The 228,030-nt window shown below is 57.2% G+C and carries 214 protein-coding genes, 2 tRNA genes and 4 pseudogenes (2 of these 220 only partly in view); 123 read left to right on the forward strand and 97 right to left on the reverse strand.

The genetic code is table 11. The annotated features are described in order from the left end of the window. The 7 genes from pth to ACZRKZ_RS00325 form a co-directional block, all read right to left on the reverse strand. Positions 1-252, reverse strand: the beginning of a protein-coding gene (pth, locus tag ACZRKZ_RS00295) for an aminoacyl-tRNA hydrolase (protein WP_003208389.1). The gene continues 333 nt to the left of window position 1, outside the view; 252 of the gene's 585 nt are visible here — the first part of the coding sequence; it begins with the start codon at positions 250-252; the stop codon falls past the left edge of the window. A 168-nt stretch (positions 253-420) separates the two neighbouring features. Next, entirely contained in the window at positions 421-1,020 is a 600-nt protein-coding gene (locus ACZRKZ_RS00300; protein ID WP_133101948.1) for a 50S ribosomal protein L25/general stress protein Ctc, read from the reverse strand. Positions 1,021-1,158: 138 nt separating this feature from the next. Then, positions 1,159-2,100, reverse strand: coding sequence for a ribose-phosphate pyrophosphokinase (locus ACZRKZ_RS00305; protein ID WP_003208392.1), 942 nt, complete (start codon positions 2,098-2,100; stop codon positions 1,159-1,161). A gap of 46 nt (positions 2,101-2,146) precedes the next feature. Further along, a tRNA-Gln gene (locus ACZRKZ_RS00310) sits at positions 2,147-2,221 on the reverse strand. Between the two features lie 37 nt (positions 2,222-2,258). Next, positions 2,259-3,110 (reverse strand): 4-(cytidine 5'-diphospho)-2-C-methyl-D-erythritol kinase, encoded by an 852-nt coding sequence (gene ispE / locus ACZRKZ_RS00315; protein WP_463967988.1) that lies wholly within the window; start codon positions 3,108-3,110, stop codon positions 2,259-2,261. A 1-nt stretch (position 3,111) separates the two neighbouring features. Next, positions 3,112-3,729, reverse strand: coding sequence for a lipoprotein insertase outer membrane protein LolB (lolB, locus tag ACZRKZ_RS00320; RefSeq protein ID WP_463967989.1), 618 nt, complete (start codon positions 3,727-3,729; stop codon positions 3,112-3,114). 4 nt (positions 3,730-3,733) lie between these two features. Next, on the reverse strand, positions 3,734-5,458 hold the full coding sequence (locus ACZRKZ_RS00325; protein ID WP_463980399.1) for a tetratricopeptide repeat protein: 1,725 nt from the start codon (positions 5,456-5,458) through the stop codon (positions 3,734-3,736). Between the two features lie 208 nt (positions 5,459-5,666). Here ACZRKZ_RS00325 and hemA point away from each other — a divergent pair, with 208 nt between their 5' ends. The 5 genes from hemA to murI are packed head-to-tail and all read left to right on the forward strand — an operon-like array spanning position 5,667 to position 10,396. Next, positions 5,667-6,950: a glutamyl-tRNA reductase gene (gene hemA, locus ACZRKZ_RS00330; RefSeq protein WP_463967991.1), complete on the forward strand. Its 1,284-nt coding sequence runs from the start codon at positions 5,667-5,669 to the stop codon at positions 6,948-6,950. After that, positions 6,947-8,029 carry a peptide chain release factor 1 gene (gene prfA / locus ACZRKZ_RS00335; protein ID WP_133101953.1) on the forward strand — a complete coding sequence of 361 codons (1,083 nt, stop codon included), beginning with the start codon at positions 6,947-6,949 and terminating at the stop codon, positions 8,027-8,029. The genes hemA and prfA overlap by 4 nt, the downstream gene beginning before the upstream one ends. Beyond that, entirely contained in the window at positions 8,030-8,860 is an 831-nt protein-coding gene (gene prmC / locus ACZRKZ_RS00340) for a peptide chain release factor N(5)-glutamine methyltransferase (RefSeq protein WP_463980400.1), read from the forward strand. Continuing rightward, the gene (locus ACZRKZ_RS00345; protein ID WP_463980401.1) at positions 8,854-9,609 is read left to right on the forward strand and encodes a molybdopterin-synthase adenylyltransferase MoeB; all 756 of its coding nucleotides are present in this window, start codon (positions 8,854-8,856) and stop codon (positions 9,607-9,609) included. The genes prmC and ACZRKZ_RS00345 overlap by 7 nt, the downstream gene beginning before the upstream one ends. Further along, positions 9,602-10,396, forward strand: coding sequence for a glutamate racemase (gene murI / locus ACZRKZ_RS00350; protein ID WP_463980402.1), 795 nt, complete (start codon positions 9,602-9,604; stop codon positions 10,394-10,396). The genes ACZRKZ_RS00345 and murI overlap by 8 nt, the downstream gene beginning before the upstream one ends. A gap of 164 nt (positions 10,397-10,560) precedes the next feature. Here the strand turns inward: murI and ACZRKZ_RS00355 are convergent, their stop codons facing one another. From ACZRKZ_RS00355 to ACZRKZ_RS00410, 12 genes are all read right to left on the reverse strand, one after another. After that, the gene (locus tag ACZRKZ_RS00355; RefSeq protein ID WP_149411743.1) at positions 10,561-10,866 is read right to left on the reverse strand and encodes a YkgJ family cysteine cluster protein; all 306 of its coding nucleotides are present in this window, start codon (positions 10,864-10,866) and stop codon (positions 10,561-10,563) included. Positions 10,867-10,920: 54 nt separating this feature from the next. Then, entirely contained in the window at positions 10,921-11,400 is a 480-nt protein-coding gene (locus ACZRKZ_RS00360) for a DUF2878 domain-containing protein (RefSeq protein WP_463980403.1), read from the reverse strand. Beyond that, positions 11,393-12,664 (reverse strand): class I SAM-dependent methyltransferase, encoded by a 1,272-nt coding sequence (locus ACZRKZ_RS00365; protein ID WP_463980404.1) that lies wholly within the window; start codon positions 12,662-12,664, stop codon positions 11,393-11,395. The genes ACZRKZ_RS00360 and ACZRKZ_RS00365 overlap by 8 nt, the downstream gene beginning before the upstream one ends. Then, a complete protein-coding gene (locus ACZRKZ_RS00370) occupies positions 12,651-13,460 on the reverse strand; it encodes a DUF1365 domain-containing protein (protein WP_463980405.1) in 810 nt (269 codons plus the stop codon). Before ACZRKZ_RS00370 ends, ACZRKZ_RS00365 begins: the two co-directional genes overlap by 14 nt. Continuing rightward, positions 13,457-14,704 carry an NAD(P)/FAD-dependent oxidoreductase gene (locus ACZRKZ_RS00375; RefSeq protein ID WP_463980406.1) on the reverse strand — a complete coding sequence of 416 codons (1,248 nt, stop codon included), beginning with the start codon at positions 14,702-14,704 and terminating at the stop codon, positions 13,457-13,459. Before ACZRKZ_RS00375 ends, ACZRKZ_RS00370 begins: the two co-directional genes overlap by 4 nt. Continuing rightward, complete coding sequence (locus tag ACZRKZ_RS00380) at positions 14,701-15,483, reverse strand: SDR family NAD(P)-dependent oxidoreductase (RefSeq protein WP_463980407.1); 783 nt, start codon at positions 15,481-15,483, stop codon at positions 14,701-14,703. The genes ACZRKZ_RS00375 and ACZRKZ_RS00380 overlap by 4 nt, the downstream gene beginning before the upstream one ends. Beyond that, positions 15,480-15,902 carry a nuclear transport factor 2 family protein gene (locus ACZRKZ_RS00385; RefSeq protein WP_463980408.1) on the reverse strand — a complete coding sequence of 141 codons (423 nt, stop codon included), beginning with the start codon at positions 15,900-15,902 and terminating at the stop codon, positions 15,480-15,482. Before ACZRKZ_RS00385 ends, ACZRKZ_RS00380 begins: the two co-directional genes overlap by 4 nt. Continuing rightward, positions 15,895-17,340, reverse strand: coding sequence for a deoxyribodipyrimidine photo-lyase (gene phrB, locus ACZRKZ_RS00390; protein ID WP_463980409.1), 1,446 nt, complete (start codon positions 17,338-17,340; stop codon positions 15,895-15,897). Before phrB ends, ACZRKZ_RS00385 begins: the two co-directional genes overlap by 8 nt. Beyond that, positions 17,341-18,276 (reverse strand): MerR family transcriptional regulator, encoded by a 936-nt coding sequence (locus ACZRKZ_RS00395; protein ID WP_463980410.1) that lies wholly within the window; start codon positions 18,274-18,276, stop codon positions 17,341-17,343. A gap of 3 nt (positions 18,277-18,279) precedes the next feature. Beyond that, complete coding sequence (locus ACZRKZ_RS00400) at positions 18,280-19,251, reverse strand: YbgA family protein (protein ID WP_463980411.1); 972 nt, start codon at positions 19,249-19,251, stop codon at positions 18,280-18,282. 112 nt (positions 19,252-19,363) lie between these two features. Continuing rightward, the gene (locus ACZRKZ_RS00405) at positions 19,364-19,579 is read right to left on the reverse strand and encodes a TIGR02450 family Trp-rich protein (RefSeq protein WP_463980412.1); all 216 of its coding nucleotides are present in this window, start codon (positions 19,577-19,579) and stop codon (positions 19,364-19,366) included. Further along, on the reverse strand, positions 19,576-20,562 hold the full coding sequence (locus ACZRKZ_RS00410) for an NAD(P)/FAD-dependent oxidoreductase (RefSeq protein ID WP_463980413.1): 987 nt from the start codon (positions 20,560-20,562) through the stop codon (positions 19,576-19,578). The genes ACZRKZ_RS00405 and ACZRKZ_RS00410 overlap by 4 nt, the downstream gene beginning before the upstream one ends. Before the next feature lie 209 nt (positions 20,563-20,771). Between ACZRKZ_RS00410 and ACZRKZ_RS00415 the strand changes: the two genes are divergently transcribed. Both ACZRKZ_RS00415 and hemH read left to right on the forward strand, forming a co-directional pair. Beyond that, complete coding sequence (locus tag ACZRKZ_RS00415) at positions 20,772-21,671, forward strand: TIGR01777 family oxidoreductase (RefSeq protein ID WP_463980414.1); 900 nt, start codon at positions 20,772-20,774, stop codon at positions 21,669-21,671. Between the two features lie 14 nt (positions 21,672-21,685). Continuing rightward, the gene (hemH, locus tag ACZRKZ_RS00420; protein WP_463980415.1) at positions 21,686-22,708 is read left to right on the forward strand and encodes a ferrochelatase; all 1,023 of its coding nucleotides are present in this window, start codon (positions 21,686-21,688) and stop codon (positions 22,706-22,708) included. A gap of 9 nt (positions 22,709-22,717) precedes the next feature. Here hemH and ACZRKZ_RS00425 read toward each other — a convergent pair whose 3' ends face one another. After that, a complete protein-coding gene (locus tag ACZRKZ_RS00425) occupies positions 22,718-24,826 on the reverse strand; it encodes a TonB-dependent siderophore receptor (protein ID WP_463980416.1) in 2,109 nt (702 codons plus the stop codon). A 75-nt stretch (positions 24,827-24,901) separates the two neighbouring features. Beyond that, a complete protein-coding gene (algW, locus tag ACZRKZ_RS00430) occupies positions 24,902-26,056 on the reverse strand; it encodes a Do family serine endopeptidase AlgW (RefSeq protein ID WP_463968008.1) in 1,155 nt (384 codons plus the stop codon). A 102-nt stretch (positions 26,057-26,158) separates the two neighbouring features. Between algW and ACZRKZ_RS00435 the strand changes: the two genes are divergently transcribed. From ACZRKZ_RS00435 to cysN, 3 genes are all read left to right on the forward strand, one after another. Continuing rightward, positions 26,159-26,917 (forward strand): Nif3-like dinuclear metal center hexameric protein, encoded by a 759-nt coding sequence (locus ACZRKZ_RS00435; RefSeq protein WP_350616566.1) that lies wholly within the window; start codon positions 26,159-26,161, stop codon positions 26,915-26,917. A gap of 134 nt (positions 26,918-27,051) precedes the next feature. Next, positions 27,052-27,969, forward strand: a complete 918-nt coding sequence (gene cysD, locus ACZRKZ_RS00440; RefSeq protein ID WP_133101974.1) for a sulfate adenylyltransferase subunit CysD — start codon at positions 27,052-27,054, stop codon at positions 27,967-27,969. A gap of 9 nt (positions 27,970-27,978) precedes the next feature. Continuing rightward, positions 27,979-29,877: a sulfate adenylyltransferase subunit CysN gene (gene cysN, locus ACZRKZ_RS00445; RefSeq protein ID WP_463968009.1), complete on the forward strand. Its 1,899-nt coding sequence runs from the start codon at positions 27,979-27,981 to the stop codon at positions 29,875-29,877. A gap of 169 nt (positions 29,878-30,046) precedes the next feature. Here the strand turns inward: cysN and ACZRKZ_RS00450 are convergent, their stop codons facing one another. From ACZRKZ_RS00450 to ACZRKZ_RS00460, 3 genes are read right to left on the reverse strand one after another with little or no spacing between them, the layout of a single operon-like run. Then, positions 30,047-30,949, reverse strand: a complete 903-nt coding sequence (locus ACZRKZ_RS00450) for an acyltransferase (RefSeq protein WP_463980417.1) — start codon at positions 30,947-30,949, stop codon at positions 30,047-30,049. Next, a complete protein-coding gene (pta, locus tag ACZRKZ_RS00455) occupies positions 30,950-33,049 on the reverse strand; it encodes a phosphate acetyltransferase (protein ID WP_463968011.1) in 2,100 nt (699 codons plus the stop codon). A 48-nt stretch (positions 33,050-33,097) separates the two neighbouring features. Continuing rightward, positions 33,098-33,406, reverse strand: coding sequence for a DUF3565 domain-containing protein (locus tag ACZRKZ_RS00460; protein WP_463968416.1), 309 nt, complete (start codon positions 33,404-33,406; stop codon positions 33,098-33,100). Here ACZRKZ_RS00460 and ACZRKZ_RS00465 point away from each other — a divergent pair. The 3 genes from ACZRKZ_RS00465 (at position 33,405) to ACZRKZ_RS00475 (ending at position 35,848) form a co-directional block, all read left to right on the forward strand. Further along, the gene (locus tag ACZRKZ_RS00465; RefSeq protein ID WP_149411722.1) at positions 33,405-33,890 is read left to right on the forward strand and encodes an FKBP-type peptidyl-prolyl cis-trans isomerase; all 486 of its coding nucleotides are present in this window, start codon (positions 33,405-33,407) and stop codon (positions 33,888-33,890) included. The two genes, ACZRKZ_RS00460 and ACZRKZ_RS00465, sit on opposite strands and share 2 nt — an antisense overlap. Positions 33,891-34,025: 135 nt before the next feature. Further along, positions 34,026-34,508, forward strand: coding sequence for a glutathione peroxidase (locus ACZRKZ_RS00470; protein ID WP_463968012.1), 483 nt, complete (start codon positions 34,026-34,028; stop codon positions 34,506-34,508). Positions 34,509-34,744: 236 nt separating this feature from the next. After that, positions 34,745-35,848, forward strand: a complete 1,104-nt coding sequence (locus ACZRKZ_RS00475) for an NADH:flavin oxidoreductase (protein WP_463980418.1) — start codon at positions 34,745-34,747, stop codon at positions 35,846-35,848. Here ACZRKZ_RS00475 and ACZRKZ_RS00480 read toward each other — a convergent pair. Further along, positions 35,835-37,019, reverse strand: coding sequence for a glycosyltransferase family 4 protein (locus ACZRKZ_RS00480; RefSeq protein WP_463968013.1), 1,185 nt, complete (start codon positions 37,017-37,019; stop codon positions 35,835-35,837). The two genes, ACZRKZ_RS00475 and ACZRKZ_RS00480, sit on opposite strands and share 14 nt — an antisense overlap. Positions 37,020-37,320: 301 nt before the next feature. Continuing rightward, positions 37,321-38,076 (reverse strand): sulfate transporter CysZ, encoded by a 756-nt coding sequence (gene cysZ, locus ACZRKZ_RS00485; RefSeq protein ID WP_350616558.1) that lies wholly within the window; start codon positions 38,074-38,076, stop codon positions 37,321-37,323. A 311-nt stretch (positions 38,077-38,387) separates the two neighbouring features. Here cysZ and trxB point away from each other — a divergent pair, with 311 nt between their 5' ends. Further along, entirely contained in the window at positions 38,388-39,350 is a 963-nt protein-coding gene (gene trxB, locus ACZRKZ_RS00490) for a thioredoxin-disulfide reductase (protein WP_463980419.1), read from the forward strand. Between the two features lie 87 nt (positions 39,351-39,437). On the opposite strand, the gene ACZRKZ_RS00495 is transcribed toward trxB, so the two are convergent. The 6 genes from ACZRKZ_RS00495 to ACZRKZ_RS00520 form a co-directional block, all read right to left on the reverse strand. Continuing rightward, entirely contained in the window at positions 39,438-39,776 is a 339-nt protein-coding gene (locus tag ACZRKZ_RS00495; protein ID WP_463980420.1) for a HopJ type III effector protein, read from the reverse strand. Further along, positions 39,769-40,065 carry a DUF1244 domain-containing protein gene (locus tag ACZRKZ_RS00500; protein WP_133101987.1) on the reverse strand — a complete coding sequence of 99 codons (297 nt, stop codon included), beginning with the start codon at positions 40,063-40,065 and terminating at the stop codon, positions 39,769-39,771. Before ACZRKZ_RS00500 ends, ACZRKZ_RS00495 begins: the two co-directional genes overlap by 8 nt. Positions 40,066-40,089: 24 nt before the next feature. Further along, entirely contained in the window at positions 40,090-40,461 is a 372-nt protein-coding gene (folX, locus tag ACZRKZ_RS00505; RefSeq protein WP_003194073.1) for a dihydroneopterin triphosphate 2'-epimerase, read from the reverse strand. A 2-nt stretch (positions 40,462-40,463) separates the two neighbouring features. Continuing rightward, positions 40,464-41,024, reverse strand: a complete 561-nt coding sequence (gene folE, locus ACZRKZ_RS00510) for a GTP cyclohydrolase I FolE (RefSeq protein WP_463980421.1) — start codon at positions 41,022-41,024, stop codon at positions 40,464-40,466. A 20-nt stretch (positions 41,025-41,044) separates the two neighbouring features. After that, positions 41,045-41,755, reverse strand: coding sequence for a dihydromonapterin reductase (gene folM, locus ACZRKZ_RS00515; protein ID WP_463980422.1), 711 nt, complete (start codon positions 41,753-41,755; stop codon positions 41,045-41,047). A gap of 61 nt (positions 41,756-41,816) precedes the next feature. After that, positions 41,817-42,377: an antibiotic biosynthesis monooxygenase gene (locus ACZRKZ_RS00520; RefSeq protein WP_463980423.1), complete on the reverse strand. Its 561-nt coding sequence runs from the start codon at positions 42,375-42,377 to the stop codon at positions 41,817-41,819. 229 nt (positions 42,378-42,606) lie between these two features. On the opposite strand from ACZRKZ_RS00520, the gene ACZRKZ_RS00525 reads away from it, so the two are divergent. Further along, complete coding sequence (locus ACZRKZ_RS00525; protein ID WP_463980424.1) at positions 42,607-43,566, forward strand: MerR family transcriptional regulator; 960 nt, start codon at positions 42,607-42,609, stop codon at positions 43,564-43,566. A gap of 2 nt (positions 43,567-43,568) precedes the next feature. Here the strand turns inward: ACZRKZ_RS00525 and ACZRKZ_RS00530 are convergent, their stop codons facing one another. Both ACZRKZ_RS00530 and ACZRKZ_RS00535 read right to left on the reverse strand, forming a co-directional pair. Next, entirely contained in the window at positions 43,569-44,174 is a 606-nt protein-coding gene (locus ACZRKZ_RS00530) for a hypothetical protein (RefSeq protein ID WP_463968020.1), read from the reverse strand. 58 nt (positions 44,175-44,232) lie between these two features. Continuing rightward, positions 44,233-44,700 carry a PAS domain-containing protein gene (locus tag ACZRKZ_RS00535; RefSeq protein ID WP_463980425.1) on the reverse strand — a complete coding sequence of 156 codons (468 nt, stop codon included), beginning with the start codon at positions 44,698-44,700 and terminating at the stop codon, positions 44,233-44,235. A 152-nt stretch (positions 44,701-44,852) separates the two neighbouring features. Here ACZRKZ_RS00535 and ACZRKZ_RS00540 point away from each other — a divergent pair, with 152 nt between their 5' ends. After that, positions 44,853-45,308: a flavodoxin gene (locus ACZRKZ_RS00540; protein WP_133101994.1), complete on the forward strand. Its 456-nt coding sequence runs from the start codon at positions 44,853-44,855 to the stop codon at positions 45,306-45,308. Here ACZRKZ_RS00540 and ACZRKZ_RS00545 read toward each other — a convergent pair. Further along, positions 45,289-46,185 carry a LysR family transcriptional regulator gene (locus ACZRKZ_RS00545; RefSeq protein ID WP_149411710.1) on the reverse strand — a complete coding sequence of 299 codons (897 nt, stop codon included), beginning with the start codon at positions 46,183-46,185 and terminating at the stop codon, positions 45,289-45,291. The two genes, ACZRKZ_RS00540 and ACZRKZ_RS00545, sit on opposite strands and share 20 nt — an antisense overlap. A gap of 98 nt (positions 46,186-46,283) precedes the next feature. On the opposite strand from ACZRKZ_RS00545, the gene ACZRKZ_RS00550 reads away from it, so the two are divergent. The 8 genes from ACZRKZ_RS00550 (at position 46,284) to ACZRKZ_RS00585 (ending at position 56,623) form a co-directional block, all read left to right on the forward strand. After that, positions 46,284-46,670: a CidA/LrgA family protein gene (locus ACZRKZ_RS00550; RefSeq protein ID WP_463968021.1), complete on the forward strand. Its 387-nt coding sequence runs from the start codon at positions 46,284-46,286 to the stop codon at positions 46,668-46,670. Then, entirely contained in the window at positions 46,660-47,346 is a 687-nt protein-coding gene (locus ACZRKZ_RS00555; protein WP_463980426.1) for an LrgB family protein, read from the forward strand. Before ACZRKZ_RS00550 ends, ACZRKZ_RS00555 begins: the two co-directional genes overlap by 11 nt. A 165-nt stretch (positions 47,347-47,511) precedes the next feature. Then, entirely contained in the window at positions 47,512-48,294 is a 783-nt protein-coding gene (locus ACZRKZ_RS00560; RefSeq protein WP_463980427.1) for a class II aldolase/adducin family protein, read from the forward strand. Beyond that, positions 48,294-49,196, forward strand: coding sequence for an alpha/beta fold hydrolase (locus tag ACZRKZ_RS00565; protein ID WP_463980428.1), 903 nt, complete (start codon positions 48,294-48,296; stop codon positions 49,194-49,196). The genes ACZRKZ_RS00560 and ACZRKZ_RS00565 overlap by 1 nt, the downstream gene beginning before the upstream one ends. A 113-nt stretch (positions 49,197-49,309) precedes the next feature. After that, the gene (locus ACZRKZ_RS00570) at positions 49,310-50,221 is read left to right on the forward strand and encodes an SDR family oxidoreductase (RefSeq protein WP_463980429.1); all 912 of its coding nucleotides are present in this window, start codon (positions 49,310-49,312) and stop codon (positions 50,219-50,221) included. 484 nt (positions 50,222-50,705) lie between these two features. After that, entirely contained in the window at positions 50,706-52,496 is a 1,791-nt protein-coding gene (locus tag ACZRKZ_RS00575) for a DUF1302 domain-containing protein (protein ID WP_149411705.1), read from the forward strand. 24 nt (positions 52,497-52,520) lie between these two features. Beyond that, complete coding sequence (locus tag ACZRKZ_RS00580) at positions 52,521-53,888, forward strand: DUF1329 domain-containing protein (RefSeq protein WP_463980430.1); 1,368 nt, start codon at positions 52,521-52,523, stop codon at positions 53,886-53,888. A gap of 194 nt (positions 53,889-54,082) precedes the next feature. Then, positions 54,083-56,623 carry a LuxR C-terminal-related transcriptional regulator gene (locus tag ACZRKZ_RS00585; RefSeq protein ID WP_463980431.1) on the forward strand — a complete coding sequence of 847 codons (2,541 nt, stop codon included), beginning with the start codon at positions 54,083-54,085 and terminating at the stop codon, positions 56,621-56,623. Here the strand turns inward: ACZRKZ_RS00585 and ACZRKZ_RS00590 are convergent. Beyond that, positions 56,620-57,408: an IclR family transcriptional regulator gene (locus ACZRKZ_RS00590; protein ID WP_149411703.1), complete on the reverse strand. Its 789-nt coding sequence runs from the start codon at positions 57,406-57,408 to the stop codon at positions 56,620-56,622. The two genes, ACZRKZ_RS00585 and ACZRKZ_RS00590, sit on opposite strands and share 4 nt — an antisense overlap. A gap of 119 nt (positions 57,409-57,527) precedes the next feature. On the opposite strand from ACZRKZ_RS00590, the gene hmgA reads away from it, so the two are divergent. The 3 genes from hmgA to maiA are packed head-to-tail and all read left to right on the forward strand — an operon-like array spanning position 57,528 to position 60,770. Then, positions 57,528-58,811: a homogentisate 1,2-dioxygenase gene (hmgA, locus tag ACZRKZ_RS00595; RefSeq protein WP_463980432.1), complete on the forward strand. Its 1,284-nt coding sequence runs from the start codon at positions 57,528-57,530 to the stop codon at positions 58,809-58,811. Positions 58,812-58,814: 3 nt separating this feature from the next. Beyond that, positions 58,815-60,113: a fumarylacetoacetase gene (gene fahA, locus ACZRKZ_RS00600; RefSeq protein WP_463980433.1), complete on the forward strand. Its 1,299-nt coding sequence runs from the start codon at positions 58,815-58,817 to the stop codon at positions 60,111-60,113. 12 nt (positions 60,114-60,125) lie between these two features. Beyond that, a complete protein-coding gene (gene maiA, locus ACZRKZ_RS00605; RefSeq protein ID WP_463980434.1) occupies positions 60,126-60,770 on the forward strand; it encodes a maleylacetoacetate isomerase in 645 nt (214 codons plus the stop codon). 179 nt (positions 60,771-60,949) lie between these two features. Here the strand turns inward: maiA and ACZRKZ_RS00610 are convergent, their stop codons facing one another. Next, positions 60,950-61,753: a SirB1 family protein gene (locus ACZRKZ_RS00610; RefSeq protein WP_463980435.1), complete on the reverse strand. Its 804-nt coding sequence runs from the start codon at positions 61,751-61,753 to the stop codon at positions 60,950-60,952. Between the two features lie 185 nt (positions 61,754-61,938). Between ACZRKZ_RS00610 and ACZRKZ_RS00615 the strand changes: the two genes are divergently transcribed. Continuing rightward, the gene (locus tag ACZRKZ_RS00615) at positions 61,939-62,958 is read left to right on the forward strand and encodes a Leu/Phe/Val dehydrogenase (RefSeq protein WP_463968033.1); all 1,020 of its coding nucleotides are present in this window, start codon (positions 61,939-61,941) and stop codon (positions 62,956-62,958) included. A gap of 70 nt (positions 62,959-63,028) precedes the next feature. Here the strand turns inward: ACZRKZ_RS00615 and ACZRKZ_RS00620 are convergent, their stop codons facing one another. Continuing rightward, positions 63,029-63,238, reverse strand: a complete 210-nt coding sequence (locus tag ACZRKZ_RS00620; protein WP_017734297.1) for a YebG family protein — start codon at positions 63,236-63,238, stop codon at positions 63,029-63,031. 542 nt (positions 63,239-63,780) lie between these two features. Between ACZRKZ_RS00620 and ACZRKZ_RS00625 the strand changes: the two genes are divergently transcribed. The 7 genes and pseudogenes from ACZRKZ_RS00625 (at position 63,781) to tnpC (ending at position 72,857) form a co-directional block, all read left to right on the forward strand. Then, positions 63,781-64,908, forward strand: coding sequence for a tyrosine-type recombinase/integrase (locus ACZRKZ_RS00625; protein ID WP_146013196.1), 1,128 nt, complete (start codon positions 63,781-63,783; stop codon positions 64,906-64,908). Further along, positions 64,895-66,358 carry a site-specific integrase gene (locus tag ACZRKZ_RS00630; protein WP_017734296.1) on the forward strand — a complete coding sequence of 488 codons (1,464 nt, stop codon included), beginning with the start codon at positions 64,895-64,897 and terminating at the stop codon, positions 66,356-66,358. The genes ACZRKZ_RS00625 and ACZRKZ_RS00630 overlap by 14 nt, the downstream gene beginning before the upstream one ends. Position 66,359: 1 nt before the next feature. Beyond that, positions 66,360-68,489, forward strand: a complete 2,130-nt coding sequence (locus tag ACZRKZ_RS00635; RefSeq protein WP_146013197.1) for a hypothetical protein — start codon at positions 66,360-66,362, stop codon at positions 68,487-68,489. A 15-nt stretch (positions 68,490-68,504) separates the two neighbouring features. Further along, positions 68,505-68,948 carry a hypothetical protein gene (locus ACZRKZ_RS00640; protein WP_017734294.1) on the forward strand — a complete coding sequence of 148 codons (444 nt, stop codon included), beginning with the start codon at positions 68,505-68,507 and terminating at the stop codon, positions 68,946-68,948. Positions 68,949-70,388: 1,440 nt separating this feature from the next. After that, a pseudogene (locus tag ACZRKZ_RS00645) lies at positions 70,389-70,719 on the forward strand (hypothetical protein). Positions 70,720-70,934: 215 nt separating this feature from the next. Further along, entirely contained in the window at positions 70,935-71,294 is a 360-nt protein-coding gene (gene tnpB, locus ACZRKZ_RS00650) for an IS66 family insertion sequence element accessory protein TnpB (protein WP_224794378.1), read from the forward strand. A gap of 18 nt (positions 71,295-71,312) precedes the next feature. Beyond that, positions 71,313-72,857 carry an IS66 family transposase gene (gene tnpC, locus ACZRKZ_RS00655; RefSeq protein WP_257780978.1) on the forward strand — a complete coding sequence of 515 codons (1,545 nt, stop codon included), beginning with the start codon at positions 71,313-71,315 and terminating at the stop codon, positions 72,855-72,857. A 619-nt stretch (positions 72,858-73,476) separates the two neighbouring features. Here tnpC and ACZRKZ_RS00660 read toward each other — a convergent pair. Beyond that, positions 73,477-73,851 carry an AbrB/MazE/SpoVT family DNA-binding domain-containing protein gene (locus ACZRKZ_RS00660; RefSeq protein WP_017734290.1) on the reverse strand — a complete coding sequence of 125 codons (375 nt, stop codon included), beginning with the start codon at positions 73,849-73,851 and terminating at the stop codon, positions 73,477-73,479. A gap of 159 nt (positions 73,852-74,010) precedes the next feature. On the opposite strand from ACZRKZ_RS00660, the gene ACZRKZ_RS00665 reads away from it, so the two are divergent. The 4 genes from ACZRKZ_RS00665 to istB all read left to right on the forward strand — a co-directional run bounded on the left by ACZRKZ_RS00665 (position 74,011) and on the right by istB (position 77,762). Further along, entirely contained in the window at positions 74,011-75,177 is a 1,167-nt protein-coding gene (locus tag ACZRKZ_RS00665; protein ID WP_017734289.1) for an SAVED domain-containing protein, read from the forward strand. Then, entirely contained in the window at positions 75,178-75,363 is a 186-nt protein-coding gene (locus tag ACZRKZ_RS00670) for a hypothetical protein (RefSeq protein WP_017734288.1), read from the forward strand. Positions 75,364-75,466: 103 nt separating this feature from the next. Beyond that, complete coding sequence (istA, locus tag ACZRKZ_RS00675) at positions 75,467-76,966, forward strand: IS21 family transposase (protein WP_102619021.1); 1,500 nt, start codon at positions 75,467-75,469, stop codon at positions 76,964-76,966. Then, positions 76,959-77,762, forward strand: a complete 804-nt coding sequence (istB, locus tag ACZRKZ_RS00680; protein ID WP_029241171.1) for an IS21-like element ISPsy20 family helper ATPase IstB — start codon at positions 76,959-76,961, stop codon at positions 77,760-77,762. Before istA ends, istB begins: the two co-directional genes overlap by 8 nt. A gap of 214 nt (positions 77,763-77,976) precedes the next feature. Here istB and ACZRKZ_RS00685 read toward each other — a convergent pair whose 3' ends face one another. Beyond that, on the reverse strand, positions 77,977-78,252 hold the full coding sequence (locus tag ACZRKZ_RS00685; RefSeq protein WP_017736212.1) for a hypothetical protein: 276 nt from the start codon (positions 78,250-78,252) through the stop codon (positions 77,977-77,979). 182 nt (positions 78,253-78,434) lie between these two features. Here ACZRKZ_RS00685 and ACZRKZ_RS00690 point away from each other — a divergent pair. The 6 genes and pseudogenes from ACZRKZ_RS00690 to ACZRKZ_RS00715 all read left to right on the forward strand — a co-directional run. Next, a pseudogene (locus ACZRKZ_RS00690) lies at positions 78,435-78,744 on the forward strand (IS66 family transposase); the annotation flags it as partial. A 419-nt stretch (positions 78,745-79,163) separates the two neighbouring features. Then, positions 79,164-79,388 carry an IS66 family transposase gene (locus tag ACZRKZ_RS00695; protein WP_153326449.1) on the forward strand — a complete coding sequence of 75 codons (225 nt, stop codon included), beginning with the start codon at positions 79,164-79,166 and terminating at the stop codon, positions 79,386-79,388. A 641-nt stretch (positions 79,389-80,029) separates the two neighbouring features. Further along, positions 80,030-80,935 carry a cation diffusion facilitator family transporter gene (locus ACZRKZ_RS00700; protein WP_026136732.1) on the forward strand — a complete coding sequence of 302 codons (906 nt, stop codon included), beginning with the start codon at positions 80,030-80,032 and terminating at the stop codon, positions 80,933-80,935. Between the two features lie 567 nt (positions 80,936-81,502). Further along, positions 81,503-82,177, forward strand: a complete 675-nt coding sequence (locus ACZRKZ_RS00705; protein ID WP_017736210.1) for a heavy metal response regulator transcription factor — start codon at positions 81,503-81,505, stop codon at positions 82,175-82,177. After that, positions 82,174-83,592 carry a heavy metal sensor histidine kinase gene (locus ACZRKZ_RS00710; RefSeq protein ID WP_017736209.1) on the forward strand — a complete coding sequence of 473 codons (1,419 nt, stop codon included), beginning with the start codon at positions 82,174-82,176 and terminating at the stop codon, positions 83,590-83,592. Before ACZRKZ_RS00705 ends, ACZRKZ_RS00710 begins: the two co-directional genes overlap by 4 nt. A gap of 735 nt (positions 83,593-84,327) precedes the next feature. Then, complete coding sequence (locus tag ACZRKZ_RS00715) at positions 84,328-84,549, forward strand: hypothetical protein (protein WP_026136731.1); 222 nt, start codon at positions 84,328-84,330, stop codon at positions 84,547-84,549. 240 nt (positions 84,550-84,789) lie between these two features. Here the strand turns inward: ACZRKZ_RS00715 and ACZRKZ_RS00720 are convergent, their stop codons facing one another. From ACZRKZ_RS00720 to ACZRKZ_RS00750, 7 genes are all read right to left on the reverse strand, one after another. After that, positions 84,790-86,190: an ArnT family glycosyltransferase gene (locus tag ACZRKZ_RS00720; protein ID WP_017736207.1), complete on the reverse strand. Its 1,401-nt coding sequence runs from the start codon at positions 86,188-86,190 to the stop codon at positions 84,790-84,792. After that, a complete protein-coding gene (locus ACZRKZ_RS00725) occupies positions 86,184-87,167 on the reverse strand; it encodes a glycosyltransferase family 2 protein (protein WP_026136730.1) in 984 nt (327 codons plus the stop codon). Before ACZRKZ_RS00725 ends, ACZRKZ_RS00720 begins: the two co-directional genes overlap by 7 nt. After that, positions 87,133-87,552: a GtrA family protein gene (locus ACZRKZ_RS00730; protein ID WP_081609224.1), complete on the reverse strand. Its 420-nt coding sequence runs from the start codon at positions 87,550-87,552 to the stop codon at positions 87,133-87,135. The genes ACZRKZ_RS00725 and ACZRKZ_RS00730 overlap by 35 nt, the downstream gene beginning before the upstream one ends. A 630-nt stretch (positions 87,553-88,182) precedes the next feature. Further along, positions 88,183-88,509 carry a DUF2790 domain-containing protein gene (locus ACZRKZ_RS00735; RefSeq protein WP_017736204.1) on the reverse strand — a complete coding sequence of 109 codons (327 nt, stop codon included), beginning with the start codon at positions 88,507-88,509 and terminating at the stop codon, positions 88,183-88,185. Between the two features lie 156 nt (positions 88,510-88,665). After that, positions 88,666-91,821, reverse strand: a complete 3,156-nt coding sequence (locus ACZRKZ_RS00740) for a CusA/CzcA family heavy metal efflux RND transporter (RefSeq protein WP_017736203.1) — start codon at positions 91,819-91,821, stop codon at positions 88,666-88,668. 24 nt (positions 91,822-91,845) lie between these two features. After that, positions 91,846-93,102 carry an efflux RND transporter periplasmic adaptor subunit gene (locus ACZRKZ_RS00745; RefSeq protein ID WP_017736202.1) on the reverse strand — a complete coding sequence of 419 codons (1,257 nt, stop codon included), beginning with the start codon at positions 93,100-93,102 and terminating at the stop codon, positions 91,846-91,848. Positions 93,103-93,169: 67 nt separating this feature from the next. After that, positions 93,170-94,447: a TolC family protein gene (locus ACZRKZ_RS00750; RefSeq protein WP_081609223.1), complete on the reverse strand. Its 1,278-nt coding sequence runs from the start codon at positions 94,445-94,447 to the stop codon at positions 93,170-93,172. A gap of 401 nt (positions 94,448-94,848) precedes the next feature. Between ACZRKZ_RS00750 and ACZRKZ_RS00755 the strand changes: the two genes are divergently transcribed. Both ACZRKZ_RS00755 and ACZRKZ_RS00760 read left to right on the forward strand, forming a co-directional pair. Next, complete coding sequence (locus ACZRKZ_RS00755) at positions 94,849-96,195, forward strand: OprD family porin (RefSeq protein ID WP_026136728.1); 1,347 nt, start codon at positions 94,849-94,851, stop codon at positions 96,193-96,195. Between the two features lie 497 nt (positions 96,196-96,692). Next, positions 96,693-97,367, forward strand: coding sequence for a heavy metal response regulator transcription factor (locus ACZRKZ_RS00760; RefSeq protein ID WP_017736199.1), 675 nt, complete (start codon positions 96,693-96,695; stop codon positions 97,365-97,367). A gap of 257 nt (positions 97,368-97,624) precedes the next feature. On the opposite strand, the gene ACZRKZ_RS00765 is transcribed toward ACZRKZ_RS00760, so the two are convergent. Then, positions 97,625-97,861, reverse strand: coding sequence for a hypothetical protein (locus ACZRKZ_RS00765; protein ID WP_017736198.1), 237 nt, complete (start codon positions 97,859-97,861; stop codon positions 97,625-97,627). A 926-nt stretch (positions 97,862-98,787) separates the two neighbouring features. Next, positions 98,788-99,222 carry a hypothetical protein gene (locus ACZRKZ_RS00770; RefSeq protein ID WP_026136727.1) on the reverse strand — a complete coding sequence of 145 codons (435 nt, stop codon included), beginning with the start codon at positions 99,220-99,222 and terminating at the stop codon, positions 98,788-98,790. A 296-nt stretch (positions 99,223-99,518) separates the two neighbouring features. On the opposite strand from ACZRKZ_RS00770, the gene ACZRKZ_RS00775 reads away from it, so the two are divergent. Next, the gene (locus ACZRKZ_RS00775; RefSeq protein WP_017736196.1) at positions 99,519-99,974 is read left to right on the forward strand and encodes a helix-turn-helix domain-containing protein; all 456 of its coding nucleotides are present in this window, start codon (positions 99,519-99,521) and stop codon (positions 99,972-99,974) included. A gap of 131 nt (positions 99,975-100,105) precedes the next feature. Here ACZRKZ_RS00775 and ACZRKZ_RS00780 read toward each other — a convergent pair whose 3' ends face one another. After that, positions 100,106-100,372, reverse strand: a complete 267-nt coding sequence (locus tag ACZRKZ_RS00780) for a YebG family protein (protein ID WP_026136726.1) — start codon at positions 100,370-100,372, stop codon at positions 100,106-100,108. 658 nt (positions 100,373-101,030) lie between these two features. On the opposite strand from ACZRKZ_RS00780, the gene ACZRKZ_RS00785 reads away from it, so the two are divergent. Beyond that, on the forward strand, positions 101,031-101,480 hold the full coding sequence (locus ACZRKZ_RS00785; protein WP_463968034.1) for a phosphate-starvation-inducible protein PsiE: 450 nt from the start codon (positions 101,031-101,033) through the stop codon (positions 101,478-101,480). 1 nt (position 101,481) lies between these two features. Here the strand turns inward: ACZRKZ_RS00785 and ACZRKZ_RS00790 are convergent, their stop codons facing one another. The 3 genes from ACZRKZ_RS00790 to ACZRKZ_RS00800 all read right to left on the reverse strand — a co-directional run bounded on the left by ACZRKZ_RS00790 (position 101,482) and on the right by ACZRKZ_RS00800 (position 104,749). After that, a complete protein-coding gene (locus ACZRKZ_RS00790) occupies positions 101,482-101,799 on the reverse strand; it encodes a DUF3509 domain-containing protein (RefSeq protein WP_463968035.1) in 318 nt (105 codons plus the stop codon). Positions 101,800-102,017: 218 nt separating this feature from the next. After that, positions 102,018-103,313, reverse strand: coding sequence for a serine/threonine transporter (locus ACZRKZ_RS00795; RefSeq protein ID WP_463980436.1), 1,296 nt, complete (start codon positions 103,311-103,313; stop codon positions 102,018-102,020). Positions 103,314-103,372: 59 nt separating this feature from the next. After that, entirely contained in the window at positions 103,373-104,749 is a 1,377-nt protein-coding gene (locus tag ACZRKZ_RS00800) for an L-serine ammonia-lyase (protein ID WP_463980437.1), read from the reverse strand. Positions 104,750-104,886: 137 nt separating this feature from the next. On the opposite strand from ACZRKZ_RS00800, the gene ACZRKZ_RS00805 reads away from it, so the two are divergent. The 9 genes from ACZRKZ_RS00805 to dacB all read left to right on the forward strand — a co-directional run bounded on the left by ACZRKZ_RS00805 (position 104,887) and on the right by dacB (position 114,490). After that, positions 104,887-105,834 carry a LysR substrate-binding domain-containing protein gene (locus tag ACZRKZ_RS00805; RefSeq protein ID WP_463980438.1) on the forward strand — a complete coding sequence of 316 codons (948 nt, stop codon included), beginning with the start codon at positions 104,887-104,889 and terminating at the stop codon, positions 105,832-105,834. Between the two features lie 213 nt (positions 105,835-106,047). After that, positions 106,048-106,452: an HPF/RaiA family ribosome-associated protein gene (locus tag ACZRKZ_RS00810; protein ID WP_133102016.1), complete on the forward strand. Its 405-nt coding sequence runs from the start codon at positions 106,048-106,050 to the stop codon at positions 106,450-106,452. A gap of 177 nt (positions 106,453-106,629) precedes the next feature. Further along, complete coding sequence (locus ACZRKZ_RS00815; RefSeq protein ID WP_463980439.1) at positions 106,630-106,932, forward strand: DUF3649 domain-containing protein; 303 nt, start codon at positions 106,630-106,632, stop codon at positions 106,930-106,932. Continuing rightward, positions 106,929-108,500: a PepSY-associated TM helix domain-containing protein gene (locus ACZRKZ_RS00820; RefSeq protein ID WP_463980440.1), complete on the forward strand. Its 1,572-nt coding sequence runs from the start codon at positions 106,929-106,931 to the stop codon at positions 108,498-108,500. Before ACZRKZ_RS00815 ends, ACZRKZ_RS00820 begins: the two co-directional genes overlap by 4 nt. Next, positions 108,500-108,826 carry a DUF3325 domain-containing protein gene (locus tag ACZRKZ_RS00825; RefSeq protein ID WP_463968042.1) on the forward strand — a complete coding sequence of 109 codons (327 nt, stop codon included), beginning with the start codon at positions 108,500-108,502 and terminating at the stop codon, positions 108,824-108,826. Before ACZRKZ_RS00820 ends, ACZRKZ_RS00825 begins: the two co-directional genes overlap by 1 nt. Positions 108,827-108,833: 7 nt before the next feature. Further along, positions 108,834-109,412, forward strand: coding sequence for an RNA polymerase sigma factor (locus ACZRKZ_RS00830; RefSeq protein WP_463968043.1), 579 nt, complete (start codon positions 108,834-108,836; stop codon positions 109,410-109,412). Next, the gene (locus ACZRKZ_RS00835; RefSeq protein ID WP_463980441.1) at positions 109,409-110,398 is read left to right on the forward strand and encodes a FecR family protein; all 990 of its coding nucleotides are present in this window, start codon (positions 109,409-109,411) and stop codon (positions 110,396-110,398) included. Before ACZRKZ_RS00830 ends, ACZRKZ_RS00835 begins: the two co-directional genes overlap by 4 nt. A gap of 113 nt (positions 110,399-110,511) precedes the next feature. Beyond that, positions 110,512-112,944 (forward strand): TonB-dependent siderophore receptor, encoded by a 2,433-nt coding sequence (locus ACZRKZ_RS00840; RefSeq protein ID WP_463980442.1) that lies wholly within the window; start codon positions 110,512-110,514, stop codon positions 112,942-112,944. An 88-nt stretch (positions 112,945-113,032) separates the two neighbouring features. Then, the gene (gene dacB / locus ACZRKZ_RS00845; protein ID WP_463980443.1) at positions 113,033-114,490 is read left to right on the forward strand and encodes a D-alanyl-D-alanine carboxypeptidase/D-alanyl-D-alanine endopeptidase; all 1,458 of its coding nucleotides are present in this window, start codon (positions 113,033-113,035) and stop codon (positions 114,488-114,490) included. On the opposite strand, the gene ACZRKZ_RS00850 is transcribed toward dacB, so the two are convergent. Next, positions 114,438-115,355: a helix-turn-helix domain-containing protein gene (locus ACZRKZ_RS00850; protein WP_463980444.1), complete on the reverse strand. Its 918-nt coding sequence runs from the start codon at positions 115,353-115,355 to the stop codon at positions 114,438-114,440. The genes dacB and ACZRKZ_RS00850 overlap by 53 nt on opposite strands. A gap of 137 nt (positions 115,356-115,492) precedes the next feature. Here ACZRKZ_RS00850 and ACZRKZ_RS00855 point away from each other — a divergent pair, with 137 nt between their 5' ends. Then, the gene (locus ACZRKZ_RS00855; protein ID WP_463968048.1) at positions 115,493-116,392 is read left to right on the forward strand and encodes a DMT family transporter; all 900 of its coding nucleotides are present in this window, start codon (positions 115,493-115,495) and stop codon (positions 116,390-116,392) included. A gap of 65 nt (positions 116,393-116,457) precedes the next feature. On the opposite strand, the gene norR is transcribed toward ACZRKZ_RS00855, so the two are convergent. After that, positions 116,458-117,999 carry a nitric oxide reductase transcriptional regulator NorR gene (gene norR / locus ACZRKZ_RS00860; protein WP_463980445.1) on the reverse strand — a complete coding sequence of 514 codons (1,542 nt, stop codon included), beginning with the start codon at positions 117,997-117,999 and terminating at the stop codon, positions 116,458-116,460. A gap of 155 nt (positions 118,000-118,154) precedes the next feature. On the opposite strand from norR, the gene hmpA reads away from it, so the two are divergent. Then, positions 118,155-119,336 (forward strand): NO-inducible flavohemoprotein, encoded by a 1,182-nt coding sequence (gene hmpA, locus ACZRKZ_RS00865; RefSeq protein WP_463980446.1) that lies wholly within the window; start codon positions 118,155-118,157, stop codon positions 119,334-119,336. Positions 119,337-119,504: 168 nt separating this feature from the next. After that, on the forward strand, positions 119,505-120,011 hold the full coding sequence (locus ACZRKZ_RS00870; protein WP_463980447.1) for a disulfide bond formation protein B: 507 nt from the start codon (positions 119,505-119,507) through the stop codon (positions 120,009-120,011). A 557-nt stretch (positions 120,012-120,568) separates the two neighbouring features. On the opposite strand, the pseudogene ACZRKZ_RS00875 reads toward ACZRKZ_RS00870, so the two are convergent. Continuing rightward, positions 120,569-120,778, reverse strand: a pseudogene (locus ACZRKZ_RS00875) (hypothetical protein). Positions 120,779-120,805: 27 nt separating this feature from the next. On the opposite strand from ACZRKZ_RS00875, the gene cyoA reads away from it, so the two are divergent. From cyoA to ptaA, 6 genes are all read left to right on the forward strand, one after another. Beyond that, the gene (gene cyoA / locus ACZRKZ_RS00880) at positions 120,806-121,744 is read left to right on the forward strand and encodes a ubiquinol oxidase subunit II (RefSeq protein ID WP_133102028.1); all 939 of its coding nucleotides are present in this window, start codon (positions 120,806-120,808) and stop codon (positions 121,742-121,744) included. Positions 121,745-121,747: 3 nt separating this feature from the next. Next, positions 121,748-123,766 (forward strand): cytochrome o ubiquinol oxidase subunit I, encoded by a 2,019-nt coding sequence (gene cyoB, locus ACZRKZ_RS00885; protein WP_463980448.1) that lies wholly within the window; start codon positions 121,748-121,750, stop codon positions 123,764-123,766. 3 nt (positions 123,767-123,769) lie between these two features. After that, positions 123,770-124,396: a cytochrome o ubiquinol oxidase subunit III gene (locus tag ACZRKZ_RS00890; protein ID WP_463968053.1), complete on the forward strand. Its 627-nt coding sequence runs from the start codon at positions 123,770-123,772 to the stop codon at positions 124,394-124,396. Beyond that, positions 124,396-124,740 (forward strand): cytochrome o ubiquinol oxidase subunit IV, encoded by a 345-nt coding sequence (cyoD, locus tag ACZRKZ_RS00895; RefSeq protein WP_463968054.1) that lies wholly within the window; start codon positions 124,396-124,398, stop codon positions 124,738-124,740. The genes ACZRKZ_RS00890 and cyoD overlap by 1 nt, the downstream gene beginning before the upstream one ends. A gap of 11 nt (positions 124,741-124,751) precedes the next feature. Beyond that, complete coding sequence (cyoE, locus tag ACZRKZ_RS00900) at positions 124,752-125,639, forward strand: heme o synthase (protein WP_463968055.1); 888 nt, start codon at positions 124,752-124,754, stop codon at positions 125,637-125,639. A gap of 154 nt (positions 125,640-125,793) precedes the next feature. Next, positions 125,794-126,885 carry a pyoverdine biosynthesis transaminase PtaA gene (gene ptaA / locus ACZRKZ_RS00905; protein WP_463980449.1) on the forward strand — a complete coding sequence of 364 codons (1,092 nt, stop codon included), beginning with the start codon at positions 125,794-125,796 and terminating at the stop codon, positions 126,883-126,885. Positions 126,886-126,995: 110 nt separating this feature from the next. Here the strand turns inward: ptaA and ACZRKZ_RS00910 are convergent, their stop codons facing one another. Further along, entirely contained in the window at positions 126,996-127,700 is a 705-nt protein-coding gene (locus ACZRKZ_RS00910; protein WP_463968057.1) for a hypothetical protein, read from the reverse strand. A 287-nt stretch (positions 127,701-127,987) separates the two neighbouring features. On the opposite strand from ACZRKZ_RS00910, the gene ACZRKZ_RS00915 reads away from it, so the two are divergent. After that, the gene (locus ACZRKZ_RS00915; protein WP_463980450.1) at positions 127,988-130,012 is read left to right on the forward strand and encodes a c-type cytochrome; all 2,025 of its coding nucleotides are present in this window, start codon (positions 127,988-127,990) and stop codon (positions 130,010-130,012) included. Positions 130,013-130,123: 111 nt separating this feature from the next. On the opposite strand, the gene ACZRKZ_RS00920 is transcribed toward ACZRKZ_RS00915, so the two are convergent. The 6 genes from ACZRKZ_RS00920 to ACZRKZ_RS00945 all read right to left on the reverse strand — a co-directional run bounded on the left by ACZRKZ_RS00920 (position 130,124) and on the right by ACZRKZ_RS00945 (position 136,537). Continuing rightward, entirely contained in the window at positions 130,124-131,431 is a 1,308-nt protein-coding gene (locus ACZRKZ_RS00920; RefSeq protein ID WP_463980451.1) for an NAD(P)/FAD-dependent oxidoreductase, read from the reverse strand. A 99-nt stretch (positions 131,432-131,530) separates the two neighbouring features. Next, on the reverse strand, positions 131,531-132,361 hold the full coding sequence (locus tag ACZRKZ_RS00925) for a transporter substrate-binding domain-containing protein (RefSeq protein WP_463980452.1): 831 nt from the start codon (positions 132,359-132,361) through the stop codon (positions 131,531-131,533). Positions 132,362-132,403: 42 nt separating this feature from the next. Next, the gene (locus tag ACZRKZ_RS00930; protein WP_463980863.1) at positions 132,404-133,132 is read right to left on the reverse strand and encodes an amino acid ABC transporter ATP-binding protein; all 729 of its coding nucleotides are present in this window, start codon (positions 133,130-133,132) and stop codon (positions 132,404-132,406) included. Between the two features lie 51 nt (positions 133,133-133,183). Beyond that, positions 133,184-134,158, reverse strand: coding sequence for an amino acid ABC transporter permease (locus tag ACZRKZ_RS00935; RefSeq protein WP_463968068.1), 975 nt, complete (start codon positions 134,156-134,158; stop codon positions 133,184-133,186). A 149-nt stretch (positions 134,159-134,307) separates the two neighbouring features. Further along, positions 134,308-135,558 carry a 2-aminoadipate transaminase gene (locus tag ACZRKZ_RS00940; RefSeq protein ID WP_463980453.1) on the reverse strand — a complete coding sequence of 417 codons (1,251 nt, stop codon included), beginning with the start codon at positions 135,556-135,558 and terminating at the stop codon, positions 134,308-134,310. Between the two features lie 88 nt (positions 135,559-135,646). Further along, positions 135,647-136,537 (reverse strand): LysR substrate-binding domain-containing protein, encoded by an 891-nt coding sequence (locus ACZRKZ_RS00945; protein ID WP_463980864.1) that lies wholly within the window; start codon positions 136,535-136,537, stop codon positions 135,647-135,649. A 169-nt stretch (positions 136,538-136,706) separates the two neighbouring features. Between ACZRKZ_RS00945 and ACZRKZ_RS00950 the strand changes: the two genes are divergently transcribed. After that, positions 136,707-137,735: an amino acid ABC transporter substrate-binding protein gene (locus ACZRKZ_RS00950; protein ID WP_149411667.1), complete on the forward strand. Its 1,029-nt coding sequence runs from the start codon at positions 136,707-136,709 to the stop codon at positions 137,733-137,735. A gap of 24 nt (positions 137,736-137,759) precedes the next feature. Here the strand turns inward: ACZRKZ_RS00950 and ACZRKZ_RS00955 are convergent, their stop codons facing one another. The 3 genes from ACZRKZ_RS00955 to ACZRKZ_RS00965 form a co-directional block, all read right to left on the reverse strand. Continuing rightward, positions 137,760-139,688: an alkaline phosphatase D family protein gene (locus ACZRKZ_RS00955; RefSeq protein WP_463980454.1), complete on the reverse strand. Its 1,929-nt coding sequence runs from the start codon at positions 139,686-139,688 to the stop codon at positions 137,760-137,762. A gap of 148 nt (positions 139,689-139,836) precedes the next feature. Then, positions 139,837-140,082 carry a hypothetical protein gene (locus tag ACZRKZ_RS00960; RefSeq protein WP_463980455.1) on the reverse strand — a complete coding sequence of 82 codons (246 nt, stop codon included), beginning with the start codon at positions 140,080-140,082 and terminating at the stop codon, positions 139,837-139,839. Continuing rightward, a complete protein-coding gene (locus ACZRKZ_RS00965) occupies positions 140,072-140,860 on the reverse strand; it encodes an MlaA family lipoprotein (protein ID WP_463980456.1) in 789 nt (262 codons plus the stop codon). The genes ACZRKZ_RS00960 and ACZRKZ_RS00965 overlap by 11 nt, the downstream gene beginning before the upstream one ends. A gap of 145 nt (positions 140,861-141,005) precedes the next feature. On the opposite strand from ACZRKZ_RS00965, the gene ACZRKZ_RS00970 reads away from it, so the two are divergent. Continuing rightward, a complete protein-coding gene (locus ACZRKZ_RS00970; protein ID WP_463980457.1) occupies positions 141,006-141,716 on the forward strand; it encodes a response regulator in 711 nt (236 codons plus the stop codon). Further along, the gene (locus tag ACZRKZ_RS00975; protein ID WP_463980458.1) at positions 141,713-143,026 is read left to right on the forward strand and encodes an ATP-binding protein; all 1,314 of its coding nucleotides are present in this window, start codon (positions 141,713-141,715) and stop codon (positions 143,024-143,026) included. The genes ACZRKZ_RS00970 and ACZRKZ_RS00975 overlap by 4 nt, the downstream gene beginning before the upstream one ends. A gap of 21 nt (positions 143,027-143,047) precedes the next feature. On the opposite strand, the gene ACZRKZ_RS00980 is transcribed toward ACZRKZ_RS00975, so the two are convergent. Further along, positions 143,048-143,425, reverse strand: a complete 378-nt coding sequence (locus tag ACZRKZ_RS00980) for a response regulator (protein ID WP_149411661.1) — start codon at positions 143,423-143,425, stop codon at positions 143,048-143,050. Between the two features lie 267 nt (positions 143,426-143,692). On the opposite strand from ACZRKZ_RS00980, the gene ACZRKZ_RS00985 reads away from it, so the two are divergent. Genes ACZRKZ_RS00985 through ACZRKZ_RS00995 form a run of 3 tightly spaced genes read left to right on the forward strand, consistent with a single transcriptional unit; the run spans position 143,693 to position 145,026 of the window. Then, positions 143,693-144,124 carry a bleomycin resistance protein gene (locus ACZRKZ_RS00985; protein ID WP_463980459.1) on the forward strand — a complete coding sequence of 144 codons (432 nt, stop codon included), beginning with the start codon at positions 143,693-143,695 and terminating at the stop codon, positions 144,122-144,124. Between the two features lie 30 nt (positions 144,125-144,154). Then, positions 144,155-144,544, forward strand: a complete 390-nt coding sequence (locus ACZRKZ_RS00990) for a c-type cytochrome (RefSeq protein WP_463980865.1) — start codon at positions 144,155-144,157, stop codon at positions 144,542-144,544. A 35-nt stretch (positions 144,545-144,579) separates the two neighbouring features. Further along, positions 144,580-145,026: an NUDIX hydrolase gene (locus ACZRKZ_RS00995; RefSeq protein WP_463980460.1), complete on the forward strand. Its 447-nt coding sequence runs from the start codon at positions 144,580-144,582 to the stop codon at positions 145,024-145,026. A 188-nt stretch (positions 145,027-145,214) separates the two neighbouring features. Here the strand turns inward: ACZRKZ_RS00995 and ACZRKZ_RS01000 are convergent, their stop codons facing one another. From ACZRKZ_RS01000 to ACZRKZ_RS01015, 4 genes are all read right to left on the reverse strand, one after another. Continuing rightward, complete coding sequence (locus ACZRKZ_RS01000; protein WP_463980461.1) at positions 145,215-145,685, reverse strand: hypothetical protein; 471 nt, start codon at positions 145,683-145,685, stop codon at positions 145,215-145,217. Between the two features lie 9 nt (positions 145,686-145,694). Continuing rightward, a complete protein-coding gene (locus ACZRKZ_RS01005; protein WP_463980462.1) occupies positions 145,695-145,973 on the reverse strand; it encodes a colicin E3-like toxin immunity protein in 279 nt (92 codons plus the stop codon). A gap of 14 nt (positions 145,974-145,987) precedes the next feature. Continuing rightward, the gene (locus tag ACZRKZ_RS01010) at positions 145,988-147,148 is read right to left on the reverse strand and encodes an S-type pyocin domain-containing protein (RefSeq protein WP_463980463.1); all 1,161 of its coding nucleotides are present in this window, start codon (positions 147,146-147,148) and stop codon (positions 145,988-145,990) included. A gap of 219 nt (positions 147,149-147,367) precedes the next feature. Continuing rightward, positions 147,368-147,520 carry a 2Fe-2S iron-sulfur cluster-binding protein gene (locus ACZRKZ_RS01015; protein WP_463980464.1) on the reverse strand — a complete coding sequence of 51 codons (153 nt, stop codon included), beginning with the start codon at positions 147,518-147,520 and terminating at the stop codon, positions 147,368-147,370. A gap of 83 nt (positions 147,521-147,603) precedes the next feature. Here ACZRKZ_RS01015 and ACZRKZ_RS01020 point away from each other — a divergent pair. Continuing rightward, positions 147,604-148,089: pseudogene (locus ACZRKZ_RS01020) on the forward strand (hypothetical protein); the annotation flags it as partial. 157 nt (positions 148,090-148,246) lie between these two features. On the opposite strand, the gene ACZRKZ_RS01025 reads toward ACZRKZ_RS01020, so the two are convergent. Next, entirely contained in the window at positions 148,247-148,870 is a 624-nt protein-coding gene (locus tag ACZRKZ_RS01025; RefSeq protein ID WP_463980465.1) for a hypothetical protein, read from the reverse strand. Positions 148,871-149,085: 215 nt separating this feature from the next. On the opposite strand from ACZRKZ_RS01025, the gene ACZRKZ_RS01030 reads away from it, so the two are divergent. Then, complete coding sequence (locus ACZRKZ_RS01030) at positions 149,086-149,763, forward strand: EndoU domain-containing protein (protein ID WP_463980466.1); 678 nt, start codon at positions 149,086-149,088, stop codon at positions 149,761-149,763. Between the two features lie 51 nt (positions 149,764-149,814). Here ACZRKZ_RS01030 and ACZRKZ_RS01035 read toward each other — a convergent pair whose 3' ends face one another. From ACZRKZ_RS01035 to ACZRKZ_RS01045, 3 genes are all read right to left on the reverse strand, one after another. Then, a complete protein-coding gene (locus tag ACZRKZ_RS01035) occupies positions 149,815-150,303 on the reverse strand; it encodes an RNA polymerase sigma factor (protein ID WP_463980467.1) in 489 nt (162 codons plus the stop codon). A gap of 449 nt (positions 150,304-150,752) precedes the next feature. After that, positions 150,753-151,121, reverse strand: coding sequence for a PH domain-containing protein (locus ACZRKZ_RS01040; protein WP_463980468.1), 369 nt, complete (start codon positions 151,119-151,121; stop codon positions 150,753-150,755). A 121-nt stretch (positions 151,122-151,242) separates the two neighbouring features. Beyond that, on the reverse strand, positions 151,243-151,572 hold the full coding sequence (locus ACZRKZ_RS01045; protein ID WP_463980469.1) for a hypothetical protein: 330 nt from the start codon (positions 151,570-151,572) through the stop codon (positions 151,243-151,245). A 232-nt stretch (positions 151,573-151,804) separates the two neighbouring features. Between ACZRKZ_RS01045 and ACZRKZ_RS01050 the strand changes: the two genes are divergently transcribed. The 3 genes from ACZRKZ_RS01050 to ACZRKZ_RS01060 all read left to right on the forward strand — a co-directional run bounded on the left by ACZRKZ_RS01050 (position 151,805) and on the right by ACZRKZ_RS01060 (position 155,748). Next, positions 151,805-153,124, forward strand: coding sequence for a DUF6538 domain-containing protein (locus tag ACZRKZ_RS01050; RefSeq protein WP_028624202.1), 1,320 nt, complete (start codon positions 151,805-151,807; stop codon positions 153,122-153,124). 291 nt (positions 153,125-153,415) lie between these two features. Beyond that, positions 153,416-153,790 (forward strand): plasmid mobilization relaxosome protein MobC, encoded by a 375-nt coding sequence (mobC, locus tag ACZRKZ_RS01055; RefSeq protein WP_033050921.1) that lies wholly within the window; start codon positions 153,416-153,418, stop codon positions 153,788-153,790. Positions 153,791-153,801: 11 nt separating this feature from the next. After that, on the forward strand, positions 153,802-155,748 hold the full coding sequence (locus tag ACZRKZ_RS01060; RefSeq protein ID WP_161781308.1) for a relaxase/mobilization nuclease domain-containing protein: 1,947 nt from the start codon (positions 153,802-153,804) through the stop codon (positions 155,746-155,748). 15 nt (positions 155,749-155,763) lie between these two features. Here ACZRKZ_RS01060 and ACZRKZ_RS01065 read toward each other — a convergent pair whose 3' ends face one another. The 4 genes from ACZRKZ_RS01065 to ACZRKZ_RS01080 all read right to left on the reverse strand — a co-directional run bounded on the left by ACZRKZ_RS01065 (position 155,764) and on the right by ACZRKZ_RS01080 (position 159,523). Next, positions 155,764-155,988, reverse strand: coding sequence for a hypothetical protein (locus ACZRKZ_RS01065; RefSeq protein WP_143129380.1), 225 nt, complete (start codon positions 155,986-155,988; stop codon positions 155,764-155,766). 400 nt (positions 155,989-156,388) lie between these two features. Further along, the gene (locus ACZRKZ_RS01070; protein ID WP_047296348.1) at positions 156,389-157,972 is read right to left on the reverse strand and encodes a replication endonuclease; all 1,584 of its coding nucleotides are present in this window, start codon (positions 157,970-157,972) and stop codon (positions 156,389-156,391) included. Positions 157,973-158,657: 685 nt separating this feature from the next. Next, positions 158,658-159,014, reverse strand: a complete 357-nt coding sequence (locus tag ACZRKZ_RS01075; RefSeq protein WP_143129379.1) for a hypothetical protein — start codon at positions 159,012-159,014, stop codon at positions 158,658-158,660. A gap of 424 nt (positions 159,015-159,438) precedes the next feature. Further along, positions 159,439-159,523 (reverse strand) — tRNA-Leu (locus tag ACZRKZ_RS01080). Positions 159,524-159,631: 108 nt separating this feature from the next. Here ACZRKZ_RS01080 and queA point away from each other — a divergent pair. From queA to ACZRKZ_RS01110, 6 genes are all read left to right on the forward strand, one after another. Then, on the forward strand, positions 159,632-160,696 hold the full coding sequence (gene queA, locus ACZRKZ_RS01085; RefSeq protein ID WP_463968113.1) for a tRNA preQ1(34) S-adenosylmethionine ribosyltransferase-isomerase QueA: 1,065 nt from the start codon (positions 159,632-159,634) through the stop codon (positions 160,694-160,696). A gap of 5 nt (positions 160,697-160,701) precedes the next feature. Next, complete coding sequence (tgt, locus tag ACZRKZ_RS01090) at positions 160,702-161,817, forward strand: tRNA guanosine(34) transglycosylase Tgt (protein ID WP_178114438.1); 1,116 nt, start codon at positions 160,702-160,704, stop codon at positions 161,815-161,817. A 43-nt stretch (positions 161,818-161,860) separates the two neighbouring features. After that, on the forward strand, positions 161,861-162,199 hold the full coding sequence (gene yajC, locus ACZRKZ_RS01095) for a preprotein translocase subunit YajC (RefSeq protein ID WP_133102070.1): 339 nt from the start codon (positions 161,861-161,863) through the stop codon (positions 162,197-162,199). Positions 162,200-162,261: 62 nt separating this feature from the next. Next, a complete protein-coding gene (gene secD / locus ACZRKZ_RS01100) occupies positions 162,262-164,130 on the forward strand; it encodes a protein translocase subunit SecD (RefSeq protein WP_463980470.1) in 1,869 nt (622 codons plus the stop codon). Positions 164,131-164,139: 9 nt separating this feature from the next. After that, the gene (gene secF / locus ACZRKZ_RS01105) at positions 164,140-165,054 is read left to right on the forward strand and encodes a protein translocase subunit SecF (RefSeq protein ID WP_133102072.1); all 915 of its coding nucleotides are present in this window, start codon (positions 164,140-164,142) and stop codon (positions 165,052-165,054) included. 123 nt (positions 165,055-165,177) lie between these two features. After that, positions 165,178-165,720: a glycine zipper 2TM domain-containing protein gene (locus tag ACZRKZ_RS01110; RefSeq protein WP_133102073.1), complete on the forward strand. Its 543-nt coding sequence runs from the start codon at positions 165,178-165,180 to the stop codon at positions 165,718-165,720. A 68-nt stretch (positions 165,721-165,788) separates the two neighbouring features. On the opposite strand, the gene suhB is transcribed toward ACZRKZ_RS01110, so the two are convergent. Further along, positions 165,789-166,604 carry a type III secretion system regulator SuhB gene (gene suhB / locus ACZRKZ_RS01115; protein WP_149411643.1) on the reverse strand — a complete coding sequence of 272 codons (816 nt, stop codon included), beginning with the start codon at positions 166,602-166,604 and terminating at the stop codon, positions 165,789-165,791. Between the two features lie 145 nt (positions 166,605-166,749). Between suhB and trmJ the strand changes: the two genes are divergently transcribed. From trmJ to ACZRKZ_RS01220, 21 genes are all read left to right on the forward strand, one after another. After that, a complete protein-coding gene (gene trmJ, locus ACZRKZ_RS01120) occupies positions 166,750-167,520 on the forward strand; it encodes a tRNA (cytosine(32)/uridine(32)-2'-O)-methyltransferase TrmJ (protein ID WP_133102075.1) in 771 nt (256 codons plus the stop codon). Between the two features lie 2 nt (positions 167,521-167,522). Beyond that, positions 167,523-168,305, forward strand: a complete 783-nt coding sequence (cysE, locus tag ACZRKZ_RS01125) for a serine O-acetyltransferase (protein ID WP_463980471.1) — start codon at positions 167,523-167,525, stop codon at positions 168,303-168,305. Between the two features lie 280 nt (positions 168,306-168,585). Continuing rightward, positions 168,586-169,077 carry a Fe-S cluster assembly transcriptional regulator IscR gene (iscR, locus tag ACZRKZ_RS01130; RefSeq protein ID WP_133102077.1) on the forward strand — a complete coding sequence of 164 codons (492 nt, stop codon included), beginning with the start codon at positions 168,586-168,588 and terminating at the stop codon, positions 169,075-169,077. A 50-nt stretch (positions 169,078-169,127) separates the two neighbouring features. Continuing rightward, positions 169,128-170,342 (forward strand): IscS subfamily cysteine desulfurase, encoded by a 1,215-nt coding sequence (locus tag ACZRKZ_RS01135; protein ID WP_463968117.1) that lies wholly within the window; start codon positions 169,128-169,130, stop codon positions 170,340-170,342. A 101-nt stretch (positions 170,343-170,443) separates the two neighbouring features. Then, complete coding sequence (gene iscU / locus ACZRKZ_RS01140) at positions 170,444-170,830, forward strand: Fe-S cluster assembly scaffold IscU (protein ID WP_133102079.1); 387 nt, start codon at positions 170,444-170,446, stop codon at positions 170,828-170,830. 27 nt (positions 170,831-170,857) lie between these two features. Then, positions 170,858-171,181: an iron-sulfur cluster assembly protein IscA gene (gene iscA / locus ACZRKZ_RS01145; RefSeq protein WP_133102080.1), complete on the forward strand. Its 324-nt coding sequence runs from the start codon at positions 170,858-170,860 to the stop codon at positions 171,179-171,181. An 8-nt stretch (positions 171,182-171,189) separates the two neighbouring features. Then, positions 171,190-171,711 (forward strand): co-chaperone HscB, encoded by a 522-nt coding sequence (hscB, locus tag ACZRKZ_RS01150; protein ID WP_463968118.1) that lies wholly within the window; start codon positions 171,190-171,192, stop codon positions 171,709-171,711. A 51-nt stretch (positions 171,712-171,762) separates the two neighbouring features. Further along, positions 171,763-173,625 (forward strand): Fe-S protein assembly chaperone HscA, encoded by a 1,863-nt coding sequence (gene hscA, locus ACZRKZ_RS01155; protein WP_463968119.1) that lies wholly within the window; start codon positions 171,763-171,765, stop codon positions 173,623-173,625. Positions 173,626-173,628: 3 nt separating this feature from the next. Continuing rightward, positions 173,629-173,970 (forward strand): ISC system 2Fe-2S type ferredoxin, encoded by a 342-nt coding sequence (gene fdx, locus ACZRKZ_RS01160; protein WP_133102083.1) that lies wholly within the window; start codon positions 173,629-173,631, stop codon positions 173,968-173,970. 17 nt (positions 173,971-173,987) lie between these two features. After that, on the forward strand, positions 173,988-174,188 hold the full coding sequence (gene iscX / locus ACZRKZ_RS01165; protein ID WP_133102084.1) for a Fe-S cluster assembly protein IscX: 201 nt from the start codon (positions 173,988-173,990) through the stop codon (positions 174,186-174,188). 91 nt (positions 174,189-174,279) lie between these two features. After that, positions 174,280-174,705: a nucleoside-diphosphate kinase gene (ndk, locus tag ACZRKZ_RS01170; protein ID WP_133102085.1), complete on the forward strand. Its 426-nt coding sequence runs from the start codon at positions 174,280-174,282 to the stop codon at positions 174,703-174,705. A gap of 29 nt (positions 174,706-174,734) precedes the next feature. Further along, positions 174,735-175,871: a dual-specificity RNA methyltransferase RlmN gene (rlmN, locus tag ACZRKZ_RS01175; RefSeq protein ID WP_149411637.1), complete on the forward strand. Its 1,137-nt coding sequence runs from the start codon at positions 174,735-174,737 to the stop codon at positions 175,869-175,871. An 18-nt stretch (positions 175,872-175,889) separates the two neighbouring features. Next, positions 175,890-176,648 carry a type IV pilus biogenesis/stability protein PilW gene (gene pilW, locus ACZRKZ_RS01180; RefSeq protein WP_463980472.1) on the forward strand — a complete coding sequence of 253 codons (759 nt, stop codon included), beginning with the start codon at positions 175,890-175,892 and terminating at the stop codon, positions 176,646-176,648. Beyond that, positions 176,648-177,631, forward strand: a complete 984-nt coding sequence (locus ACZRKZ_RS01185; protein ID WP_463980473.1) for a RodZ domain-containing protein — start codon at positions 176,648-176,650, stop codon at positions 177,629-177,631. The genes pilW and ACZRKZ_RS01185 overlap by 1 nt, the downstream gene beginning before the upstream one ends. A gap of 4 nt (positions 177,632-177,635) precedes the next feature. Next, complete coding sequence (gene ispG / locus ACZRKZ_RS01190) at positions 177,636-178,745, forward strand: flavodoxin-dependent (E)-4-hydroxy-3-methylbut-2-enyl-diphosphate synthase (protein ID WP_463968123.1); 1,110 nt, start codon at positions 177,636-177,638, stop codon at positions 178,743-178,745. A 23-nt stretch (positions 178,746-178,768) separates the two neighbouring features. Continuing rightward, positions 178,769-180,058 carry a histidine--tRNA ligase gene (hisS, locus tag ACZRKZ_RS01195; RefSeq protein ID WP_133102090.1) on the forward strand — a complete coding sequence of 430 codons (1,290 nt, stop codon included), beginning with the start codon at positions 178,769-178,771 and terminating at the stop codon, positions 180,056-180,058. A 41-nt stretch (positions 180,059-180,099) separates the two neighbouring features. Continuing rightward, entirely contained in the window at positions 180,100-180,741 is a 642-nt protein-coding gene (locus ACZRKZ_RS01200; RefSeq protein ID WP_463980474.1) for a YfgM family protein, read from the forward strand. Beyond that, positions 180,734-181,885 carry an outer membrane protein assembly factor BamB gene (gene bamB / locus ACZRKZ_RS01205; RefSeq protein ID WP_149411631.1) on the forward strand — a complete coding sequence of 384 codons (1,152 nt, stop codon included), beginning with the start codon at positions 180,734-180,736 and terminating at the stop codon, positions 181,883-181,885. The genes ACZRKZ_RS01200 and bamB overlap by 8 nt, the downstream gene beginning before the upstream one ends. Positions 181,886-182,090: 205 nt before the next feature. Beyond that, positions 182,091-183,560, forward strand: coding sequence for a ribosome biogenesis GTPase Der (gene der, locus ACZRKZ_RS01210; RefSeq protein ID WP_149411630.1), 1,470 nt, complete (start codon positions 182,091-182,093; stop codon positions 183,558-183,560). 113 nt (positions 183,561-183,673) lie between these two features. Continuing rightward, the gene (locus ACZRKZ_RS01215; protein WP_463980475.1) at positions 183,674-184,822 is read left to right on the forward strand and encodes a pyridoxal phosphate-dependent aminotransferase; all 1,149 of its coding nucleotides are present in this window, start codon (positions 183,674-183,676) and stop codon (positions 184,820-184,822) included. After that, positions 184,810-185,601, forward strand: a complete 792-nt coding sequence (locus ACZRKZ_RS01220) for an amidohydrolase (protein ID WP_463980476.1) — start codon at positions 184,810-184,812, stop codon at positions 185,599-185,601. The genes ACZRKZ_RS01215 and ACZRKZ_RS01220 overlap by 13 nt, the downstream gene beginning before the upstream one ends. A gap of 103 nt (positions 185,602-185,704) precedes the next feature. Here the strand turns inward: ACZRKZ_RS01220 and ACZRKZ_RS01225 are convergent, their stop codons facing one another. The 5 genes from ACZRKZ_RS01225 to ACZRKZ_RS01245 form a co-directional block, all read right to left on the reverse strand. Continuing rightward, on the reverse strand, positions 185,705-186,487 hold the full coding sequence (locus tag ACZRKZ_RS01225; RefSeq protein WP_463980477.1) for a hypothetical protein: 783 nt from the start codon (positions 186,485-186,487) through the stop codon (positions 185,705-185,707). A gap of 390 nt (positions 186,488-186,877) precedes the next feature. Further along, positions 186,878-188,557: a 2-isopropylmalate synthase gene (gene leuA / locus ACZRKZ_RS01230; protein WP_463968127.1), complete on the reverse strand. Its 1,680-nt coding sequence runs from the start codon at positions 188,555-188,557 to the stop codon at positions 186,878-186,880. 406 nt (positions 188,558-188,963) lie between these two features. Beyond that, the gene (locus tag ACZRKZ_RS01235) at positions 188,964-189,785 is read right to left on the reverse strand and encodes a peptidoglycan DD-metalloendopeptidase family protein (protein ID WP_463980478.1); all 822 of its coding nucleotides are present in this window, start codon (positions 189,783-189,785) and stop codon (positions 188,964-188,966) included. Positions 189,786-189,788: 3 nt separating this feature from the next. After that, positions 189,789-191,168 carry an exodeoxyribonuclease VII large subunit gene (gene xseA / locus ACZRKZ_RS01240; protein ID WP_463980479.1) on the reverse strand — a complete coding sequence of 460 codons (1,380 nt, stop codon included), beginning with the start codon at positions 191,166-191,168 and terminating at the stop codon, positions 189,789-189,791. Between the two features lie 10 nt (positions 191,169-191,178). Further along, positions 191,179-192,069, reverse strand: a complete 891-nt coding sequence (locus ACZRKZ_RS01245) for a LysR family transcriptional regulator (RefSeq protein WP_463980480.1) — start codon at positions 192,067-192,069, stop codon at positions 191,179-191,181. Between the two features lie 99 nt (positions 192,070-192,168). Here ACZRKZ_RS01245 and ACZRKZ_RS01250 point away from each other — a divergent pair, with 99 nt between their 5' ends. From ACZRKZ_RS01250 to guaA, 4 genes are all read left to right on the forward strand, one after another. Next, positions 192,169-192,936, forward strand: coding sequence for a sulfite exporter TauE/SafE family protein (locus ACZRKZ_RS01250; RefSeq protein WP_463980481.1), 768 nt, complete (start codon positions 192,169-192,171; stop codon positions 192,934-192,936). 69 nt (positions 192,937-193,005) lie between these two features. Beyond that, complete coding sequence (locus ACZRKZ_RS01255; RefSeq protein ID WP_133102101.1) at positions 193,006-193,554, forward strand: sugar ABC transporter ATPase; 549 nt, start codon at positions 193,006-193,008, stop codon at positions 193,552-193,554. Between the two features lie 116 nt (positions 193,555-193,670). Then, entirely contained in the window at positions 193,671-195,140 is a 1,470-nt protein-coding gene (gene guaB, locus ACZRKZ_RS01260) for an IMP dehydrogenase (RefSeq protein WP_133102102.1), read from the forward strand. Positions 195,141-195,223: 83 nt separating this feature from the next. Then, positions 195,224-196,801 (forward strand): glutamine-hydrolyzing GMP synthase, encoded by a 1,578-nt coding sequence (guaA, locus tag ACZRKZ_RS01265; RefSeq protein ID WP_133102103.1) that lies wholly within the window; start codon positions 195,224-195,226, stop codon positions 196,799-196,801. Positions 196,802-196,894: 93 nt separating this feature from the next. On the opposite strand, the gene treR is transcribed toward guaA, so the two are convergent. Next, positions 196,895-197,599: a trehalose operon repressor gene (treR, locus tag ACZRKZ_RS01270; protein ID WP_463980482.1), complete on the reverse strand. Its 705-nt coding sequence runs from the start codon at positions 197,597-197,599 to the stop codon at positions 196,895-196,897. A gap of 319 nt (positions 197,600-197,918) precedes the next feature. On the opposite strand from treR, the gene treP reads away from it, so the two are divergent. From treP to ACZRKZ_RS01295, 5 genes are all read left to right on the forward strand, one after another. Continuing rightward, the gene (gene treP / locus ACZRKZ_RS01275; RefSeq protein WP_463980483.1) at positions 197,919-199,361 is read left to right on the forward strand and encodes a PTS system trehalose-specific EIIBC component; all 1,443 of its coding nucleotides are present in this window, start codon (positions 197,919-197,921) and stop codon (positions 199,359-199,361) included. A gap of 51 nt (positions 199,362-199,412) precedes the next feature. Beyond that, the gene (gene treC / locus ACZRKZ_RS01280; RefSeq protein ID WP_463980484.1) at positions 199,413-201,059 is read left to right on the forward strand and encodes an alpha,alpha-phosphotrehalase; all 1,647 of its coding nucleotides are present in this window, start codon (positions 199,413-199,415) and stop codon (positions 201,057-201,059) included. Between the two features lie 74 nt (positions 201,060-201,133). Then, the gene (locus ACZRKZ_RS01285; protein WP_149411619.1) at positions 201,134-202,354 is read left to right on the forward strand and encodes a maltoporin; all 1,221 of its coding nucleotides are present in this window, start codon (positions 201,134-201,136) and stop codon (positions 202,352-202,354) included. A 48-nt stretch (positions 202,355-202,402) separates the two neighbouring features. Continuing rightward, positions 202,403-204,934: a phosphoenolpyruvate--protein phosphotransferase gene (ptsP, locus tag ACZRKZ_RS01290; RefSeq protein WP_463980485.1), complete on the forward strand. Its 2,532-nt coding sequence runs from the start codon at positions 202,403-202,405 to the stop codon at positions 204,932-204,934. Positions 204,935-204,936: 2 nt separating this feature from the next. After that, positions 204,937-205,227, forward strand: a complete 291-nt coding sequence (locus ACZRKZ_RS01295; RefSeq protein WP_463980486.1) for a PTS transporter subunit EIIB — start codon at positions 204,937-204,939, stop codon at positions 205,225-205,227. 104 nt (positions 205,228-205,331) lie between these two features. Here the strand turns inward: ACZRKZ_RS01295 and mltF are convergent, their stop codons facing one another. Beyond that, a complete protein-coding gene (gene mltF / locus ACZRKZ_RS01300) occupies positions 205,332-206,792 on the reverse strand; it encodes a membrane-bound lytic murein transglycosylase MltF (RefSeq protein ID WP_463980487.1) in 1,461 nt (486 codons plus the stop codon). 286 nt (positions 206,793-207,078) lie between these two features. On the opposite strand from mltF, the gene purL reads away from it, so the two are divergent. Together purL and ACZRKZ_RS01310 are read left to right on the forward strand one after the other, a co-directional pair. Then, complete coding sequence (gene purL / locus ACZRKZ_RS01305; RefSeq protein ID WP_463968146.1) at positions 207,079-210,975, forward strand: phosphoribosylformylglycinamidine synthase; 3,897 nt, start codon at positions 207,079-207,081, stop codon at positions 210,973-210,975. Positions 210,976-210,979: 4 nt separating this feature from the next. Further along, positions 210,980-211,291 (forward strand): NGG1p interacting factor NIF3, encoded by a 312-nt coding sequence (locus ACZRKZ_RS01310; RefSeq protein ID WP_463980488.1) that lies wholly within the window; start codon positions 210,980-210,982, stop codon positions 211,289-211,291. A gap of 118 nt (positions 211,292-211,409) precedes the next feature. On the opposite strand, the gene nagE is transcribed toward ACZRKZ_RS01310, so the two are convergent. From nagE to ACZRKZ_RS01345, 7 genes are all read right to left on the reverse strand, one after another. Then, positions 211,410-213,116, reverse strand: coding sequence for an N-acetylglucosamine-specific PTS transporter subunit IIBC (nagE, locus tag ACZRKZ_RS01315; RefSeq protein ID WP_463980489.1), 1,707 nt, complete (start codon positions 213,114-213,116; stop codon positions 211,410-211,412). A 26-nt stretch (positions 213,117-213,142) separates the two neighbouring features. Beyond that, the gene (gene ptsP, locus ACZRKZ_RS01320) at positions 213,143-215,656 is read right to left on the reverse strand and encodes a phosphoenolpyruvate--protein phosphotransferase (protein WP_463980490.1); all 2,514 of its coding nucleotides are present in this window, start codon (positions 215,654-215,656) and stop codon (positions 213,143-213,145) included. A gap of 36 nt (positions 215,657-215,692) precedes the next feature. Then, positions 215,693-216,703, reverse strand: a complete 1,011-nt coding sequence (locus ACZRKZ_RS01325) for an SIS domain-containing protein (protein ID WP_463980866.1) — start codon at positions 216,701-216,703, stop codon at positions 215,693-215,695. Continuing rightward, positions 216,696-217,802 carry an N-acetylglucosamine-6-phosphate deacetylase gene (gene nagA, locus ACZRKZ_RS01330; RefSeq protein WP_463980491.1) on the reverse strand — a complete coding sequence of 369 codons (1,107 nt, stop codon included), beginning with the start codon at positions 217,800-217,802 and terminating at the stop codon, positions 216,696-216,698. The genes ACZRKZ_RS01325 and nagA overlap by 8 nt, the downstream gene beginning before the upstream one ends. Positions 217,803-217,812: 10 nt before the next feature. Next, a complete protein-coding gene (locus tag ACZRKZ_RS01335) occupies positions 217,813-218,571 on the reverse strand; it encodes a GntR family transcriptional regulator (protein ID WP_149411610.1) in 759 nt (252 codons plus the stop codon). 262 nt (positions 218,572-218,833) lie between these two features. Further along, a complete protein-coding gene (locus tag ACZRKZ_RS01340; protein WP_149411609.1) occupies positions 218,834-219,337 on the reverse strand; it encodes a L,D-transpeptidase family protein in 504 nt (167 codons plus the stop codon). A gap of 34 nt (positions 219,338-219,371) precedes the next feature. Next, complete coding sequence (locus ACZRKZ_RS01345; protein WP_463980492.1) at positions 219,372-219,920, reverse strand: NUDIX hydrolase; 549 nt, start codon at positions 219,918-219,920, stop codon at positions 219,372-219,374. A 147-nt stretch (positions 219,921-220,067) separates the two neighbouring features. Here ACZRKZ_RS01345 and ACZRKZ_RS01350 point away from each other — a divergent pair, with 147 nt between their 5' ends. The 5 genes from ACZRKZ_RS01350 to purT all read left to right on the forward strand — a co-directional run bounded on the left by ACZRKZ_RS01350 (position 220,068) and on the right by purT (position 223,291). Beyond that, a complete protein-coding gene (locus ACZRKZ_RS01350; protein WP_133102120.1) occupies positions 220,068-220,670 on the forward strand; it encodes a CoA pyrophosphatase in 603 nt (200 codons plus the stop codon). Positions 220,671-220,707: 37 nt separating this feature from the next. Beyond that, entirely contained in the window at positions 220,708-221,232 is a 525-nt protein-coding gene (locus ACZRKZ_RS01355) for a gamma carbonic anhydrase family protein (RefSeq protein ID WP_463980493.1), read from the forward strand. Next, a complete protein-coding gene (locus ACZRKZ_RS01360; RefSeq protein WP_463980494.1) occupies positions 221,229-221,447 on the forward strand; it encodes a DUF1289 domain-containing protein in 219 nt (72 codons plus the stop codon). Before ACZRKZ_RS01355 ends, ACZRKZ_RS01360 begins: the two co-directional genes overlap by 4 nt. A 125-nt stretch (positions 221,448-221,572) precedes the next feature. Further along, on the forward strand, positions 221,573-222,040 hold the full coding sequence (locus ACZRKZ_RS01365; RefSeq protein ID WP_463980495.1) for a preQ0 transporter: 468 nt from the start codon (positions 221,573-221,575) through the stop codon (positions 222,038-222,040). A 69-nt stretch (positions 222,041-222,109) separates the two neighbouring features. After that, positions 222,110-223,291, forward strand: coding sequence for a formate-dependent phosphoribosylglycinamide formyltransferase (purT, locus tag ACZRKZ_RS01370; RefSeq protein WP_463968154.1), 1,182 nt, complete (start codon positions 222,110-222,112; stop codon positions 223,289-223,291). 42 nt (positions 223,292-223,333) lie between these two features. On the opposite strand, the gene ACZRKZ_RS01375 is transcribed toward purT, so the two are convergent. From ACZRKZ_RS01375 to ACZRKZ_RS01385, 3 genes are all read right to left on the reverse strand, one after another. Then, positions 223,334-224,644 (reverse strand): MFS transporter, encoded by a 1,311-nt coding sequence (locus tag ACZRKZ_RS01375; RefSeq protein ID WP_463980496.1) that lies wholly within the window; start codon positions 224,642-224,644, stop codon positions 223,334-223,336. Between the two features lie 887 nt (positions 224,645-225,531). Then, positions 225,532-226,779 carry a transporter associated domain-containing protein gene (locus tag ACZRKZ_RS01380; protein WP_463980497.1) on the reverse strand — a complete coding sequence of 416 codons (1,248 nt, stop codon included), beginning with the start codon at positions 226,777-226,779 and terminating at the stop codon, positions 225,532-225,534. Between the two features lie 12 nt (positions 226,780-226,791). Further along, positions 226,792-227,604, reverse strand: coding sequence for a cytochrome c biogenesis protein CcsA (locus ACZRKZ_RS01385; RefSeq protein ID WP_133102128.1), 813 nt, complete (start codon positions 227,602-227,604; stop codon positions 226,792-226,794). Between the two features lie 219 nt (positions 227,605-227,823). Here ACZRKZ_RS01385 and ffh point away from each other — a divergent pair, with 219 nt between their 5' ends. After that, positions 227,824-228,030, forward strand: the 5' end (the start) of a protein-coding gene (ffh, locus tag ACZRKZ_RS01390; RefSeq protein ID WP_463968157.1) for a signal recognition particle protein. Its footprint extends 1,170 nt past the window's final position; only the first 207 of its 1,377 coding nucleotides appear in the window; it begins with the start codon at positions 227,824-227,826; its stop codon lies off the right edge, out of view.

Consider the following 228,030-nt stretch of genomic DNA (forward strand, 5'->3'; position numbering starts at 1 on the left):
CCGGAAGAAACCCGCAAGCGCCGCGACGGCTTGGCCGCTGCGGTTCATGTAGGTGGTGGGTATCAGCAGACGAACATCCTGACCTTGATGCGAGAAGCGTCCGGTCAGGCCAAAATATTTGCGATCGGCCACCAGGTTTACACCTTGGGCGTGGGCGATGCGCTCAACAAAAAGGGCCCCCGCGTTATGCCGGGTCTGTTCGTATTCTGCGCCTGGATTTCCCAGGCCAACGATCAGTTTAATGGCAGTCACGACAGGGGCCCTTCCTTTGGAGTTGTGGATAACACCGCCGCAACCAACGTGCGGCGAAAGTGGACGACAAGAGCTCATTTACTCAAAAGTAAACTTCGCGTTCTCGCCCGCTTTCTCGCTACGTTTCGGTCCGCGATGTTTCCTCAAGCTCCTACGTTACAGAGTGAATTACTCTGCAGCGGCTTCTTCAGCTTCTGGAGCAACGCGTGGAGCGTGAACGTTTGCAATGGCTTTGTCATTGCCGTGAACCAGAGCAACAAACTCTACGCCTTTAGGGGCTTTGAGGTCGGACAGGTGAATGATGTCACCGATTTCAGCGTTCGACAGGTCGACTTCGATGAACTCAGGCAAATCTTTCGGCAGGCAGGTCACTTCGATCTCAGCGGTAACGTGCGAAATTTCGCCGCCTTTCTTGATCGGGGCAGCTTCGCCAACGAAGTGTACAGCCACGATAGCGGTCAGTTTCTGACCGGCTACAACGCGTACGAAGTCAGCGTGCAGCACGTGGCCTTTAGCTGGGTGACGTTGCAGTGCCTTGATGATGACGTTCTGCTTTTTGCCGCCGATGTTCAGCTCGATGATGTGGCTGTACGAGGCTTCGTTTTCCAGCAGTTTGGCAACTTCTTTAGCTTGCATGCTGATGGATTCAGGGGCTTTTTCGCCACCGTAAACTACAGCTGGAACCAGGCTTGCGAGACGACGCAGGCGGCGGCTCGCACCTTTCCCCAGGTCAGATCGCACTTCAGCATTCAGAGTAAAATCGTTCATGTTGTATCTCCAAAATAACCACATTCGCCCCAGCGTTTGCGACCAGCGCTAAAGGCGATATGGGCAAAAAAGCCCCGCCCCAACAATATGCTGGGGCGGGGCGCTTTTCGTCAGTGGGATGTCGCCAAGGGTTGACCCTTAACGGAACATCGCACTGATCGATTCTTCGTTGCTGATGCGGCGAACCGCCTCGGCAACTACCGGTGCGATATCCAGTTGACGGATACGCGAACAGGCTTGAGCAGCAGCGGACAACGGGATGGTGTTGGTCACCACCAGTTCGTCCAGCATTGAGTTCTCGATGTTCTCGATCGCCCGACCTGACAGCACAGGGTGTGTGCAGTAGGCAAAGACTTTGGCTGCACCGTGCTCTTTCAAGGCTTTCGCCGCGTGGCACAGAGTGCCGGCGGTGTCGACCATGTCATCGACCAGAATACAGGTGCGCCCTTCGACATCACCGATGATATGCATCACTTCAGAGTGATTGGCTTTCTCACGGCGTTTGTCGATGATCCCGAGATCCACGCCCAGGGACTTGGCAACAGCACGTGCACGCACGACGCCGCCAATGTCCGGGGACACGATCATCAGATTTTCAAAGCGCTGGTCTTCGATGTCATCCACCAAGACGGGGGAGCCGTAGATGTTATCTACTGGAATATCGAAGAACCCCTGGATTTGGTCAGCGTGCAGGTCAACCGTGAGAACACGGTCGATGCCTACCACGGTCAGCATGTCAGCAACGACTTTCGCGCTGATGGCCACACGTGCGGAACGCGGACGGCGATCCTGACGGGCATAACCAAAATAAGGGATTACAGCTGTGATTCGAGTCGCTGAGGAGCGGCGGAAGGCATCAGCCATCACGACGAGTTCCATCAGGTTATCGTTGGTCGGAGCGCAAGTCGGCTGAATAATGAAGACATCTTTACCGCGGACGTTTTCATTGATCTCGGCTGTAATTTCGCCGTCGGAGAATTTACCGACAGAGATGTCACCGAGAGGGATATGCAGCTGACGTACAACACGCCGAGCCAGATCGGGGTTGGCGTTCCCCGTAAAGACCATCATCTTGGACACGCGCAGTACCTGAAGGCTGAGGGTAACCTGGATGAGTATACGAAAATGGCAGGGGCGGCTGGATTCGAACCAACGCATGGCAGGATCAAAACCTGCTGCCTTACCGCTTGGCGACGCCCCTGTATTTGTTGCAACGAGTGCCCAGCACTCGGTTCCTTTTAGAGCAGACTTTGCAGCTTGCGATGCAACATCGAAACGTTGCTTCCTTTTGCTACAAACCCTGTAAGGGTCTCTGTAAGAAGGGCCGAGACTTTATCAGCTTCAGCTTTGTTTGGGAAGCCCCCAAACACACAACTTCCAGTTCCGGTTAATTTTGCTTCGGTAAATTTACCTAACAAATTCAAAGCGTTACGTACATCTGGGTAACGCCTTGCTACAACCGGTAAGCAGTCATTTCGACTGTTTCCCTTGGGAACGGGGCGCACTTTAATGGGAGTAGAGTTACGTGTCAACAGTGGATCTGAAAAAATTTCTGCTGTACTTACAGATACTTGCGGAACAAGCACGACATACCAAGGTTCTTCGGGGTCTACAGGGGTGAGTTTTTCCCCCACTCCCTCGGCAAAAGCGGCGTGTCCACGGACGAAAACCGGGACGTCTGCACCCAGTGTCAGGCCCAGCGCAGCCAGGCGATCCTCGTCCCAGCCCAGTTGCCACAGGTGGTTCAGGCCGAGCAGGGTGGTGGCAGCGTTGGAGCTGCCACCGCCGATTCCACCGCCCATGGGTAGGATCTTGTCGATCCAGATATCAATGCCCAGCGCGCATCCAGATTGTTCCTGAAGTTTTTTTGCTGCCTTCACGATCAGGTTGCTGTCGTGGGGTACTCCCTCGAACTCGGTGTGCAGTTGAATCACGCCATCATCGCGTACAACGAAGGTCAGTTCATCGCCGTAGTCGAGAAATTGAAACAGCGTCTGCAGTTCGTGGTAACCGTCTTCACGGCGACCAAGAATGTGCAGCATCAAGTTGAGCTTGGCTGGAGCGGGTAGGGTCAGGCGCTTTGCCGTCATGTTATTGCCCCAGCTTGCGTGGTTGCCAGTCCTTGATCACCAGCGTGACGTCAAGGTCAGTACCATGCAGTTTGATGCGCTCGGGTAGCCAGTAACCGTTCTGTTCGACATAGCTCAAGTACTCGACCTGCCAGCCATCCTGTTCCAGGGTGGCCAGGCGGCTGTCGCCATTGAGGCTCAAGCGGCTCTTGCTGTCAGGTGCGGGCAGCCCGCGAACCCACCACACCAGATGCGACACTGGTAATTTCCAGCCCAGTTGTTCTTCCAGAAGACCTTCGGGGTTCGGCGCTTCATAGCGGCCCTGGTTGGCGACTTCGAGGCTCACTTGCCCCGGTCGGCCGGTCAGGCGTGCAGCGCCACGTCCCAGGGGGCCGGAAAGTCGGATGTCGTAGTAATCCTGGCGTTGCAGCCAGAACAGGGTGCCGCTGCCCGAGTCCTTCGGTGCGCGAATCCCGACCTTGCCGCTGATCTGCCAGCCGTCGAGGCTGTTCAGTTGATCCTTGTGCTGTCGCCACTGTGCCAGGTTGCCCTGGCCTTCGACGGACTCGCGTGCGCCGAAGCCCGCGCAACCGGCGAGCAGGGCGATAAAGCTGAAAACGATGGCGTGGCGCAAAAACATAATCTTAAAGGGTCTCGGATCCGGTCAGGCGCTTGATGGTGCTGCGCAGGATAGGGCTTTCGGGTTGTTCCTTGAGGAACTTCTTCCAGATTTGTCTGGCTTCGCGCTGTTTGCCGTTGGCCCAGAGCACTTCGCCCAGGTGAGCGGCGACTTCCTGGTCGGGGAATCGCTCAAGGGCTTGGCGCAGCAGGCGTTCGGCTTCATCCAGGTTGCCCAGGCGGTAATTCACCCAGCCCAGGCTGTCGAGCACGGCCGGATCTTCCGGGTTGAGCTGGTGAGCCTGCTCGATCAGGACCTTGGCCTCGGCATAGCGCGTTGTACGGTCGGACAAGGTGTAACCCAGGGCGTTCAGTGCCATGGCGTTGTCCGGGTCACGCTTGATGATCAGGCGCAGGTCTTTTTCCATCTGCGCCAGGTCATTGCGTTTTTCTGCCTGCATGGCGCGGGTGTACAGCAGGTTCAGGTCGTCGGGGTATTGCAGTAGTGCTTGCTGCAGTACTTTCCAGGCGCGATCGCCCTGATTGTTGGCCGACAAGGTCTCGGCCTGGATCAGGTAGAGCTGGATGGCGTAGTCCGGCTCTGCATCCCGTGCCGCCGTCAGACGTTTTTCCGCTTCATCGGTGCGACCGTTGTTCATCAGGATATCGGCCTGACGCAGTTGGGCTGACAGGTAGTCATTGCCGGGGCCGACCTGGGCGTACTCGATCAACGCGCCTTGCGGGTCGTTGCGCTCTTCAGCGATACGCCCCAGGTTCAGGTGCGCCGAGTCGACATGGCTTTCCCGGGCGATCAAGTCTTCCAGGTAGCCCTTGGCCTCATCCCAGGCCTTGGCCTCCAGACAGACCAGCGCCAGGGAGTAGCGTAGTTCGTCATCATCCGGGTATTGCTGGACGAGGCTGGCGAACTCTACCTTGGCATCCTCCATGCGGTCCTGCTCCACCAACATGCGGGCGTAAGTCAGGCGCAGGCGCTTGTCGTCCGGGTACTTCTTGATGCTTTTTTCCAGCAACGGCAAGGCTTCCTTGCCGCGATTGAGGTTTTGCAGCAGGCGCGCCCGCAGCAGCAGTGGGGCGACTTCACCGTCTTCCGGCGGGTTGCGCTCCAGCAGCGTCAAGGCGGCCTCGGCTTCGTCATCCTGTTGCAACAACAAGGCCTTGCCGAAAATCAGCTGGCCATTCTTCGGGTGCTTTTGCAGCAGCCGGTCGAAACTCTTCATCAGACCGGTGCGAGTGTCCTGGTCGGTGTCGGCAGCCGACAGCGCGAGGAAGTCGAAGTGGGTGTCACCCTTGCCCTGCAACACTTTCTCCATATAGATCATGGAGTCGTCATAGCGCCCGGCGCGAGCCAGTTGGATCGCCGCTGCACGTTGGGCTTCAAGGTCGTCCGAGGCGTTTTTCGCCCAGATCAGCGCAGTATCCAACGCGGCCTGGTCGGCGCCCAGGTACTCGGCAATGCGAAACGCTCGCTCGGAAATACCAAGGTCCTGGGTATTGATGGCCTGGGTCACGTAGTTATCCAGGGCAATGTCGAAACGATTGCGCTGGCCGGCCAGTTCCGCACTCAGCAGACTGAATACCGTCGCTTCACTGAACGAGGAGTAAACCTTGGGCTTTTCAGGGGTGGGAGTGCTGTCTTCTACCGGTGGCGAACCGTCCGGCGATACGGGGGCCATGGCCTGGCAGCCGCTGAGGAAGACAAAAGCAAGGAGCAACGCGGAAGATCTATTCATATAGGAAGAGGACGACTAACCTGCGGTCGGATCATCATGACACAAGCCTTCGGCCAAACATAACCGTGTAGGCGCGAGCGTGCTCGCGAAGAACCTGAGGGCAACGCGTTTTATGGCGTAAGCTATTAGGGCAATAGACGGCAATGGTTGTTCTGAATCAGGCGAAGTAGGACAATTGTCGGCCTCTCGACATCATCAGCGATATTGAATGGCCTTCCTTGCTCTGGGTATTAACCACAAGACTGCTTCTGTAGACGTCCGCGAGCGCGTAGCGTTTACCCCGGAGCAGTTGGTTGAGGCCTTGCAGCAGCTCTGCCGGCTCACTGACAGCCGCGAAGCTGCGATCCTTTCTACCTGCAATCGCAGCGAGCTCTATATAGAGCAGGAACATCTTTCGGTGGATGTGGTGCTGCGCTGGCTGGCTGATTACCACCATTTGAGCCTTGAAGAGCTGCGCGCAAGCGCTTATGTGCACGAAGAAGATGCGGCAGTTCGTCACATGATGCGGGTCGCCTCCGGGCTCGATTCGCTGGTATTGGGCGAACCGCAAATTCTCGGCCAGATGAAATCGGCCTACGCCGTGGCCCGTGAAGCCGGGACCATCGGCCCGCTGCTGGGGCGTTTGTTTCAGGCCACGTTCAACTCGGCCAAACAGGTGCGCACCGATACCGCCATCGGCGAAAACCCGGTCTCCGTGGCATTTGCCGCTGTCAGCCTGGCCAAGCAGATCTTCAGCGACTTGCAACGCAGCCAGGCGCTGCTGATCGGTGCCGGCGAAACCATCACCCTGGTCGCCCGCCACCTGCATGAGCTGGGGGTCAAGCGGATCGTCGTAGCCAACCGTACCCTGGAACGTGCCAGCATCCTCGCCGAGCAGTTTGGCGCCCACGCGGTGTTGCTCTCGGAAATCCCCGCCGAACTGGTGCGCAGCGACATCGTGATTAGTTCCACCGCCAGTCAGTTGCCGATCCTCGGTAAAGGCGCGGTAGAAAGCGCCTTGAAGCTGCGCAAGCACAAGCCGATCTTCATGGTGGATATCGCCGTTCCCCGGGATATCGAGCCTGAAGTCGGCGAGTTGGACGACGTTTACCTCTATAGCGTCGACGATCTCCACGAAGTGGTCGCTGAAAACCTCAAGAGCCGCCAGGGCGCAGCCCAGGCAGCCGAGGAAATGGTCAGCGCCGGCGCCGATGACTTCATGGTGCGCCTGCGTGAACTGGCCGCCGTCGATGTGCTCAAGGCTTACCGCCAGCAGGGCGAGCGCCTGCGGGATGAGGAATTGATCAAGGCCCAGCGTATGCTGGCCAACGGCAGCAGCGCCGAAGACGTGCTGATGCACCTGGCCCGTGGCCTCACCAACAAATTGCTGCACGCCCCAAGCGTACAGCTTAAAAAACTGACTGCCGAAGGCCGCCTCGATGCGCTGGCCATGGCCCAGGAACTCTTTGCCCTCAATGAGGGCACGTCGGCTTCGGATAAAAAACCGCAATGAAAGCGTCACTGCTCAATAAGCTGGACATGATCCAGGATCGTTTCGAGGAACTGACCGCCTTGCTCGGCGATGGCGAAGTCATCTCCGATCAAAACAAGTTCCGCACCTATTCCAAGGAATACGCGGAAGTTGAACCCATTGTGGCCATCTATACACAGCTGCTCAAGGTTCAGGCTGACCTCGAAGGCGCCCAGGCGTTGCTCAAGGACAGCGACCCGGACATGCGCGAAATGGCTGTTGAAGAAGTGCGCGAAGCCAAGGACAGGCTGATCGAACTGGAAGGCGACCTGCAACGCATGTTGCTGCCCAAGGACCCCAACGATGGGCGCAACGTATTCCTGGAAATCCGTGCCGGCACTGGCGGTGACGAAGCGGCGATCTTCTCCGGGGACCTGTTTCGCATGTATTCGCGCTATGCCGAACGCCGCGGCTGGCGTGTCGAGATCCTGTCCGAGAACATCGGTGAACATGGCGGCTATAAAGAGGTCATCGCCCGGATTGAAGGCGACAACGTCTACGGCAAGCTGAAATTCGAATCTGGCGCTCACCGCGTACAGCGGGTTCCGGCCACTGAATCCCAGGGCCGCATTCACACATCGGCTTGCACCGTGGCGGTGTTGCCTGAGCCGGACGAGCAGGAAGCCATCGAGATCAACTCGGCGGACTTGCGGGTCGACACCTACCGTTCATCGGGTGCTGGCGGCCAGCACGTCAACAAGACCGACTCGGCAATCCGTATCACCCACTTGCCGTCGGGTATTGTGGTGGAGTGTCAGGAAGAGCGTTCCCAGCACAAAAACCGAGCGCGTGCGATGTCCTGGCTGTCGGCCAAGCTCAATGACCAGCAGACCAGCGCCGCCGCCAATGCGATTGCCAGCGAGCGCAAATTGCTGGTGGGCTCCGGTGACCGTTCCGAGCGCATCCGGACCTACAACTTTGCCCAGGGCCGGGTCACCGATCACCGGGTCAACCTGACCCTGTACTCCTTGGATGAAATTCTTGCCGGTGGCGTGGACGCGGTGATCGAGCCGTTGCTGGCCGAATACCAGGCCGACCAACTGGCAGCGATAGGTGAATAAATGACCATTATTGCTAGTTTGTTACGCGCCGCCGAGTTGCCTGACTCGCCCACCGCGCGCCTTGATGTGGAATTGCTACTGGCCGCTGCCCTGGGCAAGTCTCGCAGCTACCTGCACACCTGGCCGGAAAAGATCGTCAGCAGCGAAGCCGCGCTGACCTTCGCCAGCTACCTGCAACGCCGCCGTAGCGGCGAGCCCGTGGCCTATATCCTCGGCCAGCAAGGGTTCTGGAAGCTGGACCTGGAAGTGGCACCGCACACGCTGATCCCGCGTCCAGAAACCGAGTTGTTGGTGGAAGCCGCCCTGGAATTACTGCCCGCCACGCCGGCCAATGTCCTGGACTTGGGCACCGGCAGTGGTGCGATTGCCCTGGCTCTGGCCAACGAGCGTCCGGATTGGAAAGTCACTGCGGTCGACCGCGTGCTCGAAGCTGTGGCCCTCGCCGAGCGTAATCGCCAGCGCCTGCACCTGAACAACGCCACGGTGCTGAACAGCCATTGGTTCAGCGCCCTGAAAGATCACACCTACGACCTGATCATCAGTAACCCGCCGTATATCGCCGACACCGACCCGCACCTGGCAGCCGGTGATGTGCGTTTCGAGCCGGCCAGCGCCTTGGTGGCCGGCCACGATGGCCTGGACGACCTGCGCCTGATCATCGCTCAGGCACCCGCGCATCTGGATGCCGGCGGCTGGCTGCTGCTGGAGCATGGTTATGACCAGGCCCAGGCCGTTCGCGACCTGTTGCTGGCGCAAGGCTTCGAAGAGGTCCACAGCCGCATCGACCTCGGCGGCCACGAACGCATCAGCCTGGGACGCCGGCCGTGCTGACCGATCAGGAACTGTTGCGCTATAGCCGGCAGATTCTGTTGCAGCATGTCGACATCGACGGCCAGTTGCGCCTGAAAAAAAGCCGTGCGCTGATTGTCGGCCTCGGCGGCCTGGGCGCACCGGTTGCCTTGTACCTCGCGGCAGCCGGCGTTGGTGAACTGCATTTGGCGGATTTCGACACCGTCGACCTGACCAACCTGCAACGCCAGATCATCCACGACACCGACAGTGTGGGCCTTACCAAAGTCGATTCGGCCATCCGCCGCCTGGGCGCGATCAATCCTGAGATCCAATTGGTCGCCCATCGCACCGCGCTGGACGCCGACTCCCTGGCCGCCGCCGTGGCTGCGGTAGACGTGGTGCTGGATTGCTCCGACAACTTCTCCACCCGCGAAGCGGTAAATGCCGCCTGTGTGGCTGCCGGTAAACCGCTGGTCAGCGGTGCGGCGATTCGTCTGGACGGTCAGCTTTCGGTGTTCGATCCCCGGCGTGCCGAAAGTCCGTGTTACCACTGTTTATACGGGCACGGCAGCGAAGCCGAACTGACTTGCAGCGAAGCCGGCGTAATCGGCCCGCTGGTGGGTTTGGTGGGCAGCCTGCAAGCCCTGGAAGCGCTGAAGCTGCTGGCCGGTTTCGGTGAGCCGCTGGTAGGGCGGCTGTTGTTGATCGATGCCTTGACCACGCGTTTTCGTGAGTTGCGGGTCAAGCGAGATCCGGGTTGCAGCGTCTGCGGTACCCGACATGGTTAAGGACGCGCCGATTGGTGTGTTCGACTCCGGTGTCGGCGGCCTGTCGGTGCTGGACGAAATCCAGCGCCTATTGCCCCATGAGTCGCTGTTGTACGTGGCCGATTGCGGGCACATACCCTATGGCGAGAAAACTCCGGAATTTATTCGCGAACGCTCTCGGCTGATCGCCGGGTTTTTCCGCGAGCAGGGTGCCAAGGCCTTTGTGATCGCGTGCAACACCGCGACCGTGGCTGCTGTCGCTGACCTGCGGCGGGATTTTCCCGATTGGCCGCTGGTGGGCATGGAACCCGCCGTCAAACCGGCTGCGGCGGCTACCCGCAGTGGCGTGGTCGGCGTGCTGGCGACCACCGGCACGCTGCAGAGCGCCAAGTTCGCCGCGTTGCTGGACCGCTTTGCCACCGACGTGCGGGTGATTACCCAGCCGTGTCCGGGGCTGGTGGAGCTGATCGAAACCGGCGACCTGAGCAGCCCTGCCTTGCGCCTGCTGTTGCAAGGTTATGTCGAACCGCTGGTCGAGGCCGGTTGCGACACCATTATTCTGGGCTGCACTCACTATCCCTTTCTCAAGCCACTGCTGGCGCAACTGCTACCGCCCACGATCATCCTGATCGACACCGGGGCGGCGGTTGCACGTCAGTTGCAGCGGCTTTTGGGTGAGCGCGGATTGTTGGCCGAGGGCAATCCCCGGACGGCGCAATTCTGGACGAGTGGCGATCCGGAACACCTGAGAAAAATCCTACCAACACTATGGAAATCTTCAGGTGTTGTACGAAGCTTTGTCTTGTGAAAAGTTTGTAAGGTCGCGTTCTTTTTGCACTGAACTTCTATAGGACGTTAGCCTGTAGAAAATCATACGAACTTCGTTCGGAAGGAATGCTTCTTATGAAACACTTGTTCGGTTTGGCTGCGATTGCGGCCAAACACAGATAGGCTCCCACATCTGATCGAAGATCAGCGATACATCGTCGCAATCCCCTGGCGCTCGTCGATGCACTCCGGCGCACCCATCTCGAACTCCCGGCAGATCAGCGGGCGTTTCTCGTAGATGCTGCACATCATTGTGTTGCGATCCAGCGCCGCGCACCAGCCATCGTCCAGGCGCAGCATGACTTCGCCGCCCCAATCGTCAGTGTCGATAAAACGTTCAGGCACACCGGTGTCGGTGATCAGCATGACTTCCAACTGGCAGCAGCACGCGGCGCAGGTGGAGCAGGTGACGGCGGGTTCGGCAATTTGAGTGTGGGGAATGGTGGTCATAGGCGCGCAGTGTAAGGCAACAGCGCTGCATCGGTGTGAAAGCTCTGACGGACGTTACTGTGCTATCCGGTGTAGCCCTCTAAAAACCAGCGCCCAGAGCAACCCCAGCCCAACAAGCGTTGGCCCGGTACCGTAAGGGAAAATTACGCCAGCCAATTGGCTGCCGGCGTAGTAGGACAGCGGCCCGCCCAGCGCCCCTAGCAGGCTGGCGCGCCACCAGGGGCGTGCTGTCCAGGCCAGACAATGACGCAGAGTGGTGGCTAACAGCGCCCACAGCAGGATCAGCCAGAAAGGAATCAATGGGCCAGGTTCGCTGAACTGAAACACGCCCAAACTGCGTAATAGCGTGTCGAGCACCGTGCCAGCCAGAGTGACGTCGAGAATAAGTCCTCCTTCTTTGGCATATGAACTTATCCACAGCAGATGGATAGCCAATACCGCCAACCCCACCAGCAACCACAGACTGTCACCGCCAATGACGCAGGCAAACCAGCCGCACTGAAACAGCACGGCATTCGCCAGCTTTTTAAGCATTAAAGCGGCCGAGTAAGGGTTGGGTTACCGCCGAGGGCTTGGCCAGCAGCAATTGTGCCGTGCCGATGGTGCGCTCCATGAAACCGCCTTCGCAGTAGCACAGGTAAAACTCCCACAGGCGCAGAAAGTATTCGTCGTAGCCCAGTTCCATCAGGCGGCCATGGGCGCGGCGAAAGCTCTCATGCCACAGCCGCAGGGTTCGCGCGTAGTGCAGGCCGAAGTCTTCCATGTGCAGCAGGTTCATGTCGGTGTCGCGGCTGACGATGTCCAGCATTTTTTGCACACTGGGCAGGGCGCCGCCGGGGAAGATGTAGCGCTGGATAAAGTCCACGCTGCCCTTGGCCTGTTCGTAGCGTTGCTCGCGGATGGTGATGGCTTGCAGCAGCATCAGGCCGTCGCTCTTGAGTAACTGCGCGCACTGCTTGAAGTAAGTCGCCAGGAAACGATGGCCCACGGCTTCGATCATCTCGATCGACACCAGTTTGTCGTATTGCCCGGTGAGGTCGCGATAATCCTGCAACAGCAGCGTCACCTGATTGTGCAAACCCAGTGCTTCAATGCGCTTTTCGGTGTAGGCAAACTGCTCCTTGGACAAGGTCGTAGTGGTGACCTTGCAGCCATAGTGCTGCGCGGCGTACAGCGCCATGCTGCCCCAGCCAGTGCCGATTTCCAGCAGGTGATCCGAAGGCTTGAGCGCCAGTTTCTGGCAGATACGTTCCAGCTTGTTCAGTTGTGCCTGTTCCAGGGTGTCGTCGTCAGTAAGGAACTGTGCGGCCGAATACATCATGGTTGGGTCGAGAAACTCTTCGAATAAATCATTGCCCAGGTCGTAATGTGCGGCGATGTTCTTCTGTGAGCCCTTGCGGGTATTGCGGTTGAGCCAGTGCAGGCCTTGGGTGAAGGGCCGCGCCAGTTTCGCCAGGCCGCCTTCAAGAGCATCGAGTACATCGAGGTTGCTGACCATCACGCGCACTACGGCGGTCAGGTCCGGGCTGCTCCAGTAACCATGAATAAACGCCTCGCCGGCACCGATGGAACCGTTGGCCGCCACCAGGCCCCATACGGCCGGGTCAAGGATCTGGACTTCCCCCAGCAGGTGCGCTTCTCGAGCACCGAAGACTTGTCGCTCGCCGTCTTCGATCACCACCAACTGGCCGTGACGAAGGTTACCGAATTGGCGCAGCACAGCCTTGCGCAACAAGGCGCCGGTCATGCCGTTAACGTTTAAACGACTGGATTTGACCGATAAGCTAGGGGATTTCATGGCGGTGATCCTTGGTATACCCAACTGCAGTTCGTGAGGCGCCATCGGCGGCCTGGTGGGGAAAAATCGGCGTGCGTTTAAACAGCAAGCGCAGGGCTTGCCAGTAAATTGCCAGGCAGGTCTTGGCGGTCATCCAGGGGAAGCGCCACAGGTAACGGTGCAGGCTGGATCGATCGAGGGCCTCGCGTTGCAGGCTCAAGGTGGCGTCGAACACTTTGACCTCGCCTTGCCAGTCGGCCATGTGCACGCCGAGTCTTGTGGTGGGCGGGCTGAAGCTCATGCGGTATTCCAGGTCCCTTGGCAGGAACGGCGAGACATGAAACGCCTTGGCTACGGCAAAGTGTTGATGCTCATCGGCCGCTAGCGCCTGAGCTGGCAGCACGTAGTGGTAGCGCTCGCGCCAGGGCGTGTTGGTGACTTCGCAGAGGATCGCCGCCAGCCGCCCATCGGCTTCGAAACAGTAGAAAAAACTCACCGGATTAAACGCCAGGCCCCAACTGCGAGCCTGGGTTAGCAGGCAGATACCGCCTTGGGGCACATACCCCAGCGCCTTGCCGACTTCTTGCTGCACCGCGGCGGTCAAGCTCATGCCGTGGCGCGTGAATTCACGCAGATAGTCTTGCTGGCGAAAGGCAAAGGGCGCAAAGCGGCCGGTGCCGGCCAGGGGCGAGAGCTGCAACACGTGATCCTGTTCGCTGAGGTCCAGGTACAGCAGGCCGATCCGGTAGCGAAAGGCATGGGCCTTGGGCGTAAACCGGCGGTGGGCAATCCAGCCGCTGTACAGGGCGCTGTTCACAGGGTTTCCCCAAAGGCCTGGGCCACGCGCAGGGCGCTGACTACGCCGTCTTCATGAAAACCATTGGCCCAGTAGGCGCCGCAATAATAGGTGTGCCGGGTGCCATGCAACTCTTCCCAGCGGGCTTGCGCGGCTACGGCGGCCAGGCTGTATTGCGGATGGGCGTAGGTGTATCGGGCAAGGATTTTCAGGGGGTTGATCATCGCCGTCTGGTTGAGGCTGACGCAGAAGGTGGTCGAACTCTCGATGCCTTGCAGGATGTTCATGTCGTAAGTGACAGCCGCCTGCTTGTGGGCGTTACCGTCCAGCCGGTAGTTCCAACTGGCCCAGGCCAATTTACGATCCGGCAGCAAACGAATGTCGGTGTGCAGGACCACGTCATTATCGGCGTAGGGCATCGCGCCTAGGATCTGCTGCTCGGCCAGGCTAGGGTCACCCAGCAGGAGCAGGGCCTGGTCGCTGTGGCAGGCGAAGACCACTTTGTCGAACTGTTCGCTGCCAGCGACGCTGTGGAGGATCACGCCTTCAGCGGTACGCTCCACGCGGCTCACTGGGCAATTGAGGCGAATCTGTTCGCGAAAGGACACGCTCAGCGGCTCGATATAGCAGTTGGAACCGCCCTTGATCACGCACCATTGCGGCCGGTTGTTGACCGACAGCAGGCCGTGGTTCTTGAAGAACCGCACGAAAAATTGCAGCGGAAAACCGAGCATGTCCGCCAGCGACATCGACCAGATCGCCGCGCCCATGGGCACGATGTAATGGCGGATAAAGCGCGGGCCGTAGTTGCCGGCCTGCAAGTACTCGCCCAGGGTCATCTCGGCGCTGATGCGCTGCTCTTGCAGATCCAGCGGTGCCTGGCGATTGAAGCGCAGGATATCGCGCAACATGCCCCAGAAACCGGGGGAGAGAATGTTGCGGCGCTGGGCGAACAGGCTGTTGAGGTTGTTGCCGTTGTACTCAAAGCCTTCGTTCTGGTCGCATACCGAAAAGCTCATCTCGGTGGGCTTGAACGACACGCCAATCTGCCCGAGCAAGCGAATGAAGTTGGGGTAGGTCCAGTCGTTGAACACGATAAAGCCGGTGTCCACTGCGTACTGTTCATCTTCTACGGTCACGTTCACCGTGTGGGTATGACCGCCGATGCGCTCGCCCGCTTCGAACAGCGCAATGTCGTGGCGACGACTGAGCAGGTAGGCACTGGTCAGCCCAGAAATGCCACTGCCGATAATGGCGATCTTCACAGGTTGTCCTTATGAGGCGGCGGGCTGCGCAACATGCGCTTGCCGATGATCAGTTGCGCGCGGTTTGGCAGTTTCGACAGCGGCCACAAGGCGGCGATAAACAGCGCGGGGAAGGCGATCTCCAGTGGGCGATTGTTCAGCTTGGCGAAAATATGCCGGGCGGCCTTGTCTACCGGCCAGTTCAAGGGCATCGGGAAGTCGTTGCGGGCAGTCAGAGGTGTGTCGACAAAGCCCGGGCTGATCACGGTGACATCAATGCCTTCAGGCGACAGGTCGATACGCAGGGATTCAAACAGGTAGCGCAGGCCGGCCTTGGACGCGCCGTAGGCCTCGGCCCGTGACATCGGCAAATAGGTCACGGCGCTGGCGACGCCCACCAGATGCGGTGTATGACCGGCGCGCAACAGCGGCAAGGCCGCCTCGATGCAGTAACTGCTGGCCAGCAGGTTGGTGCGAACCACGTGCTCGATGATTGAGGAGTCAAACTGCCTGGCGTCGACGTATTCGCAGGTGCCCGCATTGAGGATCACCGTGTCCAGGGAACCCCAGACCACGGCGATATGCTCGCCGATCTCGCGCACTGTTTGGCTGTTGGTCAGGTCGCCCGCCACCACCAGCACTTGCCCCGGATATTTCTGATCAAGCTGCTCCAGCGGCGCTTTGGAGCGCGAACTGATCGCCACATGAGCGCCGCTGTTGAGCAGCTCTTCGGCCAGGGCGGCACCGATGCCACTGCTGGCGCCGGTCAACCAATAACGACGAGGCGGTGTAGGGCTCATCCCATTCTCCTTTTCAGCCAACTGACAACCCGACCGATTAGCGGCAAGTGTTCATAAAGCAGCGCGCCCGCATCGAAGTAATCTCGGTGCCGGTAAACCTTGTCGCGCCACAGCAGGTGCGAGCAGCCCTCCACCCGAATCAGTTGGCCCTTGGCCAGGCGCGGGTGGCAAAAACTCATTTTCCAGCGCAGATAACCTTCGCCCTCGGCCACTTGGTCGAAGCCGTGGAAATCAAAACGCAGCTGACTGACGTTGTCGTACATCCCGGCGAAATAGGCATGCAGTGCCGTCAGCCCCTGGACCTCGTGCAGCGGGTCGGTGAACGTGATGTCCTTGCTGTACAAGCTGTCGAGCAGGTGCAGGTTGTGTTTGTCCAGGGTCGCGAAGGCATGGGCAAACCGGCGCAGGAAATCACTCATACACACCCCCAGCCGACTGGTGCGAGGGCAGGCTGCGAAAGGCCGCCAGGGCGCGCTCCCGGGACTTCTTCAAGTCGACAATCGGCCGCGGGTAGTCGGCCACGCCAAACAGGCCGCCGACGGCATCGGGGTTATGCACTTCTTTTTTGTTCAGAGTGGCCAACTGCGGCAGCCAGTGCTTGATAAAACGTCCTTCACCGTCGAATTTTTCCGACTGGCTCAGCGGGCTGAAAATTCGGAAATAAGGCGCCGAGTCGGTGCCGGTGGATGAACTCCACTGCCAGCCACCGTTGTTGGCCGCCAGGTCGCCATCAATCAAGTGGCGCATGAAGAAACGCTCGCCTTCGCGCCAGTCGATCAACAGGTTCTTGGTGAGGAACATCGCCACCACCATGCGCAGGCGGTTGTGCATCCAGCCTGTTTCCAGCAACTGGCGCATGGCTGCGTCGATGATCGGCAGGCCAGTGCGCGCTTGCTGCCAGGCGGCCAGGTCTTCAGGGGCGTGGCGCCAGGCCACCGCTTCGGTTTGGGGGCGAAAGGCGCGGTGGCGGGAGACCCGAGGATAGCCCACCAGGATGTGTTTATAGAACTCGCGCCACAGCAGCTCGTTGATCCAGGTGATGGCGCCCATATCGCCGCTTTCAAATTCACCCCGGTTGCTTTGCAGCGCAGCGTGCAGGCACTGGCGCGGCGAGACCACGCCGGCGGCCAGGTAGGCGGACAACTGGCTAGTGCCGGGCTTGGCCGGGAAGTCTCGTTCGTGCTTGTAGTCGCTGATCTGCCCGTCGGTGAATTGCTCCAGGCGACGCCGCGCCTCGTCTTCACCCGCTGGCCACAGGGCACGCAGGCCTTCGCTGGGCGTGGCGAAACCGCTGACGTGCTCAGGGACCGGATCGCTTTTCAGGTCCAATACAGTTTGCGTCCTGGGCGTTGCCACCAATCGGGGCAGGGCGCTGTGCAGGCGGTTGTAACAGACTTTGCGAAACTGGCTGAACACCTGGAAGTAAGTACCGGTCTTGGTCAGCACGCTGCCGGGTTGGAACAGCAACTGGTCCAAGTAGCGGTGGAAGGTGACGCCCTGGCCCTCCAGCGTCTGGGCGACGGCTGCGTCGCGACGGCTTTCATGGATGCCATATTCTTCGTTGACGTGGACCGACTCGATCGATAGCTCCTGGCACAATTGCGCGAGCACCTGCGGCGCCTGATCCCACGTTGCGGCATAACGGATCAGCAGCGGGATGTTCAATTCAGCCAGGGCTTGGCTCAAGGCCTGCAGGTTGCGCAGCCAGAAATCCACCTTGCACGGTGCATCGTCATGGGCAAGCCATTGATCGGGGGTGATCAAGTAGACAGCTGCCGTTGAGCCTCGCTGGCTTGCGGCAGTGAGGGCGGTGTTGTCATGCAGGCGCAGGTCGGTGCGCAGCCAGGTCAAGTGCATTTAGAGAAGTCCACGCTGGATCAATGCCTGATGGGCCGACAACGGGTCTTCGGCCAGGAATAATTCAGGGATGTCATGGGTTAATACGGACAACTCGGCTTGATGGATGCATACCGTTGGTCCGGCCATTAGTGTTGGGCAACTGACGCCGCTCAGGAGCTTCGCAAAGGCCACCAAATTGATGGCCTTGCTCGAATAAAGCAGCACTGCACGGGGCTGCAAATGCTCGACGGCCAGGGTCAGCTCGCCGGCGGGCAGTGGCCAGTCGAAGACCTCCACAGGGCAGTCGGCGCTGCTGACCAGCCAGGCGGTCAACCACAAGTGGGGTTCCAGAGGTAGATCCGAGTGATTGATCAGCAATAACGGCGGCCCATTGAGCTGACGGTTGTTGTGGTACATCCGGGCGCCGAACTTGCTGCGCAGCCAGGAATGGAAAAACACCCGCTCCATTTGCGCACCGAACTGCCCTTGCCAGCGTTGTTCAAGTTCCTTGAGCAGCGGCAGCAACAGTTGCTCGCACAGGGTGCGCGGCGGGTACAGCGCCATGGCCTGGTTGAAGGCATCGTCCACCCGGCGCTCGGCCAGTTGACTGATGGCTATTAGCAGATGTTGGCGCAGGCTATGCCATTCGTTTTCTACGCTGTCGTCGACGGGTTGTGCGGTGTCGATCAGTTGTTTGACCTGGCTGACCGGTACGCCACGATTAAGCCATGTGAGGATGGTGTGGATGCGTTGCACGTGATCGGCGGAGAACAGTCGATGCCCCTTGGGCGTGCGTTGCGGCACGATCAGGCCGTAACGCCGTTCCCAGGCGCGCAGGGTTACGGCGTTGACACCGGTCTGGCGCGCCACTTCGCGAATCGGCAGCCAGCCTTGTTCCAGGGCCTGGGCAAAGTTTTCGCCGGGTTCGATATCGTCTTGTACAAGCACATTCATGGGTTAAATCGCATTACGCAGGCTGAGGTTTTCCGGGTGCGGTTGCAGGTAAACCTGCTGCTCTATGTAGCGGTCCGGATGTTGGCGAAAGTGGTGTTTGAGCAAGGTCATCGGCACCACCAACGGCACGATGCCGTGGCGGTATTGGTCGATGATGGTCTGCACTTCCTGTTTGTCTTCGGCGCTGATGGCTTGCTTGAGGTAACCGCTGATGTGTTGCAGCACGTTGGTGTGGGTGCCGCGGGTGGCGCATTTTTTCAGTGCCGTCATCAGTTTGCTGAAATAGCCCACACCCAGTTGGTTGAGGTCGACGTCCTTGCTCATGTTGCCCAGCAGGTGGCCGAGGCTTTTGTAGTGGGCCGGGCTGTGGGCCATCAGCAGGTATTTGTAGCGCGAGTGGAATGCCAGCAGGCGGTGGCGGGTCAGGCCCTCGGCCAGCAGCTGTTGCCAGGTGGCGTAGACGAAGACGCGGGTCAGGAAGTTTTCCCGCAGTACCGGGTCATTGAGCCGACCGTCTTCTTCCACCGGCAGGTTGGGGTGGCGGGCACAGAACGCCTGGGCGTAGATGCCGCGTCCACCGCCATCGATGGGCATGCCGTTATCCTGATATACCTTGACTCGTTCCAGGCCACAGGAGGGTGATTTCTGCATGAAGATGTAGCCGCAGAGGTCGGTGTGTTCGGCGGCCATCTGCTGGCCGTAGTCGTCCAGCGGCTGGGTCACGTTCAGTTCGCGGTGAACGGTGCCGACAGCTTGAGGGTGCTGGGGATCGCCCACCAGGCGGATCGGTTCTCGGGGAATGCCCAGGCCGATGGCGACTTCGGGGCACAAGGGCACGAAGTCAAAATAATCCGTCAGGGTCTGGCTGCACAGTTGCGATTGCTTGTGTCCACCGTTGAAGCGCACGTTCTCGCCCAGCAGGCAGGCACTGATGGCGATTTTGGGTTTGCTAGTAGTGGACGGGGTACTGGACATGCCAAAACCTCTGCAAGATTCTTGTACGGGATGTTATTTGTGTACAACTAAACCTCATCATAGGTTTGATGCTGTACAAGTCAATTTATTTGTATAGGTATTTGCCGTCGGGTTATTTCCAACCCATTTTCCAGTCTTCGGCATTTTGCAGGGTGTGCCAGGCCAGGCGTTCGCCACGGTGGGTGAGTACAGCTTGCAATTCGATTTCCAGCACCGTGCCTTCTTCGTCGCGAAACAATTCGCTGACCAGGAAGTGTTTTTCTTTGTTGCGGGGGCGGGCCGCTGTCCACTTCGACAGCAGCAATTTGGCGGGATTGATGCGGTTCACTGCAGGTGCTCGATCAGCCGCTTTGCCGCTTCCTGGCCGCTGAGCCAGGCACCTTCGACCCGGCCCGACAGGCACCAGTCGCCGCACACGTACAGCCCCAGATCGGCGTCGGCCAGCACGCCCCATTCGTGGCTGCTGGCCGGCCGGGCATAGAGCCAGCGGTGAGCCAGGCTGAAGGAGGGGGCAGGCATGGTGCAGTGCAGTAGTTCGGCGAATGCGCCGTGCAGCAGTTCGATCACCGCGTCCTTGGGCAGGTCCAGGTGCTGCTTGCTCCAGGTGCTGGTGGCGTGCAATACCCAGGTGTCGAGGGTGTTATCGCGCCCCGGTTTGCTGCGGTTGCGGGCCAGCCAGTCCAGCGGGCTGTCCTGCACGAAGCAGCCTTCCATGGGTGTATCCAAGGGTGTGTCGAACGCCAGGGCGATGGCCCAGGTAGGGTCCATTTTTACCCCGGCGGCGGCACTGGCCAATTTTGGTACGGCGGCCAGCAGCGCAGTGGCCTGGGGCGCCGGGGTGGCGATGATCACATGGCTGAAGGGACCGTGGTTGCCGCCGTTGGCGTCCAGCAGGTTCCAGTGCTGTTTGCCTTGGAACACTTCGGTGATGCGGCAGCCGAACTCCACAGGCAAGTCGTTAAGCAGGGCGCGGGTGATGGCACTCATGCGGGGCGTGCCCACCCAGCGGGTCTGTTCATCAGGGGAGGGGCTGAGCTGGCCGGACTGGAAGTTGTACAGCTGCGGCTTCCATTGGGCGACCCAACCATTGGCTTGCCAGCGCTGCACTTCGTTGACGAAGCGCCGGTCGCGGGCGGTGAAATACTGGGCGCCCAGGTCCAGGGCGCCAGCATCACTGCGCTTGCTGGACATGCGTCCGCCGCTGCCACGGCTTTTATCGAAGAGTTGTACAACGTGCCCGGCATCTTTTAACGCTCGGGCGGCCGAAAGTCCGGCGATGCCGGTACCAATGATCGCGATGGGAACAGTCATGGAGGGCCTCATTTTACCGTTGGGTACAGGCTACATCGCCATCAATAGCTGTACAATTTTATTTTTTAGTATAGGTTTTGGCGTACCTGAACGTTTGGCGTGACCTATGGTTAAACCTGCGGGTTAAACCAACGTGCGCCGGATTAAAAAGATCCCTGCTTATAAAATAGACCAGTGATGGCCGGCGAACGTTACACGAGGAAGATCTCATGCATATTTTGCTGACCGGTGGTACGGGTCTGATCGGTCGCCAGCTCTGCCAACATTGGCTGGCACAGGGGCATCGCTTGAGCGTCTGGAGTCGTCGCCCCGAGCAGGTGGCCAAGCTCTGTGGTGATCCGGTGCGCGGCATAGCCCGTCTGCAAGACCTGGCGGAGCCGGTGGATGCGGTGATCAACCTGGCCGGAGCGCCTATTGCCGACCGGCCCTGGACCCATAAACGCAAGGCCCTGTTGTGGAGCAGTCGGATCAGCCTGACCGAAACCCTGCTGGCTTGGCTAGACGGCCTTGAGCACAAACCTGCGGTGTTGATCTCCGGTTCTGCGGTCGGTTGGTACGGCGACGGCGGTGAGCGCGAGCTGACTGAAGACAGCGGCCCGGTGCAGGACGATTTCCCCAGCCAACTGTGTATCGCCTGGGAAGAAACCGCCCAGCGTGCCGAAGCCCTCGGCATACGCGTGGTATTGGTGCGTACAGGCTTGGTGCTGGCGGCGCAGGGCGGCTTTTTGTCGCGCCTGTTGCTGCCGTTTAAACTGGCGCTGGGCGGGCCCATCGGTAATGGTCGGCAATGGATGCCGTGGATCCATATCAAGGATCAAATCGCCTTGATTGATTTTCTTCTGCACAAGAGCAACGCCAGGGGTCCTTATAATGCCTGTGCACCTCATCCGGTGCGCAACCGCGAGTTTGCCAAAACCCTGGGCAAGGTGCTGCACCGTCCGGCGTTCATACCCATGCCGGCCTTCGCCCTGCGGGTGGGGTTGGGTGAGTTGTCCGGCTTGTTGCTGGGCGGTCAGAAGGCGGTCCCGGAACGGCTGTTGGCCGCCGGTTTCACATTTCAGTTCACTGAGTTGCACGCGGCCCTGGATGACTTGTCCAGCCGCCTCTAGAGATAGGATGTTGCATGACGGATCACGCGTTGTTACTGGTCAACCTGGGTTCACCGGCGTCCACTTCGGTGGCCGATGTGCGCAGCTACCTCAATCAGTTTTTGATGGACCCTTATGTAATCGACCTGCCGTGGCCGGTACGGCGTTTGCTGGTGTCGTTGATCCTGATCAAGCGTCCCGAGCAGTCGGCCCATGCCTACGCCTCGATCTGGTGGGAGGAGGGTTCGCCGCTGGTAGTCCTTAGTCGCCGCCTGCAACAGCAGATGACTGCCCAGTGGACCCAGGGCCCGGTGGAACTGGCGATGCGCTACGGCGAACCGTCGATTGAAAGCGTGCTGACCCGCCTGGCCGCCCAGGGCATCCAGAAAGTCACCCTGGCGCCGTTGTATCCGCAATTTGCCGACAGCACCGTGACCACGGTGATTGAAGAAGCCCAGCGGGTAGTGCGCGAGAAGAAGCTCAAGGTGCAGTTCTCGATCCTGCAGCCGTTCTACGATCAGCCGGAGTACCTTGATGCCCTAGTGGCCAGTGCCAGGCCGCATTTGCAGCAAAACTTTGATCACCTGTTGTTCAGCTTCCACGGCCTGCCGGAGCGGCACCTGAAAAAGCTCAATCCTGGTCATGAATTCGATGGCGCCTCTGACTGCTGCGCAAATGCCTCGCCAGAAGTCCGGGCCACTTGCTATCGCGGGCAATGCTTCAGCGTCGCTCAGGCTTTTGCCGAGCGCATGGGCTTGCCGGATGGCAAGTGGTCTGTGGCATTCCAGTCGCGCCTGGGTCGGGCGAAGTGGATCGAACCCTATACCGAGGCCCGGTTGGAAGCGCTGGCCAAGCAAGGGGTTAAGAAGTTGTTGGTGATGTGCCCGGCGTTTGTCGCAGACTGCATCGAGACCCTGGAAGAAATTGGTGATCGCGGGTTGGAGCAGTTCCGTGAGGCGGGGGGCGAGGAGTTGGTGCTGGTGCCGTGCCTTAATGATAATGAGCAGTGGGCGGCGGCGCTCAATACGCTGTGTGAAAGAGCGCCGCTGCAATTGTAGGCGCCGTGGTTACAGGTTGAGGGTCAGGCTGACGGTGAAATTGCGCGGCTCACCGGGGTTGACCCAGTAGTTGCTGTAGGAGCGCTCGTAGTACTTTTCATCGAACAGGTTATTGAGGTTCAGGCCCACCGTGACGTTGTCGCTGGCTTTGTAATGGGCCAGCAGGTCGACGGTGTGATAGGCCGGCAATTGAAAACTGCCACCGGCCTCGCCCGAGCGATCGCCGACGTAGGTGAAGGCGGCGCCCAGATCAGAGCCACGCAGCAGGCCATCCTGAAACTCATACACCCCCAACAGGCTGCCACTGCGCTTGGCCACGCCGAGAATGCGGCTGCCGGCAGGGATGGCCTTGTTGCCCTTGGTGACTTCGGCATCAATGTAGGCAAAGGCGCCAATGACCCGCACAGCGTCGGTTAATTGCCCGGTCAGTTGCAGGTCAAATCCCTGGCTGCGAGCCTTGCCCATGGCGCGGCTGGTGTTGGTGTCCGGGTCCAGGGCCAGAACGTTTTCCTTTTCGATATGGAACGCGGCGAGGGTGGTGCTCAGGCGGTCGTCGAACAGCTCACTCTTGATACCCACTTCGTAGCCCACGCCTTCTTCAGGTTTGAAGGATTTGCCGCCAGCGTCCAGGCCATTGTTGGGCTTGAATGAGGTGGAGGCGTTAGCAAACAGACCGACTTGAGGCGTCAGTTGATACAGCAGGCCGGCGCGCTGGGTCAGGGCGTCGTGGGCCTGCTGGCTTTTGGCGTGGTTACGGGTGAAGTCGTCAGTGCTTTGTTCGAAGTGTTCGAAGCGCGCGCCGACCATGCCCCGCAGACGGTCAGTGAAGACGATCTGGTCCTGCAGGTTCAGTGCCTGGCTTTTGACCTGTTCGAAGAAGTTGGTGCCGGAGCGGGCCCCGTTGGGTTTGGGCTGGCCGTAGATCGGCTTATAGATGTCGATGGGGTAACTGCCAGCAATGGCGGTCACCCGTTCTTTCTTGCGGTAGTCCTCGTATTCGGTACCGATCAGCAGTTCATGCTGCCAACTGCCAATGTCGAACAGGCCGCGCAGTTCCAGCTGGGTGATGCTGTCGTGCCAACCGGTGGAACGTTCGCGATAACGGCGGTTGATGGTGTGGCCATCGGCGTTCACTGCGCGGTTCTCAGAGGCGTCGCCCCTCAGGCTGCCTTGTTTGTAATGGCTGGCCAGGCGTAGTTTCCAGGCATCGTTCAGATGATGCTCAAGGGTCGCTTGCAGGCGGTTGTTGTGGTTGTCGATAGCGCCGTCGTTGGGCTCGCCGAGGAAGGTCGAGCGGGAGACGCCGCTCCAGCGGTTATTGGGGGCGACGATGCCGCGGTCGAAGGTTGAGCTGTGACGCACGAATTCACTTTCCACCAACAGGTGGGTGTCCGGGTCCAGTTGCCAACTGAACGATGGTGCGACGAACACGCGCTTGCTCTGCACGTGATCGCGAAAGCTGTGGTTGTCTTCCACCGCCAGGTTGACCCGCGACAACACGTTGCCTTCGCTGTCCAGCGGGGTGTTGATGTCAACCGCGGTGCGGTAGCGATCCCAGCTGCCGGCGCTGGTCTGCACGGTGGTAAAGGCTTCGGGCTGCGGTTTTTTGGTGACGATATTGACGGTGCCGCCGGGGTCGCCGCGACCATAAAGGCTGGCGGCGGGGCCCTTGAGCACTTCGATCCGTTCGATATTGGCCGCGTCCGGGGTGCTCGGGTAGCCACGGTTGGCGCTGAAACCGTCCTGGTAGAACTCCGAGGTGGTGAAGCCGCGCACGCTGTATTCGTAGAGGGTCAGGCCGCCGAAGTTGTTCTGCTTGGACACGCCGCCGGCAAACTCCAGGGCACGCTCGACATTGGTACTGCCCAGGTCCTTGAGCACCGTGGCGGGAATCACGCTGATCGATTGGGGGATATCTCGCAGGGCGGTGTCGGTCTTGGTCGCACTGGCGGAGCGGGTGGCGCGATAGCCCTTGACCGGCTCGGTGGCCGATTCGTAAGCGTCGGCGGTGACGCTGATGGCGTCCAGTTCAACGGTGTTGGTGTCTTCGGCGAACACCGGGTCCACCAGCAGGCCCAGGGCGATGCCCGCCAGTGGAGCAAATTTACGAGACGTCATGGTAGAGCGTTCCAATATCAATATTGAAACAATATAACATGACTAATGAGAGTGTATCTCTTTGGAGTTTTACCCTTACTCCTGTTCTTTTACCGGCGCGGGCGGCGGCCGCAACCCGACTTCTGCCGACAGCCTGATCTCTTTGCCGTTGCGCATCACCAGGATGGCAACTTTCTCGGTGGGTTTTATCCGCGCCACCTGGTTCATCGACTTGCGGCCATCGCCAGCCGGTTCGCCGTCGATACTGAGGATCACATCGCCGACCTGCATGCCGGCTTTCTCGGCCGGGCCACCCCGCAGGATCCCCGCGATGACGATTCCTGGCCGCCCTGTCAAACCAAAGGATTCTGACAACTCCTTGGTCAGCGGCTGCACTTCAATCCCCAGCCAGCCACGAATCACTTGGCCGTGCTCAATGATTGACTTCATCACTTCGGTGGCCAGTTTTACCGGGATCGCGAAACCGATGCCTTGGGAACCACCGGATTTGGAGAAAATTGCGGTGTTGATCCCGGTCAGGTTGCCGCTGGCATCCACCAGCGCGCCGCCGGAGTTGCCGGGGTTGATTGCGGCGTCGGTCTGGATAAAGTCTTCGTAGCTGTTGAGGCCCAGTTGATTGCGCCCGGTGGCGCTGATGATGCCCATGGTCACCGTCTGGCCGACACCAAACGGGTTGCCGATGGCCAATGCGACGTCACCGACCCGCAAGCCTTCGGAGCGGCCGATGGTGATCGACGGCAGGTTCTTCAAATCGATTTTCAGTACTGCGAGATCGGTTTCCGGGTCGCTGCCGACCACGCGGGCCAGGGTTTCCCGGCCATCACGCAGGGCGACGACGATCTGGTCGGCGCCGGTGGTCACGTGGTTGTTGGTGAGGATGTAGCCTTCCGGGCTCATGATCACCCCGGAGCCGAGGCTCGATTCCATGCGCCGCTGCTTGGGCGAGTTGTCACCGAAGAAACGCCGGAACTGCGGGTCTTCAAACAGAGGGTGCGGCGGTTTGTTGATGACTTTGGTGGTGTACAGGTTGACCACGGCTGGCGCTGCGACGGTCACCGCATCGGCATAGGTCACCGGGCCCTGTTGCACCGCGCTGGTTTGCGGTGCCTGTTGCAGGTTGACGTCCAGGCTCGGCAGGCCGACCCATTGGGGATAACGCTGAATAATCAGCGTGGCAATCAGCACGCCGGCCAGCAATGGCCATCCAAAAAAACGCAGTGCCTTGAGCATTAAGCAAATCCTGACAGGTTGCAGGGGGCGCGGGAGCGCCCATAATGTGGCGCATTATACGAGGCCGCGAGCGCCTCTGAACGGGATATTTAGGAGTCTTTTATGGCCGTCGCCCTGAGCACCCTCGTAGAAGAAGCAGATCGCTACCTAGGCAGCGCAAAAATTGCCGATTACTGCCCCAATGGCCTGCAAGTTGAGGGCCGGCCGCAAGTGCTGCGCATCGTCAGCGGCGTGACCGCCAGCCAGGCATTGCTGGACGCAGCGGTTGAAGCCCAGGCCGATCTGGTGCTGGTGCACCACGGTTATTTCTGGAAAGGCGAAAACCCGTGCATCACTGGCATGAAACAGCGCCGCCTCAAGACCTTGCTCAAGCACGACATCAGCTTGCTGGCGTATCACCTGCCTTTGGATCTGCACCCGGAGGTTGGCAACAACGTGCAGCTTGCCAGGCAGTTGGATATCACCGTCGAAGGCCCACTGGACCCGGACAACCTCAAGGTCGTCGGCCTGGTTGGTTCCCTGGCAGAGCCCGTGTCGCCCCGTGACTTCGCTCGCCGCGTTCAGGAAGCCATGGGCCGCGAGCCGTTGTTGATCGAAGGCAGCGAAATGATCCGCCGCGTTGGCTGGTGCACTGGCGGTGGCCAGGGCTACATCGATCAGGCCGTGCTGGCGGGAGTCGATCTGTACCTGAGCGGTGAGGCCTCTGAGCAGACGTTCCATAGTGCTCGGGAAAACGGCATCAGCTTTATTGCAGCCGGGCATCACGCCACCGAGCGCTATGGGGTGCAGGCGCTGGGGGATTACCTGGCAAGGCGCTTTGCCCTGGAACATATATTCATTGACTGCCCCAACCCGATTTGAGGGCCAAACCCAGCGGCATATTCATATATCGTTTCGATCTAGCCAGCTCCCTGATTAGAAGCAGGTGCTGTGCTAGCATGCCTCGCTCGAACACGGCCCGCTGGCCGTCCATAAGATCGTTTTCGTGAGTAGCCATGGTCGACAAACTGACGCATCTGAAACAGCTGGAGGCGGAAAGCATCCACATCATCCGCGAGGTCGCCGCCGAGTTCGATAATCCGGTGATGCTCTACTCGATCGGTAAAGACTCCGCCGTGATGCTGCACTTGGCGCGCAAGGCATTCTTCCCCGGCAAGCTGCCGTTTCCGGTGATGCACGTCGACACCCAGTGGAAATTCCAGGAGATGTACACGTTCCGCGACCGTATGGTCGAAGAGCTGGGCCTGGAACTGATCACCCACGTCAACCCTGACGGTGTGGCGCAAGGCATCAACCCGTTTACCCACGGCAGCGCCAAGCACACCGACATCATGAAGACTGAAGGCCTGAAGCAGGCCCTCGACAAGTATGGTTTCGACGCAGCTTTCGGCGGCGCCCGTCGCGATGAAGAGAAATCCCGTGCCAAAGAGCGCGTGTACTCATTCCGCGACAGCAAGCACCGCTGGGACCCGAAAAACCAGCGCCCTGAGTTGTGGAACGTCTACAACGGCAACGTCAACAAGGGCGAGTCGATCCGCGTGTTCCCGCTGTCCAACTGGACCGAGCTGGACATCTGGCAGTACATCTACCTTGAAGGCATCCCGATCGTGCCGCTGTACTTCGCCGCCGAACGCGATGTGATCGAGAAGAACGGCACGCTGATCATGATCGACGACGAGCGCATCCTCGAGCATCTGTCCGACGAAGACAAAGCCCGTATCGTCAAAAAGAAAGTACGTTTCCGTACCCTTGGCTGCTACCCGTTGACGGGCGCGGTGGAGTCTGAAGCCGAGACGCTGACAGATATCATCCAGGAAATGCTCCTGACGCGAACTTCCGAGCGCCAGGGCCGTGTCATCGACCACGATGGCGCCGGCTCCATGGAAGACAAAAAACGTCAGGGTTATTTCTAAGGGGTTGTCATGTCGCACGTATCTGATTTGATCAGCGAGGACATCCTCGCCTACCTGAGCCAGCACGAACGCAAGGAAATGCTGCGCTTTCTGACCTGTGGCAACGTCGACGACGGCAAGAGCACCCTTATCGGGCGCCTGCTGCACGACTCCAAGATGATCTACGAAGACCATCTGGAAGCCATCACCCGCGATTCGAAGAAAGTCGGTACCACCGGTGACGATATCGACCTGGCGTTGCTGGTCGACGGCCTGCAGGCCGAGCGTGAGCAGGGCATCACCATTGATGTGGCTTACCGCTATTTCTCCACCGCCAAGCGTAAATTTATCATCGCCGACACCCCTGGCCATGAGCAGTACACCCGCAATATGGCCACTGGTGCTTCCACCTGTGACCTGGCAATCATCCTGGTGGATGCCCGCTACGGCGTGCAAACCCAGACCCGTCGCCACAGCTTTATCGCCTCGTTGCTGGGCATCAAGCACATCGTCGTCGCGATCAACAAAATGGACCTCAACGGCTTTGATGAAAGCGTGTTCGAGTCGATCAAGGCCGACTACCTGAAGTTTGCCGATGGCATCGCCTTCAAGCCGAGCACCATGGCCTTTGTGCCGATGTCGGCGCTCAAGGGCGACAACGTGGTGAACAAGAGCGAACGCTCGCCCTGGTACACCGGCCAGTCGCTGATGGAGATCCTTGAAACCGTCGAGATCGCCAACGACCGCAACTACACCGACCTGCGTTTCCCGGTGCAGTACGTCAACCGTCCGAACCTGAACTTCCGTGGTTTTGCCGGCACCCTGGCCAGCGGTATCGTGCACAAGGGTGACGAAGTCGTGGTACTGCCGTCGGGCAAGAGCAGCCGCGTCAAATCCATCGTCACCTTCGAAGGTGAACTGGAACACGCAGGTCCCGGCCAGGCCGTGACCCTGACCATGGAAGACGAGATCGACATCTCCCGTGGTGACCTGCTGGTGCATGCCGACAACGTGCCGCAAGTGACCGACGCCTTCGACGCCATGCTGGTGTGGATGGCTGAAGAACCGATGCTGCCGGGCAAGAAATACGACATCAAGCGCGCCACCAGTTACGTGCCAGGTTCCATTACCAGTATCGTCCACCGTGTCGATGTGAACACCCTGGCCGAAGGCCCGGCCAGTGCCTTGCAGTTGAACGAGATCGGCCGGGTCAAGGTCAGCCTCGATGCCGCCATCGCCCTCGATGGCTATGCCAGCAACCGCACAACTGGTTCGTTCATCGTCATTGACCGTTTGACCAACGGCACCGTCGCGGCAGGCATGATCATCGCCCAGCCGGTGACTCACGGCAGCGCGGCGCAGCACGGCAAGTTGGCCCATGTAGCCACCGAAGAGCGTGCCCAGCGTTTCGGCCAGGAACCTGCCACCGTGTTGTTCAGCGGCCTGTCCGGCGCTGGCAAAAGCACCTTGGCCTATGCGGTTGAGCGCAAGCTGTTCGACTTGGGCCGTGCGGTGTTTGTGCTCGATGGCCAGAACCTGCGCCATGACCTGAATAAAGGTCTGCCACAGGATCGCGCCGGGCGTACCGAGAATTGGCGTCGTGCCGCTCATGTGGCGCGTCAGTTCAATGAAGCCGGCTTGCTGACCCTCGCCGCCTTTGTCGCCCCGGATTCCGAAGGCCGCGAACAGGCCAAGGCGCTGATTGGTGCTGATCGTCTGCTGACGGTGTATGTGCAGGCGTCGCCGCTGGTATGCGCCGAGCGTGATCCGCAAGGCTTGTATGCGGCGGGCGGGGATAACATCCCTGGCGAGTCTTTCCCGTACGACGTGCCGTTGAACGCCGATCTGGTGATCGACACCCAGGCGTTGTCGCTGGAAGAAAGCGTCAAGCAAGTGCTGGAGCTGCTGCGTCAGCGCGGCGCGATCTAAGCATCGTCGCTACAAAAAAGCCCGCCACCGATCACTCGGTGGCGGGCTTTTTCATGTATTCAGCCTAGATCATTTGTAGGTGCGAGCTTGCTCGCGAAAAACCCGAAAGCGCCGTTGGGTGTCAGGCTAACAGCGTTATCGTTAACGACCATCGCGAGCAAGCTTGCTCCTACAAAGGGCGCGCGGGGAATTCGTGGTGCAGCTTCTCCAGAAGTGCATCCTTCTCTTCCCACAACCCATTGATCCACCCCTGGAACTGCAACCGATACTCCCCATCCTGCTCATAATTCTTGCCAATGAACTCGGCCGGGATCTGCACCTCTTCGAACTGCACCACCACATCCTGCACATTGCCACACAGCAAATCCCAGTAGCCGGGCCGCCCGCCAGGGTAGTGAATGGTCACGTTCACCAGCGACTTCAGTTGTTCACCCATGGCATCCAGCACAAACGCAATGCCGCCGGCCTTGGGCTTGAGCAGGTAGCGAAATGGTGACTTCTGCTGGGCATGCTTGCCCTCAGTAAACCGCGTGCCCTCGGCGAAGTTGAAAATGCCCACCGGGTTGTGGCGAAACTTCGCGCAGGTCTTGCGGGTGGTTTCCAGGTCTTTGCCTTTCTTCTCCGGATATTTTTCCAGGTAGGCCTTGGTATAGCGCTTCATGAACGGGAAGCCCAACGCCCACCAAGCCAGGCCGATCACGGGGACCCAGATCAATTGCTGCTTGAGGAAAAACTTCAGCGGGCGAATACGGCGGTTGAGCACGTACTGCAGCACCATGATGTCAACCCAGCTCTGGTGGTTGCTGGTCACCAGATAAGAATGCTGATAATCCAGCCCTTCAAGCCCGGTCAATTGCCAGCGCGTGCGCTGCACCAGATTCATCCAGGCCTTGTTATTACTGATCCATGCTTCGTGAGTGTGATTCATCAGCCACTCGCTGAAGCGCTGGGCGAACGGCAGCACCTTGAACAGCGCTACGATAAACAGGAACGAGCACAGCAGGATCGTGTTCAACGCCAGTAACAGCGAGGCGATCACCCCGCGCACGGCGGGAGGTAGAAAATCCAGCATTTAGACATCCATAGGTCGGTTGGCGGCTTGAATTGCGGTCAGGGCGATGGTGTAGACAATGTCGTCCACCTGGGCCCCACGGGGCAGATCATTGACCGGCTTGCGTAGGCCTTGCAACATCGGGCCAAGGCTCACGCAATCGGCGCTGCGCTGCACCGCCTTGTGGGTGGTGTTGCCGGTGTTCAGGTCCGGGAACACGAACACCGTGGCCTTGCCCGCCACCAGACTGTTGGGCGCCAGTTGGCGGGCGACGGTTTCGTTGGCTGCGGCGTCGTACTGCAACGGGCCGTCGATCAGCAGCGAGCCTTGCGCTTCATGGGCGAGCAAGGTGGCTTCGCGGACTTTCTCCACCTCTTCGCCGCTGGCCGAGTCACCGCTGGAATAGCTGATCATCGCTACGCGCGGGGTGATGCCGAAGGCGGCGGCCGAGTCGGCGCTTTGCAGGGCGATCTCCGCCAGTTCCGCCGCGCTTGGGTGCGGGTTCATCACGCAGTCGCCGTAGACCAGCACCTGCTCGGGGAACAGCATGAAGAATACTGACGACACCAGGGTGCAGCCCGGCGCCGTTTTAATCAGCTGCAGGGCTGGGCGGATGGTGTTGGCGGTGGAGTGGATGACGCCCGAGACCAGGCCGTCGACTTCATCCAGCGCCAGCATCATCGTGGCGATGACCACGGTGTCTTCAAGCTGCTGCTCGGCCATCGGCGCGTTGAGGCTTTTGCTCTTGCGCAAGGCTACCATTGGCTCGACATAACGCTGGCGAATCAGGTCAGGGTCAAGAATCTCCAGCCCTTCGGGCAGTTCGATGCCCTGGGCGCGAGCCACCGCTTCCACGTCTGCCGGTTTGGCCAGCAGAACGCATCGGGCAATGCCCCGCGCCTGGCAGATCGCTGCAGCCTGCACGGTCAGCGGTTCGCTGCCTTCCGGCAAAACGATGCGCTTGTTGGCCGCCTGGGCGCGCTGGATCAACTGATAGCGGAACACCGCCGGCGACAGGCGCATTTCCCGTGGCGTACCGCAGCGCTGGTGCAGCCAGCGGGCGTCCAGCTGGCTGGCGACAAAGTCGGTGATGATCTCCGCGCGCTCGCGGTCATCAATCGGGATTTCCTTGTTCAGGCTGTTGAGCTGGTTGGCGGTCTCGTACGAGCCGGTGCTCACCGACAACACTGGCAGCCCGGCCTGGAACGCGCCACGGCACAGGTCCATGATCCGAGGGTCGGGCAGGGTGTCGCTGGTCAGCAGCAGGCCGGCCAATGGCACGCCGTTGATGGCGGCGAGGCTGACGGCGAGGATGATGTCGTCGCGATCCCCCGGCGTCACCACCAATACGCCGGGCTTGAGCAGTTCCACGGTATTGCGCATGGTGCGCGCGCAAATGATGATCTTGGTCATGCGCCGGGTTTCGTAATCCCCGGCGTTGAGTATCTGCGCGCCCATCAGGTCGGCGACGTCACGGGTGCGCGGGGCGTTGAGTTCCGGTTGGAAGGGAATGCAACCCAGCAGACGGAAGTCGCCACTGCGAAGCAATGGCGAATGCTCTTTGAGGCGCGCGGCGAAGGCTTCCATGCTTTCGTCGGTACGCACCTTGTTGAGGATCACACCGAGGACTTTCGGGTCCTTCGGCCCGCCGAACAGTTGGGCCTGCAGTTCCACGCGGCCCGATAGCTCGGTGAGCACGTCGTTTTCCGGGGCCGAGACCAGGATCACGTCGGCATCCAGGCTTTTGGCCAGGTGCTGGTTGACCCGAGCCGCATAGCTGGCGCTGCGGGTCGGCACCATGCCTTCGACGATCAGCACGTCCTTGCCCACGGCGGCCTGTTGGTAAAGGGTGATGATTTCTTCCAGCAGCTCATCGAGCTGGCCGTCGCCGAGCATCCGCTCGATATGGGCCAGGCCCAGGGGCTGGGGCGGCTTCAGGCCGTGGGTGCGGGCCACCAGTTCGGTGGAGCGCTCCGGCCCGGTGTCGCCGGGGTGCGGTTGGGCAATCGGTTTGAAAAAGCCGACTTTCAGCCCGGCCCGTTCAAGGGTACGCACCAGCCCAAGGCTGATGGAGGTCAGACCCACACCGAAATCGGTGGGCGCGATAAAAAAAGTCTGCATGCGAATTCTCTGATGGGTTCAAGCCTATGTCTGGCCTGTAACCGAACTTCAATCCCTAAGGTTATCCCTAACTGAGCCCTGCGCGCACCAGCCACAGTCAAAGCGCTGGCCTATTTTTTCCAGGCGTTGTGCGCGATCTTGTACCCAGGCCCGGGATTGCCAGGGTGGCTGGTGGCGCAGGTGCTGGGTGTGGCCACAGGAAAGCTCGGCGACCCAATGTTGGTCTTCATCCTGATGAAAACCGATGACCGTCGAGTCTATTGATCGACTCCGTCCGTCCGGGTTCTGTTCGCTTTCGGGCAAATCCTTGTTTAGACTTGTCCGTTCTTCATTCTTATGCAAAAGGTCTCGCCCCATGCTGATCGCCGCCAATAAGGCTGTCTCCATCGACTATACCCTGACCAACGACGCTGGTGAGGTCATCGACAGCTCCGCCGGCGGCGCGCCGCTGGTCTACCTGCAAGGTGCAGGTAACATCATCCCAGGCCTGGAAAAGGCCCTGGAAGGCAAGAAGGTCGGTGATGAACTGACCGTTGCCGTAGAACCTGAAGATGCCTATGGCGAATACGCTGCCGAACTGGTCAGCACCCTGAGCCGCAGCATGTTCGAAGGCGTCGACGAGATGGAAGTGGGCATGCAGTTCCACGCATCCGCTCCGGACGGCCAGATGCAGATCGTCACCATCCGCGACCTGGACGGCGATGACGTTACCGTCGATGGCAACCACCCGCTGGCAGGCCAGCGCTTGACCTTCCAGGTCAAGATCGTTGATGTGCGTGATGCTTCTCAGGAAGAAGTGGCCCACGGCCACGTTCACGGCGAAGGCGGTCACCACCACTGATTGATGGGCTACGCTCTGTCAGTTGGATAAAGGCGCCTTCGGGCGCCTTTTTTAATCGGCGGCTATTATTGCCGACTTGGCGGTTGTAATCTCGAACTGCCGTTTTGCGAAGAACATGGGAAATCGGAGTTCGTCATGAGTGCTTTCCACGACCTTAAACTCAAAGCCCTGGATGGTCAGGAGCTGCCTCTGGCGCCCTTCAAGGGGCAAGTCGTGCTGGTGGTCAACGTGGCCTCCAAGTGTGGTTTGACACCGCAATATGCGGCGCTGGAAAACCTCTATCAGCAATACAAAGACCAGGGTTTTACCGTGCTGGGTCTGCCGTGCAATCAATTTGCCGGTCAGGAGCCAGGCACCGAGGAAGAAATCCAGGCGTTCTGCAGCCTCAACTACGGCGTGACTTTTCCGTTGGGCAGCAAGCTTGAGGTCAATGGCCCTGAGCGTCACCAGTTGTACCGGCTGCTGGCGGGCGAGGGTGCCGAGTTTCCTGGGGATATCACCTGGAACTTCGAAAAATTCCTGCTGGGTAAAGATGGCCGGGTATTGGCGCGCTTTTCACCGCGTACTGCACCTGATGATCCGACCGTGGTCCAGGCCATCGAGAAAGCCCTGAACTGAACACAACCTCACTGTAGGAGCGAGCTTGCTCGCGATGGACGTTAACGATAACGCGTGGTACCTGAATGAACGCGGCGTCCCTGAGTTCATCGTCGGAACGCCGCCCGACGCAAGCTCGCGCCTACAATAATTGCCCTGCTTTTACCCCTTAATCACTGCAATCAATAGTGCTGTTCAGCACTGCGCACACTCCATATTATCCATGTCATAAAATCCCTCTCCCGTGGAGTGCTCCCATGCCTGTCCAAGCTTTGTTCAAACCCTTCCAGCTCGGTGCACTGCAACTATCGACTCGCGTGGTCATGGCGCCGATGACCCGCTCGTTTTCACCGGGCGGCGTCCCTAATTCCAAGGTGATCGAGTACTACCGTCGTCGCGCTGCCGCGGGTGTGGGCCTGATCATCACCGAAGGCACCGTGGTCGGGCATCAAGCCTCCAACGGTTACCCGAACGTCCCGCACTTTTACGGCGAGGCAGCGCTGGCCGGCTGGAAAAAAGTGGTCGATGCCGTGCACGCCGAAGGCGGCAAAATCGTCCCGCAACTGTGGCATGTGGGGAGCGTACGCCGCATCGGCACTGAGCCTGATGCCAGCGTGCCAGCTTATGGTCCGACCGAAAAACTCAAGGACGGCAACGTTGTGGTCCATGGCATGACGGTCCAGGACATCAAGGAAGTCATCGCCGCCTTCGCCCAGGCCGCCAAGGATGCGCAGAGCATCGGTATGGACGGCGTGGAAATCCACGGTGCCCACGGTTACCTGGTGGACCAGTTCTTCTGGGAAGGCAGCAACCAGCGCACCGACGAATACGGTGGCAGCCTGGCAAATCGCTCGCGGTTTGCCATTGAGTTGATTCAAGCGACCCGCGCCGCAGTGGGACCGGATTTCCCGATCATTTTGCGTTTCTCCCAGTGGAAGCAGCAGGATTACACCGCGCGGCTGGTGCAAACCCCTGAAGCGCTGGGTGAGTTCCTCAAGCCGCTGTCCGACGCGGGCGTGGATATTTTCCACTGTTCCACCCGCCGTTTCTGGGAGCCAGAGTTCGAAGGCTCCGAACTGAACCTGGCCGGCTGGACCCGCAAGCTCACCGGCAAGCCAACCATCACCGTGGGTAGCGTCGGCCTGGACGGCGAGTTCCTGCAATTTATGGTCAGCACCGACAAGATCGCGCAGCCGGCGAGCCTGGAAAAGCTCCTGGAACGCCTGAACAATGATGAGTTCGATCTGGTAGCCGTCGGCCGTGCGCTGCTGGTGGACCCGGACTGGGCGGTGAAGGTGCGCGAGGGGCGTGAGGGCGATATTTTGCCGTTCAGCCGTGAAGCGTTGACTACTTTGGTGTAAGTGGCGGTAGGACGGGCAGTTGCTGCCCGTCCTCACACACCCCGCGCAACTGTCGTTCAAACTGCTCGATAATCGCTGGCCAACCCTGCCGGCTGGCATGCTGCCTTGCATTGAGCCGCACCCGCCGCAAACTCTCGTGTTCTTCCAGCAGCCAGTTGGCTGCGTCGCAAAACGCTTCCTCATCCCCTGGCATCGCCAGCACGCCACTGTAGCCATGGCGAATATGCTGGGTGGCGGCCGCCTGGTCGTAAGCCACCACACCGAGCCCTGAGGCCATGCCTTCCAGCACCACATTGCCGAAGGTTTCGGTCAGGCTGGGAAACAGAAACAGATCCCCCGAGGCATAGTGCCGAGCCAGTTCCTCGCCGCGTTGAGTCCCGCAAAAAATTGCCTCGGGCAGCGCTTTTCTCAGCATTTCTCGTTGGGGCCCGTCACCGACGATGATCAGCTTAAGCTGCCGCTGTGGATAAGTGGCCTGCAGCGAATCGAAGCAGCGTTTGAGCAGCCCCAGGTTTTTCTCTGGCGCGAGGCGTCCGACATGCAGCACCGCAATGTCCTCGTTCCCCAGGCCCCAGCGTTCGCGCAAGGCATTGTCGCGCTTGGCCGGATGAAACAACTGACTGTCGACACCCCGTGACAACAGTTCCAGGCGCTCGAAGTGACGACGCTCCAGTTCCAGGCGCTGACTGACGCTGGGAACCAGGGTCAGGGTCGAGCGGTTGTGAAACCAGCGCAAGTAGTGGGTCAACACCCGGCTCAACATGCCCAGGCCATATTGGCGGGTGTACTGCTGGAAGTTGGTGTGAAAACCGCTGACCACGCTGATTCCCAAACGCCGTGCCGCGCGCAGGGCCGACAAGCCCAACGGGCCTTCGGTGGCGATGTACAACACATCCGGGCGTTGGCGTTTCCAGCGGCGCAGCAGCTTGTGCATCGATGATTGCCCCCATTGCAGGCCTGGATACCCAGGCAGCGGCCAGCCGCGACACAGCAACAGGCCTTCGTCACTGGCACGGCTTTGGTCGCTGCCCTGGCGCGGCCGGACCAGCTCCACCTGATGCCCGCGCGCGCGCAAGCCGTCACACAGGCGGCCAAGGGTATTGGCCACCCCATTGATCTCCGGCGGGAAGGTTTCAGTAATGAGGGTGATGTGCAGGGAAGCTGTCGTCATGACACCAGTGTCGGCGCGGGCCATGTCGTCATTGTGTCATTAAGATGATGGATTTATGACGGCGTGGCCCGGCAACTGGATCAGTTAAGCGGTGTCTTCGCCGGTTGCACCGGCAAGATAGGTTCGCTGGCGGCTACGGCTCCCCTGGCCTCGCCTCCCAACATCAATCCGAGCATCAGCATCAACGGTCTGTACAGGGTGCGCTTCCCACAGGTTTCTTGCTCACCTCAAGATTTTCTTAAGTGAACAGCATTGGTGCCAGATGTGGGATTGTCACCATGATCCAGATCAATCAAGCAGGTCAGCGCTTTTCCACCGTCATCGCCTCGGCGCCGCGCTCACGCACCCAGAACAAGGTCGCCCCGGCCACCGCCGCCGGCATCATCAGCAGGTTGACCACCGGGATCAGCAACACCAGATAGACGATCCCGCCAAAACTCATGCTCTGCCAACGTTTTTCACGCAGCCAGGCGAGCATTTCGTTCCAGCCCAGTTTGTGGTTATCCGCCGGGTAGTCGATGTATTGAATTGCCATCATCCACACCCCAAACAGCAGCCACAGCGGTGCGGCCACCAAGTTGACCACCGGAATGAACGACAGGATAAACAGGCCGATGGCCCGCGGCAGGAAGTAGCCCAGCTTGCGCATTTCCCGGGCCAGGGTGCGCGGGACCATGGCGAACAGCTCGGCCCAGCTGAAGGCCGGGAAGTCATCGGTGCCACGCACCACCACTTCGACCTTCTCCGCGAGAAAGCCGTTGAACGGTGCGGCAATGATGTTGGCAAGCATGGTGAAGGTGAAGAACACCATCAGCACCACCAGCACCACGAATAGCGGCCATAGGAGATAATTCAGGAAGCTCAGCCAACTTGGCAGGGTCGGCATCAGCGTATCGACCCACAGGCTGAACTGATGGCCGGCAAAATAGATCAATCCGACGAACAGTATCAGGTTGATTGCCAGGGGCAGCAGGACGAATAGGCGCAGGCCTGGGCTGAGGATCAGTTTGAGACCTTCGCGCAGGTATTGTGGGCCTGAGAGGACGGGGGCGGGCATGGATGACTCCGGGCAAGGTGACGAACGCGCTGACCTTACCGGCTTTGCATTCAAGGCGAAAGCACGGCCGGTACGTCGACATTAACGGTAACAAACCGGTTGATTAATAGACGTGGCAGCATAGAGACCACCTATGAGCTGGATTGTTATTCCGTATTTCCTTAATCTTGCCCCCCTCGATACGCTGCACCCATTATTTTTCAGGGCCTGCGAGTTCAAGCCTTCCCCAAGTGCTTCGCAGTCCTTTTTTATTCCAGCCGGTCTGCCGGCGTTCCGCTCAAGTATCTCGGGGCGGTCGATAGGAGTGAGTCATGTCTGAAGTCCGTCATTCGCGAGTGATTATTCTCGGTTCCGGCCCTGCCGGTTACAGCGCTGCCGTCTACGCTGCCCGTGCCAACCTCAAGCCACTGTTGATCACCGGCATGCAAGCGGGCGGTCAGTTGACCACCACCACCGAAGTCGACAACTGGCCGGGCGACGTCCATGGCCTGACCGGTCCGGTGCTGATGGAGCGCATGAAAGAACACGCCGAACGCTTTGAGACCGAGATCGTCTTTGACCACATTAACGCGGTCGACTTCTCGAAAAAGCCTTACAGCCTGACCGGCGACAACGGCGTCTATACCTGTGACGCGCTGATCATCGCCACTGGCGCCAGTGCCCGCTACCTGGGCCTGCCGTCAGAAGAAGCGTTCATGGGCAAGGGCGTTTCCGCCTGCGCCACCTGCGACGGTTTCTTCTATCGCAACAAACCGGTTGCCGTAGTCGGTGGCGGCAACACTGCCGTGGAAGAGGCGTTGTACCTGGCCAATATCGCCAGCACCGTGACCCTGGTTCACCGTCGCGAGACCTTCCGCGCCGAGAAGATCCTGATCGACAAGCTGCATGCACGGGTTGCTGAAGGCAAGATCATCCTCAAGCTCAACGCCACCCTGGATGAAGTCCTGGGCGACAACATGGGCGTGACCGGTGCTCGCCTGAAAAACAACGATGGCAGTTTCGACGAGCTGACCGTCGACGGCGTGTTCATCGCCATCGGCCACACCCCGAACACCTCGTTGTTCGAAGGTATGCTGACCGCCAAAGACGGTTACCTGGTGGTGCAGGGCGGCCGTGAAGGCAATGCCACTGCGACCAACATCGAAGGCATCTTTGCCGCCGGTGATGTGGCTGACCATATTTACCGCCAGGCCATTACGTCCGCCGGCGCCGGTTGCATGGCGGCACTGGATGCCGAGCGTTACCTCGACGGGTTGAAGGACGCTGCGCTCTAAATCGTTGAAATAAAAAAACCGGCTGCGAGGCCGGTTTTTTTATGCGCACGATCTGATGCTTTGATCACTCCGCGTGGGAGCGATCATTCAGCGGCGAGTCAGAGGCTGCGTGGCAAACTTCACGCCCGCCAACCCATGCTCAATCAATGCACGAATATTGCCATGGTCACTGCCCTCAGGCGTGGCCAGCACCGACCGGTAATGCTCGCCAAACGCCAGCAATGTTTCCTGATCGCTCAAGCCTTCCAACAAGGCCAGGCCCAGGGCCTTGCAAGAACCTTCGTTCTGCCCAGCAGCGTTTTCCACACTGGCGTTGGTGAAGGCCTGTGGCTGGTAATCGTAGCCGGCGGCGACAAAGGCCAAGGTGTCGGCCAAGACGTGTTCGCCGCTATTGAGGCTGGCGCGCAGGGCGTTCAGGTCAGTCATGGGTTTTTCCCTTGGCGAACGCCGCGTGCTGTTCGGCGCTGGCTTCTTGCTGGTATTGGGCTTTCCATTCGGCGTACGGCATGCCGTACACCACTTCACGGGCGTCATCGAGGCTGACCTCGATCTGGCGCTCATCGGCCTCGGCCTTGTACCACTTGGACAGGCAGTTGCGGCAGAAACCGGCGAGGTTCATCAGGTCGATGTTCTGTACATCCTTGCGGCTGTCCAGGTGTGCGACCAGGCGGCGAAAGGCGGCGGCTTCAAGTTCAAGGCGTTGTTGATCGTTCATAATGCTCACTGCGAATGTAAGGGCTTAGCGACTCGCCGCGAGGGTGATCGACACCGACTCGGCAAAACGTAACGCATGGGGCTTGTCGACTTCGACTTCGGCATACAGCACCGACTCGTTGCTCATCACCAGGTCCAGCAGTTCCTGGGTCAGGCGCTCCAGCAGGGCAAAGCGATTGCCTTCCACGTGGGCAATGATGGCCTTGGTGATGGTGCGGTAGTTCAACGCGTGGTCGATATCGTTGTCGCGTACGGCTTCCTGGGCGGCGTACAGGATGGTCAGGTTGATCAACACATCCTGCTTGTTGAGGATTTCATCCTCGTTGATTCCGATAAAGGTACGCAGGCACAGGTCCTTGACCCGGATGCGCGCCATGCCTGGCTGAAGTTGTGGCATTACTACTTGCTCCGTCCAATCAGTTGCAGGAACTCCATGCGGGTGGTGTTCGACTCGCGGAAGGCGCCGAGCATCACCGAGGTGTTCATGGTTGAATTCTGTTTTTCCACGCCGCGCATCATCATGCACATGTGCTGGGCTTCAATCACCACCGCCACGCCAGCGGCCTGGGTAACGTCCTGGATAGCGTCGGCGATTTCCCGTGTGAGGTTTTCCTGAATCTGCAGGCGTCGGGCGAACATGTCCACGAGGCGCGCAATCTTCGACAGCCCCAGCACCTTGCCCGTCGGAATATAGGCCACATGGGCCTTGCCGATAAAGGGCAGCAGGTGATGTTCGCACAGGGAATACAACTCGATATTGGCGACGATCACCATTTCGTCACTGTCGGAAGCGAACAACGCACCGTTGACGATCTCATCAATGCACTGGGTGTAGCCATTACACAGGTACTGCATGGCCTTGGCCGCGCGTTTTGGCGTGTCGAGCAAGCCTTCGCGTTCCGGGTCTTCACCCAGGCCCTTGAGAATCTCACGGTAGTGCTGAGGCAGGGATAAAGTCATACAGCATCCTCGCAAGCGGCTTATTTGATGTGTCGCCCGCCGTTGACGGTCAGGGTCGTTCCGGTGACATAAGGGTTATCCAGCAGGTAACGCACGCTCTGGTAAATCACTTCGGGACCGGGCTCGATGCCCAGTGCCGACTTGCCCAGGACCTTGGCGCGGTAGGCCGCGTCGTCGTCTTCGTTGAACATCACCATTGCCGGCGCGATGCCGTTGACCTTGATCTGCGGCGCGTACTTGGCGGCAAAGGATAAGGTCAGGCTGTCGAGCCCGGCCTTGGTGGCGCAATAGGCGATGTGCTGGCGGCTACCCTTGCGGGTCACGTCGTCGCTGATATGCAGGATGTCGGCCGGTATGGAACGTTGCAGCAAGTGCGCACAATGAAGGTTGATCAGGTACGGCGCAAGCATGTGCACGCTGAACATGTCAGCAAAGGCCCGGCTTTCCTCGCCGGGCGTTTCTGCTTCCCAGGCCGAGGCATTATGAATGATCGCGCGCAGGCTGCTGGTATGAGCGTTCAGTTCATCGATGAAGGCAAGGATGCCGGCCTCGCAGGAGAAGTCGGCAAACAAGGCAATCGCGCCGCGATCGCGCAGGGTCTGTACGCCGGGACGTTCGCTGCGATAGCTGAAAATCACCGGCTGCCCCTCGTCCAGCAGGCGTAAAGCGCAATGTAGGCCGACACGCTGGCCGGCACCGGTGATCAGGATCGGGGCGGGAGATGAGGTCATGGGAGGCTCGGGTCGCTGGCAGGCTAAAACTATACCAGCGACCGGCCAGTTGCGGACTAGCTCAAACCACTGCTTCAGTGGGTTTTACCCGCAATGGCGCGGGATGTAACCAACTCGCCAACAGATGAGTCGACAGCGGGATAAAGAGGTAGACCATCAACGGCGTCAGCGCCAGGGTGCTGACCAGTACGCGACTCAACAGCCCCAGTTCGGCGAGCAACGGCTCAAGCCCGAAATTGAACAACAGCGACACCGGGAAAAATGCCAGCCAGATGGCAACTGCCTGCTTCCAGCGCGGGGGGCGTTGGCCGATCGCGCCAAACCAGCCGTCCATGCCGCGGACTCGATGCTCCGACGGGTCGGCGAACAACTCGCTGCCACGGCCAAGCCAGGCGCCGCGCGAGGCGGAGAACTCCCAGGCATGCAGGGTCTGCTCATTGGCAAAACGGAAGATGATCTGGAATTCGTCGTCATCGGGAGGCGGTGCAAGCACGCCGGAGCCCAGATAGCCGGGGAAGTCAGTGGCCAATTGCTCGCCTTCGCGCAACCAGGCCATCAAGTCTTGATAGCGACCTTTGGCCACGCGGCGCGCGACCATCAAGGTAACGGGTAGGGTAGACATTGTGTATCTCCATATGTATGGGCGCACGGTACCGGGTAGGTGGCGCACCAGACGCAGCTGCGGGGTAGAGCGGCTGCGCTAAAATTCTGGTTTTAAAAACCTAGCAAGGATTATTCCTGAATTGACGAAATACACCAGCGGCATTGGTCGGTTGGGCTAGGACCTTGAAACCGACAGGTGTAAGGCGTTAAATGGGATCCAACTTTTCCCCTGGTGTTCGTGTTCACTGATGCCCGTAATCACTGCTCTTCAACCTGAAACTGCGCATGGCGGCACATCCAATGGCGATGAGCTGTTCCCGATTCGTGAAGTAGCGAGATTGACAGGAATCAACCCGGTCACGCTGCGGGCGTGGGAGCGACGCTACGGCCTGATTCAGCCGGTGCGCACCGAAAGCGGGCATCGATTGTATTCCCGGGACGATATTGAGACCGTCCATCGTATTCTCGATTGGATTGAGCGCGGCGTCGCGGTCAGTAAGGTGGGCAAGATTCTCGCTAGCGGCGATGGGCCAGACCTGTCACCGCGCAACGTCCGGGAAGACGCCGAATATCACGAGTGGACTCAGTGGCAACTGCAACTGCAGCAGGCCATCGGCTCTTTTGATGATCGGCAGTTGGACCGCCTGTACGGGCAGATTTTTGCCGCTTACCCCGCGCCAGTGGTGTTTCAGGACATCCTGATGCCTCTCTGGCACCAGCTGTTGCGCCATCAGGGCCGTTTTGGCCAGGCCAGCGAGTGGCTGTTTTTCGACAGTTTCTTGCGTGCCCGGACCTGGCAGCGCCTGCAACTGGCATGTGCCTCCCAAGCGCCGCGGATATTGCTGGCAGTCATTGCTGGTGAATGCCGTGAACTGGAGTTGCTCGTAGCCGGTGTATTGATGGGCGGTGACGAGTTGGCGGTTCGCGTACTGAGCATGGGCCAGCCATTTGATGAGTTGACGCTGATCTGTGAAAAGACCCGGCCGCAAGCCTTGGTAGTGTTTTCCAACCATTCGCCGACCAGCGAGTTGCCGCGACGCTTGAGTCGGCTGGCATTGACCCTCAATTGCCCGTTGCTGTTGGCTGGCGATGCCTCGGACCTGGCTGAGCACTACTTGGCCGGTTCGTCCATCGGCTGCCTGGGCAATGAAGGGCGATTGATGCAGCGGCGCTTGCAGCAGTTTCTCGGCGGTACCCTGGACACCTGAGATCAGGCGTGAACTTCAGGGTGGGCGAGGCGGTGTTGCTGCAGGATGAACTGGCGCAGGCGTTCGGTTTCGTCTGCGTCCCCCTGGCTTAAGCGGTAGGCGAACAAACCTTGGGCGTTTTCTCGCTCAAAGGTGCCACGCAGGGCAATACGCTCGTAGCCCGAAGGGCTGAACCACAAAGAAAAGGTTTTCGGCGGTTTGCTCCGGCCTCGGGCTTCCACCAGCACCCCTTTGAACGACACCTCATGAACAAGCAGCACGCCGGGCTGGCCCTTGATGTTCTCCAGGGCCACCGGCTCCTCAAGCAGCAACCGCCACGGCCGAATCATCGGCCCGTCTTCGAAAATGCTCGGCACGCCCAAGCGCAGGTGTACGGCATTAAACTCGTCTTCCACCAGTTGCAGCGGAAAGGTCATTTGCTGGTTATCGAATTGCGCCTGGATGGTGACGTGTTCATGGGCCGCCAGGCGGGTGAGCAGATCACGAATCTGCGCACCGCCATTGACCATCAGGCTCGACGACGCGTCCCGCACATTCAATTGCGGGTTATGGTGCATGGTCTGGATAAAATCCAGCTCGTCCTGCGTCAATAGCGCGTCGCGTTGCATTGATCTGGCTCAAGGGAATGCGTGGAAAAATCGATTATCGCTCTACTGACCGCATTTTCTAAGTTTTGTTAGATCCGCTCGTCGCTTTGAGTGCGCAAAGTTCGGCTGTAACGGCGGCCAGTTGGCTTTCCAGTTGCGCGACACGCTGCTGGGCCTTGACTTGAACCGTGATGTCTTTTTGTACACCAACGAAGTAAGTCTGTTTATCGGCCTGGTTGTAAACCGTTGATAACGACAGCTCATTCCAGAAATGCGTGCCGTCCTTGCGGTAATTACGCAGGATTTCCCGGCAGGCGCCTTCGGTATCCAGTGCTTCGCGAATGGCCATCAGCGAGGGCTGGTCACGATCGCCCGATTGCAGGAAGCGGCAGTCCTGGTAGAGGACTTCTTCGCGGGTGTAGCCGGTCAAGCGTTCGAAGGCGGGGTTTACATAAATCAATGGTTTGTCTTTGCCTTCCTTTTCGGCGATGACGATGCCGTCGTTGGAGGCGTTGATGACCATTTGCATCAATTGGGCGTTAATCATTGAGCGGCCCATGGCTTGTTTATGGAGTGTGCAGTTTAAGGCACGTCAGCGGCCTGTCCACTTGTCATCATTGAATAGTGGATGGCATTCACTGAAACCTTCGCGCCAGCTGTTAATATCCCAGGCTTTTACTCAGCTACAGGATCAGTTTGATGAAAGTCGCCATCCTTTCCGGCTCGGTGTACGGCACGGCTGAAGAAGTCGCCCGCCACGCTGCAACACTCCTCAATGCAGCCGGTTTCGACGCCTGGCACAACCCTCGGGCGACCCTGGCGGACATCCAGGGCTTTGCCCCTGAGGCTTTTTTGGCCGTTACCTCCACCACCGGCATGGGCGAGTTGCCGGACAACCTGCAGCCGCTGTATTCGACCATCCGCGACCAATTACCGGCAGCCTGGCGTGGTTTGCCTGGCGCGGTGATCGGCCTGGGCGATTCCAGCTACGGCGATACCTTTTGCGGCGGAGGTGAGCAAATGCGCGAGCTGTTTGGCGAGTTGGGCGTGCGCGAAGTGCTGCCGATGTTGCGTCTGGACGCCAGCGAAAGTGTGACCCCGGAAACTGACGCCGAACCGTGGCTGGCCGAGCTGGTTACTGCACTGCGCGGCTGATCGGGTACTCGCGCAGCAATGCCAGCCAGGCCTGGGCAGCTTTCGACAGATAAGCGCCCTCACGCCAGATAAAGGCGATGTCCCAGCGCAGGTACTCCGGGGCCTTGAGCGTCAGGCGTACCACGCCGGGGCGCACCAGGCCGCGGGCTACCACGCTGGGCAGCAACACCACGCCCTGGCCGGCGGCCACCAGCGCCGCGAGAAAATCCGCCTGGCCGCTGCGTCCGCTTTCCTTCGGTGTAAAACCCACCTGCTGACAGGCTTGCAGCAATCGGTCGTTCAAGACAAAGCTGCGCTGGTACATCAGGAACGGCGTGTCCGCCAATTCCTCCAGGCGGATCTGCGCGTTATCCGCCAGGGGATGGTCCATCGGCAACAAAGCATCCAGCGGCTCATCGCAGAACGCTTGCCAGGCAAAGGCCGGGTTGGTGGGCATCAAACTGCCGCCTACTTCCAGTTCACCATTGAGAATCGCCTGCTCAATGTTGCGGCTGCCGCCTTCAAGCAACTGGATGGTCACATTGGGATAGCGCCGTCGGTATTCGGCAAACAGGCGGGCGAACAGAATGTCACCGCCCAGTTGCGGCAAGCCCATGCGCAATTCGCCGCGGGTCATCTGATTCAAATCGTCCAGTTCACTGAGCAATTCGTTTTGCAGGCGCAACATCGCTTCGGCCCGTTGCAGCACCACTTGGCCGGCGGCGGTCAGGCGTACCTGCGAGCCCATGCGATCGAGCAGCGGCGTGCCGAGGCTCTGCTCCAACTGCGCCACCTGCTTGCTGACGGCAGATTGGCTGATGTGCAGGGTTTTCCCCGCCTGGGTAAAACCACCTCGATGAACCACTTCGACAAAGCTGCGCAGCTGTTTGAATTCCATTGCCATGATTCCAGTTTGGAATAGTTTGCAGTCTAACAATTCGCTTTAGGGATGTCAGGCGACTCTTTAAAATGAGTGCCTGCGAGGACCCAAAGCTCATGAAAAGTTTCACCTTCAAACACCTTGGCCGGTTGCTGGTTGAACTGGTGGTACTGCTGGCGATTTACCTGCTGGGCTGCCAACTGGCAGTGTGGCTGGCGTGGCCAATTCCCGGCGGCGTGATCGGCCTGGGCCTGTTGTTACTGGTATTCGCCAGCGGCCTGATCAAGCCGGCGGCCCTGCAATTGGGCGCTGGCGTGTTGATTGCGGAAATGCTGCTGTTCTTTATTCCGGCCCTGATGAGCCTGCTCGACTACGGTGGCCTGCTGCGCCATGACGGTTGGCGGATCATGCTGGTGATCGGCTTCAGTACCTTGATGGTCATGCTGGTAACGGCCTTCACCGTAGAGATGGTGTGCCGCTGGAAACTGCGCCATGAAGCTTGAGATGATGCCGATGTTCTGGTTGGCCCTGACGTTGGCCGCTTATGTGTTCAGCCGATGGATCTATCGGCGCACCGGGCGCTACTTGTTGTCGCCGCTGATTCTGGTGCCGGCGCTGTTGCTGGCGGTGGCTGTGCCGCTGAACACCGCTTATGCCGAATACTCCACCGACACCCACTGGCTGATGCTGGTGCTGGGCCCGGTCACCGTGGCTTTTGCCATTCCGATCTGGCAACAACGCCAGTTGCTGATGCGCCATTGGCCGGCGTTGTTGCTGGGGATGCTGGCGGGCAGTGTGGCCTCCATCGGCACCTCATTCGGGCTGGCCAAGGCGTTGGCATTGGACAGTTCGGTGACCCTATCGCTGGTGCCGCGCTCGATCACCACGCCGTTTGCCATGCCCATGGCCCATGACCTGGGCGGTGTGCCAGAACTGACAGCGGTATTCGTGATGTTCACCGGCGTATTTGGTGCCATGCTCGGCGGGGTGCTGCTCAAGTGGCTGCCGTTGCGCAGTGCCCTGGCTCGGGGCGCCTTGTTTGGCGTCGGGGCGCATGGGGCGGGCGTCAGTCGTGCCCATGAAGTGGGCAGTGAGGAAGGTTCGGTGGCGGGCCTGGTCATGGTTTTGACGGGTTTGCTCAACCTGTTCGCCGCACCTTTATTGGTGTCGCTTCTCTGACACGCATTGAACAAAATCGAACTATCCTGATGGCTGACTCGCTCGGTCATCAAGCTGGCTGCCAATGCAACTACCGCAACCGTGACCTCTGACTAGACTGGCCTTTCACCCGAAAGCCCTTCGCCTAGAAAACAATAAGAAAACCACACCACCGAGGTCATTGCCGTGAGCCTAGCCCCCGTTCAATCGACACAGAGTGTAAAAGATCAGGTCAGCGCCGCCGAATGGCAGACCCGTATAGACCTGGCAGCCTGTTATCGCCTGGTGGCCATGTATGGCTGGGATGACCTGATTTTTACCCATATCTCGGCCAAGGTGCCGGGCACCGAAGATTTCCTCATCAACCCGTTCGGGCTGATGTTTCACGAGATCACCGCATCGAGCCTGGTCAAGGTCGATCAGGCCGGCAACAAGCTGATGGACAGCCCCTACGAGATCAATCCGGCGGGCTACACCATTCACAGTGCGGTACACGAAGTGCGGCATGACGTGGTCTGTGTGCTGCACACCCATACCGCTGCCGGTGTTGCCGTGTCCGCGCAAAAGCAAGGCGTGCTGCCCATCAGCCAACAGTCGTTGTTCGTACTGTCCAGCCTGGCCTATCACGCTTATGAAGGCGTGGCGCTGAACCACGAGGAAAAGGCTCGCTTGCAGGCCGACCTCGCAGAGAACAACTTCCTGATGCTGCACAATCATGGCCTGCTGACCTGCGGCGGTACCATCGCTGATACGTTCCTGATGATGTTCACCTTCCAGCGTGCCTGCGACATCCAGGTGCTGGCGCAGAACGGAGGCGCCGAGTTGATCGCCATCGAGCCGCAGGTTCTTGCCGGCGCCAAGGCGATGATCGCCGGGGTCACCAAGAGCGCCCAAGGTATGGGTGGCGCGCTGGCCTGGCCGGCGCTGCTGCGCAAACTGGACAAACAAGACCCTGGATACAAACTCTGATGGCACTGACCGAGATTCCTCTGAGTGCCTGGCGCAAGCGCGGGCAGAGCTTTGTCTTTCGCGGCCAGACCATTCGTTACTGGGTGGCCGGGCAGGGCGAGCCGTTGCTGCTGATCCATGGCTTCCCCACGGCCAGTTGGGATTGGCACTACCTCTGGCAGCCCCTGGCCCAGCGCAATCTGGTGATCGCCTGCGACATGCTGGGCTTCGGCGATTCGGCCAAGCCCCTGGAGCACACCTATTGCCTTTTGGAACAGGCCGATTTGCAGCAGGCGCTGCTGGAACATCTGCGGGTGCCGCAGCCTGTCCACGTAATGGCCCATGACTACGGCGATAGCGTCGCTCAGGAGCTGCTTGCCCGGCATTACGAGGGGCGCTTGCAGATGGCCAGCTGTGTGTTTCTTAACGGAGGGTTGTTCCCTGAGACCCATCGCCCGGCCTTGGTGCAGAAACTGCTGCTCAGCCCCTTGGGCTGGATGATCGGTCGTGCCTTTGGCCGCAACGCCCTGGCCAATAGTTTCATGCAGATATTCGGCCCCGACACCCGTCCCAGCGAAAGTGCCCTGGACGATTTCTGGAGTCTGATCGAAAGCCACGACGGCCCGCGCATCTTGCACAAACTGATCGCCTATATCCCCCAGCGACGCCAGCAGCGCGAACGCTGGGTGGCGGCCATGCAGCGTTGCGAGGTGCCGTTGCGGGTCATTGATGGTGAAGTGGACCCTATTTCCGGCGCCCACATGGTCGAGCGTTACTGTGAGCTGGTGCCGCAGGCCGATGCAGTGTTACTGGCCAACATCGGTCACTACCCGCAGATCGAGGCGCCGGTTCAGGTGCTCAAGCATTACCTGTCGTTTCGCGAGCGTATTGCGCAAGCGCCGCCTCGGGTGGCCTATTCCTGACAATCATCCCCCAGCCTTATCGCGCACCATTCAGCCCTGGCCGTATTTATTGTGACCAGAAGCCCGGTGCCTGACACTCCACCCATCGTCCCCTATTGCCGCTGGAGTTCTGTATGAGTGAGCCTGTGAATTTGCAAGATAAGGTTGTGATCGTCACCGGTGCCGGCGGCGGGTTGGGCCGGGCCCATGCGCTGTTATTCGCCAAGCACGGGGCCAGGGTTCTGGTCAACGATCTGGGCGGCTCGGCCCAGGGCGAAGGCGCCAATGCTTCGGCGGCAGACCGTGTGGTGGCCGAGATTCGCGAGGCTGGCGGGATTGCCGAAGCCAACCACGACTCGGTCACCGATGGCGACAAGATCGTGCAGAACGCTCTCGACGTTTTTGGTCGTGTCGATGTGGTGGTGAACAACGCCGGGATCTTGCGAGACAAGACCTTCCATAAAATGGACGACAGCGACTGGGACCTGGTTTACCGGGTGCATGTCGAAGGTGCCTACAAAGTCACCCGCGCTGCCTGGCCCCATATGCGCGAGCAAGGTTATGGTCGGGTGATCTTCACCTCGTCGACCTCGGGGATCTACGGCAACTTTGGCCAATCCAACTACGGCATGGCCAAGCTCGGCTTGTACGGCCTGACCCGCACCCTGGCCCTGGAAGGGCGCAAGAACAACATTCTGGTCAACGCCATCGCGCCCACTGGCGGCACGCGCATGACCGAAGGCCTGATCCCGCCGCAAGTCTTCGAGCGTCTCAAGCCGGAGCTGGTCAGCCCGTTGGTGGTGTACCTGGGCAGCGAGGCCTGTCAGGAAACCTCTGGGCTGTTTGAAGTAGGGGGCGGCTGGATTGGCAAAACCCGTTGGGAGCGCAGCCTGGGCATGGGATTCGATCCCGAGGCCGGTTTTTCCCCGGACGATGTGGCGGCCCATTGGCAGCAAATTTGCGACTTCGAAGGCGCGGCCCATCCCAGGGACACTATAGAGGCGTTGAAGGAAATGATGGCGAACCTGCAGAAATACGCCCTGTGATCGTTACATGAAAAACATTTAATCCAGCGGGGCGCCTACAGCGCCCCGTTTTATTTCGGGCATAAAAAAGGCCGCTGCAAAGGCAGCGGCCGAAGTAAGACGTTGGATCAAGGAGCGACAAATCAACGTCAGTAAACACAGGTAACAGACTGAAAGTAGAGGTCAATCTGTTGGATTCTGGCTTCTCTTCCCGTTTGGGAAGCGGGCTGTTTGCCCTGAAAGCCAAGCAAGAATAGTCTCTTGTAACAGAATGAAAAACACTGATTCAGGACAAGGACTGTTACCAATATCGCAACAGTCGCCTTGATGCTTATCCATTCTCTTGATATCCCTTCATCCATCTCGTCGATCTCCCCGCGAAGACCCAACCCAGAGCGCCCATTCATCCTTTCGAGCGACAACGCGAATACCTCCTTGGTGCGCTTATCGCTCCTGATGTTGGGCAGTAGGGTGGGGCCTTCTGTCACACCACCGGGGAAGACGCATGACAAGAACAACAATGCGCGCCATCTTCAGGCCACAGGCGCTGGCCGCTGCTGTTGCTTTGGGATGCTGCGCGCAGGCGCAGGCTGTTTCGTTCAACATCGGGGAAATCGAAGGGCAATTCGATTCCTCACTCTCGGTAGGCGCCAGTTGGGGCATGCGCGATGCCGACAGCAAACTGATCGGTATTCCCAATGGCGGCAGTGGCCAGGCGTCGACCGGGGATGACGGTCGCCAGAACTTCAAGAAGGGCGAAACCTTCTCCAAGATCTTCAAGGGCCTGCACGACCTGGAGCTCAAGTACGGCGACACCGGCGTGTTCGTGCGTGGCAAGTACTGGTACGACTTCGAGCTCAAGGACGAAGACCGCGAGTTCAAGCAGATCAGTGACCACAATCGCAAGGAAGGCGCCAAATCCAGCGGTGCGCAGATCCTCGATGCCTTCGTTTACCACAACTATTCCCTGGGCGATCTGCCGGGCACCGTGCGCGCCGGCAAGCAGGTGGTCAGTTGGGGTGAAAGTACCTTCATCGGCAACTCCATCAACAGCATCAACCCGATCGACGTCTCGGCCTTCCGCCGGCCTGGCGCCGAGATCAAGGAAGGGCTGATTCCGGTGAACATGCTGTTCGCCTCCCAGGGCCTGACCAACCAACTGACGGTGGAAGGTTTCTACCAGTTGGAGTGGGACCAGACGGTGCTGGATAACTGCGGGACCTTCTTCGGTGGTGACGTGGCGGCCGACGGCTGCACCAACAACTACACCGTCGGCAGCCCGGCGATCCGGCCGCTGCAACCGGTGGCCGCCGCGTTCGGTCAGGGCTTTGATGTGACCAACGAGGGTGTGGTTGTCCATCGTGCCGGCGACCGTGATGCGCGGGATTCCGGGCAGTTCGGCGCAGCCTTGCGCTGGCTGGGGGACGACACCGAGTACGGCCTGTACTTCATGAATTACCACAGCCGCACGCCGACCGTAGGCACCCTTACCGCCAACACCAACCTGGCGACGATCAATCGTATCCGCGACACCGCCAACGCTATCGCCCCTGGTACCGGCTTCGGCCTGGCCCAAAGCACCATGCTTGGGCGTGGCCAGTATTATCTGGATTACCCGGAAGACATCCGCCTGTACGGCGCGAGTTTCGCCACCACCTTGCCCACCGGTACGGCCTGGACCGGGGAAATCAGCTACCGGCCCAATGCACCGGTGCAACTCAACACCACGGACCTGACCCTGGCCCTGGTCAATCCGATTGTCGGTGGCGCCGCGTCACCGATCCAGAGCTCATTTGGCTCGGACAATACCGGCTACCGGCGCAAGGAGGTCACCCAGTTCCAGACCTCCATGACCCAGTTCTTCGACCAGATACTGGGCGCTGAACGCCTGACTTTGGTCGGCGAAGCGGCCATCGTGCGGGTCGGCGGGCTGGAGTCGAAAACCAAACTGCGTTATGGCCGCGACTCGGTGTATGGCCAATACGGTTTTGGCGGTGATACCGACGGTTTTGTCACCTCCACCTCCTGGGGGTATCGCGCCCGGGCAATCCTTGAGTACAACAACGTGATCGCCGGGATCAACTTCAAGCCCAACCTGTCCTGGTCCCACGACGTCAAGGGTTACGGCCCCAACGGGCTGTTCAACGAGGGCTCCAAGGCTATCAGCGTCGGTGTCGATGCGGACTACCGCAACACCTACACCGCGAACCTCAGCTACACCGACTTTTTTGGCGGTGACTACAACACCCTGACTGACCGCGACTTCCTCGCGCTGAGCTTCGGCGTGAACTTCTGATTCGCAATAAGAAGGACAACAACCATGCGTAAGACGATTTTGCAGTGCGGCGTGTTGGCGCTGAGCCTGTTGGCGGCCAACGTGATGGCGGCAGTGTCGCCGGAAGAAGCGGCCAAGTTGGGCACTACCCTGACCCCGGTGGGTGCCGAGAAGGCTGGTAACGCCGATGGCTCGATTCCGGCCTGGACCGGCGGTATCCCGAAAAACGCCGGCGCGGTGGACAGCAAAGGCTTCCTGGCCGACCCGTTCGCCAGTGAGAAACCCCTGTTCGTGATTACCGCGGCCACCGTCGACAAGTACAAGGACAAGCTGTCCGAGGGCCAGGTAGCGATGTTCAAGCGCTACCCGCAAACCTACAAAATCCCGGTCTACCCGACCCACCGTACGGTCAACCTGCCAGCGGACATCTACGAGTCGATCAAGCGCAGCGCGCTTAACGTCAAGTCGATCAACGACGGCAATGGCCTGGAGAACTTTACCGGCAATCGCTACTACGCCTTCCCGATTCCCAAGACCGGCGTTGAGGTGCTGTGGAACCACATCACCCGTTACCACGGCGGCAACCTCAAACGCATCATCACCCAGGCCACGCCGCAGACTAACGGCAGCTACACGGCGATCCGCTTCGAAGAAGAAGTGGCGGTGCCGCAGTTGATCCCGGACATGGACCCGGTCAAGGGCGCCAACGTGTTGAGTTTCTTCAAGCAATCGGTCACTGCACCCGCGCGCCTGGCGGGCAACGTGCTGCTGGTGCATGAAACCCTCGACCAGGTGAAGGAGCCGCGTCTGGCCTGGATCTACAACGCCGGCCAGCGTCGGGTGCGTCGTGCGCCGCAAGTGTCCTACGACGGACCGGGTACTGCTTCCGATGGCCTGCGCACCACCGACAACTTCGATATGTTCTCCGGCGCGCCAGACCGCTATGACTGGAAGCTGGTGGGCAAGAAGGAGGTGTACATCCCCTACAACAGCTACAAGCTCGACTCGCCGTCCCTCAAGTACGACGACATCATCCAGGCCGGGCACATCAACCAGGACCTGACCCGCTACGAGCTGCACCGGGTCTGGGAAGTGGTCGGCACGGTCAAGCCGAGCGAGCGTCACGTCTACGCCAAGCGCCACATGTACATCGACGAAGACAGCTGGCAGGTCGCGCTGGTGGATCACTATGACGGTCGTGGCCAACTGTGGCGCGTAGCCGAAGGCCATGCGCAGTTCTACTACGACCACCAGGTGCCGGCCTACACCGTCGAGACCCTGTACGACATCATCGCCGGCCGCTACATCGCCTTGGGGATGAAGAATGAGGAGAAAAGCAGCTTCGTGTTCGGCTTTGCGGCTAAGGCGGCGGACTACACCCCGGCGGCGTTGCGCGCCTCAGGGGTTCGCTAATCTCTAGTTGAAATGCAATCGAAGTGTGGGAGCCGGGCTTGTCGGGTCCCACCTTTAGACGTCGTGCCGGGACTTCTTTGAATCCCGGTTTTTTTATGCCCGGCAATCAGCCCGCTGAATACTCCTTCAACAACCGCCGACCACAGGACTAGGGTAGGGGCACGCCGCCTAATAATAAAAACAGGGATGCCGTAATGACTGCCATGACCCGGTGCCTGGATCGTCCTGGATTCATGCCACGCTTGTCTGCCCATCACCTGTTGCGCCCACGCCTGGCCGAGCCTTTGCTCACGGCAGCGGCGCGGGTGAAATTGCTCTGTGCACCGGCCGGCAGCGGCAAGAGCGCGCTGCTCGCCGAATGCGCGCTACAGGCGCCTTTGAGCTGCCAAGTGTATTGGCTGCCCCTCAATGGCGCTGCCCTCGGCACCCTCGACTTTTGCCAGCGCCTGGCGCAAAGCCTTGGCTTGGCCTTTACCGATGAAGCCACGCTGCTGCTGGACCTGGGCCGTTGGCAAACCCCGGCCTGGCTGTTTCTCGATGACTTTTGCCGGGTGCCGGCGCCTGAGTTGGATGCCTTGCTCGACCGCGCTCTGGCGGCCAGCAGCCCGGCCCTGACCTGGTGGCTGGGCGCACGGCGGCGGCCGTCTTGCAACTGGCCGCGACTGCTGCTTGATGATGACCTGTGGGAGTGCGGCGGTGCGGAACTGGCCTTCAATCACGAGGACGTCCAGCAACTGATCAGCCATCACTCCCATGCCGGGCAGACTGCCGACAAGGTGCTGCAATTCAGCGCCGGCTGGTGCGCCGGGGTGCGTATCGCCCTGCTTGAGGGTGATGGTCACGCGGACAGAGGCGCTTGGCATGGCCGTGCGCAAACTTTGCTCGACTACCTGCAACACGAGCTGTTCAGCACCTTGCCGGCGGAACTGGCCGAAGCCTGGCGCGTGCTGGCACACCTGCCACGGTTCAATCCGGGGTTGTGTGAGCACCTGTTCGGTTTTGGTGAGGGCGCAGAATATTTGCGCGATTTGCAGACCCTCGGCGCCTTTATCGAACCCTGGGAGGATTCGTCGGACTGGCTGCAGGTTTTTCCGCCCCTGGCGCAACTGTTGCGGGACGAAGCCTGGCCGGCCAAACGCTCCTGGCACCGACGGGCCTGTCAGTGGTTTACCCTCGCTGAGGACTGGCAAGCGGCGTTCGAACAGGCGCTGTTGGCCGAGGAGTACGAAGTCGCCGTCAGCCTGTTGCAGCATTTCAGTTTTGAAGACCTGTTCCGCCAGCAAAACGCGGTGCTGCTGTTGCGCCTGCATGAGCAGCATGGCGATGAACTGATGCTGGGATCTGCGCAGTTGGTGGGACTGGTGACGGCAGCGTTGCTGTTTGCCGGACGCTTCGACCAGGCCGCGCAATGTATCGATCAGTTGGCGCGTTTCACCCCGCAACCCTCGGCGCCATTGCAGCGCCAGTTGCTGGCACGCTGGCAGGCGCAATGGGGTTGGTTGCTGCACCTGGGAGGGGAGGCGGTGCGGGCCCGTGAGCATTTTCTTGAGGCCCTGCAAGATTTGCCTGACAGCGCCTGGACGTCGCGGCTGATGTGCCTGTCGGGCCTGACTCAACAAGCCTTGCTGCGGGGTGAGCTGGACGTGGCCCAGACACTGAACCGTGAGGCGCTGTGCCTGGCGCGATCCCACGGTTCGCTGTTGCTGGAGGCTTTGCTGGAGCTGGATCATGCGCAGTTGCTGGAGCAGCGCGGCGCGCCGTATCGGGCTCAGAGCCTGCTGGAAAATGTCCAGGCGATGCTGGTCCGGCAGCGGCTCAAGGCAGGGCCATTGGTGGGGCGAATCGCCCTGCGGCGAGGGCATCTCGCCTTGCGCCAAGGGCAAGACACCGTGGCCGCCGAGTGCTTTGAATCGGGCCTGGGCATGTGCCTGCACAGCCAGGACAAACGTGTGCTGTATGGGTTTCTCGGGCTCGCCTTGTTGGCGGCCAACAAGGGCGATTACGGCCAAGCCTTTATTCAACTGCGGGACGCCGAGCGCCTGATGCAAACACGGCAGGTGCCCGACACGGTGTACCGGGCGGTTCTGTTGTTGCTCAGCGGGCATTTCTGGTTGCAACAGGGGCGCGCCGAACTGACCCTGGAGGCGGTCAGCCGCGTGCTGCGTCACTATCGCGGGCCGAAGGCGAAACAGGCACCGCCGGCCACCCTGGAGCTGATCCCGCGCCTGGCATATTTGCAGGTGCTTGCCGAAGTGAAATTGCGCCGAGCCGACGAACCGCTGGCCCGGCTCAACGCCTTGCTGGACACCGCCCGGCAACGCGGCATGCTCTGTCTGGAAGCGGAATTGCACCTGGTATTGGGGGAAGTGGCCTGGCAAGTGGGTGATCGGCCGTTGGCCGTGCGCTCACTGCAAGCTGGGCTGGAACTGGCGGGGCGTTGCCGGGTGCAACAGGCGATTCGCGAGTTGCGGTTACGTCAGCCGGGGTTGTTGAGTGAATTGGGGCTCGAACCTCAGGAAACATTGACGGCCGCGGGCGAAAATCCCCTTAGCCATCGTGAGCTGGAAGTGCTGCAGCTGATCGCGCTGGGCAGCTCCAACCTGGAAATCGCTGATCAATTGTTCATTTCGCTGCACACGGTGAAAACCCATGCGCGGCGGATTCACAGCAAGCTTGGCGTGGAGCGCCGCACGCAAGCGGTGGCGAAGGCCAAGACACTGGGGTTGATGGCTTAAGGCTGATACCCCATCCGCCAACTCACCGCCTGGGTTGCTGCCAGCAAGCGCTTGGCTGCCGGCCCGTCCTCATCGGCGTGAAACAGCGAAGTCGGCCCCACGACGGTCAACACTGCTGCCACTTGCCCGACGGCGTTAAACACCGGTGCCGATAGCGCATCGACCCCCGGCATCAGCAAGCCGTGGACAAAGTGCAGGCCGCGCTGGCGAATCTGTTCACAGGCCGTGGCGTATGCCTGATCGTCCGCCAATGTATGGGCGATCCCGGCCTCTATCTCCCGCTGGCGCAAGTCCACGGTTTCCCGCGACGGCAGAAAGGCACTGAACACCAATCCTGTGGAGGAACTGAGCAGCGGCAGCACCGAGCCCAATTGCGTCACCACCGTCACGGCGCGCACCGCCGGCTCGATATGCACCACGGTTGCGCCCTGGTTGCCCCACACCGCGAGAAAGCAGGTTTCGTTCAATTCGTCGCGCAGTTCCGCCAGGGGCAGGGCGGCGACTTTCAGTACATCCATGCTGCCCAGGGCGGCCAACCCGACGCGCAAGGCTTCGCGACCCAGGCCGTAATGGTTGGTGGCGGTGTTCTGTTCGGCAAAGCCCGAGGCAATCAGCGCCTGCAAATAGCGGTGGACCTTGCTCGCCGGCATCTGCACATGTTCGGCCAGGCGCGACAACGAGGTGGCCGGTGACAGTTCGGCCAGGGCCTTGAGGATGTCGGTGCCGACCTCGGCCGAGCGGACTTTCTGTTTACCGGTGTCGCGGGTAGCGCGCGGCTTTTCCATGGAAGGCGTGAATCCGAAAGACGAATGGGCGTCTTTATAGCTTGACGGTCAATACCAATCAAATTACGTTATGCGTAATTGGATTACGATAAAAATAACTTCAGCGTAGAGGAAGATCCATGACCCTCGATTATCAATCGGGCTTTGGCAATGAATTTGCCAGCGAAGCCCTGCCAGGCGCATTGCCCGTCGGCCAGAACTCCCCGCAAAAAGCGCCCTACGGGCTGTACACCGAACTATTCTCCGGCACCGCCTTCACCATGGTCCGCAGCGAAGCCCGGCGCACCTGGCTGTACCGCATCCAGCCGTCGGCCAATCACCCGGCGTTCGTCAAGCTGCAGCGGCAATTGGCCGGTGGCCCGCTGGGTGCTGTGACCCCCAATCGGCTGCGCTGGAACCCGCTGGATATTCCGAGCGAACCGACCGATTTCATCGACGGCCTGGTGGGCATGGTCGCCAATTCGGCGGCGCAAAAACCGTCCGGCATCAGCATTTACAACTACTGCGCCAATCGCTCGATGGACCGGGTGTTCTTCAACGCCGACGGCGAACTGTTGATCGTTCCCGAGCAAGGCCGCTTGCGCATCGCCACCGAACTGGGTGTGCTGGATGTCGAGCCGCTGGAAATCGTCGTACTGCCTCGTGGCCTGAAATTTCGTATTGAACTGCTGGACGCCCAGGCCCGCGGCTACGTTGCCGAAAACCATGGCGCACCGCTGCGCCTGCCGGACCTCGGCCCAATTGGCAGTAACGGCCTGGCCAATCCACGGGACTTCCTCACCCCCGTGGCCCATTACGAAGACCTCAAGCAACCCACGACGCTGACGCAAAAATTTCTCGGCGAGCTGTGGTGCTGCGAGCTGGATCATTCGCCACTAAACGTAGTGGCCTGGCACGGCAACAACGTGCCGTACAAATACGACCTGCGCCGCTTCAACACCATCGGTACCGTGAGTTTCGATCACCCGGACCCGTCGATTTTCACCGTATTGACCTCGCCCACCAGTGTCCACGGCCTGGCCAATCTCGACTTCGTGATCTTCCCGCCTCGCTGGATGGTGGCGGAAAAAACCTTCCGGCCGCCATGGTTCCACCGCAACCTGATGAACGAATACATGGGCCTGATCCAGGGCGCCTACGACGCCAAGGCCGAAGGCTTCCTGCCGGGCGGCGCGTCCCTGCACAGTTGCATGAGCGCCCACGGGCCGGATGGTGAGACCTGCACCAAGGCCATCGCTGTGGACCTGGCGCCCAACAAGATCGATAACACCATGGCGTTCATGTTCGAGACCAGCCAGGTGCTGCGTCCCACTCAGTTCGCACTGGAATGCACACAGCTGCAAAACAATTACGACGCTTGCTGGGCCTCGCTGCCGGCAACCTTCAACCCGAACCGGAGATAACCCATGACTCAGTCCGCCATCACTCGCAGTTGGGTGACCTCCGCCAACGGTCACCGCGATTTCTCTTTGCAAAACCTGCCGCTGGGTGTGTTCAGCCTTAACGGTTCGGCGCCGCGCAGTGGCGTGGCCATCGGTGAGCATATTTTCGACCTGCATGCCGCGCTGGATTTCTTTGAAGGCCAAGCCCGCAGTGCTGTAGAAGCTACCGCTGGCGGTCAATTGAACGCCTTCTTCGACCTGGGCCGTGGCCCTCGCGTTGCCCTGCGCGAGCGCCTTTTGGAACTGCTCAGCGAAGGCAGCACCCTGCGGGGCAAACTGGAAGCCCTTGGGGCGAAAGTGCTGCCCCTGGCCGCCGATTGCCAGATGCACCTGCCGGCGAAGATCAATGACTACACCGACTTCTACGTCGGCATCGAACACGCACAAAATGTCGGCAAACTGTTCCGTCCCGACAACCCATTGCTGCCCAACTACAAGTATGTGCCAATTGGTTATCACGGCCGTGCGTCGACCATTCGCCCGTCGGGCGCGGATGTTCGCCGCCCCAAAGGCCAGACCCTGCCCGCCGGCCAGACCGAGCCGACCTTCGGCCCTTGCGCCCGGTTGGACTACGAACTGGAACTGGGTATCTGGATCGGTCAGGGCAATGCCATGGGCGACTCGATTGCCATTGGCGACGCTGCCGAGCACATTGCCGGTTTCTGCCTGCTCAACGACTGGTCGGCGCGGGATATCCAGGCCTGGGAATACCAGCCGCTGGGGCCGTTCCTGTCGAAGAGCTTTATCACCAGCGTCTCGCCGTGGGTGGTGACGGCCGAAGCTCTGGAGCCGTTCCGCAAGGCTCAACCGACGCGTCCTGAGGGCGATCCGCAGCCGCTGCCATACCTGTTGGACAAGCGTGACCAAGCGGCCGGTGCCTTTGATATCGAGCTGGAAGTGCTGCTGACCACCCAAACGATGCGCGAGCAAAACCTGCCGGCCCATCGTCTGACCCTGAGCAACACCCGGCATATGTACTGGACCGTGGCGCAGATGGTTGCGCACCACAGTGTCAACGGCTGCCAATTGCAGGCCGGTGACCTGTTTGGTTCGGGCACCTTGTCCGGGCCTGAGGCGGGGCAGTTTGGTAGCCTGCTGGAAATCACCGAAGGCGGGAAAAAGTCGATTGAATTGGCGTCCGGTGAAGTCCGTAAATTCCTTGAAGATGGCGATGAAGTCATCCTGCGGGCCCGCTGTACCCGTGATGGTTTTGCCTCCATCGGCTTTGGCGAATGCCGGGGCACTGTGGTCGCGGCGCGCTGAGAGGGCTGGGCGATGGAACTCTATACCTACTACCGTTCCACTTCGTCGTATCGGGTGCGTATCGCGTTGGCGCTCAAGGGCCTGGATTTTCAGGCGGTACCGGTCAACCTGCTGGTGCCCAAGGGCGGCGCCAATCGTCAGCCGGAGTACCTGAGGATCAACCCGCAAGGTCGCGTGCCGGCCTTGCGTACCGAGGATGGCGAACTGTTGATTCAGTCGCCAGCGATCATCGAATACCTGGAGGAGCGTTATCCACAGGCGCCATTGCTCTCCCGCGACCTGGCGACCCGTGCCCACGAGCGGGCGGTGGCCTCGATCATCGGTTGCGATATCCACCCGTTGCACAACTCCAGCACGCAGAACCTGCTGCGCCAGTGGGGGCATGACGAGGCGCAAGTGCTGGAATGGATCGGCCATTGGATCCGCCAAGGGCTTGGGGCTGTGGAGCAGTTGATTGGGGATCAGGGCTATTGCTTTGGCGAGCAGCCGGGGATGGCAGATGCATTTCTGATTCCGCAGGTGTATGCAGCCGAGCGGTTCAAGGTGTCGTTGGCGGCGTACCCACGGATTCGGCGAGTGGCGGCGCTGGCTGCGCAGCATCCGGCGTTTGTTCAGGCACACCCTGCCAACCAACCTGATACCCCGGACACGCCATAGAGCAGTGTGGCTTGCCTGCGATAGCTATACAGATTGCCAGCTTTCGCGCGGTACTCGACATTCTTAAAACCCTGGCTAAATCCTGAGTCGGTCACCGATCAATTGTAGGAGCTGTCGAGCCTTGGCGAGGCTGCGATGGGCGCGACGCGGTTTAACATTCAGGCCATGTCATCCGCCTCTTAATGCACCACCGAGTTGGGCGGCAAATGCCCCAGCCGCTCAGTCAGGCGCAGCCGTTGGATCGGGTCTTCACTGAGCATCAGTGCATGCTCCAAGTCAAAGCGCTCGGCGTTCGGGCAGTCCAGGCGCTGATACAAGCTGGCCCTGGCCAGGTAATCGGCAGCGCTGGCATTGCCCAGTTCGAGCACTCGCTCAGCGTCCACCAGGGCGGCCAGGTGATTGTCGTTGGACAGGTGCAGTTGGCGCAGGTTACGCGACAGCCGTTGCAGGATCTGCCGAGGTTCGGCGGTGTGCAGGTGATCGGCTTGCAGCTTGAGGTTCGGCCCATATTGGCGTTGCAGCAGTTCGCGGCAATCGCTGGGGTACAAGCGTCTGCCACCGCAAGGGTCCAGTAGATGATCAGCGCCAGATACTCGCAGCAGGAAGTGCCCCGGAAAGTTCACCCCGACCATGGGAATGTCCAGGCGCCGCGCCAGTTCCAGGGCGATCAACCCAAGGGCCAATGGCTGCCCGCGCAGGCGTTGCAAGACTTTGTCCAATAGGGCGGCAGCGGGGCGCAGTGGGGTGTAGTCATCCTGGGCGAACCCCAGGTCGTTCATTCGTCGCAACAATGGCTGGCCAAGCTCATCGGCTGGCAGCATCGGCATGCTGAGGCTGATCCGCTGCTGCAGCAGCTTGAAATCGTGCAGGATGGTCAGTGGTTCCACGGTCGGGTCATGCTCGGCAGCAATCCACAGCGCTGCTTCAAACAGCGCGGGCGGTGACCGGTCCAGACAGGCAAAAAAGGCTTGGCGGGGATTCATCACTTTCTCCGACGGATGTCCCGTTTTAGCCTTGCTGTGAAGTTTCGTCCAGTCTCTTGAGAAGCGTCCTATCTGGTTATGTCGTAAAGCCCGTAAAACCGGCCGGCTTATTCCGGCGTACTTCGGCAAGCTTTCACCGACAGCCTATACTTAGCGACTACAAGAAGTGATTCGGGAGCTAGACGATGTTTGCTCTCATGCACGGCACTCGCCTTGAATCGCTGCATCTGAGTGTTGACCCGGTGACCGGGTTGAAGGCGGTCATTGCCATTCATAGCAGCCGCCTGGGGCCCGCCCTGGGGGGTTGTCGCTACCTTGCCTATCCGGACGATGAAAGTGCCGTGGCGGATGCTGCGCGCCTGGCCCAGGGCATGAGCTACAAGGCCGCCCTGGCCGGCTTGCCTGTGGGCGGTGGCAACGCGGTGATCATTCGCCCCGCCCATGTGGAAAGCCGTTCGGCGCTGTTCGAAGCCTTCGGTCGCTGCATTGAACAACTCGACGGCCGCTACATCACCGCCATCGACAGCGGTACCTCCGTGGCCGATATGGATTGCATCGCCCAACAAACTCGCTACGTCACCAGCACCACTGCCGCTGGCGACCCATCACCCCATGCCGCCATGGGAGTATTTGCCGGCATCCGTACCACTGCCATGGCGCGCCTGGGCAGCGATAACCTGGAAGGCTTGCGGGTGGCAATCCAGGGCCTGGGCAATGTGGGTTTCGCCCTGGCTGAGCAACTGCATGCTGCTGGCGCTGAATTGCTGGTCAGCGATATCGACCACGGCAAGGTACAACTGGCCATGGAACAACTGGGCGCCCACCCGATTGCCAACGACGCCTTGCTCAGCACCCCGTGCGACATCCTCGCACCCTGCGGCCTGGGTGCGGTACTCAACCGCCTAAGCGTCGCCCAGTTGCGTTGCGCGGCGGTGGCCGGCTCCGCCAGCGCCCAGTTGACCAACCTGCAAGTGGCCGACCAACTGGAAGGTCGCGGCATCCTTTACGCCCCGGACTATGTGATCAACTCCGGCGGGCTGATCTACGTCGCCCTAAAGCACGGCGGTGCAGAGCTTTCGACCATCACTGCCCACCTGTCGAACATCGGCACCCGCCTGACCGAAGTCTTCGCCCATGCCCAGGCCGAAAAACGCTCGCCCGCGCGGGTGGCGGATGAGTTGGCGGAGCGCTTGTTGTACCGCTGAGCTGTTTGTACAAAAGCCAGGCATTAAAAAGGCCCTGAACCAATGATTCAGGGCCTGTTCAATTCTGGCTTTATTCCGCCGGCGGGTTCAGCAACTCGGACAGCGCGTCCGGTTGGCTCTTGAACGCCTTGGCAAACACATCGCGATTCTTCGCCATGTAGATCCCGGCTTCCTCCACCTGCTGCTCGCTCAGGGACGGCACGGCTTTTTGCAACACTTCTGCCAGCAACTCGGCGAGTTCAAGCATTTTGTCATGACGGTCAGCTTCGGCTTTATCCATGATTTAGTGGATCGAAAGGTGCCTACTTAATTTTAGGAATATATTAAATTGCGGAGTGGCGAACCTGCTGATAGCGCGCTATCGTCAATTAGGGGCGTCATCGCAACGCCTCGGGACCATAGATAGCGACCGCCTGTCGGAGTCCGCTGACGCGCATCTGTACCCACGAACGTTTACTAAGACGTCGGGGTTGTGCGCATGTGTATTAAAAGATCACACCTTCAATATCAATTTCGAGCCGAATCTCTAATTGGTCTACCGGGCGTTGCTTGGTGGGATGCTAAGCCCATGGGCAAGAAATTCTATGTGTCTGTGATCTTCCGCTCGTTATTGTTCGCTATAGGTAAGAAAAATCTATATCGATGTGCATTGTTTGGCTGCATATGGACGGACGCCTGCGAATCTAAATGGGGGCGTGAACTGTGAAAGTTAATCTTCGCATATCGAAGGGTCGAAAAAATCTACGGTATAAACTAGTCAAGTTTCAAGCCGAAGGGATCGGTAGATGCTTATTTGTCAATTCTAGAACACTGGTTCCGTCTTTGGCTGCATCGCTTTTCGAGGCAGCGTACGCCCGAGGGGAAAGAAAAAACAAAGGTAGCATATTTACCCTGTTTCATCACGTAGCATTTTTATTTACTTGGGCTAGCGAAGGAAAAGTCGATTTAGAATTCTATCTATTGAGTGGATTTGGGCTTCGCTATAAACAAATAAAAAGTTTCTCGGATTGGCTCAGTGAGGTGGTTGACAAAGACTCAAACACTATCAGCTCCTACAATAGGCAGGTAATGCAAAGCTGTAAAACTTTTGTCGTGTGGTTTGTTTTCAACTATGTAAGCTCGAGTGAGCTGATTAAGGCGGATGTGGAGTTAATTGCCCTCGTTAATACGCAGCGTTTTTTTTGGAGTAAGGCGACCATTGGAGGGGAGGGAGGAAAACTCGCTTTGGACTTGAGCGATAGTGAAATTAATTCAATCGAGAATCTCTTGCTACATGAATTTGAAGAGGCAAAATTTGACAAGGGTATTTGTCATAGAAATTATTTATTATGGCGACTCGTAAAAGCGTTTGGATTAAGAATTGGTGAGGCACTATCGCTTAGGTTGGAAGATTTGAATTTGTCGGGTAGTGATCCGTATGTTGAAATAGTTCATCTGGATAGAAGAAATAGCAATCTAGACTCCAGAGTTCCTTATAATCCAAAAGTTAAAACGCTAGGTCGATATTTGTATATGCAGCCTGAGGATGATGATCTAGTTGGATTGCTTGAGCTGTATGTAAAGAAATATAGGGTCATGAAGAAATTTATCAGGGGCAAGATGAGAGTGACTAATTTTTTAGATCATGATTATCTGTTTGTTGCGCATGGAAGTTTTGGCGCAGGAAAACCTTTGTCTTGTTCTGCCGCGAGCCGCATCGCAAATGTCATTCAGCGGAAATCTGGAGTAACGTTTAGATGGCATTTGCTTCGCCATTCAAAGTTTAACCGATTATATATTGCAGCTCAGGAATCTCCTGACCGAAGCGCTGCAATCGATAGCATCGTATATATGGGGGGATGGCGAAGTGAAACGTCTTTGCTTCTTTATGCAAACCGGGCAGTGAGAGATTCTACACGTAGAAAAGTTACTGAAAATAATAAGAGGAGGGTTCAGAATGGAAGTCAATGAACAGGGGAAGTATGTAAACAGCGACGGGAATATCTTCATAAAGTGTTACGCTGATCCTTCTTCCTGTTTGTTGATTGATGTGACTGGGCCGAGGATAGAAAGTATCTGGAGGGGCAGAAGGTATTGGATTGACTTTTCCATGTACCTGTTTTGCTCTCAGGTAGTTGATGCAGCATACGAATATGTGTGTGATAAACTTCAAGACCATACGCCGGCAATTGTAAATGAAGTGAAGTCAGCATTAAAGATGATGGCTGTTGTATGGAAGGATGAGTGGAAAAATTTTTCGTCGTTGTCATGGCATGAACTTTTTGAGATGTTCGCTACCGCGTCGAAGTCTATAAGGCTTTGTTTTAGAAAATTTTATACATATTGTGCTGATAATGGTTTGGCCCAGGCGGACGAAATTTACGCTGCTGAACTTAATCAAATTGCAGTGGGCTCGCCATCGACAAGAGTTATATCGGATTGGGATAAAAAACGTGGGGCTTTGACTAACGCAGAGCTGGAGTTGGTGCGCCGAGCGATGCTTGAGAGTGGGAACGAGTCATGGGATGAAAATGTTGCAAGACTTTTTGTTTGGATTTCCTTTGAAACGCTCAAGCGACCAATGCAGATTTCAAGTATGGATATTGAGGCTCTCTGGTCGCCGCCAGGTATTTTAGGTGAAAAAGAATTCTTCTTGAGAATTCCGAAAATTAAGTATAACGCGGGACAGCCCAGTGATTTGTGGCCTATTACAGCTGAACTAGCTAATGAAATTTTAGAGTATGGAAAGCGTGAAGGCGTAAGTGAGTGTCAAAAGGCTAAGGGGCGGCTAATTGTAACATCTAAACCTGGCACAAAATCGAATTTCGACGCTATGATAAAAAACTGGTCCAGAAAAAAGAAAATCATTAGCCCTAGAACCAACGAAATCTTGATTTTGACGCCTTATCGTATTCGTCATAGCGGCGCAACACAAATGGCCATGCAGGGATGTACTAGCGAAGAGATAAGGTATGTGTTGGAGCATAAGAGCCTTTTCGCAGTAAACGCATATATTGACTGCCTAGTATCTGATTTTTGTCCACTCTTGGATCGTGTCGGAAGAAAGTTAGGCGGTATCTTTTCCGAGCTCACAGCTGCATTTTTTGCAGGGAAGATAGCGCCGATTTCGCCAGGTAATCCAATACTGATCCCAGTTATAGCTGCCCCCGCAGTAGTGGGGTCCTGTGGAAGTCAAGTTGCTTGTACTAAACACCCATTTTTTAGCTGTTATAACGGATGTCCATTTTTTATCGCTTGGAAAGATGCCGATCACTACCGGTCTTTGAATTACATAGAAGCTATGTTGAATAAGTGGAATGCGGCAATCAACGGATCCGAACGTAGTAAAGTGCTTAAAGAGTTGGAGCGTGTTTATCAATCCATCACAGATGTGATTGTTAAAATCGAAGCAGGTGACTAAATTGGAATTATTAAAGAAATTAAAAGCAATCGGTATGCCAAGTCAACTAATCGATAAGTGCACGCGGTGGATGCAGATTTTGGAAGATGATATCGATTTTTTTTCTGACAAATGGAATGTTTTGCGTTGGAAAAGACGTCCCGGTAATGCGCGATATTCAAATGTTCTTTTTTCGTCCATTAGTAATCTTGGTCTCAGAGCTGTAGCTAAAGCATACATATTAAATAAGCGCTGGAAATCTAATATCTGTGATGCTACCGCCGTTGGAGATATGAGGGCTATCAAAAAACTGGACGAAATCTTAGGGTCAAAAAGTATTATGCAGGTGAATAATGGTGATTTTGAAATTGCCGTGGGGAACAACGTCAATCTTCAAAAAAAGTTATTTAATTTTGGTTCTTGGCTGAGAATAAATCTAGGTCTTAGAATAAGTTATAAGGCGCTCGCAACCAGCACTATAGAGCATGGTCGGGATGGAACTGAGGAAGGGAGACGTAATAAACTCATACCTATTGAGGTGATGAGAGATTTTTTCGGGCTAGCGTCGAACGAAAGTCTTGCTCCGAAAGATCGCTTTTTTATAAATGCAATTGTACTGAATTCAGCAATGGGGGGGCGTGTTGGCGAGCTGGCAAGTTTGCCAGTTGATTGTTTAGTATTTCATGAGGGCGCGTGGGTGCTCAGACTGTTTCCCGAAAAGGTCGAAGGTCAGACGTTGAGATTGTTTCCACAGGATTTGCTGCCGGCAGTTAAAAGTGCAGTCGAGTTCTTGAAGAACCTAACAGTGGAGGGCAGACGTATAGCGCGCAAAAGAAAAGAATCATCGGCTGTCGATTGGTATAAGGTTTGGAAATCGCCGGAAGCTACAGAGTACTATGCGAGGAGATTTTGTCACGAGTGGACCACCAGCTTTAGTATCTTTACGCCTGATGCAGTTTGGGTTAGTAAACGTAATCAATTTATAGATTTTGTTGGAGTCCAGCGGCGCCTGGGTATCACTGGAGGAGCTAAGTATGTAGGTGTTAGTGCAAGGCATTTTAAAAGACAGGTTAACAGGCAAATGGCACTTAAAGAAGGTGTCTATTATTCTTTTGATTCGAATTGGCGCTCGTTTCCTGTGACGCTTGATACTCCTAATTGGAGGGAAGTATTGTTGGTGCATCCTCATTCGGTTTCATTCAATCGCTTCGAGCAGTTTTATCAGATGCGCTTTAGGCATCACAAAACAGCGACTAGTATTGTGAGGAAGATTTTTGATGTGTGTCTTTCGGATCAGTTGTTGAAAAAATCGTTCCCATTTACATATGACTCCAATTTTGAGGGAGAATTTCATAAACAAATTGAGCCAGTTATTCGAGATGGTACTGGTGCAGTGCTTGAGGTTGAGGATGCGCTGATGGTTCTACCCCGTTTCTTTTTTCATACTTCGTTCAATACGGATTTGGCTAATTATACGATGGTATCTCGAGCACAATTTTGTTATTGGCTGGCCGATGCCGCGAAAGGCCTAGATTCAGTTTTTTCTAAATACAATGTTATTGATCCTAGAACTGGTAATGTTGCCACTTTCACATGGCATGATATACGACACTGGTTGAATACTGTTTACAAGCAAGGGGGGCTGACTGATTTGCAAGTTAATGCGCTCTTGTCTAGAAAAAGCTTAGCGCAGGCGCGAGTATATGATCAGACGTTAGCGATCGATAGAAGCAAAGTTGTTCAGGATTTGCTGACAAGCATCCGGCAAGATAAAGCCATTGGGCAAATACAAGAGACTTATAACATTTTGGGCATGACCGATCGCCAAACTGCCGAACAATACCTCAAAGCCGCAGTACGGATTGTCAATCCAATGCCACATGGGGGATGTACATTAGATTTAGCTCTGAAAACGTGCAGGCATAGTCTCTCTTGCTTGTCAGTCAATGAGCGAGGAGACTGCTGTGAAAGTTTGGTGGTGGATGTAGAGAATGAAGGTCAATTTATTGAGCTGAAAAAAATCAATGATGATGCTAATACTATTAGGGAATATATTCAAGCGAACGGTGGGGAAGGTGGTCATCAAGATGTCCATTTCAGCCGCGTGGCAAGAAGTACCGCTCGCCTGTTGGAGGTTCGCCAACTTAAGTAGCGCCGGAGACTCAAAATGCAGCGTAGAGGAAAGCGGTTGAGTGAGTATCTTAATAAGTCGTTGAATGCATTGAATACTGAATATCTAAGTCGTGGGGAACAATATGTATATAGCCAAAAGGAATTAGCCGTTTTTGCGAGCGTTTCTAGAGAAACTATCAGGAAGCATCAGGGGGAGCTTGATGAAGCCATATCTACACTTTCTCTTAAAAAATATAGTCTGGACAAGGACTCGCACGCTGCCAATTTAAAAGTGAAAATTTCAAAGCTAGAGAATGACTTGACTCGTACAATCATGAGTTATGAGGCGTTGCGCGTGCAATATTTGCACGTGATCAGCGTTATCGTAAAAGAGTCGTTAGATATTTCTAAGTTTATTAGGCGTGATATGGCAGGTGTGGTCGAATGCCCTATTTGCAATCGAATGCCGGAGGTGCGTCTACATGCTATGGACCCTTAGCTGCAATTCGGTAGAAATCAATTTTTTATACTTGATTCGAAGTGTAGGCGCGAATTATTAAATCTATTCCAACCTCAGCGATACCCATAGATAAGGGATATGATCAAATGATTTACTTACCCTCGAAGCTAAGGCGCGCTCATTGAATAAAAATGGCCGTGCATAATTTTATATGGCTTTTAATATGTAGGCGGCTTCAGTCATTATTAAATTCAGTTTGCTAATTTTGGTGATTGGCATTTCAACTAGACGAGCTTTGTTGAAGTTGGTAAATAAGAAGAATCAGCGGATTTTTAATTTTAATATTTTGTGTCGTGAATCCTCTAAGTTGAAGGCGGGCCTACAATAGGTGTAAAAATTTAAGATAACCTGACCAGGTTGGATTTAAATACGTTAAAGTACTGGGAAACGGACGGCATTATCATCTTGAAGATACATTCAGAAAGTATGACAATGAAAATTCCGGGTTAACGAAAACTCTTCTTCAGAAGCTTGATTCCTCAAAGCCAGAGTCTTGACCACGAATTGCTCAGACTGTATGCACTAAAACTTGTAAATATGATCAGAAATCCTTACGTGCGTAAAGCGCACCCTCGGAATATTTAGAGAGATAATTGGTGCTGTGCCAGACTTTATGCAGAAAAGCGTTATTCGTGTTCACAAAATTTTGATAATGTGGATATGCTTCTTACTTTCAATAAATATTGTGTTTGTTTTACTGGTTTAAATGTTTTCTGCGCTTTGGGAACACCTTTTGGTATACCGTTTCAGCCGCAGAACTTTTCAGGTCTTCACTCTGTTGATGTGGCTGGACCGAAGTTGTCTTAATTGATAATTTTCTTATGACTGACTGTTACCGCTGAATGCTAAGTGCTCCCACACCTATCTGAATATATCCTGGTGACTATAGATTATAGTCAGCAGGATATATTCGGATATTTTCCGCCGGCAGCTATGCATCAGTACGGCAGCGCTACTCTTGCGGTCATTGCCGAAACTAGAATGGTTGAGGTGATGTTTATTCAAGTGGCAGAACGGTTTGCGTTGTGAATCACCATGCTCCAGCGTTTGGTGATACCTTTACCCCAAGACCCCCCTAAAAAAACGATTAGACCTAATGAGATTGACCATGAAAGGCAAACGTAAGGCCGAAACATCCAAGTGGCTCATGAAAGGTCAATTCGAGAGGGAGGCGAGGCTAATACTGCGGAGACGATCCCGTGATGCTTCGAACCATTTCCTTGATGCTGCAGCTATATTTGGAGTCGAGCATGAACCGGTAGGTTTGCTAACGGGTAAATTGCTGTGAGTGATTATATTCTCAAAACTCGCCTCCTAACGTTGTAGAAACCCCACCGATAGTTGATTGCCGGGGGCTTTTAAGGAGATAGATTGACCGCTACTGATCGACAGTTGTCAGTCACTCTTCTGAGAAATAGTATGAATACGGAATTGATGGAAGATGAGATGCGTGGGGCGCTATTCGGTGATTCTGAGCCCTCTACGCCCGCAATTAACTCAGACGTTCAGGACACAGTCACGGATGTCGTGATCGTGCAACCGGGGAAGGCAGCGAGGAAAAAGGCGGTTTCAAAAGGCTTCACATCTAGGTTGAAAGTTACGCTCCGTGTGGGGAGCGAATTCGAGGGTGAGACGCACCAGATGGTGCATGAGGCCGATACGCTGAGCTTACTAGTTGCAGAACGAGAAGCTACAAAGACGGCCAAAAAAATTTAGGTTTGTGAAAGTAGTGTCGGTCACATCGATGTAAGTGGGTACTCTCACTTTTCGCCCGCGGGGTATTAAGCCGCCTTCACTTACCGCGGGGTCATCTAACAGGTTCGTGTCGATTGAAGCTTAAAATATTAGGGGCGTCAGTCATATCCCGGACTGGATTTAACGTAAGCGCTCCATGAACCCCACATTCATAGCGCTTAGCTGATGCCGGATGCTGTGCTCCCGATTCTCTCAGGAGGCCAGCTCGTCATGATGCGACCCGACGCCAAAGTTGAAAAAGTTTATCTCTACCCCAAGCCCGTGGACTTCAGAAAGTCCATTAATGGGCTCGCTGCGCTGGTCGAGCTGGACATAAAAGTGGCGGTGTTCGATCCCGTGCTCTTCGTTTTTCTCAACAAGCCCCGTAACCGCGTGAAGATTTTGTACTGGGAGCGCAACGGCTTCTGCCTTTGGCTTAAGCGCTTGGAGTTCGAGCGATTCAAAACATCGCCTGATCTCAGCGATGAAGTGATCGTTCTGAGCGTCCAGGAACTGAACTGGCTGCTCGACGGTTTTGACCTGTGGCGCAACCGTCCTCACCAGGTTTTAACTCCGCGCTACGTAGCCTGACCCGGTATAATCCGGGCCATGATTTCTCTGCCCGACGATCTTCCTGATGACCCCGTTTTGCTCAAGCACATGCTGCTTGAGGCACTCAATCGCCAGGAAGAAGTTGCCCAGGCTTATCAGGCTCACATCGTCGACCTGAAAGGACAGATCAAGCTGTTGCGCGACCACTTGTTCGGGCGTAAGTCCGAGCAGACAGCGCAGCCCAATACGCCGCAACTTGCACTGTTCAATGAGCCTGAAAGTGAGCCGATGCCATTGATCGGCGATGCTGAAGAGGAAGTCGTTTCCCCGGTGCCGCGCCGAGGAAAACGTAAGGTATTGTCGGCTGAGCTGCCGCGTGTCGAGGTCATCCACGAACTGCCCGAGCATGAACTGACCTGTGCCTGCGGTTGCCGCAAGCACGTGATCAGCGAAGAAATCAGCGAACAGCTGGATATCGTGCCGATGCAGATCCGTGTCATCAAACATATCCGTAAGGTTTACGGTTGCCGTGGGTGCGAAACGGCACCGGTCACCGCCGACAAACCGGCTCAACTAATCGAAAAGAGCATGGCCAGCCCAAGCGTTCTGGCCATGTTGCTGACCACCAAGTACGTCGATGGCTTGCCGCTGCATCGTTTCGAGACGGTGTTAAGTCGACACGGTATCGATATACCAAGGCAAACACTGGCGCGCTGGGTGATGCAGTGCGGCGAACACTTTCAGCCACTGCTGAACTTAATGCGCGACCGATTACTGGAAAGCCCGGTGATCCACTGCGATGAAACTCGTGTTCAAGTATTGAAAGAGCCAGGTCGAGACCCGACCAGCCAATCCTGGATGTGGGTACAAGCCAGCGGCCCGCCAGATCGCAAAGTCGTGTTGTTCGAGTACACGTCCAGCCGTGCGCGGGAGGTTCCGTTGCGTCTGCTGGAAAGTTATCGCGGCTATGTGATGACCGATGATTACGCGGGCTATAACGCCTTGGCGTTGCAACCGGGGGTTGAACGGCTGGCCTGCATGGCCCATGCGCGCCGCAAGTTTGTCGAGGCTCAGAAAGTGCAGCCGAAGGGCAAGACGGGACGTGCCGATATCGCCCTAACAATGATCAACAAGCTGTATGGCATCGAGCGCGAGCTCAAGGACAGCGATGATGAACAGCGTTTAATCGGCCGTCAGCAAAAGAGCGTTCCGATCCTGGCTCAGTTGAAAGGCTGGTTGGAAAAAACGCAGCCGCAAGTCACGCCACAAAGTGTGCTGGGTAAGGCCATTAATTATCTGGCCAGCAACTGGAGCCGGCTGGAGCGTTATGTACAAGCCGGTTTTTTACCTATCGACAACAATGCGGCCGAAAGGGCGATAAAACCGTTCGTTATCGGTCGTAAGGCGTGGCTGTTCAGCGACACGCCCAAAGGCGCTACCGCCAGTGCTCAGATATACAGTCTGGTGGAGACCGCCAAGGTCAACGGCCAAGAGCCTTATACGTGGCTACGCCACGTACTGGAGCAGTTACCACATGCGCAGTCGGTGACGGACTATGAAGCACTGCTGCCGTGGAACTGTTCGCCAGAGATACGACGTTAAGCCTGACCCTATCGTGGTTGGTTGGATCGCACGCTATCGAGACCTTTCGATATGCTTTGCTGTACCGCCAAATCCACCATGCACGTAATAGATTCGGTACGTTTTTTGGGCCTCCAAAGTCCTGTAAAAACAGAAAATTCTACCCCCGGTACAAAAATAGTCCTACCCCCGGTACAGGTCAAAACTGGCTCACATGAGCATAGATAGGGCTTACTTCTGCATTTCCGTGGCATTTTTGTGCCATTGAAATAACCAAATTTTGGCATTTTTGTGCCACTGAAATAGCCAAACATTGGCATTCTTATGCCAGCAAAATGGTAGGTGAGCTATTTATGTTCCACAGGTAGAGAAATATGGGGCACCGCGTCTGGGATCAGGTGGTGACTTTGAATGTGGGGTTCATGGAGCGCTTACGATTTAACACCATCAATCGATCCAACTCTCAATGTTTAAGTGGTCGCCAACCCAAGCCAGGTATCTAAGGGTGGCGACAGGTAAAAATCGACCAGTTGCAGCGTAGCACCGCAGTTTCTTGTCTAACCCAATAGAGTTTTCTTCGCCGTCGATTGCCCCAATTTCTGTGTGCTAACCTGAGATTTAACTCGAGCCCTGAAATGGTTCAGGGGATAGTTTGATCCTTCGACTTAGGAGTTAAAACAATTGCTCCGTCGACCACTTCAATGGTCAATTCATCGCCGATACTGAGTCCCATGCTCACGAGTAGGTCGGCAGGTAAGTCAACGATGACGTCTCCACTTCCATCTGTAGGATTTTGGCATTTCACGTTCCAGCGCTGAGCTTCGATCATAATATTCTCCACGAGTTGGTCTTGGTAGGAACGATTCATTATGCTCGCGATGCCTAAGCCGGTTGAAGCGTGATAATCACTGCCGTCTGCTTTTGGCCGATTTTCTGCCTCTCCCGAAGTGCTGCAACATACGCTTTGGTCAGCGCCATTACCCATCAGCATTTTCCAGAAAGCGAAAGCTGCCATCACTCCGTTTCGATGAGTCAAAACAAGCGTCCTGCTCGAAGTTGGCTCAGCATTGGTCACCACTCAGATCTCTCTTGAATTTGAGGCAAATGACCTTAATATGATCTTATCTTGCCATCATCGTTTTCAATCATGGATGTTTCTCGGGGGTAGGTCGAAATGGCAGAACCAGAAGACGCTAAGCCCGCGATTGGGCGCTTTAACACGAATGATGAGACGAAGCGGATCGTATGGACACAGACCGCTGGTCATTGCGAACTGTGCGGCACAGATCTAACGTTCGACTATCGTGCCGGCAAGCCAATGAAATGGGGCGAGGTGGCGCATATCCTACCCGCCAGTCCCAAGGGGCCTCGGGGACGCGCGGATCATGATGCTGAGGCGCACACGAACGATACTGCTAACCTGATGCTCCTGTGCCCAGGCTGTCATGACAAAATTGATCGTGACGCAGACGGTTATCCTGAAAATGATTTGAGTGGTTTACACCAAGCATACCTAGAGCGCATCCGAATCGCCGCAACGACCCCTGATGGTGGCAGAGCGATTCCTCTCATTGTTCAGAGTCAGCATTTCCAGACGATCAACGATATTCCCGTTCGCGATCTATTGACTGCGATGTCTGCGGAGGGATTAACCGCCTTCGATCAAGGCATCAAAATTGCCTTCCCTGCGCCCGGACCGCGCGGCAGGGACGCTGCCTATTGGCAGAACGTCAAAGACAGCATCCAGTATGAGCTGGAGCAGCAACTCAAGCGTCGGGGCGGCACCTATGGCGACTCGCCCGCGCTAGCAGTAGTAGGCTTGGCCGATATCCCAGCTTTGATGATGTTGGGCCAGAGCATCGGCGATCGTTCCAAACGCTTAATCTTCTCTTTTCACCGCGAGCATCTTTTGCGCTGGCCCGATCAGTGTGCTGAGCCGCCCAGTTTTCTGTTCACGCCTCCACCCAACGGCGATGGTCCACTGGCGTTGGTGCTCTCCATTTCTGCACAAGTTCCAGTTCGCGACGTGACCGACGCTCTACCCGGTGCACGTATTGCAGAGCTGTCGATCCCTGAACCAAGCTACGCGATGGTACAGAACCGTCGGGTGATTCATGCCTTTCGCGACGCACTCCAAATACGACTGAGTCAGCTTGAGGCTCTGACTCCCGATCCTATCCACGTCTTCGCTGCCATTCCTGCGGCACTGGCCATCGAGTTTGGCGCGTTGCTCACAACGCAGCATCAACATACGTACCTGATCTTCGATCGGGACAAAGAAAACCAAGATCGGTTTACGCAAACACTGCAATTGGGCTCGGTGGCCCAGGAGGCTATGTAAATGCTTTTGAGCAACGAACAGACCAAGCGCAGCAGTTGGGAATATTTTCTGCTTCGCGCCGCGCGGGAAATCTCGCTGTCGGAAGCGCAGTACGAAAAAATCAACGACCGCTACTCCCAACTGGAAAAAATCCTCTCGGCTTCTGACAATCCGTTGCTCGCTGAGGCCCATATCTGTTGCCGCTGACCGAAAACTGACCCAGTAGAGGCTCTTCTGCCGACTGAAAACTGACCCAGGTGTTCAACTGCTTCTGCTCACTTTTCGAGCAGGAGAACACAGGGTGATCAGCATGGAAATGTTGGGAAAAATCCGGCGGATGTACTTCCGCGACAAGCTCTCGCTGCATCAGATAGCCAAGCGTACCGGGCTGTCGAGAAACACCATCCGAAAATGGGTCAGAGCGCCCGAAGCCATTCAGCCAGCGTACCAACGGTGCGCAACCTTCAATAAGCTCAGCCCTTTTCACGAGACCCTGGAGCAGGCGCTCAAGGCCGATTCGTTCCGGCCAAAACACAACCGCAGGAGCGCCAAAGCACTTTTTGAGCAGATCAAAGCCGAGGGTTATGACGGCGGTTACAGCCAGCTCACGGCGTTTGTGCGCTCTTGGCGAGGCGAGCAAGGCAAGTCTTTACGCGCTTTTGTACCGCTGACGTTTGCGCTCGGTGAGGCCTTTCAATTTGACTGGAGCGAAGAAGGCCTGCTGATCGGTGGTCTTTTTCGACGTATCCAGGTCTCCCACATGAAGCTGTGTGCCAGCCGCGCATTCTGGTTGGTTGCGTACCCCAGCCAAGGCCACGAGATGCTGTTTGATGCCCACACCCGTTCGTTTGGAGCGTTGGGTGGTGTGCCGCGTCGCGGCATCTACGACAACATGAAAACGGCTGTCGACAAGGTCAACAAAGGCAAAGGGCGCACGGTCAACGCCCGGTTTTCCGTGATGTGCGCGCACTATCTGTTCGATCCGGACTTCTGCAACGTGGCCTCTGGCTGGGAAAAAGGCATCGTCGAAAAGAACGTTCAGGACAGCCGGAGGCGAATCTGGCTCGATGCTCAAAACTGCATGTTTCACACCTTCGAGGAACTGAATGTCTGGCTCGGCCAACGTTGCCGGTCGCTCTGGAGCGAACTGGTGCATCCGCAGTACAACGGGCTGACGGTGGCCGAGGTCTTAGAGCTGGAGCAGGTCGAAATGATGCCAATGCCGACGGCATTTGATGGCTACGTCGAGCGTACCGTGCGGGTCTCCAGCACCTGCCTGATCAGCGTGGCGCGAAATCGCTATTCAGTGCCATGTGAGCGCGTCGGCCAGTGGGTCAGTAGCCGTTTGTACCCTTCGCGGATCGTGGTCATTGCCGACGAAACGGTGATCGCCAGTCACGAGCGCCTCTTTGATCGAGATCAGGTCAGTTTTGACTGGCAGCACTACATCCCACTCATCGAACGCAAGCCTGGTGCATTGCGCAACGGTGCGCCATTTGCTGATCTGCCAAAACCGTTACGGCTTCTCAAACGAGGACTGAGGCGTCACACCAACGGTGATCGAATCATGATGCAGGTACTGGCTGCTGTGCCAATTGCGGGGCTCGAACCTGTGCTGGTGGCGGTGGAGCTGGTACTTGAATCGGGAAGTCTGAGCGCCGATCACATCCTCAATGTCCTTGCCCGCCTGACCTCCACCGCACTACCTCCCAGTGTAGAAACCAGCCTGCAACTCAAGGTCGCGCCTGTTGCCAATACAGCACGCTACGACCGGCTCCGTGCGACCGATGAGGAGAATCGCAATGCGTGACCTAATGACTGAACTCAAAGAACTTCGCCTGCACGGCATGGCCAGTGCTTGGGAAGAACTGGTCTCTCAAGGAACAGCGTCGACGGCTTCATCGAAATGGCTGCTGGAACATCTGCTTCAGCAGGAACATGCGGATCGCGCGGTGCGCTCGGTGAATCATCAGATGAACATGGCAAAACTCCCCATGCACCGTGACTTAGCTGGCTTTGACTTCAGCGCTTCCAGCGCTGATGCCCGGCTGGTCAGCGATCTATCCAGCTTAGCGTTCACTGAAACGGCGCAGAATGTCGTGTTCATCGGCGGCCCTGGAACCGGGAAAACACACCTGGCCAGTGCCTTGGCTGTATCCGGAATCACGGCCCACAACAAACGCGTGCGCTTCTTTTCCACGGTGGATCTGGTGAATCTGCTGGAGCGTGAGAAGTACGATGGCAAGGCAGGGCGAATCGCCCAGGGACTGCTTCGCACAGACCTGGTGATACTGGATGAGCTGGGATATTTGCCCTTTAGCCAAAGCGGCGGTGCCCTGTTATTTCACCTGCTGTCCAAACTGTACGAACACACCAGCGTGGTCATCACCACCAACCTCAGCTTCTCGGAATGGTCGAGTGTGTTTGGCGACGCCAAGATGACCACCGCGTTGTTGGATCGGCTGACACATCACTGCCACATCGTCGAAACGGGCAACGAGTCCTACCGCCTACAACACAGCACCTTGGCCGCCCAGACAAAGATCAAGTCACGGGAACGAAAGCGCAAGGACGGAGATGATGTCGAGGACGATGAGCCATTTTGATCCGCACCATAAATACCCTGCTGCATGCCTACATGCGGTGGGGGTTGATGCGTCTTGAATCGGCCCACTGCTGCTAAGCTTATCCACAATTGCTGGGACAGAAATCAGCAATCCGTCCTGGGTCAATTTTCAATCGGCAGGGTGGGTCAGTTTTCAATCAGCGCCAACACACCTTCCTGCTAAAGACGGCGCATCTTGCTCGCCATGGAGCGGCTCACCTAGCCAATTGGTGCGCGTACTTGATCACATGGGCAGGAAAAAATTCTTCATAAAAAGCAGTGGGAATGCCGAGGATACTTATCTCGATGCAATCGGGCAGAAGCTCTTCAGCGTAATCCAGAATGGCGACTCCCATAGATGGAATAACCAAGCCTGCTTCGGTTTTTACTGAAAGGGCCAAACCGGACTGGTTGAAGTGATTTGTGCGGCACTCGTTTTGAATAGCAGGATACCCAGTGGTTGGCTCGAATTGGCCGAAAGCAACGCCCATGGGAGGATCTCCACTCTCCAGCGACGAGTTGCCAACCAAAATCAATCCGCTATAAATCGAAAATCGCGCCATCTGATCGCCTATTGCTTGCCGTGGCATTGGATATTTATGGTGTTTATCACTTGATTAGCTTGAATGCGAGAGCGCCGTGGAGGTTCGGAAGATGACTTGGCCGAACGCTTACGGCCATCAGCAGAGCACTCGATTACAGCCTGAAACGCTGGGCAGCGCTATCGCACTAACTCAATGACGGGAGCGTTCCCATAGATAACAATTGGGCGGAAAACCAAATTAGGCCATGGCGCTTGGACGCAAAACTGGCTCTTCGCAGGGTCGTTGCGTAGCGGAAAAAGGGCTGCGGCAATCATGAGCCTGATTCAGTCTGCGCGCATGAACGGCACATGACCCGTATGGCTATCGCGGTTGTCGACGCAGAGGGCCAGTGAAATTGGACAGTTGTTGGCGCACCAGTGGGTAGCTCCATCGGATTGATCTAATGGGTGTCACCCACTGGATTTCCCATTTTTTTCCCTGTCGTTGGCTAGATTTTCTTAACCGCGCCAAGAATTTCTTAAAATGTGCGCCAAACACTCAGAAAATATTAACCGAAAATGGCCGCGTAACCACTATTTTCGGGTTTTCCGCTTATCGGCGGTAAGCGTCCCGCAATCACACCTTGCCGCACTGTGCTTTCTGGACGACCTGGACTTTGAACGGTTGGCATAAGAGCTACGTTGGCACATGGGCATCCTAGCTATAAGGGTGATCGCGTTCGCTTAAAAATACGCGGGCACCATCGCCCTTAATGCTGGAGTTCGGTAGGTGACTTGGCCGGACGGTTACCATTCCGTCAGGCATCTCAGTAGTCAGAACTCCTGCCTGCCTAGATTGTTGCCGTCAGAGTTTTCGCTTTGGGTGGGTTACCAACCGCTTACCACGCACGAGCCTGCTTGGGCGGATGGAACGGCAAGCTGGTCTGCGATGACTTTGCCGGCTACAAGGCAGGCTTTGAGCTGGGCGTTACGCAGATCGGCTGCATGGCCTATGCCCGCAAAGTTCTTCGACTTGCATGCGACCAACAAGAGCTAGATCGCCGAAAAAGCACTGCCCTACATCGCGGCCTTATACGAAGTTGAACGAGAAGTCTGTGAGCTGAAACCGGGTGATCGACAGCGAATACGGCAGGAAAAGCAACGCCAATCACCGACGCACTTCATACCTGGATGACCTCCCAAAGATAGCTTGTGCCTGAGGGTTCGGCCATCGCCAAGGCCCTGGATTACAGTTTCAAAAACTAGATAGCGCGGGCGGTACTGTGCCCATCGCTTACTCTGAGAATTTAATAGCAGCGTAACGCCCAGTCTTTATTTAAAGCACGTAGCGATTTATACCTAATCCTGGCTGGTAGCGTATGGGAGTCAGGAATATTCTGTGAGAGCCTAAAGTTTTCCGACAATTTTAGTGTAGCCACTCACTCATAACGACACGATGACCGCGTAATTACAATCCCGACAGAATCCCGCCTAGACCTTTTGATTTCGCCTGAGTCGCCTTATGATCAAAATCAGTAGCAATCTACCACTTGAAACGTAGCCACCGTTTAGCATGGCGCTTAAAACTCAGCATTCGTAAAGTCGTTATTTTATCCTATACCTGACCAAAATATGATTTTTTCTAAAAGTCGGCGAACAGAATACTTAATTAAGCTATATTTAGGAAACACGTAGCTCCATAGCAGGGCAAGTGTGCGTCCTCTACGTTACGGAAGGAGAAGTATGTGGCATCTAATCACTCTCATGGCGCTGCAGCGCTAAGTGAAGGTCACCAGAAAAAGCTAGTCATGGCACTGGCCTTGACAGGCAGCTTCATGATTGCTGAAGTGATCGGAGCATGGATTACTGGCAGCTTAGCATTGCTGTCCGACGCGTCGCATATGCTTACAGATACTGCCGCCCTGATGATTTCGTTGATTGCGCTTCAAATAGCCAAGCGGCCAGCAGATCAGAAACGAACTTTTGGCTATGCTCGCCTGGAAATTTTAGCATCCACATTCAACGCCCTATTGCTCTTCATGGTGGCTATTTACATTTTGTACGAAGCTTATCAACGCTTCCTAATACCTTCTGAGATCGCAACCGGCGCGATGATGTGGATCGCTATTGGGGGCCTTGTTGTAAATCTGATATCGATGCGCTTGCTCTCCTCAGCGAGTAATGAAAGTCTGAATGTCAAGGGAGCCTATCTCGAAGTTTGGAGCGACATGCTTGGGTCATTGGGCGTGATAATTGCCGCACTTATAATCCGGTTTACGGGTTGGAGTTGGATCGATACGGTCGTCGCCGTAGCGATCGGAGTATGGGTGCTGCCGCGCACTTGGCAGCTAATGCGCGAGAGTTTGGGAATCCTTATGGAAGGGGTTCCTGGCGGCCTCAACATTAAGGAGATCGAGTCGACGATTCTACGTGTCGATGGTGTCACAGACGTTCATGATCTACATGTTTGGGCTGTAAGTAGCGGTCGCAACGTACTGACGTCGCACGTTGTAGTTCGCGACTCAGTAGATCGAGATGCTGCGCTAGCAGATGTAATCAATGCGGTAAGTCATGCGTTCGACATTCACCATTGCACAATTCAAATGGAGAATACGGACTTCCATAAGGACACTCCAATTCCTCCACACTAGTCAACCTAGAAAAATTAAATCGTAGGATTAATATTGAAGGCGTCAGCACCAAAAATTTAGATTAATTTTGGCTCATTACTTAGCGTCGAGAGACAGGTCAATTAAAAATTATTTTATTGTCACGTTGCGTTAGCAACAATGCCACCAGCTGAAGGTTACAAAACTAAAATATTGGCACGTTAAGCAGGAATATAATTTTTACTCGGATCGATTGATGCCAAATCACAATGGAACTGACCAAAAAAATATCCAGCGGCTCTCGAGCAGAATAGTCTGGTGCATCCGCCAGTCGTGGCAGTGCTCAACTACCTGATTGATCAAAGCTATGCTGCACCAATAATTTAAATCGCCACAACTTTCAGTGGCCTTGCGATCAAATTAAAAATTTGTAATTTTTCGCCAAAACCCACTATTTCGCGTTAATATTTGAGCATCCTGAGTTGATCACGGCGTATTGATATAGGTAGAAATCACCACATGCCAAGCACGCAGAGAAACTTTAAACTGGCCTTAAATCACGATCAGGGAGAGCTCGGCCCACTCCTTACTCACACCTTGAGATAAGTTATGCGCGTACTAGTTGTGGAAGACGAGATTAAAACCGCGGAATATATTCAGCAGGGTCTATCCGAAAGCGGGTACGTCGTAGACATTGTACACAATGGTGTTGATGCTCTTCACTTGTTCAATACGATTGTTTATTCGCTCGTACTCCTAGATGTGAACCTCCCTGGCATCGATGGTTGGGACCTCTTGGAAACTATCAGAAAAACTAGCCGGGTTCGCATCATCATGCTGACTGCCCGCGGACGCATTAATGACAAGCTTAGGGGCTTGGATGGTGGTGCAGATGATTATCTCGTCAAGCCCTTTGAGTTCCCCGAATTGCTTGCTCGCATCCGGTCACTGCAAAGGCGTGGCGATGAGCTTGTCGAGAAGAGCACACTTATAGTTGCGGATTTGGAATTGGATTCCTTGCGCCACAGAGTATGCCGAGGAGCGACACGCATTGATCTCACCACAAAGGAATTTGCTCTCCTGCACCTACTAATGAGCAGAACAGGCGAAGCGCTTGCCCGTTCGCAAATAATCTCGTTGGTCTGGGACGTAAATTTTGACTGCGATACTAACGTCATTGATGTCGCCATCCGGAGATTGCGCTCAAAAATTGATGATCCATTTGAGACCAAGCTCATACACACACTTCGAGGCGTCGGATACGTGTTGGAGGAGCGTACATGAGGCCTTTCAGCCTCGCTGTGAAGGTGGGATTCAAAGTTGGAATGATGAGTGCGGCGTTGCTGCTTCTTTTCGCCACCTTCGGTTATCTGATGGTGAGCCAAGCTCTTGAGAGAAACGCCCGAACCGACCTCGAAGTGAAAATGGCAGGCATGGCTCACAACCTTTCCGCAATCACTGCTATTTCTGGTGTAAATGCAGACGCCCACCAGCTTGTTGACTTGGTCATGGGGCATAACAATCTTTACGTCAGCATCTTCGAATCGACACAAACTCTAACTCCATTGCTCTCGATAGGCTCGAAGCAAGTCAACATGGAAGTGCACAAATTCCAGCCTACCGAACAGGCGGAGCAGCGAGAGTGGCGCGACTCGACGGGCCGCCCGCTAATGAGCGCCTCACGAGTCATGCGCTTAGGCGATGGAACCGAAGTTAGTGTATTCATGACCATGGACCAGTCATCTAACCATGCCCTTCTTGATGCGTTGCTCACCTGGGCATTAATGGTGTCGCCTCTTATTCTCATGCTGATCTTGGCAATTGGGTGGTGGACTGTACGCAGAGGACTGCTCCCCCTCACCAAGTTCCTGAAGGTCGCCTCAAGGATTTCCACCGAGAGCCTTGAGCATCGCCTTCCAACAAAGGGGATGCCGGCAGAACTTAAGAATCTCGCCGATGGAATTAACATCATGCTGATGCGTTTAGACGACGGAGTTCAGCAGCTTTCGCAGTTCTCTGACGACCTTGCTCACGAACTGCGGGCACCACTGTCTAACCTGATGGGTAAAGCTCAGGTCGCGTTAACCCGGGAACGATCCCTCCCTGAGTATAGAGAGGTCCTAGAGTCGTGCACAGAAGAGCTACATCGCATGAGCCGGATGGTTTCCGACATGCTATTCCTAGCCCAAGTCAGCCACCCAGCGTCAATGGTAGAGTTCGGAAGCGTATCTCTAATCGACGAAACTCAGCGGGTCTGCGATCTGTTCAGCATTTCGGCCGAAGAAGGTGAGATACAGCTCCAGATCGCAGGAAGTGGAGACGTGGTGCATGGTAATCAGATAATGATTCAGCGAGCCGTCTCGAACCTGGTCTCGAACGCGATCCGCTACTGCCCTCGTGGTCGGACGGTTTACGTGAAGGTTCAACGTGGTGCTGACGGCGCCACATTGAGTGTTGGCAATCCGGGACGTGGGATCGCCAAGGAACACCACGCGCATTTGTTCGAGCGATTTTACCGGGTGGACAAAAGTCGAGCACGAAGCGAGGGTGGCACCGGTCTTGGCTTAGCTATCGTTCAGTCAATCATGATTTTGCATCAGGGTTCGGCAAGCGTGGAAGTTACGGATCAGAATTTCACTTGGTTTCACCTTAACTTCCCCGAAGTTCAAATGAAACAACAAGAAATGAAGCCAGCTTAGCTCCGTGTAACGAAGAAGGCCCGGTTATAGATGGGCCCCCTTCGCTCTAGGTGCAGGTGCGAATGCCTGAGACGTAGCCGACGCGTGGGTGCTCAAGGACTCACTGACGTTATGCGAGAAAAAAACTCTATCGCCAGAATCCTCACATGGCGCGTAGAAAACCGACGGTCTCTGAACTTCAGACCGAATAATTCGCAACCGTTGCTTTTGCCTAGCGCTCAACGATCAGAGACCCCGCTATACTCTGCAGAATTTGAAATGCTTCGAACTGTAAGTCGATCTCGACGGCATGAGGCCGCACCTTCTCTCTTGCACCTTCCCCCGGAATATGCGGCGGAGATCGTAAATTCATGGAAAAAAATCAATTGATCTCCCCCCGACCGCGTCGCGCGCCCTAATGTGAAATGAAAGCTCACTTAGCTGTAAATTGAGTCTTGATGCATGGGCGAAAATCAAAGACTTCTGCCACTCAGGGCTCTAAAACGAACATGATTAGCTCCTTGGCAAGCAAGAAAAGCCTACAGTGTTAATGCACCGGATATCAAAATTGAAAATTAATAAAAGCCCCAGCTCTTCATCGTCTTTTGTTATCGCCTGGAAGACTTAAACCTTCTCGCCAAGCGTAAAATTACGAAATTGTAATTATTAACTCACCTTGCCGTTAGCTTCGTAATCCTAGACTAGTAACCAACAAAGGATGCTATCAAGGCAGACCTAGTGAATATCGAGGCTTCAATGAAATTCGTAAAATACTTCTCTATTGGCAGCCTGCTAATTGGGCTTACAGGTTTCGCGTTTGCTGAAGATGGTTTCGAGCGAACTAAGCAGTTCAAGGAAAACTTCCGAGCCGAACAGGCTCGCTTGTGGGGCCCTGACTCCTCGGAGCAAGGTAAACAGAAAGTTGCTCAAGAAAAGCAGGAAGAGCGTCAGGATCGTCAGGAGCAAGCCGACAACTAATAGGCGGTTAGATGTAAAATGACGATTCGTATCGACGAAAAGCCAGATTAATATCTGGCTTTTTCTTACATTTAGTGTTAGCTATTCCAGCGGTGATAGACGGAACTACTCAGATACAGAGATTATCTCTAAGACTTATTGTTCTTTTAAATCTGAAATAACGTCACGCTTTGAGTATGTCCTTCATCGGATGATCATTTTCGATTAGAGCCCGCTACGCCATCTGCTGCAAAATCTTCACTATCTTGGCCCAGTATTCTCCCAACGACAAAGAAGCAGTAGGCTTGCGTTCGTTTCGGTAACTCTTACGCAACCTAGGCCTGTAGGCAGATCAGCATTGCTGTCGCGCAAACGCCTGGAAAGATAGAAAAAGCTGTTGCGAGGCCACTCATCAGGATCTTTGATGTTTTCGGACATTCCCCTACTATAAAACTCAGAAGAATACGAACGACGGCCAGGATAGATCAGGGCACCCGATTGAGCCGACTGTGCTTTGAACCAGGCGTCAACCACATCTCGCTGGTTTTGAGGGCGTTCGTCTAGTACTCCAGCGTAAATGATACCTGCGCCCACAATTGGCAGCAGGAAAGCGCTCGCTGCAGCAGCCCGGCTGGTATAAAGGCCGACTTCACTGATTCGCCCTGCAAGAAGCAGCGCCCAGGCGGGTAGAGCCGGGAGCAGATAGGTCCAGAGAATGTTGCCAGAGAACGTGAAGAAGAGAGGCGTGGCCAATGCCCAGAGCCACATATAAGCCTCGAAACGCCGCATCGATGCTCTTCTGCGAATCATTAGAGGCAGGAAAAATGCCCAAGGCAACAGCGACAGACCGAGCTGGATCCAGATGGTGCCATATGGCTTGGCATGTGCACTGCCATATAGGTCCCCAGCCCAATCACTAATTACATATCGGCTCCAGTGTTCACCAACAAAAAAATATTCCATGAACCCAGGCGTCTTTATTTCGGCCGCGACATACCAAGGCACAGAAATACCGAGCATGAGAATAATCCCGGTTACCCACGGAAGCATCATCATCCGATTCCATTCTTTGTGGATGACGATCCAGGCGAACGCCGGCATGCCCATCAACACCAGTGTCAGTGGTCCCTTAGCGAGTAAGCCCAAGCCAAGACCTAAGAACATCAGATAGGCATCCGCTTTGCCTGCACACTTCATCCAACGCCAAAAACCATAGCTAGCAAGCAGTATCGAGAACGACAGAACAGGGTCAGTCAGTACAACACCACTGGATACCAGGCCCAGTGTCGTGCTTGAGAAGATGATGGCTCCCCAGATGCCAGCCCTGCGCGACATCTCCTGGGTCGCGAGCTTAATGATGATAAAGCAGCTTGCTAGGTGAAGTAGCCAAGCTGGAAATCGGGCAGCGAATTCGTTGATACCGAATAACTTCATGCTCGCTGCCTGAGTCCAGAAAGACAGTGGCGGCTTACCCCAAAACGGTACTCCATAATCGAACATTGGGGTAATCCAGTCATTCAGTTCGACCATCTTGCGTGCCATTTCGGCATAGCGTGCTTCGGACGTATCCATCAGGGGATATGCTCCCAGCCCCAGAAGACGTAAAAGCAGAATCGAGATTAGGATCCACAGCAGTGTCCGCTCGTTTTTCAAGTTCAGCATTTCTTACTCTCGATCGAGGAAACCGGAGGGTGAATAGTCACGGGGGTTGCTTTGTTATTGCTCTTCAAAAAATAAAGCGGTCGGCGTTTGACTTCCGCGAGCGTCACACCCAAGTACTCGCCCACCATGGCAACCCCCAAGCACATAAATGAAGCCATTCCGAGCAGCAAGTGATGGATGTCGAAGGAGCCTGCCACGAGCGCAGCGAGCAGGAAACAGATACTGGAGACGAAGAAGCCGAAGCTAATGAGGCTGAATATACGCAGCGGCTTTCGAGAGAAACTGAGAACACTTTCAATGGCTAGATTGAACAGCCCAGCGGCGTTCCATTTGGTATTACCCGCATGACGAAAAGTGCGATTGTAGGGTAGCTCTATGGTACGAAAACCCACCCAGCCGATCAGGCTCTTAAGAATTCTGGAGCGTTCGTCTAGCGCTCTCAATGCAGCCAATGGCGCAGGGCCAATCAGACGGAAGTCACTGACATCCGCCGGGAGATCAACTTTCTCCACCAGTCGCTGCATGATCCAGTAGTAACTGCGCGCACTCATGCGCTTTAGCAAGGAATCGCCGGTTCGCAAGTCGCGTTGCATGTTCACAACGTCGTAACCCATCTGCCAGTGGTGCACCATGCTCGTAATGAGTTCAGGCGGGTCCTGCAGGTCCACGTCAATAAAGATCAATGCGCTACCGCGCGCGTGGTCGATGCCTGCACTTAACGCAGCCTCTTTGCCGAAGTTTCGGCTCAGGAACAGGCAGCGTACATCAGATCCATCCTGATAGTGGCGAAGTAAGTCTGCAGTACGGTCATTGCTTCCGTCGTCGATATAAAGAATCTCGCACGAGACAGGCAAACACCTTACGACGCGGGTGATGCGCTTGTGAAATTCGGGAATGGTTTGCTCTTCTTGAAAGCAGGGCACCACAATGGTTAACAAAGGATCAGGGCGTTCGGAAAGCCGATGTAATGTCTGCATGATTGAATGTCCAGAAACGGTGTGCGATGAATCCGAGCGCAGTTAGGATTAACGTCACCAATATCTGGGATATAAACGGTGACAGGTCAATTTTAATTAAGACCCACATGCCCATTCCATTACCGAGGTTTGTCGCCAACGAAATCAGCAAAAACCTAATGGGTTGAAGCTTACAATCTCCCTTCGCTATAAAGCAGAGCCTTTTATTACCAACATAGCTAACAAACGCGCCTAAGACGCCTCCGCTAACGCTGGCCAACACTGGATCAGCAAACCCGCTCGCGACCAGTGCAAGGAAAACAGAGTAATGCATTCCCGTTGCAATAGATCCGACCCCTAGATAACGAATAAATAACGCTACAATAGGCAAGTTTTTATTTTCCATCTGCGAAGCTTAAGGAGTTCAAAGTGAAAAAAAAGTGAAAATTACATGTGATTTCAGAGCTGAATAACTTCAACATGACTCGAAAATTACAATTTTGAAAAAAACAGATAATCCATATCACAAGTATAGATACCCCACATTACCCTGCTGCGAGTTGAATGGGTGACCACATAGTAAGTTTGTCTATCGCAGAGATTAGTTAGTGCAGAGAGACTGGAATCACAATTGTACGCTTCTAGGATTTCCCACATACCACAAGCTTCCAATTTACTCCACAGGTCGAAGTCTTAGAAATACACTGCCCCAATCATTCGGCCTCGCCAATTTTAGCCGTCTTAATATCAAAATATTCAAAAGGTTAAGTACCAAAAGCTCACTCTGAGCAAGCTGCGATCAGGTTAATCTAGGGAAAGTTACTATTGCTTAGCCATCAGGAGGGTCAACCAGATGTTATGAACTCGATCGTTCTGAATGCAGGTGTTCCAACCAAGTATATTAGCTATAACGTATTAAGGCTTGAGGGCGAGTAGCACCGTCGGTGCAACAATTTTTGCCTAGTACCACTCCAGGCGCCTTAAAAAACGCCAGGCATTGCCTGGCGCTTATTAAATGCCTAGCCATTCAAAAAATTCAGCTTTTGTTATTCGGGCATTGCGAGAATACAGAATAGCGAATCGTCTTGAGTTCACCCTGGGGGTCTTCGTAGCTCATCAATCGTGAATAAATCTGGCAAGTACGAGGGTCCTGGGATTGACGTACGAATTTCTCTACATCAATCTTCATGCCGTATTTATAGTCGACAATCTCTGGCATAGGCTTGTTATTTTTTTTCGCGTAGGCAGCCACGGCACTTTGGTGCTCCTGGATGTATTCCATCTGCTTCTTCTCCGAAAAAGTAGTGGCTTGCGAAGTCATAGAGCAAAAAACAAGTGCAGCTGCAACAATAAGCTTTTTCATAAGTTTCTCTCGATATCAATGTCACTGGATGCAACCTTATCAATTCATAGGCATCACCGGCATGACGGAAAACTTACAATTTTGAAAGGTGAAATATCGACCCTATAAAAACGAAAAAGCCCACAACTGTTGTTGTGGGCTTTTGTTTATCGGCTATCAGCTTTCTGCTTCATCGCCGTCATCATCCTTGCGATGTGCCCATTGATACAGAGCAGGCAACACCAGCAAGGTAAGTGCGGTGGAGGACAAGATACCGCCGATCACGACTGTAGCCAGCGGCCGCTGAACCTCTGCACCGGTACCGGTTGCCAGTGCCATAGGTATGAATCCCAGGGATGCAACAAGGGCAGTCATCAGCACTGGCCGTAATCGAGTCAATGCGCCTTCATCAACTGCGTGACGTAGGGTACGCCCTTCCTCACGTAGTCCGCGGATAAAGGAAATCATTACCAAACCGTTCAACACAGCTACACCGGAAAGCGCAATGAATCCGACCCCTGCCGAGATCGACAGCGGGATATCCCGCAGCCAAAGCGCGACTACGCCACCCGTGAGTGCGAATGGGATCCCGGTGAAGACCAGCATGCCATCCTTGAGGTTGTTGAACATCAAGAACAACAACGTCATGACCAACAGCAAAGCTACCGGAACAACTACCTGCAGACGTTTGGCTGCTGACTGCAGTTGCTCGAACTGACCACCCCACGTGGTCCAGTAGCCAGCGGGAATCTCCACGCCGGTTGCCAGAGCACTGCTCGCTTCTTCAACAAACGAACCAAGGTCACGCCCCCGAACGTTTGCGCTGACCACAACAACACGCTTACCGTTCTCTCGGCTTATCTGGTTCGGACCTAGCTGCAGATCCAGGCTAGCCACTTGGGACAGCGGAATGAAGCCGATTTGATTCGCCCCTTGTGCCGCATTCGGCGGCACGGGAATCAGCAAGCCGGACAACCCCGCTACATCTGTACGCAGTGTTTCAGATAGACGTACCACCATATCGAAGCGGCGATCGCCCTCATAAAGCGTGCCGGCCTGACGACCACCTACTGCGATTGCAATCGCATCTTGCACTGCGCCGATGTTCAGGCTGTAACGTGCTGCCTTCTCCCGATCAATATTGATGGTAAGTACAGGCAGGCCTGTAGTCTGCTCTACCTTCACCTCCGAAGACCCCTGGACACCCTTTAATGCAGTGGCTATCTTCGCTGCTGTTCGATTTAGAACGTCCATGTCATCGCCGAACACCTTGACGGCCACGTCACTGCGGACACCCGAAATGAGTTCGTTGAAGCGCAGTTGAATAGGTTGGGACAACTCATAGTTGCTGCCAGGCACACTTGCTGCAGCTTTCTGAACTTCAGCAATTAGCTCTTCACGCGATCGATTGGGATCTGGCCACTGGTCTTTCGGCTTCAGCATCACGTAAGCGTCTGAGATATTCGGCGGCATTGGATCGGAAGCAATTTCCGCTGTGCCGGTACGGGCAAACATTCGCTCGACCTCAGGCACCTGCTCAATGACGGCTTTTTCCAAGCGCTGCTGCATGTCTACGGACTGAGTCAAGCTAGTCCCCGGTACTCGTAAAGCCTGCAGCGCAAAATCCCCTTCACTCAGACTCGGAATGAACTCACTGCCCATTCGGCTCGCGAGCACACCACTTAGAACGACCAAGGCTATGGCGGCGGAAAATGCGATGCTTCTATGCTTAAGCACCCACTGCAGAACGGGAGCGTAACGCTGCCGTGCAATACGCATCACCATCCCCTCTTCTTCCTTGACCTTGCCTGTGACGAACATGGCAATTGCCGCAGGAACAAAGGTTACGGAGAGAATCATCGCGCCGACAAGTGCCATCACCACGGTAAATGCCATGGGGTGGAACATTTTTCCTTCGACACCGGTGAGTGCAAAGATCGGCAAATACACAACCATGATAATCAGCTGACCGAAGATCAAGGGGCGGCGAGCTTCCCGTGCAGCTGCAAAAACCTCGTGAAAGCGCTCGGCTTTGGTGAGCATCCGCCCATGCTTGTTTTGTGCATGAGCCAGGCGCCTGATTGCGTTCTCGACAATCACTACCGCCCCATCAACAATGATGCCAAAGTCGAGTGCGCCAAGGCTCATCAAGTTGGCACTGACCTTGTTGTTGAACATGCCTGTAAACGTGAACAACATGGACAACGGGATCACCATGGCAGTGATCAGTGCCGCACGGATGTTACCGAGGAACAGGAACAAGATAACGATTACAAGAATCGCCCCTTCAATCAGGTTCTTCTTCACTGTCGATATGGCTTTTTCAACCAAATTGGTACGGTCGTAGACGGTAACGGCAACAACGCCCTTGGGTAGGGTACGGTTAATGTCAGCCAGTTTGGCTGCAACAGCTTGAGATACTGTCCGGCTGTTTTCGCCGATCAGCATGAACACCGTACCCAATACAACCTCTCGACCGTTCTCAGTAGCAGCTCCAGAGCGGAGCTCTTTCCCGATGCTGACTTCAGCGACATTGCTGACTCGAATCGGCACGCCATCGACACTGGTAATCACAATATTGGCGATATCTTCGATACTGCCTACCTGGCCGGGTGCGCGGATGAGCAACTGCTCACCGCTGCGCTCGACGTAACCGGCGCCAACGTTGGCGTTGTTGCTTTCCAAGGCAGCGACCAGATCATTAAGAGTCAGCTTGTAAGTGGCCAGACGTTTCGGATCCGGAGCAATCAGGTACTGCTTGGCATAGCCACCAATGGTGTTGATCTCGGCCACACCCCGGACGTTGCGCAATTGTGGCTTGATTATCCAATCCTGGATCACGCGCAAATCAGTTGGTGTATAGGCCGTACCATCCTCTTTGACAGCGCCTTTCTCAGTCTCGACAGTCCACAGGAAGATCTCGCCGAGACCCGTTGATACAGGCCCCATCACTGCGTCTACGCCATCCGGCAACTGCTCCTTCGCTACCTGCAGTCGCTCGTTGACCTGTTGCCTAGCGAAGAAGATGTCGGTGCCGTCTTCAAAAATGACGGTGACCTGAGATAGTCCAGAGCGAGAAAGGGAACGAGTCTGCTGAAGGCCCGGCAAGCCAGCCATTGCCGTTTCAACTGGAAAGGTAATTCGCTGTTCGGTTTCCAACGGAGAGTAACCAGGAGCAGCAGTGTTGACCTGAACCTGTACGTTGGTAATATCTGGTACTGCATCAATAGGCAGCTTTTGATAGCTGTAGACACCGATACCGGCCATGATCAGCACGGCTATCATTACAACGATGCGCTGCTCAATGGCGAATCTTATGAGACGTTCAAACATGTGGAATGATCCTGTCAGTTCGCATCAGTGACTGTGCTCGGCACTAGCCTTGCCGAGCTCGGACTTGAGCGTGAAGCTGCCACTGGCTGCCACTTGGGCGCCGGATTGGAGGCCTTCGGTTATTTCCACATAGCCACCTGCACGGCGACCAAGCGTTACCGTGCGAGTGTCAAATCCCTCAGTGGTCCTGACGAATACCGCAGGCTTTTCCTCAACGGTCTGCACTGCGGATTCTGGAACGGCTACGGCCACCCGATCAGTCTGTGAAGTGACCGCGATGCTTACGAAAAGGCCTGGTCGCCAGGCTCCATTTGGATTGGTCAGCGTGACGCGAACGGTCGCTGCACGGTTCTGCTCACCCAGGAGGCTGCCTACATAACCAACCTTGCCGTCCACCTCAGCCTTCATGTCAGGCGAAGAAACCTTTACCGCACGGCCTGTCACAACCTTCCCCAAATCGCTCGGAGGAACTGCGAAGGTTGCCCACACCTGATTGAGGTCTGAAAGAATGAAAGCGTTGGTTGCCTCGCTGACAACCTCACCGACGGTCAGGTGCTTCTCCACGACAACTGCGTCGAAGGGCGCGCGAAGCTCGTAGCGGTTACCGCCGGCAGAATTGACCGATGCCCCGATAGCTCCGACCTTTTGCTTAGCATTGGCCAAGGATATATCTGCCTCTTGCAACCCTTGACGAGCCTGGAGGTAATCCTGTTCGGCGGAGATTTTGTCCTGCCACAACTGTTTCTCGCGGTCGAAGGTCAAACGTGCCAGTTCTACACGTCGTTGAGCGGCTTGTTGCTCACTGCGTAGATCGGAGATCTGTTGACTCGCAATCACCGCAAGGACTTGCCCCTTCTTAACCGACTCTCCGAGGTTGGCCTGAACGCTTTCTACAACGCCAGGTACGCGAGGCACGACATGCGCTGTATGGTCCTCGTCAAACCGTATCTCGCCAGGAAAAGTCACGACGGTGCTAAGTTCACGGGGAGCCGCAGCTTCGAGGACGACACCGGCAGCCTTGATCTGCTCAGCGCTAAGCGTCATCTTGCCTTCTTCCTCCTCTCCCTTTTCGCTGTCGCTGTGGCCCTCCTCACCGTGGCCATCATCCCCCCCCTCTTCAGCGGGTGCTGCGGCAATCTTCTTATGCTCATGGCCGTCCTCAGCGCCGTGTTCGGCATTACTGGCTGGCGGCTGCTCAGAACTAGAGTTCCAGGCGAAGCTGCCAAATCCAAGGGCTGCCACAGCGACTACCGCCAGTGCGATCTTACGTTTGTTGTCCATTGTTACTCCTGCTGATCGTAGGTAGCGGCTTATTCAAAGACGCGTACCGAGGAAAATGTCTAGGCGTTCAGCGAAAACTGGCATTCGATCCGACGTCGCCATAAACCCTTTCCACCTGCGCACGCGCATTGGTTGCAGCCGCCAACGAGTCGAGGTACTGGCCACGAGCGACTATCAAGGTGCGCTGCGCATCCAGCACTTCGATGAAGCCGAATTTGCCCATCTCAAATCCACGCGTTGCGGTATCCACGGCCAGTTGAGCTGAAGGCAGAATCGTCTTGTCGTAAGACTCGACCTCTTGCATGGCGGTAGCCCACTGGTTAACTGCGGTTTGGGTTTCGGAGCGTAGCCTTAGCTCTACAGCGTTTCGTTGGTCTCGGGCCTGATCTGCGCGGCGAGAAGCGGAAAGAATGTTGCCCTGATTACGATCAAAGAGCGGCAAAGGCATCGACAGCCCCACGAGGTTGACCCGCTCGCGAACAGACCGGTCATATTGGCTACCCACACTCACAGTGAGATTCGGGATACGTTGGGCCTTTTCCGACCCGAGTGAGGCATCGCTCTTGTCTATTTGAGCAAGCGCCTGTCGCATCTCTGCAGTTTGATCAAGCTTCGCCAATAATTCTGCGGCCTGCGGCGGAATGCCGGGAGATAGGTTTGGCGAGTCCAGACGATCAAATGCAGTAGCCGAGCTGCCTATTACCTGGGCCAATTGCTGGTAAGCCGTTGACTTCGCTGTTTCAGCGCGCCTTACCTGTAACTTGGCTTCAGCCAACTGCACCTGGGCGCGCGTAGCCTCCACCGGTGAGGACTTACCGGCGCGCACCCGACCATCGACTATGCGCAGACCGCGTTCGGTGAGCTCCAAAGATTGTTTTGCCAGGTTCAAGCCTGTCTGAGCCCTTAAGGCGGCGTAGAAAAACTGGACAACATCCGCACGAAGACCATTGACTCGTCGGTCCAGCTCTAGCTGCGCGACGGTTTGACCGTAGGTGGCAACTTCGATACGAGCACTTCGTTTGCCACCCAACTCTAAAGGCTGACTAAGGGTGACTGTGGTCGTGCTTGTATTACGACGGGTGTCTTCCACGTCATACGAAATTTCAGGATTAGGGATGAGTCCCGCTTGCTTGCGAACTCCTTCCGAGATGCCGATTTCCTGACGCGCAGCTGCAAGATCGGGGTTAGCATCCATTGCAGTGGAAAGCGCTTCGGCCAGGCTAATACTCTGAGCAAATGCGGCTGGCACGATCGCTCCTGAAAGGAGCGTACAGAATGCAATGGCTCTCAAGGGAAAGACAAAGACAGAGGTTTTAGATAAAACGTTGTGATTATACCAGGGCACTTTATGGTCCTCGTGCACAAACTTTGATAAAGCTTGGCGAGAACGTATTTACAGCCGCCAAGCTCCACTGGATCAGGTGATGGCACTCTAATCAGCGATCGCTATCAGTGGGGTGGCTGTAAAATTACAATTTCGTTAGAAAGTACGTTCGACATTAAAATTTCCCGCCCAGTTGCGCACGGGACAAGCTATTGAGTAAATCAGTCCGCAGCTACAAAACGTCCTTAAATACGACAGATAACAATTAGATTGCCAAATTGTAATTTTTCTATCACCAATCCGTTATCTTTGATCTGCAACTATCATGTCAGGTCCTACGCAGGTGCCCGGCCGGGCCACAAAAAAAATATAGCCGTGTCGGTAAATCAAAATAAAAGCTGCCGTAATCAAAGGGGCATCAAATGAAAATTAAAGTACCGTTGTGTGTGTTGGCAGCTTCTGCTTTTTCCATAAGCTATACAGCTATAGCAAACGCGGAAGATAAGTCATCAGAAGGTTTTATTGACGGTAGCAGCCTCACTGTTTTAAACCGAAACTTCTATTTCAATCGTGATAATCGCAGCTCTTCTGCGCCAACGTTCAATAGCGGCAAGGGAAACACCAACGGATATTCTGAAGCTTGGGCGCATGCGATAATTTCTAAATTCAACTCGGGCTTCACCCAAGGCACCGTCGGCTTTGGTTTAGATGCCTTCGCTATGATCGGCCTCAAGCTCGATACAGGCGATGGCCGTAACGGCGGCCGAAGCTCCTTCGATGTGTTGCCAGTTGATGGAAAGGGCCAGGCCCGTGATGAATACACGAAGGTTGGGGGGGCTGCCAAAGTCCGCCTGTTCGATACCGTAGTGAAATTGGGTGATGTCTTCCCAGCGACACCAGTCGTTGCATCAGGAGACGCACGTCTACTGCCAGAAAGCTTCCGCGGTGTAACGGTTGAAAACACCAGCATGCAAGGCCTCACCCTGCAGGGTGGTAGACTACACGCGATGAGCCAACCAGTATCCAGCGACCTGAACGATAACTTCGTGACCTTCTATGGCGGCCCAGTCAACTCGCCTTGGATCGGTTACGGTGGCGGCGATTACAAGGTCAACGACAGTGTTACTGTAAGTCTCTATGCCAGCCAGCTAAAAGATGTATGGAATCAATACTACGCCGGGACAAGCGTCTCCTACCCGCTTAGCAATGATTTGACCCTGATCAGCGGCTTTAATTACTATAAAGCTGTTGACGAAGGCAAGAAACGTTTGGGTGAGTTCGATAATAATATCTGGAGCGCCAAGCTCGGCGTCAGGTATGGTGCACACACCCTCGCACTGTCGCATCAGCGTAACAATGGCGATGACGATTTCGACTATTTACGTCAATCAGACTCGATATTCGTCGACAACTCAATTCAGTACAGCGATTTCAACTCGCCAAAAGAACGCTCTTGGATGCTGCGCTACGACCTAAACATGACCGACTACGGTATTCCAGGCCTTTCGTTCATGACTCGCTATGCCAAAGGCTCTGGCGCGGACTACTCTAATGCCAATCAGTTTTACATGCGTACCGATGACAATGGCAATCCGCTCACCAATCAGAAACGTTGGGAGCGTGACATTGAGGTTAAATACGTAGTGCAAACAGGAGCTGCCAAAGACCTTTCTTTGAGATTGCGCCAAGCAAATACACGAGCAACTGCTTTCGAATCGGATTTGGATGAAGTGCGCCTGATCGTTGAATACCCACTTTCGGTACTATAAGCCATTGCGTTGCTCTGCTACTCCTCCAGCCGGAACTTCTGAAAAGCAAATCGCTAGTTCAACGAATTCACCTTGAGTTGCTTAAATGCTCCTTTGGTAAAAGGTGAATATTTTACGCCCTTCGGGGCGTTTTTTTTTTACTAAAATTCCAATACCTGTTCAAGGATGTGCATGGCATCCCGATGGAGTTCATGGCTGCACCAGTGGCCCACGTCCTCAACGTGAGAGTCGACCCCATCATCTGAACGGAACAGAGCGCCCACGACAAATAGAACAACCCAATATTTCATAAGGTAAATTCACCTAATGGGGGAGGGTCCGCAATTGACAAACCCAGATGGCGACACATTAACCTGCGAGGTTATCAAGCGTATTGCTTAACAATTACAAGTCTGTTATTTAAGCCACGGACAGTTAGTTTTGATTTACCATTCCCCCCAATGATGACTGCGCACTTGCGTGGTTAAAACTGCTGAGTAATATCGAGACAAAATCCAATGCGAATTCTGGTAATTGAGGATGAAGTAAAAACTGCTGAATATGTACGCCAGGGCCTCACTGAGTGCGGATATGTAGTGGATTGCGTACATACCGGCTCTGACGGGCTATTTCTGGCCAAGCAGCACATGTACGAACTCATTATTCTAGATATCAATCTTCCAGAGATGGATGGTTGGCAAGTTCTAGAACTATTACGACGGAAAGATTGCTCTTCGCGTATTATGATGCTCACTGCCCGCAGCCGACTAATCGATAAAGTCAGAGGTTTGGAGAATGGAGCTGATGACTACCTAATTAAACCCTTCGAATTCCCCGAATTGCTTGCTCGAGTTCGCGCATTGATGCGTAGGTCGGATAGTGCTGCATCTGTAGAAATTATTCGCGTAGCTGACCTTGAGTTGGATCAAAGCCGCCACAGAGCGTTCAGAGATGGTCAGCGTATAGACTTGACAACAAAGGAGTTTGCTCTGCTGCACTATCTAATGCGGAATACGGGCATTGTTCTGAGCCGCACACAAATCATATCTCAAGTGTGGGATATGAATTTTGACTGCGACACTAATGTCGTTGAGGTTTCCATAAGAAGACTTAGAGCCAAGATGGACGACCCTTTTGAGAGTAAGTTAATTCACACACTTAGAGGCGTGGGATATGTTCTAGAAAAACGCTAGATTTACATTATTAAAAATAATGAACGTGCGAATAATATTTGATGCTTTCAAATAATGCCCCGTTCAAAATCCTTGGTAGCAATATAAAGCGCTCAAATTCAGACTATTAAAAGTGTTCGTTCAGGAGGGTGTTTTTAGCAGAGCAGTCAGGAAAGCCTTAAATTTTAATATGTCGCCAAATTCATGCTCCCAAGTGGCGCTCCGCAGATTCACTACTTTGAGATTGACATCATCGAAATGGCGCCGCCATAGGGCAATTACTTGTCGAATACTGCAGAGAAAATCTTACTGCCGCCTTGTTGTTGGTCTTGTAAAGATCTGTAAGCCTTCAGCCACTTCCCGGCCTCCCGCTCAGCTCTTGTTCTCTCGAACAGCATCTGGGTCTGAGACTCAAGTGCTAACTCAAAGCGCTTCTTAAGATCAATGTTTTCTTGTTTTATCTCTTCAATTTTTTTTGGCAGCCTCACCACGTTGAGGCAATTTTCTTTTTCCATTTTTTAAAACTATATCCCTCACTTAATAATATTTAGTATTTGATCAAGCTATGAGGGATCGAGACCTACCAGTCTCGTCGTCTACGGCGGACAACGTGAATTCTACCTTGGCTTTGCGCTGCATTTCTAAATTTTTATGATTACGGGGCACGTTGTTTACCAGCCTCTCAAAAGCATCGCTTATAATATCAAGCTCGTCAATAGAGCGTTTTCGAAAATTAGTCATTGATATTAAATTGCCGCCTATTCCGACTAATTACCCAAAGACAAAATCCTTATAGTTTTTCGCCTGTTCAGCCTGTTTACGGATAACAGCGAATGAAGATTCACTCTTAGGCATATCCGAAGTCAAGAAATTCGAATATTCTGAATATCGATATTTCCAGAATGATAAATGGCTTCTGTTAATAATAAAAAATTGACATCCTAAACATACGCTAAGCTGCTGAGTTTTATAATTAGGTGCTCTACCTATCGGGGCCTTCTTCCGCATACTCGATGTCACTGCAACTGCGAATCATCTAGAGGAAGACCAGTGGCGTGCGGTGCGAACCAGATAACCAATCCTTTTTCAAACAAAAAAGTGTCTAACATCAGCCCATCCTTGGGCCTTATTTTGACCCTTTTGCTATCGTGGATACCACATAAAGCGTTAACCAAAGTAGGAGAAAATCCTCTTCTAACAACAAACTTTGACTGACGGGAGGAGGCCACCATAACAACCACTGTCGAGTCCGCGACTAGACAATAGGCGCGTCCAGGAAAGTAAAATCCAACCTAATCTGTTGCCGCTGACCGAAAACTGACCCATTGGGTCAGTTTTCAATCGGCGCCAACATACGACAATTTCGCGGGCATCCGACAGAGCTTCGGCGGCACGTTTGAAATCTGACATCAGAAAGCTCCTCGGTAAGGAGCCAGGAGACTTAAGCGAACTTGGGACTGATCGTCGACTTGCGCCTCAGGTAGAGGGGAGCGTACATCTGGTGACTGGCTGATTTGGGAGCCGGCACTGATATCCTAGGGCGGTGATTTTCCAAGCGCTTTTTCGAGAACCACACCTGTGATGTCTTTTTTTTGCGAAGGTCCAGCTCTCCCATTTTGTAAACACCGCGAGAGGTGCGATATACAACAGCACTTTCTTGAGTTGCTATGCCTTGGAAGCAAATAATTTGGTCCAGGTCCTCCAAACTCCATCTGCCGGAACGGGTCAGGGCTGGTGGGCACAGCATCTGCACGTGACTGATGACAACGTCAGGAGCAGCATTCATATAGTACTGAAGTTCATACGCACAGCTGACCATCGCAGCGCGATCACTCATCCCTGTCTGGGCTGAGGTAATGGTGATAAGAAATCCCACCCCCTCTAGTTCACAGTGTGTCCTAGTGAAAACTTTACGTTCTGCAGGGTCAAGTATGTATATCAATTGCCAACCCATTCCCGATTCAGTCCGTGCCGCTCGTACACTCACAGTGGAAAAATATTCGGTATCGCAGGACTCATCTCGACTGCGTTGTGAGTGTTTGAGGATTTGTAGAACGTTCCTGGAAGGATGAGGATTCCAAGCTTACGCGCTATATATGCATTTTATACCCCCACGATGTGATGCGTCAAAGCGTGGCTTTATTCTCTCTTTTGTGAGTACACGGAAGAGAGATGGATTATTTGGAGGCTTTGGGGCAGGTCATAAGGGAAGTCCGGGTTGCTGCTGGGCTCAGTCGAGAGGGCTGTGCACAAGTCCTAAATCGAGATCATCTTGCCAAGGTCGAACAAGGACGCCTGGCCATTTCTGTTCTCAAACTCTATTCTTTATGCGAATGCCTAGGCATCTCCCTCAGCCTTGTGCTTATGGCTGTGGAGGCGCGCATGGTTGGTATCGACCTTGAAGCCTATCGGCATCAGCAAGAACGTGATTTAAACCGACTTGTCGGAGCTGGCCTGCTGAGTAGTGTTATCAATCATGGTGCGAGCCGCGGGGTACGTGGAAAGCGGGCAGAAGATAATCGTTTGGCCATCCAGACTTTGCAAACCGAAGGATTAGCAAAAATGGAGATCGTTCGTAGACTGGGTGTCAGTCGCGCCACAGTCGACCGTTATTGGCTGAAGCGATGAGCGACCAAACACTCCCGAGGGGGTTGTAATTTTAAAAATATTCCAAACATTCCCATTATGCTGGAGCTTAGTTTGCATAAGCTCCAAACGCTTACTAAACGGTCAATCACGTTCGAAGGCTCTGACCTATTTCATCCTTCAGTACCAGTGGCTTCAGAAAGCTCGCTCAAAGCGCCCACATTGTTTTTGAAAGCTGCTGCAAACACTGAGCGATTTTTAGCCATGTAGATGCTCACATCCTCTGCGTGTTTCTCAGATAGCCCCGGTACATGCTTCATCAGTGTGTCCGTCAGCAGCTCCGCCAGCTCAAGCATTTGATCATGCGCATCAGCGAGTTTGCGGTCCACAAAAGTAGTCTCCAGGTCTCGGGTACTGCGATAAAGAGTCTCAACTGCCATTTTGGCCTCGTCGTCTGTCTGTCCAGCGTGTATGAGGAAGCATTTGTTCAAATCAAATGCTGGCCGATGAATCTTGCGAACTGTTGCGCTAAAGCCCTACGAGCTAACTAGGCAGGGTGGCAAAAGCGAAAACTAGGCAGGATAATTGGTTTCGAAGGACAATATTTCTCCATCTGGATACGTAGGCTGCTGATACTACGGCAGTTTTAGATGCAGCTACCCCGACCAATGGCCTATCTAGGCAGTCCGCTAGTCCGCAAAACGATATACAAACGCTCCAGATCTCGGCTGCTGCGGTATACCACTTCGACGGCCATTCACCACCTCACATGCCTTCACGATAGTTGTCTATTGCGACTACTGTATTTATATACAGCGAAAAGGATAAGCCAATCCACGGGGTTTGGATAGCAGCTTTTTAATGTAGCCGGGAAATGACATTTGTCAGCTGCCTGATTGCCGCATCGATGCACCGTGACAGCACGATAAATGCCTCATATCATCCCGCCACCCTCTCACTCTGCGGTCTCTGGCCTTTTTTCTGCATGCAGAGAAATCGTCATATCCCCCCGCCATTATCTGGTCGGGGCGATTTGCAGGACGCGTGGCGTGGGCATCGGCTTGCGGTTGGTTAATTTTTGTACGGCGGTGGTGAGCAATGACAGAATTGAAATGGGCTGAAAAACTGCGCAAAAGCTTGCATGCGAACGCGGATTCGCTGGGCAATCTGGCGGTGGAGGCGTTTCACTATCTGGCGCTTTTCGGTATTGGCGCGATCACTGCCTATGCAGCGGTTCTGACCTTTATCGAGATGCTGTCCAAGGGCAGCATCAAGGTTGATGACATTTTGCTGCTGTTTATCTATCTGGAATTGGGGGCAATGGTCGGTATCTATTTCAAGACCAACCATATGCCCATCAGGTTTCTGCTTTACGTGGCCATTACCGCATTGACGAGGCTGTTGATCGGCGATGTTTCGCACCATAACGCCCCGGACTTGGGGATTATCTACCTGTGTGGCGGTATTCTGCTGTTGGCTTTTGCGATCCTGGTGGTGCGTTTTGCATCGTCCCGATACCCGTCTGTAAAGGATAAGTCAGAGCAGTGAGCTAAATCCCGGCGGCCAGCGGCGGCTGGCGGTTGGGCGGTTGTTGCAACACCTTGTGATTATCCCCATCCGTCATCACCGCCAGAATCTCCATGGCGCTATGCCCCTGTTCGATGGCAATACCGAACTGCACACTTTGCACCAGCCGCTTGAGTCGTTGCGGGTCGTTGCGTTGTGCGGCGCTGATCATGCGTTTGGCGACCACGCCGTCATCGTCGGAGAGGGTCAGCATAATGCTGCCGTCCAGGCGCTGGATGCTCAGGTTGACCCGGTATTTGGGCGTGAACGTGTCAGTGATGACCTGAAAAGGATTGTCCATTGTGCGTTACCGCCTGATAAGAACGTGCAGTCATTGACGACCGGTGTCGGGATTAGTTCGTGCTACCGGACCACTGGCCATTCACTCGCTGAGGTTTTCACAACGTCCGTTTTCCTCAGTAGCTGTACAGCAAGGGGCGTGCCGTATAAGGCGCCGCCTCGACATTACGGTATAAAAAAGGAGAGCCCTGAGGCCCGCCTTTTCGGGGGTGATCCGTTTCAGGGCATAAACGAGAAAACGATCGCAGACAGCGCAATCAGCCCGATCACCACCACGAACACGTTAGATACCTGGCCTGAATACTGGCGCAAAGATGGCACTCGACGGATCGCGTACATCGGCATCAGGAACAGCAGGCAGGCGATGATCGGCCCGCCCAGGGTTTCGATCATGCCCAGGATGCTCGGGTTGAAGGTCGCCACAGCCCAGCAGGTCAGGATCATGAACAGCGCTGTGCAGCGTTCCAGCCAACGGGCAGACAGGGTCTTATTACGGCTGCGCAGGGATTTGACGATCAGGCCCTGGAAGCCTTCGCTGGCGCCGATGTAGTGGCCCAGGAAGGATTTGGTGATCGCCACCAGTGCGATCAACGGCGCGGCGTAGGCAATGAGGGGGGTCTGGAAGTGGTTCGCCAGGTAGGACAGGATCGAAATGTTCTGGGCTTTCGCCGCTGCCAGGTCGGCCGGTGACAGCGCCAGTACGCAACTGAAGCAGAAGAACATCACCGTCAGCACCATCATGCAGTGGGCGATGGCCAGGATGCCGCTGCTTTTGCGCTCGGCTTGAGGGCCGTAGACGCGCTTCTGGTCGACGGCGAAGGCGGAGATGATCGGCGAGTGGTTGAAGGAAAACACCATCACCGGGATCGCCAGCCACAGGGTCTTGAAGAACAGCGGCAATGGCATGCCTTCGCTGGCGGAGGCAAAAAATGCGCCGTTCCAGTTGGGGATCAGGCTCAGGCCGAGTAACAGCAAGGCGGCGACGAATGGGTAGACCAACACGCTCATGGCCTTGACGATCACACCCTGGCCGCAACGCACGATGGCCATCAGGCCAAGGATCAACACCAGCGACAGGATCGCCCGGGGCGGCGGCGTCATGTGCAGTTGGTGTTCCATGAAACTGCTGAGGGTGTTGGTCAGCGCCACGCTGTATACCAGCAGGATCGGGAAGATCGCGAAGAAGTACAGCAGGGTGATCAGCTTGCCGGCGCCGATGCCGAAGTGCTCTTCCACCACTTCGGTGATGTCGCCGGATTTGCCCGACAATACAAAGCGCGTCAGCCCACGGTGGGCGAAGAAGGTCATCGGAAAGGCCAGCAATGCCAGCACCATCAACGGCCAGAAGCCGCCGACTCCGGCATTGATGGGCAGGAACAAGGTGCCGGCACCGATGGCGGTGCCGTACAGGCCGAGCATCCAGGTAGTGTCGTGTTTGTTCCAGCCTGTTGTAACGGTGGTTGGCGTCAGGTCTACAGCGGAATTTTCGGCAGCAGGTGTACGTCCATCGGTCATCGTTATTGCCTCGTTATTGTTTTTACGCGGGCTCACGTGGGGCGGTTAGGGAATGCTCCTCAGCACTCCACCCAGCTCACGGCCAAGCCGCCCCGTGAAGTTTCTTTGTATTTGTCGTGCATGTCGGCGCCGGTGTCGCGCATGGTGCGGATCACTCGGTCCAGGGAAATGAAGTGTTTGCCGTCGCCGCGCAGGGCCATTTGGGTGGCGTTGATGGCTTTGACGGCCGCGATGGCGTTGCGCTCGATGCATGGCACCTGGACAAGGCCGCCAACCGGGTCGCAGGTCAGGCCGAGGTTGTGTTCCAGGCCGATTTCGGCGGCGTTTTCCAGTTGTTCGGGGGATGCGCCGAGTATGTCTGCCAGGCCGGCGGCGGCCATGGCGCAGGCCGAGCCGACTTCGCCCTGGCAGCCGACTTCGGCGCCGGAGATCGAGGCGTTTTTCTTGCAGAGAATGCCGACGGCCGCCGCTGCCAGGAAGAAATTGACCACGTCGTCGTCAGAGGCTTCGGCGTTGAATTTCATGTAGTAATGCAGCACCGCCGGAATGATCCCGGCCGCGCCATTGGTGGGCGCGGTGACCATGCGCCCGCCGGCGGCGTTTTCTTCGTTGACGGCGAGGGCGAATAGGTTGACCCACTCCATCGCCGACAACGTCGACGTGATGACATTGGGTTTGCCGATTTCCAGCAGACTGCGGTGCAGTTTCGCCGCGCGCCGTGGCACGTCCAGGCCGCCAGGCAAGATGCCTTCGTGACGCAATCCCTGCTCGACGCACTCGCGCATCACCGACCAGATATGCAATAGGCCGCTGCGAATATCGGCATCACTGCGCCAGGCCCGTTCGTTGGCCATCATCAGTTCGGAAACCCGCAGGCCGTGCTTTTTGCACAAGGCCAGCAGTTCGACGGCGCTGGAGAAATCGTAGGGCAATTCCACATCGCTGGTAGGCGCAATGCCTGATTCAGCTTCCTGCGCCTCGATAATGAAACCGCCGCCTATCGAGTAGTACGTCTGCTCGCTCAACAAGCCGTTTTTCCCATAGGCGTGCAGGGACATGGCGTTGGGGTGGTAGGGCAGGGTTTCATCCAGCAGCAGGAGGTCGTGTTGCCAGTTGAAGGCAATCGACGTTTTGCCGGCGAGCTGCAATTGACCAGACTCGCGCAACTGCTGGATGCGTGGACTAATCGAGGTGGGATCGATGCTGTCGGGCCATTCGCCCATCAGTCCCATCACGCACGCGCGGTCGGTGGCGTGGCCAACGCCGGTGGCGGAGAGCGAGCCATATAAGCGGATCTCCACCCGTCGGGTTTCATCCAGCAATTGTTGGTCAACCAGGGCCTGGGCGAAGGACGCCGCTGCCCGCATCGGACCGACAGTATGAGAGCTGGACGGGCCGATACCCACCTTGAACAGGTCGAAAACGCTGATAGCCATGCTAAAGCCTTACAATCAATGGAGTAGGAATCGCTGCCATGTTTTGTAGGACCAGCGGCATTGGCGCGATAGTGTCCCTCTAGCCCTGCACTGACCAACGACTTATCCTAAGACACCCTTTAGCAGGACTAAACCCTATGATCCGTCCCCTGCATGCCCAGACTTACGTTTGGTTGCATGTGTTTTCCTGCGCAGCCCGGCATTTGTCGTTCACCCGCTGTGCCGAAGAACTGCACATCACGCCGGGTGCGGTCAGCCAGCAGATCCGCCAGCTGGAGGAGCGCCTGGGCTTTCGTCTGTTTCATCGACGGGCACGCGGTGTTGAATTAACGACCGAAGGGCAGCGACTGGCGATTACCGTGGGCGAGGCTTACGGCAACATCGATGCCGAGCTGCAGCGCCTGGACGCCGGGATGATCAGCGGCACCTTGCGCCTGCGCTCGATCCCGTCGTTTCTTGGCAAGTGGCTGACTCCAAGGTTGCCGCGTTTGCAGCAGCGCTTCCCGGATATTCAACTGCGCATGGTGGCCGAAGACAGCAGCATTGCCCTGCACGAGGGCGACTTTGACCTGGCCATCGATCTCAATGACGGCAGCTATCCCGGTTTGTTATCCACACCCCTGCTGGATGAGCAGATTTTTCCGGTGTGTGCGCCGAGCCTGTTGCGCGGTCGGCCGCCGCTGCACGGCCCGGCAGACCTGGTGCATTTCCCGCTGCTGCACGACATCACTGCCTGGCGTGGGAGTTATGAATATGCGGAGTGGGAGTTTTACCTGAATGCTATTGGTCATGACGCGGCTGATGCCCGGCGCGGGCATACCTTCAACCGCAACCACCTGACCATCGAAGCCGCCATCGCGGGCATGGGCGTGGCCATTGCCCGGCGAACCTTGCTCAATGATGAGCTGGAGCGCGGCACCTTGATCGTACCGTTCGGCATCGCCGTGCCTAATCACAAACGTTACATGCTGCTATATGCGCCGGGCGCGCTGAGCCATCCAGGCGTACGTGAGATGCATGATTGGCTGGTGGAGGAGGCGGGGATTTTTTGTGCATTGAACCCCTTGAGCGAGGGGCAACTGTAAGGAAATGGGAACGTAAGAAGATGTAAGCAACTCCCCACCCTAACAGTGCTTTTGGTTGTTGTCAGACTTAATTTGTAATGTGGAATTTATCTTTGCCAAGGGCTTGAATTGTTCCTCGGTCTGCTCAATTGTGTAATCAAGAGGTCATGGTTTCACCGCCCCGGTGTTGCAATTTGTGATCTCTCGCGAGCTAGCTGAAATAAGGGAAAAACTATGCAAATCCTAGTCAATAGCGATAACCATATTGAAAGCAGCATCCGACTGGAGGAGTGGGTACGTACTACCATTGAGAGCACGCTCGAACGTTATGAAGAGGACCTGACCCGCGTCGAGGTTTACCTGCGCGATGAGAACGGCGACAAGCCCGGTCCACACGATTTGAGTTGCCAACTGGAAGCACGACCAAAGGGCCATCAACCGCTTTCGGTCTCCCATAAAGCCGATACGCTGGAACAGGCGATCGATGGGGCAGCCGTCAAGCTGGAACGTGCACTGGATCATCTGTTCGGCAAGCTGCAGGGTAAACCGCGTGCCAAGAGCGCGCCGGATAAAGCGGTCAATGAGACCGCGCTTGAAGAGGAATTCCTGGAAAACGAACAAGCTACGCTTAACAGCTGATAGCTGACACTTTTTTCAACCCCAATGAAAACGGGCCTGCCAATGCAGGCCCGTTTTCGTTCTGGCTTTTAGAACGCCACCGACGTCTGCACGTATACCGGCGCTTCATCCGTTCTCTTTTGCTTATGAGAATATTTATCATTAGACTCGCGCCCTGACGAATCAGGCGCTCCAGGCATGAAAAGCAAAGCATCACTCCCTCTTTCCTACCGTCTCGGCGTGACGTCGCGGTTGCTGGCGGCTGTCGTGGGTGGTTACCTGCTGGCATCCCTGGCCAGCGTCTGCATGACCTTGTGGCTGCCGCTGTCCCGGGCCGATGCGGTGGTCAGCGGGATGCTGAGTTCGTTCGTGTTCTACCTGCTGGCGGTGATCTGGTGTTTTGCCTGCCGCAGAGCCGCCCACGCCTGGTTTGGCGTGTTGGTGCCCAGTGCGGTGTTGGCCACCCTGGCGGGCCTGGCGTACTGGATGGCCCGACCATGAAAGAGGGATTTCGTCAGGCCATGGCCTGGTTGCACACCTGGAGCGGATTGATTTTCGGCTGGCTGCTGTTTGCAATTTTCCTGACCGGCACCCTGGCCTATTTCAAGGATGAAATTACCCACTGGATGCAACCGGAAGTGCAGGCGCACGCCATTGATGACGCGCGCAGCCTGGCCTTGGCGCAAAACTATCTGCAACAACAGGCGCCCACCGCCGCCCGTTGGTTTATCAACTTGCCCACTAGCCGCGAGCCAGGCCTGTCGGTGAGGTGGCAAGACAAGGTCGACCCCGGCAGGCGCGGCAACTTCATCGAAAAACTCCTCGATCCGGTTACAGGCAATCAAATCCAGGCACGGGAAAGCATGGGCGGCGAGTTCTTCTACCGCTTCCACTTCCAGTTGCAGATGCCACATCCCTGGGGCCGCTGGCTGTCGACGATTGCCGCGATGGTGATGTTTATCGCGCTGATCAGCGGGATCATCACCCACAAGAAAATCTTCAAGGACTTCTTCACCTTCCGCCCGCGCAAGGGCCAGCGCTCCTGGCTCGACGGGCATAACGCGGTGGGCGTGTTGGTGCTGCCGTTCCACCTGATGATCACCTACAGCAGCCTGGTGATTTTCATGAGCATGGTTATGCCAGCGAGCATCGTTGCTTCCTACGGCGACGACACCCGGGCATTTTTCAATGATGTATTCCCGGCCACCAACAACGCCCCGACCCTCGGCCAACCGGCTCAACTGCTGCCCTTGGGGCCGATGGTGGAGCAGGCGCGGGCGCAGTGGGCGGGTGGACATGTTGGGCGGCTGGGGGTGAACAATCCGAGTGATGTGAATGCTTCGGTCAATGTGTTTCGCGCCGGTTCCGACCGGGTGGTGCATGACTTCGGCAGCACTGTGTCCTTCAATGGCGTGACTGGCGAGATGCTCAAGGTCAGCGCAGAACAATCCCTGCCCATGGCCATCGGCGGTAGTTTCTATGGCCTGCACATGGGCCATTTCGCCGGCCCGGTGTTGCGCTGGTTGTACTTTATTTTTGGCCTGGCGGGCACGGCGATGATCGGCACCGGGCTGGTGCTCTGGCTGGGCAAGCGCCAACTCAAGCACGCCAATGCCGGTGTGATGCCGTTTGAATTACGCCTGGTTGAAGTGCTGAACATTGCCAGCATGTCTGGGCTGATGATCGCCATCGCCGCCTTTTTCTGGGCCAACCGCTTGCTGCCGGTAAGCTTCGCCGAGCGTTCGGACTGGGAAGTGCAGAGTTTCTTTATCGCCTGGGGCCTGACGCTGTTGCACGCAATCGTGCGTCGCGGTCGCCGGGCCTGGGTCGAGCAATTGGGCTTGGCCGCCTTGCTGTTTATCGCCGTGCCGTTGCTCAACGCGCTGACTACCACCGAGCACCTGGGCGTGTCTCTGGCCAAGGGCGATTGGGCCATGGCCGGCTTTGACTTGACGTGCCTGGGCAGTGGCGTGTTCCTCGCCTGGGCTGCCTGGAAAATGCAGCGGCGCACGGTCGCTCACAAAACCCTGCGCACCCGCCCGTTGACCCTCAAGGGCGAGGTGACTTGATGCTGCTGGCACTGTTGCTGTGTTACGCCGGGTTTAGCGCGTTGTGTTTGTCCACGGATCGCCACCACGGCGAGTTGCTGCACAGTAAACCCTCGCCCCGTCGGCGCTTGTGTCTACGGGGCGGCGGCTGGTTGCTATTGATCGTGTCAATCTGGCCAGCGGTGCAGGTGGCTGGCTGGGGCCAGGGTCTGGTGGAGTGGTGCGCAGTGCTGATGCTCAGTGCGTTGCTGCTGGTGTTGCTGTTGCCGTATCGGCCAAGGCTGGCCTTGATCCTCGCGGGCGTTGGTCTGCTGGCCAGTCCCGTCGCAGCCTTCGCGGCGTTCTGAGCAACTTATGATGATCACCACGCCGCCCGAATCCCAGGATCGTCAGCACGCTGAATCGACCGGCGGGCGCGCGCATTTTCTGCAGGTGTTCCTGTCCCAGCGCTCGCAAATGGAAGCGCTGGTCAGCCGTCGCGTCGGATGCCGGGCGACGGCAGCGGACCTGGTGCAGGATTTGTTCCTGCGCTTCTGGCGCCGGCCGCTGGTGCAGGTCGAAGAACTCAGCACCTACCTGCTGCGCTGCGCCGGCAACATCGCCATCGACCATTTACGCAGCGAAGGCGCGCGGGTGCGCGGCAATGAAGGCTGGTTGCCGGAACAACCAGACCATCACGGTTGCGAGCCCCAGGCTGCCCTCGAAGCTGGCAACGATTTGCGTCAGGTCGAAGCCGCCTTGCGCAGTTTGCCGGAGCGCACGCGACAGATCTTTTTGCTTAACCGCATCCACGGTCGCAAGTACGCCGAAATTGCCAAGGCCATGGGCCTGTCCCAAAGTGCAGTGGAAAAACATATGATGCGTGCCCTCGACGCCTGCAAAGCCAGCCTGCGGGAATCGTCGCCTCCGCGCTTGCCAGGGAAAGCACCGTGATCAGCACTGTCCGCGTCACCCCGACGCCTGACCAGGAACAGGCCGCACTCGCTTGGCTGAGCCTGCTGCATGACCAGCCCAGCAGTGGCGACCAAGCTACGTTTAGCCGCTGGCTGCGTGCCGACCCGGCCCACGTCGAGGCCTACTCCCAGGCCCAGGTGCTGTGGGAATTGAGTGAAGTGCCGGCCAGCAAACTGGCGGATGAAGAGGCCCTGGCGTTGCAGGGTTATCTGAATACTATGAACCGTGCGAAGCGCTCAAGCGTGCGCCGTTGGTCTGGGGCGTTGGCCATGGCCGCGTGCCTGTTGTTGATGGTATCTGTCGGTGCCGGTTGGCAGCCTGGGCGCTGGGTCGATGACTTTGGCGCCGATTACGTCACGGGTACCGGCGAAGTCAAAACCGTCACCCTGGCGGATCAAACCCAAGTCACCCTCGATGCCGACAGCGCCATTACCGTGGATTTCAGTCACGGTGAGCGTCATATTCAGCTGCGCCGTGGCGCCGGTTTTTTCAACGTGACCCACACCGGGAAACCCTTCGTGGTCGAAGCGGGCAGCGGCGAAACGCGGGTCTTGGGTACGCAATTTGAAGTGCGCCTGCAACCGGCGGGCGCCGAGGTGACGGTGTTGTCCGGTCGCGTTGGTGTTGCGCCATCCAAGACAGGCACCCAACAAATGCTCACCGCAGGCCAGCAAGTGGCCTACGCCGACGGTATCGCCGATGAGCTGCATGCCGTTGACAGCGAGTCCCGCCTGGCCTGGCGCGACGGCTGGCTCAACTATTACAAGACGCCCATGGCCGATGTGGTGAAGGATCTGGCGCGCTATTACCCAGGCCGAATCCTGTTGCTCAATGACGAGCTCGGCGCCCGACGGGTCAGCGGCAGCTTCCCGAGCAAAGACCCCCAGGCGGTGCTCAATGCGTTGCAAGCGGTGCTTGGGTTTGAGCAGCACAATGTGTTGGGGCGGGTAGTTGTGCTGCGCTGAGGGTTTTGAAATTATTTTCAAATTCCTGTGAGGTAAACCCTCCGCCCATCCGTGTAGTGCTTGAAACTGCGATTAATTCGCATTAACAGCGTTTTTACACACGGGTTCTCACCATGAAGTCCAGGGCAAAGTCGACGACACGCGGTTCGGTTAAACAATGGCTGGGAGCCTCGATATTGGCGGTTTCGGGGTTGGCGTTGTTGCCCTTGAGCGTGGCGCGGGCGGCGGACGCTGAGCAGCAGAGTGCGCTGTTCAGCTTTGCTTTGGCGGCCAAGCCGTTGCCCCAGGCCTTGAGCGATTTCAGTCGCGTCACCGGCATCAGCGTGGTCTATACCGACGAAGCACCCTACGGCCTCAAAGCCCCGGCAGTCAGTGGCCGGATGAGCGCAACCCAGGCCATGCAGCGTTTGCTGGGCAACTCGGGGTTTACCTTCCGCCAGATCGACGCCCGCACCCTGGCCCTCGAACCGCTGCCCACCGAAGGCGCAGTAAACCTGGGTGCCACCACCATCAGCGGTGACAGCCAGCAGCAAGCCACCACCAGTTATCAGCCGCCGCCCACCAGTTCGGTGATGCGTTCCCATGGCCTGCTGCTGGAAACCCCGCAAACCGTCAACGTGGTACCGGCCCAGGTGATGCGCGACCAACTGCCGCGCAACCTCGACGATGCCTTGGCCAACATCAGCGGCATCACCCAATCCAACACCTTGGGCAGTACCCAGGACGCGGTGATGTTGCGCGGCTTTGGCGACAACCGTAACGGCTCGATCATGCGCGACGGCATGCCCGTGGTGCAGGGGCGTGCCCTGAATGAAACCGCCGAACGCGTGGAAGTGCTCAAGGGGCCGGCCTCGTTGTTGTACGGCATCCAAGACCCCGGCGGCGTGGTCAATATTGTCAGCAAGAAGCCTGAACTCACTCAATCCACGGCCCTGACCGTGCGCGGCTCGACCTTCGGTGACGGCAAGAATGGCAGCGGTGGCAACCTCGATACCACCGGCCCTATCGGCGACACTGGCCTGGCCTACCGTTTGATCGTCGACCATGAAGACGAAGACTACTGGCGCAACTACGGCACCCACCGCGAAAGCCTGGTCGCGCCGTCCCTGGCCTGGTACGGCGACAGCACCAAGCTGCTGCTGGCCTACGAGCACCGCGAATTTCTCTCGCCGTTCGACCGTGGCACTGCCATTGACCCCAACACCAACCACCCGTTGGACATCCCGGCGACTCGCCGCCTGGATGAGCCGTTCAACAACATGGAAGGCCGCTCCGACCTGTACCGCTTCGAAGCTGATCACGATTTGAACGACGACTGGAAAGCCCACTTCGGCTACAGCTGGAACCGCGAAACCTACGACGCCAGCCAAGTGCGCGTGAGCAAGGTCAACGCCAACGGCACCCTGACCCGCAGCATGGACGGCACCCAGGGTGCGCTGACCACTGACCGCTTCACCACCGCCAGCCTCGAAGGCAAGGTCGACGTGTTGGGCATGCGCCATGACGTGGTGTTCGGGCTGGACGACGAGTACCGCAAGATCTACCGTGCCGACCTGATTCGCCAGGCCAGCCGCAGCACCTTCAGCTACACCGACCCGGTCTATGGTCGTGAAGTCGCTGGCAGCACCGTCAGTGCGCCGGACAGCAACCAGACCGATCTGTTGCGCAGTGACTCGGTATTCTTCCAGGACGCCATCCACCTCACCGAACAGTGGATTCTGGTGGGCGGGGCGCGCTTCCAGGAGTACGACCAATACGCCGGCAAAGGTCGCCCATTCACCGCCAACACCGACAGCAACGGCCAGAAATGGGTGCCTCGCGCCGGGCTGGTGTACCGCTACACCGACGAATTGTCGTTCTACGGCAGCTACACCGAGTCGTTCAAACCCAACTCGACCATCGCCCCGCTGGGCAACAAGAGCGTGATCGACGGCAGCATCGCCCCGGAGGAATCCAAGTCCTGGGAGCTGGGCGCCAAGCTCGATATGCCGGGTCGCATCACCGCCAGCGCGGCATTGTTTGATATCGACAAGCGCAACGTGCTGGTGTCCGTCGGCGAAGGCGCGACCTCAATCTACAGCGTCGCCGGCAAGGTGCGTTCCCGTGGCTTGGAAATGGACCTGAGCGGCCAGTTGACCGATCAGTGGAGCCTGATCGGCAGCTACGCCTACACGGATGCCGAGGTGACCGAAGACCCGACCTACCAAGGCAAACGCCTGCAGAACGTGGCGAAAAATACCGGCTCTGTATCAGCGGTGTATGACTTTGGCACCCTCGTCGGCGGCGACCAGCTGCGGGTCGGCGCCGGTGCCCGCTATGTCGGCGAGCGAGCCGGCGATGCCCTCAACAGTTTCGACCTGCCGGGCTACACCGTGGCCGATGCCTTCGCCACCTACGACACCAAGGTCGAAGGGCAGAAGGTCAAGTTCCAGCTCAACGTGAAGAACATCTTCGACCGCACTTACTACACCTCGGCGGTCAGCCGCTTGTTCGTGTCCATGGGCGATGCGCGGCAGGTATCGGTGTCCAGCACCCTGGAGTTCTAAGACAAGTGACAACCTGTGGCGAGCGGGCTCGCCACAAGGTTGTTGAGCTGCTAGCGTGGCCGTTTTTGATGATGGTCGGGAAACACCAATGCAGTTGGGACGATGGATGCACGCCAGCAGCATGCTGGTGGGATTGAGCTTGCTGCTGGGCGGTTGCGCCACAGTGTCGAAACCTTTCACTGAGGAGGCGCTTGAGCAGTTGCTGGCCGATCCAGCGCTCAACGGCGCCACTGTCTCGTTGATGGTGCGCGATGCCCGCAGCGGCAACACGCTGTATCAGCACAACCCTCGCAGCCGGCTGACCCCGGCCTCCAGCCTCAAACTGCTGACTACGGCCGCGGCGATGGATGTCCTCGGTCCGCAGTATCGGTTTTCCACACAGCTATTAAGTAACGGCCGCCAACAGGGCGATCGCTTGAACGGCAATCTCTACCTGCGCGGCCTCGGCGACCCAACCATCCAGTGGGCCGATTACCAGGCCTTGGCCGCCAGCCTGGCCGGGCAGGGTATCAAGCAGATCCAGGGTGATCTGGTGTTCGACGACACCTGGTTCGACGCCGAGCGCCTGGGCACCGATTGGGCCAGTGACGATGAAGGCAAGTACTACGGCGCGCAGATTTCGGCGCTGACAGTGTCGCCCAATGCTGATTTTGATGCGGGTACCTTGATCATCACGGCCAAGGCGCCGATAGCGCTCGGCCAACCAGTGACCGTCGCTATCAGCCCGTCTACCGATTACGTACAGATCAACAACCTTGCGGTCAGCGGATCGGGTAACAGCTATGGCCTCAATCGCCAGCACGGCACCAACTTGCTACGTCTTGGTGGCGCACTGGCGCCAGGGAAACAACGTCGGCAATGGGTCAGCGTCTGGGAGCCGACGCAGTTGGTGGCCAATCTGTTTGAACGGGCGTTGGCGGAGCAGGGGATCACGGTCCAGGGCAAGCGCGTGATAGGCGCTGGCAGCCCGACGACAGCTACCGTTTTGGCGGTGCATGACTCGGCGCCGTTGCAGGAATTGATCAGGCCATTGCTCAAACTTTCCAACAACAGCATGTCCGAAGCACTGCTCAAGTCCATGGGCCGCAAGACTGCCAATATTGGCTCGGCGGCTGCGGGTGTGGTGGCGGTGGCGGACTTCCTGAAACGTCAGGGGCTGGACCCGACGACGTTGAATCAGGTCGACGGTTCGGGCCTGTCCCGGCGTAATCTGGTGTCGTCGCAGAGCCTTACCGACCTGTTGCTGGCCATGGGCAAACAGCCGTGGTTCGACGCCTGGTACAACGCGCTGCCCATCGCCGGCAGCCAGGATCGTATGACCGGCGGCAGTCTGCGTTATCGCTTGCGGGGCACTGCGGCGGACAACAACCTGCACGCCAAGACCGGCTCGATGGGCGCAGTGTCGTCGTTGACCGGCTACATCACTGATGTAGAAGGGCGGCGGTTGGTGTTTTCAATGGTGACCAACAATTATGTGGTCGATGGTGCGCGCATCAAAGCGTTGGAAGATCGACTGGCCGTCGCGCTGGCGCAGTGGTCGGATTGAACGCCTGGCGATATTCCCCCGGCGTCGCCGCCATGGCCTGGCGAAACCGATTGGTAAAGTGACTGGCACTGGAGAACCCGCAGGCCAGGGCAATTTCACCCAACGCCAGTGAACTGCTGCGCAGTAGCTCGCGGGCACGGCTCACGCGACGGGCCAGCAGGTACTGATGGGGCGGTAAGCCAAAGCTTGCGCGAAACATCCGTGCAAAGTGGTACTCCGACAACGCGCACAACCTCGCCAATTGCCCCAGGCTGATGGGCTCTGCCAGTTGATGCTCGATGTACTCGACCAACTGCCGACGCTGATGGGCGGCCAGCCCGCCTTTTAAGCGCAACCCATCCCGCAGGCCTACCTGGCTGAGCAAGGTGTGGCTGAGCATTTCATGGGCCAGGCTGCTGGTCAGCAGGCGTTCGGCGGGTTCCTGCCAGTTCAGGCTGATCAACTGGTGAAAGCGCTGAGCCTGGCGGGCATCTTCAAGAAAGGTGCTTTCGCGCAGTTGCAGTTCGCGGGGGTCGCGGTCCAGCAGGGTGACGCAGCCCAAGGCAAATTGCTCGGTGCTGAAATACACATGGGCCAGGCGAATCTCGCCGTTGATCACCCAGGCCGACTGGTGTTCGGCGGGCAGAATGCACAGCTTGTCGGGGCCGCCCTTGGTACCAGGCTGGTCACGGCGAAAGGTCCCGGTGCCACCGCCCACGTAGCAGGACAAGGTGTGATGGCTAGGGGCTTCATAGTTCTGGGAGTCGTGTTGGTTGCTCCACAAAGCCGCAGACAAGCCGTCACCGAGCTCGGCGCTCAGCTCAAGGCGAGCATTGGGCGAGCGGTTCAGGGCTTGAAAGACTTGCAGGGTTTCCAGTGGCGGCATATTCGTACTCTCTGACGACTCGCATCCTACTCCGGGCAGTTGGCGCTGTGATCCCGTCAGCCGACAAAAGCGCAAGAATGTGCAAGAGCTGCAGGTGCGCGCAGGGCGACACTGTGGCTCAACCACCGGAGCCCGCCATGAACCTTTCCCTGTATTTACTCACCGTGCTGATCTGGGGTACGACCTGGATCGCCCTCAAGCTGCAACTGGGCGTGGTGGCCATTCCCGTGTCCATCGTCTATCGCTTCGGCCTGGCGGCGCTGGTGTTGTTTGTGATGTTGCTGCTCAGTCGCAAACTGCAAGTCATGAACCGACGTGGGCACTTGATTTGCCTGGCCCAGGGCTTGTGCCTGTTTTGCGTCAACTTCATGTGCTTCCTGACGGCCAGCCAATGGATTCCCAGCGGCCTGGTGGCGGTGGTGTTTTCCACGGCGACCCTGTGGAACGCGCTGAACTCCCGGGTGTTTTTCGGCCAGAAAGTCGCCCGCAATGTGTTGATGGGGGGTGGTCTTGGTTTGCTGGGGCTGGGGTTGCTGTTCTGGCCGGAACTGGTGGGGCACACCGCCAGCCCGCAAACCTTGCTTGGCTTGGGGTTGGCGTTGTTGGGGACGATGTGTTTCTCGGCGGGCAATATGTTGTCGAGCCTGCAACAGAAGGCCGGGCTCAAGCCGCTGACCACCAACGCCTGGGGCATGGCTTATGGCGCTTCAATGCTGGCGATGTATTGCGTGGTCCAGGGCATTCCCTTTGATATGGAATGGAACACCCGTTATGTCGGTTCGCTGCTGTATCTGGTGATTCCGGGCTCGGTGATCGGCTTCACCGCCTACCTGACCCTGGTCGGCCGCATGGGGCCTGAGCGCGCGGCCTATTGCACGGTGCTGTTCCCGGTGGTGGCGCTGAACGTCTCGGCCTTTGTTGAAGGCTACCAGTGGACGGCCCCGGCGCTGGGCGGGTTGGTGCTGGTGATGTTGGGGAATGTGTTGGTGTTTCGTAAGCCAAAACCGGCGGTGATTGTCGCCAGGGCGGCAGCATAGATCGGACTTGTTGTGACGATCCGGCCAGCTCCCTTGCCACAAAGGCAGCATCGGCAATACGCGTTTTATTTCATCCCCAAGCGCTTGGCCATCCGTCCCAGGTTCGCCCGGTCCAACCCCAGTTCACGGGCGGCGCTGGCCCAGTTGTGCTGGTGGCGTTCCAGGCAGGCGCTGATGACCTGGCGTTGGTAGTTTTCGGTGGCCAGGCGCAGGTCACCGGTGACGTTCGGCACCTCTGGTTGTTCGTCGATCAGCGGCGCAGACACGTTCGGCAAGTCCAGATCCGCCGCGCTCAGGCTGAGAATTTTCGGCCGTTCCCGGCAGTTGCCCAAGGCCTTCAAGGCGCTGCGGCCGATCAGGTGTTCCAGTTCGCGCACATTGCCCGGCCAGGCATAGGCGACCAGCGCCGCCTGGGCATCGCTGGTCAGGCGCAGGCTGCCCAGGCCCATGCGTGAGCGGTTCTGCTCAAGGAAAAAACCGGCCAGCAGCAGCACATCACGACCACGCTCGCGCAGGGCCGGGACTTGCAGCGGGTACACGCTCAAACGGTGGTAGAAATCGGCACGGTAACGACCGTTGCGCACCTCTTCGGCAAGGTCGCGGTTGGTGGCGGCGATCAGGCGCACATCCACCTGATGCTCCTTGTCCGAGCCCAGGCGTTGCAACTGGCCGCTTTGCAGCACCCGCAGCAGCTTGGCCTGGACCGTCAGCGATAATTCGCCCACTTCATCGAGAAACAGCGTGCCGCCATTGGCCAGTTCGAACTTGCCCCGGCGTTCGTTCAGCGCGCCGGTAAAGGCGCCGCGTACGTGGCCAAACAGCTCGCTTTCCACCAGTGTCTCCGGCAATGCCGCGCAGTTGAGGCTGATCAGTGGCTTCTCGGATCGCGAGGACGCGGCGTGGATGGCCTGGGCCACCAGCTCCTTGCCGACGCCGGTTTCACCGGTGATCAGCACCGTCAGGTCACTACCGCCCACCAGTTTGATTTCCTCTACCAGGCGCTTGTGGGTCTTGCTCTGGCCGATCATTTCCTTGTGCTGCTGGCCGCTGGCCTGGCGGTAGATCTCGGCGCGCTGGTGCTCGTCTTCGGCGCGCAAGGCCAGGCGTTCGATGCGTTCGGCGGCGTTGACCGTAGCAGCGGCGAGGCTGGCGAAGGCTTGCAGGGCGTCGAGGTCGACCCGCTCGAAACGCGACATGTCCAAGGCGTCGAGGGTCAATAGGCCCCAGGGCTGGTCATCGATAAACAGCGGGCAGCCCATGCAATCGTGGACTTCCAAGTGCCCGTGCAGGCCCTCCACCAGACCGTCGTAGGGGTCGGGCAGCTCGCTGTCGCTGTCGAAGCGGGTCGGGCCTGGGCTGCTCAACAGCACTTCAAAGCGCGGGTGTTCGCTGACCTTGAATCGTCGCCCCAAGGTGTCGGCGCTCAAGCCGTCCACCGCCAGCGGCACCAGCGATTCACCGTCCAGGCGCAGCAGGGCGGCGGCGTCGCACGGCAGCAGGGCGCGCATGGCTTGCAGCAGGCGGCGATAGCGTTCACCTTCGGGCAGTTCGCGGGACAGATCGGCGACCAGAGGCAACAGAGTGGTGAGCAGAGATTTCGCAGTCATAATGACTCCTTGTAGTCCTAATGACTATAAAGTGTTGGGAGTCATACTGACCACAAATAATTTAACTACTTGATATTTAACGATTTATTAGTTGGCACGAATACTGAGTAGTACAGGGTAATCAGTCAGAAGCCGAAAAAGCTCAGGAGTTTCTCATGCTTAGCGTTCAAGACCGCGCCATCGTCAAATCCACTGTACCGCTGCTGGAGAGTGGTGGCGAAGCCCTGATCACCCATTTCTACCGGATGATGTTGTCGGAGTATCCCGAAGTTCGTCCGTTGTTCAACCAGGCCCACCAGGTCAGCGGCGACCAGCCTCGCGCCCTGGCTAACGGTGTGCTGATGTACGCCCGGCATATCGACCAGTTGGACCAATTGGGCGACCTGGTGGCGAAGATCATCAACAAGCACGTGGCCCTGCAAATCCTCCCGGAACATTACCCGATTGTCGGCAGTTGCCTGCTGCGGGCGATTTCTGAAGTGTTGGGTGACGAGATTGCCACGCCTGAAGTGATGAGTGCCTGGGGCGCCGCTTACGGCCAACTGGCAGACATCCTGATCGGTGCCGAAGCCGCCATCTACGAAGAGAAGGCCCTGGCCCCCGGCGGCTGGCGCGGTGCGCGCTCGTTTACCCTGGTAAACCGCGTGGAGGAGAGCAGTGAAATCACCTCCTTCTATTTCGCACCTATGGATAAAGGTCCGATTCTAGCCGCCGAGCCTGGGCAATATATCGGCATGAAGCTGGCGCTGGAGGGTGAGGAAGTTCGACGTAACTACTCGCTGTCGGCCGGCACCGACTCGGGTCAGTACCGCATCAGCGTCAAGCGCGAAGCGGGTGGCCGAGTCTCCAACTACTTGCACGACCAGTTTCAGGTCGGTGCCGCGATCGAGCTGTTTGTGCCAGCGGGTGAGTTCACCCTGGTGGACAGTGACAAACCGCTGGTGCTGATCAGCGGCGGCGTTGGTATTACGCCAACCTTGCCGATGCTGGAAGCCGCGCTGGCAACCGAGCGCCCAGTGCACTTTATCCACTGCGCGCGCAATGGCGGCGTGCATGCATTTCGTGACTGGGTTGATGCGCTCGCCGCGCGTCATCCGCAACTCAAACGCTTCTATTGCTACGCCGAGGACGACGGCGTGAGCCCGGCGGCGGACAAGGTTGGGATGCTCAGCCAGGAACAACTGGCAGCATGGTTGCCTGAGCAGCGGGATGTGGATGCTTACTTCCTGGGTCCAAAAGGCTTTATGGCGGCGATCAAGGGCCACCTCAAGGCGTTGGGTGTGCCAGAGAAACAGAGCCGGTATGAGTTCTTCGGGCCGGCGTCGGCGCTGGAGTAATCCACACTTCCTTGCAGGAGCGAGCTTGCTCGCTCTTGCAGAGGCCTTATTAATCCGCCGTTAACTCCTTTCTGTTTAACCTCCTGACGCCTAGCCGCTCAACTTTCACGTCCTGCGTGTAAACTTGCGGCCATTGGCATAACCATCATTAGGCAAAGGGAAACGGGGATGAGTGACGAAATGCGATTGGGGCGTGAGCGGCGCGCTCTGGTGTTGCTGGGCATTATCTGCCTGGCGCTGATCGGCGGGGCGCTGTACATGCAGGTGGTGCTGGGCGAGGCGCCGTGCCCGCTGTGTATCCTGCAGCGCTATGCCTTTCTGTTGATTGCGATCTTTGCTTTTATCGGTGCCGCCATGCGCACCACCTCCAGCGTTACGGTGTTTGAAGTGCTGGTGGTCATCAGCGCCCTCGGTGGCGTCGCCGCAGCCGGGCATCATGTGTACACCCAGTTCTACCCGGCGATCAGTTGCGGCATCGATGTGCTGCAACCGATTGTCGACAGCTTGCCCCTGGCGACGATCTTCCCCCTGGGCTTCCAGGTCGACGGCTTCTGCAGCACGCCATACCCGCCGATTCTCGGCCTGTCCCTGCCCCAATGGGCACTGGTGGCCTTTGTGCTGACGGCGATCCTGGTGCCGCTGGGCATCTACCGCAATCGCCAGAGCAAAGCCTAACTAAGTCGTTACCCAAAACGCCCCGATCTTCTCCAGAGAAGGTCGGGGCGTTTTTGTGTGCGGTGATTTTTGTGAAAGTGCCGTGACGTCGGACAAGGTTAGGCGGCCATCATGTGCGACATGTTGTCACACTGAAGCTGCCGCAGGACCTTTTCTACCCCTTGGGCAGCGCCTTAAATGACGGCCGATTTGACAAATAGGCCTGTCAGTTCATCGTTCGGGCAACGCCGCGCTCCATCTGCCGTCCACGAGATTGCGCGATGTCTGAATGCCTTGTTTTTAGCGGGCTTGGATGGGTTTTACGCACCCATCAAAGAGCGCGGGATGCGACAGGATGGCCAATAACACGGCACTTTTTGTGGTTTTTGTTGAGAATTAAACGCGATACGATCCTGAATCTTGGCAACAATGGTGCAAGATTATTGCTGGAAATGATAAAAATTATTTCTGGATAAGACATGGTTTATACATCGCTAGCTAACTACAATCGCCCGCACTGAATGTCCGGTGCTGCTCATCCCTGAGCGCATAAGGGCGGTCGAGGAGCGTTTTTTGCTTCATGCGACCCCGGGTGCCGGCAACCTTTCTACTATCCGCACCAAATGGAATTGGTCTGCAAAGGCCTTTGACCACGAATTCGAATAAGAACTCACCGCTAGTCCTGGACGTGTCAAACCCATAGCTGCGCCGGGCAGGCCCTTATTCAATCGAAGAGAAATGCCAACCCTTGGCAGGGTGAAGTGTTGGCGATCAAAACCCAACTGCATTGCGCAAGCTGCTTTAGAGGTCGTGAGATGAGTAAAAACAGGTACACCCGATTACTAGGCTTATTGCCGCTGGCCGGCATGTTATTGCTGGGAGGCTGCAAGTGGACCTTGCTCGATCCCAAGGGCCAGGTCGGTCTGGAACAACGCAACCTGATCATCACCGCCACCTTGCTGATGTTGTTGGTCGTGGTACCGGTGATCGTGATGACCTTCGCGTTTGCCTGGAAATACCGCGCGTCCAATACCAAGGCCACCTACGCGCCGAAGTGGTCGCACTCCACCAAGATTGAAATCGCGGTGTGGGCTGTTCCGGTACTCATCATCATTGCCCTGGGTTACATCACCTACACGTCGACCCACGCCCTGGACCCGTACCGTCCGCTGGAATCCGACGTCAAGCCAATCACCATTGAAGTGGTCGCGCTGGATTGGAAGTGGCTGTTCATCTATCCAGAGCAAGGGATCGCCACGGTCAACAAGATCGTCTTCCCGGCCAATACGCCAATCAACTTCAAAGTGACCTCCGATTCGGTGATGAACTCGTTCTTCATCCCGGGCCTGGGTGGCCAGATCTACGCGATGGCCGGCATGCAGACCAAGTTGCACCTGATTGCCAACGAGAACACCGAGCTTGAAGGTATCTCCGCCAACTACAGTGGCGCGGGCTTTACCGGCATGAAATTCAAAGCGATTGCAACGTCCGAGGCTGATTTCAACGCCTGGGTCGCTGAAGTCAAAAGCTCACCTAAACAGCTTGAAAAAGCTGAGTACGAAGCTCTTGCCAAACAAAGCCAGAACAACCCTGTAGAGCTGTACTCCTCGTTCACGCCGGACCTGTTCCAGAACATCATCAATAAGTATGAAGGGATGAAACCAGGCAAACCGGTCAAGCATGAGAAGAAAGAAGTGGCTGCTACAGAAGTGATGGACACGAGCTCGCATTCAGCCGCCGGGGCAGAGGAGTAAACAATGTTTGGTAAATTAAGTTGGGAAGCGGTCCCGTTCCACGAGCCGATTGTGATGGTGACCATTGCCATGATCGCGCTGGGTGGTCTGGCGCTGTTTGCGGCACTCACCTACTTCAAGAAATGGACCTATTTGTGGACCGAGTGGCTGACATCGGTCGACCACAAGAAAATCGGCGTGATGTACATCATCGTCGCCATGGTCATGCTGCTGCGCGGTTTTGCCGACGCCATCATGATGCGTACCCAGCTGGCCATGGCCACCGAGGGTTCGCCTGGCTACCTGCCGCCTGAACACTATGACCAGATCTTCACCGCCCACGGTGTGATCATGATCATCTTCATGGCGATGCCATTCTTCACCGGCCTGATGAACCTGGCAGTGCCGCTGCAGATTGGTGCCCGTGACGTTGCCTACCCGTTCCTGAACTCCCTGAGCTTCTGGCTGCTGGTATCCGGCGTGATACTGATCAACCTGTCCCTGGGCGTCGGCGAATTCGCCAAGACCGGTTGGGTTGCTTATCCGCCGTTGTCGGGGCTGCAATACAGTCCGGGCGTGGGGATGGACTACTACATCTGGGCGCTACAGCTATCAGGACTTGGGACGACACTGACGGGGGTCAACTTCCTGGCCACCGTCTTGAAAATGCGTACCCCTGGCATGAAGCTGATGGACATGCCGATCTTCACCTGGACCTGCACCTGGGCCAACGTGTTGATCGTGGCCTCGTTCCCGATCCTCACCGCTACCCTGGCACTGCTGACGCTTGACCGTTACATGGATTTCCACATTTTCACCAATGAACTTGGTGGCAATCCAATGATGTACGTCAACCTGTTCTGGGCCTGGGGTCACCCCGAGGTGTACATCCTGATTCTGCCGGCGTTCGGGATCTTCTCCGAAGTCATCTCGACCTTCTCCGGCAAGCGTCTGTTCGGCCACCACTCGATGATCTACGCCTCTGGCGCGATCTCGGTACTGGGCTTCATGGTTTGGCTGCACCACTTCTTCACCATGGGTTCGGGGGCCAGCGTCAACGCCTTCTTCGGCCTGGCGACGATGCTGATTTCGATCCCGACGGGGGTGAAGCTATTTAACTGGCTATTCACCATCTATCACGGCCGTCTGCGTATCACCAGCCAGGTTCTGTGGACCCTGGGCTTTATGGTGACCTTCGCCATCGGCGGCATGACCGGCGTACTGCTGGCCATCCCGGGTGCTGACTTCGTGCTGCACAACAGCCTGTTCGTGATCGCTCACTTCCACAACGTGATCATCGGCGGTGCTGTATTCGGTTACATCGCTGGTTTCAGCTACTACTTCCCGAAAGCGTTCGGCTTCAAGCTGCACGAAGGTTGGGGCAAGGCTGCATTCTGGTTCTGGATCACCGGCTTCTTCGTCGCATTCATGCCGCTCTATGCACTGGGCTTCATGGGCATGACTCGTCGTCTGAACGCCACCACCAACCCTGATTGGGTGCCGTACCTGTACGTCGCCATGTTCGGTGCGGTGATGATCGCTTTTGGTATCGCCTGCCAGTTGATCCAGCTGTATGTCAGCATCCGTGACCGCAAGCAGAACGCCTGCGACTCCGGCGATCCATGGAACGGCCACACCCTGGAATGGTCGACCTCGTCGCCACCGCCGTTCTACAACTTTGCCGTGCTGCCGAAAGCTGAATGCATCGACCCGTTCACCGAAGCCAAGGAAGACGGTACCGCGTACCAGAAACCTGCTCGCTACGAGCCGATCCACATGCCTAACAACACCGCGACCGGTGTGGTCATGGGCGCACTGTTGACGGTGTTTGGTTTCGCGATGATCTGGCACATCTGGTGGCTGGCGATCATTAGCCTGGTCGCAACCATTGGCTATTTCGTGATCCATGCTGCCCGTGATGATCAAGGCTACATGGTGCCGGTCGAGGTGATCGAACGCATCGAAGCCGAGCAGCACGCTCGCCTGGTAGCCGAGAAGAAGATCCCGGCCAACCGTGTTGAAACCTCGCTGGAACAGGCTTAAACCATGTCGAACTTAGTGACCAATGCTGGACACGCCCATGTCGATGACCATGGGCACGATGACCACCACCACGATTCGAGCGAGACAACCGTCTTTGGTTTCTGGCTCTACCTGATGACCGACTGCATTTTGTTTGCGTCGATCTTCGCGGTGTACGCGGTACTGGTAAACAACGTAGCGGGTGGCCCGTCGGGCCACGACATCTTCGAACTGCCTTACGTGCTGGGCGAAACCGCCTTGCTGTTGTTCAGTTCGATCACCTACGGCTTCGCTATGCTGGCGTTCTTCCGGGGCAACAAGAAGCAGGTCCTGGTCTGGCTGGGCCTGACCTTCCTGCTCGGCCTGGGCTTCATCGGCATGGAGATCAACGAGTTCCACCTGCTGATCTCCGAAGGCTACGGGCCTAGCCGCTCAGGCTTCCTGTCCGCGTTCTTCACCCTGGTCGGTACCCACGGTCTGCACGTGACCAGCGGTCTGATCTGGATGGCGATCATGATGTACCAGGTGCAGAAAAACGGCCTGACCACCACCAACAAGACCCGCCTGACCTGCCTGAGCCTGTTCTGGCACTTCCTGGACGTGGTCTGGATCTGCGTCTTCACCGTTGTCTACCTGATGGGGACTCTGTAATGGCTAATGCTCACTCTCATGATGCCCAGAACAGCCATGATGCTGGCCACGGCAGCGTAAAGTCGTACGCCATTGGTTTCATCCTGTCGGTGATCCTGACGATCATCCCGTTCGGCCTGGTGATGTACCCAACCCTGCCGAAATCCATAACCCTGATGATCGTCCTGGCATTTGCGGTGATTCAGGTTGTGGTTCACCTGGTGTACTTCCTGCACCTGGACCGTTCCGAGGCCCAGCGTGACAACGTGATTGCGTTTGTCTTCGCAGCCATGGTGATCGTCCTGCTGGTTGGCCTGTCGTTGTGGATCATGTTCAGCATCCACACCTACATGATGGCGAAGTGAGGTAAGACCCGATGTCGCTTAAGCACTTTATCCAAATCACCAAACCGGGGATCATTTTCGGTAACGTGCTTTCTGTGGCAGGCGGCTTCTTCCTGGCCTCCAAGGGGCATGTCGATCTAGCCATTTTCCTGGCGGCAATGATCGGCACTTCCCTGGTGGTTGCATCCGGTTGCGTGTTCAACAACTGCATCGACCGCGACATCGACCTGAAGATGGAACGCACCAAGAATCGCGCGCTGGTCCAGGGCCTTATCTCCCTGAAACTGGCACTGATCTTCGCGACCGTCCTGGGCATTGCCGGTGTGGTGCTGTTGTACACGGTGGCCAATCCGCTGGCGGCGCTGTTTGCCGTGATCGGCTTTGTCATCTACGTCGGCTTCTACAGCCTGTACTTCAAGCGCAAGTCGGTTCACGGCACGTTGGTGGGCAGTCTGTCGGGGGCGATGCCGCCAGTGATTGGTTATGTGGCTGTGACCAATAGCTTCGACATGGCCGCGCTGGTGCTGCTGGTGATGTTCAGCCTGTGGCAGATGCCGCACTCTTATGCCATTGCGATCTTTCGCTTCAACGACTACCGGGCGGCCTCGATTCCGGTATTGCCGGTCAAGCGTGGCATCCGCGTAGCGAAGAAACACATCCTGCTCTACATCCTGGCCTTCCTCGTGGCGACCTTGATGTTGACCTTCAGTGGCTACGCCGGCATGAGCTACCTCGCCGTCGCTGCCGCCATGGGCATGTACTGGTTGTACATGGCCTGGACCGGCTACAAGGCGGTGGACGACACCGTCTGGGCGCGCAAGCTGTTCGTCTTCTCGATCTTTACCATCACTGCGTTGAGCGTGATGATGTCCCTGGATTTCCAGGTGCCTAAAGAGTTGTTGCTGACTTACGCGCACTGAGTGGTACTGCTGTGAAAAAGCCCCGCCTTCTGTGTGAAGTGCGGGGCTTTTTGTTGGCTGGGTAAATCCCCCGGCTTTTTTCTCGTCATACCCAACTGTATAAGCTGTTGTGAATCCCTCACCTGAACCCGCGAGCTGGCAAGGAGTAGTCACCATGGTCAACGTGAGTCGTCGTTCCCTGATCGCGCTGGGCGCGGCTCTGCCGTTGCTGGGGCGGCTGGATTGGGCGGTGGCGAGCCCAGCGGTCCCGACGTCCGACAAGGTGCTGCTCAACTACAATGAAAGTCCCTATGGTCCATCGCCAGCCGCGCGCGCGGCGATGCAGCTTGGGGTTGGCGGGTCGGGTCGTTATCCCTACAAGGATATGTACGCGTTGGCCGAAGTGTTTGCCAATCAGCACGGTATTTTAGACGAGCACGTGATGGTCTGTGCCGGGTCCATGGCCGCTTTGCGCTACGCGGTACTGGCGTTTACCAGCGAAACCCGCGGCGTGGTGATGGCGACGCCTTCCTATGAAGTACCGCGCCAGGCTGCCGAAACGCGCAAGGCACCGGTCTACGAAGTGCCGCTGACGGCCGACCATGCCCATGACATTTCCGCCATGCTCGCCGCCGACCCGAAGCCCGGCGTGATCTACCTCTGCAACCCCAACAATCCCACCGGCACGCTGACGCCGACCAAGGCCATCGAGCACGCGTTGGCGAGCAAACCCAAGGGCAGCATCCTGGTGGTGGACGAGGCTTACATCGATTTCTGCGACGCGCCCAGCTGTGTGTCCTGGGTCAAGGACCACGACGATCTGCTGGTGCTGCGCACCTTCTCGAAAATCTACGGCATGGCCGGTGCGCGCTTGGGCCTGGCGATCGGGCAGCCGGTGCTGCTGGAGCAGTTGGAAGCTTTCGGCGGCCACAACGTCCCGGCGGCCTCCAGCCTGCTGGGCGGCCGTGCCAGCCTCGAAGAACCCTCGTTGGTGCCCGAACGCAAGGCGCTCAACACCCTGGTGCGCGATGAGACCGTGGCCTGGCTGAAGGCTCGAGGATTCACGTGCACGGCGTCCCACAGCAATTGCTTCATGATCGACGTGGGCCGCCCAGCTGAGCAGGTCATCGAGCGGCTTGCCGCGCAAAACGTCATGATTGGCCGGGTCTTTAGCTCCTGGCCGAATTGGGTGCGGGTGACCGTGGGCAACGCCGGGGAGATGCAGCGATTTCGTGAAGCGTTTGCGGCGCAGGTGAGCTTTTTGTAGGCGCGAGCTTGCTCGCGAAAAACCTGAGAACGCCGCGTTAAACCAGGCACGCTGCGTTATCGTTGACGGTTTTCGCGAGCAAGTTTACTCCAAGGGGAGCAGGCCCGGAGTTACTGCTGGGCGATGCTATACCCATCAAACGCCGTCTGCTGCTGCAGCGCGCTGATGATATTTTTACGGGTCAACGGCTGCTCGGCACCGGCGTTATCCACAAAGGTCTCAACGTCCAGCTCCGCTTCATCGCCTTCACCGACAAAGGTGAACCCCAGGAACTCAAACGCCTCGCGGTCGACACTCGGCTTGGAGCGCGGCGCGCGCAGTGGCAAGGTGACGCTAATGCCGTCCTTGCTGATGGTGAACACTTCGACGTCCTTCTTCGCCCGTGCGGCCTTGCCTTTGCCGGCGCTCGGGTTGCTGATGGCCTGGTGGGTCTGGTTCAGCACCTTGAGGGCCAGGCCGTAGACCAGCTCCTGAAACTCGGGGTCGTCCTTGAAGCTGGACAGGATGCGGCTGATGGAAAACTTGCTGTTCAGGTCTTCCAGGGCGGCGTTGTCGGCGGCCTCGGCATCCTTGAGCTGCTTGAGTTCACCCATCAGGTCGTAAGCCTTGTCATCGTCGAAGGCATCGTGAGCCTGACGGATGGCAATGCGCAACTCGCGGATCTGGTCGCTTTCCTTGGAGGTGTGGAACGCGTCCAGCACCATTTCACTGATGCTCTTGGCTGCCGGCAGGTGCTGTGAAAGATTGATGGCGTTTTCGTATTCAGCTTTGGACTGCAAGGTGACTACGGATTCTTCGGTACGGGAATCAGACATTGAAATTTCACTACTTCAGTAAACGGGGAGACGGGAAAAACGTCGGGCATTTTCAGGGGGGAGGGGGATCAGGTCAAGGCAGGATACTGAAGGGAAAAAGCGGCACATCAGGATTTTTATCTTTTCTCTCGGCCCTGATCCACATCAAAGGGCCTCCTCGAAAAATCCGCTACAACTAAGCTGGGGCTGACCATGCCCCGGTTGTCGGCCTGATGACCTCATAAAAACGATTGCAGACCTGTACCCAGGGGCCAACCCCCGGGCCAGGTTATTAAAGGAATAATGCGATGGCCTTTTCCCTGTCACGTCTGGCCCTGATGGGGGCGACGTTTTGTCTGGCTCTTCCCCTATACGCCAACGAACCTGATACCGCTCTGATCGAACACGGCAAATACGTCGCGCAATTGGGCGACTGCATCGCCTGCCACACCGCCAAACAAGGCGCGGTGATGGCCGGCGGGCTGGAGCTGAGCACGCCGATGGGCACGATTTACTCCAGCAATATCACCCCGGACCGCGAGACCGGGATCGGTCAGTATTCTTTCGAACAATTTGACCGGGTCATGCGCGAAGGCGTGACCCCGGCCGGCATGAACCTGTACCCGGCAATGCCATACCCGTCCTACGCGAAGATGAGCGAAGGCGACATGCGCGCCTTATTCGCCTACCTGATGCAGGACGTGAAACCGGTGCGCCAGGCCAACCTGGACGCCGAGATGGGTTTCCCGTTCAACCAGCGCTGGGGCCTGGCGTTGTGGAATTTGGTCTTTCTCGACAGCCAGCCGTTTGAGGCCAATCCGGCCCAGGATGAAGTGCTTAACCGTGGCGCCTACCTGGTCCAGGGCCTGGGGCATTGCGGCTCGTGCCACACCCCACGCGGCATCGCCTTCCAGGAAAAAGCCATGAGCGATGCCGGCCGCAGCGGCCTGCATTACCTGGCCGGGGAAACCGTCGAGCATTGGCGGGCCCTGAGCCTGCGCAACCTGTGGACCGTGGAAGACACTGTGCAACTGCTCAAGACCGGGCAGAACCGCTTTGCTACCGTCTCCGGCAACATGGCCGATGTGATTCACCACAGCACCCAGCATTTCAGCGACGCTGACCTGACAGCAATTGCTACCTACCTCAAATCCCTGCCGCCGGGCAAAGACGACCTGCCGATGCCTACCGTGGCGCAGGCGCCCGCCGTACCGCCCAAAGACCTGTTCACCAGTCGTGGCGGCCTGGGCTACATGCAGTTTTGCAGTGATTGCCACCGCAGTGACGGCGGCGGCGTGAAGGGTCTGTTCCCGCCCCTGGCCGGCAACCCAAGCGTGGCCTCCAGCAACCCGACCTCGCTGTTGCACATCACTCTTACCGGTTGGGAAACGGCCGAAACCGCGACCCATCCACGGGTCTATACCATGCCGGGCTTTGCCCGTCTGGCCGACGAGGAAATCGCTGAAATCCTCAGCTTCGTGCGCACCCGCTGGGGTAACGAGGGCTCGCTGATCAGCGCCGCCCAGGTCAAGACAATGCGCGACCAACTCAACCCGGTCAGTACCGATTCCTCGATCTTTGAAACCCCGCGCCTGGCCAACCTGCTGGTGGCGCCGAACGCCGACCAAGTGGTGCGCGGCATGCGCCTGCACCTGCAAACCAAGGAGCTGCTGCCGGACAACGTCGGTAACTCGCTGAACTGCACCAGTTGCCATCTCAACGCCGGCACCGTGGCGGACGGTTCGCCCTTTGTTGGTGTCTCGGCGTTTTTCCCCGGCTACGCGCCGCGTGCCGGTAAGGTGGTGAGCCTGGAAGAGCGCATCAATGGCTGCTTCCGTCGCTCGATGAATGGCAAGCCCGTGCCGCCGCAATCGGCGGATATGCAGGCGATGGTTGCCTACTTTGACTGGATGAAAAACAACACCCGCCCCGAAGACAAAGTCGCCGGGCGCGGCGTGGGCAAGATCGACCCGGCCATCAAGCCGGACCTGGCCAATGGCAAGCAGGTCTACGCCAAGCAATGCGCGGTGTGCCACGGCGATAACGGCGAAGGCCTGGCCCGCGCCGACGGCACCTTGGTGTACCCGCCATTGTGGGGTGATCAATCCTTCAACATCGGTGCCGGCATGGCCCGCACTTACACCGCGGCGGCGTTCGTCAAACGCAACATGCCGATAGGTTTTCACGAGAAATTCCCGTTGGGGCAGGGCGGTTTGTCGGATCAGGAAGCGGTGGATGTCGCGGCGTACTTCTCCGGCCAACCGCGCCCGGACTTCCCGGACAAGGTGAAAGACTGGCCGAACGGCGGCAAGCCGGTGGATGCGCGGTACTAGGGGCTTTTACTTAAGCCGAGCGCCTTGCACAAATAGGTGAGGATTAAATGTAGGCGCTGTCTCGCTAAAGCTCGACAGCTCCCACACTGGGTCTGCGTCGTAGGCCAAATATCATTCCTTGCTGAGCGGCTGCGAGGCATTGCGCAACTTCTCCTGCACAAAATCCATCACCTTCAACGACCGGTAGATGGCATTTGCCGCGAGCAGCCCGAACGGCCCGCCGTTCCAGTCCAGCAGGTAGGGTTTGAACAACTCATGGCGGGTGCTTTCGCCGCACACCGCTTCGGCGATCACTCGCCCGCCGATGGAGCCGGTGTTCAGGCCATGGCCACCAAACGAGGTGCAGGCCCACACGCCGGGTTCCAGCAGCCCCAGGTTGGGCATTTTGTGGGTGGCGTAACCCATCAGGCCTGACCAGGCCAGTTCGATCGTTACCGCTGCCAATTGTGGATAAACCGAGACCATGTCGGCCTTGAGCATGGTTGCCAGGGCTTTTTCGTTCTGTTCGTTGCGGGTGGTGATACGCCCGCCCCACAGCAGGCGGTCGCCTTCGACGACGCGGTAATAGTCCGAGGCGCGCCGGTCGTCGGAGAACGCGGCGCTGGAGTCGAGGACGTTTTTGATGCTGTCGCCCAAGTGCTCCGTCAGCACCACATAGGTGGCGATGGGCAGGTAGGCGCGGTTGAGTTTTTGCAACTCCGGGCCGCCGTAGCCACCGGCGCAGAACACCAGGTCCTTGCAGCACACCGTGCCCTCGGCGGTCTGTACGATGCGGTCGCTGCCTTCGCGGTGCCAGGCGAGCATTTTTGATTGTTCGAAGATGCGCCCGCCGGCTGTTTCGATGGCTTGGGCCAGGCCCAGGCAATAATTTAACGGGTGAAAGTGCAGGGCCTTGGGGTCTTCGATGCCCTGGAAATAACGTTGGGTGTGGGCCCGTTCACGCACCTGGCGGGTGTCGAGGTAGTTGAGTTCGTAGCTGAAATCCCGACGCATGCTTTCGATATGGTTTTTCACGCCAGCGCTGTCGTCGTAGCGCTTGACCCGAATGGTGCCGGGCGCAGGATCGCAACCGGGGAGCGCCAGGTTGGCGATGTTGTCGCGCACGACCTCGACGCCTTCCACCGAGAGGTTGAACAAGGCCTTGGCTTGTTGCAGCCCGAGCTTTTTGCCGATCGCCGCCGACCCTTCGGCCCAGCCTGGTGAGACCACACCGCCATTGCGCCCGGACGCGCCCCAGGCGATGTGATGGGCGTCGAGAAGGATCACTCGTTTACCGCGCCGGGTCAGCTCCAGCGCAGCGGTGAGCCCAGCGATACCGGCGCCAATGATGCACACATCGCAGGTTTCATCGGCGCCCAGGCTGGGGCGGGTGGTGCGTGGGAGCGAGGTTTGTGAATACCAGGTGGTGGGCATGGCCAATCCTTGAAAGTCTCTTTCTGTGAACACCGATCTCTGTGGCGAGCGGGCAAGCTCGCTCGCCACAACAACCGCCCACTCGCCATAGGGGTTCGGCAGGTGTTATTTGACGGTGGAGTAGTCGACGCCATACCACTTGGTCGACAGCTTGGTCAGTGTGCCGTCCGTATGCATCGCCCCAATGACTTCGGCGAGTTTGGCCGTAAGCTCCGGGTCACCCTTGTCGGTGGCAATCGCCAGCGGCTCGTAGAACACCACGCCGTCGACAGCCTTGAGCGGGTAGTTTTTCTTGATGGCTGCTTCCAGGGTGCTGCGCTGGGTGAGGATCGCGTCCAGGCGCACACCGTCCCCCAAACGCAGGTCGTCCAGAGGCGCCAGGGAGCCGGCGTAAGTGCGCAGTTCGCCGGCCTTGATGTCGCAGGAGGCGGGCGGGATGTCGCTGGTTTCGATCGCCAGCGCCTGGTTCAGGCAGTCCTCGGAGGTGGTGCCGCCTTCCACGCCAATCTTCTTGCCGTTGAGGGCCTGGCGGTCGGTGACGGTCGATTTGTTATGCACCGCGAACACATAAGGCACGTAGTAATAAGTGGCCGGGAAGTCGAGAATCCTCGCGCGGCTTTTGGTGGCGGTCATGGAACCCACCGACATGTCCCAGCGCCCGTTCCACTTGCCGGCGGTGATCACGTCCCAGTCTGGGGTGATGAACTTGACCTCAACCCCCAGGCGCTTGGCGATCTCCTTGGAGACGTCAATGTCGAAACCGTCGATCTCATTCTTGTCGTTGATAAAACCCTGGGGTGGCCAGATGGCCGACGTCGCCACGGTCATGGTTTTGCTGCTTTGGATTTTGTCGAGGACGGCACCGGCGTTGGCCGTGCCGACGAACAGCAGCGACAGGGTTGCGGCCAGGGTGATTACGCGTTGTTTGCTGAGCATGTCCATCTCCACGTCTGGTTATTGTTATGGGTAAAGCGGCACTCAGTGACCGATGATTTGCGAGAGGAATTTCTGCGCTCGCTCGGTCTGGGGGTTGTTGAAAAACTCGGCGGGGGTGGCTTGTTCGATGACCTGGCCCTGGTCCATAAACAGCACGCGGTCGGCGACCTTGCTGGCAAAGCCCATCTCGTGGGTCACGCAGATCATGGTCATGCCATCGGTGGCCAACTCGCCCATTACCTCCAGCACTTCGTGGACCATCTCCGGGTCCAGGGCCGAGGTGGGCTCGTCGAACAGCATCACCTTGGGTTTCATGCACAGCGCACGGGCAATCGCCACCCGTTGCTGTTGGCCGCCCGATAACTGGGAAGGGTACTTGTGGGCATGCTCGGCGATGCGCACTCGTTCGAGGTAAACCTGGGCACGTTTTTTTGCCTCTGCCGAGGACACGCCTTGCACCAGTTGCGGGGCCAGGGTCAGGTTGTCCAGCACGCTGAGGTGCGGGAACAGGTTGAAACTCTGGAACACCATGCCGATTTCCCGGCGCACGGCACTGACACTTTCCGCTTCGCTGGTGAGGTGGATACCGTTGACCTGGATCTGGCCTTTCTGGAAGTTTTCCAGGTGATTGATGCAGCGAATCATCGTCGACTTGCCCGAGCCGGACGGCCCGCACACCACCAGGATTTCGCCAGCGGCGACACTCAGGTCGACATCACGCAAGGCGTGGAAATTGCCATACCACTTGTTCAGGCCGCTGATGGCAATCATCGACGGGGCGACTGCCGCTTGTTTGCTGATAGGAACGTGACTGGTCATGGCTCAACCCCTCGCAGTGGATCGGTTGACCCGTTTTTCGATCCGCGCCTGCACCCGTTCAAGGATGAACGACAGCGCCCAGTAAATCATCGCGGCGGTGATTAGCATTTCCAGGTGGCGGAAGTCGGCGCGGCCTTGGGTCTTGGCCAGGTACATCAGCTCCCAGACACCGATCACAGATACCAGGGAACTGTCCTTGAGCATGGCGATGAACTGGTTACCGGTGGGTGGGATGATTACCCGCAAGGCCTGGGGCATGATCACCCGGCTCAGGGTTTTGAACGGGCTGATGCCCAGGGCACGCGAAGCCTCCCATTGGCCCACCGGAATACTCTGGATACCCGCGCGGAAAATCTCGGTCATGTAAGCGCCGTAGCACAGCGACAACGCCAGGATGCCGGCCGGCACCGCATCGACCACATAGCCCAGCTGCGGCAGCCCCAGGTAAATCAGGTAAATCTGGATCAGCAGCGGTACGCCGCGAAAGAACGAGGTGTAGAACGAGGCCAGGGCGTTGGCGATGCCGTTGTTCGACAGCTTGGCGACTGCGCCAATAAGGGCCAGGACGAAGGCAATCACGATGGCGATGGCGGAGATGTACAAGGTGGTGGCTGCGCCCTGGATGATCAGGAAACCGACCTTGTCGAGGATAAAACTGTAGGAGAGGTTGAACGTGTCGAAGAATGCCAGGAACAGAATCAGCAACTCGATCCAGACCACGGTGGTCTGCACCTTGAGCCTCAAGCGCCCGAGGACATGAAAGTTCAGTGTGCCGAGCACGGCAATCGCCAGGCCGATGGCGATGTTGCGCGCCGCCAGGCTGTCTGGAGCGTTGCCCAGCACTGGCTGCAAAAAATGGCTGAGGGCGCTGTTTCCCAGGTTCATCAGGTACGCGCCGAGGAACAGCACCACCGCTACGCCGAGCAGGAATCGAGGATCGTTGGACTTTTTCTTATAAATTATATTGTCGTGATACATGGATGCCTCTGGCTTGTCAGTGGTAATGATCTCGTCAGATAAAGGGGTGTCGGCCAGTATTGCCGGGCGAAATTGCCCACGACAAGCGACCATAATTCGTTATGTCAGTCCCTGAGGTCATCCTGGTGATGACCTCAGGGAGCGGTGAATCAGTCCAGTCTGGCCAGGCATGCCTCAAGGATATCCAGGCCTTCCTCCAGCACCTTTGCCTCGATGGTTAGCGGCGCCAACAGGCGGATGATGTGGCGGGATTTGCCGCTGGGCATCAGCAGCAAACCGGCGTCACGGGCCAGGGCCAGCAACTGGGTCAACTGTTTGGAGGCCGGTGTGCCGTCGGCGTTGGCCAGTTCGATACCGCGCATGGCACCGATACCGGTCAGGCGCCCCAGGTAGGGTGAAAGCTGGTTGGCGCGCCACGACTGATAGCGGCTGACAATCGCCTCTTCCTGCTGCGCCCCCCAGGCGTGCAGGTGTTCATCCGTCATCACGCCCAAGGTGGCCAATGCCGCCGCGCAGGCGATGGGGTTGCCGGAATAGGTGCCGCCCAGGCCGCCTTTGGGCAAGGTGTCGAGCAACGTTTTACGACCCACCACCGCCCCCAGCGGTACACCGCCGGCAATACTTTTACCCAGCAGGATCAGGTCCGGCTCGATGCCCAGCCGGGAAAAGGCGAAGCGCTGGCCGGTGCGACCAAAGCCGGACTGGATTTCATCGGCGATCAACAGGATGTTTTTCTCATCGCACAAGCGTCGCAGCGCCTGGGCGAACTCCACGTCGAGGGTCAGGAAGCCGGCTTCGCCCTGCACCGGTTCGATGATGAAACAGGCCACGTCGTCGACGTCTATTTCCACGCTGAACAAGCGGTCCATAGCCTTGAGCGCATCGCTGCAGGTGACGCCGTTGTCCTGGCTGGGATAGGGCAGGTGGTACACGGGGCCGGGCAGTACACCGACTTTTTGTTTGTAGGGCGCGACCTTGCCGTTGAGATTGAGAGTGGCCAGGGTACGGCCGTGGAAAGCGCCATCAAAGGCGATGACCGCCGTGCGACCGGTGGCTCCACGGACGATTTTCAGCGCGTTCTCAGCCGCTTCCGCGCCGCTGTTGGTAAGCATGCCGCTGACCGGGTAACCCACCGGGATGAAGGCGGTGAGGCGATCCATCAGTTCGATATAGGGCGCGTGGGGGGCGGCGTTGAAGGCGTAGTGGGTGAGCTTGGTCGCTTGCTCGCGAATCGCCTCCACCACCGCCGGGTGGCAATGGCCCAGGTTGAGCACGCCGATACCGCCGACAAAGTCGATGTAGCGCTTGCCCTCGGTGTCCCAGACTTCGGCGTTTTTGCCATGGCTGAGGCTGATGGGGTGAACGATGGAAATCGACTGGCTGATGGTTTCGCGGCTCATGGATCTCGGACTCGGCAAGGGGTGCTTGCTTTTATCTAAGCCGCGAGACGCATTGCCCTGCAAACGAAATAAAGTCGCCGAGTCATTATTAAAAGTCGGGATGTGCGGTGATGTACCCCACCATCCAGGCCAGAAACGCCTTCACCTTGGGAATCTCCCCGGCATGTTCGGCATGGGCGATAAAGTGCGCGCCGGCACTGGGCATCGCATAATCCCACGGGATCATCAAACTGCCCTGGGCCAATTCCTCGGCCACCAGATACTGTGGCACCAACGCCACGCCGTACCCCGATTGCGCCGCGCGTATGCACATGTAGAACGTATCGAAACGCGGCCCGTGGTAGCTGTTTTGCGAATGCAGGCCCTGTTCCAGAAACCATTCGTGCCAAGCCTCTGGCCGCGAGGTGCATTGCAGCAGGGTATGGCGGGACGAAGCATCGCTACCTTCGGCGACAAAGCCTGGCGCGCACACTGGCACCACGGCTTCGCGAAACAGTTCGATGCAGGTCGCCCCAGGCCACGAACCCTGGCCGAAGAAAAACGCGATATCGGCCTTGGCCTGCAGCACGTCGAAGGGCTCCAGTTCGTTGCGAATGTCCAGGTGGATATTAGGGTGCAGCGCGGCGAAATCCTTGAGCTTGGGCACCAGCCAGCGATCACCGAAGGTCGGTTGGGTGGCGATGCGCAGCACCTCGGTTTCGCCGCCGTAGGTCAAGATATAGCGGCTGGAAATGTCCACCTGAGTGAGGATTTTGTGCACTTCCGCCAGGTACAGCGAGCCCGCTGGCGACAGGTACAAACGCTGGCGCACCCGCTGGAACAGGTTGTGGCAGAGCATCTCTTCGAGTTGCGCCACCTGCTTGCTCACCGCGCTCTGGGTCAAGTGCAGTTCTTCGGCGGCGCGGGTGAAACTGAGGTGGCGAGCGGCGGCTTCGAAGCACTGCAAGGCGGTCATCGAAGGGGTTAAGCGTTTTGAAATCACGGGATTACCTGACGGGTCTCTTGGGGGAGTTCATTCCAAATCGGAAGGAGCCCTTGCCTGAATGTCGTTTGTGGCCGAGGCGTAAAGCCGTTGATACTCTTCGATCACTATAAACCGGCGAGGGTTTGGGGCGCCGAATAATAAAGATCAACAGGGAGAGCCTTGCATGAAGAACTTGAAAACCACCTTGGCCGCACTCACCGCCGCTGCGGTATTGAGCATGACGGGGGCCGCGCACGCGGGAGCAACCCTGGATGCGATCCAGAAGAAAGGCTTTATCCAGTGTGGCGTCAGCGACGGTTTGCCCGGCTTCGGCGTGCCGGACGCCCAGGGCAAAATGACTGGCATCGACGTTGACGTCTGCCATGCCGTCGCCGCCGCACTGTTTGGTGACGCCTCGAAAGTGAAGTTCAGCCAGTTGACCGCCAAGGAGCGTTTCACCGCCCTGCAGTCCGGGGAAATCGACCTGATTTCGCGCAACACCACCTGGACCAGTTCCCGGGACGCCGGCATGGGCCTGGTATTTACCGGCGTCACCTACTACGACGGCATCGGTTTTCTGGTGAACAATAAACTCGGAGTCGCCCACGCCAAGGAGCTGGACGGCGCGACCATTTGCATCCAGGCCGGCACCACCACCGAGTTGAACGTCTCCGACTACTTCCGCGCCAGCGGCATGAAGTACACCCCCATCACCTTTGATACCGCCGATGAAAGCGCCAAGGGCCTGGAAGCCGGTCGTTGCGACGTGCTGACCACCGACCAATCGGGCCTGTACGCCCAGCGCATCAAGATGGCCCACCCGGACGAATTCATCGTGTTGCCGGAGGTGATCTCCAAGGAACCCTTGGGCCCGTTGGTGCGCAAGGGCGATGAAGAGTGGTTCAGCATCGTCAAGTGGACGTTGTTCGCCATGCTCAATGCCGAAGAAATGGGCATCACTTCGCAGAACGTCGAAGATCAGGCCAAGACCACCAAGAACCCGGATGTTGCCCGTCTGCTGGGTGCCGACGGTGAGTACGGCAAGGACCTGAAGCTGCGCAAGGATTGGGTGGTGCAGATCGTCAAGCAAGTGGGCAACTATGGCGAGGTGTTCGAACGCAACATCGGCCAGGGCAGCGTGTTGAAGATCAAGCGTGGCCTCAACGCCTTGTGGAACAACGGCGGCATCCAGTACGCGCCGCCAGTTCGATAAAGCCAGCGGGTGTGTGAGAAACGTTTACCGCGGCGCTCTCATCATCGTACGCGGCGAGCCATTGGCGTTGTGCTGGTAAATCGCCTCAGGCTGGCCTTGTTCGTTGAAAAACACTTGGCCGATGCCTGCCGAGTTCCATAGCCGCTCGCCAGCTTCGGCATGTTCCGGGATATGCGGTACCACTTGCATGGTGCGCCGCCGGGTCAGCCAGTTCAGTGGTGAGCGGGGTGAATAGAGCCAGCGGTTGAGACGGTCGAACCATTCCAGCAGGCCCCTGGGAAATTCGTTCTTGATGCCGCTGCTGGTGATCTGCCAGATTTTCGGCCCGGCGTTGCGGTGGCGAATCAGCACTTCGTAAACGAATGAGTAATGTACGTCTCCCGACAGGATTACGTAGTTACCCGGCGTGCGCGAGTGACGGAAGATATTCAGGATCACCTGCGCTGCGCCGCGATGGGCCATCCAGTTTTCCGCGTCCACCAACAGCGGGTAGCCGCACCAGCTGAAGACTTTCTGCACGGTCTCGATCAGCTTTACGCCAAAGATTGGCGCCGGTGAAACGATGATGGCCGACGGGTGATCGAGCAGTTCCTGTTGCAGCTCACTCAAGGCTTCCCAGTCCAGCAGGCCGGACGGTTGCTTGAGGGTGAATTCGCTGCGCCAGCGCCGGGTACGGGTGTCGATCACCACCAGGGCGGGGGTGGTGGGCAAGACGTAGTGCCACTGCTGGAATTTCAACAGTTCATCCACCAGTTCGTCCTGGGCTGGCGCGTCCAGATAGTGGTCGTGCGCCGGGGCTTGCGTGGTGAGTGCCAGGGTCTTGCCCAGCAGCTGTTCAAACGCATCAGGATTATTACCCCAGCCCTGGCAGAGCATATAGGCCAGCAAGGCATTGCCGATGATGCGCTTGGAGAACGGGTTGCCGTAGGCGGTTTCTTCCCATTGGGCGCTAAGGTTCCAGTCGTCGGTGATGTCGTGATCATCGAAAATCATCAGGCATGAGATATGCGCAAACACCCTGGCCACGCCGCCCAGGCCGTCGCGAAACTTATCCACCTGCAGTTGCTCGTGGGCATAGCGTTTCTGTTCTTCGGCCTTCAGCTGCGGCGGTTGCGGGGCGATCAGCGTCCAAGGGGTTGGCGACCACACCAACAGGTACATCGCCAGCACTTCGGCGAAGGTCACCAGGTGATTGTCGGCGGTGCTGGTGGTGAAAATCGGCTTCTTCACGCCACCGAAAAATCGCTCGCGCAGGGTTTCGTTGCTCTCCAGGGCCGGCAACAGGTCGGCGCGATGGTAGTAACTGGCTGGATGGCCGTAGAGCATGGCGCTGTCGTCCACCACGGCGCCGTCCAGGTGTTCCTCGAACAGGCCCAGGCGGGTGATCAGTGCATGAATAGCCCGCAACATCGGCCCGGCCACATCGTCGGCGTAGACCTGATCGCCGCTCATCATCAACAGAGCCGGGCGTTGTGCCGGGCTGCGGCCCTCGGCCAGCAAACGATCGACACACAGAAGGCCTTCATCGGCGTAGTGGTGGGGTTTGCGGCAAGAACCGTGCATCAGTTGCTGGATACGACTGTGCAGGACGAAGTCCGGGGTGCGTGCGTTGGCATGGAGCAGGTGGGGCGCCCATTCGGCGATGCCGCTGGGATGAGCGCCGGTCTCGTTGATCAGCAGGTCGTAGCCGATGGTCACGTCCTGGGGCAGGGCGTTGCTCAGCGGCACGTCGATCAGGTGGATAAACGCGTGACGTCCCACGGGGACGACCTGGCAGAGTGTCGCGTCCAGATTGCTGTCGAGGGTGTGCTCGCGCTCGTCCTGGGTGAACTGCAACCTCAGGGTCAACGCCAGGGCTCGGCTGCCCACCAGCCACAACACCAGGCGCCCCGGTTCGAGGCGACGCAGCAGGGGGCCAGCAAGGACGGCGGGCAATGTGTCGGCTTGAGGCATGGAACACGGCTCTGTGCAGGATCGGGTCACAAAGGATAGCGCAGTGGATGTCAGCGTTTTGTTAAGGCCCAATTTGGGGAGGAAACAGAAAACAGCGCGCGGGCGCCGCCTCCTGGTTTGTGGCGAGTTATAAACGTCTGGCCTCAAATTATGACGTCGTGGCCGAACGTTCACCCTGGCTAATCAGCCAGCGCAGCACATCGTCCATCGCCACGCTGTGCTTGCACTCGACCCAGCGCACTCCTTGCGGGCTGTATTGTTCGATATACCGGCTGAGCACGAGCTGACCCTGGTCAGATGACATTTGCAAGCGAGTTTCCCGGCAGATCAGCGTGTTGGCGCCGCGTTTGCGGACCTGATGATGCAACAGTAACGAGCTGGGCTCAGAAGTCATCGTCGCCACCCTCTGCGCATCGATTGGCCGGCGGTGTCGTGGCCCCTTCCTTGCCTTCCAGCACGTAGGCAGCACGGTGTTCGGCCACCACATTACGCAACGCGCTGTAATAATCGGGCAACTGCTGCAGGCTGTCGGTAAGCGGCAGCAGTGAGGCGCGAGTATCCACCGTGCCGCCCACCATGTTGATGGTTTCAAGAGTCTGCACCGTGTCGCTGTCCCCCAAGGGGGCCACCAGGAAGCTCAACACTTTGCCTGCGGCGTCGCGGCTATTGCCGGTGCCCAGCAAGGGCAGTTCGACAATCGGCCCGTTGCCGATGCCCCACACGCCAAAGGTCTGGCCGAAGTCGGCGGTGTGGCGGGGAATACCCAGCGAATCCGAAACATCCAGCAGGCCGACAATTCCCACCGTGGTGTTCACGGCAAAGCGTCCCAGGGTATTGACTGAGCGCCGCGGGTTGCCCTGCAGCACATCGTTGATAAACACCTTGGGCTCGCTGAAGTTGCTGGAAAAGTTATGCACACCCTGCTGGAAAAACTCCGGCAGGTATCTATAGCCATGGGCTACAGGCGCAAGGGCATAGTCATCGACGGTGCGGTTGAAGGCGAACACCCCACGATTGAGCGGTTCGGCGGGGTCGTATACCGGGTAGGAAACCTGCGCGCAGCTTGTGGTACTCGCCACCGGTGCCGGGCTCGCACAGCCTGTGAGGTAAGACACGGTCAACAGCAGAGCGGCCTGGCGAGCCAGGTGCTGGGGGTACGTCAGCGAGCGCATAAGCACAGTCTCCGGAAAAGGGAGGTGGATGCTGGCATTCGGGTTTTGCGCAAAGATGTCCGCTTTATTGCACGATTGAAATATATGACGGGCTGCGCCGAATAGTTTTAGATGTCGCCTCGACAAACCCAAGTGATGCCCGCCGGTGAGCCATCTTTTGATCGTGGACGATGACCTTGAGGTCCTCGCGCTGCTGAAGAAATTTTTCCTGCAACATGGTTATACGGTGCAGACCGCCGCCAATGGCGCAGACCTGTGGGCGGCCATGGAGCAACAGGCCGCCGACCTGATCATTCTCGACCTGATGCTGCCGGGAGATAACGGCCTGCTGCTGTGCCAGCGCCTGCGTCAGCAATACGCGACGCCGGTGATCATGCTGACCGCCATGGGCGAGCTCAGCGACCGCGTGGTGGGCCTGGAAATGGGCGCCGATGACTACCTCAGTAAACCCTTTGATGCCCGCGAACTGCTGGCCCGAGTGCGTGCCGTGTTGCGCCGCGCCGGTGAAAGCGGGGCGCCGTTGGGCGATGCTTCGCGACCATTGATCCGCTTCGCCGGCTGGCAGCTGGACCTGACTCGCCGCGAACTGCGCTCGCCGGACCAGGTGATGATCCCGCTGTCGTCCGGGGAGTTCGACCTGCTGCTGGTGTTCGTCGAGCATCCCCAGCGCGTACTGACCCGCGAGCAGTTGCTGAACCTGGCGCGGGGCCACAGCCACGATGCGTTCGACCGCAGCATCGACGTTCAGGTCAGCCGCCTGCGACGCAAGCTGGAGTTCGACACCAAGCGCCCGGCGATGATTCGCACCGTGCGCAATGGCGGCTACCAGTTCACCGTCAGCGTGAGCCGCTCATGAAAAATACGGTGGCTCGCTGGATTGCCTTCACCATCCTGATTGCCATGCTCACGGCCCTGGCGTTCAACGCACTGTTTGCCCAACTGGCGGGCGTCTGGGCCAGGCCGCCCCTGACCGAGACCGGTTTGTTGGACAAGGTTGCCGTTATCGTGCGGGTGATTGAGGCTGCAGAGCCGTCGCAGCGCTCACATCTGGCCCAGGCAGTCGGTGATGAAAATTTCAGTGTCAGTTGGTCGGTCAATCGAGAGGGGATTGATTTGCCTGTTTTGGACGATCCCGGTCTTCACTCTACCGAGGCCGAGGAGACGTTCAAGCATCTGCTCAAGGGACCGCAACGCCGGATGGAGGGTTATGAGCCGTCCGACTGGCCAGGCCCCGGCGGGCGCTATGCCTTGCTGGTTGAACTGGCGGACCATACCTGGCTGATGTTCAGTTCTGAGTCGCGCAGTTGGGGGTTATCGGAGGGGCCACGCAGTCTGGTGGTGTTGGTGCTGGTGCTGATTTCCACCGCGCTGGTCACGTTGATCGCCACCCGGCGACTGGCCAGGCCGCTGCAACACTTCGCCCAGGGCGCCCGACGTTTTGGTGCCGACTTCCGAGCCCCGCCCATCGAGCCTGTCGGCCCCCATGAGATTCGCCAGGCAATCCTCGCCTTCAACGGCATGCAGGCGCAGTTGCAACACTTCATCCAGGATCGAACCCAGATGCTCGCGGCGATTTCCCACGACCTGCGCGCGCCCTTGACCCGCCTGCGCCTGCGGGGCGAGTTTATCGAGGATACTGACCAGCAACTGCGGCTGTTCCGCGACGTCGACGAGATGCAGGCAATGATCAGTACCGCCCTGGAGTTCTTTCGCGACGACGCCCGGCTGGAACAGGCTACCCAGTTGGACCTGGCGGAACTGCTGCAAACCCTGATCGACGACTACCGTGACCAGGCCATCGACATCAGTTTTGACGGCCCGCCGCGCCTGGTTTACTTCGGTCGGCCCCTGGGCCTCAAGCGGGTGATGACCAACCTGATGGACAACGCGATCCACTATGGACTGGCGCCGGAAATTGAACTGCAACAACGGCCGGGCCAGGTGACCATTCGCGTGCTGGACCGTGGGCCGGGGATTCCCGTCGACCAGCACGAACAGGTATTCCTGCCGTTTTTTCGCCTGGAAGGCTCGCGTAACAAAAGTACTGGTGGCGTCGGCTTGGGGCTCTCCACCGCACGGGCGATTGTGTTGGAACACGGCGGCACGCTTACCCTGGTCAACCGCCAGGGGGGTGGGCTGGAGGCGGTGGTGGTGTTGCCGGTGTAATGACAGTCCGCAGGTAGGCGATCAATACATGGATGCACCCTTGTCCAAGGCAGCCTGCACACAATCGAGCAGCCTTTGGGTACTCCACGGCTTGGGCAGGAACCGCACCGTGCTGCCCAACTGCTCCGCCATTACTGTGTCGCCTGAGGTCAGCACCACCGACACCGACGGCCAGCGATGGGCGACCACTTTGCTCAAGTCATAGCCATTAAGCAGGCCGGGCATATGGATATCGCTGACAATTAAATCCACCGGATCATCGGCCCGCTCCAGAAAAATCATCCCTTCGTCCGCAGAGGGGAAAGAGGTGACCACCGCGCCGAACTCCTCCAACACGACGATCATCAGTGAACGAATGATCTCGTCGTCCTCCAGCACCAAAATCGATGGCTGAGCCATGATCACTACTCCTCCATCAGGGTTAAGTAAGGTGGAGTGGGTGGTGGTTGGATAGGTTCGATTTGATGTGTTACTTGCGATGGATGGTCATTGGGTGGCCTTTGAATTGCGCCGTGTCATAAGCTCGCCATGTGGGTGAACATGGCGCTACCTGTATCTACAGCGGGCAACTGGAGGGGCATGCGTTCGTGAGCTAGACCTAAAAGCGCTCATCCAATATCGTCGGCAAGCCCGCCCTTTGTCACCTCTCGCTAATCAAGGAGCACCATGTTTATTCGCAATCCCCTGGTCCCTGAACTGGTGGTCACCGACCTCACCTCCAGCCTCGACTTCTGGGTCACCCAGGTGGGCTTCGACATCGCCTACCAGCGCCCCGAAGAAGGTTTTGCCTACCTTGATCTGCAGGGCGCGCAAATCATGCTGGAACAATATGAGCCCCAGGCCGGGCAGTGGCTCACCGGGCCCTTGGAAGCACCCTTGGGCCGAGGCATTAACCTGCAAATCGATGTCCCCGCCGTAGCGCCGATCCTGCAGCGTTTGAACGCCATTGGCTGGCCGCTTTTCCGTGACGTTGAAGATGCCTGGTACCGGGCGGATGAGGTGGAGGCGGGGCAAAGGCAATTCCTGGTTAAGGACCCGGACGGTTACCTGGTGCGTTTGGTGGAACGGTTGGGGGAAAGGCCGCTTCAGCAGGCATAATTGACCACGACACCTGATCTGGAGCCCTCGATGACGCACGCCGCTTTACTGACCCTCGCCTTAGTCCTCAACGCCGGCCTGTTCAGCGCTCCGGCGGCAGCGGCGGGCGATGCCGAGGCCGGTGCCAAGCTGTTCAGCAAAACCTGTGGCGGCTGCCATAGCGTCGGGTTGAACGCGCGCGGTTCGTTCGGGCCGCAGCTCAACGGGGTGATCGGGCGGCTTGCCGGGACCACCACGGACTATCAGTATTCCGACGCGATGAAAAACTCCGGCGTGGTATGGACGCGGGAGAAGCTGGCCGCGTATATCGAGGCACCGAAAAAAGTGATCAGCGGCACCCGCATGATTTTCTGGGGCATCAGTGATCAGGAAAAGATTGAAAACCTGTTGGCTTATCTTGAGACCTTTCAATCGCAATGATTGATCGGGTACTGCATCGAAAAGGACTTCAACCCATGGCTGAACCTCGTATCCGGGCGCTTGCGCTCTGCATCTTTCACCGCAATGGACAAATCCTCGTCCATCAGTTCTACGACGCCATCAAACACCACCACTTCTATCGCCCCATCGGTGGTGGCATCGAATTTGGTGAAACCAGCGCCGAAGCCATCGTGCGGGAGGTCCAGGAAGAACTGGAACAACCCATCCACAGCCTGCGTCTGCTGGGTACCCTCGAAAGTATCTTCATTTACGCCGGCAATCCGGGACACGAGATTGTCCAGGTCTACGATGGGCAATTCGAGGACCAGCGCCTGTACGAGCTGCCGCATATCGACGGTGAGGAAAGCAATGGTGCTGCGTTCAAGGTGAGCTGGCAGGACAGTTCAAGTTTCAGCGCTGACTCGCCGCTGGTTCCCGAAGGGCTTTACGACTTGCTCAAGGGGGCGGGGTTGCTGAAATGAGCCGCAGACAAGGAGTGAATACACAGATGTTTAAACTGGATTCAGCCCCCGCTTTGCAAGACGGCTGACCCCGTAGCCGCATTACGACCCGTGTGGAATATCTTCCCGTGCCGGGCGCGTATTGATGATCTTCGATCACCGCCGGCAGTTCGACGATGGTGTCGGTCAGGTAATGCGACCGTGAGCCTTCAAATTTTGCACGGTTGAACCACTGCGAATAGCACTCCGTTGAAGGTGTGAGTACAGCAATCACAAAACGGTTTCATGTGCTCTGCCTTCAACTGCGGGTTAACCCTCTGCAACAAGCCCGCCTCGTCGACATACAGTCCGCTGTAATAGGTGGATTCATCAACCCGCACGTACTCTTGTTTATCGCTTTCATGTAGGGAAACCAACCAGAATACTGGCTCCGGACGATCCAGGCGGGCATTGGCTTCGCTGAAAACCTCATCCCACTGATGACCGACCTTGGACAGTAAAAACCTGAATAGCGGCGTGTAATCAAAGCCGTGTCGGTGATGGCTGTGCATCGAGCCACGGTTTGACAGTGAACTCTTTTCGCTTTTGCTATTGCGGTGCTGTCGATAAGTGCAACAACTGCCGTGGCGCACATTGTGTGTCCGGGTGTTGACTGAGCGATAGAGAGGGGGCTTTTTCATTAGCATTCTTTATGGCTGCTTGGAGGGTTGGGGCGGCCATGTACCTTGGTACCGAAAAGATATTTGGTAGTAGAAATTGGCGGGTTCAATTAGGTGCTGGAAATGAGGTTGGAGGATCGCTATCCAGCTTGGGAGTACGTCGAATCCTCCAGCATAGATTTGGGGCTCTTCGTCTAATCCGAGCGCGGTAAGGATGCTTTCGTCGTCCTCAAAGTTTGCTGAGTATTCATCGGCCTCTAAGTTTTCGGTGCGCTTGTCATACCATGCCAATCTGACTTTCATACTCATGAAGAAGTCTCCACTTATTTGTTTATACGGCGTTCATCTTTTGCTGGGCCCCGGCGTTCGCCGGTATAGGGATCAAAGGAGCCTAGGTGACTAACATCATTGCTTCGATAGGCTTCCAGTTCGCCTTTCTCGTAATCCCATTCATAAAGCGTCCTGCCTTTAGCGTCCTTCCAACGCTCACGTAGCCCCCCACCGCCTCGCCTTGGGTTTTTTCTCTTTTGCTCTATCAAACCAGAGAAGGCAGTTATGTCTTCGGTTTTGGGAGCGGGAAAGTAATCATAGTCCGGGTTTCTCAAACCCTTCCGAGGCTCGCTAACCACGACATACAACGGCCGAACCCCCGACTCCACCGGGAATACCAGAATAAAATCCCGATACTCCGGCGGATAAATCGGGTTCACCAAAATCTGCTTGGCTATCTCAGTCGGCGGATAGATCCACATCACCGGCGCTAGCGGCGCAGCCTCCAGTGCCGGAATGCCAAGGGTGTCGCCAGGATCAATGGCGGGTGTCCAAATCAGCTCCACGCCCTCGCCGAGCTCTGCCACGAATTGACTGTCGCGGCTTTGAAACTGAACCACGTCGATCATCTGCCAATCGGCATTGCTGCCGGTGTAGAAGCCATACCCTTTGAGCGTGCCGTCCGCCTGCTGCTCGATGTGCAGGCGCATGCGCGAGCGGGCTTGTTGCATCGAACGCAGCTGTTCTTCGCTATAAAGGGCGCTGTCACCCAGCTCCGACGGCCAAGCCAAAGCCACCAGCCCTGTCAGCAGTCCGCTTGCCACGGTACCGACCGCCGCTGTAGCGGTTTGCAGTGCCGACCCGCCGAGTACCAATTGCCCGAGGCCTGCGGGCAGGGCATTGCCACTGATTTTGCTGAGAGGAACGCCGTCACCATCGGCCGCACGCCCACCCAATAGTGCGAAGTGGCCGTACTCCTTGACCAGCTCCAGCGGCACGTAACCGGTGGGGTTGTTGTAGCTGCTGATGCCGTTTGGCAGTTGGCACGACTTGGCGAATATGTAGCCGGGAATCTTGGCGGGCTCAGGTGCTGGGACAGGCGTTGTGTTGATTAAATCAATGGACGGTGAATAAGGTGCCCGGGAAGGTTGCGGGGTCAGGATTCGTCGTCGAAGAAGTTCTTCTTCACTGATTGGATAGGCGCGTTCTGGCATGGCTGGCTCACTTCCCTGTGCGAGGAAGTGAGCCTATGAGAGCGGGCGAGAACCTGAAATTCTCATTGTTCGATGGTGTGTGTGGGAAAAGTCAGTTTATCCATCGGTCCATTGAAGCGTAGGCGTGGGTGGGTCCTGGAGCGAGAAAATTCGTCAAATGGCGGTTTTCGCAACTTCCAGAGCATTCGGTGGAATGCAATGGAGCTTAATGTCGTGGTTTCAGGCGTCCAGCAACAGGCGTTGGCTGCGACAGCCGGAGACGCAGATGCCCATACCGCACGAATACGCCAGTTCGACCCCGGCCCGTGACGCGGCCTGGAGCAGGCTTTCCCCGGATTGCACCTGGACTTCACAGCCTCTGCGTTGCAGCACCAAGGCGCAACTGTTCGTGCAACCAACGCGAGCCGCCACGAGAGGTCAGCTCGCGCTTGCTGCCACTCTGCGCCCTGGCCAGCCTGCACTACGGCATCGTCAAAGATGTGCTGATCGCCGCCACTTATGAACGCGGCGAAAACCGCAACCGCAAATACCTGCTCGGCCCCGCCGTTGACCTCGACCTACCCGGCTTCGACCGCTTCTCCCTCAACACCTACTACCGCAAACCCGACGGCATCACCGGCAAAGCCTCCGGCCAATGGCAAATCAACCCCACCTGGGCCATGACCTTTCCCGTGGGCCGCTCCGACATCCTCTTCGACGGCTACCTGGAGTGGTACGTCAACGACGTCGGCAGCAAAGGCACCTCCAGCTACGTGGCCAAGAGCTTGCACTTCAACCCGCAGGTTAAATACGACGTGGGCAAAGCGCTGGGGCAAACGGCGAAGCGTTTTGATGCGGGGGTTGAGTGGGATTATTGGTCGGATAAGTATGGGATTGAGGACAGTCCGGGGTTTCCTACGGATCAGAATGCGGTGAGTGTGTTGGTGAAGGTGCATTTCTGAAGGGGGAGTGTGACGGATAAGGCGGTCAGCTGGGGCGCGGCCCATGGCGGTGTCGGTACCGCCCAAGGTCTTCAACCGCTGAAGGAGTTCCATAACAAGGGCGTGGGGATCAATGAGGGTGTAGAGCGCGCGACGATTCACTCGCCGCGCGCAAGGGTTACATCGGGGCAAAATCGAACGACCACAGGCCATTGGCGCGGCTCACGATCACATTCACCTCGGTGGCGGTGATGGGTGCAATGAACTGGGTCATGTCAGAGAAGTTCTGCACGATGTAGGTCTGCCCAACCATCGGCGGCGTGGCCACCATGAAGTAGAAGTTGGGCTCGTACTCGAAACTCACGGTCATGCTGGAGTCCACTTTCGGCATGGTCACCACCGGCCGGCCGTTGACGTACCAGTTGCTGTCGAACTGCAGGTACGGGTTGGTTTTGTTGATGACGCCGCACTGCTGCGGGGTGAGCTTTTCCATGGCTAGCGAGACCGCCGCCGGCTCCAGGTAGGGTGACAGGCCATTGGGACTGACAGCCTGCAGCAAGCTGCCAGGGTTGAGTGTGCGGCGACCGGAGATGATGGTGTTGCTGTCCTTTTCGCCCAGCGTGGTGACATCGGTTTCGATCACCGCCTCGTAGTCAAACGACTCCGTGGCGCCGGCCGAGCCGGTGAGGACCTGCCAGGCGTGAATCCGGAAATCCCGCTGCGGCTGTTGCGGCTTGAGAAACACCAACACAGTCTTGCCTTCCATATCGTCGACAGCGAAGTTCACATTAAAAGTGGTCATTGTCCTTCTCCTTGTTCCCTGTACAAGCCTGGGCAACATGCCTGGGCTTACCTCTCCAGACGTGCATCCGCGCTCCTTGTGAATGCCTTTTCCAACTTCTTTTACCCGCCGCATAAACAGCCTGGGCTGACGCAGCAAAGCGCTTCACAACTTTAGTCGCGGTTGCGTCCTGACGATGGGGCATCCCGTCCCGATTGTCAGAAAGGAGTCTCATCATGCACGCACTTACCGTCATCGCCACGGGTGTGGCGACTGCGCTACTGAGCTTGTCGGCCGTCGCACACGTCAACTGCGCGCCAGGCGCACCGGGGGTCATTCCGCTACCGGTACAGGTCGGCAACGTGACCAATAGCCGCAGCAACCCACAGATCAATCAACGGCACATCTTCTGTGGCGAAATAAACGGGGGAGGTAATGCGGTGGGTTTTCACTCGCGGCCCGCCAACCACGATCCGTTGTTAGGTCCTTTACCGACGGCACACATCGCGGCCCACACCATTGGCCCACGGACGTACATCGTTCCCCATGGGCTTAACCACCCAGGGGACTACCGCTATGTGAACCCCAACGTGCAAGTGTTCAATACAGTAGCCAATGCCTGGGTGGCCAAGGTCGGAGCTTCTACGTTTTTTCCTGATAGCTGCTCACAACGGCAGGTCGTGGAGTCGATCCGCTATGCCTACATGCACCTCAACACGCGCTTGACACCGCTGCCTGCACCGCCCGCACCGCCGGTTGGTGGCCAGATGTTCTTTGGCCCTTCAGCGCCACCTGTCAACGCCGCCGCGTATTGCGTCGATGAGCTGGGCTTTCCATTCACGGTAGGTGGCTACCTGAATAACATTGGTGGGTTGTGGTGGGTGAACTCTGTCTATCCCGTCGCAGCGTTCTGAGCACAAAAAACGCCTGCCCAAATTCCTGGGCAGGCGTTTTTTTGTGTTTTTTCAAGCGCCGCAGGACGGCCCCAGCAAATCGCGCAGTAGCTGGCGTGCCAGTTGCACCCGTTTGCGGGCGTTAGACTCGGTGATCAATAGCGTGCCGGCCATGCCCTCGTATTCCGCCCCATCAATACAGCGCAACTTCAGGGCTTGCGACAGCGACGTCGGCAGCCGCCCGATGGCCAGGTTCAGCGCTTGCAAGGCTTCCTGAAGGCAAGCGTTGCGCTCGGGGTCGTCATGCAGCGGCTGCCAGGTCACACTTTCGTAAAGGTCATGGTCCAGCCATTCGAGGTTGCATGTGATGGGCGTTTTGCGCAGGCGATCGATGCAATAGTTGTGTGCCACTCGCTTGAGCCAGGCGGGGACGTTATCCACCGCCGCCAACCGCTCGGGGTCCTTGCTCAACAGGTTGAACAAATGCAGGCGCAGCTCGCTGAATGCGTCCTCCGCATCTTGCGGGCGACGAAGCAAACGTCGACAGCGTTGGCGCAGCATTGCCTCGTGATGGATCAAAAAAAGCCATATTTCACCCTGCGCGCTGCCATGCCCGGCACCACACGGGTTTGCCTCCCTGTAACTCGCCATAATCATTCCCTGATCAACCGCGACGCCAGCTCCGGTGGGCTCTGCTCACAGAGCGTGCGGGTTACTGGCCGGAGCAAGCAGGACGCAGTAACGACAGTTTTTGTGAAACTGGGCTAGTGAAATAGGGAAGGGATGCGTAGGAAGAGGTCGATTAAAAACGGGCTATGGGCTGGGTGGTGCTTCTGGGAGTCGCGGGGTGTTTACTGCTTTTTGGACAGGAGCTTTAACGTCTATTCCTACCGCGCCCGGTGCTCTCACATTTGATTGAGTACACCAGCGGGCTCTGATTTTCAGGCAAAAAAAAGACCTTGGTATTCAAGGTCTTTTTTGTCTGGTGGTCTTCGATGAACTTGATCAGCTCAAAGCACGTGCTTGGAAATCAGCTTCGATATCTCAACAATCGAAGTCTTCCCGGTAAATTCAAATTTCACTTTCCCCACCGACGAAAAGTAAATCTCCAACTCCGAATCCAAATCGAACGTCCCGGATGTTTCCACGGAGTATGCGACGATGTTTTTGTAGGGCAGGGAGGTGAAGTCTTTTTTGCTGCCGGTGATGCCTTGCACGTTCACGGCGATGATTCGCTTGGTGGTGAAGACCACGCCGTCGCGCATGGCTTTGTAGGAATCGATGACTTGCTCGTCATCCAGCAGCAGGGACAATACGCGTTCGGCGTATTCGTTGTTTTGTTTGAGCTTGAAGAAACCTTTGTTGTTGAAGTCGATCATTTTTACGGTCCTTGTAGTTAGCCCGTGAGCGAGCGTTATCGATAGCGTCCATCGCGGGCAAGTCGAATCGTCGCACCGCCAGCTCCCACAGGTGTTTTGTGTACCGGGTGGAGGTCGGGGTTTACAGGATTGCTTTGAGGTAGTCCTTGAGTGCGTCTAGCGGGGTGTTCAGTTCCTCAAGCGTCGACGCTTGGCGCACATTCACTGCCAGTTGCTGCAGCTCACGGCCCATCACGGTATTCGCGCCGCCCAAAGATTCCAGCGCCAACGCTACACACTCACCGACCTTCTGCTGAATGGCATCCACATCACCATTGCGCACCAGCAAGCCAAATACTTCCCGCTCATAGCCGTCCATGACCAGGTCGTCCCGCAGAATCGGGCTTGCGCCTTCCGTCTCATGCACCAGTTTGAGAGCAAAAAGCGCAACAGCTTCCAGCGTCAGTTCCATGGTCAAGGTTCCTCTTCTATCGCGCTCGCCCGCTAATGATCACTTTTCTACAGGCGAAAAAAAAGACCTTGAATTTCAAGGTCTTTTTTAAGATGGTGCCCCGAGGGAGACTCGAACTCCCTCAAAAACATCATAAGACCCAGCAATGCCGCGAGTTTAAAGGCTTTCAGTGGCTTTGGGTAGAAATTTTGGGTAGAATTTTGGGTAGAAATGACTAGCGAAGGCTTTTGCTATGACCGATTTTTTAGTCCTGAAATCCGGCACCTACTACGTCCGTCTGGACGTTCCAGAAGACGCACGGGAAGCCTTTTCCGGGCGTAAGGTTTTGACTAAAAGCCTCAAAACTGGCAATCGTTCGGAAGCCCATATTTTCAAACTACGATGGTTGCAGCAGTGGAAAACCGAAATCGAAAAAGCCCGTAGGGGTGAAATCGGCAATTTCCGTGATGATGTTCTTCAAATAGTTGAAAAGCATCAAAGGGCCATAAACCAAGATAAAATTAAGGGGAAACCCGCAAACAATGAAACAAAAATGGGTTTTGAAGTAATCCAATATACACAAGATAAGAAGTTAAGCATCGACCTTGTTAATGAAGCAATTGATATTGCAGCAGGTCGTTCGGACTACTCACCAAAAACCCCATTTTTCAAAAGTCGCCTTGATGGTTTCTATAACTATGAATTAAATCAACGAAAAGTAGACTTGAATACAGTTGATAGACATATAAAGAGAATTAAAGCACTTGATGCCTTTTTGAAAGCTGAGGACTTATTGCTGGATTATGAGGCAGTTGCTTCATTCTTGATTTCAAAAAATCTGGAATCGAAGACAAAGAAACAATATTTGTTTTCGTTTAATGCCTTCTATAATTTCTTGATTAAAAAAGAACCACCATTCAAAGAACGTTATCCAATCAATCCTTTCAAAAGTCATGAATTGAGCCAAGTTAGACGTGGAACACTCAAAAAAGATGAAAGACGTGCTTTTACGGCGGAAGAGGTTGAAACCTTGCATAGTAAAGCAGTTGAAAAAGGAAAGCGTCAATTAGCCGATTTGATTAAGATAGCGGCCTATACGGGAGCACGCATTGAAGAAATATGCCGTTTAAAAACATCGTCAGTTGTTAAAGAGGATGGTGTGGATTGTTTTCATATTACAGAAGGTAAAACACAAGCATCCGTTCGTTTTGTGCCAATTCATCCGGTTCTCATGGAAACGGTCAAACGGCTTGTTAGTTCATCGGACGATGGGTATTTGTTGAAGACAAGCAAAGGTGGGAAGTATGAAACCAAATCGAAAGGTTTAGGTAATCAATTTTCAATCTTCAAGACAGATTTAGGTTTTGATAAAAAATGTGTTTTCCATAGCATTCGCAAAACTGTAATCACTACATTAGAGCGTGCTGATGTTAAGAACCTTGTCATCATTTCGTTGGTTGGCCACAAAGCTGATGGACTGCTAAGAATGACTTTCGATAGATATTCGGAAGGCCCAACCCCAGCATCTAAAATGGATGCTGTTAAACACCTACAATATAAATTCTCAGTATAATTTTTTATTGTTGTCATCATTCATGAGGCTACCTAATTAGGTGGCCTTTTTAATGCCTGCTATACGTTGCTATACGTTGCTATACACTTTCATTCTTTGTTATCTGGCTTATTGAAAGCTATACAACTTGAAAACATTTTAATATATGTTAACTTGATATTAGTAGTTCGAAAACATTACAGGCGAGCAATGTAAATGTATAGCAAGTTCACTTCGTTCACTTACTAACATTTACGCTCGATTTTTCGCACTACGTTTGAAAAATGTATAGCAATCAATATGGAGGATTGTATGAGTGATAAAGAAAGAAAAAGTAATCAGTTAAATTTTAGACTTCCAAAAGATGATATTCAGCTACTCGAAACACAAAGAGCAGCATTAAAGATGACACAGGTAAAATTTATTTCCCATATTATAAATAATGGAATAAATGAAGTCATAGAAGTATGTAGTCCAAAGTTAAGAGAGGATATAGTCACCATTGAAAAAATATTCAGTCAGATTGGCAATAACCTTAATCAAATAGCAGCAGCGTTGAATTCAGGGAAGCAACCAAACCAAGACATTTTAGATGTTCTGAGCAAATTAGATAAGAACATGGGCGTATTGACAAATAGACTTGAAAGTTTGAAAAAGGAGAAAATAACAATCAAAGGCGATATATGATAAGGAAAAGATTGAGCACCCAGAAAAGCAGGTCAGGAGTATATAAGGCTTCTAAATACTTTCACAAAGATGAGGGATGTGTATTGTTCGAAAGCAACATCTACACACCTATGAACTCATCCAAAAGACAAATTGCGAATGCTATTGCAACATCCATCGAAAATGATGTTGCTGTTAGAACAAAGGGCAGAAAGCAATCAGTTAGAAGTCAGCACGATATGGTCAGCTTTCATACCAATGATAACGTTACCCCTGAACAAGCGAAGCAGATAGTAAAAGAACTCTATGAACAAACGCACAACCTTTCAAATAGAAAGTATGCGTTGGGTGTTCACATTGATACAGATGAGGTTCATGTTCATATTGTGTGGGCTTTAAAAGATTTTAATGGCAAGTGTTACAACGTCAGCAATGACTACCGTGTTATTGAAAGAGAATGTGAAAAGCTTGAACAAAAATACAATCTAATAGTTCCCGAAAATCGAATTTCAAGAGACATGGATGAACTCGACAAAATAAAAGAGCTAACACTGCAAGATAAGAAAGACATTATCAACAAGAAATACAAAGACAAGCATCCATCAACAAAAGAAAGAATGCTTGACGTTCGTGGCGTTATTTCTAACAAGAAACAAATGAAAGACGCTTTGAGTGATTTCCTTAACAATGCTTCCAGCCCATCCGACTTCATCAACCAGATAACCGAGAATGGTTTCAATGTCATTCACAATGGCAAATCATCTTTCTCCATTCAACATGAAGACCAGATATTCAAAGCATCCGAGCTTGGCCTATCTTACAAAACACTTAAAGCGAAACTAGGTGATGACACTGGCTTTGAGCAGACTTTAAAAAATAAGCACAACGTAAAGGAATACGAAAATTGTTCAATCGCTTCAACCGAAGCAGAACCCGACTACATGAAAAAGATTAAACCAAACTCAGTGCTTGCTACTAAGTTCAAGTTTATTCAGCATAGTGACAAGGTTGAATATTTCTATAATTCAGCCAGTAGCAAGAAATCATTCGAGTATTACAAAGACCCATCAAAAGTTTCATTCCATGATTTATCAAGACAGTCAGCAAAGGCTGGCATTCAAAGACTTGTTGCCGACGCCAAACCACCACAATCATTTACAGTGAATGGCCCTGATTACTTCAAGAAGAATGTATGGCTCGAATTTCAGCTAATGGGATTGGAAGCCAAAGGCTTCAAGCTTGAAGGCTACAAACCTACCCCAGCAGATTTAGACGAATTGAAGAAAATTCAGGAGCAATATGCTTCGATGAATAAGAAGGCCGATCCTAAACCGCAACCAGCACCAGAAGCCCCTACGGTGGCCGTAGAAGCACCTAAACCAGTTGAGCCTGTCATGCCTATACCTCTTCAAAAAGCTCCTGAGAAGCCACCAGAGCCTACAAAGCAGGTTGAACAAGAACAGGTAGCACCTACCAACGATGACTTGATTGATGACTTGATGAAAGAGTTTGAGCCATCCAACCCTACACCTGTCGCAGAAGCTCCTACAAAGGCCTTAGAGACACCTACACCAGTAGAGCCTGCCGTAGATGACATTTACGCACCGATGACACCGGAGCCGATTCCAGAGCCTGAAAACCATAAGATTGATGGCGACTATTCAACATATTCGAATGATGAAATTGTTGAAGAATTTGAATGGTTGCAACCGAGACTAACGAAAAGTTTATTTCCGGGCAACAGCACACGAGACATCGCGGGGCATAGAGAAATGGACAACATTCCAGACAATCGTAATGGCATAAAAACTGGAGAGGTTAAGCGTCAATATGAATTAAGACAGAAATTATATAATCTATTTGATGAAATTAAAGAAAGAGACCCGTCAGCCGCAAAACAGCTTGAACAAGCTTTTAAAGCACAGATGGCAAACAAAAGAGCGGTTACGTTTGACTTAAAACCACAGTTAACAAAATAGCCCTATCAGGGCTTTTTATTTGTCTTGGATTTGAAAGTTTCTAATTCCAACTTGTAGCGTTACATCTTTGTTGAACCCGTTAACTTTGCTTACATTTAAGTATTCTTTCATACAATCATTTATAAAGCGTGACAACGGAAATTTGTGAGTATTGGCAATTTCTCTAAATTGATTATGTGTTTCAGCGTCGAGTGTGATGGTGCAAACTTTAAGATTTGCTTTTGCTTTTGGTTTTTTCATTAGTGTCCCTTTCTTATTTATATATATTTATTAGAGCACAAATAAAAGCAAAGTCAAATAAATACATATTTTTCTTGACAAAATTCAGGCACAAAAAAACCAGCATTAGCTGGCTTTGTTATAAGTCCCTTATACATTCGTCTTGATATTCGTAAGGAACTCTACTTTGGTCTACCAGCACCTTGAATGTGTAATCTAATGGGTCAAAAATCAAATGACAAACACTTTTGTCATGTGCATTCTTAACATCTTTATATAAACCATAAAGACCTAGTTTTTTTGTATATTTTAAGATTTCTTTTCTTTTGCTAGTTACCCTTATTAGTTGCATGCTCATAATCTCCTGTTCTTGATAACAATATAACATGCGATTATAAATAATCAATAGATAAGTATTTATTTATTGCAACTCGGCAGCATCAAGCAATGCAGTATCAACAATTTTGTAATTTGCTTTTATATCAATCATTTCTTTTGTGCTCAAATCAATTATGTATTTACCTATTAGTCTTTTTCCGAAAACATCACCGAGCAGGTCATTCTTAAATACTTGTATTTTGCTGTATAGCCTCATTATTTTTAGGTTTCCATTTACAAATATAGAGAACCCAATGAAATCGTTCTTGTCCACAAATGCGAACGCCTTATCAATAACGTCATTCTTGCCTTTCAAGAATGATTTTCTTTTCAGCTCTCTCCACAATGAAAGCGTATTCTTAACGCCGAACATTGCATATCTACGCACAGACCACAGTGCTTGAACTGCTCTAACTTTTTTGTGATTTGAGATTTCCAACTTATCTACATTTAGGACGCCGCCTTTTAACTCGAATTCCAAATTGAATGACTTAGTTAGATACTTCATCACGTATGATGTTGCCTTGCTTTTCTTTGCGTCAATTTCTTCAATTCTTACGGCGTTTTCCGAGTGTCTAAAATGCTTGTTAATCAAGATTACTAATTCGTCATAATGTTTCTTATTAACATACATTAAAGCGTGCTTATGAAAGCACTGGTCTTTGTGAGGTTCGACTGCCCAGAAACCATTCATCTCAATCTTATGTCTATGGATGTCTTTTCTAAAAGCATTCCATAAGCCTTTCAAGTAATCATTGCTATCCTTTGGGGTTGAACCGTCCCAAGAACTAACGCCTTTCGACGGCTTTGGATGAAATCTTGCCGGAGCGGTAAAAGTTATGAAAAGAGGCTTATAGTCAAGTTGTTTGGCATAGGCGTCCAACGATGAGACTTGGATAAATATCTCAGCAAATCTTTGCTTTTCAGTGCTTGCTACTTTCCATAGTGGGATTTTCTTGTTGTTTTCATTAACAAGAGATTTCTTCATTATGTAATCAAGCTGGCTGGCTTCGTCAGCTTCTCTATTGCGAACAACTTCATCACTACAAATCTCAAATGCTCGACCGGAACCAATCAAACCTGAGTGCAGCTTTAAAAGTTCGCTTCTTTGTTTTTGTATTCTTTTTATTTGTGATTTAAGTCTTTTCTCATCAGCAATGTTGATGAGCTTGTCTTTTATAGTTGACCCTTTAATGTCCTTTATTTTGATACCATAACCGATATCCCAATCATTCTTTATGCGTGAAAAAATACTCTCGCCGGATTCATCGTTTTTAAGATTTCTTTGCTTTATTATTAGTTGTTCTTGAATTCTCCCGAAAACAAACTCGATATTTTTGACAATATCGTTCAAGTCGCCAGCAAGAGCATATTTATGCTGTATCTTCCAGCATCTATATTCACTGCAAGTGGTAACCCAATTGAAGTTATCCTTAATATTCATTATTTCTTTGGCCAAGCTTGCACGCTTTCTTTTTGATGAGTTATTTAACTTATTTTCAAGATATTCCTTTGCAGCCATCTTTTTTTCGATAGCTTGCTCAAAAACATACTGTCTTTCACATTCTGCAAAGAAAAATTCGGGAGTAAGATTTTTAAGGATTATGCGTTGTGGAATAAATATCATGCAAATTATTATTGTTTGTTACTAATACAAATACCATGCCGTGCATGATTGTCAAATAAATAAATATTTTTACTTTCTACCCTGAAAAAACTGAATTTTTTAAAAATCAAAAGCGTCCAAAAAAACCTATAAAATCAACTTGCGACACTTATTTAAGAGTTATCCAAGAAGAGCAAAAGCAAAAGCCCGCCCTAACAGGCGAAAAGCATCTGGGTATTGCGAACAAAGTTCGCATATCAAAATCAAAAGCGTAGAACTCAAATTTTTATATTCAATAAATTTTGAGTAGCAAAACTTTCAAAAATCAAAACCTTTGAAATTGCCGTTTTTAGACGATTTACCATCTTGTGCGTATGGTAATACCGGGAATTAAAACACGCCGTTTTTAGCTTGTTTCTGTTGACGCACTAGAAAAGTGCATTGAGTTTTTTCTACGTTTTTTGTCGGTTTTTTGAGTTTCAATTTTCTTGGATAGTCGTTTTTTGGCTTAAAATCAATGAAAAACGTTGTCAATAGAAAACCGAAAATATATTTAAGGTGGGACCTTAATTATCAAATAGAGGTCAACCATATTCTTTAAATTTCACAGAATATGAAATGACCATCCACCGCGTTCATCTGGTAATTTTTCAAGCTTGAACAACTTCAACCGCTAAAAACGACCTAGCAGGCCAATATGTTGTATTCAGTCTTTGGTAGGCAGAACATAACTTGATAGCCCTGTATTCACGTAATTCCAGATTTTTTTTGATATTAAGCCGCGATCTAAAAAATACTCAGCAGCAAATAGAACTCTTGGAGCTAATTGTTTTGCATCTTGTATATGGCCATTGGCTGCCAAGTTAACACAATATCTGGTCACAACTTTTAATGCGACCTCTTCATCATTTATCTCATCACGAACAGCTTCATCAACTATGCTTTTATAATCGGATAGCGAAATAAAATTTGGATTCAACTCGTTATCAACTTTATAGTCTTGCCATAATATCTGTTTGACTATTTCGTAATGCTTCTGTCTATTTTTATAGTGCCCAAACATATTAGTTACCTACACCGATGAACCCAGCGAAATAACACAAACACTAACCCATGGCGTGTCATTTTGCCATCATGCTTTTTGTCGCTTTTTATGTAGAGGTTTTTGCAGAGCTTAGTGGCAATCTAAATAGTAAATGGTCTGATAATCATTCTTAGGCTAATCCTCACCTGAGTATGAGACACATTCGATCCATGGTTGACCCTTTCCCGCACTGCTGCAGAGCCGCAGCACGTCAAACGGTCTGGATAAGAAGGATAGCTTCAATACACCGTTTCAGGTGTGCAGAGCGAAGCCGAAGCGGACGCCACCGGGAGGCGGTTTTTCCCAAGAAAAGGGTATGAGAAGGGTAGATTTTTTGGATAGAAAAAGGGGTAGAAATTTCTTTCTACCCCTTTTCTAAGTCCTTGATTTACAAGGAAAATTATGGTGCCCCGAGGGAGACTCGAACTCCCACTTCTTGCGAAAACGGATTTTGAATCCGCCGCGTCTACCAATTCCGCCATCAGGGCTCAATGGCGGCGAAGTATAGAGATGAGATTACCGTTGGTCAATCACGTTTCATGGTCTATTTTCACTATTTCCGCTAGACTTCCCGGCCCTGCTAGACGAACCCCATCATGCGCGTTGCTGACTTTACTTTTGAGCTCCCTGATTCGCTGATCGCTCGCCACCCTTTGGCCGAGCGTCGCGCCAGTCGACTGTTGACCCTGGACGGGGTCAGCGGTGCCCTTGCACACCGTCAATTCACTGATTTGCTTGAGCATTTGCGCCCGGGCGATTTGATGGTGTTTAACAATACCCGGGTGATTCCGGCGCGGCTGTTTGGCCAGAAGGCGTCCGGCGGCAAGCTGGAGATTCTGGTGGAGCGGGTGCTGGACAGTCATCGCGTTCTGGCCCATGTGCGCTCCAGCAAGTCGCCGAAACCGGGGTCGAAGATTCTCATCGACGGCGGTGGCGAAGCTGAAATGCTGGCCCGTCATGATGCATTGTTCGAGCTGAGGTTTGCCGAGGAAGTGCTGCCGCTGCTGGAGCGGGTCGGGCATATGCCGTTGCCTCCTTATATAGATCGCCCGGACGAAGAGTCGGACCGTGAGCGTTATCAGACGGTGTATTCCGAGCGCCTGGGCGCGGTGGCGGCGCCGACGGCGGGGCTGCATTTTGATCAGCCGTTGTTGGACTCGATTGCCGCCAAGGGCATCGAGTCTGCATTTGTGACCCTGCACGTGGGGGCCGGGACGTTTCAGCCGGTGCGTGTGGATAACATCGAAGACCACCATATGCACAGCGAATGGCTGGAAGTCAGCCAGGACGTCGTGGATGCAGTCAATGCGTGCAAGGCTCGCGGTGGTCGTGTGGTGGCGGTCGGCACCACCAGTGTGCGTTCCCTGGAAAGTGCCGCCCGTGATGGCGTGCTTAAGCCCTTCAGTGGCGACACCGATATCTTTATCTTCCCAGGCCGGCCGTTTCATGTGGTCGATGCCCTGGTGACCAATTTTCATTTGCCGGAATCCACGCTGTTGATGCTGGTGTCGGCGTTCGCTGGTTATCCCGAAGCCATGGCCGCCTATAAAGCGGCCATCGAGCATGGATACCGTTTTTTCAGCTACGGTGATGCGATGTTTATCACCCGCAATCCGGCGCCGACTGCCCCTAAAGAATCGGGCCCAGAGGAACAAGCATGAGTCGTATGTCGTTTGAATTGTTGGCCACTGACGGCAAGGCCCGTCGCGGTCGCCTGACTTTCCCGCGTGGCACCGTCGAGACCCCAGCATTTATGCCGGTCGGCACCTACGGCACCGTAAAAGGCATGTTGCCGCGGGATATCGTCGCCACCGGCGCCGAGATGATCCTCGGCAACACCTTCCACCTGTGGCTGCGCCCGGGCACGGAAGTGATCAAGAAGCACGGCGACCTGCATGACTTCATGCAGTGGAAAGGCCCGATTCTTACCGACTCCGGCGGTTTCCAGGTGTTCAGCCTGGGCGCCATGCGCAAGATCAAGGAGGAGGGCGTGACCTTCGCCTCGCCGGTGGACGGCGCCAAGGTGTTCATGGGGCCGGAAGAGTCGATGCAGGTCCAGCGCGACCTGGGTTCCGACGTTGTGATGATTTTCGACGAATGCACGCCGTACCCGGCCGATGAAGAAGTGGCACGGGTGTCGATGGAGCTGTCGTTGCGCTGGGCCCAGCGTTCGAAGAATGCCCATGGCGATAACACCGCCGCGCTGTTCGGTATCGTCCAGGGCGGCATGCACCAGGGTTTGCGCGAGCGCTCCCTGGAAGGCCTCGACAAGATCGGCTTTGACGGCCTGGCTATCGGCGGTCTGTCGGTGGGCGAGCCCAAGCACGAGATGATCAAGGTGTTGGATTACCTGCCGGGTCTGATGCCAGCTGACAAACCTCGTTACCTTATGGGCGTTGGCAAACCGGAAGATCTCGTAGAGGGTGTGCGCCGCGGTGTGGACATGTTCGATTGCGTGATGCCAACCCGTAATGCCCGCAATGGGCATCTGTTCATTGATACAGGCGTGCTGAAGATCCGTAACGCGTTCCATCGCCATGATGATTCGCCGCTGGATCCCACCTGTGATTGCTACACCTGCCAGAACTTCTCCCGTGCTTATCTGCACCATCTGGACAAATGCGGGGAAATGCTGGGTAGCATGTTGAATACCATCCACAATTTGCGTCACTACCAAGTCCTGATGGCTGGTTTGCGCGAGGCTATTCAACAGGGTACATTGGCCGCCTTTGTCGATGCCTTCTATGCCAAGCGCGGGCTGCCTGTGCCGCCCTTGGACTGATTTTCCCGACCCTAAGATTCACTATTTGCAACTGGAGTGCTAAATGAGCTTTTTTATCTCTAATGCCATGGCTGATGCCGCTGCACCGGCCGCTGCCGGCCCTTTGGGTGGTGGTTTTGAGTGGATTTTCCTGGTCGGCTTCCTGGTCATCTTCTACCTGATGATCTGGCGTCCACAGGCCAAGCGCGCCAAAGAGCAGAAGAACCTGCTGGGCAGCTTGCAGAAAGGTGACGAAGTTGTGACCACTGGCGGCATCGCTGGCAAGATCATCAAGGTCTCCGACGCTTTTGTGGTCCTGGAAGTCTCCGACACCGTTGAAATGAAGTTCCAGAAAGGCGCCATCGCCGCCACGCTGCCAAAAGGCACGCTCAAAGCGATCTAAGTTCCTACCTTTACCAATCGACGGGGCGCGCAAGGCGCCCCGCGTTATAAGCGGGCGGCGTGATGCTGAACAAATACCCTCTGTGGAAATACGTACTGATCCTGGCGGTGCTGGCGATCGGTTTTATTTATTCCGCTCCCAATCTTTATCCTGATGATCCGGCGATCCAGATTACTGGCGCCAGCACTGCGTTGCAGGTCACTCAGGCTGATCTGGACCGCACGAGCAAAGCGCTCACTGCTGCGGGTATCCAGGTTAAAGCAGCCACTTTGGCGGCTGACGCGAAGGGCGGCTTGTTGCGCCTGACCAAGCAAGAAGACCAATTGCCGGCTAAAGACGTTGTGCGCAAGGTCATGGGTGATGACTACGTTGTCGCGCTGAACCTGGCACAGACCACACCAGCCTGGTTGCGCAGCATTGGCGCGCACCCGATGAAGCTGGGTCTGGACTTGTCCGGTGGTGTGCACTTCCTGCTGGAAGTGGACATGGACAAAGCTCTCGATGCTCGCCTGAAAGTCTACGAGGGCGACGTGAAGAGCCTGCTGCGCAAAGAGCGCCTGCGTTATCGCAGCCTGCCGCAGCTCAACGGTGCTATCCAGCTGGGTTTTGCTGACGAAGCTGCCCGCGAACAGGCCCGTGCCCTGATCCGCAAGAGCTTTACCGATTTCGATATCGTACCTGCCGACCTCAATGGTCAAGCGGTGCTGCGTCTGGCGATGACCCCGGCCAAGCTGGCGGAAATCCGCGAATACTCCATCAAGCAGAACTTGACCACGGTACGTAACCGCGTCAACGAACTGGGTGTGGCCGAGCCACTGGTTCAGCGCCAGGGTGCCAACCGCATCGTGGTTGAGCTGCCAGGTGTGCAGGACACCGCTGAAGCCAAGCGGATCCTCGGCAAGACAGCCAACCTTGAGTTCCGCCTGGCCGCCGAGCCGGGTGCTTCCAAAGCCACTTCCGAAACCTTCGAGTTTCGTGAAGGTAACCGCCCACCGGCGCAGATCGAGCGTAGCCTGATCATCACCGGTGACCAGGTTACCGACGCCAAGGCTGGTTTCGGTGAGCAAGGCACGCCTGAAGTGAACATCCGTCTGGATGGTCACGGTGGCGAACTGATGAGCCGCGCAACCCGCAGCAACGTCGGGCGCAGCATGGCGGTTATCTTCATCGAACAGCGTCCAGTCACCACCTACACCAAGCAAATGGTCAACGGTGTCGAGAAAGACGTGGCGGTGCAGACCTTCAAGGAAGAGAAGAAGATCATCAGCCTGGCGACCATTCAGTCGCCGCTGGGTGCTCAATTTCGTATCACCGGCCTGAACGGCCAGGGTGAATCGTCCGAGCTGGCGCTGCTGCTGCGTGCCGGTGGCCTGGCGGCGCCGATGTACTTTGTTGAAGAGCGCACCATTGGCCCGAGCCTGGGTGCCGACAACATCATTAAAGGTATCGACGCTTCCTTGTGGGGCATGCTGTTCGTGTCGCTGTTCATCATTGCTATCTACCGCTTCTTCGGCGTAATCGCCACGGTCGCGCTGAGTGTGAACATGGTGCTGCTGCTGGCCCTGATGTCGCTGCTGGGGGCTACGCTGACCCTGCCAGGCATCGCCGGTATCGTATTGACCATGGGTATGGCGGTGGATGCCAACGTGCTGATCTTCTCGCGGATTCGTGAAGAGATCGCCGCTGGCATGACGGTGCAAAGGGCAATCAACGAAGGCTTCGGCCGGGCATTTACCGCGATTCTCGACGCCAACCTGACAACATTGTTGGTCGGCGGGATTCTCTTTGCCATGGGCACAGGCCCGGTCAAAGGCTTTGCGGTGACCATGTCCCTCGGGATCTTTACCTCGATGTTCACGGCCATCATGGTGACCCGCGCAATGGTCAACCTGATCTTTGGCGGGCGTGACTTCAAGAAGTTGTGGATTTAAGGGGCTGCCATGTTACGTACAATCAACTTCATGGGCGTTCGCAATATTGCGTTCGGCGTCACTGTGCTCCTTACCGTTCTGGCGTTGTTCAGCTGGTTCCATAAGGGCCTGAACTACGGTCTGGACTTCACTGGCGGTACGCTCATCGAGCTGACCTACGAGAAGCCGGCCGATGTCGCCAAGGTGCGGACTCAGTTGGTCGAGTCTGGCTATCACGACGCCATCGTGCAGAGTTTTGGTGCAACTACCGACCTGCTGGTGCGGATGCCGGGCGAAGATCCACAATTGGGTCACCAGGTAGCTGAAGCCTTGCTCAAGGTGGGCGGCGACAACCCGGCCACGGTCAAGCGCGTCGAGTTTGTAGGTCCGCAAGTGGGTGAAGAGCTGCGCGACCAGGGCGGCCTCGGCATGCTGATGGCGCTGGGCGGCATCCTCATCTACCTGGCCTTCCGCTTTCAGTGGAAGTTCGCGGTCGGTGCCATCGTCTCGCTGATCCACGACGTAGTCGTGACCGTGGGCATTCTGGCGTACTTCCAGATCACCTTCGACCTGACGGTATTGGCGGCGGTGCTGGCGATTATTGGTTACTCCCTCAACGATACCATCGTGGTGTTCGACCGGGTTCGCGAGAACTTCCGGGTGCTGCGCAGGGCGACGTTGATCGACAATATCAATATCTCCACCACCCAGACCCTGTTGCGCACGATGGCGACTTCGATCTCCACCTTGCTGGCAATTACCGCGTTGATGGTGTTTGGTGGCGACAACCTGTGGGGCTTCTCTCTGGCGCTGTTTATCGGCGTTCTGGCGGGTACCTACTCGTCGATCTACATCGCTAACGTGGTGCTGATCTGGCTGAACCTCAGCAGCGAAGACTTGATCCCTCCCGTTAGCACTGACAAGGAGGTCGACGACCGTCCTTGATGGGCGATTGTTGATCCGCTGTTACAAAGAAGGCGCGAGTATTGAACTCGTGCCTTTTTTTTTGCTCCAAGGCTGGGTATAGCGCGGACGTTTCAGTCCGTTTGTGATGGTCAGGAGGTTCAAGTGAACAAGTCGTTACTGGTTGGTGCGGTATTGGGTGCTGTCGGTGTGACTGCCGGGGGTGCTGTTGCCACCTACAGCCTGGTAAAAAGCGGCCCTGAGTATGCGCAAGTGCTGGCAGTGCAGCCGGTGAAAACCCAGATCAAAACCCCTCGTGAGGTCTGCAAGGATGTCGCTGTGACCCGGCAGAAGCCGGTGCAGGATCAGCATCAGATCATCGGCAGTGTCGTAGGTGCCGTGGCCGGTGGCTTGCTGGGTAACCAGATCGGTGGCGGCAATGGCAAGAAGATCGCTACTGTAGCTGGTGCGGTCGGTGGCGGTTATGCCGGTAACAAGGTTCAGGAAGGCATGCAGAACCGCGATACCTACACAACCACCCAGACCCGTTGCAACACTGTGAATGACATCAGTGACAAGGTCGTGGGTTATGACGTGCGGTATCTGCTGGATGGCAAGGAAGGCTCCGTGCGCATGGAGCGTGATCCAGGCGGCCAGATCCCGGTCGACAAGGAAGGGCATCTGGTTATCGGCCAGAACCAGCAGTAAACCTTATTCAGGGCGGGACACAGGTATAAAAAAAGCACCCCTAGGGGTGCTTTTTTGTGCTTGCTCGCTTAACGCTTTAGCGAAGCCGGCAGGTGCGGCTGGATCGCCGTCAGTACTGCCTTGAAGCATTTGGTGTTGCCAGCTACCACGTGACCCTTCTCCAGGAAGTCGTGACCGCCGGTGAAGTCGCTCACCAGGCCGCCTGCTTCTTGAATCAGCAGCGCGCCTGCAGCCATGTCCCACTCGGACAGGCCCGACTCCCAGAACGCATCAAAGCGACCAGCGGCCACATAAGCCAGGTCCAGGCTCGCCGAGCCAGCGCGACGGATGCCAGCGGTCTGGCCCACCAGGGCGCGGAACATGCCCAGGTAGTTTTCCAGGTTGTCCATCTGGTCATCACGGAACGGGAAGCCGGTACCCAGCAGGGCGCCGTCCAGGCTGGTACGACCGCTGACGCGCAGGCGACGACCGTTCAGTTGGGCGCCACGGCCACGGCTGGCGGTGAATTCTTCCTGGCGAACCGGGTCCAGAACAACGGCGTGTTCCAGGCGGCCACGGTATTTGCAGGCAATGCTCACGGCAAAGTGCGGGATACCGCGCAGGAAGTTGGTGGTGCCGTCCAGTGGGTCGATGATCCACAGGTACTCTTCGCCTTCGCCGCTACCTTTGTGCAGGCCGGTTTCTTCACCGAGGATGCCGTGGGTAGGGTAGGCCTTGCGCAGAGCGTCGATGATTTTCTGCTCGGCGGCGCGATCGATCTCGGATACGTAATCCTTGGCGTCTTTTTCGTCGACCTTGATGGTATCCAGGCGCTCGATGGAGCGGAAAATCAATTCACTGGCGCTGCGGGCGGCGCGCAGCGCGATATTCAGCATGGGCTGCATGGATGTGTCACCTAAGGTTGTTAAAGAAAGCCGGGCATTCTAGCAGAAACTTTCTTCAGGTGGACGACGACGTTAGCTTTCATGGCATAACCTTAGGCTGTTCTGTAAGATTTGCCCCCCTTTCCCGTGTCCGAGAGCGCCTCCCTTGCTGCAAAACATTCGTGTCGTCCTCGTCAATACCAGTCATCCCGGCAATATCGGCGGGGTGGCGCGAGCCATGAAGAACATGGGGCTAACGCGCCTGGTGCTGGTCGAACCGCGCCTGTTTCCGCACCACGAGGCCGATGCCCGTGCCTCCGGCGCCAATGATATCCTCGCAAGTGCCCAAGTGGTCGCCACGCTGGAAGACGCCCTGGTGGGCTGTAATCTGGTGCTCGGCACCAGTGCTCGCGACCGCCGCATCCCTTGGCCACTGCTCGATCCTCGCGAATGCGGCACAAAAGTCGTCGAGGAAGCCGCTGGCGGCGCCGAAATCGCCTTGGTATTCGGTCGTGAAGATTCCGGCCTGACCAATGACGAGCTGCAGCGATGTCATTATCACGTGCATATCCCATCAGACCCCGAATTCAGCTCGCTGAATCTTGGGGCAGCGGTGCAGGTGTTGAGTTATGAAGTGCGCATGTCATGGCTGGCGGTTCAAGGTCAGCCGAGTAAAGTGGAGAAGGACGAGGTAGCGTCGACCAAAAGTGGCGAGTTGGCCACCATGGACGAGCTGGAGCGATTCTATGAGCACCTGGAGCAAACCCTGGTAGCCATCGAATTCCTCGATCCGGAAAAACCACGGCACTTGATGGCTCGTCTGCGCCGGTTGTACGGACGCAGCTCGGTCAGCCGGGCAGAAATGAATATATTGCGTGGCATCCTCACGGAAACCCAGAAAGCGGCCCGTGGCGAGCTTCTTAAGCGGAAGGATTAAAAATGTTCGAGCGTTTGCGAGAAGATATCCAGAGTGTTTTTCATCGTGATCCGGCGGCGCGCAACGCCTTTGAAGTGCTGACCTGCTATCCGGGCATGCACGCGATCTGGATTCACCGATTGTCCGGTGCCCTGTGGAATATGGGTTGGAAGTGGCTGGCGCGGGTGGTCTCCAACTTTGGCCGCTGGTTGACCGGCATCGAGATTCACCCAGGCGCGAAGGTCGGTCGTCGGTTCTTTATCGATCACGGCATGGGTATTGTGATTGGCGAGACCGCCGAGATTGGTGATGACGTGACGCTGTACCAGGGTGTGACCCTCGGCGGTACCACCTGGAACAAGGGTAAGCGCCACCCGACGCTGGAAGATGGTGTTGTAGTAGGGGCGGGCGCCAAGGTGCTCGGGCCGTTTACTGTCGGCGCCGGCGCCAAGATTGGCTCCAATGCCGTGGTCACCAAGGCTGTGCCGCCTGGTGCAACTGTCGTCGGTATTCCGGGCCGGATCATCGTCAAGGCTGAGGCGAGTGGCGAGCAGGAAGCCAAGCGCAAGGCTATGGCGCAAAAGATTGGTTTCGATGCCTATGGCGTTAGCGAAGACATGCCCGACCCAGTGGCCCGAGCCATCGGCCAATTGCTTGATCACCTGCAAGCGGTGGACGGCAAGCTGGACGGCATGTGTGGCGCGTTGAAGGAGCTGGGCAGCAGCTACTGCGCCAAGGACCTGCCGGAACTGCGCGAAGAAGACTTCGCCGAGATCAAGGACGAAGGCGCCAGCAAGGCGGGCTAGTCCCCCCCCCATCTGTAGGAGCGAGCTTGCTCGCGAAAAGCCTGGGAGCGGCGCGGGCATCCAGACACCCCGCGTAATCGCTCGTGTCCATCGCGAGCAAGCTCGCTCCTACATTTGATCGGCGTGGCTTCAGCTCCGCTGTTCGATGCCATCGCGCCCTGATATTATTCGCGCGCCCGTTTTGCGGGTATTCCCGACTAAGGTACTAGGTCTTATAGTTGACTTAAATACTCGGGAATTGCATACTTGCTCCCATTCTGAAGCACCTTGGTACTTGTCCATGAGACTGACTACAAAAGGCCGATACGCAGTGACCGCCATGCTTGACTTGGCCTTGCACGCGCAAAATGGGCCGGTGTCCCTGGCCGATATCTCTGAGCGCCAAGGCATTTCCCTGTCCTATCTCGAACAGTTGTTCGCCAAATTGCGCCGCAGCAATCTGGTTTCCAGTGTTCGTGGGCCAGGTGGTGGTTATCAGTTGTCCCGTGACATGCAGGGCATCCAGGTGGCCCAGGTGATCGATGCGGTCAACGAGTCCGTTGATGCTACCAAATGCCAGGGGCTGGGTGATTGCCATGCCGGCGACACCTGCCTGACGCACCACTTGTGGTGCGATCTGAGCCTGCAGATCCATGAATTTTTGAGTGGTATCAGCTTGGCTGATCTTGTGACTCGCCGTGAGGTGCAAGAAGTAGCCCAGCGTCAGGACCAGCGCCGCTGTAACACCAGGGCGCCGCGTCTGGACAAGATTGAAGCGTCCGCCGTCGAGTGACAGCCGAAGAGCTAACGGCACGCCAGCCAGCCTGATTTAGGAGAAAGTCCATGAAATTGCCGATTTACCTTGATTACTCAGCGACCACCCCGGTTGATCCGCGTGTCGCGCAAAAGATGAGTGAGTGCCTGCTGGTTGACGGAAACTTCGGCAACCCGGCGTCCCGTTCCCACGTTTTCGGCTGGAAAGCCGAAGAATCAGTGGAAAACGCTCGTCGCCAGGTCGCTGACTTGGTCAATGCCGACCCGCGTGAAATCGTCTGGACCTCCGGTGCCACCGAGTCCGACAACCTGGCGATCAAGGGTGCGGCGCATTTCTACGCCACCAAGGGCAAGCACCTGATCACCACCAAGATTGAGCACAAGGCTGTCCTCGACACCATGCGCCAACTGGAGCGTGAAGGTTTTGAAGTTACCTACATCGAGCCTACTACTGAAGGCCTGGTGACTCCTGCGATGATCGAAGCTGCGATGCGTGAAGACACCATCCTGGTTTCCATCATCCACGTGAACAACGAAATCGGCACCATCAACGACATCGCCGCCATCGGTGAGCTGACCCGCTCCAAGGGCGTGTTGCTGCACGTCGACGCCGCTCAGTCCACCGGCAAGGTCGATATCGACCTGTCGAAGCTGAAAGTCGACCTGATGTCGTTCTCTGCCCACAAGACTTATGGCCCTAAAGGCATCGGCGCCCTCTACGTGAGTCGCAAGCCTCGCGTGCGCATTGAAGCGACCATGCATGGCGGCGGTCACGAGCGTGGCATGCGTTCCGGCACCCTGGCGACCCACCAGATCGTCGGCATGGGCGAAGCTTTCCGTGTGGCCAAGGAAGACATGGCTGCCGAAAATGTGCGTATCAAGGCGTTGAGCGACCGCTTCTACAAGCAGGTCGAAAACCTTGAAGAGCTGTACATCAACGGCAGCATGACTGCCCGCGTACCGCACAATCTGAATTTGAGCTTCAACTACGTCGAAGGCGAGTCGCTGATCATGGCGCTCAAGGACCTGGCGGTTTCGTCCGGTTCGGCCTGTACCTCGGCTTCCCTTGAGCCGTCCTACGTCTTGCGAGCCCTGGGCCGCAACGACGAATTGGCGCATAGCTCGATCCGTTTCACGTTCGGCCGTTTCACCACCGAAGAAGAAATCGATTACGCCGCGCAGAAAGTCTGCGAGGCCGTCACCAAGCTGCGCACCTTGTCGCCGCTGTGGGACATGTACAAAGACGGTATCGATATTTCCAAGATCGAGTGGGCGGCACACTAACTATAGAAGCCGCCACCCAAGGGCTCTGTAAGTACGTGGCGGAAAACGCAGGCGTGTTTACAGGGTTTCAGAGCGGCCCTGATGAGTGAGGATTCAGTACCATGGCTTACAGCGAAAAGGTCATCGACCACTACGAAAACCCGCGCAACGTCGGCAAGATGAACGCGGAAGACCCTGATGTTGGCACTGGCATGGTCGGCGCCCCGGCGTGCGGCGACGTCATGCGTCTGCAGATCAAGGTCAACGACCAGGGCGTCATCGAAGATGCCAAGTTCAAGACCTATGGTTGCGGTTCGGCCATCGCCTCCAGCTCCCTGGCGACCGAGTGGATGAAAGGCAAAACCCTGGATGAGGCTGTCACCATCAGCAATACCCAGCTGGCTGAAGAACTGGCCTTGCCGCCAGTGAAAATTCACTGCTCGGTACTCGCAGAAGACGCCATCAAGGCGGCTGTTCGCGACTACAAGCAGAAGAAAGGCTTGATCTAAGCATTTGGCGACGAGTAAGGAGTCACGATGGCTATCAGCATGACAGAAGCGGCGGCTAAACACGTGCGACGCTCCCTTGATGGGCGCGGCAAAGGTGAGGGGATTCGTCTGGGTGTTCGCACCACGGGCTGTTCCGGTCTTGCCTATGTGCTGGAGTTTGTCGACGAGGTGGTTGCGGAAGATCAGGTGTTCGAAAGTCACGGCGAGAAAGTGATTATCGACCCGAAAAGCCTGACTTACCTGGACGGCACCGAACTCGATTTCGTCAAGGAAGGGTTGAACGAAGGCTTCAAGTTCAACAACCCCAACGTACGCGGTGAATGTGGCTGCGGCGAAAGCTTCAACATCTGAGGCTGATTGTGGGTACTCCTTGTCATTTCGCTTTATTCGAGCTGCAGCCGAGTTTTCGGTTGGACCTCGATCAGCTTGCCACGCGCTACCGTGAGTTGGCGCGCGGGGTGCATCCGGATCGCTTCGCTGATGCTTCCGAGCGTGAGCAACGCCTGGCGCTGGAGCAATCAGCCAGCCTCAACGAAGCCTATCAGACGCTTAAAACCCCTCCCAAACGCGCGCGCTACCTGCTCGCGATGGGTGGTCGCGAGTTGCCACTTGAAGTCACGGTCCAGGACCCTGATTTCCTGATGCAGCAGATGCAATGGCGCGAAGAGCTCGAAGACCTGCAGGACGAGGCCGATCTGGCTGGAATCGCAGTCTTCAAGCGCCGTCTGAAAGTGGCCCAGGATGAGCTCAACGAAAGCTTCGCAGCCTGTTGGGATGATGCGGCGCAACGCGAACAGGCCGAACGCCTGATGCGACGCATGCAGTTCCTCGACAAGCTCACCTACGAAGTGCGCCAGTTAGAAGAGCGCCTCGACGATTAACCCAGTGCTGCCCCGGTTGCACGCCTGATATACAGATAAGTCCTGATTACCATGGCCCTACTGCAGATCGCCGAACCCGGCCAAAGTCCTCAACCGCACCAGCGTCGTCTGGCGGTCGGGATCGACTTGGGCACTACCAATTCGCTGGTCGCTGCGTTGCGCAGCGGTCTTAGCGAGCCGCTGCCCGACGCCGATGGTCAGGTCATCCTGCCGTCCGCCGTGCGTTACCACGCCGATCGCACCGAAGTGGGCGAGTCGGCAAAGCTGGCCGCATCCACCGATCCCCTGAATACCGTGCTGTCGGTCAAGCGCTTGATGGGTCGTGGTCTGTCCGACGTCAAGCAATTGGGCGATCAGTTGCCGTACCGCTTTGTCGGCGGTGAATCCCATATGCCGTTCATCGACACGGTTCAGGGTCCGAAAAGCCCGGTGGAAGTGTCGGCCGATATCCTCAAGGTCCTGCGCCAGCGCGCGGAAACTACCTTGGGCGGCGAATTGGTCGGCGCGGTGATTACCGTTCCTGCGTATTTCGATGACGCTCAGCGCCAGGCCACTAAGGACGCGGCAAAACTCGCCGGCCTGAACGTGCTGCGCCTGCTCAACGAACCTACTGCTGCGGCAGTGGCTTACGGTCTGGATCAGCACGCAGAAGGCCTGGTCGCCATTTATGACTTGGGTGGCGGTACTTTTGATATTTCGATTCTGCGCCTGACCGGCGGTGTCTTTGAGGTCCTGGCAACCGGTGGCGACACTGCCCTGGGCGGCGATGACTTCGATCACGCCATTGCCGGCTGGATCATCGAGAGCGCCGGTTTGTCGGCTGACCTTGATCCGGGTGCGCAACGTAGCTTGCTGCAAACCGCCTGTGCCGCTAAAGAAGCGCTGACTGATACTGGATCCGTTGAGGTTGCTTACGGCAACTGGTCGGCCCAACTGACCCGTGACGCCTTTGATGCGCTGATCGAGCCCATGGTCGCCCGCAGCTTGAAAGCCTGCCGTCGCGCCGTGCGTGATTCCGGTATCGAACTGGAAGACGTGGCTGCCGTGGTCATGGTCGGTGGTTCTACTCGTGTGCCGCGCGTTCGCGACGCCGTTGCCGAGGCTTTTGGTCGTCAGCCGCTGACCGAAATCGATCCGGATCAAGTGGTAGCCATCGGGGCCGCGATCCAGGCCGACACGCTCGCGGGTAACAAGCGCGATGGTGGCGAACTGCTTTTGCTCGACGTGATTCCGTTGTCCCTGGGGCTGGAAACCATGGGCGGCCTGATGGAGAAGGTGATTCCACGCAATACCACCATCCCCGTCGCTCGCGCCCAGGACTTCACCACATATAAAGATGGTCAGTCGGCCATGATGATTCATGTGCTGCAGGGCGAGCGTGAGCTGATCAGCGATTGCCGCTCCCTGGCGCGCTTCGAATTGCGCGGCATTCCGGCCATGGTTGCTGGCGCTGCAAAGATTCGTGTGACCTTCCAGGTCGACGCCGATGGCCTGCTCAGCGTTGCCGCTCGTGAGCTCGGTTCGGGCGTTGAAGCCAGTATCCAGGTCAAACCGTCCTACGGCCTGACCGACGGCGAAATCGCCAAGATGCTCAAGGACTCGTTCCAGCATGCCAGTGACGACAAGGTCGCCCGTGTATTGCGTGAGCAGCAAGTTGACGCCCAGCGCCTGCTCGAGGCGGTGCAGGGAGCCCTTGATACCGACGGCGAGCGTTTGCTGGATGCTGAAGAGCGCATGGTGATCGATCTGCAAATGCAGGAGCTGTCCGAATTGATGAAAGGCGCCGATGGTTACGCCATCGAGCAACAGACCAAGCGTCTGTCGCAAGTGACCGATGCCTTTGCTGCCCGCCGCATGGACTTGACGGTGAAAACCGCCCTGGCGGGTCGCAACTTGAATGAACTTGAGGAATAACTGATGCCGCAGATCATTTTTCTGCCACACGCCGAGCATTGCCCGGACGGTATGGTCGTGGAGGCTGAGACCGGCAAGTCCCTTCTCGAAGTCGCTCATGACAACCACATTGAGATCGAAAGTGCCTGCGGCGGCGTCAACGCCTGTACCACCTGTCATTGTGTTATTCGCGAGGGTTTCGATTCGCTGAATGAAGCCGATGAGCTGGAAGAAGACTATCTTGATAGGGCCTGGGGTCTGGAACCGACTTCGCGCTTGACCTGCCAGGCGATCGTCGGCACGGAAGATATCACCGTCGAAATACCGAAATATTCGCTCAACCATGCGGCTGAAGCGCCGCACTGATTCAAGGAGTTGTTGTCATGAGTCTGAAATGGGTTGATGTGCTGGAAATCTCGATTCAACTGGCTGAAACCAAGCCGGATGTGGATCCGCGTTACGTGCGCTTCGTCGATCTTCACAACTGGGTTGTGGCGTTGCCGGAGTTTGATGACGATCATAGTCGTGGTGGCGAGAAGGTGCTTGAAGCCATTCAGGCCGCCTGGATCGAAGAAGCAGACTGAGCCTCCCTTACGCAGGTTAGGCAATACCCAAGAACCCGCGTATAATTCGCGGGTTTAATTTTTCGCAAATTACCGTTTCTGGAGTTACACCATGGCTGTTCAACGTACTTTCTCCATCATCAAGCCTGACGCTGTTGCAAAAAACGTTATTGGCGAGATCGTCACCCGTTTCGAAAAAGCCGGCCTGAAGGTTGTAGCTTCGAAACTGAAGCAACTGTCCAAAGCCGAAGCTGAAGGCTTCTACGCTGAGCACAGCGCCCGTGGTTTCTTCGGCGAGCTGGTTGCTTTCATGATCTCCGGTCCTGTTGTTGTTCAGGTTCTGGAAGGCGAAAACGCCATCGCTCTGAACCGCGAACTGATGGGTGCTACCAACCCTAAAGAAGCGGCTGCTGGCACCATTCGCGCTGACTTCGCTGAATCCATCGACGCCAACGCTGTTCACGGTTCGGACTCCGAAGCCGCCGCTGCCCGCGAAATCGCTTACTTTTTCGCTGCTACTGAAGTAACCACTCGCTAAGCATTGGCTTAAAGAGTGAAGGTGAATCCATGACTACATCGACTGCAAAAACCAACCTGCTGGGTCTGACTCAGCCGGAAATGGAAAAATTCTTCGACTCAATCGGGGAGAAGCGTTTCCGTGCCAGTCAGGTAATGAAATGGATTCACCATCTTGGCGTCGATGATTTCGACGTCATGACGAACGTCAGCAAGGCCCTGCGCGACAAGCTCAAGGTCATTGCCGAAGTTCGTGGTCCCGAAGTTGTCAGCGAGGACATCTCCACCGACGGCACCCGTAAGTGGGTGGTGCGCGTGGAGTCCGGCAGCTGCGTCGAGACCGTCTACATTCCCCAGGGCAAGCGCGGCACCTTGTGCGTTTCGTCCCAGGCAGGCTGTGCCCTGGATTGCAGTTTCTGCTCCACCGGCAAGCAAGGCTTCAATAGCAACCTCACCGCCGCCGAAGTCATCGGCCAGGTGTGGATTGCCAATAAATCGTTTGGCAGCATTCCGGCGACCGCCGACCGTGCCATCACCAACGTGGTGATGATGGGCATGGGCGAGCCGCTGCTGAACTTCGACAACGTCGTCGCGGCTATGCACTTGATGATGGACGACCTGGGTTACGGCATCTCCAAGCGCCGTGTGACCCTGTCGACCTCCGGCGTGGTACCGATGATCGATGAGCTGGCCAAGCACATCGACGTCTCTCTGGCGTTGTCCCTGCACGCACCCAATGACGCATTGCGTAACCAATTGGTGCCGATCAACAAGAAGTATCCGCTTAAGATGCTGCTCGAATCTTGCCAGCGTTACATGGCGACCTTGGGTGAGAAGCGTGTGTTGACCATTGAGTACACCATGCTCAAGGACATCAACGACAAGGTCGAACATGCCGTCGAGATGATTGAGTTGCTCAAGAACGTCCCGTGCAAGATCAACCTGATTCCGTTCAACCCGTTTCCCCATTCTGGCTACGAGCGGCCGAGCAACAACGCCATCCGCCGTTTCCAGGATCAACTGCACCATGCAGGCTTCAATGTCACCGTACGCACCACTCGCGGTGAAGACATCGATGCGGCATGTGGCCAATTGGTAGGGCAGGTGCTGGATCGCACCCGTCGCAGCGAACGTTATATCGCCGTGCGCGAATTGAGCGCCGACAACGATATGCCAACCGCGACCTGAACCTGAGAGAGGACCTCTATGCCCTTGCGCCTTGCGCTGCTTTTGCTTGTTGCCAGCCTCACGGTTGGCTGTGTTTCATCGGGCCATGACAGCCCTTTGCAAACCAGCAAGGGCCGCGACGAGGCGCGTGCTGCCTATGTGCAGTTGGGGTTGGGTTACCTGCGCCAGGGGTTGAGCGAACAGGCCAAGGTGCCGTTGCAAAAGGCCCTGGTCCTCGACAGTCGCGATGCCGACGCCAATGCTGCGCTGGCCCTGGTGTTCCAGGCTCAGGACGAACCAGAATTGGCCGACCAGTATTTCCACAAGGCACTGGCGGCGCGCTCCAATGATCCACGTCTGCTCAATAACTACGGCAGCTTCCTGTTTCAGCAAAAGCGTTATGCCGAAGCGTCCGGTTATTTCCAGCAAGCGGCGGCCGATACCCTCTATCCTGGGCGTTCGCGGGCTTTTGAGAACCTGGGGGTGACCTCAATGCTTCTCGGGCAGCGCGATACCGCTCGCCAGCAACTGGAAAAAGCCCTACACCTGAACCGCCACCAGCCACGGGCATTGCTGGAAATGGCTGAGTTGTCCTTCGAAGACAGGCATTATGTGCCGGCACGTGACTATTACGAACGGTTTAGCCTGCTCAGCGGGCAAAATGCACGTAGTCTATTGCTTGGCGTGCGTCTGGCGACGGTTCATGAAGAACGCGACAAGGCCGCACGTTTTGGCCAGCAATTAGAACGACTCTATCCCGGCTCGCCGGAATATCAGCAATACCTGTCGGAGCAATGATGAAAGCGGCGCACCCGGAAGTTGTAGCAGCTAATCGCGTAAACCCAGGCGAGACCTTGCGACAGGCCCGCGAAAGCAATGGTTGGTCGCTGGCAGACGTGGCCCTAAAACTCAACTTGACCGTCACGTCACTGGGCAACCTGGAAACCGGTGCGTTCGACAAGCTGCCAGGGCATACCTTTGCCCGCGGCTATATTCGCGCCTACGCCAAGTTGCTGGGCATTGACCAGACCGTGTTGGTCCAGGAATTCGACCAGTTCACCGGCACCGACTCCCAGGGCAGCAATGTCCACGGCCTGGGTCGCATCGAGGAGCCGGTGCGGGTTTCCCACACTATTTTGCGAATTGTCAGCTTATTGCTGTTGATCGCCGTGATCGGCGGTGGCTTCGTCTGGTGGCAGGATCAGACCTCCCTGCGCAGCAAGGACGTAGCCAGCACCGCCATGGAGCACGTCGAAGTTGAAAGCGCCGACGGCACCACTCAGATTCACCCGTTGGACGAGCCTGAAGACCAGGCCGTAGTCCAGGGCCAGACAGCTCCTGAAGGCCAGGCCAACCTGGATCTGCAGGCTGGCCAGCCGGCTGCCGAAGCCGGCGTTGACCCAGCCGCTACCGCCGCTGTGCCTGCCCCGGCTGTGCCTGCTACTCCACCGGCCCCGGTCCAGGCCCCAGCCACAACGGCTCCGGTTGCACCGGTAACACCGACGGTTGCAGCGCCAACAGCGCCTGCTCTTGTGGCGGGTGATGGACGTGTACAGATTACCTACCTCTCTGACTGCTGGACGCAAGTCACCGATGGCAATGGCAAAGTGCTGTTTAGCGGTCTCAAGCGTAAGGGAGATACTTTTGACCAGGGCGGCAAGCCTCCCTTGACGCTGCGTCTGGGCTTTGCCCGTGGCGCGCAAGTGGCCTACAACGGCCAACCTGTGGACCTGGCGCCGTTCACCAGTGGCGAGACTGCTCGCCTGAAGTTGGGACAATAAAGTCATGCACGGCGAATCTCCAATCAAACGTCGCGTATCGCGCAAAATCTGGGTCGGCTCGGTGCCGGTGGGTGGCGATGCCCCCATCGCGGTACAGAGCATGACCAACAGCGACACCAACGACGTCGCGGCCACTGTCGCCCAGATCAACCGTTTGGAAGCGGCTGGCGTCGATATCGTGCGAATTTCCGTTCCGGACATGGACGCGGCTGAAGCGTTCGGCCGTATCAAGCAACTGGTCAAGGTGCCGCTGGTCGCCGACATTCACTTCGACTACAAGATCGCCTTGCGCGTCGCCGAACTGGGCGTCGATTGTCTGCGGATCAACCCGGGCAACATCGGTCGCGAAGACCGGGTACGAGCCGTGGTGGATGCTGCCCGTGATCGGGGCATCCCGATCCGTATCGGCGTCAACGCCGGCTCCCTGGAAAAAGACCTGCAAAAAAAATACGGTGAGCCCACTCCAGCGGCGCTGGTTGAGTCTGCATTGCGTCACGTTGAACACCTCGAGCGCCTGAATTTCCAGGACTTCAAGGTCAGCGTAAAGGCTTCCGACGTGTTCATGGCGGTAGAAGCCTACCGCCTGCTCGCCAAGGAAATCGTCCAGCCGCTGCACCTGGGGATTACCGAAGCGGGTGGTTTGCGTTCAGGCACAGTGAAATCTGCGGTGGGTCTCGGTATGCTGCTGGCCGACGGGATTGGCGATACTATTCGCATCTCCCTGGCGGCAGACCCGGTAGAGGAAGTGAAAGTCGGCTACGACATTCTCAAATCCCTGCATTTACGCTCCCGTGGCATCAACTTCATTGCCTGCCCGAGCTGCTCGCGGCAGAACTTCGACGTGGTGAAAACCATGAACGAACTGGAAGTGCGCCTCGAAGACCTGTTGGTTCCGCTGGATGTCGCGGTCATCGGTTGCGTGGTCAACGGGCCAGGTGAGGCCAAAGAGGCTCATGTAGGCTTGACCGGTGGTACGCCAAACCTGATTTACATCGACGGCAAGCCGTCGCAGAAATTGACGAATGATAATCTGGTGGATGAGCTGGAACGGCTGATCCGCCAGAGAGCGGCCGAGAAGGTCGAAGCTGACGCAGCGGTTATCGCGCGCGGCTGATCGAACGAATTTAAGGATTTTTAGTGAGCAAGTCTCTGCAAGCCATTCGTGGCATGAACGATATCCTGCCTGAGCAGACGCCCCTGTGGCGCTACTTCGAGAGCACTGTCGCGCGCCTGCTGGATAACTACGGTTACAAGCAGATCCGCATGCCGATCGTCGAATTCACCGAGCTGTTCAAACGCTCCATCGGTGAAGTGACCGACATCGTCGAAAAAGAGATGTACACCTTCGAAGACCGCAACGGCGACTCCCTGACCCTGCGTCCGGAAGGTACCGCCGCGTGCGTGCGCGCCGTGCTGGAACATGGCCTCACCGGTGGTGGCCAGCCGCAGAAATTGTGGTACATCGGCCCGATGTTTCGCCACGAGCGTCCGCAGAAAGGCCGTTATCGCCAGTTCCACCAGATCGGTCTGGAAGTCTTTAACCTCGACGGTCCGGACATCGACGCCGAGCTGATTGTGCTGACCTGGCGGCTGTGGGGCATGCTGGGTATCCGCGATGCGGTCACACTTGAACTGAACAGCCTGGGCACCAGCGAGTCCCGGGGCCGCTACCGCGAAGCCCTGGTGGAATTCCTGTCCGCTCATTTGGACAAGCTGGACGAAGACAGTCAGCGCCGTCTGAAGACCAACCCGCTGCGGGTGCTGGACACCAAGAACGCCGATACCCAAGCGGTACTCGTAGACGCGCCGAAAATGGCCGACTACCTGGATGACGAGTCCCGTACACACTTTGAGGGCCTTAAGGCTCGCCTGGATGCAGCCGGCATTCCCTACGTCATCAACCCCAAGCTGGTGCGCGGCCTCGATTACTACAGCAAGACCGTATTCGAGTGGGTCACCGACAAACTTGGCGCCCAGGGCACCGTGTGCGCCGGCGGTCGGTACGACGGCCTGGTGGAGCAAATGGGCGGCAAGCCGACCACCGGTGTAGGTTTTGCCATGGGCATCGAACGGCTGATCCTGCTGCTGGAAACCCTGGAGCAGGTTCCCGAAGAAATTTCCCGTCAGGTGGACGTGTACCTCTGTGCCTTTGGCGAGGCTGCCGAACTGGCGGCCCTGACCTTGAGCGAGAAGGTTCGCGACCAGTTGCCAAACCTGCGCCTGCAAATCAATGCCGGCGCCGGTAGCTTTAAAAGCCAGTTCAAGAAAGCCGACAAGAGCGGTGCGCTGTTTGCACTGATCCTGGGCGATGACGAGTTGGCCCAGCAAGTGGTAGGTTTCAAACCCCTGCGTGGCCAGGGCGAACAACAAAGTATTGCCTTTGATGCGCTTGCTGCGCACTTGGCCACCTGCATCGTGCAGGGTTGAAGCTGTCAAACAGCCGAATTTAGCGATTAAGGAGTATTGGGGTGTCGAGTTCTGATGATGATCAGCTGGCCGATTTCAAAGACTGGTGGCAGCGTAACGGCAAACCCCTGGTCACTGGCGGCTTGCTGGCTTTAGTAGTGGTGTTCGGCTGGCAGGCCTGGCAGAAGTATCAGGGCAATCAGTCGCAAGGCGCCTCGATACTCTATCAGCAACTGCTGGAAACCACGCTGACGCCTGACGGCAAGCCTGATCCTGCCCAGGTTGCAGACTTGGCCGGCAAACTGAAAAGCGAATTTGGCGGTAGCGCCTACGCCCAATACGGCAGTCTGTTCGTCGCCAAAGTCGCGGTCGACACTGGCAGGCTGGATGACGCAGCCTCCGAGCTGAAAGCCATCACCGACAAACCGACCAACCCGACCCTGGGTGAAATCGCGCGTCAGCGTCTGGCTCAGGTACTGGCGGCACAGAACAAGGCTGACGAAGCACTGAAATTGCTCGACGGCGATGCTGACAAGGCATTCCTGGCTACTCGCGAAGAGCTCAAGGGCGACCTGCTGGTCCAATTGGGTCGTACCGACGAAGCCAATGCTGCGTACCAAAAAGCCAAGGCTGCGCTGTCTGATGAAGCGGCGGTCGGTGGTTTACAAATCAAGCTGGACGACCTGGCCAAAGGGGATGCGTGACGTGATCCGTTGGAAACATGCAGCATTGCTGGCTCTGGCCGTTTTGGCCGCGGGTTGCAGCAGCAACAGCAAAAAAGAACTGCCTCCGGCCGAGCTGACCAGCTTCAAGGAAGAAGTGGTCCTGCAAAAGCAGTGGAGCCGCTCTATCGGTGACGGCCAGGGCGACACCTACAACATGCTGGTACCGGCAATCGACGGTGACAACATTGTGGCCGCTGACGTGACCGGCGTGGTGATCTCCATGGATCGCATGAACGGCGACGTCAAGTGGAAGAAAGACCTCGAACTGCCAGTATCCGGCGCCGTTGGCGTGGGTTACGGCATGGTGCTGATCGGCACGCTGAAAGGCGAAGTCGTGGCCCTGGATTCGAGCAACGGTGAAGAGAAATGGCGCGCTCGCGTGACCAGTGAAGTCCTCGCACCGCCGGCCACCAACGGCGACATTGTTGTCGTGCAGACCCAGGATGACCGTGTGATTGGCCTTGACGCCAGCACCGGTGAGCAGCGCTGGTTGTATGACAGCACCCCTGCAGTCCTGACCTTGCGCGGTACCAGTGGTCCGGTTGTGACCAATCGTCTGGCACTAGCAGGCCTGTCCACCGGTAAAGTGGTCGCCCTCGACACCCAGAACGGCGTGCCGGCCTGGGAATCACGGGTCGCGATTCCTCAGGGGCGTTCGGAACTGGATCGCGTAGTGGACATCGACGGTGGCTTGCTGCTGTCGGGTGAAACCCTTTACGTCGCCACTTACCAGGGCCGTGTAGCGGCACTGGACCTGCAAAGCGGCCGCGTACTCTGGCAGCGTGATGCTTCCAGCTACGCCGGTGTCGCCCAAGGGTTTGGCAGCGTCTACGTAAGCCTCGCGTCCGGCACTGTTGAAAGTGTTGACGAGCGTTCCACCACTGCACTGTGGAGCAACGACTCCCTGGCTCGCCGTCAATTGTCGGCACCGGAAGTGTTCTCCAGCTACGTGGCGGTCGGTGACCTGGAAGGTTACCTGCACCTGCTGAGCCAGGTTGACGGTCGCTTTGTCGGTCGCGAACGTATCGACAGCGATGGCCTGCGTGCCCGTCCGCTGGTGGTAGGTGACATGATTTACGTGTTTGGCAACAGTGGCAAGCTGGAAGCCCTGACCATCAAGTAAAGCTTTGACTATGCTTGGGGGTAGCCTCTAGGCAGCTTCACCTGTAGGAGCGAGTTTGCTCGCGATGGACGTCAACGATGACGCGTGTATTCTGAATAAACGCGTTGCCTTTGCGTTTTTGAGCAAGCTCGCTCCTACAGTCGAGCACCAGCCGCTGCCTTGCAGCGGCTTTTGTATTTTCTGAAATAACGAACTGGAGAGCCTCATGGTTCCCGTAATCGCCCTGGTGGGCCGACCAAACGTCGGCAAGTCCACCTTGTTTAACCGCCTGACCAGGACTCGCGACGCCATCGTCGGCGACTTGTCCGGTCTGACCCGTGATCGCCAATACGGTGAGGCAAAGTGGCAAGGGCGCTCCTACATTCTTGTCGACACCGGCGGTATCTCCGGTGACGAACATGGCATGGACGAAAAGATGGCCGAGCAGTCGCTGCTGGCCATTGAAGAAGCCGATGTCGTGCTGTTCCTGGTGGATGCCCGCGCGGGCTACACCGCTGCTGACCAGATGATTGGCGAGCACCTGCGCAAGCGCAACAAGCGTTCCTACGTGGTGGCCAACAAGATCGATAACATCGATCCGGAAATGGCCCGCGCCGAATTCAGCCCGATGGGCCTGGGCGACGCGATCCCGATCGCCGGTGCCCACGGTCGCGGCATCACCCAGATGCTGGAAATCTGCCTGCGCGACTTCCCACGCGATGACGTCGAGGAAGAAGAGGGCGAAGGCGAGATCGTTGCTGAAGGCGAGGAAGCCAAGCGCATTCCTGGCCCGAGCGAGAAAGATGGCATCAAGATCGCCATCATCGGCCGGCCGAACGTCGGCAAGTCGACCCTGGTCAACCGTATGCTGGGCGAAGACCGAGTTATCGTCTATGACGAACCCGGCACCACCCGCGACAGTATCTACATCCCGTTCGAGCGTAACGACGAGAAGTACACGCTGATCGACACCGCCGGCGTGCGCAAGCGTGGCAAGATCCACGAGGAAGTTGAAAAGTTCTCCGTGGTCAAAACCCTGCAGGCGATCAAAGACGCCAACGTGGTGATCTTCGTCATGGACGCCCGCGAAGGCGTGGTCGACCACGACCTCAACCTCCTGGGCTTTGCCCTGGAAGCCGGTCGGGCCTTGGTGATTGCGATCAACAAGTGGGACGGCATGACGCCGAGCGAGCGTGACTTCGTCAAGGTCGAGCTGCAGCGTCGTCTGTTCTTCGTCGACTTTGCCGATATCCACTTTATCTCGGCATTGCACGGCACCGGCGTGGGTAACCTCTACGCTTCGGTTCAGAACTCGTTCAAGTCCGCTGTGACCCGCTGGCCGACCAACCGCCTGACCCAGATCCTCGAAGACGCAGTTGGCGACCACGCACCGCCGATGGTCAACAACCGCCGGATCAAGCTGCGTTACGCCCACTTGGGTGGTGCCAACCCGCCGATTATCGTGATCCACGGTAATCAGATCGAGAAGGTACCCAAGTCCTACGTCCGTTACCTGGAAAACACCTATCGCCGTGTCTTGAAACTGGTCGGCACGCCGATCCGTATCGAGTTCAAGGGTGGCGAAAACCCATACGAAGGCAACAAGAACAGCCTGACTGACCGCCAAGTGAACAAGAAGCGTCGCTTGATGAGTCACAACAAGAAGGCTGATAAAAAGCGTAAAGATAAACGCTGATCCCGATCAGCCGAAAGGGCGCCTCTGGCGCCCTTTTTTTATGCGCGCGGTATGGGCTATCCTCGGTCCTTCCCGTGCCGCCGTAGAGCCGGGTGTTCAGCAGGGACTCACCGATGATCACCAGTAAACTGCCGAATGTCGGCACCACCATTTTCACTACCATGTCCCAGCTCGCCGCCGAAACCGGCGCGCTTAACCTGTCCCAGGGTTTTCCCGATTTCAATGGCCCCCAAGCCTTGCTCGACGCGGTGGGCAAACATATCGCCAGCGGCCATAACCAATACGCCCCCATGACCGGTCTCCCTGCGTTGCGTCAGCAGGTGGCGGCCAAGATCGCCCGCAGCTACGGCTCCACGGTGAGCGCCGACAGCGAAGTGACCATCACCCCCGGCGCTACCCAGGCAATCTTCTGCGCGATCCAGGCGGTGATCCGCAGCGGTGATGAAGTCATCGTATTTGACCCTTGCTACGACAGCTACGAGCCCTCGGTGGAGCTGGCCGGCGGTCGTTGCGTGCATGTGCAGTTGGGCCTGCATGACTTCACCCTGGATTTCGAGAAGATTAAGGCTGCACTGTCGCCGCGCACCCGCATGATCATTCTCAACACCCCGCATAACCCCAGCGGTGCCTTGATCAATCGGGCCGAGCTGGACCAGTTGGCCGAACTGATCCGCGACCGCGATATCTACCTGGTCAGCGACGAGGTTTACGAACACTTGGTGTTCGATGGTGTGCCCCACGTCAGCGTGCTGGCCCATGAGGAGCTGTATCAACGTTCATTTGTGGTCAGCTCCTTTGGCAAGACCTATCACGTTACCGGCTGGAAAACCGGCTACGTGGTCGCGCCACCGGCCCTGACTGCCGAACTGCGCAAGGTGCATCAATACGTCAGCTTCTGCGGCGTGACTCCTTTGCAGTACGCGCTGGCGGATTTCATGGCCGAACACCCGAAACACGTCGAAGAGCTACCGGCCTTTTATCAGGCCAAGCGTGACCTGTTTTGCGACTTGCTGGCACCGTCGCGTTTCAGTTTTACCCGAGTGACCGGTACTTACTTCCAACTGGTGGATTACTCGCGGATTCGCCCCGACCTCAATGACGTCGAGATGTCGCTGTGGATGACTCGCGAGCACGGCGTGGCGACCATCCCGGTTTCGGTGTTCTACCAGAGCCCACCCCAAGGCCAGCGCCTGGTGCGCCTGTGTTTTGCCAAGCGCGAGGAGACGCTGCGCCAAGCAGCAGAAAAACTATGCGTGATCTGAGTGCGTTGCCCAACCTGAACATCGCCCTGGTGCAGACCACCCTTGTCTGGCACGACCGCCAGGCCAACTTGGAGCATTTTGAGCCGCTGCTGGAGCAGACCAAGGGGGCGGACCTGATTGTGCTACCGGAGATGTTCACCACCGGCTTTTCCATGGCGTCGCAAACCCTTGCCGAAGTGGAAAATGGTCCAACCCATGAATGGCTCAAGGCCCAGGCGAAGAAACACGACGCGGTGATCACTGGCAGCGTGATCATCCTGGCTGCTGACGGCAGCCACCGTAACCGCCTGTTGTGGGCGCGGCCTGATGGTGAGGTGCTGCATTACGACAAGCGCCATCTGTTTCGCATGGCCGGTGAGCACGACCACTACACCCCTGGCGAGCGCCAGGTGCAGTTCGAACTCAAGGGCTGGCGGATTCGTCCGTTGATTTGCTATGACCTGCGTTTTCCGGTGTGGAGCCGCGATGCCCAAGACACAGACCTGCTGCTGTACACCGCCAACTGGCCGGGCGCACGGCGTCAGCACTGGAACCGCCTGCTGCCGGCACGGGCCATCGAAAACCTGTGCTATGTGGTGGCGGTGAATCGAGTGGGCACGGACGGTAAAGGTTTTGCCTACACCGGTGACAGCCAGGTCCTGGACTTCCAGGGAGAGAGCCTGCTGAGCGTAGGGGAGGCGGACGGGGTGTTCCAGGTGTGCCTGGATGCATCGGAATTGGCGGAGTACCGCACACGCTTCCCGGCGAACCTGGATGCCGATACTTTTGAACTGACCTGAGTGTTCGTCAGCGATACCTCGGCCTTGTGCTGAGGTACCTGCCAAGCCTGTGGGGAAATCTCGGCTTTGTTCTGAGTCGCGAGGGAAGGCTCAAGAGCGCTGCTTAAAGGGAGAACTCGTTGTTTCTTATCGCCGCGTAATAGTCTTTGCTTTGTTGCGCGATGTCTTTGGCTTTCTCGCTGTTGGGGTCTATTGTTCGATACTGTTCATAGAACCCATGCCCCAGGCCTCCTTTTTGTCCGGAGGCTTCTTCCAGTCTCCTGCAGTACTCTTCCCCCAGCATGCTTTTGGCTGTACTTGGATTCATCTTTCCAAATATCATCGCCGGAGTAATAACCTGGAGTTCACAGTTTCCTCCTTCTTTCGCTTTGTAGGTTGCGTTAATGCCACTGTAGCCGAGTGGATCGACATCACCGTTGATATGCTTGATATTCATTCCTTCTTTCTTTTGTAAGTCGGAAAGCACATCGTCTATTTTATCGCTGTTGACGATGACAGTGGAGCGAGTGATATCTTTGATTTTTCCCATGTCCCCTGCATAGTCGTTGTCTATCTTTGTCAGGGAGCGATCAATTGATTTCATCGGGGCAGTAATAACTTTTCCACTATGCTCTTTGGCGATTCTATTTGAAAAGTTATCGTTTTCTTCTTTTGCTTTATACATCGTTTCATACATGAAGGTGGCCAGGCCTACATGCCCTTTTTTTATGCCTAGGCTTTCAGGAGTAATGCTTTTTTTCGATGGTGAGTCAGCATCCTCAGTGGGAGCAGGCTGAAAGTATGTGGGATGAGCCGTCTGCGTTTCTGCTGCCGAATCTTTCTGTGAGGACGCGTCTGGAACGAGTGGCCAGGCACCAGTCGACGATGAGGGGATTTGATTAATCACGCGCGAAGTCTCCGAAATCAAACATTTTTTGAGGGCGGGAAGACAATATTGTTTTATCGGGAGGAGTTGGGCAGGCAGAACAATTATTGGTGTCTTCCACGCGTAAATTCTCTAATGTACGACGTTGATCTTATCCTTGGTAAGTAAATGCATGATCGTCCACTCCTTGCAGACGCTGACTGAGTGGGAAGAGTGATATTGCCAGTTCCATTTTTTTTGGCTAAAAATTACGCTTTAGTGAAGCAAGTGCTCAGTTTGTGGTTTTGCAGGACGCTCCTATTGGCAGTTGTAGGTCTATATGGAGTTGCTTTCGCTTCAGTGGTGCAAGGCCCAACAAAAAAGGCCCCTGGATTCTCATCCAGGGGCCTTTTGCATTTCAGCGGTCAGTGCTTACGCCGCTTTCGCTTCCAGCTGGCTCAGGGAGCGGTTCAGCGCGCTGAACACCGCCTTGAAGCTCGCCGTGGTGATGTTTTCATCAATGCCCACGCCGTGCACCGGACGCTCACCGTTCACTCGCAGCTCAATGTAGGCCGCTGCCTTGGCATTGGTACCGGCGCCGATGGCGTGTTCGTTGTAATCCATGATTTCCACACCAATCGGCAGCCCGGCCACCAGCGCTTCCAGGGCGCCGTTGCCTTTACCGTGCCAGCGCAGGTTGGTTTCGCCCTGTCCCTTGCCGGAGACTTCAACTTCTACCGAGCTATTGCCGTTTTCTTCCTGCAGGCGATGGCTGACCAGCGCGTATGGAGTGTTGGCTTGCAAGTATTCACGTTGCAGCAGGCTGTGAATCTGCGAGGCCGTCATCTCCAGGCCCACGCGGTCGGTTTCCGCCTGTACTACCTGGCTGAATTCAATCTGCATGCGGCGTGGCAAGCTGATGCCGTATTCCTGCTCCAGCAGGTAGGCGATGCCGCCCTTGCCCGACTGACTATTGACGCGAATTACTGCCTCGTAGCTGCGGCCGATGTCGGCCGGGTCGATCGGCAAGTACGGCACTTCCCACAAGGCATCCGGTTTTTGCTGGGCAAAGCCCTTGCGGATCGCGTCCTGGTGGGAGCCGGAGAAAGCGGTGTGAACCAGATCACCGACATACGGGTGACGCGGGTGCACCTGAATCTGGTTGCACTCTTCCACGACCTTGCGTACGCCGTCGATGTCGGAGAAATCCAGCTCAGGGTGTATGCCCTGGGTGTAGAGGTTCAGCGCCACGGTCACCAGATCGACGTTGCCGGTGCGCTCGCCATTGCCGAACAGGCAGCCTTCGACACGGTCGGCACCGGCCATCAGGCCCAACTCGGTGGCCGCTACGCCAGTGCCACGGTCGTTATGGGTGTGCAGGCTGATGATCACGCTGTCACGACGGTTGATATGACGACCGAACCATTCGATCTGGTCGGCATAGATGTTCGGCGTGGCGCACTCAACGGTGGCGGGCAGGTTGAGGATCACCTTGTGCTCAGGTGTCGGGTTCCACACCTCGATCACCGCGTCACAGACTTCCTTGGCGAACTCCAGCTCAGTGGCGCTGAAGGTCTCTGGCGAGTATTCGAAGGTCCACTGGGTATCCGGTTGCTGGGCGGCGTATTTGACGAACAGCTTGGCCGCGTTGACCGCGATGGCCTTGACCCCGTCCTTGTCCTGATTGAAGACAATGCGGCGGAACGACGGCGAAGTGGCGTTGTACAAGTGAACGATGGCTTTTTTCGCCCCGCGCAGAGATTCGAAAGTACGGGCGATCAAGTCTTCACGGCCCTGGGTCAGCACCTGGATGGTGGTGTCCTCGGGGATGTGGTTGTCTTCAATCAGGGTACGGACGAAGTCGAAGTCGGTTTGCGAAGCGGCCGGGAACGAGGCCTCGATTTCCTTCACGCCGACCGATACCAGGGTTTTCCAGAAGCGCAGCTTTTTCACCGCGTCCATCGGTTCGATCAGCGACTGGTTGCCGTCGCGCAAGTCGGAACTGCACCAGATCGGCGCGGCGGTGATGGTCTTCGACGGCCAGGTACGGTCCGGGATATCAATGGTCGGGAACGCGCGGTATTTCGAAGACGGGTCTTTGAGCATGCTCATCGGGAAATCCTTTGTTGTAGGGGCCGAGAAAAGGCGGCCTGCCGTAAAACTATTGTTGGGGATGAAGCTTGGGACGAGGCAGATCGATTCAGCCTGGCAGTCGTGCGCTGACGAGGCACAGGCTGCGGTGCTGGCGGAGCTGAATGAGGGTGTGAGAGGTTTTCATAAGCTCAACCCTAACCGCCGGGGTGAAAGATGGCAAGCAGTCGGAAAAAATTGAGAGAAGTTCTGATATTGGCGTAATAAACGAGATTTTATGGCTGGCAATGGTCTTGTATGTGATTTTATTTGCGCAAGCTTTGTAAGGTGCGCAATTGAGGTCGCTGGTTGTAGCGAGCGGGCTTGTCGGATCGCCGCACCGCCGCGTTGGGCTGCGCAGCAGCCCCCAAAAGAATCACCCTTTACGTCAAGGCTGAAACGACCCAATAAATATCGCCGGATCTACCCGCGCATCATTCAAGCTGATATTCCAGTGCATATGCGGCCCGGTCGCCCGTCCGGTGGAGCCCACCTTGCCCACTACCGCGCCGCGCGCCAATTGCTGGCCCACGATTACATCAATCTTCGACATATGGCAAAACATGCTGATAAAGCCCTGGCCATGGTCGACGAACACGGTGTTGCCATTGAAAAAGTAGTTGCCGGTCAAAATCACCTTGCCACCCGCCGGGGTCTTGATCGGTGTACCGGCCCCCACGGCAAAATCGAGGCCCGAATGAGGATTACGCTCCTCGCCATTAAAGAACCGTCGCACACCAAACTTGCTCGACAGTGGCCCGTTGACCGGCTTGTCCAGCACCAGGTTGCTCGGTGTGTTCGGACTGAAACTGCGGTAAGCCTTAAGCTGAACCGCCAGTTCGCCTTCGATGCGTTTGAGTTGTGCAGGGTCTGGGTTCACCTGGCTTTTGTTCTTCAAGGTAATGTGTTGTTCCGGGTATTTCTTGTTGCCCACGGTGAACGCCAGATTGCGGCTGCCACTGCTGATTTGCTGGCTGCCGGGTTTGACGGTTAGCGGGATGCCGACAATTGCCCGCCAGTTCTCCTGCTCCTTGACCACCAGTACCGGTTTCCCTTGGTAGCTGGCTTTAGGCGCCATCGCTGAGGCGCCCAGGTCAATAACCGCGACACCACCGGGAACAGGCTTGTTCAGCACCCGAGTGATGTAGCTGTCGGCATGGGCATTGAAGGTCAGGCACAACAGCATCAACAAGCTAAGAAAACGTGGCATGAATCAATCCAGTAACGAGAGAGTGACGGGCGTGAGGTGGTTGTCTTCCACCCGAACCTGCAATTGACCTTCACCGAGTCTCGCGCTAAGGCGCTGGCCGGTGTGGGTTTGCGCGGCGTTGCGAATTACCTGGCCGCGCTCGTCCAGCAAAATGCTGTAGCCACGGCCCAGCGTTGCCAGCGGGCTGACCACTTGCAGCGTCTGCACCTGGCTTTGTAGCTGGAGGCGCCGCGCCTTGAGGCCTTCGCGCATAGCCCTGGGCAGGCGTTCGGCGAGGCTGTCCAGGCGTTGGCGCAGCAGCGCCAGTTGGCGGCCTGGATGTTGGCCGGCGAGGCGGGTTTCCAGGCGGATCAAACGTTCACGACGGGTATTGAGGCTACGCTCGAAGGCGCGGCGCAGGCGCATATCCAGATCGTCCAGGCGTTGGGCTTGCTGGCGCAGACGTTCACCCGGATGACGCAGGCGGCGGGCCATACCTTCCAGGCGCAGGCGGTCATGCATCAACCGGTTGCGTATGCGCATCACCAGGCGCCGGTGCAGGCTTTCGACCTGGCGCACCAGATCGCTGGAGTCCGGTGCCAGCAGTTCGGCGGCAGCGGAAGGCGTTGGCGCACGCACGTCGGCGACGAAATCGCTGATGGATACATCGGTTTCATGGCCGATGGCGCTGACAATTGGCGTCACGCACGCATCCACGGCGCGGGCTACGGCTTCTTCGTTGAAGCACCAGAGGTCTTCCAGGGAGCCGCCGCCACGGGCCAGGATCAGCGCGTCGAAGCCACGAGCGTCGGCCAGCTTCAAGGCGCGGACGATCTGCGTTATCGCTTCACGGCCTTGAACCGCCGTTGGGATCAACGTCAATTGCACCTGCGGCGCACGGCGGCGGAACACACTGATGATGTCGCGGATCACCGCGCCAGTGGGCGAACTGATAATGCCGATGCGCTGCGGATGAGCAGGCAGCGGCACCTTGCGTTCGGCGCTGAACAGACCTTCGGCGCTGAGTTTTTCCTTCAGCGCATCGAAGGCTAGGCGAAGGGCGCCGTCACCGGCAGGCTCCACGGTGTCGAGAATCAGTTGATAGTCGCCACGGCCTTCAAACAGCGAGACCTTGCCCCGCACCTTGACCGCCAGGCCATCCTTCAAGGCTTGGCGTACCCGTGCAGCGTTCTGCCGGAACAGCGCGCAGCGCACCTGGGCACCGCTGTCCTTGAGGGTGAAATACACGTGGCCGGAAGCTGGGCGGGCGAGGTTGGAGATTTCGCCTTCAACCCAGATATTGGTGAACACGTCTTCAAGCAACACCCGCGCGCGGCCGTTGAGCTGGCTGACAGTCAGGACTTCGCGGTCCAGGCCCAGGCGGGCAAAGGGATCTTTAATCATGGGCGGCAGTTTATAGGCATTTGCCCAGTGTTTGACAGAATTGCTCCACCAGCGCAGTTGGCGCTTGCCGGCAGGCGAGGGCGATGGTGCTTAGGCAATCAGGATCAGCCAACGGCAGGAAGTGGATATTGGCCGGGGCGATGTCCTGCATCGATTCAGGCAACAAGGCGATGCCAAACCCGGCCTGAATCAACTGCAATTGCGTGGTCTTGCGTGACATTACCCGCGCCGCCCTGGGGAAAAATCCGGCACGCATGCACAGTTCGGCTGACAGGTAACTCAGCCCGCCGCGCTGTGGGTGAGGGATCGAGATAAAGGCCTCGTCCTTGAGTTGGGCCAAGTCGATAGCCGTCTTGTTGAGCGCCAGCGGGTGGTCGGGCGGCACCGCCAACAACAATCGCTCACTATATAAAGGCACGATTCGCACCCCCTCGCGCTGACGCAATACCGGCAAGCGCAATAGCCCTACCTCCAGCCGCCCCTCGGCGATTTCTTCCAGTTGCGCTTCGGAGGACAGTTTGACGATGTCCATCGACACGTCAGGGCACTGTTGCAGGTAGGTGCTGATCCCTTGCAACAGGCGACCGCTCATCGGCACCGTGCTGGAATGACTCAGGCGCAACGTGCCGAGTTGACCGTTGCCCACTTGCGTGGCCATTTCACTGGCCTTGTGCAATTCGCCCAGCAGGTTGCGCGCCCTAGGATAAAACGCTTCGCCCGCTGCGGTTAACCGTGGTTGGCGGGCGGTGCGTTCGAATAATGGGGTTTGCAGTTGAGATTCAAGCTCCTTGATCTGCCGGCTAAGGGCCGATTGCGCGACAAACAGCCGCTCGGCGGCGGCGCTGAAGCTGCCGCTCTCGGCGATTTCGACGAAGTAACGCAGTTGCCGGGTGGAAATCACAAGTCATGCCTTTTCGAGATAGGTAGTGGCCTTTGAAGATATTAGTCGCAACCCTAGCCAATGGCTAAAGTGATGGCCATCTTCATTAAGGAGTACGGCATGAGCCCTGTCGAACTGATGAGTAATTGGTCCTTTGGTGGCGTTGACTGGTTGGTGATTGGCTTGGGAGTCGTCGTGGCCTACATAGTGTTCGGCATTGCCGGCTTTGGCACGGCGCTGGTGGCGGGGCCGATCCTGATCCTGTTTATGCCGCTGTCGAAGATCATCCCGTTGCTGGTGTTGCTGGATTTTGTCGCGGCCTTTGGCAACCTCCTACAATCGCGGCGAGATGTGGCGAAGCCGGAGCTGTTGAGGTTGCTGCCGTGCATGGCGATTGGCTGCACCCTCGGGGTGATCTTTTTGCTCAACCTTCAATCGGATCTATTGCTGCTGCTGATGGGGCTGTTTATCAGCGCCTATGCGATCTATAGCCTGGCGGTGAAGGCCAGGCCCAGGCAGCTCGCTGTCGGCTGGGCGATTCCCATGGGCACTGTCGGTGGGTTGTTTGGCGCGTTGTTTGGCAGTGGCGGCTTTTTATATGCGATCTACCTCAACAGCCGCCTACCCAAGGAAGCGGCGCGGGCGACCCAGAGTGCGTTGATCAGTTGCAGCACGGTGGTGCGCCTGAGTCTGTTTTTGATCGCGGGAGTCTATGCCGAGCTATCCTTGTTGATGTTGGCAGTGTGCCTGTTACCGGCAATGGCGCTGGGGTTGTGGGTTAGTCGACGGCTGACCCTGCGCATGTCCCGTGAGGCGTTCGTGCGGTTGGTGACCTGGCTGGTGCTGGCCAGCGGTATTGCCTTGATTGCCCGTTACTTGAGTACTTGACCTGTGGGTGTCAGGGATTAAGCTGCCGTCCTTTCGGCCAGAAGCCACACCGCAGGACATCCAGGCCTCATGAATTCCCAAAGCATCCTAGTCCCGAAAATCTCCACATTGCCCGTCCACGAACCACGGGCCCGGGCGATTGTGCGCTGGCTGGTGCGCAAGAACATCGTCAAGGAAGAACTCACCACCTGCGGTCGCACTGGCAGCCGTATGGCCTACGCCATCGCCGACGGTGCCCGCGCCGTGGTGCTGCACCCCGAAGCGCTGCCGTTCAACGAACCGGTCAATGGCCTGGAAATTATCTACAAGCGCTGCATCTACACCCCGGCCAAGGGTTTTCTCGAAGAAGCCGGCTGCCCGGAATGCCTCAAGGAAGTCGGCGAAGCGCTGTTCGACAGCCTGGAAGACTGGATGCCTGGCCACACCGATAACTTCACCTGCCCGTTGTGTGGCCATGAAGACGACATCAACGGTTTTCTGTTCCTGCAGGAATGTGGCTTTTCCAACCTGGGCTTCATCTTCAACAACTGGGCGGAGGCGGGGTTCAAGCAGAGTTTTATCGACGAATTTGCCGACTGGCTCGACCAGAAAATGAGCTGGGTCAAAGTCGAGCTTTAAACCAATCTTTTTTCCTTCTATCAGTATTACCAATAATGTCAGAGTTTTACATTGAGCCCTGGTAGGTCTCTGAGTATAATGGCGCGCTTCCATTTTCCCGCTCGGGAGCCCCCGCGATGCTGCGTATCAGCCAAGAAGCTCTGACATTCGACGACATTCTCCTAGTGCCCGGTTATTCCGAGGTGCTTCCTAACGAAGTCAGTCTCAAGACCCGCCTAACCCGTGGCATCGAGCTGAATATTCCCCTGGTTTCCGCTGCCATGGACACCGTCACCGAAGCCCGTCTGGCCATCGCCATGGCTCAGGAAGGCGGCATCGGCATCATCCACAAGAACATGACCATCGAGCAGCAAGCTGCCGAAGTGCGCAAGGTCAAGCGTTACGAAGCCGGTGTGGTCAAGGACCCGATCACTATCGAGGCCGACGCCACCGTTCGTGAGCTGTTCGAACTGACCAGCCTGCATAACATCTCCGGTGTTCCGGTGCTTCATAATGGCGACCTCGTTGGCATTGTCACTTCCCGTGACGTGCGTTTCGAAAACCGTCTGGAAGCCACTGTCCGCGAAGTGATGACGCCTAAAGAACGTCTGGTCACGGTCAAGGAAGGCGCCGACAAGAACGACGCTCGCGAATTGCTGCACAAGCACCGCATCGAGCGCGTGCTGATCGTCGACGACAAATTCGCCCTCAAAGGCATGATGACTGTCAACGACATCGAAAAAGCCAAGGCGTACCCGCTGGCCAGCAAGGACGATCAAGGTCGTCTGCGTGTAGGTGCTGCGGTCGGCACGGGTAAAGACACTGGCGAGCGCGTCTCGGCCCTGGTGGCTGCCGGTGTTGACGTGGTGGTGGTCGACACTGCCCACGGTCACTCCAAAGGCGTGATCGACCGCGTTCGCTGGGTCAAAGAGAATTTCCCTGAAGTACAAGTGATCGGCGGCAACATTGCTACCGGTGCTGCTGCCAAGGCATTGGTTGAAGCGGGCGCTGACGCAGTCAAGGTCGGTATCGGCCCTGGCTCGATCTGCACCACCCGTATCGTCGCCGGTGTCGGCGTACCGCAAATCAGCGCCATCGCCAATGTCGCCGAGGCCCTTGAAGGCACCGGCGTGCCGTTGATCGCCGACGGCGGTATCCGTTACTCCGGTGACCTGTCCAAGGCCATCGTTGCCGGTGCTTCCTGCGTGATGATGGGCTCGATGTTTGCGGGTACTGAAGAAGCACCCGGCGAGATCGAACTGTACCAGGGCCGTTCCTACAAGGCTTACCGTGGTATGGGCTCCCTGGGAGCAATGTCCCAGGCGCAAGGTTCTTCCGACCGTTACTTCCAGGACTCCTCCGCGGGCGCCGAGAAGCTGGTACCAGAAGGCATTGAAGGGCGTGTTCCGTACAAGGGCACCCTGGGCGCTATCATCCATCAACTGATGGGCGGCCTGCGTTCCTCGATGGGCTACACCGGCAGTGCCGACATCGAAGAAATGCGCACCAAGCCAGAGTTCGTGCGGATCACCGGTGCCGGCATGGCCGAATCCCACGTCCACGACGTACAGATCACCAAAGAAGCGCCGAACTACCGCGTAGGTTGATGCTTCCAGCAAAACGTTAAGTAACCGGGGCTGTTTTATTCAGCCCCGAGTTGTTTCTGAATTCCATAGACGAGACTGACTCCATGGCCCTCGACATTCACGCCCACCGCATCCTGATCCTCGACTTCGGTTCCCAGTACACCCAACTGATCGCCCGCCGCGTGCGTGAAATCGGTGTGTACTGCGAACTGCATCCGTTCGACATGGACGACGAAGCGATTCGCGAGTTCGCTCCAAAAGGCGTCATTCTCGCCGGCGGCCCTGAGTCCGTGCACGAAGCCAACAGCCCGCGTTGCCCGCAAGCCGTGTTTGACCTGGGCGTGCCGGTTTTCGGTATTTGCTACGGCATGCAGACCATGGCCGAGCAACTGGGCGGCAAGGTCGCAGGTTCCGAGCTGCGTGAATTCGGTTATGCCCGTGTCGACGTGGTTGGCAAAAGCCGCCTGCTGGACGGCATCGAAGACCACATCGACGCCGACGGCCTGTTCGGCCTCGACGTGTGGATGAGCCACGGTGACAAGGTCACCAAAATGCCAGAGGATTTCCACATCCTCGCCAGCACCCCGAGCTGCCCGATTGCCGGCATGTTCAACGACGAGCGTGGCTACTACGGCGTGCAGTTCCACCCGGAAGTGACCCACACCAAGCAGGGCGGTCGCATACTCTCGCGCTTCATCCTCGACATCTGCGGCTGCGAAGCGCTGTGGACCCCGTCGAAAATCGCTGAAGACGCCATCGCCAACATCCGTGCCCAGGTTGGCACCGACAACGTCCTGCTGGGCCTGTCCGGCGGCGTTGACTCTTCGGTAGTTGCTGCGCTTCTGCACAAGGCCATTGGCGACCAACTGACCTGCGTCTTCGTCGACAACGGCCTGCTGCGTCTGCACGAAGGCGAGCAAGTGATGGCCATGTTCGCCGAGAACATGGGCGTCAAGGTGATCCGCGCCAACGCCGAGGAGCAGTTCCTCAACAATCTGGCCGGCGAGTCGGACCCGGAGAAGAAGCGCAAGATCATTGGGCGCACCTTCATCGACGTGTTTGATGCCCAGTCCAACAGCCTGGACAACATCAAGTACCTCGCCCAGGGCACCATCTACCCTGACGTGATCGAGTCGGCGGGCGCCAAGAGCGGCAAGGCCCATGTGATCAAGTCCCACCACAACGTCGGTGGCCTGCCTGATGAAATGAACCTCAAGCTGGTAGAGCCGCTGCGTGAGTTGTTCAAGGACGAAGTCCGTCGTCTGGGTCTGGAGCTGGGCCTGCCGTACGACATGGTCTACCGTCACCCATTCCCAGGCCCAGGCTTGGGCGTGCGGATTCTCGGTGAAGTGAAGAAGGAATACGCCGACCTGCTGCGTCGTGCCGACCACATCTTCATCGAAGAACTGCGCAAGGCCGACTGGTACCACAAGGTCAGCCAAGCGTTCGTGGTGTTCCAGCCGGTGAAATCGGTCGGCGTGGTCGGTGACGCCCGTCGTTACGCCTGGGTTGTGGCCCTGCGTGCGGTGGAAACCATCGACTTCATGACCGCCCGTTGGGCACACCTGCCGTACGAACTGCTGGAAACCGTCAGCGGCCGTATCATCAATGAAATCGAAGGCATCTCCCGCGTTACTTATGACGTGTCGAGCAAGCCGCCGGCGACCATTGAGTGGGAGTAATCCTGCGTTAGCGCCTGCTGAGCCAGGCGCTGGCTACACAACAAAACCCCAGCCTTGGCTGGGGTTTTGTGTTTCTGGGAAATGTATTGGGTATCAACGCCGCGCAATATCCGAAAAGTAAAACTTGTCCAGCGTATGCCGCGACTCGGTGTACTCAAACTGCCGCCCATCCTGCAAAAACGTCTGGTTACTCACCACGATCACATGGCTCTGGCCGTCCAGGTCTAGGTGCAACTGATCATCCTTGCCCCTCGGCAGTGCTTCGATGGTGCGCTGGGCGTAGCTGATTTGCAGTTGCAGGGTCTGTTCGATAAAGGCGTAGATCGACTGCTCGGCAATGGCCCGGTCCAGCCCAGGGATCAGGTCGGCGACGAAGTGGTTGATGTCCAGGATTACCCGCTTGCCGTCGATGCGCCGTACCCGCTTGATTCGGGTGATCAGGCTGCCGGCTGCGGCTTCGATGTGTTGCAGCAGCGAGCCTTCCAGTGGGAATTGGCTGAACTCGACGACCTCGGTGCTGACGTCATCTCCCAAGTCTGCATGGGTTTCGCGAAAGCTGACAATCCCGCCCAACTGAAATTCGATGGGGTTGGGCGACAGCACAAAGGTGCCCTTGCCGTGAATCTTTTGCGCAAAACCGCGCTCCTGCAACTGCTCGATAGCCCGACGCACCGTGCCACGGCTCGCATGGTAGGTGTCCATTAATTCGGTTTCGGAGGGAAGGCGCGTGCCGCGTTGCAGGCGTTCGGTGGTGATGCTGGCAAGCAGATCGGTATAGATCTGGTTGTATTTGCTCATGGGTAGGGCTCTGTGCCGCGTTTGCGTTTAAGGCAGGAACCTTAGAGGCAGAGCTGTGGTTTGTCCATTGGGCCCATGGATATTTGCGCCCTCTGTAGGAGCGAGCTTGCTAGCGAAGAGCGCAAGGGCACCGCGTTTATCCAGGATGCACGCGTTATCGTTAACGTTCTTCGCGAGCAAGCTCGCTCCTACAGGAAATTTATAATTTGTAACTCGTACAGACGAGTTATTGCTTTAACTCGTCTGTACGAGTAATTTTCTCCTGGGCGTGCTGCCAATGACTGCCCCCAATAACAAAAAATCAAAGTGGATACCAAGCATGAGCCACGACTACTCCAATATTGCCCGCGAGATTCTGCAAGGCCTCGGTGGCAGCGACAACCTTGAGCAAGCTGCCCACTGTGTGACCCGCCTGCGCCTGGCCCTCAAGGACCCGAGCCTGGCCAACAGCGGCGAGTTGAACCAGATCGACCTGGTCAAGGGTTCGTTCTTCACTGGCGGTCTGTTCCAGATCGTCATCGGCCCCGGTGAAGTGGAAAAGGTCTACGCCGCCCTGCGGGAACAGACCGGCCTTGGCGCCTCGACCATCGCCGACGTGAAGCAGAAGGGCTCTGAAAAAATCAACCCAATGCAACGCCTGGTGCGGGTGTTTTCCGACGTGTTCATGCCGATCCTGCCCGCGCTGATCATTGCCGGTCTGTTGATGGGCGTGAACAACCTGATGGGCGCCAAGGGCATGTTCATCGAGGGCAAGACGCTGCTGGAGGCCTATCCGAATCTGGATGGCCTGTGGAGCCTGATCAACCTGATGGCCAATACCTCGTTCGTATTCTTGCCCGCGCTGGTGGGCTGGTCGGCGGCCAAGCGCTTTGGCGGCAGTGAAATCCTCGGCATCGTCCTGGGTCTGATGCTGGTTCACCCCGATTTGCTCAACGCCTGGAACTACGGCAAGGCGGTGGCCGGCCTCGACGGCCAGAGCCTGCCGTACTTCGATATTCTCGGCTGGTTCCAGATCGAGAAAGTCGGTTACCAGGGGCAAATCCTGCCGATCCTGATGGCTGCCTACGTCATGAGCGTCATTGAAAAATGGCTACGGGCGCGGGTGCCAAACGCGATTCAACTGTTGGTCGTCCCCATCACTACCATTGTCATTACCGGCGTGCTGGCACTGGCGATCATTGGCCCGGTGACCCGTCACCTGGGCATCCTGATTACCGAAGGCGTGGTCACCCTGTTTGACCTGGCGCCGATGGTGGGCGGAGCGATTTTCGGCCTGTTGTATGCGCCGCTGGTGGTCACTGGCATGCACCACATGTTCCTCGCCGTGGACCTGCAACTGATCTCCACCCAGGGCGGCACCTTTATCTGGCCAATGATCGTCATGTCCAACCTGGCTCAGGGCAGCGCGGCGCTGGGCGTGTTCTACATGAGCCGCAATGCCCGCGACAAAAGCATGGCGTCGACCTCGGCGATTTCGGCTTATTTCGGCATCACTGAACCGGCAATGTTTGGCGTCAACCTGCGCTTCAAATTCCCGTTTTATGCCGCCTTGCTTGGGTCGGGACTGGGCAGCATTTTCCTGTCGCTGAACAAGGTCCAGGCCTCGGCCATCGGTGTTGGCGGCTTGCCTGGATTTATTTCGATCATGCCGCAGTACATCCCGGTGTTTGTCATTGGCATGGTTGTCGCGATTGTCGTGCCGTTTGTTTTGACCTGCGCGTTGAGCATGAAGATTGTTCGGCCGGGGTATCGGGTCGCCTGATCTCGACAGCTCCTACGCGAGGTTGCGTTTATCCAAATTGAGGAACCCACCATGCAAGACTGGCAATACTCGGTGATCTACCAGATCTACCCCAAAAGCTTCCACAGCCACGCGGGTAATGCCACCGGTGACCTGCTGGGCGTCGTGGGCAAGCTCGATTACCTCAAGTGGCTGGGCGTCGATTGCCTGTGGATCACCCCGTTCCTGCGCTCGCCCCAGCGCGACAACGGCTACGACATCAGCGACTACTACGCCATCGACCCCAGCTACGGAACCATGGCCGACTGCGACCTGCTGATCAGCGAAGCGGCCAAGCGCGGCATCAAACTGATGCTGGACATCGTGGTCAACCACACCTCCATTGAACACGAGTGGTTCCAGCAGGCCCGCAGCAGCCTCGACAACCCGTACCGCGACTTCTACATCTGGCGCGACCAGCCGAACAACTGGGAGTCCAAGTTCGGCGGCTCGGCCTGGGAATACGAGGCGCAAACCGGCCAGTACTTCCTGCACCTGTTCGACCACACCCAGGCCGATCTCAATTGGGAAAACCCCAACGTGCGCGCCGAGGTGTTCAAGCTGATGCGCTTTTGGCGCGACAAGGGCGTCGGCGGTTTCCGCCTGGACGTGATCAACCTGATCTCCAAACCAGCGGACTTTCCTGAAGACAACAGCGACGGTCGGCGCTTCTACACCGACGGCCCGAACGTGCACGAGTACCTGCAGGAAATGCACCGCGAAGTCTTCGAAGGCCATGACCTGATCAACGTCGGCGAGATGTCCTCCACCAGTCTTGAACACTGCATTCGCTATTCGAGTCCTGCGTCGAAAGAGCTGTCGATGACCTTCAACTTTCATCACCTGAAAGTGGATTATCCGAACCTGCAAAAGTGGGTGCGGGCTGACTTCGACTTCCTTCAACTCAAGCAGATTCTTTCCGACTGGCAACTGGGCATGCAGGCCGGCGGCGGCTGGAACGCGCTGTTCTGGTGTAACCACGACCAGCCACGGGTGGTCTCGCGCTTTGGCGATGACGGCGAGCACCGGGTGGTCTCGGCCAAGATGCTCGGCACCGCGCTGCACCTTTTGCAGGGCACGCCTTTTGTCTACCAGGGCGAAGAGTTGGGTATGACCAATCCGGGCTTCGACACAATCGAGCAGTACCGCGACGTCGAGACCCTGAACATCTATCGACTCAAGCGCGAAGCCGGTGAGTCCGAGGCCGGCAGCATGGCGGCGATCATGCAGAAGTCCCGCGATAACGGCCGCACGCCGATGCAGTGGAATACCCAGGCGAACGCTGGTTTCAGCAGCGGCGAACCGTGGATCGGTATCCCCGCCAATGCGACGCAGATCAACGTTGAAAACCAGCTCGGCGACCCTGAATCGGTGCTGCATCACTACCGTGCGCTGATTGCCCTGCGCCGCGTTGAGCCGCTGATCCAAGAAGGCGTGTATCGCCAACTGCTGCTGGAGCACACCCAGGTTTGGGCGTACCTGCGCGAAGGCCAGGGCGAACGTTTGCTGGTGCTCAACAACTTCTACGGTACGCCGTGCCAGATCCAATTGCCGGACGGCGTGATCAACGTCGCGAGCCAGCAACGCGTGCTGATCAGCAACTACGACGATTGCCCGATGCGTACGGGCCAGATATCGCTGCGCCCGTATGAATCCTTCGTGCTGCACCTGAAGGATTGAGACATCGCATTACCCCCTGCGTGGAAACGCAGGGAATGCTTCAAAAAAACACAATAAAAATAATGGAGTGCTTCATGAGAACAACAATAAAGCTGGGCCTCGTTGCATCCTGTCTGACGTTGCCATTGGCGGCCCAGGCTTTGGAGTTTGCAGGTTACTTGCGTAGCGGCGCGGGGACTTCAACGGGCAGCGGTCCACAGCAGTGTTTCCAACTGCCCGGTGCGCAATCGAAATACCGTCTGGGCAACGAATGTGAACAGTATGCCGAGCTGGAATTGCGCCAGGACCTGTTCACCCTTGATGACGGCTCGGTGCTCAGCGTCGACGCCATGGCTTCGCTGTACAACAAGTACGATCGCGAGCTGAAGTTCCAGGGTGAAAACAACGGCTCGGCGCGCATGCCGCAGATGTATGCGCAGTGGTCGAACATGCCCAGCCTCAACGGCGGTTCGCTGTGGGCCGGTCGGCGTTACTACAAACGTAATGACATCCATATTTCCGACTTCTACTACTGGAACCAGAGCGCGACAGGCGGCGGTATCGAAGACGTGCTGATAGGCGATCTGAAATACAGTTACGCCATTTCTCGCAAGGACAACCTGTACCAGAAGGAATACGCCACCCGTCACGACTTCAACGTCGCAGGCTTCAAGACCAACCCTGGCGGCGAGCTGGAACTGGGCTTGAGCTACATCGAAAAAGCCGGCGGCCGCGAAGCCAACAGCGGTTGGGCGCTGACTGCCCAGCATGTGCAGACGCCGTTTCTTGGCGGCAAGAACAAGTTCGCTCTGCAGTACGGCGAAGGTCCCGGCACGGGCTTGGGCTACACCGGTAATACTGCCCTGGACAACAGCAGCAAAAGCTACCGCGCGGTGGAGTTTTTCGACTGGCAGGTGACACCACGGTTTGGCGGCCAGATCGAGGCGGTCTACCAGAAAGACATTCGCCCCGGCAGCCAGGACCAGACCTGGATTTCCCTTGGCGTGCGCCCGGCCTATGCGATCACTGAACAGTTCAAGCTGGTCACCGAGTTGGGCCATGATCAAGTGGACGCCACCGGCGGCACCCGCAAGCTGAGCAAATTTACCTTCGCCCCGACCTGGTCGCCTAAAGGCCCGGATTTCTGGGCAAGGCCGGAGGTGCGTTTGTATTACACCTACGCTACCTGGAACGAAGCAGCCAAGCGTGCGGCCAATGAACTGGCGGCGGGCTCGGCACTGTCCGACACCGGCAGCTATGGCACGGCGCGGCATGGTTCCAACTTTGGTGTGCAGGTTGAGTATTGGTGGAAGTAACAGTTTTCCGATCAATGATTTTTACAGAATAAAACAACAGGTGAAATCATGACCACAACCCAACCCCTGGAACTGCTGGCGCCCTTGTCCGGGGTGCTTATGGCCCTGGATCAGGTGCCCGATCCGGTGTTCTCAAGTCGCCTGATTGGCGACGGCCTGTGCATCGATCCGACCTCGCAGACTCTCTGCGCTCCCCTTGCCGGGGTGATCAGTAATATCCAGGACAGTGGTCATGCGGTGAGCGTCACCAATGATCACGGAGTCCAGGTGCTGATACACATTGGCCTGGACACCGTGAACCTGGCGGGCAAGGGTTTTACCCGACTGGTCAAGGAAGGTCGGCGTGTTGAGGCCGGCCAGCCGTTGATTGAATTCGATGCCGATTTTGTTGCGCTCAACGCCCGTAGTTTGCTGACCCTGATGTTGGTGGTCAGCGGCGAGCCCTTCACGCTGCTGACACCGGGCAGCGGCCTGGTGGTGCTTGGGCAACCCTTGTTGCGCGTGACCTCTGAAGGCTGCACGGATGAAACCGTGGAAGAAGAGGGCGACGCCCTGTTCTCCAAACCCCTGATACTGCCCAACGCCAACGGCCTGCACGCCCGTCCGGCGGCGATTTTTGCCCAGGCGGCGAAGGGCTTCAAGGCGAGCATTTACCTGCACAAGCAAACCCAGAGCGCGAATGCCAAGTCGCTGGTGGCGATCATGGCGTTGCAGACCGTACGGGGCGATACCTTGCAGGTGAGTGCGGCGGGTGAGGATGCCGATGCGGCCATCGAGGCCCTGGTGGTGTTGCTGGCTGAAGGATGCGGGGAAACGGTAATTGCCCACGTCGAGATTGCCGAACCAGCGGCACCGCTTGGCTCGGCGACCTTGCTGCGGGGCGTGTGTGCTTCGCCTGGTTCTGCGTTCGGCCAAGTGGTGCAAGTCGCCGAGCCTGAATTGAACATCACTGAAGCCGGTACTGGCGAAGCGGCTGAGCGCGTCGCGCTGGATCGTGGCCTGCTTCACGCGACCGAGGCGCTGCAAGGCTTGCAGGCCAAGGCCGTCGGCAGCGCCCAGGCGGAAATTTTTCGTGCCCACCAGGAGTTGCTGGAAGACCCAACCCTGCTGGAGCAAGCCGATGCCCTATTGGCGCAAGGCAAAAGCGCCGCCTTCGCCTGGAACAGCGCCACTGAAGCGACTGCCAGCCTGTTCCAGGGGTTGGGTAACGCGTTGCTTGCCGAGCGCGCCGCCGACCTGGCAGACGTCGGCCAACGTGTACTGAAACTGATCCTCGGGATCAAGGACAACGCCTGGGACCTGCCGGAGCAGGCGATCCTCATCGCCGAACAACTGACGCCTTCACAAACCGCCAGCCTCGACACCCGCAAGGTGTTGGGTTTTGTCACCGTCGTCGGCGGCGCCACCAGCCACGTCGCAATCCTTGCCCGTGCCCTGGGGTTGCCCGCCATTTGCGGCGTGCCGGTCCAGGTGCTGAGCCTGAGGAACGGCAAGCAAGTCCTGCTGGATGCCGACAAGGGTGAATTGCACCTGGAGCCGGACCTGGCCGAGATCGAGCAATTGCAGGTCTCCCGCCAACAGCAGGTTCTGCGTCGTCAGCAGGAGGTGGCGCAGGCCTCACTGGCCGCCATCACCCGCGACGGTCATCGCGTCGAAGTCACCGCCAACGTCGCCTCGCTGCAAGAGGTGGAACAAGCGCTGGCCCTGGGTGGCGAAGGCGTTGGCCTGCTGCGCTCGGAGTTCCTCTACCTGGACCGTAACCGCGCGCCCAGCCCCGAGGAGCAGGCCGCCACCTACAGCGCCATCGCCCGGGCCCTGGGGCCGGAGCGCAACCTGGTGGTGCGCACCCTCGACGTCGGAGGGGACAAGCCCCTGGCCTATGTGCCGATGGACAGTGAGAGCAATCCGTTCCTTGGCCTGCGGGGCATTCGACTGTGCCTGGAGCGTCCGGAACTGCTGCGCGAACAGTTCCGGGCGATCCTCGCCAGTGCCGGTTTTGCTCGTCTGCACATTATGTTGCCGATGGTCAGCCTGCTCTCGGAACTGCGCCTGGCGCGGCAGATCCTTGAGGAGGAAGCCTTGGCCATGGGGCTTACGCAACTGCCTAAACTGGGGATCATGATTGAAGTACCGTCGGCGGCGTTGATGGCCGACCTGTTTGCGCCAGAGGTGGATTTTTTCTCCATCGGCACCAACGACCTGACCCAATACACCCTGGCCATGGACCGCGATCACCCGCGCCTGGCCATCCAGGCCGACAGCCTTCACCCGGCGGTACTGCGCCTGATCGCCAGCACCGTCAAGGCCGCCCATGCCCATGGCAAGTGGGTTGGTGTTTGCGGCGCGCTGGCGTCGGAGGCGCTGGCGGTGCCGGTGTTGATTGGGCTGGGAGTGGATGAGTTGTCGGTCAGCGTGCCGCTGATCCCGACCATCAAGGCCGCCGTGCGCGAGCTGGACCTGGCGGACTGCCAGTTGATCGCCCGCCAGGTGCTTGGCCTGGAAGAGGCCGTCCAGGTACGTGAGGCCCTGCGCCAATACCACGCGGCCACCGTCGAAACCTCATTGGTTGTGGAGAACTGAGTATGTTCGAGAAAATGCAGCGGGCGTTCTGGAAGGCCCTGACGCCGGATTTGATTGCAGAGACGTCACAGGCAGTGGTTGCACCTGTGGGCGAAACGCCGTTGGCGCCGGGCGTGTTGAGTGCGTTGGGGGGGGCTGACAACCTCAAGTCGCAACAGCGGGTGGCGCTGACTCGGGTGCGGGTGCAATTACTAAATCCGGAGCGCTTGGATGAGCTGGCATTACGGGCGGCGGGAGTACCAGGGGTGATGGTATTGGCGGGTGGGGTGGTGCATTTGATTACGGGACTTTAACGTTCAAATCAAATGGCGAGGGGGCAAGCCCGCTCGCCACAACAAGCCGGCTGCCACAAAGTCTGGCTTCCACAGATTTTTACATTGTTTGAGGGGCCGCATTTTTATAGCTGCGGGGTTTCTTCGGCCGGTTTTGTCTTGTCTACACCCGGCACATGCAGGTTGCCTTCAACCACCTGATTCCCCTCCAGCTGCGGCTGCGTCACCCAGGTCAGGATGTCGTAATAGCGCCGGATGTTGGCCACGAAGTGCACTGGCTCGCCGCCCCGGGCGTAGCCGTAGCGGGTCTTGCTGTACCACTGCTTCTGCGACAGGCGCGGCAGCATCTTCTTCACGTCCAGCCACTTGTTCGGGTTCAGGCCTTCTTTCTCGGCCAGCTTGCGGGCGTCCTCCAAATGGCCGCCGCCCACGTTGTAGGCTGCCAGGGCAAACCAGGTGCGGTCCGGTTCCTGGATCTTGTCGTCCAATTCACCCTTGATCATGGCCAGGTACTTGGCGCCACCCTTGATACTTTGCTTGGCGTCCAGGCGGTTGGACACGCCCATCGCCTGGGCGGTGTTCTGGGTCAGCATCATCAAGCCGCGCACGCCGGTCTTGGAGGTGACCGTCGGTTGCCACAGGGATTCCTGATAACCGATGGCCGCCAACAGCCGCCAATCGACCTTTTCTTCCTTGGCCGAAGCCTTGAAGTGTTTCTCGTACTTGGGCAGGCGCTGCTGCAAATGCTGGGCGAAGGTGTAGGCGCCGACATAGCCAAGGACATCGACGTGCCCGTAATAGCGATCTTTCAGACGCTGTAGGGTGCCGTTTTTCTCCACCTTGTCCAGAAAACTGTTGACCTCGTTGAGCAGGCTGTTGTCTTCACCCGCGGCCACGGCCCAGCTTTGGTTGCGGGCATCGCCCAGGTCGAAGGCGACCCGTACGTTGGGGAAGTACACCTGGTTCATTGCCACTTCGTTGGAGTCCACCAGGGTCAGGTCGATCTGACTTTCGTCGACCATGCGCAAGAGGTCGACCACCTCAACGGCGTCGGATTCTTCGTATTCAATGGCGGGATTTTTCTGCTTCAGCTCGGCCAGTTGCTCGGCGTGGGTGCTGCCCTTGAGTACCATGATCTTCTTGCCCACCAGGTCCGTCGCGTTGGTAGGGCGGGACTGGCCGTTGCGGTAGATGATCTGCGGGGTGACTTCCAGGTAAGGGTGGGAGAAGCGCACCTGTTGTCGGCGCTGCTCGCTGCTGACCAGGCCGGCGGCGGCCAGTACCGGGCCGTTGGGTTTGCCAAGCTGACCGAACAGGTCGTCGAGGTTGTCAGCCGTTTCTATCTCCAGCTTCACCCCCAGGTCTTCGGCAAAGCGCTTGACCAGTTCGTATTCGAAACCGGTTTCGCCGTTGCGGTCCTGAAAATAGGTGGCCGGGCTGTTTCGGGTGATCACCCGCAATACGCCATCCTCCTTGATCCGCTCTAGCGCGCTGGGGTTATCAACACAGGCGCTGAGCATCAGGAAGAGTCCGATTGCGAAGAGCCATTTGGCGCAACGCGGGCATAAAGCAGTTGGGGAGAACATCTGCGCAGTATACGCAAAGGACCCTCGGCGCCATATATCGACAGCGTGGCTGTTGTCTGCTAGTACCCGGAAACCTAAGCTGCAGCCCGCAGAAACGGGCCTTGGCGCGCGATTGTGACGGTTAAAATAACTGCCTGAAATGACCGGGATGGCGTCCTGGCAGCCGTGCGGTCGGGCCAACTGACGTCCGGCAGCGGCCACAGGTACCGTTTCGGGTGCCGTTGGCGGCGGTTTACGCTAGAATGCACGGCCTCAAAGCACACCCCTTCCCGAGGCTGTCCCGAAGATGTTGATCCTGCGCGGCGCTCCTGCCCTTTCTGCCTTTCGCCACAGCAAACTCCTTGAGCAACTGAGCCAGAAAGTCCCGGCTGTCAGTGGCTTGTATGCTGAATTTGCTCACTTCGCCGACGTTACCGGCGTCTTGACCGCCGACGAACAGCAAGTGCTGGCGCGTCTTCTGAAGTACGGCCCCAGCGTTCCCGTTCAAGAGCCCACCGGTCGCTTGTTCCTGGTCCTGCCACGGTTCGGCACCATCTCGCCCTGGGCGAGCAAGGCCAGCGATATCGCCCGCAACTGCGGCCTGGAAAAAATCCAGCGGCTGGAGCGCGGGATCGCCTTCTACGTCGCTGGCCAGTTCAGCGATGCCGAGGCCGAGCTGATCGCCAGCAGCCTGCATGACCGCATGACCCAGATCATCGTCAGCCAACTGGAACAGGCCGCCGGCCTGTTCAGCCACGCCGAGCCCAAGCCGCTAACCGCGATTGACGTGCTCGGCGGCGGTCGCCGAGCCCTGGAAAAAGCCAACACCGAACTGGGCCTGGCCCTGGCTGAAGACGAAATCGACTACCTGGTCGACGCCTTCACAGGTCTTGCGCGCAACCCCCACGACATCGAATTGATGATGTTCGCCCAGGCCAACTCCGAGCACTGCCGCCACAAGATCTTCAACGCCAGTTGGGACATTGACGGCCAGAGCCAGGAAAAAAGCCTGTTCGGCATGATCAAGAACACCTACGTGATGCACAGCGAAGGCGTTCTGTCGGCTTATAAAGACAACGCCTCGGTCATCGTCGGCAGTGTTGCCGGCCGTTTCTTCCCGGACCCGGAAACCCGCCAGTACGGCGCGGTGCAGGAGCCGGTGCACATCCTGATGAAAGTCGAGACCCACAACCATCCGACCGCAATTGCCCCGTTCCCGGGCGCAGCCACCGGTTCCGGTGGTGAGATTCGCGACGAAGGTGCCACCGGTCGCGGCGCCAAGCCAAAGGCTGGTCTCACCGGCTTTACCGTGTCCAACCTGCAGATCCCGGGCTTTGAACAGCCGTGGGAAGTGCCGTACGGCAAGCCTGAGCGCATCGTTACCGCACTGGACATCATGATCGAAGGCCCGCTGGGCGGCGCCGCGTTCAACAACGAATTCGGTCGTCCGGCCCTGACGGGTTACTTCCGTACCTTCGAGCAGTCCATCACCACCCCTCACGGTGATGAAGTGCGCGGTTACCACAAGCCGATCATGCTGGCCGGCGGCATGGGCAACATCCGCGCCGAACACGTACAGAAAGGCGAAATCCTCGTCGGCTCCAAGCTGATCGTCCTCGGCGGCCCAGCGATGCTGATTGGCCTGGGTGGCGGCGCCGCTTCCTCCATGGCCACCGGCACCAGCTCGGCGGACCTGGACTTCGCTTCCGTACAGCGCGAAAACCCAGAGATGGAGCGTCGCTGCCAGGAAGTCATCGACCGTTGCTGGCAGTTGGGTGACAAGAACCCAATCAGCTTCATCCACGACGTCGGCGCAGGCGGTTTGTCCAACGCCTTCCCGGAACTGGTCAACGATGGCGACCGTGGCGGCCGCTTCGAGCTGCGCAACATTCCAAACGACGAGCCGGGCATGGCCCCGCACGAAATCTGGAGCAACGAATCCCAGGAACGCTACGTATTGGCCGTTGGCCCTGCGGACTTCGAGCGTTTCCAGGCGATCTGCGAACGTGAGCGTTGCCCGTTTGCCGTGGTCGGCGAAGCCACTGCCGAGCCGCAATTGACGGTCACCGACAGCCACTTCGGCAACAGCCCGGTGGACATGCCCCTGGAAGTGCTGCTGGGCAAGGCCCCGCGCATGCACCGTTCGGCGGTCCGCGAAATCGAACTGGGCGACGACTTCGATCCGTCGACACTGGCCATCGCCGATTGCGTGGAGCGCGTCCTGCACCACCCGGCCGTTGCCAGCAAAAGCTTCCTGATCACCATCGGCGACCGCACCATCACAGGTCTAGTTGCCCGTGATCAGATGGTCGGCCCGTGGCAGGTTCCGGTGGCCGACGTTGCCGTCACCGCCACCAGCTTCGACGTCTACACCGGTGAAGCCATGGCCATGGGTGAGCGCACGCCGCTGGCCCTGCTGGACGCTCCAGCGTCGGGCCGCATGGCCATCGGTGAAACCCTGACCAACATCTGCGCTTCGCGCATTGGCAAGATCTCTGACATCAAGCTGTCGGCCAACTGGATGTCCGCTGCCGGTCACCCAGGTGAAGACGCCCGTCTATACGACACCGTTAAAGCAGTCGGCATGGAGCTGTGCCCTGAGCTGGGTATCACCATCCCGGTGGGCAAGGACTCCATGTCCATGGCCACTCGCTGGAACGATGAAGGCGTGGACAAGAGCGTCACCTCGCCGCTGTCGCTGATCGTTACCGGCTTTGCGCCGGTCACCGACATTCGTCAGACCCTGACCCCGCAACTGCGCATGGACAAGGGCACCACTGACCTGATCCTCATCGATCTGGGCCGTGGCCAGAACCGCATGGGCGCCTCGATCCTTGCCCAGGTTCACGGCAAACTCGGCAAGCACGCGCCGGACGTTGACGACGCCGAAGACCTGAAAGCCTTCTTCGCCGTGATCCAGGGCCTGAACGCCGACGGTCACCTGCTGGCTTACCACGACCGTTCCGACGGTGGTCTGCTGACCAGTGCCGTGGAAATGGCCTTCGCTGGTCACTGCGGCCTGAGCTTGAACCTCGACGGCCTGGCGGAAACATCCGCGGACATCGCCGCGATTCTGTTCAACGAAGAACTGGGCGCCGTAATCCAGGTTCGCCAGGACGCCACCCCGGACGTGCTTGCGCAATTCAGCGCGGCCGGCCTGGGCGACTGCGTGGCAGTAGTTGGCCAGCCGATCAACAACGGCGAAATCAACATCGTCTTCAATGGCGAAACCGTCTTTGAAGGCCAGCGCCGTCTGCTGCAACGCCAGTGGGCCGAGACCAGCTACCAGATCCAGCGCCTGCGGGACAACGTCGACTGCGCCGAGCAGGAATTCGCCGTGATCCTGGAAGAAGACAACCCGGGCCTGAGCACCAAGCTCAGCTTCGACGTCAACCAGGACATCGCCGCGCCGTACATCAAGAAAGGCATTCGCCCACAGGTTGCCGTACTGCGTGAGCAGGGCGTCAACGGCCAGGTGGAAATGGCGGCTGCGTTCGACCGTGCCGGCTTCAATGCGATTGACGTGCACATGAGTGACATCCTCGCCGGTCGCGTTGACCTCAACGAGTTCAAAGGCCTGGTGGCCTGCGGCGGTTTCTCCTACGGCGATGTGTTGGGTGCCGGTGAAGGCTGGGCCAAGTCGGCGCTGTTCAACAGCCGCGCCCGCGATGCGTTCCAGGGCTTCTTCGAACGCAATGACAGCTTCACCCTGGGTGTGTGCAACGGTTGCCAGATGATGTCCAACCTCAGCGAACTGATCCCGGGCAGCGAGTTCTGGCCGCACTTTGTGCGCAACCGTTCCGAGCAGTTCGAAGCCCGTGTGGCCATGGTCCAGGTGCAGGAATCGAACTCGATCTTCCTGCGGGGTATGGCCGGTTCACGCATGCCAATCGCCATCGCCCACGGTGAAGGCCATGCCGAGTTCGAAAGCGAAGAAGCGTTGCTGGAAGCTGACTTGTCCGGTTGTGTGGCCATGCGTTTCGTCGACAACCACGGCAAGGTCACCGAAGGCTACCCGGCCAACCCGAACGGCTCGCCGCGCGGGATCACCGGGCTGACCAGCCGCGACGGTCGCGTCACCATCATGATGCCGCACCCGGAACGTGTATTCCGTGCCGTGCAGAACTCCTGGCGCCCGGAAGAGTGGAGCGAAGACGGCGCGTGGATGCGCATGTTCCGCAACGCCCGCGTGTGGGTGAACTAAGGCCGTGTACAAGCTCGGCTTCTTTGTGCCCGACAGTCACGTGGATACGGTGAAAACCGCCGTCTTCGCAGCTGGCGGCGGGCGCATCGGCCACTACGACAGCTGCGCCTGGCAAGTGCTGGGCCGTGGCCAGTTCCGCCCGATGGACGGCAGCCAGCCGTTTATCGGCCAGGTGGGGCAGGTTGAAGTGGTTGAGGAATGGAAGGTTGAGTTGGTGGTGGCGGATGAGTTGATCAAGGCCGTTGTGGCTGCGTTGAAGCTTAGCCATCCCTATGAGACGCCGGCTTATGAGGTGTGGCAGTTGGCGGATTTTTGATTCGCTGGCTGTAAAAAAAAGAAACCCGCTGGGCCTGAATGGTCAGCGGGTTTTTTGTTGGCTGTGAGGGCCTCATCTCGGGCTAGCCCGCGATGAAGTCCGAATGGCCAGTAGAGATTTAGGCTCGGGCTCCTATTTCACGGTCACTGACCAACCGCTCCAAGGCCTCACCCAACCCCGATGCCTTGTCACCAATCAGCAAGTGCCAAATGCCGCTTTCCAGTCGGCTCACACCCTGGCAGCCAAGCGCCGTGAGCTGGGATTGCGACAACACCGAACCATCCCCTAATTTCACCCGCAACCGCGTCATGGCCACGGTATCCAGTTGCAGTACATTGGCCCGACCGCCCAGGGCCTTCAGCCATTTATCGGCCTCGTGAACATTGACCGGTGCGCTCTTTTCAACAGGCGCAGCAACCACTGGTGCCGTTCCGACAAACGACGGCATGGCCAGGCGAATCTCGTCAGCAATGCTGTCGGCCATCGGCCCTACCACCACCTGCAAGCTGCCGCCGTTGCCGGGGCGAACCACGGCCATGGCACCCAATGCCTTGAGCTCGGCGTCCACCACCTTGTTGCGGTCCACCATGTCCAGGCGCAGACGTGTAGTGCAGGCACCCACGCTGAGCAGATTGTCAGCTCCGCCCAGCGCACGAATGTAGGCACCGGCACGCTGGTTGTCGGTCATGACTTCGGTGCGCACGACCTGTATGTCTTCGCGCCCCGGTGTCTTCAAGTTGAAGCGACGGATGCAGAAATCAAACACCGTGTAGTAGACCACCGCGTAGGCCAGGCCCACCGGCACCACCAGCCAGCCATTGGTGGACTTGCCCCAGCCGAGGACCATGTCGATAAAACCACCGGAAAAGGTAAAGCCCAAGTGGATGTTCAGCAGGTTAGTGATGCCCATCGACAGGCCGGTCAATAGCGCATGTAGCAGATACAGCAGCGGCGCGAGGAACATGAAGGCGAACTCGATGGGCTCGGTGACGCCGGTGAGGAACGAGGTCAATGCCATCGACAGGAAGATCCCGCCCATGATCTTGCGCCGCTCCGGCAAGGCATTGCGGTACATCGCCAGGCAGGCTGCGGGTAGGCCGAACAGCATCACCGGGAACATGCCAGTCATGAACTGGCCGCCCTTGGGGTCGCCGGCAAAGTAGCGGGTCAAATCGCCCGTGACCACCGCGCCGGTCACCGGGTCGGTGAAGCTGCCAAACACAAACCAGGCCATGTTGTTGAGGATATGGTGCAGGCCAGTGACGATCAGCAGGCGGTTGAATACGCCGAAGATGAACGCGCCGAAGCTGCCACTTTCCAGCAGCAATACGCCGAAGCTGTTGATGCCATGCTGGATCGGCGGCCAGATCAGGCCGAACACCACGCCCAGGCCGACCGCCGAGAAACCGGTGACAATCGGCACAAACCGCCGCCCACCGAAGAACGCCAGGTATTCAGGCAGCTTGATGTCCTTGAAACGGTTATACAGCGCGCCGGCCATCAGCCCGCTGACGATCCCGGCGAGCATGCCCATATTGATGCTGGCGTCCATCACCTTGAGGGTAGAGATCATCACCAGGTAGCCAATGGCCCCGGCCAAGCCTGCGGTGCCGTTGTTGTCTCGGGCAAACCCCACGGCGATACCGATGGAGAAGATCAACGCCAGGTTGGCGAAGATCGCTTGCCCTGCGTCGTGCATCACGGCGATGTTCAGCAGGTCGGTGTCGCCCAGGCGCAGCAGCAGGCCAGCGATCGGCAGGATCGCGATCGGTAGCATCAGCGCGCGGCCCAGGCGTTGCAGCCCTTCGATGAAATATTGGTACATGGCGTGTCTCCCTTTTCTTGTTGTTGTCAGCTCAGCGGCCAGTGGTGTTGACAGGCTTGGCGAACGGCTTTGGCGCTGCTCAGGTTAAGCAGGCCTTGGCTCAGTTGCCGGCATTGCGCTGTATCCAGGTGGCGGACGCGGTCCTTGATTTCTCCGATTTGCAGCGGGCTTACCGACAGCTCGCTGATGCCCAGGCCGATCAGCACCGGCGTGGCCAGTGGGTCGGACGCCAGGGCGCCGCATACGCCGACCCAACGGCCGTGTTTGGCCGCTCCGGCGCAGGTGTGGGCGATCAGGCGTAGCAACGCTGGATGCAGGGCGTCGACCCTGGCGGCGAGGCCGGCGTGGTCGCGGTCCATGGCCAGGGTGTACTGGGACAGGTCATTGGTGCCGATGGACAGGAAGTCCGCATGCTCGGCCAGTTGCTCGGCCATCAAGGCGGCGGCCGGTACTTCGATCATTACCCCCAGTTCCGGGCGTTGGGTCAGTTCCAGCTCAATGCACAGCTCATCCAGGCGTTGGCGGATGTGCAGCAACTCGTCCACTTCGCTGATCATCGGCAACAGGATGCGGCAGCGCTGCAACGGGCTGACCTGGAGCAGGGCGCGCAGTTGCTGGTCCAGCAGTTCCGGGCGGACCTGGGCCAGGCGTATGCCTCGCAGGCCCAGCACCGGGTTGGTTTCGGCGGGCAGCGGCAGGTAGTCCAGTTGCTTGTCGCCGCCGACGTCGATGGTGCGGATGATCACCGACTTGTCGCCCATGGCATCCAGTACGGCTTGATAGGCCTGGCGCTGCTCTTGTTCATCGGGCGCGGTGCGGCGGTCTACGAAGAGGAATTCGGTGCGCAACAGGCCGACGCCGTCGGCGCCGTTTTCATGGGCAATCTGCGCTTCAGCGCTGGAGGCGACATTGGCGGCCACCTCGATACTCACGCCGTCCAGGGTGCGGGCTGGCGCCTGGGCTTGGTTTTGTTGCTGCTGGCGGCGGAGTTTTTGTACGTCGCGTATCTGATGAACTTGCGCGTGGCGCGCGTCATCGGGGGCCAACTCCAGGCGACCGTTGATGGCGTCCAGCACAACCCGTTGGCCTTGGGGCACATCCAGTACGGCCGAGCCCAGTGCAACCACGCAAGGCAAGCCTTTGCCCCGCGCCAGAATCGCCACATGGGAAGTTGCACCACCTTCGGCCATGCAGATACCCGCGGCGTTTTGTGCGCTCAGTTGCAGCAGGTCCGACGGTGTCAATTCATGGGCCGCAACAATGGCGCCGGCGGGCAATTCGAAGTGCCAGACTTCACCCAGCAACTCTCGCAGCACTCGCTGCTGCAAGTCCCGCAAGTCATTGGAACGCTCGGCCAATAAGGGTTTGCCCAATGCCAGCAGCACGGCGCACTGGGCCTGGATCGCATCGCGCCAGGCGTGGGTAGCGGCGCGGCCCTGAGCGATGGCGACACCGGCGGCCACCAGCAGCGCCGGGTCTTCCAGCAGCGCCAGGTGGGCGGCAAAGATTTCTTCTTCTTCAACGTCTTTGTGCCGCCGGGCTTGGGCCAGGGTGTCGCGGATATTGTTGCGTACTTGTTCCAGGGCGTTGTCGAACAAGCGCAGTTGTTCCTCGGCGACGTGGTTGCCGATGTCTTCCGGCAGCTCAATGCCATTGAGTCGAAACAGTGGCCCACACACCAATCCAGGCGCGGCGCACACTCCTTGCAGCACGCCGGGTTCACTGTTGGCGCGACGAGTAGCGACGGCCACCGGCGCATGGGTTTGTGCATGGCCCGCCACCGACAAGGCGGCGATCAGCGCTTGCAGCGCCGCGTCGCAATCCTTGCCACGGCAAGTGACCTGAACTTCGTCCTGTTCACCGATACCCAGGCCCATCAAGCCGATCAGGCTGTCGCAGGACGCCGACTTGCCGGCGAAATGCAACTGCGACTGGCTGCTGAAACCCTGCGCCGTTTTGCGGATCAAGGCCGCAGGGCGTGCATGCAAACCGCCACGGTGAGTGATGCGAATGCTGGCGCTGGCTTGCGCGATTGAGTCATCGACCGCCTGCGGTTGCGCTGGCGAAGAACCGTGTGCTACCACCTGCAACAGCGGTTCCCCGACGTTCACCGCGTTCAATGCAAGCGGGCGCAGCGCAAATTGATCACTGTTGGTGAGAATGATCAGGCTGATAAGACTTTTGCACTGGCGGGCGATGCGATCCAGTTCGAAGCGCACCAGCGGCTGGCCATTACGGACCCGCGCGCCTTGTTCGACCAACAGCTCAAAACCTTCGCCGTTCAACTCCACGGTGTCGATGCCCACGTGCAGCAGCAGTTCGGCGCCGTTATCGGCGCGAATCGTCAGCGCATGCCCGGTACGGGCGACATGAATGACGACCCCATCGCAGGGCGCATGCAGGCAATCATTAATCGGGTCGATGGCGATGCCATCACCCATGGCGCCGCTGGCGAACACTTCGTCGGGAACGCTGCCCAGGGCCAGTACCGGCCCGCTGAGGGGGGCGCTGAGGGTGAGGTCATTATTATTGTGGGACATGGGCACGGTACTCATCAGGAATGCGCAAAAATCAACTCAGTGGGTACGGGTCACTTTGCTTAGGTGACGCGGCTGGTCCGGGTCCATGCCACGGGCTTCGGCCAGGCCTGCGGCCATCACGTAGAAGCTCTGGATGGCAAGAATCGGATCAAGGGCCGGGTGTTCGGCGCGGCTCAAGGTCAGGTCGCGTTCGGCGATGTCATCGGGAGCGGCCAGCAACACGCGGGCGCCGCGTTGGCGCATATCGGCGGCCAGGCTCAGCAAACCGGCCTGTTCGGCGCCGCGTGGGGCGAACACCAGCAGCGGGTAGTTGTCACTGATCAAGGCCATTGGCCCGTGGCGTACTTCGGCGCTGCTGAAGGCTTCGGCCTGGATCGCCGAGGTTTCCTTGAGTTTGAGCGCGGCTTCCTGAGCGATAGCAAAACCGGCGCCACGGCCGATTACCATCAACTGCTGGCAGTCGCGCAGGGCGTCGATGGCCAGGCTCCAGTTCTGTTTGGCGGCTTCACGCAAACCGTCGGGCAGGGCTTTACAGGCTTGCAGCAGTTCGGTTTCCTGGTTCCAGTGACCGATCAGTTGGGCGCTGGCGCTCAAGGTGGCGATAAAGCTTTTGGTGGCGGCGACGCTGCGTTCGGGCCCGGCACACAGCGGCACATGGAATTCGCAGGCTGCTTCCAGTGGTGAGTCCTCGGCATTGACCAGCGAAATGCTCAAGGCGCCACGCTTGCGCAGCAGGCGCAGGCTGTTGACCAGGTCCGGGCTTTGCCCCGACTGGGAGAAACCGAAGGCCACCTGGCCACTGACCTTGAGCGGCGATTGCAGCATGGTCACCACCGACATCGGCAACGACGCCACGGGAATCCCCAGGTGTTGCATGGTCAGGTAGGCAAAGTAGCTGGCGGCGTGATCCGAGCTGCCACGGGCGATGGTCAACACCACTTGCGGCGGCTGGCGACGCAAGCGTCCGGTAACCTCCACCAGCATCGGTTCCAGGCGTTGCAGTTGAGCCTCGACGGCGTCGCAGGAGGCCAGGGCCTCTTCAAGCATTTTTGAAGTCAATGGTTTCTCCTTCGACCATTACGTCGGTGAGGTTCAGGGAGCGGTCCAGGCGCACGCAGTCGGCAAAGCTGCCGGGTTGCAGGCGGCCGCGCTCTGTAAGTCCCAGGTAATCGGCGGGAAATTGCGACAGGCGTTGTGAGGCTTCGCTGATGGGCAGGCCGATTTTCACCAGGTTGCGCAGCGCCTGATCCATGGTCAGCGTGCTGCCGGCCAGGGTGCCGTCGGCCAGGCGCACGCCGCCCAGGCATTTGGTCACGGTGTGGCTGCCCAGCTTGTATTCGCCGTCGGGCATGCCGGCGGCAGCGGTGGAATCGGTGACGCAGTACAGACACGGAATCGCCCGCAAGGCCACGCGCATGGCACCGGGGTGAACGTGCAGCAAATCGGGGATCAGCTCGGCGTATTTGGCGTGGGCCAATGCCGCGCCAACGATGCCCGGCTCGCGGTGATGCAGCGGGCTCATGGCGTTGTAGAGGTGGGTAAAGCTGGTGGCACCGGCGGCGAGGGCGGCGACGCCTTCTTCGTAGCTGCCCAGGGTGTGGCCGATCTGCATGCGCACGCCGCGTTCGCTGAGGGCGCGGATCAGGCCGTCATGGCCAGCGATTTCCGGGGCAATAGTGATCACCCGGATCGGCGCCAGGCGCAGGTATTCCTCAACTTCGGTCATCAGCGCGGTGTGGGCGAAGTTCGGTTGTGCGCCGAGTTTGCCAGGGTTGATATAAGGGCCTTCCAGGTGCACACCAAGCACGCGGGCGCTGCCCGCCTGGCGGTTTTCGCAGAAGCGGCCGAGGGCGTCGAGCACGCTGGAGATTTCGTCCACCGGCGCGGTCATGGTCGTGGCCAGCAGCGAGGTGGTGCCAAAGCGCACGTGGGTGCGGGTGATGGTCTCGAAGGCGCTGGGGCCTTCCATGATGTCCTTGCCGCCGCCGCCGTGAACGTGCAGGTCGATAAAGCCCGGCAGCAGGTACGGCAGGTCGTTGTTGGTAGGGTCGCACGGGCTGCCTTCAACGGCGGTGACTTTGCCGTGCTGGTGCACCAGGCGGCCGCGAATCCAGCCTTGAGGCGTGAGGATATTGTCTTCGGACATGGGCAGTTCTCTAAGGCCGCAATTCAGCGGCAAAGTCATAGCGGCGCAGCTCTGCGACAAAGTCGTAGTAGTCGTTGCGGCAGTAGGTATCGGTGATTTCGATCGGGGTGTTGTCTTCGGTGTAGCCGACTCGGGTCATCAGCAGCATGGCGGTGCCGGGGGCGATGCCCACCAGTGCGGCGAACTCGTCCGAGGCGTTGATTGCCTGGATGTGCTGCAGCGCGCGAACGATGGGCTTGCCGATGCCTTCCAGGTATTCGTAGAGGGAACTGCCAATGGCCTGCGGGTTGGGGATGATCGAAGCGGGCAGGGCGCTCATTTCGATGGCCATCACCGTGTCATCGGCCTTACGCAGGCGCTTGAGCCGCACCACCTTGTCGGTGGGCGACAGGCACAGGCGGATCAGTTCTTCGTGGGTGGGCGGGGTGATTTCCCGCTCCAGCCATTGGGAGCTTGGGACAAAACCCTTGAGCCGCAACATCTCGCTGAACCCCGAAAGGCGTGACAACGGCTGTTCCAAACGCGGGGTAATGAAGGTTCCAGAGCCTTGGCTGCGACGGATCAGGCCTTGTTCGAACAGCACTTCCAATGCCTTGCGGGCGGTCACTCGGGAAATGCTCAACAGTTCGCTGAGGGTGCGTTCCGACGGCAACGCCTGCTCGGATTTCCACTGGCCAGCATGAATCGCCGCTTCCAGCTTGCGGGCCAGTTGCAGGTACAGCGGCGTGGATTGTTTGCCGTCGGGGCGCAGGGCCAGGATGGGGTTCATCTGTAGGGTTTCCGATGCGTTATTGGAGTGTTGTCGCCCGGTAGTGGCTGGAAATTAATACCACTTAAATACCATGTCAATGCTGCCCAAATGGTGCGGGCAAGTGTTTACGGGCGCCTTTATAGTGCGCTTGAGCAAGTGGTATTAGAGAGGTCTTTCTTTGGCGCAGAAGTGCGCAGCCTGCGGGGGTGAAATGGTATTCACCGGCAGGCGCTGCCGAGGGCAGGAATTTATTTGGATTTATTTTACAAACGGTCGAAAACTACGGACGAATCTCGATCATCGTGCCGTCCTTGACCAGGTTCCAGACTTCGCGCATGTCGACATTGCGCATGCCGATGCAGCCGTCGGTCCAGTCCAGGGTGTGGAACCACTCCTCGGGGTAATCCTCGGCGTCGGGGGTGCCGTGAATCATGATCATGCTGCCCGCACGCACACCTTCACGTCGCGAGCGGGCGGCGTCGCTGATGTTCGGGTAGGAGATGTGCATGGACAGGTTGAAACGGTCGCTGGTCTTGCGCCAGTCGATCCAATAGAGACCTTCCGGAGTCTTGCGGTCGCCTTCCACGAGCTTGTGGCCCTTGGGGTTTTTGCCCAGTGAAATGCGGTAGGTCTTGAGGGGCTTGCCGTCGTTGATCAACTGCAACTGATGGGCGGACTTGAGGACCAGGATTTTCTCGACAGGTTTGCCGCCCAGGGTTTCCAGGGTGGAGGCTGACGACAGCGTGGCGAACGACAGGCAGAGTAGAGCAAGCAACCAACGCATTAAAACGGTATCCCTTCAGGTGCTGCCTGGATTGTTATTTTGCCAGATGGGCCAGTGGCGGCACGGACTCGTTGCGCACCGGGAACAGCTGTAGCCGACGGTCGGCGAAAAAGCATTCTAAGGTACGCCCGACCGTGCGGAAAGCCAGCTCGGACCAAGGGATGTCGGCTTCATTGAAAAGCTTCACCTCCAGGCTTTCGGGCCCTGCGCAGAAGTCCAGGTCGATCAGCTCGGCGCGATAGAAAATATGCACCTGGCTGATGTGCGGCACGTCGATCAGCGTGTAGATGCTCAGGTTGCGCACCCTGGCACAGGCTTCTTCCATGGTTTCGCGCATGGCCGCCTGTTCGACGGTCTCGCCGTTTTCCATAAACCCTGCGGGCAGCGTCCAATAGCCCTGGCGCGGTTCGATGGCACGACGGCACAGCAGCACCTGATCGCCCCAGACCGGCACGGTGCCGGCGACGATGTTGGGGTTCTGATAGTGAATGGTCTGACAGTGATCACAGACATAACGCAGGCGCGCGTCGCCTTCGGGAATGCGCTGGGTGACCGGTTTACCGCACTGGCTGCAGAAGTTCATGCTGGGGTTCCTGGAGAGTGCGCCTATCTTGGCGTGGCGGCGTGCCTGCCTGCAAGTTGTCGTTTAGCGACACGGTCCAGGTTTTGGGGTTGGGCACCCGCACGCTTTGGTGCATGATGCAAGGTAGCCAACAGATCGAGATGACTCATGCTGGACGAGCTACTTCGCCGGGTAAGCAATCATACGCCACGCACGCTGGAGACCGACGCTCGTTTCCCGGAAGCCGCGGTGCTGGTGCCGATTACCCGCAGTGACGAACCCGAACTGATCCTGACCCTACGGGCCAGCGGCCTGTCGACCCACGGTGGCGAAGTGGCTTTTCCCGGCGGACGCCGCGACCCGGAAGACCCGGACCTGGTGTTCACCGCCCTGCGTGAGGCCGAAGAAGAAATCGGCCTGCCACCGGGACTGGTGGAAGTGATCGGCCCCTTGAGTCCCTTGATCTCCCTGCACGGTATCCGCGTCACGCCTTATGTCGGGGTCATCCCCGATTACGTCGAGTACTTGGCCAACGACGCCGAGATTGCTGCCGTGTTCAGCGTGCCCCTGGAGTTCTTCCGCCAGGACCCACGCGAACACACCCACCGCATCGATTACCAGGGCCGCAGTTGGTACGTGCCCAGTTATCGTTTTGGCGAATACAAGATCTGGGGCCTGACGGCGATCATGATCGTCGAGCTGATCAACCTGATCTATGACGACGCCGACATCAGCCTGCATCGTCCACCGAAAAGCTTCATCAATACCTAAGCCATCGTTTCGTATGGCAAGCCTTGAGGACCACACCATGAAATACCGCCTGGGCGACGCCCGCGTCGAGACCCATCCCCAAAGCTGGGTGGCCCCCAATGCCACGCTGGTGGGCAAGGTCAAGCTGGAAGAGGGTGCCAACGTCTGGTTCGACGCGGTGTTGCGCGGTGATAACGAATTGATCCTGATCGGCAAGAACAGCAACGTCCAGGACGGCACGGTGATGCACACTGACATGGGCTACCCGCTGACCCTGGGCACCGGCGTGACCATCGGCCATAACGCCATGCTGCACGGCTGTACCGTCGGCGATTACAGCCTGATCGGCATTAATGCGGTGATTCTCAACGGGGCGAAGATCGGCAAAAATTGCATCATCGGCGCCAATTCGCTGATCGGCGAAGGCAAGGAAATTCCCGATGGCTCGCTGGTGATGGGCTCGCCCGGCAAAGTGGTGCGGGAACTGACCGAGGCGCAGAAGAAGATGCTTGAGGCCAGCGCTGCGCACTATGTGCATAACGCTCAGCGCTATGCCCGTGACCTGGTCGAGCAGGAAGAATGAACACCCCTGAACGACCGGTGGCCTCGCCCTGTGTGAACATTTGTGCGCTGGATAACGATGATATCTGCACCGGCTGCCAGCGCACCGTGGACGAAATCACTCGCTGGAGCCGCATGGACAATGCCGAGCGGCGGGTGGTGCTGGGGTTGTGTCACGAGCGGGCGAAGGTGAGTGGGTTGGTGTGGATGATTGGCAAACAGTCTGATTCTCTGTAGGAGCGAGGGGGACGGCTAGTTCTTGCTCGCGAAAAATGCAAGAGCATCACGTATAGTCAAAAAAACCCATAATCGTTAACGTCCTTCGCGAGCAAGCTCGCTCCTACACCAGGTTCCCTCGCCCCATGCTCTTCCTGATCGCCTATATCAGCAGCGTCGTGCTGATCAACTACGCCTTTTCCACCGCTCCCCACTTGGACGTCATCTGGTCCGCCTGGGGCGGGTTGGTGTTTGTCCTGCGTGACATGGTGCAAACCCGCTTCGGTCACGGTGCGATCATCGCCATGCTGGCGGCGTTGGTGCTGTCTTACATCACTTCCGATCCGTCCATCGCCCTGGCCAGTGCCACGGCGTTCGCGGTGTCCGAGTGCATCGACTGGCTGGTGTTCAGCATCACCAAGCGCCCGCTTCACGATCGCCTGTGGATAAGTTCGGCGCTGAGCATTCCCCTCGATACCTTTATCTTTTTCGGCCTGATCGGCGCCCTGACGCCCGCCGTGGTAGGGACCGCCCTGGCCTCGAAATTTGCCGGAGTGACCGTGGTCTGGCTGGCCATGGCCTGGCGCTTGCGCCGCCAGCGCGTCGCCAACTGAGGCCAATCTTTACAGTTCATGTAAAATGCCGGCCTTTCCCCCCATGATCCGCTCCCCTGAGGACCTGAGATGACCCGAATCGGAACTCCATTGTCGCCAACCGCGACCCGCGTTTTGCTGTGTGGCTGCGGTGAACTGGGCAAGGAAGTGGTAATCGAACTGCAGCGCCTGGGCGTTGAAGTGATTGCCGTGGATCGCTACGCCAATGCGCCAGCGATGCAGGTTGCCCATCGCAGCCACGTCATCAATATGCTCGACGGCGCGGCCCTGCGTGCAGTGATCGAAGCGGAAAAGCCGCACTTTATCGTGCCGGAAATCGAGGCCATCGCCACCGCCACCCTGGTGGAGCTGGAAGCTGAAGGCTTCACCGTGATCCCCACCGCGCGTGCGGCGCTGCTGACCATGAACCGCGAAGGCATCCGTCGCCTGGCCGCTGAAGAACTGGACCTGCCGACTTCGCCTTACCACTTCGCTGACACTGTAGAAGACTACCGCAAGGCCGTCGAAGACCTTGGCTTCCCATGCGTGGTGAAGCCGGTGATGAGTTCGTCGGGTAAAGGCCAGAGCCTGCTGCGCAGTGCCGATGACGTGCAGAAAGCCTGGGACTATGCCCAGGAAGGTGGCCGTGCCGGCAAAGGTCGGGTGATCATCGAAGGCTTTATCGACTTCGACTACGAAATTACCCTGCTGACCGTGCGTCACGTTGGCGGCACCACCTTCTGCGCGCCGGTTGGTCACCGCCAGGAGAAGGGCGATTACCAGGAATCCTGGCAGCCCCAGGCCATGAGCCCGATTGCCCTGGCGGAATCCGAGCGTGTCGCTAAAGCCGTCACTGACGCCTTGGGTGGACGTGGTCTGTTTGGTGTTGAGTTGTTCATCAAGGGTGATCAGGTGTGGTTCAGCGAAGTGTCACCACGCCCGCACGACACCGGCTTGGTGACGTTGATTTCCCAGGACCTGTCGCAGTTTGCCCTGCATGCGCGGGCAATCCTCGGCTTGCCAATTCCGTTGATTCGTCAGTTTGGGCCTTCGGCCTCGGCGGTGATTCTGGTGGAAGGGCGGTCGACCCAGACGGCATTCTCCAACCTGGGTGCGGCGCTGAGTGAGCCGGATACCGCGCTACGTCTGTTCGGCAAACCAGAGGTTAATGGTCAGCGTCGCATGGGTGTGGCGTTGGCGCGGGATGAGTCGATCGAGGCTGCTCGGGCCAAGGCGACCCGAGCGTCACAGGCTGTTGTTGTAGAGCTGTAACTGCGGCGCAGCTATCGCGGGCTTGCCCGCGATAGCGATCTATTAGCCGATTCGATTCAAATCGTTATTGCGCGTCTCCTTCAGGCACAGCACAGCAATCAAGCTGATCACCGCTGCCGCCGACACATACCCGCCGACATAGCTCAAGCCACCCATTGCTACCAGCTTCTGGGCGAAGAACGGTGCCGCCGAAGCGCCGACAATCCCTCCCAGGTTATACGCCGCCGAAGCACCGGTATAACGCACGCGGGTCGGAAACAGTTCCGGCAACATCGCCCCCATCGGTGCGAAAGTCACACCCATCAGGAATAGCTCCAGGCACAGAAACAGCGCCACGGCCCAGGTTGAACCGTGAGTCATCAGGGGTTCCATGGTGAAGCCCGACAGGATGGTCAGCACTGCACCGACGATCAGTACCGGCTTGCGCCCATAACGGTCACTGGCCCAGGCGGCCAGTGGGGTCGCCGCGCCCATGAACAGCACGGCAAAGCACAGCAGGCCGAGGAAGGTTTCGCGGCTGTAACCCAGCGTGGTTACACCGTAACTCAGGGAAAACGCCGTAGTGATGTAGAACAGCGCATAACACACCACCATCGACGCAGCGCCCAGAAATACCGGCATCCCGTGTTGGCTGAACAGTTCCACCAGCGGCATTTTTACCGGCGCCTCTTTGGCCACGGCGTTGGCGAAGACCGGCGTTTCATGCAGTTTCAGGCGCGCATACAGGCCAACCATGACCAGCGCCGCGCTGAGCAGGAACGGAATACGCCAGCCCCAGCTGCGGAACTGCTCGTCGTTCAGGTTCATGGCCAGGATCAGGAATAAACCGTTGGCCGCCAGGAAGCCAATGGAGGGCCCCAGTTGCGGGAACATGCCGAACCAGGCGCGTTTGCCCTTCGGTGCATTCTCGGTGGCCAGCAGTGCCGCGCCACCCCATTCCCCGCCAAGGCCCAGGCCCTGACCGAAACGCAGCACGCAGAGCAGGATCGGTGCCCAGGCGCCGATGGAGTCGTAGCCGGGCAACAAGCCGATCAGCGTGGTGCAAACCCCCATCAACAGCAAGGAAGCGACCAGCGTCGACTTGCGGCCAATGCGGTCACCAAAGTGGCCGAACAGCGCCGAACCCAATGGCCGGGCGATAAAGGCAATGCCGAAGGTCAGAAATGATGCAAGCATCTGCGCCGTGCCGGACGTCTGCGGGAAGAACACGGGGCCGATCACCAGCGCAGCGGCGGTGGCATAGATATAGAAGTCGTAGAACTCGATGGCGGTGCCGACAATACTCGCGGTAGCGACTCGGGCGGTCGAGTTGGTCGGGGCGGCGGTCACAGCCTCGTTATAGGTGGTGCTCATTGAGGTATCCCTGACGGTCATTGCGCGTTTGGACGCGGATTATTATTGGTATTGCACCCATGGATCAGGGCAGTGCGCGGTCGGGCTGGGGCTTGGGTAAGCCGGTTCGATTATAGGAAGGGGGGTGCGGCGCAAACAAGCGCTGAAGTGTGGGAGCTGGCTTGCCTGCGATGGTTGTCTGTCAGCTCGCATCTTTGGCACTGTGGATATCTACACATTCTTGTGGACAGAGGATGGGGTGCAGATCCGTTATTTTGGTCAGGGCGGATTAGGGTTACGCCCTTACGGCGTGTCACTTTGCAAAAGCGGCAAAGTAACCAAAGCGCTCTTGCCCCACCACTTGGTGCCTCGCTTAGGCTCGGCATGCCTTCACTCCGGCATTGCTCCGTGGGCCGCCGCGATGGGCCATCCTTGGCCCAGCGCGGCTAAACCGGCGTCCTGCCGGTTTACCCACGGATCAATGCCTGCGTTCAGCCATCGTGGTTAACGGGGCGCCTTAGATCAAGATCAAAAGCACGGCGGCCTGGTAGCCGACCTGAGTGGTGAGAAGCAAGAGCAGATCCCATGCCCACTGCCCACTGTAGGAGCGAGCTTGCTCGCGATGGTCGTTAACGATGACGCTGGCATCCTGAATCACCGCGGTGCCCTCAGGTTCTTCGCGAGCAAGAACTAGGCGTCCCCCTCGCTCCTACAGAAAAGCGGATTGGCACTGGCGTTGCTCTGCTTTTGATCTGCCTGCCCATAAAACCAGAGGCCGAACGCAGGTGTTGTGCAGTGGGTAAACCGGCAAGGACGCCGGTTTAGCCGCGCTGGGCCAGGGACCGAAATAACGGATATGTACTCAATCGCCCCCTAGAACCTACAACTCCCACATCGACCGCGTTTCTTCAGGGAAGTGAAGCCGCCACCGGCACCAAGCCGGTATGCCAGATCAGTACCTTGCTCACCCGGTTGTCCTCGGTCTCCAGGGTTTCCAGGCGATAGCGGCCAATTTTCAGGCATACCGAGCAATCAGGAATGGTCTCCAACGCTTCAGTCACCAGCCCACTGAGGGTCTTCGGCCCGTCGCTGGGCAGGTGCCAGCCCAGGCTCTTGTTCAATTCGCGGATCGAGGCGGCGCCGTCGATCACGTAGCGGCCGTCCAGCTGTGGCTGGATGTGCGGGTTATCCACACTGTGCTCGCTTTCGAATTCGCCGACGATTTCTTCAAGAATATCTTCCAGGGTGACAATCCCCAGCACTTCGCCGTATTCGTCTACCACCATGCCCAGGCGACGCTGCTGTTTGTGGAAATTCAGCAGTTGCAGTTGCAGGGGCGTGCTTTCCGGGACGAAGTAGGGCTCATGACAAGCGGCCAGCAACGCCTCCTTGGTCAGGCTGGCGTCCGGCAGCAGGTGCTGGATCTGGCGGGTGTTGAGCACCGCCTCGACCTGATTGATGTCGCTGTGGAATATCGGCAGTCGGGTGCGCTGGGAGCTGCGCAGCTGTTCGATGATGTCTTCGATGGGGTCATCCAGGTTGATGCCGTCCACTTCACTGCGGGGCACAAGGATGTCATTGACTGTGATGCTATCCAGCGCGTGGATGCCCGAAAGGCCCGGCGTACGGCCATTGGGTACTTGCGGTTCCTGCTCGTCATCGTTATCTGGTTGTGGCTCGTCGCTTTTCTTGACTACGCCAGACTTGCGAGCGAAGGGCTTGAGCAGTAACAGGCTGGCGCCGTTGAGCAACCAGGCCAGTGGATAGAGGATTTTCAGCGGTACGCCCAACAACGTATTGCCAAAACCCAGCACCGCTTGTGGATAACGTGTGGCCAGGGCGCGAGGCAAGTAGTCGGCCAGCACCAGCAGCGCGGCGCTGGAGATCAGCCAGCCGAGCCAGGGACCATTATTGGCCCAGGCATAGATCGCCAGCAGGGTACAGAGGATCACCACCATGGCGCGGCACAGGGTATTGCAAAGAATCAGGCTGTTGCGCGGGAAGTTCAGCCGGGCTGCGGCCTTGTCGCCCTGGCGAGTGCCGGGGCGCTGGGCCAGCAAGTGGTGTTGCGCGGCCTCGATGGCGGTAAACAGCGCCGACCATAAAATCAGCAGGGTCACTACCGCGAGCATCGGCCCTAGGGGCAAGTTGTCCATGTTGGCTGCCCGTCAGATATGCAGGATGAATTCGCGGACCAGCTTGCTGCCGAAATACGCCAGCATCAGCAGGCAGAAACCGGCCAGGGTCCAGCGGATCGCCTTGTGCCCGCGCCAGCCGAGGCGGTTGCGGCCCCACAGCAGCACGCTGAACACCACCCAGGCCAGGCACGCCAGCAGGGTTTTGTGCACCAGATGCTGGGCAAACAGGTTTTCGACGAACAGCCAGCCGGAGATCAGTGACAGTGACAGCAAGGTCCAGCCGGCCCAAAGGAAGCCGAACAGCAGGCTTTCCATGGTTTGCAGCGGCGGGAAGTTCTTGATCAGCCCGGAAGGGTGCTTGTGCTTGAGTTGGTGATCCTGCAACAGCAGCAACAAGGCCTGGAACACTGCAATAGTGAACATGCCGTAGGCGAGGATCGACAGCAGGATATGCGCGAGGATACCCGGCTCCTCGTCGATCACCTGCACCGTGCCGGTGGGGGCGAACTGAGCCAGCAGCACCGTCAGCATCCCTAGGGGGAAGAGCAGCAACAGCAGGTTTTCCACCGGTATCCGCGCGCAGGCCAACAGGGTCAGGCCGATCACTGCGGCGCCGATCAGACTGGCGGCACTGAAAAAATCCAGGCCCAGGCCAACCGGCGTCAGCAGGTGGGTGAACAGGCTGGCAGCGTGGGCCAGCAGGGCGAGGACGCCAAGGCCTACGAGCAGGCGTTTGTCTGCCTTGGAGCCTTGGGCCAGACGAGTGCCCTGATAGAGGGTCGCAGCGGCATACAAGATAGCGGCGGCGAGACTGGGTAGTAAACTGGGTGACAAGGGGAGCATAAATCCTGTTAGGCAAGCCCGAAAGACGCCGAGTTTGGCATACACCTGCGTTCCACGAAAGGCTCCTGGGCCAGACAGCGGGTGTGCATGACGACAGTCTTCGCTATAATCCGCGACCTGCCCACGCCGCAGGCTCGCCTAGCGCTGTTTTTAATAGCGATTTATCACAGCCTGGGCCGCCATTACCTCGGTCTACCATAGGGCCTGAAAGGATCGCGCATGTTTGAAAACTTGACTGACCGTCTCTCGCAGACGCTGCGCCATGTCACCGGCAAGGCCAAGCTGACTGAGGACAATATTAAAGACACCCTGCGTGAAGTACGCATGGCGTTGCTGGAAGCCGACGTCGCCTTGCCTGTGGTCAAGGACTTCGTCAACGCAGTCAAGGAGCGTGCGGTCGGCACTGAAGTGTCCCGCAGCCTGACG

It is taken from the genome of Pseudomonas sp. c313, from assembly GCF_055407145.1.

Coding starts and splice junctions, on each gene's coding strand:
- ACZRKZ_RS01070 (WP_047296348.1), bottom strand. CDS start 157,972: ATGATATTTATTCCACAACGCATAATCCTTAAAAATCTTACTCCCGAA.
- ptaA (WP_463980449.1), top strand. CDS start 125,794: ATGGTCAACGTGAGTCGTCGTTCCCTGATCGCGCTGGGCGCGGCTCTG.
- ACZRKZ_RS00380 (WP_463980407.1), bottom strand. CDS start 15,483: ATGAGCCCTACACCGCCTCGTCGTTATTGGTTGACCGGCGCCAGCAGT.
- hmgA (WP_463980432.1), top strand. CDS start 57,528: ATGACCCTCGATTATCAATCGGGCTTTGGCAATGAATTTGCCAGCGAA.
- ACZRKZ_RS00950 (WP_149411667.1), top strand. CDS start 136,707: ATGAAGAACTTGAAAACCACCTTGGCCGCACTCACCGCCGCTGCGGTA.
- ACZRKZ_RS00790 (WP_463968035.1), bottom strand. CDS start 101,799: ATGGACAATCCTTTTCAGGTCATCACTGACACGTTCACGCCCAAATAC.
- hemH (WP_463980415.1), top strand. CDS start 21,686: ATGACGGATCACGCGTTGTTACTGGTCAACCTGGGTTCACCGGCGTCC.
- secF (WP_133102072.1), top strand. CDS start 164,140: ATGTTACGTACAATCAACTTCATGGGCGTTCGCAATATTGCGTTCGGC.
- cyoE (WP_463968055.1), top strand. CDS start 124,752: ATGTCGCTTAAGCACTTTATCCAAATCACCAAACCGGGGATCATTTTC.
- der (WP_149411630.1), top strand. CDS start 182,091: ATGGTTCCCGTAATCGCCCTGGTGGGCCGACCAAACGTCGGCAAGTCC.
- ACZRKZ_RS00640 (WP_017734294.1), top strand. CDS start 68,505: ATGCAGCGTAGAGGAAAGCGGTTGAGTGAGTATCTTAATAAGTCGTTG.
- ACZRKZ_RS00755 (WP_026136728.1), top strand. CDS start 94,849: ATGAAAATTAAAGTACCGTTGTGTGTGTTGGCAGCTTCTGCTTTTTCC.
- ACZRKZ_RS00665 (WP_017734289.1), top strand. CDS start 74,011: ATGGCAGAACCAGAAGACGCTAAGCCCGCGATTGGGCGCTTTAACACG.
- ACZRKZ_RS00855 (WP_463968048.1), top strand. CDS start 115,493: ATGAACCTTTCCCTGTATTTACTCACCGTGCTGATCTGGGGTACGACC.
- ACZRKZ_RS01215 (WP_463980475.1), top strand. CDS start 183,674: ATGATCACCAGTAAACTGCCGAATGTCGGCACCACCATTTTCACTACC.
- fdx (WP_133102083.1), top strand. CDS start 173,629: ATGCCGCAGATCATTTTTCTGCCACACGCCGAGCATTGCCCGGACGGT.
- cysE (WP_463980471.1), top strand. CDS start 167,523: ATGTTCGAGCGTTTGCGAGAAGATATCCAGAGTGTTTTTCATCGTGAT.
- ACZRKZ_RS00780 (WP_026136726.1), bottom strand. CDS start 100,372: ATGGCAGTTGAGACTCTTTATCGCAGTACCCGAGACCTGGAGACTACT.
- ACZRKZ_RS01335 (WP_149411610.1), bottom strand. CDS start 218,571: ATGAACCCCATCCTGGCCCTGCGCCCCGACGGCAAACAATCCACGCCG.
- ispG (WP_463968123.1), top strand. CDS start 177,636: ATGCACGGCGAATCTCCAATCAAACGTCGCGTATCGCGCAAAATCTGG.
- purL (WP_463968146.1), top strand. CDS start 207,079: ATGTTGATCCTGCGCGGCGCTCCTGCCCTTTCTGCCTTTCGCCACAGC.
- norR (WP_463980445.1), bottom strand. CDS start 117,999: ATGACTGCGAAATCTCTGCTCACCACTCTGTTGCCTCTGGTCGCCGAT.
- ACZRKZ_RS01010 (WP_463980463.1), bottom strand. CDS start 147,148: ATGCCAGAACGCGCCTATCCAATCAGTGAAGAAGAACTTCTTCGACGA.
- ACZRKZ_RS00400 (WP_463980411.1), bottom strand. CDS start 19,251: ATGTCCAGTACCCCGTCCACTACTAGCAAACCCAAAATCGCCATCAGT.
- ACZRKZ_RS00540 (WP_133101994.1), top strand. CDS start 44,853: ATGAAAGTCGCCATCCTTTCCGGCTCGGTGTACGGCACGGCTGAAGAA.
- tnpC (WP_257780978.1), top strand. CDS start 71,313: ATGATTTCTCTGCCCGACGATCTTCCTGATGACCCCGTTTTGCTCAAG.
- nagA (WP_463980491.1), bottom strand. CDS start 217,802: ATGTCCGAAGACAATATCCTCACGCCTCAAGGCTGGATTCGCGGCCGC.
- ACZRKZ_RS00465 (WP_149411722.1), top strand. CDS start 33,405: ATGCTGATCGCCGCCAATAAGGCTGTCTCCATCGACTATACCCTGACC.
- guaB (WP_133102102.1), top strand. CDS start 193,671: ATGCTGCGTATCAGCCAAGAAGCTCTGACATTCGACGACATTCTCCTA.
- ACZRKZ_RS00810 (WP_133102016.1), top strand. CDS start 106,048: ATGCAAATCCTAGTCAATAGCGATAACCATATTGAAAGCAGCATCCGA.
- ACZRKZ_RS00710 (WP_017736209.1), top strand. CDS start 82,174: ATGAGGCCTTTCAGCCTCGCTGTGAAGGTGGGATTCAAAGTTGGAATG.
- ACZRKZ_RS01235 (WP_463980478.1), bottom strand. CDS start 189,785: ATGCCACGTTTTCTTAGCTTGTTGATGCTGTTGTGCCTGACCTTCAAT.
- ACZRKZ_RS00820 (WP_463980440.1), top strand. CDS start 106,929: ATGAAAGAGGGATTTCGTCAGGCCATGGCCTGGTTGCACACCTGGAGC.
- tnpB (WP_224794378.1), top strand. CDS start 70,935: ATGATGCGACCCGACGCCAAAGTTGAAAAAGTTTATCTCTACCCCAAG.
- ACZRKZ_RS00620 (WP_017734297.1), bottom strand. CDS start 63,238: ATGGATAAAGCCGAAGCTGACCGTCATGACAAAATGCTTGAACTCGCC.
- phrB (WP_463980409.1), bottom strand. CDS start 17,340: ATGCACTTGACCTGGCTGCGCACCGACCTGCGCCTGCATGACAACACC.
- cysZ (WP_350616558.1), bottom strand. CDS start 38,076: ATGCCCGCCCCCGTCCTCTCAGGCCCACAATACCTGCGCGAAGGTCTC.
- algW (WP_463968008.1), bottom strand. CDS start 26,056: ATGCTCAAGGCACTGCGTTTTTTTGGATGGCCATTGCTGGCCGGCGTG.
- ACZRKZ_RS00940 (WP_463980453.1), bottom strand. CDS start 135,558: ATGAGCCGCGAAACCATCAGCCAGTCGATTTCCATCGTTCACCCCATC.
- ACZRKZ_RS00535 (WP_463980425.1), bottom strand. CDS start 44,700: ATGATTAACGCCCAATTGATGCAAATGGTCATCAACGCCTCCAACGAC.
- ACZRKZ_RS01250 (WP_463980481.1), top strand. CDS start 192,169: ATGAGCCCTGTCGAACTGATGAGTAATTGGTCCTTTGGTGGCGTTGAC.
- ACZRKZ_RS01135 (WP_463968117.1), top strand. CDS start 169,128: ATGAAATTGCCGATTTACCTTGATTACTCAGCGACCACCCCGGTTGAT.
- pta (WP_463968011.1), bottom strand. CDS start 33,049: ATGCAGACTTTTTTTATCGCGCCCACCGATTTCGGTGTGGGTCTGACC.
- ACZRKZ_RS01355 (WP_463980493.1), top strand. CDS start 220,708: ATGAAATACCGCCTGGGCGACGCCCGCGTCGAGACCCATCCCCAAAGC.
- ACZRKZ_RS00720 (WP_017736207.1), bottom strand. CDS start 86,190: ATGCTGAACTTGAAAAACGAGCGGACACTGCTGTGGATCCTAATCTCG.
- ACZRKZ_RS00525 (WP_463980424.1), top strand. CDS start 42,607: ATGCCCGTAATCACTGCTCTTCAACCTGAAACTGCGCATGGCGGCACA.
- ACZRKZ_RS01350 (WP_133102120.1), top strand. CDS start 220,068: ATGCTGGACGAGCTACTTCGCCGGGTAAGCAATCATACGCCACGCACG.
- ACZRKZ_RS00520 (WP_463980423.1), bottom strand. CDS start 42,377: ATGTCTACCCTACCCGTTACCTTGATGGTCGCGCGCCGCGTGGCCAAA.
- ACZRKZ_RS01050 (WP_028624202.1), top strand. CDS start 151,805: ATGACCGATTTTTTAGTCCTGAAATCCGGCACCTACTACGTCCGTCTG.
- ACZRKZ_RS00580 (WP_463980430.1), top strand. CDS start 52,521: ATGCGTAAGACGATTTTGCAGTGCGGCGTGTTGGCGCTGAGCCTGTTG.
- ACZRKZ_RS00480 (WP_463968013.1), bottom strand. CDS start 37,019: ATGACGACAGCTTCCCTGCACATCACCCTCATTACTGAAACCTTCCCG.
- cysN (WP_463968009.1), top strand. CDS start 27,979: ATGTCGCACGTATCTGATTTGATCAGCGAGGACATCCTCGCCTACCTG.
- ACZRKZ_RS00785 (WP_463968034.1), top strand. CDS start 101,031: ATGACAGAATTGAAATGGGCTGAAAAACTGCGCAAAAGCTTGCATGCG.
- cysD (WP_133101974.1), top strand. CDS start 27,052: ATGGTCGACAAACTGACGCATCTGAAACAGCTGGAGGCGGAAAGCATC.
- ptsP (WP_463980485.1), top strand. CDS start 202,403: ATGACCACAACCCAACCCCTGGAACTGCTGGCGCCCTTGTCCGGGGTG.
- ACZRKZ_RS00830 (WP_463968043.1), top strand. CDS start 108,834: ATGATGATCACCACGCCGCCCGAATCCCAGGATCGTCAGCACGCTGAA.
- ACZRKZ_RS00410 (WP_463980413.1), bottom strand. CDS start 20,562: ATGACTGTTCCCATCGCGATCATTGGTACCGGCATCGCCGGACTTTCG.
- ACZRKZ_RS01065 (WP_143129380.1), bottom strand. CDS start 155,988: ATGAAAAAACCAAAAGCAAAAGCAAATCTTAAAGTTTGCACCATCACA.
- ACZRKZ_RS00500 (WP_133101987.1), bottom strand. CDS start 40,065: ATGAACGATCAACAACGCCTTGAACTTGAAGCCGCCGCCTTTCGCCGC.
- istB (WP_029241171.1), top strand. CDS start 76,959: ATGCGTGACCTAATGACTGAACTCAAAGAACTTCGCCTGCACGGCATG.
- ACZRKZ_RS00495 (WP_463980420.1), bottom strand. CDS start 39,776: ATGACTGACCTGAACGCCCTGCGCGCCAGCCTCAATAGCGGCGAACAC.
- treR (WP_463980482.1), bottom strand. CDS start 197,599: ATGAGCAAATACAACCAGATCTATACCGATCTGCTTGCCAGCATCACC.
- ACZRKZ_RS00630 (WP_017734296.1), top strand. CDS start 64,895: ATGGAAGTCAATGAACAGGGGAAGTATGTAAACAGCGACGGGAATATC.
- ACZRKZ_RS01220 (WP_463980476.1), top strand. CDS start 184,810: ATGCGTGATCTGAGTGCGTTGCCCAACCTGAACATCGCCCTGGTGCAG.
- ACZRKZ_RS00815 (WP_463980439.1), top strand. CDS start 106,630: ATGAAAAGCAAAGCATCACTCCCTCTTTCCTACCGTCTCGGCGTGACG.
- ACZRKZ_RS01325 (WP_463980866.1), bottom strand. CDS start 216,703: ATGCTTGAAGAGGCCCTGGCCTCCTGCGACGCCGTCGAGGCTCAACTG.
- ACZRKZ_RS00615 (WP_463968033.1), top strand. CDS start 61,939: ATGTTTGCTCTCATGCACGGCACTCGCCTTGAATCGCTGCATCTGAGT.
- queA (WP_463968113.1), top strand. CDS start 159,632: ATGCGCGTTGCTGACTTTACTTTTGAGCTCCCTGATTCGCTGATCGCT.
- ACZRKZ_RS00550 (WP_463968021.1), top strand. CDS start 46,284: ATGAAAAGTTTCACCTTCAAACACCTTGGCCGGTTGCTGGTTGAACTG.
- ACZRKZ_RS00725 (WP_026136730.1), bottom strand. CDS start 87,167: ATGCAGACATTACATCGGCTTTCCGAACGCCCTGATCCTTTGTTAACC.
- treP (WP_463980483.1), top strand. CDS start 197,919: ATGAGCCACGACTACTCCAATATTGCCCGCGAGATTCTGCAAGGCCTC.
- hscA (WP_463968119.1), top strand. CDS start 171,763: ATGGCCCTACTGCAGATCGCCGAACCCGGCCAAAGTCCTCAACCGCAC.
- treC (WP_463980484.1), top strand. CDS start 199,413: ATGCAAGACTGGCAATACTCGGTGATCTACCAGATCTACCCCAAAAGC.
- ACZRKZ_RS00825 (WP_463968042.1), top strand. CDS start 108,500: ATGCTGCTGGCACTGTTGCTGTGTTACGCCGGGTTTAGCGCGTTGTGT.
- ACZRKZ_RS00475 (WP_463980418.1), top strand. CDS start 34,745: ATGCCTGTCCAAGCTTTGTTCAAACCCTTCCAGCTCGGTGCACTGCAA.
- iscU (WP_133102079.1), top strand. CDS start 170,444: ATGGCTTACAGCGAAAAGGTCATCGACCACTACGAAAACCCGCGCAAC.
- ACZRKZ_RS00395 (WP_463980410.1), bottom strand. CDS start 18,276: ATGAATGTGCTTGTACAAGACGATATCGAACCCGGCGAAAACTTTGCC.
- ACZRKZ_RS00850 (WP_463980444.1), bottom strand. CDS start 115,355: ATGCCGCCACTGGAAACCCTGCAAGTCTTTCAAGCCCTGAACCGCTCG.
- xseA (WP_463980479.1), bottom strand. CDS start 191,168: ATGATTAAAGATCCCTTTGCCCGCCTGGGCCTGGACCGCGAAGTCCTG.
- lolB (WP_463967989.1), bottom strand. CDS start 3,729: ATGTTTTTGCGCCACGCCATCGTTTTCAGCTTTATCGCCCTGCTCGCC.
- ACZRKZ_RS01025 (WP_463980465.1), bottom strand. CDS start 148,870: ATGACCACTTTTAATGTGAACTTCGCTGTCGACGATATGGAAGGCAAG.
- ACZRKZ_RS00705 (WP_017736210.1), top strand. CDS start 81,503: ATGCGCGTACTAGTTGTGGAAGACGAGATTAAAACCGCGGAATATATT.
- ACZRKZ_RS00735 (WP_017736204.1), bottom strand. CDS start 88,509: ATGAAAAAGCTTATTGTTGCAGCTGCACTTGTTTTTTGCTCTATGACT.
- ACZRKZ_RS00935 (WP_463968068.1), bottom strand. CDS start 134,158: ATGTATCACGACAATATAATTTATAAGAAAAAGTCCAACGATCCTCGA.
- ACZRKZ_RS01365 (WP_463980495.1), top strand. CDS start 221,573: ATGCTCTTCCTGATCGCCTATATCAGCAGCGTCGTGCTGATCAACTAC.
- ACZRKZ_RS00685 (WP_017736212.1), bottom strand. CDS start 78,252: ATGGGCGTTGCTTTCGGCCAATTCGAGCCAACCACTGGGTATCCTGCT.
- prfA (WP_133101953.1), top strand. CDS start 6,947: ATGAAAGCGTCACTGCTCAATAAGCTGGACATGATCCAGGATCGTTTC.
- ACZRKZ_RS00555 (WP_463980426.1), top strand. CDS start 46,660: ATGAAGCTTGAGATGATGCCGATGTTCTGGTTGGCCCTGACGTTGGCC.
- folM (WP_463980422.1), bottom strand. CDS start 41,755: ATGACCTCATCTCCCGCCCCGATCCTGATCACCGGTGCCGGCCAGCGT.
- folX (WP_003194073.1), bottom strand. CDS start 40,461: ATGCCACAACTTCAGCCAGGCATGGCGCGCATCCGGGTCAAGGACCTG.
- ACZRKZ_RS01045 (WP_463980469.1), bottom strand. CDS start 151,572: ATGGAACTGACGCTGGAAGCTGTTGCGCTTTTTGCTCTCAAACTGGTG.
- ACZRKZ_RS00715 (WP_026136731.1), top strand. CDS start 84,328: ATGAAATTCGTAAAATACTTCTCTATTGGCAGCCTGCTAATTGGGCTT.
- ndk (WP_133102085.1), top strand. CDS start 174,280: ATGGCTGTTCAACGTACTTTCTCCATCATCAAGCCTGACGCTGTTGCA.
- ACZRKZ_RS00355 (WP_149411743.1), bottom strand. CDS start 10,866: ATGACCACCATTCCCCACACTCAAATTGCCGAACCCGCCGTCACCTGC.
- ACZRKZ_RS01040 (WP_463980468.1), bottom strand. CDS start 151,121: ATGATCGACTTCAACAACAAAGGTTTCTTCAAGCTCAAACAAAACAAC.
- folE (WP_463980421.1), bottom strand. CDS start 41,024: ATGACTTTATCCCTGCCTCAGCACTACCGTGAGATTCTCAAGGGCCTG.
- yajC (WP_133102070.1), top strand. CDS start 161,861: ATGAGCTTTTTTATCTCTAATGCCATGGCTGATGCCGCTGCACCGGCC.
- leuA (WP_463968127.1), bottom strand. CDS start 188,557: ATGAGCATGCTCAAAGACCCGTCTTCGAAATACCGCGCGTTCCCGACC.
- ACZRKZ_RS01030 (WP_463980466.1), top strand. CDS start 149,086: ATGCACGCACTTACCGTCATCGCCACGGGTGTGGCGACTGCGCTACTG.
- purT (WP_463968154.1), top strand. CDS start 222,110: ATGACCCGAATCGGAACTCCATTGTCGCCAACCGCGACCCGCGTTTTG.
- iscR (WP_133102077.1), top strand. CDS start 168,586: ATGAGACTGACTACAAAAGGCCGATACGCAGTGACCGCCATGCTTGAC.
- ACZRKZ_RS00795 (WP_463980436.1), bottom strand. CDS start 103,313: ATGACCGATGGACGTACACCTGCTGCCGAAAATTCCGCTGTAGACCTG.
- murI (WP_463980402.1), top strand. CDS start 9,602: ATGGTTAAGGACGCGCCGATTGGTGTGTTCGACTCCGGTGTCGGCGGC.
- fahA (WP_463980433.1), top strand. CDS start 58,815: ATGACTCAGTCCGCCATCACTCGCAGTTGGGTGACCTCCGCCAACGGT.
- trxB (WP_463980419.1), top strand. CDS start 38,388: ATGTCTGAAGTCCGTCATTCGCGAGTGATTATTCTCGGTTCCGGCCCT.
- ACZRKZ_RS00415 (WP_463980414.1), top strand. CDS start 20,772: ATGCATATTTTGCTGACCGGTGGTACGGGTCTGATCGGTCGCCAGCTC.
- ACZRKZ_RS00775 (WP_017736196.1), top strand. CDS start 99,519: ATGGATTATTTGGAGGCTTTGGGGCAGGTCATAAGGGAAGTCCGGGTT.
- ACZRKZ_RS01375 (WP_463980496.1), bottom strand. CDS start 224,644: ATGAGCACCACCTATAACGAGGCTGTGACCGCCGCCCCGACCAACTCG.
- ACZRKZ_RS00365 (WP_463980404.1), bottom strand. CDS start 12,664: ATGAAATCCCCTAGCTTATCGGTCAAATCCAGTCGTTTAAACGTTAAC.
- ACZRKZ_RS00915 (WP_463980450.1), top strand. CDS start 127,988: ATGGCCTTTTCCCTGTCACGTCTGGCCCTGATGGGGGCGACGTTTTGT.
- ACZRKZ_RS00610 (WP_463980435.1), bottom strand. CDS start 61,753: ATGAATCCCCGCCAAGCCTTTTTTGCCTGTCTGGACCGGTCACCGCCC.
- ACZRKZ_RS00585 (WP_463980431.1), top strand. CDS start 54,083: ATGACTGCCATGACCCGGTGCCTGGATCGTCCTGGATTCATGCCACGC.
- iscX (WP_133102084.1), top strand. CDS start 173,988: ATGAGTCTGAAATGGGTTGATGTGCTGGAAATCTCGATTCAACTGGCT.
- ACZRKZ_RS01340 (WP_149411609.1), bottom strand. CDS start 219,337: ATGCGTTGGTTGCTTGCTCTACTCTGCCTGTCGTTCGCCACGCTGTCG.
- ACZRKZ_RS01075 (WP_143129379.1), bottom strand. CDS start 159,014: ATGTTTGGGCACTATAAAAATAGACAGAAGCATTACGAAATAGTCAAA.
- pilW (WP_463980472.1), top strand. CDS start 175,890: ATGCCCTTGCGCCTTGCGCTGCTTTTGCTTGTTGCCAGCCTCACGGTT.
- ACZRKZ_RS00870 (WP_463980447.1), top strand. CDS start 119,505: ATGAGTGACGAAATGCGATTGGGGCGTGAGCGGCGCGCTCTGGTGTTG.
- hmpA (WP_463980446.1), top strand. CDS start 118,155: ATGCTTAGCGTTCAAGACCGCGCCATCGTCAAATCCACTGTACCGCTG.
- secD (WP_463980470.1), top strand. CDS start 162,262: ATGCTGAACAAATACCCTCTGTGGAAATACGTACTGATCCTGGCGGTG.
- ACZRKZ_RS00760 (WP_017736199.1), top strand. CDS start 96,693: ATGCGAATTCTGGTAATTGAGGATGAAGTAAAAACTGCTGAATATGTA.
- ACZRKZ_RS01285 (WP_149411619.1), top strand. CDS start 201,134: ATGAGAACAACAATAAAGCTGGGCCTCGTTGCATCCTGTCTGACGTTG.
- ACZRKZ_RS00730 (WP_081609224.1), bottom strand. CDS start 87,552: ATGGAAAATAAAAACTTGCCTATTGTAGCGTTATTTATTCGTTATCTA.
- ACZRKZ_RS00990 (WP_463980865.1), top strand. CDS start 144,155: ATGACGCACGCCGCTTTACTGACCCTCGCCTTAGTCCTCAACGCCGGC.
- bamB (WP_149411631.1), top strand. CDS start 180,734: ATGCGTGACGTGATCCGTTGGAAACATGCAGCATTGCTGGCTCTGGCC.
- iscA (WP_133102080.1), top strand. CDS start 170,858: ATGGCTATCAGCATGACAGAAGCGGCGGCTAAACACGTGCGACGCTCC.
- ACZRKZ_RS00545 (WP_149411710.1), bottom strand. CDS start 46,185: ATGGAATTCAAACAGCTGCGCAGCTTTGTCGAAGTGGTTCATCGAGGT.
- cyoD (WP_463968054.1), top strand. CDS start 124,396: ATGGCTAATGCTCACTCTCATGATGCCCAGAACAGCCATGATGCTGGC.
- ACZRKZ_RS00325 (WP_463980399.1), bottom strand. CDS start 5,458: ATGAATAGATCTTCCGCGTTGCTCCTTGCTTTTGTCTTCCTCAGCGGC.
- ACZRKZ_RS00975 (WP_463980458.1), top strand. CDS start 141,713: ATGAAAAATACGGTGGCTCGCTGGATTGCCTTCACCATCCTGATTGCC.
- ACZRKZ_RS00670 (WP_017734288.1), top strand. CDS start 75,178: ATGCTTTTGAGCAACGAACAGACCAAGCGCAGCAGTTGGGAATATTTT.
- ACZRKZ_RS00450 (WP_463980417.1), bottom strand. CDS start 30,949: ATGCTGGATTTTCTACCTCCCGCCGTGCGCGGGGTGATCGCCTCGCTG.
- hemA (WP_463967991.1), top strand. CDS start 5,667: ATGGCCTTCCTTGCTCTGGGTATTAACCACAAGACTGCTTCTGTAGAC.
- ACZRKZ_RS00575 (WP_149411705.1), top strand. CDS start 50,706: ATGACAAGAACAACAATGCGCGCCATCTTCAGGCCACAGGCGCTGGCC.
- ACZRKZ_RS00955 (WP_463980454.1), bottom strand. CDS start 139,688: ATGCCTCAAGCCGACACATTGCCCGCCGTCCTTGCTGGCCCCCTGCTG.
- ACZRKZ_RS01035 (WP_463980467.1), bottom strand. CDS start 150,303: ATGCTGCGCCAACGCTGTCGACGTTTGCTTCGTCGCCCGCAAGATGCG.
- ACZRKZ_RS00960 (WP_463980455.1), bottom strand. CDS start 140,082: ATGACTTCTGAGCCCAGCTCGTTACTGTTGCATCATCAGGTCCGCAAA.
- ACZRKZ_RS00385 (WP_463980408.1), bottom strand. CDS start 15,902: ATGAGTGATTTCCTGCGCCGGTTTGCCCATGCCTTCGCGACCCTGGAC.
- mltF (WP_463980487.1), bottom strand. CDS start 206,792: ATGTTCTCCCCAACTGCTTTATGCCCGCGTTGCGCCAAATGGCTCTTC.
- ACZRKZ_RS01345 (WP_463980492.1), bottom strand. CDS start 219,920: ATGAACTTCTGCAGCCAGTGCGGTAAACCGGTCACCCAGCGCATTCCC.
- ACZRKZ_RS01385 (WP_133102128.1), bottom strand. CDS start 227,604: ATGCTCCCCTTGTCACCCAGTTTACTACCCAGTCTCGCCGCCGCTATC.
- ACZRKZ_RS00435 (WP_350616566.1), top strand. CDS start 26,159: ATGGCCGTCGCCCTGAGCACCCTCGTAGAAGAAGCAGATCGCTACCTA.
- dacB (WP_463980443.1), top strand. CDS start 113,033: ATGCAGTTGGGACGATGGATGCACGCCAGCAGCATGCTGGTGGGATTG.
- ACZRKZ_RS00965 (WP_463980456.1), bottom strand. CDS start 140,860: ATGCGCTCGCTGACGTACCCCCAGCACCTGGCTCGCCAGGCCGCTCTG.
- ACZRKZ_RS00765 (WP_017736198.1), bottom strand. CDS start 97,861: ATGGAAAAAGAAAATTGCCTCAACGTGGTGAGGCTGCCAAAAAAAATT.
- ACZRKZ_RS00800 (WP_463980437.1), bottom strand. CDS start 104,749: ATGGCTATCAGCGTTTTCGACCTGTTCAAGGTGGGTATCGGCCCGTCC.
- tgt (WP_178114438.1), top strand. CDS start 160,702: ATGTCGTTTGAATTGTTGGCCACTGACGGCAAGGCCCGTCGCGGTCGC.
- ACZRKZ_RS00805 (WP_463980438.1), top strand. CDS start 104,887: ATGATCCGTCCCCTGCATGCCCAGACTTACGTTTGGTTGCATGTGTTT.
- ACZRKZ_RS01380 (WP_463980497.1), bottom strand. CDS start 226,779: ATGGACAACTTGCCCCTAGGGCCGATGCTCGCGGTAGTGACCCTGCTG.
- cyoB (WP_463980448.1), top strand. CDS start 121,748: ATGTTTGGTAAATTAAGTTGGGAAGCGGTCCCGTTCCACGAGCCGATT.
- ACZRKZ_RS00995 (WP_463980460.1), top strand. CDS start 144,580: ATGGCTGAACCTCGTATCCGGGCGCTTGCGCTCTGCATCTTTCACCGC.
- suhB (WP_149411643.1), bottom strand. CDS start 166,604: ATGCAGCCCATGCTGAATATCGCGCTGCGCGCCGCCCGCAGCGCCAGT.
- ACZRKZ_RS00910 (WP_463968057.1), bottom strand. CDS start 127,700: ATGTCTGATTCCCGTACCGAAGAATCCGTAGTCACCTTGCAGTCCAAA.
- ACZRKZ_RS00530 (WP_463968020.1), bottom strand. CDS start 44,174: ATGCAACGCGACGCGCTATTGACGCAGGACGAGCTGGATTTTATCCAG.
- ACZRKZ_RS00930 (WP_463980863.1), bottom strand. CDS start 133,132: ATGATTGCCATCAGCGGCCTGAACAAGTGGTATGGCAATTTCCACGCC.
- istA (WP_102619021.1), top strand. CDS start 75,467: ATGGAAATGTTGGGAAAAATCCGGCGGATGTACTTCCGCGACAAGCTC.
- ACZRKZ_RS00980 (WP_149411661.1), bottom strand. CDS start 143,425: ATGGCTCAGCCATCGATTTTGGTGCTGGAGGACGACGAGATCATTCGT.
- ACZRKZ_RS00300 (WP_133101948.1), bottom strand. CDS start 1,020: ATGAACGATTTTACTCTGAATGCTGAAGTGCGATCTGACCTGGGGAAA.
- ACZRKZ_RS01000 (WP_463980461.1), bottom strand. CDS start 145,685: ATGAAAAAGCCCCCTCTCTATCGCTCAGTCAACACCCGGACACACAAT.
- ACZRKZ_RS01360 (WP_463980494.1), top strand. CDS start 221,229: ATGAACACCCCTGAACGACCGGTGGCCTCGCCCTGTGTGAACATTTGT.
- ACZRKZ_RS00890 (WP_463968053.1), top strand. CDS start 123,770: ATGTCGAACTTAGTGACCAATGCTGGACACGCCCATGTCGATGACCAT.
- ACZRKZ_RS01005 (WP_463980462.1), bottom strand. CDS start 145,973: ATGAGTATGAAAGTCAGATTGGCATGGTATGACAAGCGCACCGAAAAC.
- nagE (WP_463980489.1), bottom strand. CDS start 213,116: ATGTACCAATATTTCATCGAAGGGCTGCAACGCCTGGGCCGCGCGCTG.
- maiA (WP_463980434.1), top strand. CDS start 60,126: ATGGAACTCTATACCTACTACCGTTCCACTTCGTCGTATCGGGTGCGT.
- ispE (WP_463967988.1), bottom strand. CDS start 3,110: ATGACGGCAAAGCGCCTGACCCTACCCGCTCCAGCCAAGCTCAACTTG.
- ACZRKZ_RS00460 (WP_463968416.1), bottom strand. CDS start 33,406: ATGGGGCGAGACCTTTTGCATAAGAATGAAGAACGGACAAGTCTAAAC.
- ACZRKZ_RS01255 (WP_133102101.1), top strand. CDS start 193,006: ATGAATTCCCAAAGCATCCTAGTCCCGAAAATCTCCACATTGCCCGTC.
- ACZRKZ_RS01295 (WP_463980486.1), top strand. CDS start 204,937: ATGTTCGAGAAAATGCAGCGGGCGTTCTGGAAGGCCCTGACGCCGGAT.
- ACZRKZ_RS00565 (WP_463980428.1), top strand. CDS start 48,294: ATGGCACTGACCGAGATTCCTCTGAGTGCCTGGCGCAAGCGCGGGCAG.
- guaA (WP_133102103.1), top strand. CDS start 195,224: ATGGCCCTCGACATTCACGCCCACCGCATCCTGATCCTCGACTTCGGT.
- ACZRKZ_RS00745 (WP_017736202.1), bottom strand. CDS start 93,102: ATGGACAACAAACGTAAGATCGCACTGGCGGTAGTCGCTGTGGCAGCC.
- cyoA (WP_133102028.1), top strand. CDS start 120,806: ATGAGTAAAAACAGGTACACCCGATTACTAGGCTTATTGCCGCTGGCC.
- ACZRKZ_RS00740 (WP_017736203.1), bottom strand. CDS start 91,821: ATGTTTGAACGTCTCATAAGATTCGCCATTGAGCAGCGCATCGTTGTA.
- ACZRKZ_RS00360 (WP_463980403.1), bottom strand. CDS start 11,400: ATGCTTAAAAAGCTGGCGAATGCCGTGCTGTTTCAGTGCGGCTGGTTT.
- ACZRKZ_RS00570 (WP_463980429.1), top strand. CDS start 49,310: ATGAGTGAGCCTGTGAATTTGCAAGATAAGGTTGTGATCGTCACCGGT.
- ptsP (WP_463980490.1), bottom strand. CDS start 215,656: ATGTCCCACAATAATAATGACCTCACCCTCAGCGCCCCCCTCAGCGGG.
- ACZRKZ_RS00840 (WP_463980442.1), top strand. CDS start 110,512: ATGAAGTCCAGGGCAAAGTCGACGACACGCGGTTCGGTTAAACAATGG.
- mobC (WP_033050921.1), top strand. CDS start 153,416: ATGAGTGATAAAGAAAGAAAAAGTAATCAGTTAAATTTTAGACTTCCA.
- ACZRKZ_RS00590 (WP_149411703.1), bottom strand. CDS start 57,408: ATGGAAAAGCCGCGCGCTACCCGCGACACCGGTAAACAGAAAGTCCGC.
- ACZRKZ_RS00925 (WP_463980452.1), bottom strand. CDS start 132,361: ATGCTCAGCAAACAACGCGTAATCACCCTGGCCGCAACCCTGTCGCTG.
- prmC (WP_463980400.1), top strand. CDS start 8,030: ATGACCATTATTGCTAGTTTGTTACGCGCCGCCGAGTTGCCTGACTCG.
- ACZRKZ_RS00660 (WP_017734290.1), bottom strand. CDS start 73,851: ATGGCAGCTTTCGCTTTCTGGAAAATGCTGATGGGTAATGGCGCTGAC.
- ACZRKZ_RS00470 (WP_463968012.1), top strand. CDS start 34,026: ATGAGTGCTTTCCACGACCTTAAACTCAAAGCCCTGGATGGTCAGGAG.
- ACZRKZ_RS00985 (WP_463980459.1), top strand. CDS start 143,693: ATGTTTATTCGCAATCCCCTGGTCCCTGAACTGGTGGTCACCGACCTC.
- ACZRKZ_RS00425 (WP_463980416.1), bottom strand. CDS start 24,826: ATGACGTCTCGTAAATTTGCTCCACTGGCGGGCATCGCCCTGGGCCTG.
- rlmN (WP_149411637.1), top strand. CDS start 174,735: ATGACTACATCGACTGCAAAAACCAACCTGCTGGGTCTGACTCAGCCG.
- ACZRKZ_RS01185 (WP_463980473.1), top strand. CDS start 176,648: ATGAAAGCGGCGCACCCGGAAGTTGTAGCAGCTAATCGCGTAAACCCA.